The sequence below is a fragment of the Kribbella sp. NPDC055071 genome, from assembly GCF_053608045.1.
Window position 1 is genome coordinate 1 of sequence record NZ_JBSGUS010000012.1, and the last position, 224,319, is coordinate 224,319.

Sequence of the window (224,319 nt, forward strand, 5' to 3'; positions counted from 1 at the left end):
TCAAGGGCGCCTTCGGCGTCGCTGCGCGATCTTCGACCCTTGACCCACACCACCGCGACCAGGGAAGGATCGCAGCTATTCCGGAGCCGCTCACCGGAGTGGTCGCACGGGCGGGGTGTGGTCAAGGGAGTGGACTGTGGTGAGGCTGACGTACGGGGTCCGTGCGGGGTGTGATTACGGGGGTGGATCGTGGTGGGGGCGGGCTGGGTCTTTCCGGAAGTAAATCTGCGGATAGCGACCAGGAAGTTCCGGAAAGACGGCGGCGGCCGTGGCCGGCCGTGGCCAAGCCGGGCGCATCGAGTCGTGGCTAGTGGTTCGGGCCGGGATATCGAGTCGTGGATATCGGCGAATCTCGCCGCCGATTCCTGACCCGGATCCACGACTCGATCAACTGAACCCGGCTCACAACTCCCCGCGGGGTTCGGAGACCGCGATAACCACATCGCCGGCACCCGGCTCGCGCACACGACCTGAGCGCACAACAGCCATCTGCGCGCCCGCCGAAGGCGGCAAACGGGCCAGGCGCCGCGAAGCGCTGTCCGCATCAACCCACACATCCCACACAAGAGCCGGTTATCCGCTCGTGTTAGGGGGCGCCGATCCAGGAGCCGGTGGCCGGGCCGGGGGGTCTCGGGAGGTGCACGGGTTTGTCCGGGGGGTGGGTTTCGCCTTGTAGGGAGGAGGTTCGGGAGGATGTTGCGCCCGAAACGGGAAGAGATCCACCCCAACCTACGCGGCACGGACACCTTGCCTGCTGCCGGCCGTCTCGAATCACGATTCCTCCGCACGGGTTGGCGGGCGAGGGCTCATTGCGAGGCTGGGCCGACGTCGGCGGGGATCAGGGGGTGGCGGGGTGCGGCGGTGCTGTATTCGTCGGCGCCTACGTCGGCTCGGCCGGTGCGGGGTTGGTTGTCGAGGTCTCGGGTGACGGTGGGGTACGTCTTGGTGGCGGTATTGATGGCCGGGCTGGTCGCGGTGAGGCGACGGACTCCGTCGGAGCCGGTGGCGAGCTTGGGGTCCTTGCGGCTGAAGCCGGCCGCGGGGAGGTTGCCGTCGGTTGCGGCGCCCCAGCAGAGGTTGCCGGACCAGCTGATGCCGTCCAGGTACGGCATCGAGACCAGCGTCGTGCCCGAGTCGCCCACCAGGAGGTTGTCGGAGATGACGCAGCCGAGCGGCGGCAGGGTGCGTTGGGATTCGCCGGCGATCGCCGTACCGCAGGAGAGCACGGTGTTGAGTGCGATCGTCACCCGGTCGGGCGCGTCGTTGCCGCGACGGCTCTCCGGCGAATCCTCGGGCTTGTGGTCGCGAACGCTGCCGCTGCCGAGCACGATGCCGGCGCCACCGATCCGTTCGAGATAGTTGTTCACCACCAGGTGATCGTTGCCGTAGATCCGGATTCCGTTGCTTCCGGCAAGGATGTGGTTGCCGTCGACCCGGGCGTTGTTGCCGTGTCGCAGGACGATCCCGCCGAGGCTGTCGCGAATCGTGTTGTGCCGGATCGTGTTTCCGGTCGACTTGGTCGAGATCGCCTCCGGATCGCCGTTGCAGCGCTCGAACAGGTTCTCCTCGACGATCGCGCCGGCGTCGCTCAGCGACCGGCCACTGAGCCCGAGCCGGATCGGCTCACCACCGTTGTCACCGGCGTAGGTGTGGTCGGAGAAGTAGTTCCGGACGATGCGTACGCCGCGGGCCATCCCGTCCGAGCCCGGTCCCTCGACACCGAGGAAGACGCCGAGCGTCGACTTGCCGTGGAAGTGGTTGCGCTCCACGGTCGTCGAGTCGCCGCGGACCATCAGCCAATGCGTCCCCTCGATGTCCGCGAGCTGAACGTCGTTCCGGCTGATCGTCAGGTTCCGGCAGGTCGTCGGGATCTCGAACGTCGCCTCCTGCCGCAGCTTGAACCCACTGATCACGACGTACGACGAATCCGCGACCACGAACCCGTTCTTCCCGGTCAGCGTCACCCCACCACGCGACGCGGCCCGCACGGTGATCGGCGCGGACGCGGTGCCGTGTTTCCCGGTGATCGCGATGTTCTGATCGGCGGGTACGGCGTACGTGCCGTTGGCCAGCACGATCTCGGCACCCGGCGCGGCCGACGCGATCGCCTTGCGGAGCTCGTCCAGGGTCTTCACCTGGACGGCGCGGGCGCAGGCCTGCGCGGTGGTCGGGGAGACGAGACCGGCAGTGAGAGTGGCGCCGAGTGTTGTGGTCAGGAAGGTCCGGCGATCCATGGTTCCTCCGGGAGGTCGGGGCGGTGCCGGACAGTCTGAGGGCGGTCGACGCGCTTGGCAAGCGCTTGCCAACGAACTTGTGAGGATCTCCCGTGGGGTGGGACAGGTTCGTTCTGTGTTCTGCGACACAACCCCGCTGCGGTCGCGAACCGTGCTCCCGCTACGCTTCCGGCACGTGATCTTTTCGGATCTGAATCGAGGCGGGGTATCGACCTGAACCAGCCCGCCGAGGCCCGGCTGTACGACCTGTTCCTCGGCGGCAAGAACAATTTCGAGGTTGACCGTCGCCTGTTCCAGGAGCTGATCAAACTCGCACCCGAGGCGCCGGAGGCGGCTCGGGCGAACCGGCTGTGGCAGGCCGAGGCGATCGGTCGGATGGTCACCGAAGGCGGGATCGGCCAGTTCCTCGATCTCGGGGCCGGCCTGCCGACCCCGCCGAACACCCACGAGATCGCCCTGGCCGCGGATCCGTCGGCCGTCGTCGTGTACGTCGACAACGACCTGACCGCGACCTCCCACGGCCGGGCGCTGCTCGCCGACGACCGCAACAGCTTCTTCGCCGGTGCCGATCTGACCGATCCGGAGGCCGTGTTCGCCGATCCCGAGGTGGCGGCCGCGCTCGACCTGTCCAAGCCGCTCGGGATCATGCTCGGGCTGGTGCTGCACGCGATCCCGGACCCGGGCCAGATCAAGCGGTTCATCACCGCGTACCTGAACGCCGTACCGTCCGGCTCCTACCTGGCGCTGACGCATCCGATCAACCCGCGTGACGGCAGCCGGTACGCCGACTTCGCGACCGCGGTCGAGGAGAAGCTCGGCGAAGCCTTTCCGGACGTCCGGTTCCGCACGCGGGACGAGGTGGCGGGCTTCTTCACCGGCCTCGACCTGGTCGAGCCCGGGCTGGTCGATCTGGCCAGTTGGCGGCCGGACGATCCGAAGCTCAGCTCCTCCGGCGCGGCCCACCTGATCGCGGTCGGGCTCGCCCGCAAGCCCTGAACCACCGACATGCCAGGACTAAACCAGTGGTGATCCGGCCCGCCTCGGCCGATGATTGCTGTCCTGATGACCCATTCGTCGTCGTGGCTCGAGATCGCGTGTGACGAGTCCGGATTCTCCGGGACCAACCTCCTGGATCCCGCCTCGCCCGTGATCACGCACGCCAGCGTCGACCTCGCCGTACCGGCGGCTGCCGAGGTGGTCGCTGTTCTGCGGTCCCGGTTCCGGCATCGATCGGAGTACAAGTCCAGCCAGTTGCTGCGGTCCGAGCAGCTCGAGTGGTTCCTCACCACGTTGCGCGGGCATGCGCACGTCGAGGTCATCGACAAGACCGGGTACGTCGCCGCCCGCGTCCTGGAGTTGTTCACCGGGCAACCGTCGTACGCCGATGGCACCAGCCTGGGCCGGGATTACGCGGGGATGGTGCGCAAGCTGAGGCACCGGACCGGATTCTTGACGGCCTTTGTCGACCTGACCCGGACCAAACGGCTCCGGCTGGTCGACCATGAGGCGATCGATCGGTTCTTCGCGACGATGCCGCCGGATGTGCCGGAGTTGCGGGACGTGAGCCGGGCGCACGTCGAGGAGGTGATGCTGCGGCTGATCGACGACGATCCGGCCATCCCGCCACCGCTCGAACCCATGATCGCGGCGCTGGCCGACACCGTCCTGTACTGGAGCGCCGGCGAGCGGTCCGTGGCCGTGGTGCATGACGAGCAGAGCGCGCTGAGCTGGCGGCGCGTCGACCGGTTGGCGGCGTACCTGGCCGAGGCGGAGTTGCCCGCACCGGCCCCGCTGCTCTCCGTCACCCAGGTCGACTCGAAGGAGGATCCGCGGGTGCAGGTGGCGGACCTGCTGGCCGGCATCGCCCGCCGGAAGCCGCCCGAGCTGACCTCGCTCCTCGAGCCGTATCTGGCCGCGCAGACCGGCTGACCGATGGTTGCTGTGGGCAACTAGACGTGGTCGGCGCGGAAGTCTTCCCAGGTTCGGGTGCCGACGTCGGCGCCGGTGAGCGTCAGGTTGCCGCCGGCGCGGTAGACCCTGCCGACCTTGCCGGGCACGTGGACCGGGAAGCTGGGACGGCGCTTGCCGGTCGCTCGCAGATAGTCGCGGACGAGATCGCCGAGGCTGTAGACCGTCGGGCCGACGAGGTCCGGGACCAATCCGGCCGGCTGACCCAACGCGAGCTCGGCGAGGCGCTGCGCGACGTCCCGGACGTCGACCGGCTGGACCCGGAAACCACCCGGCATCGGCAGGATCGGTAGTTTCGCCATCGTCTGCACCGCGTTCCAGGCGAAGTCGTGGAACTGCGCGACCCGCACGACGGTCCAGGGCACGGAGGAGGCGCGGACTGCCCGCTCCGCCCCGAGCTTGGCCTTGAAGTAGGCCAGCGGAACCTGCTCGACCCCGGTCACCGAGATGAAGACCAGGTGACCCACCTCGGCCCGCTCGGCCGCGGCGACCAGGTTGCGCGTGCCGATCTCGTCACCCTTCGGCCCACCGGCCAGGTGCAGGATGACGTCGACTCCTTCGACCGCCTCGTCGAGCCCGTCGCCGGTGAGCAGATCCACCTCCCGGTAGTCGATGCCGTCACCCCGGTCGCCGGCGTGCCGGCTCAGCACCCGCACGGCCCGCCCGGCCGCCTGGATCAGCGGAACCACTTCCCGTCCCAGCGTGCCCGTGCCGCCCGTCACCAAGATCGTGCTCATGACCTTCTCCGTCCGTTTCGTGGCTTCTGACACGCTGACGAATCTCGACCGGGAGACTGTGACTCGATGTGACGCGTGATACATCAGGGCGAAATGTCGAGTGGCTTGCGGGGCCTCCGACGTCATCGGTGCCGGGCGCACAACGGCGTACCGGCTGAACCTATCGGAGGCAGTGATGAAGTACGTGATCCTGATTCATTCCAACCCGCAGCCGTGGGCGCACCCGACGATCGACTTCACCGAGCGGGGGCAGAAGGTCCCGCGGGACGAGCGTGAGGCGATGGGCAAGGAGTTCGACGCCTTGCTGGCGGAGCTGTCCGCCAGCGGTGAGCTCGTCAGCGGGCTGGCGCTGGACGCGCCGAATTCGGCCCGGATCTACCGCTGGGAAGGGAAGAAGCCGGTCGGCACGGACGGACCGTACGCGGAGACCAAGGAGCAGTTGGCCGGGTTCTTCGTCCTGGACTGCGCGACCCGGGAGCGCGCCGAGGAGATCGGTCTCCAGTTCGCGGGGCCGGGTGACACCGTCGAACTTCGCCCGGAATGGGAGTTCTGAGCCCCCCAGGTAGGTGTGACCTGTCCGTGCGATTTGGAGTGACGTACGCCGTACCGCACGGGCGGGACCTCCCATATTCTGGAGGACTTACCGGGAGTAAGGGAGTTCGCCGTGACGACTGTCGTCCTGATGGGGCCGCCGGGGGCCGGCAAGGGCACCCATGCCGAGCTGCTGGCCAAGAGTCTCGGCGTGCCGGTGATCTCGACCGGCGACATCTTCCGCGCCCAGGTCGCAGCCGCCACGGAGCTGGGCCGGACCGCGCAGGGGTACCTCAACGCCGGCGGCCTGGTGCCGGACGAGGTCACGAACGCGATGGTCCGTGAGCGCCTGGCCGCCGAGGACTGCGAGCCCGGCTTCCTGCTCGACGGATATCCGCGGACACTCGACCAGGCAGCGGTTCTCGACGACATCCTGATCTCGCAAGGCCGCAGCCTGGTCGCGGTCGTCGTGCTGCGGGTCGAGTCCGAGCAGCTGGTCCAGCGGCTGCTGCGCCGGGCCGAGATCGAGCACCGCTCGGACGACACCGAGGACGTCATTCGGCGTCGCCTGCAGGTGTATGCCGACCAGACCGTCCCGCTGATCAGCCTGTACGGCGGACGCGACCTGGTCCACGAGGTCGACGGCAACGGCGCTGTGGAAGAAGTCCGCGAGTACGTGCTTCAGGTGGTCGGCGTGCTCACGCCCGCGGAGTGACGTCGGGTCGACGCGATCAGCATCACGGCGCTGAGCTGCGCAGCAGCGGGGCTTGTCAGGGCTAGCACTGAGATCGCGGCTGATTCGTAGCCGAGCACGCGGTCCCCGGTCTAATCTGGTGACAATCAGGTGACTGCGCGTGTGGGGAGGGGCTTCGCAGCGCGATGGTCGCCGGGATTCGAGGGGGCCATGGTGGTGGAGCTACGGATTCAGCTCGCCGAATCCGGTGCTGACGCCGAGCGAGTCGATCAGCTGACCGGTTATCTTCGGCAAGAGCTGCTCGAGCTGGACGTCGATGACGTGAAGGCACTTCCGGCCGGTGATCCTCCGCCGGGATCGCGTGCGTTCGAGGCGGCCGTGGTCGGCGGGCTGATCGTCACGTTCGCCGAGGCCGCGCAGGGCGTCCGCTCGGTGGTCTCGTCGATCCGGGCCTGGTTGGCGCGGGGCAGCGGTGGGGCCAAGCGAACCATCCGGCTGGAGCTCGACGGCGACGTCCTCGAGCTGTCCGAGGTGAGCGCGACCGAGCAGACGCGGCTGATCGAGCTGTTCCTGACCAAGCACTCCGGCGCTCCGGGGGAATGATGGAAGGCCGGCGCAGGGCACTGATCGTCGCGAACGACGAGTACGACCACGAGGGCCTGAGGCATCTCCGATCGCCGGCGGCGGACGCCGACGCGTTGGGACGCGTGCTGGGTGACGAGCAGATCGGCGCGTTCGAGGTGGAGACGGTGCGCAACGAGCCGTCGTACGTGATCCAGACGCGGATCGAAGATCTGCTCGCGGAGAGCCAGCCGGACGACGTCCTGCTGATGCATTTCTCCTGCCATGGTTTGAAGAGTGAGTCGGGTGAGTTGTTCTTCGCCGCCCGCAACACCCGGCCGAACCGGTTGAGTTCTACGTCGATCTCCGCGGACTTCGTTCGGCGGTGTATGCAGGCGAGCCGGTCGCGGAGCGTCGTACTGCTACTGGATTGCTGCTACGGCGGGGCTTTCGGCAAAGGCGTCGCCGTTCGCTCGACCGGTGAGGTCAATGTCCTCGACAACTTTCCGGGGAATCGCGTCGGTGGTGGTCGGGGGCGCGCGGTCATCACGGCGTCGAACTCGATCGAGTACGCGTTCGAAGGTGATGAGCTTGCCGATGACAACAGTCGGCGGCCGTCCGTCTTCACCACCGCTTTGGTGGAAGGGCTTGCGACCGGCGAGGCCGACCGTGACGAAGACGGGTGGGTCTCGCTGAACGAGCTGTACGACTACATCTTCGACCGGGTTCGGGCCAAGACGCCGCATCAGACACCCAGTCGGGACGTGGAGATGCAGGGCGAGCTGTATCTGGCCAGGAGCCGACGGCGGCGGATCAAGCCGCAACCGATTCCGGCGGATCTGCAGGCCGCGATGACGGACTCCAACATGTTCTCCCGGCTTGGTGCGGTGAGTGAGCTGCGGACCCGGCTGCTGAGCGACAACTTGCCGGCGGCCGTGGGTGCGCATGAGGCGCTGGTCGAGATTGCACGCACGGACATTCAGTACGTCGCGGAGCCCGCCCAGGCTGCTGTCAACGAAGCTGTCCTCACACCCACGCTGACCGAGCTGCGCTTCGACCCGGTCCCGGCCGGAGCCGAACGCCCACATCTCGTGGTGCGCTTGTCGGGCCCGCCGGTAGCCCACATCTGCACACCGACCCCATCCGCCGAGTGGATCCACGTCCAGGAAACAGATGACGGCATAGACGTCTCAGTAGACACCCACGTCACCGCCACCGGCTCCCTAAACCTCAAAGGCCCCACCGGCGAACTAGACCTCCCCCTAACCATCACAATCCTCCAAACAGTAGAAGAAGCACCCGCGACCACTGAGCAGGAGCCGGAGGCTGAACCACCTGCGGTAGAGGAGCCGGTCGCAGAACCACCTGCGGCGGAAGAGACGCCGGTCGTACCACCACCCGTCGTCGCAGAACCACCTGCGGTGGAGCAGCCGTCCGTGACTACGGAACAACCTGCGGCAGACGAGGCACCCGTCGCGCCACCTGTCGTCGCGGAACCACCTGCCGTTGAGCCGGTTCGGGTGGTGAAGGCGGTGCCTGTGGTGAGGGATGAGCGGTTGCAATGGGCGGATCCGGAGCCGCCGACGGACGCTGGGCGTACGACGTCTGCGGCGCCTGCTTGGTCGTTGACGCCTGCGCAGCGTGCTCCGCATCCGCAGGCCTTGGGGGCTGGGTCGGTGTTCTGGGCGTTGATGCCCGTGTGGTCGTTTGGTTTGCTTGCTCCGTTGCCGTCTGCCCTGGCGGCTTCACGGCTGAAGGACCGTGGCTTGTGGGCGGCGTCTGCCGGCTACACCGCGCTCCTGGCGCTGGTTGTCGTCCTGGACGTCGTTGCCAGGCCCGGGCCCGGCGGCTTTCTCGATCTGATCTTGGTCCTCGCCGCGACCGTCCACGCCTTCGGTCTCCGTCAGCGATACTTCGCGGCGGCCCCGGCCGCCCAACCGCCCGCACCCACCCCCACGCAACGGCCCACCTACCCGCCTGCACCCGCAACGCCGGCGGCGCGGACGGTTCAGCCGCCCGCGATCCCGCATTTCAGGGTGGTTGCGTTGGGGATCGCGGGGTCGGGGAAGACGGTTTATCTGTCGAGCATGTTTCATACGGTGAATGTTCCGACGGTTGCGCGGTCGTACTTTCTCGAGACCGCGGCCGCGCAGCGGGTTTATCTCAGCAAGGTGTTCGACGCCGTCAGCGACACCACCGAACCCTGGCCGCGCGGCACCCGGACCGGCGAGACCCGGGAGCTCGTTTTCGATTGTGTGTCGATGGATCAAGGCGTCAAGCATCAGATCTTCACCATCAGCTACCTGGACTACGCCGGCGAGCTGCTGGAGTCCGAGCAAGCGGCCGGCTCGACCGCCCTCGGCGATCTGGAAGATCGCATCCAGCACGCCCACGGTTTGCTCGGCATGCTCGACGGCTACCGCGTTCTCCAGTTCCTTCGCGGCGAGCCCGCCGGCCAACGGTACTTCCGGAGCTCGATCCAGCCGCTCACCGGCATCATGGCCGGCGCGACCTGCCCGATCCATTTTGTGCTGACCAAGTGGGACCTGGTCCGCGGGTTCGGCGAGCCGATCGATGCCGATGACAACGTTCGGCTCAGCATGGTGCGCAACGCGCTGATGACCACACCCCAGCTGAGGGCGCTGGTCGAGACGCACAGCTGGGGTGAGCGGATCGTCCGGCTGATCCCGGTCAGCGCGGTCGGACCGGACTTCGCCCAGATGGACATCGACGGCCGGGTCCTGAAACGGCCGAACGGCGAGGTCCATCCGACCAACGTGGAGATTCCGCTCACCGCGATCCTGCCGGATCTCTTCCGCCAGATCGCGCAGTCGCTCGACCCGGCCAGCCGGCGGCAGCTCGATGTGCACCTGCGATCCCGCCGCCAACCGCAGTCCTCGCTGGCGGCCTTCCTCGAGCGACCGGCCGGAATCGCCTTGCAGCGAAGGCTTCAGGACGTCGTCGGTGGCTCGGCCGGCCGCGAGGTCGCGGGCATGTTCCTCGACTGGATGGATGGCACGTCGGCCGAAGAGGCCCGGCGGGCCGGAGCCGAACGGCGCGACGTCCGGCGGTACGCGGCCAGCGTCGAGGCGGCGCGGGCCCGTGTGCTCGGCGAGTTCGCCGAGGAGTTGGGCCGGCTCGAAGAACGACTCCCCGCGTCCCGGCTCAGCGGACGGTGACCGCGGTGGCGTCTGCGTACGGCTGGTCGTTTCTGGTCGCCCGCGGGCGCCACACCGGGTACCAGACCCTGCTGGCTCCGGACTTCCTTGCCGAGAGCAACGAGTACGGCGTACTCGGCGAAGCGACCGGGGCCGACGCGGAGACCGCGATCACGCGGCTCCACGGTCTGGCCGCCGGTGACGTCGTACTGGCGTATCGGACCCAACGGCTCACCGATGCCGATCTCGGGGCCGCGGCGGGCGGTCCGCTGACCGATGAGTTCGGGCGTCCGCTGGAGTTGATGTACGGGTTCGCGGTGCGCGCGGCGGCGATCGGGGTGGTGGACGACGCGGACTTCGACCAGGCGCGAGCCGAAGCAATCTCCACGTATCAACAGTTTCTGGCCGACGAATCGGGCTTCCGGCTCGAGACGGCGAGAGCCTTCGCGCTGCGGTCGACGCCCGCCGCGGCCGAGCCCGCGCCGGCGCCGGCACCGATACGGCCCGCGCCCGTCATGGTTCCGGCCGCGTCCTTCGCCGCGCCTGCACCGGTGGCGGCGTTGCCCGTGTCACCAAGGAGTCCGCGCAGGTACGTCGTGCTGGCCGGCGTCCTCGGTGTCGCCATCGTGTTCAGCGCATGGCTGCTTCTGCGCGGTGGTGGTCAGGTCACCCAGGTCAAGATCACCGATCTGGCTGCCGTGGTCGACTGCAGTCAGCTGATCACGGTCCAAGGCACGATCACGACCGACGACGATGCATCAGTGACCTACCACTGGGAGTCCACGCTCCCAACGAATTCCAGCCCGACCGACACCGACTTCCCGGACGCCGGCTCCTACCCGGTCGAGGGCACGGTCGACCCGACCGGGAAGGAGAGCGGCGCTACGTTCAAGGTCACCCAGAAGTTGGTCGTCGAGGAGCCCAACTTTCTCGTCGCCGACCAGGTGTTCACGCTGACCTGCAAGTAGCTCAGCTGCGCCAGACCGGTGCGACCGTCCTGCGGTAGTTGCGACCGAAGACTCCCGTGATGACCGTGAGCACCGGCTTGGGCACAGTGCCCGCGAGCCGCGGGAACATCTAACGAGCGGAGTCAGTTGCGGTGGGTATGCATGGTGAGTACAAAGTGCCGGGCGGGAAACTTGTTGTCGCCGATCTCGACGTGGTGGACGAGCACGTGCGGCAGGCACAGGTCAGTGGGGACTTCTTCCTCGAGCCCGATGACGCGCTGGAGCGGATCAATGGCGCGCTGGCAGGGCTTCCGGTCGCGACTCCGCCGGCCCAGATCGCAGCGCGGGTGCGCGCCGTACTGGGTGATGGCGTCGAGATGCTCGGCTTCTCCCCGGAGGCCGTCGCGGTTGCCGTCCGGCGTGCGTTGACCGGGGCAACGGGTTGGCGGGATCACCAGTGGGAGTTCGTCCACGACGTACCCCGGGAGCCGGCGGTGCAGATGGCGCTCGACGAGGTGCTGGCCGAACAGGTCGGTTCGGGTGAGCGCGCGCCGACGCTGCGGGTGTGGGAGTGGGCCTCGAACGCGGTCATCATCGGCAGCTTCCAGTCGTTGCGTAACGAGGTCGACCTGGAAGGCGCGGCCAAGCACGACGTGACAGTCGTACGGCGGATCAGCGGCGGCGGAGCCATGTTCGTCGAGCCGGGTAATACGATCACGTACTCGCTCTACGTGCCCGAGTCCCTGGTGTCCGGGCTGTCTTTCGTTGATTCGTACGCGTTCCTGGACGACTGGGTCGTTGGTGCGCTCAACGATCTCGGCATCGCGGCGACGTACCAGCCGATCAACGACATCACCTCACCGGCCGGGAAGATCGCGGGCGCCGCGCAGAAGCGGTTCGCGGGTGGCGCTGTACTGCATCACGTCACGATGGCCTACGACATGGACGCGTCGAAGATGCTCGAGGTCCTGCGGATCGGCCGGGAGAAGCTGTCCGACAAGGGGACCACGAGCGCGAACAAGCGCGTCGACCCGCTCCGCAGCCAGACCGGCATGGATCGCGCCGACGTGATCGACCGGATGGTCGCGTCGTTCCGTGGACGCTACGGGCTGACCGACGGTGTCATCGATGCGGAGACGGTCGCGTTGGCCCAGGAGCGCGTCGGGGAGAAGTTCGGCACCGATGAGTGGCTTACCCGGGTGCCGTAATCGGTACGGCGTTGCCGCTCACGCGGACCCTCGAGTCGTCGGCACGGAGCTCGACCTCGATCAGGCTCGGACGGCCGAGGTCGTCGCCCTGGTGGAGGGTGAGAGTGGCCGGCGCGTCGACCAGGCCGAGCTCGCGCAGGTAGGCGCCGAACGCGGCCGCGGCCGCGCCGGTCGCCGGGTCTTCGACCACCCCGCCGACCGGGAACGGGTTCCGGACGTGGAAGGTGACGGGGTCCTCGCGCCACACGAGTTGGAGGGTGATGAGGTCGCGTTCGAGCATGTAGGCGAGCAGCCGGTCGAAGTCGTAGTCGAGGTCGGCCAGCCGCTGCCGGGTCGCCGTACTCACGACGAGGTGGCGGGCACCGGCGTACGCGATCCGTGGCGGTAGCGCCGGATCGAGATCTTCGGCCTGCCAGCCGAGGGCGTCGAGTGCGGTCTGGATATCGCCGGCCGCTTCGACGTACGGTTCGACGCTGGTCAGCGTCGCCCGGAACGTGCTGTCCACGGTGACCGGGACCAGGCCGGCTTGGGTCGAGAAGACCAGCTCGCCAGGGCCGACGCGCTGAGCCAGCGCGACGGCGGTGGCGACGGTCGCGTGGCCGCAGAACGGGACCTCGGCCTTGGGGGAGAAGTACCGCACCTTGTTTCCCGCGGTCAGGAAGGCGGTCTCGGAGTAGCCGACCTCGGCCGCGATCGCCTGCATGGCCGCGGCGTCGAGCCCGCCGGCATCGAGAACCACACCGGCCGGGTTGCCGCCGGCCGGGTCGGTGGTGAAGGCCGCATACCGCAGAACCGTGCTCATGCTGCCCATCCAACCACCCCGACTCCAGGCCTGGAGTCGGGGTGAGGTGGGGTCAGCGGTTGTGGTTGTGCCAGCGGCGGCGGTGGGCTCCGCTGATGAGGACGATCCAGAAGACGCCCCACAGCAGCCACGGAGCGGCCAGGGTGGCGGCGGTGATGAACAGGCCGATCATGAGGAACGGCGCGAGCATCATGAACGCCGGCGGCGGACCGTGACGGCGACCGCGGGCGGATGGGGGTGACCAGGGGCCGAGGGCCGGCTGCAGCTCGGTCTGGGTGGGGAGGTCGTCGAAGAGCGGCGCCAGGTCGTCGACGTACCGGGCTCGGGTCGCCTGCTCGCTGCGCTCCTCGAACTCGGCCTGGGTGAGTCGGCCGGCGACGAAGTGGTCGCTGAGCAGGGCGACGGCCTGATCGCGTTCGGCGTCACCGATGCGGACCGGGCCCTGGCGGCGCTCGGGCGTACGGCGTTCGACGTCACGTCGGTCGGTCTCGTCAGCTGCGGCCCAGGCCACCCAGCCCTGGCCGCCAGGGCCCGTCCGGTCCCAGCCGGGCCGATCCCAGCCCGGACCGCCCCAGCCGGCGCCGTGCCAGTCCCGCGCGCGCCGGTCACGTCGTTGCTCGCGTCGTTGGGGTGAGCGCGAGCTCATGAGCGGTCCCCGCCCTCTTCCCCGTCGTCCTCCGGTGCCCCGTCGGCCAGGATGCCGTACAGCTTGCGGCGCAGTTCGCTGACGGCCTCGCGGGCCTTCGCCTGCTGCTCCGGCGTACCGGTGGACAGGATCTGCCACATCGCGGTCGCGACCTGACCGAGCATCGGCTTCAGGCCGTTGTCGTCGTCGGCGGGCCGCGGTGCGCCCATCGCCTCCCAGGGTGCGGACACCTCGTCCTGGTGTTCGGCGACGTACGTGCGTCCCTCGTCGGTCAGCGTGAACGTCCGGCGACCGGTCTCCGCGTCGGCCTTGACCAGGCCCTCGTCCTCGAGCTGCTGCAGTGTCGGGTAGATCGAGCCGGGGCTCGGCTTCCACACGCCACCGCTGCGGTCGGCGATCTCCTGGATGATCTGGTAGCCGTTCATCGGCTGCTCGGCCAGTACGGCGAGAATCGCGGCCCGCACGTCACCGCGCCGGGCCTTCGGTCCACGCCAGCGCGGCGGCGGGCCCCACGGCGGGCCGAACAGCTGGCTACCGCCGCCGAACATGCCCCACTGCGGGCCGAATCCCTGGTGTCCTTGGTGAGTGTGTGCGCGCCGGCCGGTCATCGCCGCGCGCAGCTCCTCTTTGATGTCGTCGAAGGTTGAACAGTTGCGCGCGAACTGGGCCCAGGGCCAGCCCGCGGCGTACGTCGATCCGGTCATCACGACCACCCGTCCCTACGAAGAGATTGCGATAGTCCGACGATATATCGCGAACCAAGGCCACCCAAGGGATGAAAGGTGAGAAAGTCAGCCGGCGATCTTCAGGTCTGCTGCTGTGGCGGTGAGGATTACTGAGCTGCCTTCGATGCTTACTGTCTTCAGGGTCGCACCGAAGGGAAGCTTGGGCAGGGTGATGCCCTTCGACAGCTGGGACTTGACCGTGCTCTGGAGGAACGACGGGATGTTGTCGGAGAGCTGATCGACGACGAGCACGATCCGGCCCTTCAGGATCTGCGGGCGGACGGTAGCGTCGGCCGTGACCCCGCGCACCGTCAGCTTCGCCTGCAGCTTGTCGCCGAGGACGTTCATCGTCAGCCCGGTCAGGCCGGTGCTGCGAGCGGCCTGCTTGGCCAGCTCGGCCGGCGACAGCTGCAGCCGGACATCAGTGGTGTCGACGGTCACCGCCGTACCGGGATCGCCCGTGATGAGACCGCGCGGCACATGGACGCCGCTCAGATCGACCTTCAGATCCTCCGCCGGGACCGCGTCGAGCGTCGGCTGCTTCATGGTCAGCGTGACCTTCGAGAACCGCTCCTTGGCCAGCTGTGGCAGGAACCCGAATCCGCCGATCTTGACCGAGGTGTCCGACGAGGTCACGTCGTACTTGGCGGCCTCTTTCTCCGCCATCGTGGTCAGCTGGTTCTCGGCCACCCACGCCGCAGCCCGGTCGATGGCGACCAGCAGGACCCCCAGCACCACCACCGTGACGATCAGCCGCCGACCCCAATGCCGCGGTTTCCTGGAACTCATCCCATCCCTTTCACAAGCGGTCGACCCCGTCGGTCCGGACAGCCTAGAGCCCCGGCCAAGCCGTCATCGCACAGCGTCGATCGATGCCTGCAGAGCGTCGTCGACGGAGGTAGGTTTGATGCCGAAGGCAACAGTCGCCGCCGACGAGTCGAGGACGAACGGCCGCTGCCACTGGTACTGCGTCTCGACCATCGCCCGCGCGGTCGGATTGAACAGACCCGCGAGCCGCAACGCGATCGTCGGCATCGTGGCGACCCGGGCTGCCGGTGCTCCAGCGAGCTCGGCGGCACGAGTCGCAAGGGCGCGGATCGACACCGGCTCCGGGCTGGGCACATGCCACGGGCGACCCCACGCGTTCGGATCGGCGGCGACGGTGATCAACGTGCGCGCGACGTCATCGACGTACGTCCAACTGTGCGGCGCATCCAGGTCGGCCGGTATCGAACCGCGACCACCGCTGATCACCTTCGGCAACACCATCACGCTGAACGGCGTGACCGCGCCGGCGCCCAGATAGTCCGAGCCGCGCACCTCTGCGGTCCGGATCCGCCCGGCCTGGTGCGCGGCCAGTGCGTCTGCCCACAGCTTCGCGCGCACCTGCCCCTTGACGGAGTTCGGATGCAACGGCGTCTCCTCGGTCATGGGGGCGTCGACTGCGCCGTACCCATAGAGGTTGCCGGTCGTCACCAGCACGGCTCCGCTTGTCTCGGCCGCGTGGATCAATGCGGTGCCCAGCGGCGGCCAGTCCGATGCCCAGCGGTGGTAGGCCGGTCCCGCGCACGAGAAGATCGCCGTCGCGCCCTCGACGTGCCGTGCCAGCGTCGCGGGGTCACTCGCGTCCGCGGCAACCCGTTCGACGCCGTCCGGCCCGCTCCCGGACCGGGTGATCACCCGAACCTGTTCGCCGTGGGCGGCGAGGAGACGGGCAGTCGCCGTCCCCACCGGACCGGCACCGACGACAACCTGCAGGGGCATCCGGGTGACCTCTCCTCCTACGACTCGTGTCTCCATCGAGTGTGACCGATGACCAGGTCCGCGAGATTCGGCGCCGATCGTGGACTTGTTGGTACGTCGGACGCCCGCGATCCACCTTTGGTTGGTCCGGGAACTACCTCTGGCCGCAGACCGCCTGATTGCCGCCTGGGGGTTTACCCTGCCAGTGTCGGCTTGAAGGGGGATCATGCTGAATCACTCGGGGGAACAGGAAGGTTGCCGGGCACCGCTGCTCGAACGGGACGAGCCGCTGCGGGCCCTGGCGAAAGCGCTGTCGGACGCCGAACGGGGATCGGGCCGGCTGGTCCTGGTCGCAGGTGAGGCAGGAGTCGGAAAGACCAGCGTCGTACGGCGTTTTGCCGCGTCGACGCATCGTGACACCAGGGTGCTCAGGGGCCGCTGCGAGCCGTTGAGCTCGCCGCGGCCGCTCGGACCGTTGCTCGATGTGGTGCCCGGGATGGGCCCTGCGGTCGCGGATGTGTTGCGGAAGGTCCTCGCGGGTGCGCCGGTCGGGGAGCTGTTCGACAGCGTGGCGGCGGATCTGGCCGGTCGACGGCAGCCGACGGTTCTCGTGATCGAGGATCTGCATTGGGCCGACGCGGCGACCCTCGACCTGATCCGGTTTCTGGCGCCGCGGCTGGCCGACGTCAGTGCCGTGCTCGTAGCTACCTACCGCAACGACGAGATCGGCCGGACCCATCCGCTGGCCATTCTGCTCGGAGATCTCGCCCCACTTGCCGGGATCACCCGGATCGGCATCGAGCGCCTGAGCCTGCGCGCTGTGCAGCAGTTGGCAGCGGTCCGCGACCTCGACGCCGAGCGCTTGCATCGGATCACCGGTGGCAATCCGTTCTTCGTGACCGAGGTACTCGCCGCTCCGCCCGGGAAGCTGCCGGCGACCGTGCAGGACGCGGTCTGCGGCCGTCTCGCCCGGATGTCCGCCGCGGCTCACAGTGCGGTCGAGACGCTCGCGGTCGCCGGGACGGACGCGCCGCTCGATCTCATCGAGTCGCTGGCGCCGGGCGCGTGTCACGGCCTCGACGAGGCGATCGAGAACGGCTTGGTGCGATCGAGCGGCCGGTTGATCGACTTCCGCCACGAGCTGGCCCGGCTCGCGGTGCTCGCATCGATTCCGGCGTTCCGGCGACTCGAGCTGCATCGTGCCGTGCTGGCCGAGCTCGTCCGGAATGGTGCTGAGGGCAACGACCTGAGCCGGATCGTCGAGCATGCCGAGCAGGCCGGGGACGACGACGTACTGCGCCGTTACGCCCCGCTCGCCGGTCGGCACGCGGCCGCGCTCGGCTCCCATCGCGAGGCTGCCGCGCACTACGATCGCGTGCTGGCCCATCTCGACTCCTACGACGCGGCCGAGCAGCTCGAGCTGCTCGAGGCGGCCTCGACCGAGTACTACCTGTGCGGAGATCTGACCAAGCGGATCGACTGCGGCGACCTGGCGATCGGGCTGCATCGTCGGAGCGGCGACCGGGTCGCCGAAGCGCAGGCCCTGCAGATCCAGGCGCACAACCTCGGCTGTCTGAGCCGGCCGCAGGACGCGCTGCGCGCCGCTGGTCAGGCGATCGCGCTGCTGGAGCGGTTCCCGCCCGGCGCTGAACTGGCCGCTGCCTACGCCGAGCTGGCCGAGCAGTCGTTCTTCGTCCACGACGGCGATTCGGTCCGCCGCTATGCGTCGTTGGCGTTGTCGTTGGCCGGGTCGCGACCGGATGTCGAAGCCTGGGTGAACTATTACGCGACGGCCGCCCAGATCGTTGCCGATGACAACGGTTGGGACGAGCTCGACGCGATCCGGGAACGAATCGTGGTGGCGGACTGGCAGCAGTTCGCGTTCCGGGCGACGAACGTCGGGCCCTGTCTGGCGGCGTACCGGCGGGATCCGGCCCGCGCCGTACCCATGCTCGATCGGGCGCTGACCTACCTACGCGCTGGTGAATCCTCGATGTTCGTCTATCACCTGCGCGGTTGCCGGGCCTACGCGCAGCTGCTGCAGGGAGACTGGCAGCCGGCCGAGACCGCCGCGAACGCGTTGTTGGCGGATGCCCGGCTGACTGTTCCGGCCGAGATACTGCCGCAGGCTGTCGTCGGACTGCTCCGGGCCCGGCGTGGTGACGGCGACCCGTGGCCGGCCCTGGATCGTGCGGTGGAGCTCAGCCCGGAGCCGCATCCGATGCGACTGACGCCGTTGATCGAGGCACGGGCCGAGGCTGCCTGGTTGGCCGGGGACGACGAGCAAGCCATCGCCGAGGCGCGGAGCGGGCTGTCCGGCATGGGACCGGATGCCGATCCGTGGCAAGCCGGTGCGCTGGCGTGCTGGATCTTCCGGGCCGGTGGGCAACCACCGTCGGTGCCGGCTGCCGAGCCGTTCGCGCTGGAGATGGCGGGTGATTGGTCCGGCGCCGCGGACGCCTACGAGCGGCGTGGGCTGCCGTACGACGCTGCGCTGGCCCGGCTGGCCGGTGATGCGGATGCGGTCCGGGCGGCTTCCGCCGTACTGGCTCGGCTCGGGGCTCAGCCTGCCGTTGCGCGGACCCGCGACCGGCTGCGAGCTCTTGGCGAACGACGGGGCACGCGGGCGCCGTGGCGGGCGCATCGGCACAACCCGTTCGGGCTGACCAGCCGGGAGCTGGAAGTGCACGCGTTGTTACGCACCGGCATGACGAACGCCGAGATCGCCGACCAGCTCGTGCTCAGTCGTAACACCGTCAACCACCACGTCAGCGCGATCCTGGGCAAGCTCGGCGTCTCCAACCGGACCGAGGCTGCCGCCCGGCTGGCCTGAGTCCGCGTGATGTAGGCAGTGGTCTGCGCCAATATGGCCAAGGTTGCCGATTTATGGTCGCTCGCACCCTCCTACGGTGAGCCGAGGATCGGATCACATCACGTTGGGGGATTTTGTGAACAGCCAGAGTGGGCTCTCGCCCGAGCAGGTGCAGGCGCTTACGGACAGTATTTCGAGCCGGGTCGTCGTTCCGTCGGCCGCGGACTGGGAGGCGGAGCGGCACGCCTGGAACCTTGCCGTCGATCAGCAACCGGTGGCCGTCATCGATGTCGAGACGGCGGCGGATGTTGCGACCGTGGTGGCCTACGCGGCCGCTCAGGGGCTGACGGTTTCGGCGCAGGCACGCGGCCACGGTGCGTCGGTGGCGATCGACGGCACGATTCTGCTGCGCACGTTGGGCCTGCGGACGATCGAGATCGACCTCGCCGGCGGAACGGCGACAGTCGGCGCGGGCGTGCGGTGGGGTGAGCTCAACAAGGCGCTGAGCGGGACCGGCCTCAGCGGGCTGCCGGGGAGCAGTCCGGATATCAACGTGGTCGGGTACACGCTGGGTGGTGGGCTCAGCTGGTTCGGCCGCAAGTACGGGTTCGCCGCGAACAACGTCCGGCGGTTCGAGCTGGTCAATGCCCAGGGGACGCTCGTCTCGGTGACGCGGGCGTCCGACCCGGATCTGTTCTGGGCGCTGCGCGGTGGTGGCGGTGAGTTCGGGATCGTGACGGCGATTGAGCTCGAGCTCTTCGTCGTACCGGAGATCTTCGGCGGGCGTCTGCTGTGGCCGATCGAGCGGGCGCAGGAGGTGTTGCAGGCGTTCACCGAGGTGACGCGCGACGCGCCGGACGAGCTGACGTTGTGGTACTGGCTGTTCAATCTTCCGGACCTGCCGATCGTCCCGGAGTTGCTGCGCGGGCGGTGGATGGTCGCGATCGACTCAACCTATATCGGGACACCCGCGGCCGCGACGCCACTGCTCGCTCCGCTGCGTGCCGTGCCCGGCTGCGTGGCCGACCTCATCGACGTCGTACCGCTGGCGGAGATTACGTCGATCGCTGACGAGCCCGTCGATCCGCTGCCGGTACAGCTCGAGTCCGTGGTGCTGCGGGGTCTGGACGGTGGCGCCGCCGAGGCATTGCTCGAGGTTCTGGCGCCGGGATCGCCGTCACCGATCGCGCTGGTCGAGGTGCGCCACCTCGGCGGGGCGTTCGCCCAGGCGAGCGAGGGTCACGGGGCTGTGCAGCACATCGAGGATCCGTACGTCGCGATGGCCGCGGGGATCGTCGCCGTACCGGAGTTGGCGGCGCCGATCGCCGGGCAGCTCGGCGCCTTCCGCGCGGCGATGGCGCCGTACCAGGGCTCCCGCGTCGTCGCGAACTTCACCGAGGGGGAGACCGCGGAACGCGTCTACCCGGCCGACGTCCTCGAACGCCTACGCGCCATCAAGCACCAACGCGACCCCCACGGAGTCATCCGCGGCAACCGCCCCCTGTCCTGACACCCTTCAGCTCAGCAGGTCGGTGAAGATTTCTACCAGCTCGGGGCGTTCGAAGGGGCCGACGTGCGGGGCGGGGACGCTTCGTACGTCGGTCGGGTTGTCCGGAGTGAGCCGGTCCGCCTCAGCGATGAAGCGGTTCTGGAGTGCGAGGGGGATCAGCCGGTCCTGGGTGAAACGCACGTACGTGCGCGGGATTCGGCCCCACGTGTCCGCCTCGCCGCGGGCGTCCGCCAACGGGATGCTGACGGGCTCGTCGGGTTCGAGAAGGTTGAGCAGGCGGCCCATCTGCTCGTCGGTGAAGTCTCCGGCGAGGCACTGCTTGATGCCGTCGACGATCTTCGGATCGGCCGAACGCCAGTTCACCCGCGCCACCCCGACCACAGCCGGATCGGCGACCACGGCCTGCATCACCAAGGGGAGGAGGCTTTCGCTGTTCTCCGGTGTCCGGAGGTAGTCGGACATGCTCGGCAGCTCGACACAGCAGTACGCCGCCAGGTAGACGACCCGATCCAGCAGTTCGGGTACGGCGTTCCCGACCCTGCTGACCGTCACACCACCCTGGCTGGCGCCGGCCAGGATCACCGGGCCGTGTCGACGAGCACGTCGTACGACGTCGACCGCGCGCTCGACGTAGTCGTCGATGGTGAACTTGGCGTTCGGCGAGGGCTCGGTCGCGAGGCCTTCGAGATCCTGTGGGGCCTGGTACGAACGTGGAAAGAAGCCCTCGGTGCCATGGCCCGGGAGGTCGACGGCGACGCAGCGGTGGCCGCGCAGGGTGAGTTCGGTGATGAGGCCGGAGCAGAAGTACGACGACGAGTTGGTGCCGTGGACGAAGACCACGGTTGGTGCGTGTCTTGCGGTCATTGCGTTCTCCCTTTGCTGGCTGGGTTTGCGGATGGGCGCCACATCGGCCAGAGGAGCGGGCTGTCGGCGACGCGGATGGGGTCGCCGAGGTCCTCGAAGCCGTGGCGCGCGTAGAGGGCGCGGCTGCGGGGAGAGCTCGCTTCCAGGTATACGGCGAGCTGGTCGGCCTCGGTTCGTTCCAGCCGCTGGCGCAGCATCGCCGAGCCGAGACCTGCCCCTTGGCGATGCGCCAGGACTCCCATGCAGGCTAGGTAGAGGTGAGGTTCGTGGCGAGGATGGCGCTCGGCCAGGGCTTGTCCTAATGCCTGGAGGCGTGAGTCGTTTGGGCCGGCCGGGTCCTGGTTGCTCAGTTGTCCGTTGCCAGGGGCAATGTTCAGCCAGAGTGCGGCGGCCTCGTCGTGGTCGGTCAGGTAGGCCTCGGCGTCGGGTCGATCCAGGAGGTCGGCGTAGAAGAGTGGCTGGAGGCGGAGGCGTTCGCTTGGTGCGGGGAAGAGCCAGCGAACCAGGGGATCGTCCAGGAAGGCTTCGGTGAGGACGGTCTCCACTGCGTGCCGATCGCCGTCGTTCGCCCGCCGGATGCGTGCGTACAGTGTATGCTCGGTCATGCGTACACTGTATTTACTTCGGTCTTGATTCTCTTGTTTTGCAGGGGAAAAGTGTTTCGGTGGACTAGTACATTCGTCGGGAGGTTCGATGACGCGGGCGGAACCGCCGTACCGGCGGATCGTTGAGGAGCTCCGCGGCCGCATCCTGTCCGGCGAGCTGCGGCCGGGCGAGCGGATCCCGTCGGTCCGGCAGCTCGCTCAGCGGTGGGGCGTCGCGATCGCGACCGCGACCCGAGCGATGGCGACGCTGCGGGACGAGGGATTGGTCGAGGCTACGGTCGGTTCCGGGACGGTGGTCAGTAGTCGCGCGCGCCGGCATCCGGCGGTCGGGTCCCCGCGCCGAGTCGCCGTTCGGAAGCAGCCACTCAGCCGGGGGAGTGTGCTCCGGGCCGCGATCGCGATCGCCGACGTCGAGGGGCTTGATGCGGTCTCGATGCGACGGCTGGCGGCTGACCTCGGGGTCGGTCCGATGTCGCTGTACCGGCACGTTGCCAACAAGGACGAACTGGTCATGGAGATGGCCGACGAGGTCTTCGGCACCGTGGATCTGCCGGTCCCCGGTCCGCCCGGATGGCGCGCCAAGCTCGAGCTGATCGCCCGTCGGCAGTGGGAGCTGTGTCACCGGCACCTCTGGTTGCCGAGGGCGGTGTCGTTCACCCGGCCGATGATGGTGCCCGCCATGATGGCCCACACCGAGTGGACCCTCCGCGCGCTCGACGGTCTCGACCTGCCAATGACGATCCGGATCCGCGAGGCGCTCACGCTGCACGGACTCGTCGTCACCGCCGCGTTGTCCGTTGCGAACGAAATCGAGTCCGAGCAGGAGACCGGCGTGACGCTGGACGGCTGGTGGTCAGCCCAGCGCGAGCGCTCCGACCAACTCCTCAGCAGCGGCCGATTCCCCTTACTGGCAACGATTCCGGCTGATGCGGCGTCGGACCTGGAGGGATTGTTCGAGTACGCCCTGGCCCGCCACCTCGACGGCTTCGCCGCGTTACTCGCCTGACTGGTTCAGGGTTTGGGGCTGCTGGTTCGGCGGAAGCGGGAGCGGAACTTGGCGTCGTACTCGAGCCGCACGAATCCGGAGGAGTGCACGCCGGTCGCGATGAAGCCCATGGCCAGGAACACGATGCCCGCGGCCGTCGAGATGTGCCAGAACGCCGCCGTGATGCCGACGAACGCCGAGCCCTGGGCGACTGCCTTGGCCACCGCGACGAGCGGCGACTTGCTGGCCCGGCGGCGAAACTCCTCCTGCCGGTTCAGCACCAGCAGCGCGGCCAACAACGGAATCGACACCGCGAACGCGATCACACACACCGTCGCCGGCAGGTCCAGCGAGTCCTCGCTCAGAAACGGCTGAACCACCACCAACCCCGCAGCCGCCAGCCCGCCATAAATCAGGTTCGACTGCCGAATCCACTCCGCCTGCGCCGCCGGCTCGGAAGCGGCCTCCTCGGCCTCCTGCCGGATCCGCTCAGCCTCCATCAACGCCGCCTCCGCAACCACCGACTCCTCGGTGCCCGCCTCCATCGACTGTGTCTGCTTAACCAGCGGCTCCTCGTCCATGGCCCTATTCTCAAGTGTCGCGGCGGCGCTCCGATCCTGGGGGAGGACTGAGTCGACTGTTAACGGGGACCTTCTCTCGGTAACATCTTGGGCTCTTGGGCTCTTGGCGATAGGGGTGGTCAGGTGAATACGCGGCTCGGGACGGGACAGCGGTGATCTCCAGGGAACCGGCGCGCGCGGTCTACTTCGCCGAGGGGGAGCACCACGATCCCGGGTCTCCGAAGGGACCGGAAGCGCTCCGGGCGAGTTTGCTTCTGCACCTGCTGTTCGCGCCGAAGGTGGTGATCGGAGATTCGCAGGCGCTGAACAACCCGACCTTCAGAGCGCTCGTGTCCGATCCGCACGGCGAACCGCTGGAGACCAGCGACATCACCGGGCTGCTCGTCGACGGAGACCTCGTCGTCGCGAGGCGGGCCGGCCGTAGCTTCGAAGAGGTACGTGCCGATCACGTCGATCGAGGGGTTCAGGACACACCTCCGCCCGGCTATGCGCGCTTTCTCGACACTGTCGCCGGTGCACAGGAGTGGACGTGGGAAGAGAGCGCCGTTGCGGAGGAGTTCAAGGCCAACACCGCGCAGCGGCTCGAGGAGCTAGGCGCGGACAGCGAGCCGACGCTGGCCGCCGTACGTGACTGGATTCTGTCCCGCGACCGGTTGCTCTACGGCGACCTCAGGCAGTACCTCGGCGAGGTCGACGCTTCGACGAGGAGCCTGGTGGACGAGTTGGCCGGCATCGAGTACCGGATGAGTCTGCCGAATGCGTTGCAGTTGCCAACCGCGGACTCGGCGACGAGCCGATCCAGCCCGCTCGTCTACCTGACGATGGACAACGAGCTCCAGCGCACACCGGTGGCAGAGTTTCCGTGCTGGGTCCTCAGACCGGACGTCCTCGCGAAGCTGCCGGTTACGGCCGTGCGGCACGTATCGGGCCTCGATGCGAGTCGGGAGGTCAAGGCGCAGCTCGGCCGGATCGAGGTCGGCCTCGAGCCCGACGTACACCGGTTCGTCGGTGCTCTGGAAGAGCTGGTCAACAACCTGCAGCACGCGGTGCTGCAGGTCGCGGCAGGCAAGGACGCCGACGCGTTGACGCAGATCCGGGAACAGCGGACGCGCTTGCGGCTGTGGAAGGCTCCAACGTCGACTGTCGCGTCGGCTCTGTTGGGTCTGGGCTGGGAGCTCAGTGTCGACAACGCACCCAATCTTCCGGCCGTCATCGGGCAGATGGTCGCGTTTGGGTGGGCCGTCAAGCAGGATGTCGCGCGAGCGCGCAAGGAGGCTCGGGAGAAAGAGAATCAGTGGCTCCGTCTTGGGGAGCGGCTGAGATCACCGCAGACCCCGACGACGGACGCGGTGATCAATCGGATTCTGCTTCCGCCGGACTGAAGGATTCACTGCGAGGTACGGCGAACGGCTTGGCACAGCGCATACGCGGCGATACTGATGCTGCACTGGATCGAGCCGTCAGCCACCTTGCGGAGAACCTCGTCATCCGTCAGCCAGACCGCCGGGATCACCGACTCCATCACCTCAGCTGCCGGCCGCAGATCGCTCTGCTGCGGGTCCGCGATGAAGGCCTCCACCACCGTTGCGACGTTCTCGATCAGGCCGGTCTCGGGGTAGATCGTCCCGCGTTCGATTGCGCTGTCGGCGACGTACCCGGACTCTTCCAGCAGCTCTCGCAACGCTCCCTGAGAGGCGGTCTCTCCCGGTTCGCGACCGCCACGTGGTAGCTCGAGGGACATGACGTTCGGTGGATATCTGTAGGCGCCGACAAACAGGGTCCCGGCCGTACTTCGGGCGACGACCACGACACCGTCTGCGCCCCAGCGCCAGCGCAGGTAGCGCCCGGCAGCCCCCGACGGCGCCTCGACGTCATCGTCGAACAGGTCGCCGTACGCACTGGAGTAGACGACGTTCGCCCGCTTGCGAACGATCGGCTCAGGCCGCAGATCCATCCCAGCATCCTGCTCGATGCCTCAACCCACAGCAACCACCACCCCGACGAGCCCTGGTCCCATCACCAGGCAGATCGGTACTGCACGCCCGCGCCATCGCGGAGCCAATGTCACTTCCTGCAAAGTCGTTGACACCACGCTGAGTACCTGTGGTGATGCTTTCTGTACACACCTACGCGTCACGGCTGATCCTGGTCCGGTCGTCGACCTTGGCAAGGGCTTGGATCAAGGCCTGCAGGTCTGACCGGTCGAGTGGAGCGAGCGGCCCGGCGTCGTTGACGAGGTTGTGCCAGAACTGGTTGCGCAGGCGTTCGCCCTCGGCAGTGAGGACGACGGCCTTGACCCGGCGGTCGTCAGGGTGCGCCCGGCGTTCGAGGATGCCACGTCCGGCGAGCCGGTCGACGAGGGTGGTGAGGTTCGAGGCGTCGTACTGCAGCTGCTGGGCGAGCTTGCGCATCGGGGTCGCCTCGCCGACGGTGAGGCGGAGCAGGGCCTTGGCTTGGACACCGGTCAGCCCGAGTGCGGCGGCGTGCGCCGCCCAGTGCTGACGAAGTTGCTCCGCCACCGCGAGCATCCGAAGGTCGGCATCCAGCACCAGGGCGAGATGCGGGTCGTGCGGCGTGGGCATGTCCCGGTAGGTAGCCATCGTGGGATTCTATGTGCAATATAGTGGTGGTGTACCACTATCTAGTGTCGAGGTGCGTAGAGTGATCGAAATACCCGATGTGCAAAAGACGATCACCGTGCCGGCGCCGGTGGAGCGGGCGTTCGCGGTCTTCGTGGAGCGGCCCGGCGAGTGGCTGCCGCCCGAGCATGCGTTCATCCGGGGCGAATCGGAGGTCGTGATCGAACCGCGGCTTGGCGGACGCTTCTATGAGCGCGGCGCGGACGGCAGCGAGGCGGTTCGCGGCACGGTGCTCGCCTGGGAACCACCGCACCGGCTGACGGTGACTTGGCGGGTCGGTGCAGGGTGGCGGCCCGTGCTCGATGACGAGAGCGCCAGTCGCATCGCCATCGAATTCACCTCGGCCGGCGCCACGGCGACCGAGGTCACGTTCGCGTACCGGGAGCTGCACCGGCACGGCGCCATGGCCGAGCACATCCACGCCGCACTGTCGGTTCCCGGCCCAGGCGAGAGCCTGCGCCGATACGCCGACGTGGTGGCCCAGCACGCGGCCGGCTGACGGCCGCAGCGGTGCCGATCAACGAATGAGCGACCCGAACCAGCGAATCGTCGAGATCTTCCGCACGAGCGGCGGCACGGTCGGCGGCATGTTCACCGGGATGCCGCTGCTGCTGCTCACCTCCACGGGAGCCCGCAGCGGCCGGCGGCACACCGTGCCGCTCACCTACCTGGCCGATGGCGCGTCCTGCGTCGTCGCCGCGGCCGCGGCCGGCGCCAGCAGGAACCCGGCCTGGTACCACAACCTGTTCGCCCGCCCGGCGGTATCCGTTGAGATCGGAGACCGGATGCTGGATGCGACCGCCCGGATCGCCACCGGCACCGAGCGCGAGCGGCTGTTCGGTCGTCTCGCTGCCGAGTACCCGCAGCTCGCCTCTTACCAGGCCAGGACCGCACGCCTGATCCCGATGGTCGTGCTCACCCCGGCTCCACCCGCCGACAGGATGAGGCCTCCCGATGGTGCCGGCAGGGGTAGTTCGTCAGCGTAGGCTCAGTCGGGCCGCGCTTCACCCATCAAGAGATCCGCACGTTCGCCGTCACTCAGCCTAGTAGGCACGTGTCAGCTCGCCACCATCGAGAACTCCCTGCGGCTGCAGCACCATCGGACTGACACCCTGGTCGGCCTCGCGCGCCTTGGCTGAACACGATGGGTCCTGGCGGCGCCTACCCCGGAGACGTCATTGCCTATAGTCAGCATCGCGGTGCAGTTTCCTCGGGAACTTATGCTGGTGAATGTGTATGGGTGCCGGTCACCGAGATCAGCAGTAACTGCAGGCCTCGCTGATCCTGCCCTGGCCAGGCGTCGAGTGAGGCCCCGAGCGTCAAGGGCCACGGACCCTTCCTCGACCGCGGACGCCTGGAGGTACCCGCGGCTCGAGGTTGCCGGCCCGCTCGATGATCGGTTGCTCAGAGACGGTGCTGGAGATGATCCGATGAATCGTGACGAGAAGCGGATCCGCGATACTGCACCGCCCGGTCTGACTGTTCAACTCAAGGTGCCTACAGTGTGGATGCAGGCTGCGTTGTCCGGGACTCTCGAGATCGACGCTTCCACAAACTGCCTGGTGGTCCGCACCCCGATGGGTACCGGTGCCGACACCGAGCGACTCGTCGACATCGATGTGGCCTGGCCTCCAGGCTGGCGTGTCGCACTCCTTGACGGCACACCCGCCCTGATTGACGCAAACGGACAAGTCGCCTGCCGGCTAGGCGATGAGATAACCGTCGGTGGCGGCTTCATAGAAACAAGCCGAATTGGCATCGTCTCGTGCACAGGCAAAGCGGGCGTATTCGAGGCGTCCGGGCTCGAGCGCACTTGAGCGAACTTGTCGAAGCCCGCCGAGGCGCCCAGTCCTCATAACCCAGCACTACTCACGAACCAGAGCCAGTCGTCGCAGTCGCCAATCCCTCTGTGGACAGGAATACCGCATACTTCGAATATGGACTCGTTGCCAGTCCATCGGTTCTGCCAGAAGCGTGACACGCGGCTGAAGGTCGAGAGGGTGGTCGTGGTGGTCTGGCTGCCGTTCGGCCACTGACGTTCAGCCCGAGGCAGACCTTCGCTGCTGCCCCTCGGCAGCGTGCTCACCGCGCCGGGTTCCGCGCGTCGTTGAGACATGGACAGCGGCCGCCGCGAAAGGCAGCGCCCGAAGCACTGGTCCGTGTCGGACCGCCGCCACAGCCCACGGAGCGTACGGCTTCGGCCAGCCGGTCACCGACGGCCGACTCGAACGCGGTACCGCCCAGCGCCACGTCCAGGCAAATGTCGCTGTCACGCCGGAGACGTAGCCAGGCAGGCCGGGCCGCTCGCGACCTCCCGCGGCCATTGCCTCCGCCTGCGCGGCTTCCCGATCGATCAGCTCCTCATAAGCGGGCTCGTGATTACGGGACGCCGGTGCCGGTGCAACATCACCACGACGCCCGTTCACCGGTGCGTCGTACCGGACGCCGTCGTCGGCAATCCAGCGGCAGGTCCACACCACGCCCGTCACGTACCCGTCCTCGTGGCCCTGTGCTTTGAGGGCATCGGCTCGCTGCTCGGCCGCCAGCCAGACACGGGCGAAGTCCGGGATCCGCACACCACGAAGATGCTCACGCCGGATCCGCTCGAAGTCGCTGCCCGTCAGCTCGATATCACAAACGATCCCACGCACCACCGACACTCGCCACAGATAGAGCAATAATCATTAACAATGTGTACAGTTCTGTACATGTCGGAGACGCTGCCAATCTCGGAAGCCCGAGGACAACTCGGAGCACTGGTACGCCGAGCATCAACCCGCCGGGAACGAACGACGATCACCGACCACGGCGAGCCTGCCGCGGTGATCATCAATGCCCAAGAACTCGAAGACCTCGAGGACCAGCTCGCGCTCGCGCAGTACCAGGCAGACAAGGCCACCGGGCAGCTCCGCACCGTTCCCCACAGTGAGGCTAGGCGCCGTCTCGGCATGAGCCAGGCGTGACCTACGAGATCGTCTGGAGCGAGCGTGCCCTCGATCAAGCCGCTGGCTTCCTCGCCGACGACCCCGACGGACTGGCCCAGCTGATGGCCGCGGTCGACCTGCTCGCTGACGAGCCTCGCCCGGACGGCACGGCGGAATACGGCTCACCCGACGTACGCCGGATGCACATAGCCCGCTACCGGGTCCTGTACGACGTGAACGAGACCAGCGTGACTGTCGTCGTCATCCACGCGGGCCGGACCAGCTGACCACGACCTGACGTGAGCCAGGTGGGCCGAGCTGGGCGTCAAGTTCTCGTGCCTACTTTCCCCCGCCAATCTGCGGAGTTTGTTGGCACAGATTCGCGGGCCAAACCTGGCGCGAATCCGTCCGCGAAATCCCAGCGCAAATCCGATATCAATCCAGCGCTGATGCACAACTAGCTGGCCAACGCAACCGCTTCATTGAGATGCCACCGGTCCGTCGTGATCATCACCTCGGGGGCACCGGCGTCTCCTGTTCGCCTCGTTGTGTCAGTCACTGACGCTACCACGTGACGTCAGTGACTGACGGATAGACTGCCGTCGTGCCACGCAGCGGAGAACAAGTACGCCGGCGCCTGCAGGAGGCCGCACTGGCGCTGTACCGCGAGCGCGGGTACGACGCGACCACCGCGGCCGAGATCGCCGCCGCGGCGGGCGTGACCGAACGCACCTACTTCCGGCACTTCCCGGACAAGCGCGAGGTCCTGTTCGACGGCGAGGACATCTTCAGCACGACCTTGGCGCAGGCCATCGCGGACGTCCCCGGCGACGCCCCGCCACTCGAGGTCCTAGCTCAGGCGTTCGCCACCATGCTCCCGCTGCTGGAACTGAACCGCCCCTTCGCCACACCCCCGCAGCGAACTGATCGCCGCCCACCCAGCCCTCCGCGAACGAGAGCTAGCCAAAGTCGCAACCGTCCAACAAGCAGCAACCCAAGCCCTGACAGCCCGAGGCGCCCCACCTCGCCAAGCAACCCTCGCCGCCCACATAGCCCTAGCCGCCTTCACCCAGGCCCTAACCCAACGGACCCCCAACCCCAACGCCAACTTCCCCGCCCTACTAACCGAAGCCTTCAACGACCTACGAGCCCTAACAATGAACAAGCCCCGAACCCGCTGAGGGTTCGGAGCTGGGACGTCACAAGGTGCCCCCGGCAGGATTCGAACCTGCGACGCACGGTTTAGGAAACCGACGCTCTATCCCCTGAGCTACGGGGGCGCACGTGCCGGGGACAGCTTAGCGGAGGGGAGGCGCGGGGTTGGTCACGCCGTTCGTGAGGGTCGCGAGGGGCTCGGGGGCAGGGAAGGGGGGCCTTGGGGGCAGGGTTTGGGGGTTGGAGCGGAAACCGCGGGTGCAGGTGGGGGCGTACGGGTGACTATGGCTTGATTACTGCGGTTGCTGGGGGATTGATGGCTACTTCTGTGCGTGGGGAGAAGTACGGGGACGAGCTGTTCAGCTCGGTTCGGGATCATGAGTTCGAGCGGTTGGACGCGTTGTCGCGGGCGTTCAACGACGCGAGTTTCAGACACCTCGCGGCGATTGAGTTGCCGTCGGGAGCGCGCTGCCTCGATGTCGGTGCCGGCACGGGGGACGTGGTGCGGTGGCTGGCTGGGCACGTTCCTGCTGGGGAGGTTGTCGCCCTGGATCGGGATCCGGTGTGTCTGCAGGCCGAACCGAACCTCACGGTGCTTCAGGCCGATGTCACCGATTCGCTGACCGATCTCGGCAAGTTCGATCTCATTCATTCCAGGTTCGTGTTGATGCATCTGCGGGATCGCGACGAGGTGCTGGAACGACTCGTTTCGTGGTTGCGACCGGGTGGTGTGCTGGTGCTGAGCGATGCGGCTGATCTGGGTACGGCGTCGTCGCCGCACGCCGGGTATCGCACCACCATGCTCGGTTTGTACGCCGCGATCCTGGCGACCATCGGCAGCGACATCAACCAGGGCCGGCGGTACCCGGGACTGCTCGTGGACCAAGGGCTGACCGACATAGGCCTGGCCGTGGACGTCCCGGTTGTGGAGGCAAACGCTCCGATCGCCGAGTTCTGGCTGCAGACACTGCGGCAGGTGCGGCCGCGCATCATCGATGCCGGACTGGCTGATGTGCAGTCCGTCGACGACACAGAGGCCTATCTCGTGGCCCCGGATACCCGGGACCTCTCGATCGGGATGCTGACCGCCTGGGGCCGCAAACCCTGACGGTCAGCCTGTGAGGGCGTAGACGCCGAGGTGGCCGGCTATTGAGGCGTAGCGTTCGGCGTAGAGGGTTGTGCAGCGGGAGGAGGCGCAGCCCGCGCCGGCGAAGGCGATGCCGCGGATGGTTGCGGTCGTCGAGCTGGGGCGGCTGTAGAGCGGGCCGCCGGAGTCGCCGCCGATGATCGCGACCAGACCGCCGCGGGTGGCGCGGATGACGTACGTCGTGCAGCCGTCGGTGTCGCAGTACTTCGCTGACGTCGAACGGACCGTGATCCCACAGACCGACGTGCTGAAGCTGCCGGACTGGCAGACGACCGTGCCGACGCCCGGGTCGGCGCCGCCCTTGACGGTGCGGGTGTTGGCCGCGTCGCCAGGCCCGTCTGTCCAGATCTTCGCACCGTAGCTGCTGCCGGTGAGCAGGGACTGGTCGTAGTCGGGGTAGTTCGTCCGGACTGCTGTGGTGCCGTAGTAGTTCGGACCGGAATTCCACACCGTCCCCTGCGCGCCACAGTGGCCGGCGGTGACTGAGCCACGCTGCTTGTTCGAACGCCGTACGACGGAGAAGCCGGCTGAGCAGTTCTTCAGCGACGAGGTGATCCGGGCGCCACCCCAGTGACCGCCCTTGGGCGTGTCACTCAGCCGGGACGTCCGCATGAGCGAACCGGCCACGAGTTGTACGCCGGACAGCCCTTGGAGGCCCTCGAGTGATGCGGGGGAGGTGCTCGCCTTGTCGTACTCGATCACGATGTTCTCGGTGACCGGGTCGAGGTCGGCGGCGAACGTCGTACGCGCGGCGTCGTCGGACCAGGACCGTGCGCCGACCGTGTTCCAGGCGTCGGCGATCGCTTGGGCCGATCGGCAGCTGCGCTCGATCCGGACCAGCTGCTTGCCGGCGGCCGGGACGCTGCGGGCGACGGCAGCCTGGTACTTCTTCGCGTCCAGCTTCGCGCTGTCCACGACGACCTTGTAGCCGGTCGTGGACGTGCCGACCACGCCGATCACGCCCTGACTCAATCCGTACGGCAACCCGGACTTCGGCCGGCCGGTCACGTCGAGCGGTTCGAGCGAGCGGACGGCGGCGGTGATCCCGTCGCCGAGCGTCTCGCCGAGCGGCCTCGGGTCTTTGGTGGACGTCGGCTGTGAGAGGCGCTTCGACTCGGTCGAGCTCGCGCTCGGCTGAGCGTGCGAGCACGCCGCCGCGTCAGCCGAAGAATCGGCTGCCGAGGGCCCTGCAGAGGCGGTAAGACCGACTGCGAAGAGTGAGACTGAGCCTAGTGTCAGTAGCGGGACGGTGGCTGAGAGTCGCACGTAGCTCCCCGGATCGATGGACTGGCCGCAGACCATCGTCCGGGTAGTGGCTCCTCTCAGTCAAGTTGCGATCACCGTCCGCAAGCAGAAATGGCTACCCTCAGCGAGCATACTTGGCAAGTTCGTGCCCGTCGGCGGCGAAGAACTGCAGCGTGTCGCCGTCGACCGCGACCCGCTTGGCCGCGACCAGTACGCCGGTGTGCGCGACGTTGTCGCAGCCGACCAGACGCTGCGGGCCGGCGGTCGCAGCGAACTCACCGCGCTGACCGATGGTGAACGTCCCCTGCAACGGGTTGCAGCCGTCGGAGCCGCCCCACGTCCCGTCCGGCCGGAGCACCAGCACCGGATCGTCCGGCTGGTTCCCCTTCACGAACTTGGCTCCGGCGATCGAGACCATCCGCCACGTCCCGGCCACAGTGTTGGAGGTCGGCGGCTCCGGCGCCGCAGTGGTCGCGGCCGGCGTCTCCGGGCCCGCGACCGGTGGCTGCACCGGCTTGTTGTTCGAACCGGCCAGGCCGAAGCCCGCCACGGCGATCGCAGCGACCGCGACGGCGGCCGTTCCAGACACGATCCAGGTACGGCGCTGGGCCCGGCGCGCACCCGTGGTCGCACGCTCGGTCAGACCGTTGGCCTGCGGCACGGAGGCCGCGGCGCGGTCGAAGGTTCCCCGCAGGTCATCCTCGAGATCGGTGTTGCTCACGACAACCTCTCATCAACACGGTTGGAATGCGTGGTTTTGCGTAACGTGGCCAGGGCTCTGCTGGCCGTCGCGCGGACGGAGGACGGTTTGATGCCGAGCACCTCGGCGATCGTGTTGTCGTCCAGGTCCTCGTAGTAGCGCAGGACCAGCACGACCCTCTCCCGGGCCGACAACGTGGCGAGCGCGCGCCACAGGTTGTCGGAGTTCACCACGTCGGTGGCGGGGTCGGGCACGGTGCGACGCGGGTCGATATCGGCCGTCGGCGCTTCGCCGAACGACCGCCGCCGCGTCATCGACAGGTACGCGTTGATCAGCGTCCGCCGGACGTAGTTGTGCGGATCGTCCACCTTCCGCACCTTGCGCCAGGACCGGAACGCCTGCATCAAAGCGATCTGGGCCAGATCCTCCGCTCGCTGGTAATCCCCGGAGACGGTGAACCCGAGCCGCACCAGTTCCTGCCCACGGGCGGATACATACTCCTCGAACTCCACTCGCCACTCCCTGGCTGGGCGTACAACACCTCACGTCTATTAGACGCATCGAGGGTCTCAGGGTGCTGCAACCGTTCACGCACAGTTGGATCTCACCGCGAGAGTCGATGGACTAGACCAATAGGTACAGCGAGACCGCAACCTGCCTCGCGGGTCGACCTCGGGAGGGACCCGCAAGGCAGGCGCGGCTTGACCCCGGTCCGGACGGCTTCGGGGGGCGCGTCCGGCGCGGGATCAGCGCAGGCCGAGCGACTTGATCAGCTCGGGTGGGGCTTGCCTGGGCGCCGGCAGCTCGCCGGGTTTGCCTTGGCCTTCCAGGGAGGTCGCCACCAGGCGACGGCAGCCGTAGGCCTCGACGGTGTAGGAAAGTACGCCGCGGTCGTTGTCGGTGAACCGCAGCACGTAGGTCGCGCCGAGCTCCTCGGTGCAGACGGCCGGTTTCTTCGCCACCGGCTTCGCTGCGTTGACGAGAGCGAACAACTCGGTCGCCTGCTTGGCGTTGCGTTTGGTGGTCACGGTCGCGTAGGCCGGTCCGGTGGCCTGCGCGTCGAACTGGCAGATCGTCACACTGACCGGTTTTAACAGAGAGGTCGCGGCGCCCTTGCCCCAGACCACTTTGTCGGTGGCGGCGCGGACCGCCGCGATGGTGTCGGGGCAGTCCATGCTCGGGGTGCCGCTGGGGGTGGGCGACGGGGTAGGCGAGCCGGGGGTAGTCGGCGTGTTCGTGGGCTGGGCGGCGGGCGGGGACGTGGAGCTCTCGTTACCGCAGGCGGCGGTAAGACCGAGCACAGCCACGACGAACGTCGCACCGATCAGGCCCCGGGTCCGTAGTGCACTCACGACTGGGTCCTTCCGGGTTGGCAAGGTCACCCATGATGGTCGACCGGAGTCACGTCCCGCGTGCCAGAACATCACGGCGGCGCGTCTATCCGGTCACGCCCGCGGATCGTTCGGCAACCGTGGCCCAGCTGTAACGTGCACGCCCTTGGTCCGCCACCGACCGGGCTGCCGTGGGCCGGGGTCCGGAATACGATGCTTGGCGTGGGCCGGAAGAAAACTGACGATGCCGTGACGGCGCAGCGGAAGCGGGACGAATGGCAGCTCGGCGTCGACTGGGCGCGCTGGCTGATCGCGGGCCAGTCTCCGCAGCCGCTGACGACGTACGGCCTCGTGCTCGAGCCCGGTGAGGTCGCCTACCTCAACACTCCCGCGCACTATGCGCGTCTGTACGGCGGCAGTGGTCGCTACACCCAGAGTGGCGGCGTCTTCATAGGCAAGCCTGCGCTGGTGCTGGGGATGATGGCCGCCACCGCCGCGGTGAACGCGAGCCGCAAAGCGGCGGCGAAGCGAAACACGCAGTTGATGTGGCGCGATCTGCAGGAACTGCCGACGATCGCCACCAACTACCGGCTGCTCTGTCACCTGCCGGCGAAGGGCTGGATGAGCTTCTACTACAGCGCAGTGCAGGAGTTCTACCCCGATCTGGAGAACTGGATGATCACGTTCGGTTTCCAGAACGCCGAGCCGTTGCGGCTGTCCGGACTGGCCACGCCGACACTGTCCGTACTGACGTCGTGGTGCGTGCTCGGAAAGGGCCGCTGGCAAGGCGAACCCGGGATTGCGCCCCTGATCGAGGCTGCCACCGGTCCGCAACTCGCACCTGAGGTGGTCCAGGGCGAAATCACTCCCGGAGAGCCCCGCCGACTCGGTAATCTGGAACCATGACGAGCCCGTACGAAGACGACGAGCCGCTGTTGCCCGAGCAGACCCGTGACGACGACCCGCGCACCTGGGGCGAGAACGACTTCAGCAGCGACGACGACGATCGCATCCTCAACGAGGTCCCACCCCACCACGGGTGAGCGCGTCCGTACTTCTCGTCCACGGTGGCCTCTGGGACGCCATGGACGCAGAAGCTTTCTGGGGTACGACGGGGATCGCCGGCCGACTCACGTCGTACGGACTCGACATGCTTGCGCCCGACCGACCGCGGGAGCCGAACGGGTGGGCCGCCGAGGTCCATGCACTGGGTGGGCCGCTGAGTGAACTCTCGGAGAGCCGGCAGGCGCCGCTGGCGATTGTTGGGGCGTCCAACGGGTGCACCGTGGCTGCCTTGTTGGCGTTGAAGTTTCCTGAGCTGGTCGATCGCCTCCTGTTCGCCTGGCCGGCGACTGGTGGGGATGCTGTGGTGGACGCACGAACCCGCGCGGGTCTGATCCAGCGCGGTTGTCCGGCAGCCGTCGCCGACGAGCTGCTCGCCGGTGGGGTGTTGCGGGGTGTGCCGGACGCCGATTTACCTACGCTGGCACGAATTCCGGTGGCGGTACTGCCGTCGGTCCCGGAGAATCCTTCTCACCAGCGGAAGACGGTCGACGCGTTGCTGCGGTCGATTCAGGGGAGTCGCGAGCTGGCCGGGTGTCCAGAACCACCGACTCCCAGCTTCCCGCCGTACCTGGATCAGTTCGTCCGATCGACCGTCGCCTTCCTGACTGGGTCGACTGCATGAACTGAGGGGGACGAAGGCGTGGAACTTCGGGGGTTTTCCGACGAGTACGCCGTTCCGGTCGCCGGCTGGGCCGTGGACGCGAAGGAAGTGGCGCTGCTGTCCGGACGGGTCGAGTACCCGTTCCCGGAGGAGCTGAAGGGGACCTGGCGTAAGGGCGACCCGGACATTCACTCCTATCTGCTGTTCGACGGTGCTGAACCGGTCGGGTACGGCGAAGTGTGGCTGGACGAGGAGGAGGACGAGGTCGAGCTCGCCCGGATCATCGTCGATCCCAAGGTCCGCGGCCGTGGGTTCGGCCGCGAACTCGTGCAGGCTTTGCTGGTGCCGGCGGTCGCAGTCGGGTTCTCGGAGGTGTTCCTGCGGGTCCGGCCGGAGAACGCGGTCGCGATCCGCACCTACCACCGGGTGGGATTCGTGGACGTTCCGGCCGGACTGATGGACGAGTGGAACCAGGATCAGCCCATCGCCTACCGCTGGATGCGCTTCGCGGGCTAGTAGAACGGCTAGTCCGGGAGCTAGCCGCCTAGCTCACGGCCGGGCGCGAAGGGCGTCGCGGATCTCGGTCAGCAGCTCCTGGTCCATGGTCAGCGGCGCAGGCTCGGCCTCGGTCTCCTGGCCGCGGGCGCGGCGCTCGGCGAGCTTGTTCAGCGGCATCACGATCAGGAAGTAGACAGCCGCGGCGACGAACAGGAAGTTCAGCGCGGCCTGCAGGATCAGACCGATCTTGAAGTCTGCACCGTTGAGGGTGAAGTTCCAGACACCGCTGATGTCCTGCTTGCCGAAGATCGCGGCGACCAGCGGGTTGATCAAGCCGCCCACGAACGCCGTGACGATCGCGCCGAACGCGGCTCCGATGACGACGGCGACCGCGAGGTCGACGACGTTTCCGCGCAGGATGAATTCCTTGAAGCCCTTGAGCATGTGGGTTGCCTCCACGAAGCGGGTGGTCTTGTACCCGAGTCAAGGTAGGACCACGGACCGCTGACGGCGAGGGACCGCGCCGGTCGACCACATATCGTCTCGGCACCTGTTCGCTGGGTGATCAACTCGTGTCCGGCGTCAGCGCCACGGTGATTCTGGAATTGGTGGTGGCCTGGGCCAGTCTGGTCGCCACGTCGGGAGTTGTCGCAACCACGATGAGTGCGCCGGAGGACGTCGTACGCGGTGTCGGCAGGGTGAGGATGCGGACAGCATGGGCCAGCAGGCCGGCGTGGTCCGTCGTACTGGTCGCGGCGTACAGGTTGAGGTGGTCACCGACGCGCAGAAGGGCGCCGATGTCGGCGTCGTCGATCCGGAACGGGTAGGCGATCTGCCCCGATGGGATCGCGGCCGGCGACAGGAAGCGTGCGTCGGTGAGTGGCTCACCGGATCTGACTGGCCCGCTGAGCACGCGCGCGGTCAGATCCGCGCCGGGTCTGAGGACACCATCGGGCACCGAGCCCGGTGGGAGCCCGACGATCCGCAGATCAGCGTCGTCGGGCACGGCTCCGCCGGGGAGGTCGCGGGCTGCGGCGAGCACGGCGACGGTCGGCGGGGGCGAAGGGGAGAGGGCGAGCAGGCCGAAGTAGACGGCGGCCGCGGCGGCGATGCCGGCCACCAGCCGACGATGCCACCGAGCGGCCCGGATCAGGTCACGAACGACGGAAGGGATTCTCATGCCAGAGAAAGTACGAGTTTCTCCGGTACCCACCCCTCAGTTATCCACAGGGGCGGTTGTCCACAGGAAGGATCAGGCCGCGCTGCTGCTCGACGACGAGGACGAACCACCCGACGACGAGCTGCTCTTGGAGGAGTCACCCGACGAGGAGCTGCCGGAGGACGACGAGTCGCCCGAGCCCGAGCCCGAGGACGACGAGGAGGTCGACGACGTGGACGTCGAGGCCGACGACTCCGACTTCGCCGGTACCGAGCTCTTCCCGGACGAACGGCTGTCGTTCCGGTAGAAACCAGAACCCTTGAAGACCACGCCGACCGCGTTGAAGACCTTGCGCAGGTTGCCCTGGCAGTTCGGGCAGACCGTCAGCGCGTCGTCGGTAAAGCTTTGCCGCACCTCCAGGGCCTCGCCGCAGTCAGTGCACTGGTACTGGTACGTCGGCACGGTTGGTTCCCTTCAGGCCGTTGGCACTCCCACTACTCGACTGCTAATAATGCGTCAGAGCCCCGAAGTATTCCAACTCGGGTCCACGAAATCGCACCTGGTCGCAGACTCTCCGTTCACCCGACCGAAACGCAGAGCAACGCAAAGTTCGGTGGGACCCCATTTGGGGTGGGAGCGGGGATTCTCTACGGTTGGTCCGTGCGTCGCCTGCTTCGAGTCGTCATCATCAGCGGAATCGCCCTCGCCACGGTCCTCCTGGTGATCGCGGGTACCGCCGTCTTCGTCGTCCGCCACTCGTTCCCGCAGTACAACGGGACGATCGAGCTGGAGGGCCTGGACGCTGATGTCAACGTCATCCGGGACGCCAACGGGATTCCGCAGGTCTACGCGGACAGTCCGAGCGACCTGTTCGCTGCACAGGGCTACGTGCAGGCGCAGGACCGGTTCTTCGAGATGGACTTCCGCAGGCACGTCACCTCGGGCCGGCTGAGCGAGTTGTTCGGCGCGGACGCGCTGGAGACCGACAAGTTCGTCCGCACCCTCGGCTGGCGCCGGGTCGCGGAGAAGGAGCTCGGCCTGGTCAGCCCGTCCACCCGGCAGTACCTGGACGACTACGCCCGCGGCGTGAACGCGTACCTGTCCACGCACAGCGGTTCGGGCCTCAGCCTCGAGTACGCCGTTCTGTCACTCAAGGGGACCGACTACCACCCCGAGCCGTGGACCGCGGCCGACTCACTCGCCTGGCTGAAGGCGATGGCGTGGGACCTCGGCGGCAACATGGACGAGGAGATGACGCGGACCAAGCTGCTGGCCGCGTTCCCGGCCCGCAACATCGAGAGCCTCTACCCGCAGTACCCGTACGACCGGAACGCGTCGATCATGTCCACCGGCTCGGTCGGGGCGGACGGGAAGTTCGCCGTCACCTCACCGGCCAGCACCGAGCTCAAGCGCGGGATGCTCACCCAAGGCCTGCTGAAGTCGCTGGACACCGTCCAGAAGGTCGCCAAGGGCCTGCCTGAGCTGCTCGGCCAGGGTGACGGCATCGGTTCGAACTCATGGGTCGTCTCGGGCGACCACACCACCACCGGCAAGCCGCTCCTGGCCAACGACCCGCACCTCGGCGCGACCATGCCAGGCATCTGGAGCCAGATCGGCCTGCACTGCAACACCATCACCAAGGTCTGCCCGTACGACGTGTCCGGCTTCAGCTTCTCCGGCCTGCCCGGTGTGGTGATCGGCCACAACAACGCGATCTCCTGGGGCTTCACGAACCTCGATCCGGATGTCCAGGACCTCTATCTGGAGCGGATCGACGGCAACAACGCCTTGTACGACAACCACTGGCGTCCGATGGTGACGCGCGAGGAGACGTTCAAGGTGGCCGGCCAGGACAAGCCGGTGAAGATCACTGTCCGCGAGACCCGGCACGGTCCGCTCATCTCCGATGTCGGCGACGACCAGCGCGAAGTCGGCCAGATTGCCGCGAAACAGGGCAAGTCCGCCCAGCCGTACGGCGTGGCGCTGCAATGGACCGCACTGAGTCCTGGCCGCACCGCTGACGCGCTCTTCGCGATCAACCGCGCGCAGAACTGGACGCAGTTCCGCAGCGCCGCGCAACTGTTCCAGGTCCCCTCACAGAACCTCGTGTACGCCGACACCGACGGCCACATCGGCTACCAGGCACCTGGGCTGATCCCGATCCGGAACGCGGGCAACGGCAACTGGCCGGCGCCCGGCTGGGACCCGCGCTATCGCTGGACCGGCTATATCCCGTTCGACTCGTTACCTACGGAGCTCGATCCAGCGGACGGCATCATCGTCACGGCGAACCAGGCCGTGGTGCCATCGACGTACAAGTACTACCTGACCGACGACTGGGACTACGGCTACCGCTCGCAGCAGATCACCGACCGGATCAAGGCGGCCGGGAAGCTGGACGCGAACGCGATGGCGTCGATCCAGCTGGACACCAAGAACCGGGCCGCCGAGATGCTGGTCCCGTATCTGCTCCAGATCGGTATCGACGACGCGTTCGACAAACAGGGCCAGGACACCCTGCGGAACTGGGACTTCACCCAGCCCGCGGACTCCGCCGCGGCGGCGTACTTCAACGTGGTCTGGCGCAACCTGCTCGACCTCACGTTCCACGACCAGCTCCCGGAGGGGACGTGGCCGGACGGCGGTTCCCGCTGGTTCGAGGTCATCCACACGCTGCTGAGCCAGCCGAACAGCACTTGGTGGGACGACCTCGGGACCCCGCAGAAGGAGAACCGGGACGACATCCTGCGCGAGGCTCTGGTCGACGCGCGGACCGAGATCACCCAGAAGATGGCGCGTGAGCCCGAGAACTGGCAGTGGGGCAGGCTGCACAAGCTCACGCTGACCAACCAGACGCTGGGCAAGTCCGGGATCGGTCTGGTGGACCGGTTGTTCAACCGCGGTCCGTACGAGCTCGGCGGCGGTACGTCGATCGTCGATGCGACGGCCTGGGACGCGTCCGAGGGGTACACGGTCACCGCCACACCGTCGATGCGGATGGTGGTCGACCTGTCCGACTTCGACAAGTCCCGCTGGGTGAACCTGACCGGTGTGTCCGGACACGCGTTCTCACCCAACTACACCGACCAGACCAAGCTGTGGGTCAAGGGCGAGACGCTGCCCTGGGCCTATACCAAGGGAGCCGTCGAGGCGGCCCGCAAGGACGCACTGACCTTCACAAAACCACAGGGCTAGCCACAAACCGCAGGGCTAGCCACAAACCGCAGGGCTAGCCACAAACCGCAGGGTTAGCGCAGCGGGACCAGGCGGGTCGGCGTGATGGCCGCGTCCACGGGGTGATCGTGGGCGTCGGCCGGGAGCGCGTCGAGGATCTCTGAGTCGTACACCGCCGCCCAGATCGGCGTACCCGGTTCGACGCGGGCGAGCGCGCGGTCGTACGAGCCGCCGCCGCGTCCCAGCCGGACGCCGTTGCGGGCGACGGCCACGGCCGGGCTGATCACCAGGTCGGCGGTCGCAATCGCGTCCGAACCCAGGTCGAACGGCGGCTCGGTGAGTCCGAGCCGGCCGGGCACCAGATCGGCCGCCCCTGGCGCTATCCCCCAGCCGAGGTCGTTGTCGGCGTACAGGATCGGTAGCAGCACCTCGTAGTTGCGGGCGAGCAGCCAATCGATCAGTGCGCCCGTCTGCGGCTCCGAACCCATGGATACGTACAAAGCGACCCGCCGGGCTGTCAGTACCTGAGACTGAGCTTGAGCGGTGCTGAGAATCTCCTCCGAGTGTTGACGGCCCGCGCGGGCGTTCAGGAGGTACTGCCGCGCCGCGGCCTTCGACGGAAACACATTCTGATCGTATTGGCGTGACCCGTCTAACACTGGGATTACGCGGCGTCCCCTAGGGTTAGTGCATGAGTGAGGCAGGTCTCAGACAAGCCCAGGAGAAGATGCGTTCCGCCGGCGCCGCCGACGTCGCGATTCGCGTGTTCACGCACTACTACCGGATGCTCGAGTCGGGCCAGCAGGGGACGATCCGCGAGGACGACATCGATCCGGTAGGTGACCTGCCACACCTGGACCACCTGGACACCGATCCGGAGGCCATGCGCGCCGCGCTGGCCGAGACGGTCGTGATCAAGCTCAACGGCGGCCTGGGTACGTCGATGGGCGTCACCGGCCCGAAGTCCGCCCTGCAGGTCAAGGACGGCCAGAGCTTCCTCGACATCATCGCCCGCCAGATCCTGAGCACCCGGCGCAGGTACGACGTACCGCTGCCGCTGGTGCTGATGAACTCCTTCCGCACCAAGGAGGAGTCCCTGCAGATCCTGAGCGAGTACGACGGTCTCGCGGTGGACGGTCTCCCGTTGGACTTCCTGCAGAACATGGAGCCGAAGCTGCTCGCCGACGACCTCACTCCGGCCGAGTGGGAGTCCGATCCGGAGCTGGCGTGGTGTCCGCCGGGTCACGGCGACCTGTTCACCGCCTTGGTCGCCTCCGGCACTCTCGACGCGCTTCGCGAGCACGGATTCCGGCACGCGTTCATCTCGAACGCAGACAACCTCGGTGCGACCGCGGATCCGCGGATCGCAGCCTGGATGGCCGAGCACGACGTGCCGTTCGGCATGGAGGTGTGTCGCCGGACCCGGTCCGACCGCAAGGGTGGTCACGTCGCGGTCCGCAAGTCCGACGGCCGCCTGATCCTGCGGGACAGCGCTCAGGTCGCACCGGACGACGTCCGGTACTTCCAGGACGTCACGCGGCACAAGACGTTCAACACCAACAACCTGTGGATCGACCTGGACCGGCTGGCCGAGCTGATGGACGGGCACGACGGGATCCTCGGACTGCCGATCATCATCAACCGCAAGACCGTCGACCCGGCCGATTCGACGTCGCCGAAGGTGATCCAGCTGGAGACCGGCATGGGGACCGCGATCGAGACCTTCGAGGGGTCGCAGGCGGTGATCGTGGACCGCAGCCGGTTCAAGCCGGTGAAGACGACCAACGACCTGCTGGTGCTCCGGTCCGACGTGTACGAGCTGGACGACTCGGGTGACCTGACCACGACGCACGAGGGCGACGAGCCGTACGTCGACCTGGACCCGGACTACTTCAAGATCCTGGCCGACTTCGACCTGCGGTTCCCCGCCGGGGCGCCGTCGCTGGTCCGGGCCGACCGGCTCGAGGTCCACGGCGATGTTGCCTTCGGCAAGGAAGTTGTGGTGATCGGCGACGTGGAGCTGACGGCTCCCGACGGTGAGCGCCTGCAGATCGCGGACGGCGCCGTACTCGAAAGCTGACGGGGGTTGTGGCAGGGGGTATGGACGATCTGCTGATCCGGCCGCTGGAGCCGTGGGACACGGATGAGGCCGCCGCGCTGTGGTGGCGGTCGCGGCACGCGGATGGGACGCAGCTGCCGCCGGCGATCCACACCGCCGAACAGGTGGCGACGTGGTTCGCCGACGTGCTGCTGCCGGACGCACAGACCTGGGTGGCGCTTGACGACGGCCGCATCGTTGCCGTCCTCACGCTGGACGGCGACGACCTGGACCAGTTGTACGTCGACCCGGACGTGGCCGGCCGGGGTGTCGGCTCGACTCTCGTAGACCTGGCCAAGGACCTTCGCCCCGGCGGTCTGGCGCTGTGGACCTTTCAGACCAACACCCGGGCACAGTCCTTCTACCGCTCCCATGGCTTCACCGAAGTACGCCGTACGGACGGAGCGTCGAACGAGGAGCACGCTCCGGACATTCGGATGGTCTGGGGCAATCACCCGGAGGCTTGAGGGCCGCGTGGATTAGGGTCAGCTCGTGAAGCGGAGTGTGGATGAGCATCTGGAGGCTGTGCTCGGGCGGGTAGCGGCGCTGCCGGCGTTCGACCAGCCGTTGATGGAGGCGCTGGGGCTGGTGCTCTGTGAGGACGTCATCTCTGGCGTCAGCCTGCCCGGTTTCGACAACTCGGCCATGGACGGGTACGCCGTTCAGGCTGCCGACCTGGCCGGGGCCACGCAGGACGCCCCGATCGCCCTGCCGGTGGTCGGTGAGTTCCGGGCAGGGCGCAGTGAGCCGATCGTGGTGACCCCCGGTACCTGTGTGCGGATCATGACCGGCGCGGAGATGCCCCGGGGCGCGGACAGCGTCGTACCGGTGGAGTGGACCGACGGTGGCACGGTGAACGTGCGGATCGCGCAGCAGCCGGCGCTGGGTGGATCGGTGCGGCGGGCAGGCGAGGACGTGCACGCGGGGGATCAGGTTCTGGAGCAGGGCACCGTGCTGGGACCGCGACAGATCGCCGTACTCGCTGCCGTCGGTCGGGCGCGAGTGAAAGCGCGTCCGCGACCCAGAGTGGTCGTTGTGTCGACCGGAGCGGAGTTGCGGGAGCTCGGGAGCCGGCTGGGCCAGGGACAGATCTACGACTCGAACAGCTACACCATGGCCGCGTGCGCGCGGGACGCCGGCGCGGTGGTGTACCGCGTGGGCATCGTGGACGACGATCCGAAGCGGATCATGGACACACTCTCCGATCAGCTCGTCCGCGCCGACCTGGTGATCACCACCGGCGGTGTGAGCATGGGTGCGTACGACGTCGTCAAGGAGGAACTCTCCAAGCTCGGTACGGTCGATTTCCCGCAGGTCGCGATGCAGCCGGGCAAGCCACAGGGGTTCGGCGTACTGGGTGAGGACGAGGTGCCGATCTTCACACTGCCTGGTAATCCGGTGTCGGCGTACGTGTCCTTCGAGGTGTTCGTCCGGCCGGCACTGCGGAAGCTGATGGGCCAACTGCCGTACCAGCGGACTGCGGTGCGCGGGGTGTCGCTGGACGGGTTCAATTCACCCTCCGGGCGGCGTCAGTTCGTCCGTGCCGCGGTCACGTCCGGCGATGAGGGCTGGATGGCCAGTACAGTCGGCGGGCACGGCTCACACCTGCTCGGCGGGCTGAGCCGTGCGAACGCGCTGATCGTGGTGCCTGAGGACGTGACAGCGGTCCGGGCCGGCGATCAGGTCGAGCTGCTGCTGCTGGACGAGGAGATCCGATGACGCAGGACCCTGACGCCGGTACGTCGGGATCACCTGGGCTGACCCATGTCGACGCGGCCGGGGCGGCGCGGATGGTGGACGTGTCGGCCAAGGACGTTGGGTCGCGCCGAGCCGTTGCCAGTGGCAAGGTTTTCGTATCGGCCGAGGTGGTGAGTGCGCTGCGCGGGGACGGCGTACCGAAGGGTGACGCACTCGGCGTGGCGCGGATCGCGGGCATCATGGGCGCCAAGCGCACGTCTGAGCTGGTTCCGCTCTGCCATCCGATCGCGATCACCGGTGCGAAGGTCGACCTCCAGGTCGCGGACGACGCCGTACTGATCACGTCGCAGGTGAAGACCACGGACCGCACCGGCGTCGAGATGGAGGCCCTCACCGCGGTGGCTGTCGCAGGGCTCGCGGTGATCGACATGGTGAAGGCGATCGACCCGGCGGCCGTGCTGTCCGACATACGTGTTGATCTCAAAGAAGGCGGCAAGACCGGGCACTGGGAGCGGCCGTGAGAGCACTTGTCGTCAGTGTCTCCAACCGTGCGGCTGCGGGGGTCTACACCGACACCACCGGACCGCTGATCGCGGAGCGGCTGACTGGGTGGGGTTTCGAGGTGTTTGGACCACAGGTCGTTCCTGACGGTCCGCCGGTCGGTGACGCGTTACGGGCGGCTGTCGAGGCGTCGTACGACGTAGTGCTGACGACTGGGGGTACGGGCATCTCTCCGACCGATGCGACACCAGAGCAGACCGGTGCGGTGCTGGACAAGGCTGTGCCCGGCATTGCCGAGGCCATTCGGTCCTATGGCGTGGCGAACGGCGTACCGACGGCATCTCTGTCGCGTGGGCTCGCCGGAGTGGCTGGTACGACGGTCATCGTGAACCTGCCCGGTTCACGGGGTGGTGTGAAGGACGGTCTCGCCGTACTGGAGCCGCTCCTGCGGCACGCGGTCGAGCAAGTCCGCGGCGGTGACCACGTCCGGACGGACACCGACTGATGGCGATCGTTCACTGGCCCGTGGAGCTCCAGCACGGGCAGGTCGCGCTCAGGCCGCTGCGGGCCGGCGACGGCGGCGAGTGGGCCGCAGCGCGGCAGCGGAACATCAGCTGGCTACGCCCGTGGGACGCGACCCAGCCGCCCGGTGCTGAGGATGGTGCACGCACCTTTCGAGCCATGGCGCGCGACTGGAACCGGCAGGCGCGCTACGGCCGGATGCTGCCGTTCATCATCACGTACGGCGGTGCGGCGGGTGCCGGTGCGCGGTCCAAGTGGCCGCTGGTCGGACAGCTGACGGTGTCCGGGATCACCTACGGCTCGGCGCGCTGGGCGAACCTCGGCTACTGGGTCGACGAGCAGTACGCCGGTCGCGGGATCGTGCCGACTGCGGTTGCCATGGCCGCGGACCACTGCTGGTTCAACCTCGGCCTGCATCGGATCGAGGTGGCGATTCGTCCGGAGAACAAGGCGAGTCTGCGGGTGGTGGAGAAGCTCGGCTTCCGCTACGAAGGCGAGCGGCCGCGGTTCCTGCACATCGACGGGGACTGGCGCGATCACCGCATCTTCGCGCTGAACATCGAGGAGGTCGGGCCGGGGCTCGTGTCGCGTCTGTCGTGATTACGCTGCGTGCTGTTCACATCAGTCACACGAGTCTTCTTGCGACACACCGTCCCACGTACCTCACCCCGACCTCTCCGCACCTTAGCGTCGTCGCATGGGGACGACAGGGCTGATCTACGTGGCGATCGTCGCCGTGTGGGCTGCCTATCTCGTTCCGATGCTGCTGAAGCGTGGCGACGAGGCACGGCGCCGACCGGTGTCGTCGGCGGCTGACGCGCGCGTGCTGTCGCGTGACTCGTCGCGGACCCGGTACGTCGTACGCCCGGCTGGTGCTCCTTCAGGCTCCGGGGATGAGCGAGCCGGAGCGGACGCGCAGCCGCCGCCGCGGCACTACGTCCCGAACCGAGCCCGCCGGGTGGCCGCCATGCGCCGCCGGCGGGTCCTGTCGATCCTGACCCTTTCACTCCTGTCGGTCGTCGCACTGGCCGGTCTGGAGATGCTGCTGTGGTGGACGGTCGCGATCCCGGGCGGGCTGATCCTCGGGTTCGTCGTACTGACCCGGGTGCAGCTGCGGCGCCAGGCGCGGTCGCGTGCCCAGTTGGCCGCCGAGCGGCGCGCCCGTGCCCAGGCCCACCACGACCGCGGCCCAGCCGGCAAGCCTGCACCGTCGCCGGATGAGGAGATGACCGTCGAGGTCAAACTCCCCACCCCACCGGTCGAGAAGCCCGCCCCACCCGCCGAAGGTCTGTGGGATCCGGTCCCTGTCACGCTGCCGACGTACGTCCTCAAAGAGAAGGCACCGGACCGGACAGTCCGCACCATCTCGCTGTCCGACGACGAGGTCTTCTCCAGCGCCCGTACGACGGATCCCGCCGAAAAACCCGCCGTCCCCGAGGTCTCCACGCCGGCCGAAGAACCCGAGGTCAAACGAGCCGTGGGAGACTGAATCCAGTTTTAGAGTCAGGGCCTGCCCGTGTTAGAGTTTCGCGGTCGCCAGGCAACTGGCGGTGGTCTGGGGCTGTGGCGCAGTTGGTAGCGCGCTTCGTTCGCAACGAAGAGGCCAGGGGTTCGAATCCCCTCAGCTCCACGAAGGCGATGGCGAGTTGTGTCCGCGGAAAGCGCGGAGCGGCTCGCCTTCGTCGTTTGTGCGGCTGCGCTTCGCTTGCCGCGAGCGGGGGCTTCGCCACCCGCACCCCCCGTGCGCCTTCGCTTCGCTCGGCGGCCTTCGCTTCGCTCGGCTCCTGTGGCTAGCCGCCGCGGACGGGTGGGCCTTCGCTTCGCTCGGCGGCCTTCGCTTCGCTCGGCTGCTGTGGCTCGCCGCCGCGGGCGGGGTGGACCTTCGCTTCGCTCGGTCGTTGTGGCTGGGCGCGCTGGCGGGTGGGCCTTCGGGGGTGGTGGCGTTCTGAGGTGGCTTTGAGGTTTGGTGTTTATCTTGGGTGGGGTTGTTGTCTACGGGGAAGATGATCATGCCGGAAGCCAGGGTGCTGGTGGTTGATGACGAGGAGAACATCCTTGCCATGTTGACCACTGCGTTGCGGTTTGCTGGGTTTGTGGTTGAGGGTGCGGCTACTGGGGGTGCGGCGCTGGGGGTGGCGCGGGAGTTTCGGCCTGAGGTGGTTGTGTTGGATGTGATGTTGCCGGATCTGGACGGGTTCGAGGTGTGTCGGCGGCTGCGGCGGGACGGGGTGGATGCGCCGGTGTTGTTTCTGACTGCTCGGGACGGGCGGGAGGACAAGGTTGCTGGGCTCACCCTTGGGGGTGACGACTATGTGACGAAGCCGTTCGATCTTGACGAGCTGGTGGCGCGGATCCGGGTGCTGCTGAAGCGGGGTCGTAGCGTTCGGCAGGCGGGAGAGCGGCTTCGGGCGGGGCGGGTGGAGCTCGATCCGGATACGCATGAGGTGTGGAGTGATGGCGAGCTGGTGAACCTGTCTGCGACGGAGTTCCAGCTGCTGCACTATCTGATGCTCAACGCGGGCCGGGTGCTGTCCAAGGCGCAGATCCTCGACCACGTGTGGAAATTCGACTTCCAAGGCGATTCGGGCATCGTCGAGACCTACGTCTACTACCTGCGGCGGAAGCTGGACGGGCCGGACGGGCAACTGATTCGGACAGTCCGCGGCGCCGGCTATCTCCTGAGAACTGCGACATGAGGTGGCCGCGGTTGCGATCGCTGCGCAGCAGACTGCTGGCCGGCGTCGTCGCGGTCACGGCGATCGGGCTCGCGGCGGCGGCCATCGTCGGCGTGACGGCACTGCAGTCGTACCTGCACCAGCGGACCGACCAGCAGCTCAAGGTCGCTTTGTCCGCCGGCCAGCAGATGCTGGGCTCGGACGGGCAGTTGGTGTCGATCCCGGCCGAGGCGGGCAACTGCTCGGTCGCGGTGATCGATGCCACCGGCAAGCAGTTGTCCCACGCCGGCGCCGTACAGACGCTGCCGACACCGTCCGTCGCGGACCTCGCGCGGTACGCGGCCGGGGGAGTCCCGGTGACCGTGAGCGCGGGGGAGGACTTCCGGATCCAGGTCGCCACACTGCCGGGCGGGCGCTACCTGCTGGTGTCGGAAGCCCAGTCCTGGTCGGACGCTGTGGTCTACCGGCTGATCCTGATCGAGCTCGCGGTGACGCTGATCGCGCTGGCGCTGGCCGTGGCGCTCGCGATCGGCGTGAGCAGGTTCGTGCTGAAACCGCTGGACACGATGTCCGCCACAGCAACGCGGATCGCGGACGGGGAGCTGTCCCACCGGGTCGAACTCGCCGGAGCACCGACCGAGGTCGCCGTACTCGGGCAGTCGATGAATCAGATGCTCGGCCGGATCGAGCATGCGTTCACGCAGCGGCAGTTGGCAGAGGACCGGCTGCGGCGGTTTGTGGCTGATGCCGGCCACGAGCTCCGTACGCCGCTGACCGCGATCACCGGGTACGCGCAGCTCGTCCGAAGAGGCGCGCTGAGTGACCCAGAGCAGCTGGACGACGCGATGCGTCGGGTCGAGGACGAGACACACCGGATGACCAGTCTGGTCGACGAGCTGCTCCTGCTCGCGCGGTTGGATCAGGGGCGTCCGCTCGACCGGGTCGCGCTGGATCTTGGCGAGCTGGTCACGGCCGCCGTACAGAATGCGAGAGCCGCGGATCCGCATCGGTCATTGACGCTGATCATCGAATCCGGCGCCCACCCGATCGTCGGGGACGAGCACCGGCTGAGCCAGGTGCTGGGGAACCTGCTGGCGAACGTCCGCGCGCATACGCCCGCAGGCACCGCGGCCGAGGTCCGAGTCAGCCGTGAGGGGTACGACGAACTCGTCGACGTCATCGATCAGGGCCCGGGGATCGCGCCCGACCAGGCGGACAAGGTCTTCGAACGCTTCTATCGCGCCGACAGCGCCCGGCATCGTGTGACAGGTACGGGAGAGGGCAGCGGTCTGGGGCTCAGCATCGTGGCAGCCATCGTTGCCGCCCATCACGGCTCCGCGACTGTGGTGCCGCATCGCGGTGGCGCCTGGCTCAGGGTGGTGATCCCCGCGGCGCCGAGCCCGACCGCGTTGGGCGACGGTACGACGGGAGCCGGGCTCCGAGCAGACTCTGAGGTGGCGCCGATGTCGTTCGGAGGCTGAACCCGTTTCCTGGCAGAAGAGTCCGGATCGACCGGACTGCTCCCAGGAGGTTCTTCGTGTCTGCTCTCTCCGCGGTCGACGGTATTCGCACCCGCTCCCCGCATCCCGGCAAGCTCGTCGGCGCCGCCGTACTGGCCATCGTGGTCGCGAGTCTCGGCAACACCTTGCTCGCGCTGATCGGCAAGTCGGTGTTCTCGGTCTCCGATGATTTCCGGGGATTCCAGCCCGGCGCCTACATCTTCCTGACGTTCATCGGCATCGTCGGTGCCTCGGTCGCCTGGGGGGTCATCGCCGCCAAGTCCGCCGAGCCGACCGAGCTGCTGCGCAAGCTGGCCGTCATCATCGTCCCGGTATCGATGCTGGCCGACATCGCCCTGCTGGTCGCCGGGGAGTCGCCGGCCGGGGTAGCGGTCCTGCTGGTCATGCACGTCGTTGTCGGAGTCAGCGCGTACTACGCCCTGACCCGAATTGCTCCGCCTCGACCACTGCGTTGAGTGTTTGGCAGTCAGTGACATACTGGCGGTGAGTGACAGAAAGTCAATCGGCCGACCAGGAGGACATGCGTGAGCGCGATCGACGGGATGGATCTTGGGCCGTTCGGGATCTGGACGTTCGACTTCGAGTTTCAGTCTGCGAGTGTGGTGCGGGAATCCGTGCAGGAGCTGGAAGCGCTCGGGTGGTCCGCGCTCTGGTTTCCTGAGGGTGGTGGGCGGGAGGCTCTGACGCACGCTGGGTTCCTGCTCGCCAGCACCGAACGGATGGCCGTCGTCAACGGGATCGCGAAGATCGGGGCGCGTGAGCCGCGATGGACGCAGGGTGCTGCGGTGCTTCTGGCCGACGCCTACCCGGGCCGCCACTTGCTCGGACTCGGTTTCGGGGATCCTCGGCCCGGCATGAAGCCGTTGCAGGCGATGGGTGAGTACCTCGATGGTCTGGACGCAACGTCCAGCGCCAACCCTCCGCCCGGGATGCCGGTACGACGGGTGCTGGCGGCGTACGGTCCGAAGATGCTCGAGTTGGCACGCGACCGGTCCGATGGCGCGCACACCTATCACGTGACTGTGGGGCATACCGCACAGGCGCGGGAGGTGCTGGGGGCCAAGCCCTTCCTCGGTGTCGAGCAGGCGGTGCTGTTCGAGACCGACGCGGACGTGGCGCGGTCGATCGCTCGTGAGCACCTGCACATGTACTTCACGCAGAAGTACAACATCGCCAAGTTCCTGCGCCTGGGCTACACCGAGGACGACATCGACGGCGGGCGTGGCAGCGATCGGCTCGTCGACGACCTCGTTATCTGGGGCGACCTGGACACGATTGCCGGCAAGCTCCACGGCCACCTCGACGCCGGTGCCGACCACGTCGCCATCCAGGTCCTCGCCCCTGAGCTGGGCCGCTCGACCATGCCGCGCTGGCGGCAGCTCGCCGAGGCGTTGCTGCCCCAGGGCGTCGCCGCGTAGATGCCTAGTCGAACAGGGCGGCCGCCGCTCACGGAACGGCGTCGAGCCGAGACGCGCTTGGAGGTTGCGCGGGCGGCGGTGGAGCTGTTCCTCGCGAAGGGGGTCGCGGCGACTTCGGCCGAGGAGATCGCTGCGGCGGCGGGCATCTCGTCCCGCACGTTGTGGCGGTACTTCCCGACCAAGGAAAGCTGTGTCACGCCTCTGCTGACCGGCGTGGTCGAACTGATCGCCGGGTTCTTGGAGTCCTGGCCCAGCGATCAGACCATGGCCGGAGTGTTCGACACGATCGGGCTTCACGACAATGTCGCCGACCGTACGACGATGGTGCAACTCGTGCGCCTGACCAGGACCGAGCCGGGCCTGCGGGCGGTCTGGCTCGAAGCACATCGGCACGCCGAGCCCGCGTTCGCCGAAGCACTCGCGCGCCGCGCCGGCCTACCCACCCCCGACCTGACCGTCACCGTGCAGGCCGCAATGATCCACACCGCCCTGCGGGTGGCAGCGGAGTACTACGCGTTCAACGCGGACCACCCCGACGCCGAGACATCGGACTACGAAGCAGCAATGCGCAAAGCGCTACTCATCGCCGAACGCACCTTTGCCTGACCATCACCTCTATGATTCGGTGCATGTTCACCCTCGACCAAGTCAACGAAATTCATGACCGGCTCGGTTCTGCGGACACTCTTGGGGCCTATTTGCTGGCATTGCGGGAGATCGGCGTACAGAAGGCCGAGTCATATCTTTCGGACGGGCATACCGTGTATCGCGGAGCGGATGGTTACACCGTGACGACGCCGGCCGCGCATGACCTCCTGACGGTCGCAGAGGTGAGCGATCGGGACGGGTTCCTTGGGCATCTTCGGCAGCAGACCAGCTACGTGGAGATGTCCGAAGGGCTGGCCAGGAGCGGTGTGGAGAAATGGGTATTCGACACCGACCTCCTGACCATCGCCTACTTCGACCGCTCCGGCAACGAATTGCTGAACGAACCTGTGGGCTAGATCGCGAGGGTTTGTTTGAGCCAGGTGGCGATTGTGGCTGTGGCTTGGGGGAGTTTGGTGGTGGCGCAGTGGCCGGTGTTGGGGATCAGGTCGACGACCGTGGCTCGGCGGCCCTCGAAGACCAGGGTGTCGTGCTGGGGGACGTGGACGTCGTCGGCGCCGTTGATGACGAGCATCGGGGCGTTGAGGTCCTGGTCGAGCAGCGGGCGTAGGGAGAAGTTCGCGATGCTCGTGGCCAAACCCTCTGGGGTTGCGGGCTGGTCGAAGCCGAGGGCGTTGCCGACGATGTCGGCCATGCCGAAGTGGCTCGGACCTTCTCCGGTGAACGCGGCCTCGACCGGCCCGCCGAGCACCACGGCCGCGTCGACCTCACCGGCCAGGCCGGAGCGGGCCGAGTAGTAGCCGCCCATCGAGATGCCGAAGTGCGCGACAACGCCGTTCCCGAGGGTCCGGGCGTGGGCGATCAGGCCGCGGACGATCTCGGCGCCGCCCTCGGCGGACATCGGTACCGCTGACTCCCCGGTGCCGGGGATGTCGAACGCCAGCACCCGCACGCCCAGCTGCGCCGCGGTCCCGACGAACAGCTGGTGCATGTCCATCTTCCAGCTGTCCACGCCGCCGCTGGCGATCACGACCGGGGCGTCGGACGGCAGCTCGTACGGCGCGAACACGTGCACCGGCACTCGCGTCGTACCGCCCTGGTACGGCAACTCGAGAACATCCCGCCGGAAGTCCACGCCGAAGTCCGGAGAAGCGAGCTCGTACTGCGCGAGTTGGTTGCCCAGGGCAACACGCTTGGGCTCGTCGGCCAGCGAGGGGAACTTGGCCCAGCCGTAGGCCAGCGCGGCCAACTGGTGCGAGCCGGCCTCGGTGTACGAGCGACCCAGGGTCGACCACTCGTGCACCCAGCCGCCCGGGGCGTCGGCCCACATGTCGGTGATCGCGGCGCGCACGGCCTCGACGTCCGCCGCCGGCAGGCCGGTGTTGATCATCTGCGGATACCGCTCGCCGAACAGCTCGGACGGGTCCAGCGGCCAGGGCATGTCGACCTCTTCCGCTAACGCAGGTATGTTGCCTTAAGTGACCGTACGCGCCCTTGGGTGCAAACGCAACATCCGAGCGTTAAGGTGGAGAGGTGAGTGCGAACGAGGTAGCCCGCCGCCCCGGCGGCCGGTCGGCGCGGATCCGTGCCGACGTCCTGCGATCAACCTTGGACGCACTCGCCGAACACGGCCCCGACGCCGTGACCGTGAGCGAGATCGCCCGCCGGTCGGGCGTGCACGCCACCTCGATCTCCCGGCGCTGGGGCCCGGTGCAGAACCTGGTCCTCGACGCGCTCCTGACCAACAGCCAGGAACGACTCCCGACCCCCGACACCGGAAACGTTCGCGACGACATGATCGCGTTTGCCCGTCTGGTCGTGGCCTACCTGGACTCGCCGCTGGGCACCGCCCTCGCGCACGCCATGGCCGCGGCCGACGATGACCCCGCTCTCGCCGACAGCCGCGCCCAGTTCTGGCAAGGCCGGTACGACGCCACCCGCGCGATCATCGACCGCGCCATCGACCGGCACGAACTCCCCGCCGACACCGACCACCAACTCGCCCTCGAACTACTCGTCGCACCACCGCACTTCCGGGCATTGATGCTGCGTCAACCCAGCGACAACGACTGGATCGAACGAGTGGTCGACATACTCCTGCAGGGTTTGGTCCAGCGAAGTCATCCTTCGGATGATGGACACGGCGGAGGCCTGGTTGTGTAGTGGTTCTGAATCCGCGGGGCTGTGCAGTGCGCGGAGGAGGGATGGGTTGTGCCACGACCTAGGGCCGTTACCGACGATGCCAGCGCGAGGCAGTTCTTGGATGCGGCGGCGCAGTTGATTGATGCGATGTTTGTGACGTCGCCGGAGGAGCGGCCGCGGCGGTTGAGTGCGATCGACTTTCCGGCGACCTTGGAGTGGCTCCGGAAGGAAGACGTGGTTCGGCTTGCCCGGGACGGCGGGGGCCAGGGGGTGAGCCGCAAGTCGTTCGACAACCGGTGGGAGTCCAAGGAGGACTTCGTCAACGATGCGGTGATTCACACCATGCTCTACCGGGATGCGCCGAACGCGAATCCGGACTTGCAGTTGGCAGACATGGCGAGTCTCGCGGAGTCGCAGGACCTCGGGCAGGCGATCGCGCGATTCTGTGACGCGATGCTCGAGAGCCTCTTGTCCTACCCTCGTTCGTTTCTGCTGCTGCATATCGGGCCGCTGCTCGAACAGCATCCACAGCTGAAGGCCGCGATCGTCGAGGACATGCTCAGATCGCTCGCGCCCTGGTACGAAGGCTACGCACAACTCTTCGCCGCCTTCGGCGTCTCGATGCGCCCCGGCTGGACCATCGAACGCTACGGCCTGACGATCCAGTCGATGCTCGACGGCTTCCTGCTGCGCTCCCGCGTCCAGGCCGACCAGATGCAAGCCTGCCGCTCAGACGACGCGAGCCTCTTCGCGGACGCCGTCGTCGCCTTCACCCTCGGCGTCATCGACACCGGCGAGAGTCCTGGCCAGACCTCCCGAGCGGCCCTGAACGCCGGCGTCCAGCCCGGGCGGTAGGGAGACTCAGGTCGCTCTCTAAGGCCGTTGACTGAGCGTGACCGCCACTCGATGCTAGGTGTGGCTCGGGGGGAAACCGGGCGGAAGCGAATCCAAGCCTGAGGGGGCTTTGTGGCCAAGGGGATGAAATGCCGGGTCTGCGGCTACTACATGTACGCCGAGCGTGAGGACGACCAGCCCGAAGGACGCTGGGTCTATTACGCCTGCCAGAACCGTGCGGACAAATGCAACAACCGCGAGAAGGTCTTCGAGAAGTACGCCGACCGCCGCTAGCGGATCGAATCACTGCAGAGGTTGGGAAATGAAAGAACACGAAATCTCGTTCAAGACCTCGACTCCCGTTGCCAGGATCAAGCAGATCCTGGCGGATGTTTTCAGGGGAGCGAATCTCAGTCCCATCCAATCGAACACGAATGGCTTGCTGGATACCGAAGCGCCGGCCGATGTCGAACTGGTGGCAGACAAACAAACGCTCACCGGTGCGTGGGCGGTCCAGGTGTATGTCTTCGATCGTGAGCAGCATCGGGAGGTAACGCTCATCGCTCTCGGCGACAGGGGGGCGTCGAGAGCATTCCATGGCATCGGGAACACCGTGTCGCTCTCCAAGAGCATCCGGGTCGCCGAGCAAGCGGCAACCGCGATCGGTAGATAGCCACCCTACCGGGACGAACGAAGTCAGGTCGGCTCAAGAAGCGCCGTCGAAAGCCAGGTCGAGGATTGTCTCGACCTGGCTTTCTGATACTGGGCGGGTGTGGAGGAGTAGGCGGTAGTAGAGGGGGGCGTAGATCAACTCGACGAGGTCCGGGAGGTTTACTTCCGGGCGGATTTCGCCGGCTTTCTGGGATTTTTCCAGGCGGTCCACGCAGAGGTCTACGCGGGGTTTGATGATGCTGGCGACGACGGCTGACGCGATGTCGGGGTCACTTTGGGCGGCGGCGATCAGGCCTTTGCTGTAGGCGGCGAAGGTCGGGCTGGAGAATGCCGCGACGACCTGGTTCATCTGGGTGCGGAGGTCGGCGCGGAGGTCGCCGGTGTCGGGGAAGTTCAGGGTGCTGCCGCCGCGTTCCTGCAGGGCCTCCAGCAGGATCGCGGCCTTCGAGGGCCACCAGCGGTAGATCGTCTGCTTGCCGACCCCTGCACGTTTCGCGATGCCCTCCATCGTGAGGCCGCCGTAGGAGTGCTCCTGGCAGAGCTCCAGGGCGGCTTCCATGATCGCGCTCCGGGCGCGCTCGCTACGGCGTTCGGGGTTCGGGGTGGCCATGTCTCCGGAGTTTACACAAGACGAGACGTTGTGTCTTGACAGTGACCTGGGACGAGACTTAGCGTCTCGTGGTGAGACGAGACGTCTCGTCAACCAGTTCACTTGTCAAGAGGGGACAAGACCATGTCCGAAGCCTTGGTTCGCAGATATGCGGGGCTGTTCGGGATCATCGCGAGCGCGCTGATCGTCGTTCAGGTCCCGCTGTACTTCCTCTACCCCGGCGCTCCGCCGGACTGGGACATCCTGACCCGCAGCCTGATCGGCATCGTGGGCTGCGTGTTCTACATCCTGTTCTTCACCGGCCTGCGGCAGCTGATCCATCAGGTCGACGTCGCGTCGGACTGGATCTCCAACGTGATCCAGGTGGCCGGACTGCTGTGGGTGGCGATGGTGTTCGTGCCGCAGTCGATGGAGGCGGGCGCCGCCATCTCGGTCGATCACCCGATCGACACCACGAAGGAAGGGCCGTTCGCGGCCGCGCAGTACCTGATGCAGGGGCTCATCTCCCGCCTGCTGATGGCACTGTTCCTGATCGCACTCGGCATCGTCGTGTACCGGCTGCGGATCCTGTCGAAGTGGGTCGGCTGGTCCGCGTTCGTGCTGGCCGCGATCAACCTCGCGTTCGTCCCGGCCATCTACTCCGGTGACGACCCGTCGCACTTCTACGCAGTCCAAGGCTGGGGTACGACGGCCAGCATGGGCGCACTGTGGAGCCTCTGGACTCTCGCGGCCAGCATCAGCGTCTTCCGCAGCTCCCGCCGGGCCGCGGTCGCCGCGCAACACCGCACCACCCCGGCGCCCGTCGCGGCCGGCTAGCACCAGGTTTGCCATCCGTCCCTGAGGCAAGGATCCACCTCAGGGGCGAGGGGCAAGCAGGGGGCGAGGCAAGTGGTAGTGCGAGTTGACGCAGGTACGGCGCTGATCCTGCGCGAGGCGTATCACAAGATCCAGGCGATGCCGCGCGGCGATCACTACGGGCTCTACGAATACGTCCGTGGGGTCGCGACGAAGCTCGCGCCGGTGGACACGTTCTATGTGGGGTTCCTGCAAGGAGCCGATCGAGTGCGGTACCCGTACGGCTACGAGGACGGCAAGTACGACGATCCGTCGAGCCACACCTTCGGTCCGAACGGGCCGACCGCGTGGTTGCTGAACAGACGGCAGACCTACCGATTCGGGTACGACAACGGCGCCACGCTCAACGCGGGCATCCCGTGTGGAGACGTGAGCCGCCGCTCCGAGGACGCGGTGATCGTGCCGATGTTCCGCCGTACGAAGGAAGGTCGCGATCATCTCTTCGGGATGTTGGCGACCTACAGCTACAAACCCGAGGTGTACGACGACAACGTCGTCCGGGCGTTCGAGTGGTTGGCCGGTGCACTGGCCAAGGTGCTCACCCGGGAAGTCGAAGATCGCGAGGCGCTCAGACTCCTGCCGGCCGGTGACGAGACGCCGAATCTGCTGACCTCCGATCACGTGATGGAGTACCTGTCCAACAAGATCGCCGTACTGCGGGGGCTCGCCGATCGCGCTCTGGACGAGCCGGAGGCCAGAGCGGAACCGCTCCACGGCTACCTGGCCGGCATCGTCCGTACGGCGGAGCAGACGCAGTCCGAGCTGGTCGAGATGATGCTCGACGTCGACGAAGGACCCGAACGCCGCTTCCTCTCGCTCACCGACGCTCAGCAGCGGGTTGCGCTGCTCCTGGTGCAAGGCCTCGACAACGAAGCGCTGGCGGCGGAGCTGGGCGTCAGACTGCCGACGGTGAAGACACATCTGGGCGTGATCCTGCGCAAGTACGGCATGGGTAGCCGCATCCAGGTCGCCCAGGACGTACGACGCTACCTGGCCCGCTGACGCGCGGTCCTCGCGAGTCCGGACACCCCGATGTCTCACCTTGAGAATCGCGTCAACTATTCTTGACTCATTCCAGAAAACGCGCCAGACTGCTCGACGTGCCGACGGTGGAGGATCTGCGGGAGTTGTTGCGCGGGGCATCGTTGCGGGTGACCCGGCCGCGGGTGGCCGTGCTGACCGCGGTGTACGCGCATCCGCACGCCGACACGGATTCGCTGATAGGTGCCGTGCGCAACGAAATTCCCGAGGTCTCGCACCAGGCGGTGTACGACTCGCTGAACACGTTGACCACGGCCGGCCTGCTCCGGCGGATCCAGCCGCTGGGATCGGTGGCGCGGTACGAGTCGCGGGTCGGGGACAACCACCATCACGCCGTCTGCCGGTCGTGCGGAGCCATCGCCGACGTCGACTGCGCGGTCGGGCACACCCCCTGCCTGACCGCGTCCGAGGACCACGGGTTCGTCATCGACGAGGCCGAGGTCATCTACTGGGGACTCTGCGCCGAGTGCGCAACGACCTGACTTCCATCAACTCATACGTCCAGTCCTGGAAGGAATCAGATGTCCGAGAACGACGAGCGCCACGAGCCGCTGCCGGGTGAAGGTAGCGAGGAGAGCCGCGGCGAAGAGACCGCACAGGCCGCCGGCGGCTGCCCGGTGGCGCACGGCCAGGGCGTGCACCCGACCAGCGGCGACGCCAACCGCGGCTGGTGGCCGAACCAGCTGAACCTGCGGATCCTGGCCAAGAACCCGGCCGTCGCGAACCCGCTGGGCGAGTCCTTCGACTACGCCGCGGCGTTCAACAGCCTCGACCTGGCCGCCGTGAAGGCCGACATCGCCGAGGTGCTGACGACGTCCCAGGACTGGTGGCCGGCCGACTTCGGGAACTACGGCCCGCTGATGATCCGGATGGCCTGGCACAGCGCCGGCACCTACCGGATCAGTGACGGCCGTGGTGGCGCGGGTGCCGGGCAGCAGCGGTTCGCGCCGCTGAACAGCTGGCCGGACAACGCGAACCTGGACAAGGCCCGCCGGCTGCTCTGGCCGGTGAAGAAGAAGTACGGCCAGAGCATCTCCTGGGCCGACCTGCTGATCCTCACCGGCAACGTGGCGCTGGAGACGATGGGCTTCAAGACCTTCGGGTACGCCGGTGGCCGCGAGGACGTGTGGCAGCCGGAAGAGGACGTCTACTGGGGTCCCGAGACGACCTGGCTGGGCGACGAGCGTTACTCCGGTGACCGCGAGCTGCAGAAGCCGCTCGGCGCGGTCCAGATGGGCCTCATCTACGTGAACCCCGAAGGCCCGAACGGCAACCCGGATCCGGTCGCCTCGGCCCGCGACATCCGCGAGACGTTCGGCCGGATGGCGATGAACGACGAGGAGACCGTCGCGCTGATCGCCGGTGGCCACACGTTCGGCAAGACGCACGGCGCGGCCGACGCGGAGGAGTACGTCGGTGTCGAGCCCGAGGGCGCGCCGATCGACCACCAGGGCCTCGGCTGGCGCAACACGTACCAGAGCGGCAAGGGTCCGGACGCGATCACCAGCGGCCTCGAGGTCACCTGGACGACCACGCCGGCCAAGTGGGGCAACGACTTCTTCGAGATCCTGTTCGGCTACGAGTGGGAGCTGACCAAGAGCCCGGCCGGTGCGAACCAGTGGGTCGCCAAGGACGCGCCGGAGATCATCCCGAACGCGTACGACCCGGCCAAGAAGCAGAAGCCGACGATGCTCACGACCGACCTGGCGCTGCGCTTCGACCCGATCTACGAGCCGATCTCGCGCCGCTTCAAGGACAACCCGGCCGAGTTTGCGGACGCGTTCGCGCGGGCCTGGTTCAAGCTGACCCACCGCGACATGGGCCCGGTCGTCCGCTACCTTGGCCCGGAGGTTCCGAGCGAGGTGCTGATCTGGCAGGACCCGCTGCCGGCCGCGACGGGCGAGGCGCTCAGCGCCGCCGACATCGACGCGCTGAAGGCGCAGATCGCCGCATCCGGGCTGTCGGTGGCGCAGTTGGTCTCGACGGCATGGGCGTCGGCATCGTCGTTCCGCGGTACCGACAAGCGTGGTGGCGCGAACGGCGCCCGCATCCGCCTCGAGCCGCAGTCCGGCTGGGAGGTCAACAACCCCGACGAGCTGGCGCAGGTGCTGCGGGCGCTCGAGGGTGTGCAGCAGGGATTCGGGAAGCCGGTCTCGCTGGCTGACGTGATCGTGCTGGCCGGTGGCGTGGGTGTGGAGGTCGCCGCGAAGGCCGCCGGGTACGACGTCGTCGTACCGTTCACCCCTGGTCGTACGGACGCGACCGCCGAGCAGACCGACGTCGAGTCGTTCGCCGCGCTCGAGCCGAACGCCGACGGCTTCCGTAACTACTACGGCAAGGGCAACCGCTACCCGGCCGAGTACCTGCTGCTCGACAAGGCCAACCTGCTCACGCTGAGTGCACCGGAGCTGACCGTCCTGGTCGGCGGCCTGCGCGTTCTCGGCGCGAACTACGACGGCTCGAAGTTCGGCGTGCTCACCGAGACGCCGGGCGCGCTCACCAACGACTTCTTCGCGAACCTGCTCGACCTGAGCACCGAGTGGAAGTCCACGGACGAGAGCCAGGAGACCTTCGAGGCCCGCGACGCGAGCGGCGAGGTCAAGTGGACCGGCACCCGCGCCGATCTGGTCTTCGGCTCGAACTCCGAGCTCCGGGCCGTCGCCGAGGTCTACGCCAGCGACGACGCGAAGGACAAGTTCGTTGCCGACTTCATCGCCGCCTGGACCAAGGTAATGGAGCTGGACCGCTTCGACCTGCGGTAAGCATCTGCACCCCGAACCGGCTCCTCCTGTCAGGGGGGAGCCGGTTTCAGTTTCCGCAGGACCGCGGTGGGACCGAGGGCATACTCGAACCGCCGTTCGGGTCGACGAGCACCGGTCGCAGGTCGGTGATCTGCAGCGGGATCGAGCGACTGAAAGACTTCCCAACAGCCATCGCCCTGGTGAACGGCGTACCGGAACCCTTGCAGCTGACGGACTCCCCCGCACCCATCGCCCACTCGATCCGGTCGACCGTGCCGATCGCAACGCCGCCGATCGCCGCGGGCTCCGTTCGTTGGTACTGGTGGTGTAAGGGTTGCACACGGAGGGTGTTCGCCGGTCGGGTTATCCACAGTGCTGTAGTTGGTTGGAAACGGTTCGGTGGGCTGTGGATAAGTTGGGCTGAGTTCGGTCGTGGGCTCGTAGAGTCGGGGCATGGGTACTGATGGTTCTGGCATTCGGTCGGTTGAGGACGTACGGCGGGATGTCGCGGGAGTGCTGTCGCGGTTTCGGTGTGGGCGGACGATGGCGTTCAGCTTCGGCGACGCGGGCGTGGCGGAGGCGGTGCTGCTGACGTATGACCAGTTCGAGGAACTCGGCGGGGAGTTGAAGTTCGAGCGCCGTCCAGAGGTGGTGGCGACCGAGACCGTGGCGGCGGAACTGGTGTCGATGGTGGGCGCCATCCGGGACGAGGCGTTCGCGCCGGTGGTGTGGGGTGATGGCGGTGAGCCGGAGGCCGTCATCATGTCGACCTCGCAGTACCGTCAGCTCCGCGGCGACGACGAGCCACCCCTTGGGACGATCGACGATCCGACCCGCCGTGTGTACGCCTCGGAGCCCTTGCCGACCAGCCGCGCGATGACCGTCGACGAGATCGCGGAGATGATGGGGCCTCACTCCCAGCAGGTGCTCGAGGAGATTCGGCAGGAGAGGCGCGAGGAGGCGGAGCGAGCGCGGCGAGAAGACGACTCGTCGTGACCGAGAATACGACGCGGTACGAGGTTGTCATCGGCAAAGAGTTCGCGGTCGATCTGATGCGGCTCGCGGCCGCCGCAGAGCAGAACCCCCGGAGCCCTGCCGGGTATGTGCATCGTCGAGTGCTGATGCAGATGGAGGACCTCGCGGACGGGACAACGGACGGGCGCCATGCGCTCGGGTATGAATCTGGGAAGGGGGATCTGCGGGACTGCGTGACCCTTTATCTGCAGTCGGACCCGGAGCAGAAGGCGGACTATCGGTTGGTGTTTCGGGAGATGCCGGCCGCGGAGCCCGGTGGGCTTCCTCGGCGGGAGTTACTGGCTGTCAAACCGCGACAGGGCGCCGGCAACATCTACGAGCACACGTGTGCGCGTCTCAATCGCAATCTCCATGACCGGCAGCCGGGTCTGAATGCGTTCGGTGATCGGGTGCCCAGCCTCAAGCAGAACCAGGCTCAGCGTCAGGCCGAGCTCGATGCGAACCGGGCTATTGCTCATGCGTTTCCCGGGCAGGTGCCGTTGGCCACGTCACGCCCGTTGGCGGCATCCGGATTCGGCGTCCGTCGTACGAACCCTTTGGCAGGTCAGGCCCAAGCCGGACACGTGCGGTGACCAACCTTGTCCGGCGTGGGTCTGCGTGACAGGCTGGCGGAGTTTGTTCGTTCGTTTGAAGGGGATTTCCATGCGGTTTCATCATGATCGGGAGCCTGCGGGGGATCTGACCTTCAGCGACGTCTTCCTGGTGCCGAACCGGTCCAAGGTCGCGTCCCGCCTCGATGTGGATCTGTCGACGAGTGACGGGAGTGGTACGTCGATACCCGTGGTCGCGGCGAATATGACGGCCGTGTCGGGGCGGCGGATGGCTGAGACGATGGCGCGGTGTGGTGGGCTCGCGGTGATTCCGCAGGACATCCCGGTGGACGTCGTGGCCGAGGTTGTTGCCTGGATCAAGCAGCGGCATCCTGTGCATGACACTCCGCTGGTCCTGCCGCCGACCGGGACCGTGGGTGAGGCGCTGAACCTGTTGCCGAAGCGTGGTCATGGCGCGGTGATCGTGGTCGACCGCGGCCGGCCGGTCGGTGTCGTCACCGAGGCGGACTGCTCTGGCGTCGACCGGTTCACCCAGGTCGACGGCGTCATGTCCCGCGAGCTGCTGACAGTGCCGGCCGGGATCGACCCGGAGACTGCGTTCAACCAGCTGCATGACGGCCGGCATCGACTCGCGCCGGTCGTGGACGACGATGGCACCATCGTCGGCATCCTGACCCGACAGCGGGCACTCCGGGCCACGCTGTACGAACCGGCCCTTGATGCGCAGGGAAAGCTCCGGGTCGCCGCCGCGATCGGGATCAACGGTGACGCCGAGCAGAAGGCGAAAGCCCTGCTGGACGTGGGCATCGACGTGCTGGTCATCGATACCGCCCACGGTCACCAGGAGCGGATGCTCGAGGTGCTCGAGCAGGTCCGCGCGCTCGACCCCGACGTCCCGATCGTGGCCGGCAACGTGGTCACGGCCGAGGGCGTGAGCGATCTCGTGCAGGCCGGTGCGGACATCGTCAAGGTCGGCGTCGGTCCGGGTGCGATGTGTACGACGCGGATGCAGACTGCTGTCGGTCGTCCGCAGTTCTCCGCCGTGCTGGAGTGTGCATGTCTGGGCCGATGGCGGCGTGCGGCATCCGCGCGATGTGGCGCTCGCGCTCGCCGCGGGCGCGTCGAGCGTGATGATCGGGTCGTGGTTCGCGGGGACGTACGAGTCGCCGGGGGATCCGCATCGCGACAGCGACGGCCGGATCTACAAGGAGAGCTTCGGGATGGCGTCGGCGCGGGCGGTTCGGTCCCGCACGGCCGACGACTCACCGTTCCAGCGGGCCCGGAAGGGCTTCTTCGGCGAGGGAATCTCGACCGCCCGGATGTACCTCGACCCTGAGCGGCCGAGTGTCGAGGACGTCCTGGACTCGATCGTCTCTGGCATCCGCAGCTCCTGCACGTACGTCGGCGCCGCCGACCTGGCCGAGTTCCACGAACGCGCGGTGGTCGGCCTCCAGACCGCCGCCGGGTACGCCGAGGGCAAGCCACTCGACACCAGTTGGTGACAACGACTACGACGTACGGCGTCGTCCGCGCCGGCACCGGCGTACCTGGTGGCCCTCATCCCTCGGGTGAGGTTGAGTGCACAACAATCTCATGCCGAGGGCGATAGGCACGGACGGTGATCGGTGGCACCGTGTAGTCAGCGGGGTGGAGGGGAAGGACACTCAGAGGATCTGCCGGGGGAGTCGCCGATCTCGCAGGGGGCGTGGGATCGATCGACGCGGGGCTTCGTCTCGGGTGTCCTGAACGTGGTCGCGGGTGGTGGGGCGGGGTTCGGCCGAGGCTTGGGAGGGCGACTCGGGAACTCCCACACCACCCGCGACTGCAGTCTGCCCTCCAGATGGCCCGGAATGACACCGAATGGCCTTCCCAAGGCGCTATACCTGGCGGCATAGTCGAGTGATCGATACACCAGGGTCCGTGGGGAGCGCCGGCGTCGTGGAGGCAGACAAGGCCGCCCCGTTGCGGGTGGACGCGGAGACCGCGATCATCCTCCGCGAGGCGTATCACAAGATCGAGGCATCGTTCCGTGCCGACCACTACGGTCTGTACGACTACGTCCGGGTGGTCGCCGGGAAGATCGCCCGGGTCGACGCGTTCTTCGTCGGCTTCCTGCAAGGCACCAACCGGGTCCGCTACCCCTACGCGTACGACGACGGCCGGTACGTCGATCCGGACACGCACATCTTCGGTCCGAACGGCCAGACCGCCTGGCTGCTCAAGCATCGGGCGAGCTATCGGATCGCGTACGACGGTGGCTCCGCGCTGCACGCCGGCCTCCCACTGGGCGATGCCGACCGGCGGTCGGAGGACGTGGTGACGGTGCCGATCTTCCGGCCGGTGAAGGACGGGCCAGATCAGCTGTTCGGGATGCTGTCGATGCAGAGCTACGCGCCGAAGAGCTACGACGACAACGCCGTTCGGGCGTTCGAGTGGCTGTGTGCGCTGGTGGAACGGGTGCTCACTCGCGAAGGCGAGGACCGGGAGGCGCTGCGACGGCTGCCGGCCGGTGACACCGGGCCGAACCTGCTGACTTCGGATCACGTGATGGAGTACCTGACGCACCGGGTCGCGTCGATCCGGGAGATCGCGGCCGAGGCGATGGACGAGCCCGACGTGGGTGCCTCCGTTCACACTCATCTGTCCCGGATCGTCGACGCCACCGAACACATCCAGTCCGAGCTGATCGAGATGTTGATGGAGACCGACGAGGCTCCGGAACGGCGGTTCACGAGCCTGACCAAGGCTCAGCAGGGCGTCGCCGTACTGCTCGTCGACGGTCTGGACAACGATCAGCTCGCCGCCGAGCTCGGCATCAGCCTCAACACGGTCAAGACCCACCTCAGCGCGATCCTGCGCAAGTACGGGATGGCCAACCGCGCCCAGGTCGCCGACGACGTCCGCAAGTATCTGGCGCGATGAGCAAGCCGTAAGCGCACCGACCCTAGACATATTTTATCGGTTCAAGTAACTTCCGGGTGGCTGTTAATTCCGAATTATCCCGCCGCCCTGGGAGGCCCTCGTGTCGATCGATCCCGTATCCCGCCGGACCTTCCTGGCCGCGAGCAGTGGTCTGCTCGCCAGCCTGACCCTGCCGGCACTTGACGCCCGGGCCGTTCCGGCAGCAGCGTCTTCGGCGACGGATCTGGCCCGCTATCGGCCGGTTCGGGCGTCGTCGAGCGCGTACGCCGCGACCCCGCCGGAGTTCGTGGTCGACGGGCTGGCCGTTCCGGGCGTGCGTGGCTCGGGATGGCGAGCGGCCGGCAGCGATCCGCAGTGGATCGTGGTCGACCTGCAGGGACGCTGCCGGGTCGAGGCTGTGCGGCTCACATTCGAGGCGACGGCGCAGGATCCGGCGTTCGACTTCTCCGGCGGCAATCCGTACGGGAACACGACCGGTCAGGAGTTGCTGTCGAGTTCGCCGTTGGACTTCCGGGTGGACACGTCGACGGACGGCGCCTCCTGGCACACGGTGCATGAGGCGACGAACAGCCCCGGCGGTACGGTCGACATCGCGCTGGATACCCCGGTCACCGCGCAGTATGTCCGGCTCACCAGCACCCGCCAGGCGAACGCGAATGCCCTTGGCCTGAACGGATTCCAGGTCTACGGCAGTACGAACGCATCCCGCCCGCCGGCCACGGGCTGGACCGACTGGGGCCGGCACACCGACAAGCCGCCGGCATTGCGGAAGGCCGATGACGGGACGTTCCCGATCGAGTCCGGGTGGACGCTCACGATGGATGACTTCGCCGGCGCGACCGATGGCGCCGTACTCGCGCAGCCGGCGCAGGACACGTCGACCTGGCTACCGGCGACCGTGCCGGGCACTGTGCTCGGATCGCTTGTGGAGCAGGGGCATTTACCGGATCCCGTCGAGGGGATGAACAACCTCGAGATCCCGGAGGCGCTCAGCCGGCACGCGTGGTGGTACCACCGCAAGTTCGACCGACCGGTGGCCTCGCGGTCGCGGGCATGGCTCGAGTTCGACGGGATCAACCATCAGGGCGATGTCTGGCTCAACGGCACGCAGGTTGGAACGGTGAAGCATCCGTTCGCCCGGGCATCCTTCGATGTGACCGCGGCGTTGACGGCGAAGAACGCGCTCGCGGTGAAGATCACCCCGATGCCGCACCCCGGAACCGCCGGTGACAAAGGTGATTCCGGCAATTCGTTCGTCCAGTCCGCGACGTTGTACTTGGACTCGCCGACGCTGCTGGCTGCCTCCGGTTGGGACTGGATGCCGGCCGTCCGCGACCGCGCCGCCGGGATTTGGAACCACGTCCGGCTGCGCTTCACCGGGGACGCCGTACTGGGTGACGCCCGGGTGGTGACGAAGGTGGCGAGCGTGGACCGCGCGACCGTTGCGATCACGATCCCGGTCCGCAATGCGGCGACCACGGCCCGGACCGTCACGGTGAAGACCGCCTTCGATGGGCTCTCCGCGACGAAGACCGTCACTCTCCAGGCGGGCGCCGGCATCGACGTGGCATTCGATCCTGTGGTTGTCGAGAACCCGAAGCTCTGGTGGCCGAACGGGTACGGCGACCCCACGCTCCAGGAGCTCACGTTCACGGCCGCGATCGGATCCGCGGTCAGCGACAGCCGGACGACGACGTTCGGGATCCGCGAGTTCGCCTACAGCTACGACCTTCCGATCGTCATCGACCCGGCGACCAACAGCGCCGCCCAGACCGTGGACATCCCGCGGCAGACAGCCCGTTACTTGCGCATCCAGGGACGGCGTCGCGCGACTGGCTGGGGCTATTCGCTGTGGACCTTGGCGATCAAGGACTCGGCGCATGCCGATGTCGATCTTGCTCGCTCCGGGACCGCGACCGCGTCGTCGGACGACGGCAGCCCGGCCGCACAGGCGATCGACGGCAACGATCGCACGCGCTGGTCCTCGCAGTACGACGACAACGAGTGGATTCAGGTCGACCTGGGTTCGGCCAAGAGTTTCGATCGCGTGGAATTGCTGTGGGAGACGGCGTACGCGCTGCTTTTCACCATCCAGGTCTCCGACGACGGGCAGCAGTGGACCGATGTGGAGGACGTCAGCAATGCGCCGGTCCCGTTGAAGATCAGCGTGAACGGCGTCCGCGTGTTCTGCCGTGGTGGGAACTGGGGCTGGGACGAACTGCTGCGCAGGATGCCCGAGGCGAAGCTGCGTGCGGTGATCGGCATGCATCGGGACATGAACTTCACGATGATCCGCAACTGGATCGGTTCGAGCACGCGCGAGGAGTTCTACCAGGCCTGCGACGAGAACGGGATCCTGGTCTGGAACGACTTCTGGGAGGCAGGTCCGTTCACCGACAACCTGCCCGGGTACGTCGAGATCGCGCGCGACACCATCGTCCGGTACCGGAGCCACCCGTGCGTGGTGATCTGGTGTGGAGCGAACGAGGAGAACCCGCCGGCCGCGATCGACGCCGGGATCGCTGCCGCCGTACGGGAAGAGGACGACGAGATCCTGTACCTGCCGAACTCCGCCGCCGGGTTCGTCTCCGGGCACGGGCCGTACTACTGGGTCGATCCGGTCAAGTACTTCGATCCGAACACCTATGACACGTTCAACTTCGGCTTCCACACCGAGATCGGCATGCCGACGATCCCGGTCGTGGAGAGCATGCGGAACCTGGTCGGCGAGGGTGATGCCGGGTGGCCGATCGACACTCCGTGGTACCACCACGACTGGTCGACGCACGGCAACCAGCGGCCGGACACCTACCTGGGTGCTGTCGACGAACGACTCGGATCGTCCAGCGGGCTGGAGGAATTCACCCGCAAGGCGCAGTTCGTGAACTACGAGAACATGCGCGCGATGTTCGAGGCCTGGAATGCGCACCTGTGGACCGACGCGTCCGCTCTGCTGCTGTGGATGTCGCACCCGGCCTGGCACTCAACCGTTTGGCAGACCTACGACTACGACCTCGACGTCAACGGCAGCTACTACGGCGCCCGCAAGGGCTGCGAGCCCATCCACGTCCAAGCCAATCAGACCGACTGGACCACGGTCGTCCTCAACCACACGGCTGGGCCGATCACTGGTTCTGTCGTTGCTGAGGTCTACGACCTGAACGGCAAACGGCTGAGCACGAGCACCCAGACCGTGACGGTTGCCGCCAGCAACAAGCTCGACGGCGCGAAGATCCCGTTCGGAGACGACCTGCCAGCGCTTCACCTCCTCCGGCTGACGCTCACCAGCCAGGGCAAGGTGGTCTCGGAGAACACCTACTGGCGCTACCGGAACGCCTCGGACATCCAACAACTCAACGGACTACCGGCCGCGCCTTTACACGTACGGTCGACGCCCGGCCGGGGAAAGCTGACGGCGACCGTGCGCAACACCGGCTCGTCGGTTGCGGCGATGATCCGACTGTCGCTGCGGGACCGTGCGGGTGAACGGGTGCTCCCGGCAACCTACTCCGACAACTACTTCTGGCTGCTCCCCGGCGAGTCCCGCACCATCACCGTCACCACCCCAAGCTCGGCCTCCACCCTGAAGCTGGAGGCCGAGCCGTACAACAACTAACTCTCAGCCGAGCAGGACGTCGCCGGCGACGCCCAGGGGGATCCGGATCTTGTCTTTGGTCGGGTCCTTCTGGACGTGCCAGGTGCCGTCGGACGGGTGGAAGTAGGTCAGATCGGCTCGCGCATCGCCCAGGAAGTTGCCGACCAGCGGGATCTCGGAGATGACAGGCCCGTCGCCGCGACCGAACGTCTGCACGGTCGAGGTGGTGGGCTGGTCCAAGATCGTCCAGGTCGAAGACCAGACGGGGTTGGCGCGGATGATCGGGTCGTCGCGTCCGTCGAGGTTTGTGTCGGCGAGGCGCGTCACCACGCCCGGCCCTCCGCCGGGCTGTGTCGTCGTGCGGGCCTGGTCGCCGCCGTTCGAGCTGGTTCGGATGTAGACCGTCGACCGATAGGCATTGCTGAGGTCGTCCCAGACGGTGCGAGCCACGATCAGGTCCTGCTTGCCGTCGCCGTCGACGTCGCCGAGCGAAGGCTTGTCGCCGGACTGGCCCCACTGCTCGTAGCGCTCCTGGCCGGTGCCGGTGAGTTTGATGCCCCACGTCCCGTTCGTCCAGAACGTTGCGCGGTCGGCCAACTTGTCGCCGTCGTAGTCACCAGGCACTGGGATGTCGCCTTTGTTGCCGCCCCACCATTGGTAGTCGGCCTGGCCGTCGCTGCTCTTGACCACGCCCCAGAGCCCACTGACCGGGCGGAAGACAGCGATGTCGATCTTGCCGTCGCCGTCGTAGTCGGCGGGGACGGGGATGTCGCCGGCGGCGCCGTACGTGCGGATCGTCTGGCCGCCGTCGCTCGAGCGGTAGATGTACCAGGTCTGGTTCGACGGGCGCCACACTGCCTTGTCGGCCTTCTTGTCGCCGTCGAAGTCGAGGGCGAAGGGGATGTCGCCGGACTGGCCGTACTGGGTCAGCTGGTCGTTGCCGGAGAACATGATGTCCCAGGTGTTGGTGTAGTCCCGGTACGCGAAGTCCGCCTTGCCGTCTCCGTCGTAGTCGCCCGGTATCGGTTCGTCCTGCACGTCCAGGAGGATCTGCTCGTCGACGCCGGTTCGGCTCGAGGTGTATCGCCAGGCGCCGTCCCCGAAGTTCTGGAGCCCACCGAAGTCGCTCTTCCCGTCCCCGTCGTAGTCCGCCGAATAGGGCCGCAGTTCTACGGGCGAGCTCTTGTGGATGTAGCCGTCGTCGATGCTGTGCAGTGCCCACCATTCACCCGCGCTGCCGCCAATGGGTCGCCAGACGGTTGGGTCCGATTTGCCGTCGCCGTCGTAGTCGCCGGACAGGGGTACGTCGCCGTTCTGGCCCCACTGCCGTTGTACGACGGCGCCCGTGCTGCTGTGCTTCATCAGCCACGTGCCGTCGGACGGGCGCCAGACGGTGAAGTCGGCTTTCTTGTCGCCGTCGTAGTCGCCGGTTACTGGGATGTCGCCGGCTGCACCCAACTGCTGGACGAGTTGGGTGGTGCCGGGACGCCATACGTAGAAGGTGTTGTTGGACGGGCGGTAGACGGCGAGATCGGCCTTGCCGTCGCCGGTGTAGTCGGCGGGTAGCGGGATGTCGCCGGGTGCGCCGTACACCGTTGTTGTCTGTACGCCGTCACTGGACCGCTTGATGATCCATGCGGCAGTTGAGGGTCGCCAGACTGCCGGATCATCCTTGCCGTCACCGTCGAAGTCCGCAGCCTGCCGCTGCGCCGCGGACGGCTCAATCGTTGCTGCGGTGGCCGCCGCTGCTGGTCCGGTCAGTACGCTCCCGATCAGCAGCGGGCCACCCGCAGCAGCAACCCCCACCCAGCCGAACACCCTGCGCATCCCGTCGTCCTCTCGTCGCCACACACTCCGGTGGCTCGAGCCTGATCGGCGGACATCTCACCGATCTCTCACCGAGATTTCGTCGCAGGGAGACGCGGCCTAATCGAGGCAGAACTCATTGCCCTCGATGTCGAACATGTTCTGGCACGACTCGTTGTCGCCGTCGGCGACGAGGAGTTGGCCGCGCGTTGCGCCGAGGGGAAGCAGTCGTTGGCATTCGGCCTCGAGCGCGGCCAGGCGTTCCGCACCCTTGAGCCCCGTCCCGACGCGTACGTCGAGGTGCAGTCGGTTCTTGACGACCTTGCCCTCGGGGACGCGCTGGAAGTACAGCCGCGGGCCTACGCCGGTCGGATCGACACAGGCGAACGACGCGCCCGGCTCTTCACCCGACTGCGCCTCGAAGTCGTCCCACGAATCGAACCCCGATGGCGGTGGCGGTACGACGTACCCCAGCACCTCGCACCAGAACCGGGCGATGCGTTCGGGCTCCGCGCAGTCGAAGGTGACTTGGAACTGCTTGACCGATGACATGAGGACCACCCTAGAGACGGTTAGTAGGAACGGGCGGCGAAGGCGGTCAGGCCGCGTTCGCCGTCGTCGGTCGGGAGCGTGCCGTCCGGGCGTTGGAGGCAGCGGATCGAGATGCCGGCCGTGGCCAGCCGATCCTCGCCCTCCTCGCCGACAACGTCGTACGGCAGGCTGACCCAGCCGGTGGGTGCGGCCTCCAGCGCCTCGTCGATGCTGGTGACCGGTGTCGTCCGCGCTGCCCGCAGACGGGTTGCCTCATCGAGCAGGTAGGTCTGATCGGCCTCGATCGCGGCGACGACTGTGGTGGTGAGCTCGGCCAGGTTCACGGCGTCCTTGCTGGAGTCGCGGAGTCGGCGGACCACCGTGGCCACGCCGGCCGCGAGATCGCGCGGCCCGAGCTCGATCCGGATCGGGACGCCCTTCAGTTCCCAGTTCACCGCACGCCGGCCGAACGGCTGGTCGGTGCGGTCGTCGACGGCCACGCGCAACCCGGCCGCGGTGAGGTCGGTGGCGATCCGGTGGACCGCCTCGACGGTGTCGTCCTTGACCGCCAGTACGACGACCTGGGTCGGCGCGACCACCGGCGGGACGCGCAGTCCGGCGTCGTCGCCGTGGACCATGATCAGCCCGCCCATCATCCGGGTCGAACTGCCCCACGACGTGGTCCACGCAAGCTCGCGCTGGCCGTCGCCGTTGACATACTCGATATCGAAGGCTTTCGCGAAGTTCTGGCCGAGCTCGTGCGAGGTCCCCATCTGCAGGGCCTTTCCGTCGCCGGTCATCGCCTCCAGCGTCATCGTGTTGACCGCGCCGGCGAAGCGTTCACGCCGGGTCTTGCGGCCGGCGACCACCGGGATCGCCAGGACGTTGACCATCACGTCGCGGTAGACGTCGGACAGGATCTTGGTCGCGTACGCGCGGGCGTCCGCAGCGTCGGCGTGGGCGGTATGGCCTTCCTGCCAGAGGAATTCGGTCGTGCGCAGGAAGAGTCGTGGCCGCAGCTCCCACCGGACGACGTTGGCCCACTGGTTCAGGAGCAGCGGAAGGTCTCGGTAGCTCTGGATCCACTTCGCCATGTACTCGCCGACCACGGTCTCCGAGGTCGGGCGGATCACCAACGGTTCCTCGAGCTGCTTGCCGCCGGCAACTGTTACGACGGCGAGCTCCGGGCTGAACCCCTCGACGTGCTCGGCCTCGCGGCTCAGGTAGCTCTCGGGGATCAGCAGCGGGAAGTAGGCGTTGGCCGCGCCGGCGGCCTTGATCCGTTGGTCCATGGCGGTTTGGAGGTGTTCCCAGATCGCGTACCCGTACGGTCGGATGACCATCGTCCCCCGCACCGGCCCGTTGTCGGCGAGCTCGGCTTTGGCAATCACGTCCTGATACCACCGGGGAAAGTCCGCGGCCTGCGAGGCAAGCACGGAACGGGTCGTCGTCATGACCGCAGTGTAGGAAGGCGATGGGCGGTCTGCCACGCAATTCCGGGCGGCGTTCAGCGGACTCTCAGGAGCTGAAGTTCATCCGCCGGTGCGGCGGCGTTCACGCCCGGGCCGAAAGGTTGGCCCGTATCCCCTGGAACCTGGAGGAATTCGTGAGAGTACGTCGCGCGCCCGTGATCTCCACCTGTCTGGCGCTGGTCGGGATCGCGGTCGGGATTCCGGCCGCCGCCGCCGACCGTGGACCGCAGACCTACACCTTCGCCGTGATCGGCGACATTCCCTACGGACCGGCACAGATCGCCCGGTTCCCGAAGGTCGTCGACCAGATCAACGCGGACAAGCCGGTCCAGCTGGTCACTCACCTCGGCGACATCAAGGACGGCTCGTCGGTCTGCAGCGACGAGTACTTCGCGCAGGTGCGGACGCAGTTCGACCGCTTCGCGGACCCGCTCGTCTACACCGTCGGCGACAACGAGTGGACGGACTGCCACCGCGCGAACAACGGCGGGTACAACCCGCTGGAGCGGCTGGCGAAGGTCCGCCAGACGTTCTTCCCGCAGCCGGGTCGCACGCTCGGCCGGCATTCGGTCAAGGTCGAGAGCCAGGTGGCGCAGGGTATCCCGGAGGATGTCCGGTTCAGCCGCGACGGCGTCGCGTTCGCGGCGTTGCACATCGTGGGGAGCAACAACAGTCTGGCGCCGTGGACCGGCAAGACCGCGGCGACGCCGGAGCAGACGGCCGAGGTGCTGAACCGGACGTCGGCCGTCATGCAGAGCATCCGCGACACGTTCGCCCAGGCCCGCGACGAGCACAACAAGGCTGTCGTTCTGCTCACCCAGGCCGACATGTTCGACCCGACCGTGACCAGCCCGTCGTTCGCGGACTACTACGCCTTCCAGCCGATCGTGCGGGAGATCGCCCGTGAGGCGGCGAACTTCCACGGTCCGGTGTACCTGTTCAACGGTGACAGCCACGTCTACAACAGTGACAAGCCGCTCTCGGCGAGCTCGTCGTGGACCAAGTTCTACGGCGTGACGACGCCGGCCGAGAACCTGTCCCGGGTCACCGTCGACGGTTCGACGGGAGTGAACGACTACCTCCGGGTGACGATCGACCCGCGCAGTCCCGCCGTACTGAACTGGACGCGCGTGCCGTTCACGTCCTGAAACGCAAGAAGGCGCCCGGATCACCGGGCGCCTTCTGCCGTCGATCAGAGCGAAGCGAGTGCGTCGTTCCAGGTCTTCGACGGACGCATGATCGCGGCCGCCTTGGCCGGGTCTGGTTGGTAGTAGCCGCCCAGGTCGACCGGGCTGCCTTGGACGGCGATCAGTTCTTCGACGATGGTTTGCTCGTTGGTGGCCAAGGTTTCGGCCAGGGGGGTGAAGGCCTTGGCGAGGTCGGCGTCGTCGGTTTGCTTGGCCAGCTCCTGGGCCCAGTAGAGGGACAGGTAGAAGTGGCTGCCGCGGTTGTCGATGCCGCCGACGCGACGGGTCGGGGACTTGTCCTCGTTCAGGAACGTCGCGGTCGCGCGGTCCAGCGTGTCCGCGAGGACCTGGGCGCGCGCGTTGCCGGTCGCCTGGGCCAGGTGCTCGAAGCTCGCGGCCAGTGCGAAGAACTCACCCAGGCTGTCCCAGCGCAGGTAGTTCTCCTTGACCAGCTGCTGCACGTGCTTCGGCGCCGACCCACCCGCGCCGGTCTCGAACAGGCCACCGCCCGCCATCAGCGGCACGATCGACAGCATCTTCGCGCTGGTGCCGAGCTCGAGGATCGGGAACAGGTCGGTCAGGTAGTCACGCAGCACGTTGCCCGTCACCGAGATCGTGTTCTCGCCACGCCGGATCCGCTCGAGCGAGAACGTGATCGCGTCCACCGGCGCGAGGATCCGGATGTCCAGGCCCTCGGTGTCGTGGTCGAACAGGTACTTCTGCACCTTGGAGATGATCTCGGCGTCGTGCGCCCGGGTCTCGTCCAGCCAGAACACCGCCGGGTCGCCGGTCGCCCGAGCCCGGTTGACCGCCAGCTTGACCCAGTCCTGGATCGGCGCGTCCTTGGTCTGGCAAGCGCGGAAGATGTCACCCGCGGAGACAGCCTGCTCGAGGACGACGCTGCCCGACTCGTCGACCAACCGCACGATCCCGGTCGTCTGGATCTCGAAGGTCTTGTCGTGGGAGCCGTACTCCTCGGCCTTCTGCGCCATCAGACCCACGTTCGGCACGGAACCCATCGTGGCCGGGTCGAACGCGCCGTTCGCACGGCAGTCGTCGAGGACGACCTGGTAGATCCCGGCGTAGCTGCTGTCCGGCAGTACGGCGATGGTGTCGTGCTCCTGACCGTCCGGCCCCCACATGTGGCCGGAGGAACGGATCATGGCCGGCATCGACGCGTCCACGATCACGTCGGACGGGACGTGCAGGTTGGTGATGCCCTTGTCCGAGTCGACCATCGCGAGCGCCGGGCCGTCGGCCAGCTCGGCGTCGAACGACGCCTTGATCTCGGCGCCCTCCGGCAGCGAGGCGATCCCGGACAGGATGCCGCCGAGTCCGTCGTTCGGGGTGAGACCGGCCTTGGCCAGGACGTCGCCGTACCGCGCGAAGGTCTCCGGGAAGAACGCCCGTACGGCGTGACCGAACACGATCGGGTCGGAGACCTTCATCATCGTGGCCTTCAGGTGGACCGAGAACAGCACGTCCTCGGCCTTCGCCCGCGCCACCTGCGCGGTCAGGAACTCACGCAGCGCGTCGACGCGCATCACCGAGGCGTCGATGACCTCGTTCGCCAGGACGGGGACGGCCTCGCGCAGGACGGTCTTGGAGCCGTCGTCGCCGACGAGCTCGATCCGCAGCGAGCCCGGGGACTCGATCACCGTGGACTTCTCGGTCGAGCGGAAGTCGTCCTGACCCATCGTCGCGACGTTGGTCTTGGAATCCGCGCTCCAGGCACCCATGCGGTGCGGGTGCGTCTTGGCGTAGTTCTTCACCGAGGCGGGTGCGCGGCGGTCCGAGTTGCCCTCGCGCAGCACCGGGTTGACCGCGGAGCCCTTGACCTTGTCGTAGCGGGCCTGGATCTCCCGCTCCTCGTCGGTCTTCGGCTCGTCCGGGTAGTCCGGCAGCGCGTAGCCCTGGGACTGCAGCTCGGTGATCGCAGCCTTGAGCTGCGGGATCGAGGCGGAGATGTTCGGCAGCTTGATGATGTTCGCCTCGGGCGTCTTGGCCAGCTCACCGAGCTCGGCCAGCGCGTCCGGGATCCGCTGCGCTTCGGTCAGGTAGTCGCCGAAGAGCGCGATCATGCGGCCGGCCAGTGAGATGTCCCGGGTCTCCACCCCGACACCGGCCTGACCGGCGTACGCCTGGATCACGGGGAGGAACGAGTACGTGGCCAGCGCCGGAGCCTCGTCGGTGTGGGTGTAGATGATCGTCGAGTCAGTCACAGCCCCACCCTAATGGGCGTTCCGAGCGCTCCCACCTCGGCGTGGGCAGGCTCACGCCCTGTACAGGCTCAGGCGAGCTCGTCCGGGTGGGCTAGCGTGATCCCGGTGGCCGTGGTGACCGCGCTGGTGAACGTCAGGGTGTCGATCGGGGAGGAGGCGGCAACGGTCGCGCCGGCCAGGGAGGTGAGACCGCGGGCGGTGTCCCAGGTGCAGTCGATGAAGACCGCCCGGGACGCCTTGACCTGGGAGAACTCGGCGCCGGTGAAGTCGCAGCCGCGGAAGACCGTGCCGCTCAGGTCCGCGGAGACGAAGTCCGCGTTCTGCAGCCGGCAGTCGGCGAACTCCACCTTGACGAACTTCGCGAACCGGAACGACCCGAAGTCGAGCACGCTGTCGCGGATGGTGGTGTGCTGAAGGCTCATCCCCGGCCCGGCGAACCCGGTCAGCCGCGAGGACGTGATCGCCACCCGGGTCAGCGCCGCATCGGACCACCGCGCGTTCGCGACATCGCACTGAGACAGCTCGACGTCGACCAGGATCAGCTTCTCCAGATCCGACCCAGCCAGCTTGCATCGAGTCAGCCGACACCCACTCACCTCAAGATGCTCAACCTCGAGATCACTCAGATCCACCTCCTCCAAGCCCACATCCACCAACCGGGTCTCATCCTCGATCTCGTCACGCGCAGGCGACGCCGGATCAAGCTGAGCACGCAGTCGAGGCACGGCAATCTTCATGACCAGACCGTACCCACACCCCCGACAAGAGTGGCGGGCGCTTGGCGGGCTGAGTGAGCGATCTCCAGGCCATCACAATCTGTGGTTCCGGTGGAGGTCAGGCGTGAGCCCGTCGCTGGTCGGAGATTGTGATGGCCTGGAGATCGGGGTGCGGATGCGGAGGTGGTGGGCTGCGGCGCCTATCAGGGCGGAGTTTTCGGTGTTTTGGGTGGCTGAGGTGTTGGAGGGAAAGACGTCGGTGACCAGGTCGAAGGCGCCGGAGATTGAGCCGCCCAGGACTGTTTTGGTGACGCCGAAGCGGTCTTGCCAGGGCTTGAGGGCGGCTGCCAGGACGGCGAAGGCCGTGTGGAGCACCTCGTGGGCGGCTTGGTCGCCGGCTCGGGCCAGGTCGGCGATCTCCTTTACGCCCGGGGCTTGGCCGGGGTACGCGCGCAGGATGGCGCGGGCGGAGATGGAGTCCTCCAGCGGCTTTCCGTCGTACGACGTCTTGTAGAGCTCACCGCCGGGCGGCACGGTCTCGCCCTCGCGGACCACCTGTCCGTCGGCGAGGAACGCCGTACCGATGCCGGTGCCGATCGTCACGCCGACGCAGCGTTCGACGCCTCGGACCTCGCCCGCGGTCCACTCGCCGACCGCGAAGGCCTCGGCGTCGTTCATGAACATCAGCCGGTCGAGGCCGAGCTCGGCACGCAGGGCGTCACCCAGGTTGTACCCGTAGAGCTGGTCGAACTTGTCCTGCCCGCGATACCAGGCCACCCCCGTGGCGAAGTCGAACGGCCCCGGCAGCGCCACCGCCAGACCGCTTGCCAGCGGCAACTTCCGGGCCGCGTCCGCCAACTGGCCGACGACGACCTCAGGTGCCTGCTGGGATTCGAGTTTCGCCCGGTCCACCACGTCGACGACCCACCCGCCCGGCGACACGATCGCCGCCGTGACGTGGCTGCCCCCGATTTCCAGCACCGCTACATCCATGGCACCCATCATCCATGACCAGGCGGATCACCAGTGGCCGAGGAAGGTGGAGTAACCGTTCGCGGCCAACCCTTTGGTCTCAACTGTCGGCAGCGGGCCTGGCCACGGATACGGCTCGACGTACCGGTAGATGTACAGCTTCCCCTTCAGGATGGCGTCGCCGCTCACCCCGTCGCCGGTCTGTACGAGGACCCGCACGGTCGCCCCGTGGGCGACGCCGAAAACGGTGAGCAGGCTGCTCTTCTCGTCGAGCGGACTCTTCCGGACCAGGACCCCACCGCGGCCCGCGAGCGGGACGTTCGGCACGCCGCGAGTGCCGGTCACGCAATAGGCGAACTGGGTCCGGTCAGGCTTGCGCATAATCCAACCGGTTCCGTTCCGGTCCTTGACCGAAGCCATCTGCTCCCAGCCTTCGACCTCCGCATCGTGCAGGATGCGTCCGGTCGACGTCGTACACAGGGTGTCCGCAGGTTTCGGGGCGGGCTGGGTCGCGGGTGCGACGCGCCGATCCTGCAGGTCGACGGCTACCGCAACACCGGCGGCGACCACCGCAACCGCGGCGACGGTGGCTATTGAGCCGACGATCCGGCGATTGCGGGTACGACGGCGGCCGGCGGCGATGAGCTTGGTCGGGTCCGGACTGAACGGCAGCGGACGCTCGGTCGCCCGGTCCAGCAGCATCTTCAGTTCCCGGGTCATGTCAGCCCCGCGAAGGCTGTGAGTTCGATCAGTGCCGGATGCGAGCGGAGTTTGTCGAGGGCTCGCATCGTCTGGCTCTTGACGGTTCCAGGCCGGCAGTCGAGCACGGCGGCGGTCTCGTCGACGGACAGTTCGTCGAAGTAGCGCAGGACGACGCACGCCCGCTGCCGGGGCGGGAGCTCGGCCAGCGCCTGGGTGATCACGAGCCGGTCCTCGAGGACGCCGAGCGGATCGGAGCTGTCGGCCTCTGCCGCGAAGTATTCCTCACCGCCGACCACCTCCTGGCTGGACTTGCGACGCAGTCCGTCCAGCGTCGTTGTGACCACTACCTTCCGGGCGTACGCCGTGACCGCGCCTTTGCGCTGGATCCGGGCCCAGACCCGGTACAACCGGATCAGCGCCTCCTGAGTCGCGTCCTCGGCTCGGCGCCAGTCTCCGCACAGTAGGTAGGCGGTCCGGCACAGAGCGTTGGACTGATGGGTGACGAAGTCGACGAAGTCCTTCTCGTCCTCTTCTTTCACCCGGCGGCCCTCCGCTCTCTTGCCGATCCAACGTGGTGGGCGGGCCAAACGGTTGCATGAATACGGCACACTCTTTTTCGTGCCCGAACTCATGGTCGACGGTCTCCGGCTCACCTACCACGTGCACGGCAGCGGTCCCGTCTGCCTGGCGCACCCCGGCGGACCCGGCATCCACTGGCCGTATCTCCGCCTGCCGGAGCTCGAGAAGCACCTGACGATGGTGTACGTCGAGCCCGTCGGCACGGGATCGTCGGACCGGCTGCCGGACGACAAGTACACGATGGAGCGCTACGCGTACTTCGTCGACCAGCTCACCCAGCACCTCGGTGCCGACAAGGTGTTCGTGCTCGGCCATTCGCACGGCGGATTCGTCGCTCTGCAGACCGGGCTCGACTATCCCGAACGCGTGGCCGGGCTCATCGTCTACGACTCGATGGCCTACAACGGTCAGGAACTCGGCGAGCAGGCGTTCCGCAACATCGAGGCGTACGCCGCGGCCCGCCCGGCCGGCGATCCACTCGCGGAGCAGGTCCTGGCCGCGTGGAAGGAGTCCACGAACGATCGCGACCAGGAGCTGGACATGCTGCAGCGCCTGCTCCCCGTGTACTTCAAGGACTTCGAGGCGATCGAGCCGCGGCTCGGTGACTGGCTGCCGATGCTCGACCTGACGTACGACGCCAACCGGCAGGACTCCGCCTGGGACATCCGCGGCCGGCTGGGCGAGTTCGTCGTACCGGCTCTGGTGATCGTCGGGGTCGCGGACTTCATCTGCCCGGTGAACTCGGCCCGCGAGCTCGCCGACGGGATCCCGGGTGCGGACCTCGTGATCCTCAACCAGAGCGGTCACTTCGGTCACATCGAGGAGCCGGACGCCTTCACCGACGCCGTACGGAAGTTCATCGCCGCGCACTGAGGGAACCAGCCGGTCCCTTCGACCGTAGAGTGACTGGATAGAGGGGAACAGTCATGCCGGTCCGGAGTAGCGCGACGTCTGTGGTTGCGGCGCTGAGCGTCGTAGTCGCAGTGGTCGGTCATGCGCTCGTCGGTGGTGGCCCGGTCCCGCTGGTCGTCGTACCTCCGCTGGTTGCACTCGCCGGGGTGTGTTGGCTGCTGGGGGAGTACCTAGCTGGTGAACGATTGCTCACGGCCCTTGTCCTGGCTGCAGTGCAGCTGTTGGTGCACGTGTCTCTAGACTCGGCCCATCCGCCGATGGACCACGACATGGCGATGCAGCCGGGAATCGGGGGCAGTCTGCTGATGACCGCGACCCACCTGTCGGCGCTGCTGGCCGGTGTCCTGGCGGTCGGTCAGGCCCAGCACTGGATCTACCGCATCCGGCGGCTCCTGGCTCGTTTCCTTCCCCAGCTCCCGGTCCTTCATCGGGTACGGCGTCCTGCCGTCGCGTTGCTCGCCCGTGCGTCCGCGCCGCGGCTGGTCGGGGCCTGGCTGACCTCGAACGTGTGCCTGCGCGGGCCTCCCGTCGTACGAGTGCTTTCCGTTTCCTGAACCGGCCGCGTGCTTCGCGGCCGGGACTCCTCGTACGACCGTGAAAGGTTCTTCATGCCCAAGAGATTCGCCCTGCGAGCCGCCGGGATTGCCGCGGCGTCCGCACTTGTCCTGGTCGGTGCCGCCACCTCGGCGTCGGCCCACGTCACGGTGTCGTCGCCGGACGCCAAGCCCGGTGGGTACGCGAAACTGGTGTTCCGCGTACCGACCGAGTCCGACAACACCAGCACCACCAAGCTCGTCGTCTCGTTGCCCAAGGACCATCCGTTCGCGTCGGTCGGAGCGCAGCCCAAGGACGGGTGGAAGGTCGAGAAGAAGCAGGAGAAGCTCGCCGCGCCGGTCAAGGTCGGTGACGTCACGCTGACCGAGGCGATCACTCAGGTCACCTGGACCGCGACGGGTACCGGTGCCGCCGCGGGCATCCCGCCGAACGACTTCGACGAGTTCGCGTTGTCGGTCGGTAGGTTGCCGGAAGGTGTTGATTCGCTGAGCTTCCCGGCCGAGCAGACCTACAGCGACGGTGAGGTCGTCAAGTGGGCCGAGGCCGCGAAGGCCGGCGCGGACGAGCCGGAGCACCCGGCGCCGACGCTGAAGCTGGCCGCCGCGATCACTCCGGTCGCTGCCACTACCAACGAGACGAGCGACTCCACTGATGCCGTGGCGCGTTGGCTCGGTGGTGGTGGGCTGCTGGTTGGTCTGCTCGGTCTGGCGTTCGGCTTGCGTTCGCGGAAGCCTGCTCCGGTCGAGGCCGGTAGCGGGAAGGCGCAGTCGTAATCGTGCGCCGTTTGATTGCTGTACTGGTTGCGTCGCTGCTCGCTCTGGTGCTCTCCACCGGAGTGGCGGCGGCGCACGCCAAACTCGAGTCGATGACGCCGGTCGACGGGTCGTCGATGGCTGCGCCGCCGACGAAGGTTGTGCTGACGTTCAACGAGCCCGTCGGCAGTAACGGCACGCAGGTGCTGGTGAACGCGCCGAGCGGGACGAACGTCGCCAGCGGTGACGTCCAGGTGATCGACAACACGGTGACGCAGCCGGTCGGCGCGATGATCGAGGCCGGGAAGTACCAGATCGAGGCGCGTGTCGTCTCGGCCGACGGCCACCCGATCACGGTGACGGGATCCTTCACCGTCACCCACGCCGGGCACCCCGCGGTCCAACCCGCCGGCGGGACCACTACCCCACCCGCCGACAACTCCAACCTGGTCACCATCGTCGCCATGTGCCTGGTCATGCTGGTCGTCGTAGCCCTGGCCGTCGTCATCGTCCGCCGCCGCCCAGCCGCCCGATGAACCCCCAAGACCCGGACCACCCCGAGCCCAATCCCACCGCCGAACCGGTGGGTGCTCCCCTCGCGCCCTCCGACGGACCGGGTGGTGGGTCGGGTGGTGCTCGCCTCACCCCCTCCTACGGACCGGGTGTGGTGAATCGGTCTGGGTGGTTGGTGGGGTTGGGGATGGTTGCTGTCGGCATTGTTGTGATGGTGGTTTGTCTGGTGGCGGCGGGTGGGGCGCCGAAGGCGTTGCCGGCGGGGTTGCTGGGGGCTGGGATGCCGTTGTCCTGGTCGGTTCCGGTGTTGCGGTTCGTCGCGGATGCGGCGGCTGTGGTGACCGGGGGCGCGATGGTTGCCGTCGTACTGTTTTTGCCGGCGGTGGACGGGAAGCTCGGCGCGACGGCGCTGCGCGCCTGTCAGGACGCAGCGTTGGCGGCTGGGGTGTGGGCGGTCGCGAGCATCGGCGGGTTGCTGGCATCCGCGGCGGTCATTCTCGGCATCCCGCTCTCGCACCTCGCCGAGCACGCCTCTGCCGCAGCTGAACTCACCCAAGTACGAGCCCTCGCGCTCACCGTCGTACTCACGGCGCTCCTGGCTGTATTCCTGAGCGGCTGCCGGACCCTACGTGCTGCTCGTATCGCCGCGTTGCTCACCGCGTTCGCGCTGGTCGGCCCGCTGCTGACCGGTCACGGCGCACTCACCCGCACCAATGCCTGGTCGGTGCTCGCCACCTCCTCACTCGTCGTCCACGTCATCGTCGCCACCGTGTGGATCGGCGGACTGGGCGGCGTACTGCGGTATGCGCGCTCTCGGCAGGCAGTCGAACTGTTCAGCACGCTGGCGCTGGTGTGCGCGGTGACGATGGGCATCACGGGCCTGCTGACCGCGGAGATCCACCTCGGCGGCCGAGGGACAGGCTGGTCGCTGATCACGCAATGGGTGACGAGCGGGTACGGCGCTCTCGTATTCGCCAAGGCGGTCGCGTTCGCGCTGCTGGTAATAGTCGGCTGGTGGCATCGCCGTACAACCCTTCCAACCCTGGCCACCGGTAACCCAACCGCCTTCCGCCGCCTGGCAACCGTCGAACTCCTCATCATGGCCGCCACCGTCGGCCTGGCCGTAGCCCTTTCGCGCACCCCCTAGATGCGCCACCGACTCCCTTGTGCTTTTGTCGGTGACATGTCAACAGGTGTCCGTACACTGGGCGAATGACGGAAGCGCGGTGGCTCGATGGGCGTGAGGCGCGGCTGTGGGAGTCGTACCGCGACACCTACCGCGAGCTGGTGCGCGTGCTGGAAGCCCGGCTGATCACGAATTCGGGGCTCTCCGGTGCTGACTACGCGCTGCTGCATCCGCTGTCGGTTGCGGAGGACGGCGTACTGCGGACCCGCGACCTCGGCAAGTCCGTCGGCTGGGAGCGGAGCCGGCTGTCGCATCAGGTCAGCCGGATGGAGAAGCGCGGCCTGGTCTGCCGCGAGGAGTGCCCCGCCGACGCCCGCGGCTCGATGGTTCGCCTCACCCACCTCGGCCGGAAGGCGATCGACGCCGCCGCGCCCGACCACGTCGACGCGGTCCGCACGTACTTCTTCGACCACCTCACCCCCGAGGAGCAGGCCCAACTGACGGCCCTCTTCGACCGCATCGCCGCGGCCATCCCCGCGGACCCCTGCACGTCCCCCGACTGCGACGAGTAGTTCGGTCACTCCCAGTACCTGCTGGTAGCTAACAGCGGACACGCCGTCACGCACAGCAGTCGATGACGCCTGCCCGAAAGAATGAGGACGTCTCGTTCGGATGCGCGCTGAATTTGACAACCGTTTTCACTAACGTGAGGATGTGTGGGATGTCGGATGCTCTGAACAGACGAGGCTTCCTGGGCCTGGCCGGAGGCATTGGCCTGGCCGCGCTGACCGGTTGCGGCACCGACGGCGAGGACGCGGTCCAGCCGAAACAGGGCGGCCGCCTGCGCGCGGTGTATGCCGGTGGTGGCGCCAAGGAAGTCCTCGACCCACACGTCCAGAGCCTGTTCGTGGATATCGCGCGCCACAAGGCGATGTACGAGAAACTCGTCGAGCTCGGACCGGATCTGAAGCCGGTGCCACGGCTCGCGTCGAAGTGGGACCACGACGGTCAGGCGTTGACCTGGCGGTTCACGCTCCGGGACGTGGCGTTCCACAACGGTGCCAAGCTGACCAGCGACGACGTCCTCTACAGCCTCGCGCGGATCGCCGATCCGTCCGCGCCGGATCGGGTCGCGCAGTCGTCGCTCGCGACGCTGGATCTGCGGCGCTGCAAGGCGATCGACGCCCGGACGGTCGAGCTCGTGCTGGCCGCGCCGAACGCCGAGTTCCCGGCGCTGCTGGCCGGGATCGGCACGCAGATCGTCCGCGACGGCTTCAAGGACCCCACCAAACCGATCGGGACGGGCGCCTTCCGCTTCGTCTCGTTCGAGGCCGGACGGTCGATGATCGCCGGCCGGTACGACGACTACTGGGACGAGCCGGCCCGGATCGAGGAGCTCCACATCCTGTCGGCGGATTCCGGTGCGCGGGCGAACGCCGTACAGGGTGGGCAGGCCGAGTATGCGAACGACATGACCGCGACCTTCGCGCGGACCGCGGAGGCCGGGAGGACCGTGCGGATCGTCTCCGCGAAGGCCAGCACGATGCAGGCGTTCGTGATGAAGGTGGACCAGCCGCCGTTCGACAACCCGGACGTGCGGCTCGCGTTCAAGCTGCTCGCGGACCGGCAGCGACTGGTCGACGTCGTACTCGCGGGTCGTGGTGCCGTCGGCAACGATCTCTTCGGCAAGGGATACCAGTACTACCCGGAGGACCTGCCGCAGCGGCAGCGGGATGTCTCCGAGGCCACGAAGCTGCTGAAGAAGGCCGGCCTGGTCGGCAAGGAGATCGAGCTCTACACAGCGGATGCGTCGGCTGGGTTCGTCGAGGCGGCGACGCTCTTCGCCGAGCAGGTCGCGGAGTCGGGCGTCCGGCTGAAGGTGACGACCGGGAGTCCGCAGACGTACGCGAAGGACCTGCTGACGAAGGGTGCCATCGGCAACCATCGGTCCGGCGCGATGCCGATCCCGCAGTACATCACGGATCGCCTGCTGACCAAGTCACCGTTCAACGTCACGCACTGGCGGCAGCCGTCCTTCGATGCGGGCTTCGCGGCCGCGCAGGTGCTGACCGACGAGACGGCTCGGTCGGCGAAGTACGCCGTACTGCAGAAGACGTTGCGCGACGACGGCGGGATCATCGCGTGGGGGTTGCCGGACTATCTGGTCGCGGTGTCGGCCAAGCTGCAGGGCGTGCAGTCGGTGCCGCCGAACACACTGGACTCCGGGCGGTTCGACAAGGTGTGGCTGGCCTGAATGCGGTCGTACGCCGCGCAGCGTGCTCTTCTCGCTGTGATCCAGCTGGCTGTGCTGTCCGTGCTCGTCTTCGTGCTGACGTCGTTGCTACCGGGTGACGCGGCGGACCTGCGATTCACCGAGACCCTGTCACCCGAGCAGGTCGATCGGTTGCGGGCGGAGTTGGGTCTGGACCAGCCCGCGCTCGAACGGTTCGTGCACTGGTTCGGCCACGTGCTGACAGGCGATCTGGGTACGTCGTTGATCAGTGGCGGACCCGTGGTCGACATCGTTCGGGACTCCGTCGGTGCGACGCTGGTCCTCACGCTGGCGACGCTCGCCATCGTGGTGCCGCTGGCCGTTGCCTTGGGCATCGTCATGGGAACGCGCGAGAACGGGCGGCTCGATCGGGCGATCACCTCGGTGACGCTCGCGTTGTCGGCGATCCCCGACTTCGTCATCGCGGTGGTGCTCGTTGCCGTGTTCTCCTTGAAGCTGGGATGGTTGCCGGCGACCTGGATCGGGGCGGACCTGCTCACGGCGCCCGGGTTGTTGGTCCTGCCGGTCGCGGTGTTGCTCGGGCGGACCGTGTGTCTACTCTCACGGCAGGTCCGCGCCGGGACGATCACGGCTCTGCATGCGGAGTACGTCGTACAGGCTCGGCGGCTCGGGATTCCGCGGCGGCAGTTGTTGCTGCGGCATGTGCTGCCGAATGCCGCCGTGCCCGGGGTGCAGGAGTTGGCGCGGACCGGTGACACGCTACTCGGCGGGGTGTTGGTGGTCGAGGCCATCTTCGCGATCCCCGGGTTTGCGACCGCGTTGGTGGATGGGGTGGAGACGCGCGATGTCCCGGTTGTGCAGGGGTTGACGCTCGTACTCGCGGTCGCCGCGTTGGTGATCAACCTGGGTGCCGACCTGGTGTGCAATCGCCTGGTCCCGCGGACGGAGCTCATGCGATGAGAGCCCCGACTGTGGTGTCGGGTGTGCTGGTTGGGGTTCCGCTCGTCGTGGCGGTCGTCGGGCCGCTGATCCCGGTTCGGGACGCACCGGGCTTGCCCTATGCGGGTGATGGGCCGCTCGGGACCGATGGGCTCGGGCGAGATGTGCTGGGGTTGCTGCTGGTCGGCGGGCGGACGGCGCTGGGGATGGCTCTTGGTGCGGTCCTGATCGCCTATCTGGTGGGTGGACTGATCGGGTTGGTCGCTGCGTCGACCAGGCATCGGTGGTTGGACGAGGTGTTGATCCGGCCGCTTGACGTGTTGTTGCCGCTGCCGTCGTTGCTGGTGATCAGTGTGGTTGCGGTCGGGTGGCGGGCATCGGCGTTCGCGATCACGTTGGCCGTTGCCATGGTCAACGTTCCTACTGTTGCTCGGTTGGTCCGCGCGGCGGCGCTGAATGCCGCCAGCTCGCCGGTGGTGGAGGCGTTGCGGATGCAGCGGGAGTCTTGGGTGACCATCAATCTGGGGTACATCGGTCGGTCTGTGCTGGGGCCGGTCGCCGCGGATCTTGGTACGCGCATCACGCTGGCGGTCTTTCTCGTTGCCTCTGTCAACTTCCTGGGGTTGGGACTCAGCCCCACCGCGCCGGATTGGGCCGTCAGCATCTCCCGCAATCGTGAGGGATTGCTGCTACAGCCCTGGTCGGTGCTGGCTCCCGCTCTCCTGCTGGTCTCGTTCACCCTCGGCTTCAACCTGCTCGCCGACCGCCTCGTCCACAAATCCCGCCAACTGGTGGAAACCCGATGAAAAGCAGAGGAGAGGACAGCCTGGACCCGCAGCAGCAAGCGGCGGCGGCGCCGCCGGGCTGGCTTGTGCGGGTGCGGGGGCTGGGGGCGGTTGCCGGATCTTCGATCCTGGTGGATGGCGTCGGCTTTGACGTGTTCGCGGGAGAAGTGACGGCCTTGGTGGGTGCTTCGGGGTCGGGGAAGACGACGTCGGCGCTGGCGCTGTTAGGGGAGTCGGGGCAGGGGGTGGAGCTGTCTGGTGAGGTGTGGGTTGATGGACAGTTGGTTGTCGCAGGCAACGCCGCGGCGATCCGGGGGCGAGTGGTGGCGTATATGCCGCAGCATCCGGGAAGTGCGCTGAATCCGGCCCGGCGGGTGGGGACGACGTTGCGGGAGCTGGAGCGGCTGCATCATCCGGGGGACGGAGGCGTCGCGCGGGAGGCGGTGCGTATCGCCCAGATCCCGGAGGGGACTCTGCGCAGGTTCCCGCATCAGTTCTCGGGTGGACAGCGACAACGAGTCGCGTTGGCCCAGGCGTTGACGTGCCGGCCGAAGGTGTTGGTCCTGGACGAGCCGAGCACGGGGCTGGACTCGATCACGCGGTGGCAGTTGGTGAACGAGTTGCGCGACCTGGCGACGAGCGGACTGGGGATCTTGTTGCTGAGTCACGATCTCGACCTGGTTCGGGCGCTCGCCACCCGCGTCGTGGTCCTCTCGGCCGGCCAGGTGATCGCCGCCGGCGGCACCGACGTACTCCCGCAGAGCCCCCAACTCACACCGGCGGGAACCACCGTCGCCGGACAACCGTTGCTCCAAGCAATGAACCTGTCCGCGTCGCTGCGGCCGCGCGGCCGTGATCCTGTCCTGCACGAGCTCGACTTCGCCGTCCGCGCGGGCTCCTGCCTCGGCATCGTCGGCCGGTCCGGTAGCGGCAAGACCACGCTCGCCCGCTGTCTGGCCGGCCTGCACGAGCGCTGCACCGGCCGCCTGCTCCTCGACGACGAACCGCTCCCGGTCCTCCGCAAGCGATCGCGCGAACAGATCCGCCGGATCCAGTACGTCTGGCAAGAGGTCCGCGGCTCGTTCGACGAACGACGTCCCGTCGACCAGCAGGTCGCCCGCACGGCGCAACGCCTGCGCAACCTGCAACCCCGGCAGGCCCACGCCGAGGCCGTCGCCACCCTCGCGCGCCTCGGCGTTTCCGCGATCACCGCGGCCCGCCCGCCGAGCCGGCTCTCCGGCGGCGAGTTGCAGCGCGCGGCCCTCGCCCGGGCAGTCCTCGCGGATCCCGACGTACTGATCTGCGACGAGATCACCACCGCGCTCGACGACCACGGTACGGCGCTCGTCGTCGACCTGCTCACCGAGCTCAAGGACCGCGGTACGGCGCTGATCTGGATCGGTCACGATCTCGGTCTGGTCGCGGCCGTCTCCGACCAGGTCCTGGTGATCGACGGCGGCCGGGTGGTCGAGCAGGGACCGCCCGAGCAAGTCATGACGCATCCGGTCTCACACCTGACCCGCCGGCTGGTGAGGGCCGTCGACCTGGGTCACCCCATTCCTCCGCCCGCGTTGATTCCCGAACCGAGGAGCGAACCGCGCCGATGACGCGACTGCACGACCACCTGGCGGAGGCGATCAAGGATCCGGACCCGATCCGGGTCGGTACCGGATCAGGCGATCACCTGATCTGTTTACGGTTCGAGACGATGAAGGTGTACTCGGCGCTCAGCGCCGTACGTCATCTGCTCGAGACCGGCGCGGTCCGGCCCGGGGACACCCTGATCGACAGCTCGAGCGGTATCTACGCACATGCGCTGGCGCTGGCGTGTCACCGCTACGGGATGAAGTGCCACATCGTCGGATCCACCACGGTCGACCGGACGCTGAGGATCCAGCTCGAGATCCTCGGCGCGACCGTCGAGCAGGTGCCGTCGTCCAACAACCTGCAGCTCGACCAGAACCTCAGGGTCCGGCGGATCGGCGAGATCCTGCGTGACAACCCGACGTACCACTGGATGCAGCAGTATCACGACGACATCCACTACCTCGGGTACGGCGCTGTCGCCGAGCTGGTCGCCGAGTTGGTACCGACCGGGCCGCTCTGCCTGGTCGGCGGGGTCGGGACCGGGGCGTCGACCGGTGCGATCGCGGCGTACCTGCGCGAGCGTGGACGGGACGTGAACCTGGTGGGTGTGCAGCCGTTCGGCAGCATCACGTTCGGGGCCGGACACACGCAGGATCCGGACATGATCATCGCCGGGATCGGCAGCTCGATCGAGTTCCGGAACGTGCGGCACGAGCTGTACGACCGGCTGCACTGGGTGTCGTTCGAGTACGCCATGTCGGCGGCGGTGGAGCTGCTGCGGACGTCCGGTGTGTTCGCGGGGCTGTCGGCGGGGGCGGCGTACCTGTCCGCGCTGTGGGAGCACAACTGCGACAGCAGCCGCAGGCACGTGTTCCTGGCCGCCGATACCGGGACGCGCTACGTCGAGTCGGCCTTTTCGCGGCATGCCGAGGCGCAACCGATGGCGTCGATGCGGCCGCGGGAGATCGACTCGCTGGACGAACTCGCGGTGCCGTGGTCGGCGATGTCGTGGGATCGGCGGGAGTCGGCCTGGGCGCGGCGCGAGGAGTTTCCATCTGCGACCCCGTCGCATTAGTCTCGTGGGGTGACGGGTTATGTCGTGCTGCCGCGCTTCCAGCCTGCGGGTCGTTCCGAGTTGTCTGCCCTGACCTACCACCCCGAAAGGCTGGCCGATCTCCCATGATCCCTTCCGTGACCGCCCTCACGTCAGCAGTTCTCGCCGGATCGCACGGGCCCGATCCGTCGACGCTCTCCGTGACGAGTGCGTTCTGGCTTCACCACACGACTCGGTTACCGGGCGCAGACGTCACCTACCGGAACTACTACGTTCTGCTTCGGGTCGGCGAGGTCTTCGGCGCGTGCTCGTTCGAGTCCGGTGAGCTCGACCCGTCGTACTGCGAACAGGCGTCCGGTCTGTCGCTGGATCGAGTCATCACGGATGCTCCCCTCCCGGTGCAGATCGCTGCCCTGGATGCGTATCTCGCGTCGGTCCAGCCGCATCACCTGTCGACGGATGCGGAGGAGGTCGTCCTTCCTGCTGGTACGCCGGATGTCCGCGCGCGGGCTCGGGATGCCGCCGTCGCCGGCCTGCTGGAGGTTGCCGACGGCACCAAGGTGGCTCTGATCGGCGTCGTGAATCCGTTGGTCGACGCGATCACGGCTCGCGGTGGCATCTGCCTGCCGTGCGATTTCAACCTGCGCGAGACCGCGTCCGGGATCCCGGTTTCCCGCGACATGACGCAGGTTATCGACGATTCCGATGCAGTCGTCGCGACCGGAATGACCTTGTCCAACGGGACTTTCGACGTACTCGTCGAGCGTTGCCGTGAGCAACAAAAGCCACTCGCCATCTATGCTCAGACCGGAAGCGCCGTCGCCCGCGCCTTCCTGGGTTCAGGTGTCACCGCCCTGTCCGCCGAGCCCTTCCCCTTCTCCCAGTTCAGTGCCCGCCCGACCTCCCTTTACCGCTACCACTCCAGGACGGACACATGAGCACGAACAGCGCGCCGGTACCAACAGCACCCGCCATCGTGCGTGGTGCGGGGGAGGGGGTGCCTGGGGATTTGCGGATGGCTCGGCGGTTGTGGCCGTTCTTGGTGGCGTCCACGGTGAGTCTGATTCCGTTCACCGTGTTTGGGATGTATCTGGTGCCGATCTCCGCGGCCGCGGGTGGCAGTGTGGCGGAGATCGGTGGGTTGCGGGGGCTGGGCGGGTTAGCCGCATTGATTGTCGGATTCTCGGTGGCGCCGTTGATCGACCGGCTGGCGCGAGAGTTGGTTGCGGCGGGCGGCCTTGCATTGCTGGGGATTTCAGCTGCATTGGGTGCTGTAGGCAACGTGTTTGCACTGGCAACCTTCTGCCTGCTGATCGGTGCGTCGACCTCGCTCCTCGCACCCTCGATCGGCGCGGCCGCAGCGGATCGGTTCAGGTCGCCGGCGGCCGCCGGACGGGCCGCCACGCTGGTCTCGGCGACGACCTCGGCGATGGCGATGCTGGCGGCGCCGGTGCTTGCCGGACCTGGGTTGATCTGGGGTTGGCGCGGCAATCTGCTCGCAGCGTCGGCCATTTCGCTCACCTTGTCGGCCGCCTTCTTCTGGCGCGGGCGCGGGCGGAAGGCCCCGCTTCGAGCCAACGGCACCACGCTGATGAGCTATCTCGCGACCTATCGCGAGCTGGCTCGGATCCCTGGTGCGCTCCCACTCCTCGCGGTCGCGATGCTCAGAACCGCCGCATTCATGGGGTATCTCGCCTACCTTGCTGCCTTCTACGACGAGAGGTTCGATCTCGCGCCAGGCTGGTTCGCGCTGGTCTGGTCGCTCAGCGGCGCGTCGTTCTTCCTCGGCAACCTCTTGGCCGGTCGCTACCTCGCGGTCGAGCGACCGTGGATCGGCCCGGAGAAAATGCTCGTCGCCGGCCTGGGTCTCGCCCTCATCGCTGTTGCAGCCTTCTACTTCTCGCCGACCCTCCCGCTCACCTTGCTCCTGACCGCGTTGATGGGCGCAAGCCACGCAACCGTCGCCGCCTGCGTCACCACCCTGTTGGTACGGCGAAGCGGCGACCTCCGCGGGTCGGCACTCAGCGTCAACGCCGCCGGGATGAGCCTCGGCACCTTCGTCGGCGCGGCGATCGGCGGCCTCGGCCTGAGCCTCGGCGGCTACCCAGGCACCGCCTGCACCTTCGCCGCCATCACGATCATCGCCCTCGCCTTCGCCCTCCGAGTCCGAAGCCAGCCAGCCACAGACTGATCCCCGCTGCTGTTCACCTGTCTGCCATCGCCAGGTCGTTGACCCTGGTCCGGACCATTGATGTCATTGGTCCGGACCAATGACTCGACCTCGGAGGAGCCCGTGAACCGCCCCCTCGCTCTGACCGCAGTGGCCGCTGTGGCCCTGACCTCACTGCTCACCACGACCGCCGGCGCCGTCGCGCCGGCTCCGACCGCCCCCGCGGCGCGCGTGCAGAAGGTGCTCGTGATCGGCATCGACGGCGCGCTCCTCAGCAAGATCCAGGCCTTCAACACCCCCGCGATGAAGGGCCTGATCAGCTCAGGATCCGCCAGCCGAACCACGCTCTACGCCAACCCCTTCGCCCCGACGCTGTCCGGTCCCGGCTGGGCCACCAATGCGACCGGCGTCTGGCCGGACAAGCACAAGGTGAAGAGCAACAGTTGGGGCACCGGCACGAACCTCACCCAGTACCCCGACTTCCTGACCCGGATCGAACGAGCCCGTCCCGAGCTCTCGACGTACGCGATCGCCGACTGGACGCCGCTGACGACCGACGACGCCGGCCAGGCGATCTTCACCGACGAGATCCAGCGCAAGGTCACATACGACGGTGACGCGCTCGGCTGGGCGCAGGCCGACGCGAAGATCGCGACCGAGGCCGCCGCGTACCTGAAGAGCAGCGGGCCGGACGCATCCTTTGTCTACTTCGGGAACGTCGACATCGCCGGCCACAGCTGTGGAGCCGCAGGCGCCTGCTACCGGACCGCGATCGAGCAAACCGATCAGCATGTGGCGACGCTGCTGGCGGCGATCACGGCGCGCCCGACGTACGCGAACGAGGACTGGACCTACCTCATCACCGCTGACCACGGGCACACCGACGCCGGTGGACACGGCGGCAGTTCGGTTCCTGAGCGGTCGTCGTTCATCATCCGCAACGGACCTGGTACGACGCCTGGTACGCCGGCGATCGCGCCGAAGAACGTCGATATCGCCGCGATCGTGCTGAGCCGCTTCGGCATCACCGCGCCCGATCTCGACGGACAGGTCTCGCCGACCTCGAACGATCCGTTCGACACGCTGGTTGGATCGCTCCAGTCGCGGTTGGACGAGACCGGCGTACCGGCCGATGTGAAGGGCTGGACGCACACCACTCCATCGGGGTGGACGATCGACAACACCGGACTGGGGACCGGCGGCGTCCGCGAGTGGCAGGGGTGGTCGTTCACCACCGACGACTTCTGGACGCGGGCCGCGCCGGACCAGAGTCGTGAGAGCAACGTGCGGGCCCGCGGGGTCTTCGCGGTCGCAGACTCGGACGAGTGGTCGGACAAGACGCGATCCGGACTGTTCAACAGCAAGCTGACCTCACCGGCGTACGACGTCTCCGGCGCGAGTACTGCGGTGCTGACGTTCTCGTCGCATTACCTCAAGAGTGGCGCGGAGACTGCGTCGGTTCTCGTCTCGTTCGACGGCGGCACTCCGCAGACTGTTCTCACGTACACCGGCGACACGATCGCCAAGCTCGAACGGTTGACGATCCCGGTCCCGGCCGGTGCGAAGGGCGTCAAGGTCACCTGGTCGCTGGCCAAGGGCGACAACGATTGGTACTGGGCCGTCGACAATCCCCAGCTGACGAAGAGCTGAACCTGCCTCCCGGACCGCCCGTGCGGGCGGTCCGGGAGTAGGGGATGGACCGGAGTCGGCCAGGGATGTGATCGGGGCCGATTCAGGGTTCCGTCGGGCCTGGTTCGTAATATCCTCGACGTTTATGGAGAACCTGCCCGACCGCCCTCACCCGCACGCGCATCTGCGCGCGTCCGACACCGATCGCGACCAGGTCGTCGACGTACTGCGGGACGCTCTGATGTCGGGACGGTTGTCACAGGACGAGCATGCCGATCGCCTCGAACAGACCTTGCAGGCTCGGACGCTGGGTGAGCTCGAGCCGATCACGCGCGACCTCCTCGTACCGGGTCAGGCCGCGCCTTCGCCGTTGGCCGCGGTGACGCCGTCGGCGTCGACCGGGCTGGTCCCGATCGAGGAGCCGGCGGATCCGGAAGCGAGCTTCGACACGATCGTGGCGATCTTCGGCGGCGCCGAACGGTCGGGCCGGTGGCGGGTCAAGCGCCGGACGAACGCGTTCGCGGTCTTCGGTGGGCACGACCTGGACATGACCGATGCGGTCTTCGAGGGCCGCGAGGTGGCGATCTGGGCGTTCGCCGTCTTCGGCGGGATCGACATCACCGTCCCCGAAGGCGTTGCCGTACGCAACGAAGGCGTCGGTATCTTCGGCGGTTTCGGCGCCCGCGGCAGCGACGAGCCGGACCCGGACGCACCCGTCGTCGTGGTCAAGGGCCTGGCCCTGTTCGGCGGCGTCGGCGGTCAGTCCTCAGCCAAACGCCACGGCAAAAAGCGCAAAGACAAAGGTCACCACGAGCTCCACTGACCCCAGCGGACGAGCCGGAAGCGCTAGCTGAGCGTTCAGGGCATCCGCACCCGGTTCTCCAGGCCATCACAATCGCCGACCAGCGACGGGCTCGCGCCTGACCTCCACCAGAACCACAGATTGTGATGGCCTGGAGATCGCTCACTCAGCAGCTGATCCTTTCCTGGCCTTTAGATCCAGGATTTGAACCACATTCGGCTCAGCCAGTCGGGGTGGGGGAGGACTTTGTCGGTGAGGATGGGCCAGATGTAGGCGAAGTTGAGGACTACCAGGACTACGAACGCGCCGACTACGGCGCTGCCGATGAGTCTTCGGGGGGTTGCGGCGCTCAGGGCGGTCTTGGCGGGGCCGAGGATCTTGCCGAGGATCAGGGCGAGTGCCATCACGGTGAACGGGATCATCGTGACGGCGTAGAAGAAGAAGATCGGTCTGGTGTCGAAGCCGAACCACGGCACCCAGGAGGTCACATAGCCGACGATCACCACCCCGAACCGCCAGTCCCGGGTGCCGATCCACAGCACCAGGGACGCGATCAGCGCGAGTGCACCGGCCCACCACAGGATCGGCGTACCGATGGCAGAGATCACCGAGAGGCAGTTCGTCCCGGCCGGCGGATTGCAGCCCGGCGTACCGGGTTTGATGTCGTTGACCGCGTCGAACCCGATCGGGCGGGCGATGATCGGCCAGCCGGCCGGATTCGACTGGTACGGGTGGGTGGCGTGCTTGATGTAGTCGCCGGTGTGGAACGCCAGCACTTCCTGGTGATAGTGGATCAGTGATCGGAAGTCGTCCGGGACGATCTTCATCACGCCGTGCGCCGGATTCTTCGACGCGTAGTCGTGGTCGTAGGCGTTGTCGTGCAGCAGCCAGCCGGTCCAGGTCGCGAGGTAGGTGATCAGCGCGACCAGCACGATGCTGACGAACGCCGGGATCCCGTCGACCAGCACCGACTTAACCAACGCCCAGCGCACCCCGAGCGCACGCCGAGCGCCCCAGTCCCACAGGAACGCGAGAATGCCGAAACCGGCCAGCACCCAGACCGCCGACCATTTGGTCCCGCAGGCGAGGCCGAAGCAGATGCCGGCCATGATCCGCCACGGGCGAACCAGCAACCAGCGCCCGACCGTACGGCGCTCTCCGTCAGGTGTCGGGGTGTCGAGCGACTCCGCGTGCCGGCGGCGGGTCCAGTCGCGGTCGGCGACCAGGCAGGAGACCGCGGCGATCGACCAGAACGCGAGGAAGATGTCGAGCAGGGCGACCCGCGACATCACGAACTGCAGTCCGTCGGCGGCCAGCAGGATGCCCGCGATGGCGCCGATCAGGGTCGACCGGGTCATCCGCCGTACCAGCCGGATCACCAGCAGAATGGTCAGCGTGCCGAACAGCGCCGGCATGAACCGCCAGCCGAACGGCGTCATCCCGAACAGTTGTTCGCCGACCGCGATCATCCACTTGCCGACCTCGGGGTGCACGGTCAGGCTCGGGGTCGCCTTGAAGACGTCCAGGTTGCCCGCCAGGATCGCCTTGTCGGCGGCTCCCTCGGGCTGATCGATGAACTGCCGCGCGTACCCGAACTTGAGCAGGCTGAATGCGTCCTTGGCGTAGTACGTCTCGTCGAAGACGAACTTGACCGGGTTCGACAGGTTCCAGAACCGCAGGACCCCGGCCATCACGGTGATCAGCAGCGTCGCGATCCACCCGCCGTCGAACTCCCGCGGCATCGGCGGATACAGCCGGTCCTTCAACGGCGGCAGCCGTCTGCCCAGCACATCCCGCCCAAGGGTCTCTTCACCCTCGGCAGCCTCACCCCGCCGCGCAGTCCCGTCCTCGATCACAGCAGTCACGCCCGCCATCGTACGGACGCCCCGGTCCCCCCGCCTCCCCACACCTGTGGAAAACCAGAACTGCGCTGCGCCGGACCTCTTACAATCAGTCACATGAGCACGCCACGCGAAGAGCTGCACGAGCTGATCGACTCGCTGTCCGACAAGGCGGCAGCCGACCTCCTCCCGGAGCTCCGCCTGCTGAAACTGCAGGCCGAGGCGCGGGCCGAGCGCCCACCGAGCTCAGCCGCCTGGCCGCCGGCTTGGTTCGGCTCTATCGAGGGCACGCCGCCGGACCTCTCGGAGCATATCGACGAGATCCTCAGCGCGGAGTTCGGGCGCAATCCGAAGTGATCGTCGTTGACACCGGCCCCCTGGTGGCCGCCGCATTGACCTCCGACGCCAATCACCAGCCCTGCGTCGAGCTGTTTGCCTCCTTGCGTCTGAACAGCGAGCGACTGATCGTCCCGCCCTTCGTCGTGACCGAGGTGTGCTATCTGCTGGCTCGTTCCGGTGGCTCGAAGCCCGAGATGGCTTTCGTTCGATCGCTCGCGACTGAGGATTTCACCATTGGGCCTGTCACTCCCGCGGGGCTGGAGCGCGCCGCGGACCTCATCGGCCAGTACGCAGATCTGCCGCTCGGGATGGTGGACGCGTCAGTCATTGCCCTTGCGGAGCAACTCGGAGTCAGCGAGATCGCCACGCTGGACCGTCGGCACTTCAGTGTTGTGCGGCCGCAGCACACCACTGCGTTCACACTTCTTCCATGACCGGGCGATTGGTGTTGGTGGGGACTCCTATTGGGGACTTTTCGGATGCTTCGGCTCGGTTGGGGTTGGTGTTGGGTGGGGCTGATGTGGTGGCGGCGGAGGATACGCGGCGGTTGCGGCGGTTGACGTCGGAGCTGGGGATTCAGCTGAGTGGGCGGGTGGTCAGTTACTTCGAGGGGAACGAGCGGGAGCGGACGCCGGAGTTGCTGGCGGCGTTGGTCGAGGGGCTGACCGTGGCGGTGGTGACGGACGCGGGGATGCCGAGCGTCTCGGATCCGGGGTACCGGCTGGTGGCGGCGGCGATCGAGGCTGACGTGTTGGTGACCGCCGTACCGGGGCCGTCGGCGGTGTTGACGGCGCTGGCGCTGAGTGGGTTGCCGGTGGACCGGTTCACGTTCGAGGGGTTTCTGCCGCGGAAGCCCGGCGAGCGGGCGCGGCGGTTGGGGGAGTTGGCGGACGAGCCGCGGACGATGGTGTTCTTCGAGGCACCACACCGGCTGACCGCTTCGCTCGAGGCGATGAGTGAGGCCTTCGGTGCGGAGCGTCGTACGGCGGTGTGCCGCGAGCTCACGAAGACGTATGAAGAGGTCAAGCGCGGACCCCTGAGTGATCTGGTGATCTGGTCGAAGGACGGCGTACGCGGGGAGATCACGGTCGTCGTCTCCGGCGCCGATCCGGACAAGACCATGACACCGGAGCAGCTCGCCGCGGAGGTCGCGGTCGACGAGGAGGCGGGTACGCCGCGCAAGCAGGCGATCTCCGACGTCGCGAAGCGCTACAACGTGCCGAAACGGACCGTGTACGACGCGGTCCTGGCTGCCCGGGACCCTGGTAAATAGGTCTGGGCCGCGCCACTACGCTTGAGGTATGCCCGAGAAGGTTTCCGAGAAGGCCTATTACGTCACCACCCCGATCTACTACGTCACGGCCCCGCCGCACATCGGCAGCGCCTACACGACGGTGGCCGGGGACGTCCTGACCCGTTGGCACGCCCAGCGGGGCGAGCGCAAGTGGTACCTGACCGGTACCGACGAGCACGGCGAGAAGGTGATGCGCAGCGCCGAGGCGCAGGGCATGACGCCGCAGGCCTGGACGGACAAACTGGTCGAGGAGGCCTGGAAGCCGGCCTGGGTCGACGTCGACATCGCGTACGACGACTTCATCCGGACCACCGAGCAGCGGCACACCGAGCGGGTCCGCGAGTTCTGGCAGACGCTGTACGACAAGGGCGACGTCTACAAGGGTGAGTACGAGGGCCTGTACTGCGTCGGCTGCGAGGAGTTCAAGCTCCCCGCGGACATCCGCACCGACGAGGACGGCACCCAGCGCTGCATGATCCACGGCACCGAGCTGGAGACGGTCTCGGAGACGAACTACTTCTTCCGGCTCTCGGCGTACGGCGACAAGCTGCTGGAGCTGTACGAGTCGCAGCCCGATTTCGTCGCGCCCGCGAGTGCGCGCAACGAGGTGATCGCGTTCGTGAAGCAGGGTCTGCAGGACCTGTCGATCACGCGGTCGACGTTCGACTGGGGCATCCCGGTCCCCTGGGACGAGGACCATGTTCTCTACGTGTGGATCGACGCGCTGCTCAACTATGTGACGGCCGCGGGCTACGGCACCGATCCGGAGCGGTTCAAGGAGCTGTGGCCGGTCGACGTGCACCTGGTCGGTAAGGACATCCTCCGGTTCCACGCGGTGATCTGGCCGGCCATGCTGATGGCTGCCGAGGTCGCCGTACCGCGCCAGGTCTTTGCGCACGGGTGGCTGCTGGTCGGCGGCGAGAAGATGAGCAAGTCGAAGCTGACCGCGATCGCGCCGCACGAGATCACCGACCACTTCGGCTCGGACGCGTTCCGGTACTACTTCCTCCGCACGATCCAGTTCGGCTCGGACGGCTCGTTCTCGTGGGAGCACCTGAGCGCGGTCTACACGTCTGAGCTCGCCAACGGCCTGGGCAACCTGGCCAGCCGGATCGCGGCGATGGTCGGCAAGTACTTCGACGGCGTGCTGCCCGAGCCCACCGACCACGGCCCGGCCGAGCAGGTGCTCGCCGACAAGCTCGCGCAGACGGTCGTGACCGCTGAGACGGCCATCAACACGCTCGCCTTCCAGGACGCGCTGACCGCGATCAACGAGCTCGTCGGAGCGGTCAACGGCTACGTCACCGAGCAGGAGCCGTGGAAGGTGGCCAAGGACGAGTCCCAGCGCGCCCGCCTCGCCACCATCCTCTACTCGGCCGCCGAGGTGCTCCGGGCGGTCGCCGTACTCCACAACCCGACCATGCCGAAGGCGTCCGCCAAGCTGTGGACCCTCCTCGGCGCCGAAGCCAAGCTCGGCTCACTGCAGGATCAGCGCGTCCAGGACGCCGGGACCTGGGGCCAGCTCCCGGCCGGCTCCGTCCTGACGAAGGGCGACGCGCTGTTCCCCCGGCTGGAAGAGAGCTAGCTAGACCTGGACCATGGCCGACCCGTGGTAGAGCGAGGCGAGCTGGGCGACGGCTCGATGCGGGACCAGCTCGGCCGTCGCCGCCGACAGCCGGATCAGCAGTTCTTCGATCGGACCGTCGATGATCTGCGCCGCGTTCGCCAGCACGTCGTCTGCCATGTCGTTCAGCGTACGTCGGTTGACGCATCCACCCGGCCCACCTTTCGGATGGTGGAGAACTGTCCGTTCGGCCAGTCGGGAATATCGGGTGCTGCGCGAGTCTTCATTTGAAGCATCAACCATTCGATGGAGGTCTGAGCATGCAAGCGGTGGTTTTCGAGGAGTTCGGTGGGCCTGAGGTGCTGCAGACACGAGAGGTGGCCGAGCCGCACGCCGGACCTGGTCAGGCGCGGGTCCGGGTTCGCGCGGCGGGGGTGAACCCGATCGACTTCAAGGTGCGCCGGGGATTCACCAAGGGATTCATCGACGTGACCTTCCCGGCGACTCCGGGGCTGGAGGTCGCCGGTGTGGTGGACGAGGTCGGCGAAGGCGCCGAGTTCGCGGTCGGGGACGAGGTCGTGGGCTGGTCCGAGACCGGTGCGTACGCCGAGCACGCGATCGTCGGCAACGTCGTACCGAAGCCGGCCGGCGTCAGCTGGGGGCAGGCCGTCGGGCTGCCGATCGCGGGCGAGACGGCGCAGCGCGTCCTGGATGAGCTGGGGCGGAAGGAGACCGAGACTCTGCTCGTGCACGGCGCGGCCGGAGCGGTCGGCTCGGTCGCGGTCCAGCTGGCCAAGGCCGCGGGCGCCACGGTCATCGGTACGGCGTCGCCCGCCAATCACGACTTCCTCCGCGAGATCGGCGCCATTCCGGTCGAGTACGGCGACGGCCTGGTCGATCGCGTCCGTGCGGTCGCACCCCAGGGCATCGACGCGGTCTTCGACACGGCCGGCCAGGGCGGTCTGCAGGAGTCGATCGAGCTGCGCGGCGGCACCAACCGCATCGTCACGATCGCGGACTTCGCCGCTCAGGGCATCGGCGTCGCCATCTCCTCGGGCTCCAGCGCGACTCCGGAGCAGATCGCCGCCGGCCTGAGCAGCCAGCTGCAGGCCGCGGCCGACGGCAAGCTCCAGGTCCGCATCGCCGAGACGTTCTCGTTCGCCGACGCCGCCAAGGCGCAGGAGCTCAGCGAGTCCGGCCACGCCAAGGGCAAGATCGTCGTACAGCCGTAGGTAAATCCTTGGTCATGCGGTCGGCTGCACTTCTACAGTCGACCGCATGACTGCCATCCTGGCCGGGGTCGCCTGGCCGTACGCGAACGGACCCCGGCACATCGGGCACGTGTCCGGATTTGGAGTACCTTCCGACGTCTTCAGTCGGTACGCGCGGATGGCCGGTCATGACGTTCTGATGGTGTCGGGAACCGACGAGCACGGTACGCCGATCCTCGTCGAGGCCGAGCGGCAAGGAGTGACCCCACGGGAGCTCGCGGATCGGTACAACCGAGTGATCGTCGAGGACCTGCACAGCCTCGGACTGTCCTACGACCTCTTCACCCGGACCACGACCCGCAACCACCACACCGTCGCCCAGGAACTCTTCACAACCCTTTACCGCAACGGATATCTCGTCACCCGGACCGCGATGGGTGCGATCTCGCCGTCCACCGGACGCACCCTGCCGGACCGCTACATCGAGGGCACGTGCCCGATCTGCGGGTACGACGGAGCACGCGGCGACCAATGTGACAACTGCGGCAACCAACTCGACCCGATCGACCTTCGCAACCCACACAGCCGGATCAACGGCGAGACGCCGGTCTTCATCGAGACCGAGCACGTCTTCCTCGACCTCCCGGCGCTGGCCGATCAGCTCGGCGCCTGGCTGCAGACCCGCACCGACTGGCGCCCGAACGTCCTCAAGTTCGCCCTCAACCAACTCGACGACATCCGGCCACGGGCGATCACCCGGGACATCGACTGGGGTATCCCGGTCCCGCTCCCGGGCTGGGAATCGAAGCGGCTGTACGTGTGGTTCGACGCGGTCATCGGCTACCTGTCCGCGAGCATCGAATGGGCCCGTCGTACCGGCGATCCGGACGCGTGGCGCAAGTGGTGGACCGACCCCTCGGCGGAGTCCTATTACTTCATGGGCAAGGACAACATCACGTTCCACGCCCAGATCTGGCCGGCCGAGCTGTTGGCGAACAACGCGTCACCCGGGCAGTACGGCGTACTGAATCTGCCGACCGAGGTGGTCAGCAGCGAGTTCCTCACCCAGGAGGGGCGGAAGTTCTCGTCGTCCCGGTCGGTGGTGATCTACGTCCGCGACGTCCTGGAGCGGTACGGCGCGGATGCCTTGCGGTACTGGGTTTCCGTCGCCGGACCGGAGACGCGGGACGCCGACTTCACCTGGTCCGACTTCGTCCGGCGGAACAACGACGAGCTGGTCAGCACCTGGGGCAACCTGGTCAACCGGACCGCCTCGATGATCGCGAAGAACTTCGGCGCGATCCCGGCGACCGCGCACCTGACGCCGGCCGATCGGCAGCTGCTTGCCACGAGCAAGCAGTCCTTCGACACGGTCGGCGACCACCTCAGGCACCAACGGCTGCGGCTCGGGATCACCGCGGCGATGCACAACGCGGCCGAGGCGAACCAGTACCTCTCCCAGCAGGCACCCTGGAAGGAGACGAACCCGGAGCGGAAGGCAACCATCCTGCACGTCGCCGCCCAGGTGGTGGCCGACAGCAACCGATTGCTCGCGCCCTTCCTGCCGCACTCGGCCCAGCGGGTCCACGAGGCCTTGGGTGGGACAGGGACGTTCCTGCCGCGGCCGGAGATCCGTGAAGTCGACGATCTCGACGGCGGACCGAGGTATCCGATCATCACCGGCGACTACGCCGCGCAACCTCGCTGGCAGTCCGAGCCCGTCGTCCCTGGTACGCCGGTACCCCGGCCGACGCCCATCTTCGCCAAGCTCGGGCCGGAAGTGGTCGACGAGGAGATTGCCCGGCTCTCGTGACGCTTTTGTACAAGCGCATCGGCAGCCGCGGTCGTACGGTCGGGTCAGAGAGGAAGTGGAGACGATGGCGAACTTTCTGGCCACGGCCGAGACCGAGATCGAGGCAGGCCCCGCGCGGGTGTGGGAGGTCTTGACCGATCCGGACGCACTGAAGGAGCTCTGGTTCGGCGCCGAGGTGACGACCGACTGGAAGCAGGGCAGCCCAGTCACCTGGAGCGGTGAGTGGGAGGGCAAGGCCTACCAGGACAAGGGTGAGATCCTCGAGGTCGACCCGGGCCGGCTGTTGAAGCTGACGCACTACAGTCCGCTGACCGGGCAGCCCGACGTACCGGAGAACTACCACACGCTCACGTACGAGCTGGACGATGCCGGTACGTCGACGCACCTCAAGCTCACGCAGGACAACAACGGCAGCCTGGAAGAGGCCCAGCATTCCCAGGGCATGTGGGAGTCGATGGTCGCCAAGGTCAAGGAGGCCGCCGAGGCCTAACAGGGGCGGACAGCCGGGGAAGGCCAACAGCTCAGTAATCTGGTTCCTATGGCTGGAGATGGTGTGGAGGTCGAGCGGCCGACCCGGGAACGGGCCGCGATCGGGGAGGACGGCAGGTCACGGGACCGGAGCCGCCCGGCGGTGCCTGATCCGCTGCCGATGAGCGTGGTCGACGCGCATTGCCATCTCGACATCGCCGACGGCGAGGACGGTGCCTGGCTGAGCCCGGCCGACGCGATCAAGCTGGCCTCGTCGGTCGGGGTCACCCGGATCGTCCAGGTCGGCTGCGACCTGCCGGGGGCGGTGTGGGCGGTCGAGGCGGCGGAGCAGTACTCGAACCTGATCGCCGGCGTCGCCCTGCATCCGAACGAGGCGCCGAAGCTGAAGGCCGCCGGTGAGCTGGACAGCGCACTGGCCGAGATCGAGCGGCTGGCGACGAGTTCGGAGAAGGTCCGGGTGATCGGTGAGACCGGGCTCGACTACTTCCGCACCGGCGAGGACGGGCGGGCCGCGCAGCACGAGTCGTTCGCCGCGCACATCGCGATGGCGAAGCGGCTGGACAAGACGCTGATGATTCACGACCGCGACGCGCATGACGACATTCTGAAGATCCTCGATCACGAAGGTGTGCCGGATCGCCTGGTAATGCACTGTTTTTCGGGCGATACCGAGTTCGCGCGCGAGTGCGTGAACCGGGGCGCGTTCCTCAGTTTCGCCGGTGTGGTGACGTTCAAGAATGCTCTGTCCTTGCGGGACGCACTGGCTGTCACGCCACTGGACCGAGTCCTGGTTGAGACGGATGCGCCGTACCTGACGCCCTCACCGCATCGCGGCCAGCCGAACGCGTCGTACCTGATTCCGCACACGGTCCGCAAGATGGCCGGCGTCCTGAACATCTCGGTCGCCGAGCTCTGTGATGCCCTCAACACCAACGCCAACCGCGCCTTCGGCGGGGCCTGGTAGCCCGGCGTGGAGTTCAGCGAGGTGGTTCGGCGGCGCCGGATGGTGCGGAATTACGATCCCGATCGGGCAGTTCCGGACGAGGTGCGGGAACGGATCCTCGAGAACGGGTTGCGGGCGCCTTCGGGCGGGTTCACCCAGGGATGGGCGTTCCTGACGCTGGAGGGCGACGAGCGGGAGCGGTACTGGCAGATCGCGGCCGAGGATCCGGACGAGAAGTATGTGGAATGGATCACAGGCCTGCGGCGGGCGCCGCTGCTGATCCTCGCGTTCGCGCACAAGGACGCGTACCTCGATCGGTACACCGAGCCGGACAAGGGCTGGACCGATCGCGACGAGGGCCACTGGACCGCGCCGTACTGGTACGTCGACACCGGGATGGCGGTCCTGCTGATGCTGCAGACGGTCGTCGACGAAGGCTTGGGAGCCTGCTTTTTCGGGCCTCCCGCGGACAAGGCGGGCCGGCTGCTGAAGGAGTTCGGCGTACCGGCCGGGTTCGACCTGATCGGGGTGCTGTCGGTCGGGCACCGGGCCCAGGACAAGCGCTCGCCGTCGCTGAAACGAGGCCGTCGGACGACCGCCGAGGTGGTCCATCGTGGCCAGTGGGGCAATCACCACCCGTAATTGACCCATTACACCTTTTTGCGACTCGCCGACGAGGGGATTGGCGCTTCCGGGATATCTTCGTTATGGTCCCGTGATGTTGGCCGGGATCGGGGAAGATTCCGGACAGCACGCCCCTCGGCGTGAACCACTGATTCTGAACGTCCAGTTCAGCGTTTCTGGCCCATGCCTGTGCTGTCCCACCCCGTGCCCGGGTAGCCCTACCTGGGAGCGTTAGTGCGTAAGTCCATCATCGCGGTCGTCGGTGCGACGGCTGCGATCGCAGTCGCCGGCGGATCGGTGGCCTATGCCACGAAGAGCAAGACCGTGAGTCTGTCCGTCGACGGTCAGGTGCAGAACGTGCACACCTTCGGTTCCACCGTGGCAGACGCCCTGAAGGCCGAAAAAGTTCAGCTCGGCGAGCACGATGTCGTTGCTCCGTCGCTGGACTCGAAGCTGCAGGACGGCCAGGAGATCTCGGTGCAGTACGGTCGCCAGCTGACCGTGAACGCCGACGGCACCAAGAAGGCGTACTGGACGACGGCCGACAGCGTGAACGAGGCGCTCGCCGACCTGGGTCTGCGGTACGACAACTCGGCTTTCTTCTCCACCAGCCGGAGCGCGCCCCTGGGTCGCGAGGGCCTGGAGCTCGTCGTGAAGACCCCGAAGACCGTGCAGTTGGTCCACCTGGGCAAGGTCGCGACGATCAAGTCGATGGCCGGGACTGTCGGCGAGGCACTCACCGCCGCCAAGATCGCCTGGGACAAGGACGACAAGATCGCCCCGGCGCCCGCCACCCTGCTCACGCCGGGCGTGAACCGGATCGCCTACATCAAGGTCGACGTCAAGACGGTCACCAAGTCCGTCGCGGTCGCCCACGGCACCGACGAGACCAAGTCGGCGACGCTGGAAGAGGGCACCAAGAAGACGACGGCCAAGGGCACCGACGGCGCGAAGTCGGTCACCTACGTCTACACCTACCTGGACGGCAAGCTGTCGACCCAGCGGGTGGTCTCCGCCAAGCTCGTGACCGCCCCGGTGAACGAGAAGGTCCTCGTCGGCACCAAGCCGAAGACGCCCGAGACGCCGACGACCGACACCAGCACGCCGCCCACGGGTGACACGAGCAAGTGGGACCGGATCGCCGAGTGCGAGTCCGGCGGCAACTGGGCCGCGAACACCGGAAACAGCTACTACGGCGGACTCCAGTTCGACCACGGCACCTGGGCCGCGTACGGCGGGACGGCGTACGCCAACAACGCGAACGGCGCGTCCAAGGCGCAGCAGATCGCGATCGCGGAGAAGGTCCGGGACGACCGCGGTGGCTACGGCGCTTGGCCGGTCTGCGGCTTCAAGTGAGCCGGAGCCTGCGAGACTGACGAGGTGACCTCGTCTGATTCATCCACTTCCGCCGGACCGAGACTCCTCGGTCCGGCGGAAGTGCGTTCACTGGCCGCCGCGCTCGGCGTCCGCCCGACCAAGCAGCGCGGCCAGAACTTCGTCATCGACCCCAACACGGTTCGGCGGATCGTTCGCGCGGCCGAGCTGAGCGCGGGGGAGACGGTGCTCGAGGTCGGGCCCGGGCTGGGGTCGCTGACGCTCGCGCTGCTCGCCGCGGGGCATCCGGTCGTGGCGGTGGAGATCGACCCGCTGCTGGCGGGGGCGCTGCCGGCCACGATCGCGTCGTACGCGCCGGAGCAGGCCGGCATGCTCACGGTGGTCGAAGCCGATGCGATGACGGTGGGCCCCGACCAGATCGGGTCGCCGACGGCGTGTGTCGCCAATCTGCCGTACAACGTCGCCGTACCGGTTCTGTTGCATCTTCTCGAGGTGTCGCCGTCCCTGCGGCATGGGCTGGTGATGGTGCAGTCCGAGGTCGCGGACCGGCTCGCCGCTGGTCCGGGTTCGCGGACGTACGGCGTACCGTCCGCAAAGGCGGCCTGGTACGCCGAGGTCCGCCGGGCCGGTCCGATCGGGCGCAACGTGTTCTGGCCGGCGCCGAACGTGGACTCCGGGCTCGTCGCGTTCGAACGGCGGGAGCCGCCGACGCCGGCCGCTTCCCGCGCGGAGACGTTCGCGGTGATCGAGGCTGCGTTCTCGCAGCGACGGAAGACCGTCCGGTCCGCGCTGGCCCGCTGGATCCCGGACCGCGGCCGCCTGGACGAGGTGTTCCGCGCCACCGGGATCGACCCGCAACTCCGCGGCGAGATGCTGAGCATCACCGACTTCGCAACGCTCGCCGCTGCGGGTAGAACTGTCTAATGGCCTAGCCTGTGCCCGTGCCACCTTCCTCTGAGGTCACGGTGCGGTCGCCGGCGAAGATCAATCTTGGTCTGTCGGTCGGTCCGCCGCATCCGGACGGGTTCCACCCGGTCGCGACGGTCTACCAGGCCGTTGCCCTGTACGACGATGTCACCGCGGTGGTGCGCGACGACGACCCCTCGGTCTCGGTCGAGGTGATCGGCGACTTCGCGAACGACGTACCGACCGACGAGACGAACCTCGCCGTCCGCGCGGCGCTGCTGCTGCAGGCGGAGTACGACGTCGACGAGGGTGTCGAGCTGACGATCCGGAAGACGATCCCGGTCGCGGGTGGGATGGCCGGCGGATCCACGGACGCGGCAGCGACGCTAGTGGCCTGTAACCGGCTGTGGGGCCTGCAGCTCTCGCAGACCGAGTTGCAGCAGCACGCCGCAGAGCTGGGCAGCGACGTACCGTTCTGCCTGGTCGGTCACACGGCGCTCGGTCAGGGCCGTGGCGACCAGGTCACCGAGGTGATGTCGCGTGGGACGTTCCACTGGGTCTTCGCGATCGCCGAGGGCGGGCTCTCCACGCCGGCCGTCTACCACGAGCTGGACCGGCTCCGGCCGCTCCGCCGGGTCGAGGCGCCGCAGGTCCGCCCCGAGCTTCTGTCGGCCCTCCTGTCCGGCCGCCCCGCCGCCCTCGCCATTGCCCTCAGCAACGACCTCCAGGCCGCGGCCCTCTCGCTCCGCCCCGAGCTGGGCGAGACTCTCCAGTTCGGTCTGGACCAAGGCGCCCTGGCCGCCCAGATCTCGGGCTCCGGCCCCACCTGCCTCTTCCTCGCCGCCGACAGCCGTAGCGCCGTCGACCTGGCCGTAGAACTCGCCGAGTCCGGCCTCTGCCGCATGGTCCGCCAGGCCGAAGCCCCCGTCCCCGGCGCCCGAATCCTCCCCGCCACCGTCAACAGGTAGTACCCCGAGCGGTCAGGAACCGGGGGAGAAGTGGGCGCCGCTGAGGGTTTTCGGGGGCATGGCGGTGGCTAGGTAGAGGGCTGGCCAGAGCAGGGTGGCGTGGGTGCAGTCTTCGTAGGTGGTGAAGTGCCAGAGGGACGTGGCTTCGGGCCAGGCTTCGGCGGTGTCGTCCAGGCCTACGGAGCCGGGCTGGAGGGCCTGGGCAACGCCGTACGCGGTGGCCAGGCCGATCTCGACGGCCGGGTCCAGCCGGAGGCCTTCGTGGGGGCCGCTGCCTTCCAGGCCCCAGGTGGCGGGATACGCGATCGGTACGTCGGGTAACCGGCGTTCTAGGTGTTCGGTGAGGGCGTGGCGGGCGCGGGCGGGGAGGCTGGCGCGGAGCCAGATCTCGGTGAGTTCCTGGCGATAGTCCTCGATCGACAGGATCGGTACGGCGACTTGCACCGGCCTGGGCTGACCGCCACACCGCGTGCACAGCTCGGTCGTGGTCCGCGCAGCGCAGCCCGCGCACACGAGCATCGTGCGTTTGCGCAGCGGGATCCGGCCGGCCTCGGTGAGGTTGGCGGCCAGGGTGGTGACGCCGCGCCGGTACTCCGGGCTGAGCGGGTCGAGGAACACGTCGTACCGGATTCTGGCGGCATCCAGTGCGTCGATGAACTCGTCCCGGACCGCCGCGGCCAGCTTCTCCGCCTCGATGCCCTCCTGCTCGGCACACATGCGGACCGACTCCCGGATGTCTACGCCTGCGGTCGTCACCACCCGTTCACCGCGCCTCCGGGCCGATCGAGCCGCGGTATCCGCGGCCAGATACGGCCCGGCGAGCGGCCCGGTTCGCGGCAGCCCGTCGATCGTGGCGGGCGGCAGCACGAACACGGTGGCACTCATCTCAACTCCCGGGGCGGCGGGTACTGGGCGCCGTCCCGGTCACTCTCCTCACCGGTATGGTCGCAGTCCGCGACGTTACTCCCTGTTCCCGGCGCTGGAAACCCCTTGAAAACAAAGGGAATCGCCAAGCGGCCGTTTGAAACCGGAGAAAAACAGGTCGCACAGGCCACCACCCTCTGTTACGGTCGCCGGGAAGACGTCCATCGACGAGTGACTGGAGACCGGGATGCGCCAAGGATCGATCCGCCTCATCGGTACTGATCGATTCGACGTCTTCGCGAGGACTCTTGAACTCTCTGACGATGGGCATTGTGGCGCATGTCGACGCCGGTAAGACCAGCCTGACCGAGCGGCTGCTGTTCGCCGCCGGGGTGATCGACCGCGTGGGCCGGGTCGACGACGGGAACACCCAGACCGACTCGATGGATCTCGAGCGCAAGCGTGGGATCACGATCCGCTCTGCGGTCGTGTCGTTCGAGCTGGGCGACCTGACCGTCAACCTGATCGACACCCCCGGGCACTCCGACTTCATCGCCGAGGTCGAGCGCGCGCTGTCCGTGCTGGACGGCGCCGTGCTGGTGATCTCCGCGGTCGAGGGCGTCCAGGTGCAGACCCGCCTGCTGATGCGCACGCTGGCCCGGCTACGGATCCCGACGTTGATCTTCGTGAACAAGATCGACCGGATGGGAGCCCGGTACGACGAACTCCTGGCGGACATCAGGCGGTTACTCACGCCCGCCATCGTGCCGATGGGGTCCGTCCACGATCTCGGCTTCCGCCAGGCCTGCTTCGAGCCGTTTCCACTGCAGAACAAGGCACTTGGCGAACTGCTTGCCGAGGACAACGACGAGTTCCTGAGCGCATATCTGGACGACCGGCTGGCCACCGACGACTACGCGGCCGAGCTCCGCCGCCAGGTCGCGGCCGCCAAGATCCACCCGGTCTACTTCGGATCCGCGATGACCGGTGTCGGCATCGACGAGGTGATCTCCGGGATCCGTGAGTGGTTGCCGCGAGCAACCTCCGCATCCAGCGATCCGCTCCGGGCGCGAGTGTTCAAGGTCGAGCGAGCCTCAGCCGGCCAGAAGGTGGCGTCGGCGCGGATCTTCGCCGGATCGCTCTCGACCCGCGCGTACGTCGACGTGCACCCGGCGGACGGGCCGTCGTACCAGGCTCGACCATCGGCGTTGGAGCTCTTCGAGCGCGGCGGTCGCGAGCCGGTCGACCGGGTCGAGGCGGGTCAGATCGTCGCGCTGCGGGGGTTGAAGGACATCCGGATCGGCGACCAACTCGGCGTACCGGACCGTGGCGTCGGCCGGCTGTTCGCTCCGCCGACGCTGGAGACCGTGGTGACCGCACGGGACCGCGTCAAGCTCTACCAGGCGTTGACACAGCTCGCCGAGCAGGATCCGCTGATCCAGGTCCGCAAGGCCGACGACCTCACGGTCAGCTTGTACGGCGAGGTGCAGAAGGAGGTGATCGCGTCCCTGCTCGAGACCGAGTACGGCCTGCGCGTCGCCTTCAGTGAGACCACACCGATCCACGTGGAACGCTTGAACGGCGTGGGTTCGGCCGCGTGGGAGATCGGTGCCCCGGGCAACCTCTGGGCGGCCGCGGTCGGATTCCGCGTGGCACCGATTGCCGAAGGCATCGAGTACGGCCTCGAGGTCGAGCTGGGCGGACTGCCGCGTGCGTTCCACACCGCGATCGAGGAGACGGTTCGCCAAGCTCTGCACCAGGGCCTGTACGGCTGGGAGATCCCGAACTGCCGGATCGATCTCACCCTGACCGACTACTTCAGCCCGGTCACCGTCGCCGGCGACTTCCGCCGCCTCGTCCCACTGGTCCTCCTGCAAGCGATCGCCTCCGCCGGTACGACGGTCCTCGAGCCTGTGACTCATTTCGAGCTGGACATCCCGGCCGACTCGATGTCCCGGGTCCTCTCGATGCTGGCCGAATCCCGTGCCGTGGTTGAGCAAACGACGATCCACCCGACTCATGCACACCTGGAAGGCGCCATCCCCGCCGCGACCACCCACCTCTTCGAGACCCATCTCCCCGGCCAGACCCACGGCGAAGGCATCCTCACACCCCTCGACACCACCTACCGCCCGGTTCCCGGCACCCCACCCACCCGCGCGCGAACCGACGGCAACCCACTCAACCCCAAGCAGTACGTCCTCCACCTCAACCAGTCGTGAAGGGCGCGAGCGTGAGGTGGACTTGCTCGATCGACTGCGGGGCTTCGGTGCCGAGATGGGCGAGGATGCAAAGCTGTTCACGCAGGTGAAGCAGCGGGAAGCGATCCGCCCAACCGGGCTCCAACGGGTGGAGTTCGGTGTAGGCCGCGTAGAAGGCGTCGGGGATCCTGCCGCCCTCGTAGCCATAGCCGTCCAGCATCGAGAGCTCGGCCTCCGGCCATCCGTAGTTGATGGCGGGGTCGACGAGGGCAGGGGCTCCTGAGGGGGTGGCCAGCAGGTTGGCATGCCAGAGATCGCCGTGCAGGAGCGACGGCTGCTGCGGCGGGATGAGTTCCGGGAGGTGTGCGGCCAGGTTCTCCAGCGCTTGCCGGTCGCCAGGCTCCAGGGCGTTGAAGCACTTGGGGAACTCGAGATACCGCAACAGCCGGTGCTGTGCAAAGAAGGCGTGACCGTCAGCCATCCAAGGATTCCGGTGCGGAAGGATGCCCAGATAGTTGTCCTGGTGGTACCCGAACTTGTCCGCGGTCTGTCGATGCTGCACAGCAAGCGCCCGCCCGGCGTCCTCCCAGTACGTCGGACCCGGCGCGGCCGACCCCAGATCCGTCATCACGATGAAATCCGCCCCCACCCGCAGCACCTCGGGTACGACGAAGCCGCCGGATGCCCGCAGCGCGTCCAGACCCTCGGCCTCCAGCCCGTAGAGATCGGGCGGCAGACCGGTCTGCGTCTTCACGACCACCGATCGGCCCAGCGTCGTACGCACGCGGTAGGTCTTGCTGGCGAACCCACCTTCCAACGGGTCCGACGAGACCGGGTCGCCGAGGTCGAGCCCATCGAGCCATGAAGGAGTCAGCACAGAGAGGATCCTGGCACCTCGGCTGGTCACGCGGCCAGACGAGCTGGTCCGGTCGGATAGGCTGGGACGGTTATGCCGTCACCTAACTTGGTCAATCTGGAAGCCGTTTCCAAGGGCTTCGCGACTCGTACACTTCTCGATTCCGTCAGCCTCGGCGTGGGCCGGGGCGAACGCATCGGCGTGGTCGGGCGCAACGGCGACGGCAAGTCGACCTTGCTGCGCCTGCTCGCCCGCCGTGAGGAGCCCGACAGCGGACGGGTCACGCTCAATCGCGACCTGCGCCTCGGGTACCTCGGGCAGAGCGACGACCTCGACCCAGAAGTCACCGTGCTGCATGCGGTGCTGGGCGATGTCGAGACCTACACCTGGGCGGCCGACCCACGGGCGCGGTCGGTGATGGAGCACTTGCTGGGCGGAGTGGACCACCAAGCGCTCGTCGGCACGCTGAGCGGTGGTGAGCGCCGGCGCGCGTCGCTGGCCCGGCTGCTGCTGACCGAGGTCGACCTGCTGATCCTCGACGAGCCCACCAACCACTTGGACATCGAGGCGGTCAACTGGCTCGCCGAACACGTCGTCGACCGCGCCGGTGCGCTCCTCGTCGTGACCCACGACCGGTGGTTCCTCGACGCGGTCTGCACCAACACGTGGGAAGTGCAGGGCGGCAAGATCACGTCGTACGACGGCGGCTACGCGGCCTACGTGCTCGCGAAGGCCGAGCGGGCCCGGAGCGCCCAGGTCAGCGAGGAGAAGCGGCAGAACCTGCTGAGCAAGGAGCTCGCCTGGTTGCGTCGCGGTGCACCGGCGCGTACGTCGAAGCCGAAGTTCCGGATCGAGGCCGCCAACGCGCTGATCGCGAACGAGCCGCCGCCGCGCGACAAGCTCGCGCTGTCCCAGCTCGCGACCGCGCGCCTGGGCAAGGACGTGTTCGACGTCGAGGACGTCAGCCTCAGCTTCGGGCAGCGGAAGATGCTCGACCACGTCACCTTCCGGCTCGGCCCGGCCGACCGGATCGGGCTGCTCGGCCCGAACGGCGCCGGCAAGACCACGTTCCTCAGCGTCCTGACCGGGAAGCTCGCCCCCGACAGCGGCGTGGTCAAGCAGGGCAAGACCGTCCGGATCGCCAACCTGTCCCAGACCCTCGAGGAGATCGACGGTACGACGACAGTCCTGGCGCACATCACCGCCATTCGCCGTACGGCGGCGCTCGCCGGAAACGGTGGTGAGCTCACGTCGTCACAGCTGCTCGAACGGTTCGGCTTCACCGGCGACAAGCTGACGACGCGGATCTCGGATCTGTCCGGTGGTGAGCGGCGCCGGCTGCAGTTGCTGCGGATCCTGCTGGACGAGCCGAACGTGCTGATTCTCGACGAGCCGACCAACGATCTGGACGTCGAGACGCTGACCGTGCTCGAGGACTTCCTGGACAGCTGGCCGGGCGTCGTCGTCACCGTCACCCACGACCGCTACTTCCTCGAACGCGTCAGCGACATGGTGTATACGATCATGGGCGACGGGAAGGTCCGTCATCTCCCGCGCGGCGTCGAACAGTATCTCGAGGAACTCGAGACCGGAATTCCGCGACGTGCGCCGTCGAATGCGTTGACACCGGATCCCATTGTGTCCAGCGATTTGGCGACGGGCGGAAATACCGCCGAAGCGGGCGAGCAGATCGTTGACGCGGCAGCGGTCCGGGCTGCGAAGAAAGAGCTGAACCGGATCGAGCGCCAGCTCAGCAAGCTGACGCAGGCCGAGGCGAAACTGCACGACCAGCTGGCTGCCAGCGCGAGCGACTACGAGCGGCTGGCCGAGCTCGACACCGAGCTGCGCAAGCTCGCCGAGGAACGCGGCGAGCTCGAGACCGCCTGGTTCGAAGCGGCGGAACGCGCCGAATAGAAGGACTTCCGCGGCCGCAGGCGAACTGAGACGCGGCGGTCCCTCCGATCCCCTGTTCGTCGGAGGGACACGCCGCGACTACCTGGGTGAGCGGGCCCCGTGCCGACCGGCGTTGTTCGAGCCCCGAGCCCCGGACACCGCGCGGTCGCTTTCGGCGGACCACCTCTTGCCGCCGAAGTCACCGTGATCTCTACGTTTTGTAGTCGGTCAACCACCGACAGTGATGACCCTAGTGGTGGGCTTCACTCAGTGTCGATAGTCGTCGGCTACAGCAGCCTCTCGATCTCGTTGCAACTAGCAACGATCGAAACGGGGCCGAAGTGACGGGGCGTCTTTTCGGATTATTCCGACACAATTCCGGCGACCGTTTGCACAGGTCCCGATCAGCCGGTTTGTCCGGACGATCCGCAGCGCGAATGGTTCAGTGTTTTTCCAGGTCGAACGGTCGGACCAGTTCACGCAGGACCGCGGCGATCTTCGCCTGGTCGCGCTCGCTGATCGTGCCCAGCAGCGCCCGCTCGTGCGCGAGGAGGTCGGCCATCGCCGCGTCGACGCCATCGCGACCGGCCGGGGTCAACTGGACGATCACGCCCCGGCGATCGTCCGGGTCCGGCAGGCGCTCGACCAGGCCGCGTGCGGTCAGCCGGTCGACCCGGTTCGTCATCGTGCCGGAGGTGACGAGGGTTTCCTTCAGCAGCTTGCCGGGGGAGAGTTGGTACGGCGCTCCGGCCCGGCGCAGCGCCGCGAGTACGTCGAACTCCCAGGACTCCAGCCCGTGGGTCTCGAACGCCTGGCTGCGGGCGCGATCCAGGTGCCGCGCCAGCCGGCTCACCCGGGACAGCACCTCCATCGGCGCCACGTCGAGGTCGGGGCGCTCCCGTTGCCAGGCCTGGATCAGCCGGTCGACCTCGTCATCCATGCCCCGAGGCTACGCCATCAAGACTCTTGACATCAAGACAACTGATGCGGTGAGATGTATCTCGACATCAAGATAAATCGGTCGGAGAGGTAGGCAGCATGCGCACGTCACCGGTGTGGAGTCCGGAGCAGTACGGCACGTACGCCGACGAACGCGGCCGCCCGTTCGCCGACCTGGTCGGCCGGGTCCGGGCCGACGACGTTCGTACGGTCGTCGACCTCGGCTGCGGTCCCGGCGCCTTGACCGCGACCCTGCGCGAGGTCTGGCCGGAGGCGACCATCGTCGGCGTCGACAACTCGCCGCAGATGCTCGCGGCGGCCGAGCAGTACGCCGACGATCGGTTGAGCTTCGAGCTCGGCGACGTCCGGGAGTGGTCGGCCGAGCCGGGTTCGGTGGACGTGATCGTGACCAACGCGACCCTGCAGTGGGTCCCGGAGCAGCTCGAACTGCTGCCCGGCTTCGTCCGGGCGCTGCGTCCGGGTGGATGGTTGGCGATCCAGATCCCGGGCAACGGCAATGCGCCGTCGCACGCGATCCTGCGCGAGTTGGCCGAGTCCGCGCCGTACGCGGAGTATGCGAAGGATGCGTCGCTGCGACCCGACGTGCCCGGACCCGGTGAGTACGTGGGTGCGCTCAGTGCCGAGGGCTGCGTGGTTGATGCGTGGGAGACGACGTACTTCCATGTGCTGCAGGGCGAGAACGCCGTACTGGAATGGGTCAAGGGGACCGGGGCGCGACCGGTGTTGCAGTCGTTGCCGGATGACGTGCGGGTGCGGTTCGAGGCGGAGTACGGCGATCGGTTGGCGCAGGCGTATCCGCAGCGCGAGTACGGGACGTTGTTGCCGTTCCGCCGGATCTTCGCGGTAGCCCAGAAGAAGGGATGATCATGCGACTCGATCATGTGCAGGTGTCCTGCCCACCGGGCGGCGAGGAGGTGGCGCGCGCCTTCTACCGGGACGCGATCGGGATGACGGAGGTCGAGAAGCCGGAGCTGCTGAAAGCTCGCGGCGGGTGCTGGTTCAAGAGTGGTGCGGCCGAGATCCACGTCGGCGTCGAGCCGGACTTCCGGCCGGCGAAGAAGGCCCATCCGGCGCTGGTCGCCGACGATCTGGACTCGCTGGCCGCCAAGCTCGAAGGCCTCGGATTCCCCGTGACCTGGGACAACGAAACGATCCCGGGCCGCCGGCGCTTTCACACCGCCGACGGCCACGGGAACCGCGTGGAGTTCGTCTGACGCCCAACCCCCTCAAGTCGGGCGAACCTGTCGGACTACTCCGTCGCCAGGGCGCCTGCGGGGGCGACCTTGGCGGCTCTGCGGGCCGGAAGGACCGACGCGAGGAGGCCTGCGACCGTGGCGACTGCCGCGATCGCGATCAGGAGCGTGCCGGGTACGGCGTACTCGACGCCGCCGTTGGCCGTTTGGCCGCCCATCAGCGCGCTCGTGCCGGTCCAGCCGTAGATCAGGCCGAGGACGATCCCCAGTCCGGCGGCGACCAGTGCCATCAGCAACGATTCGATCGCGAGCATGCCGCGGAGCTGCCGCCGGGTGAGGCCCATCGCCCGGAGGAGTGCGTTCTCGCGTGTGCGTTCGAGCACCGACAAGCTGAGCGTGTTGCCGACGCCGACCAGAGCGATCAGGACCGAGACCCCGAGCAGGCCGATGCCGACGATCAGCAGTACGTCGAAGACCTTCGTGTAGCTGGACCTTTCGGCCAGGCCGCCGGAGACGGAGAGGTCTTTGACCGAGGGGATCGACTGCTCGACGCTGTCGATCACTGCCAAACCGTCCGCCTTCGGATCCGAGGCCAGCCAGTACCCGGTGACCGCGGCGTCCGGCGACAGCTTCTGCAGATCGGTGGACGTGACCAGGATCGGATCGAGCCCGGCCGCTTTGTGGGCCGTGACGGTCAGCTTGTGCCGGCCGGACACGATCGTGATCGGGGCGCCGTCCGTCAGGTTGAGCATGCCCATCGTGTGGAGGTCGACCAACGCCGTACCGGGCTCGAGCTGGTTCGCGAGCTCCGGGTTGTGGATCACCGAACCGGCTTTCGCCTGGTCGATGCCGGTGACCGGCAGCTCCTGACCGCCGGTCTTCACGGTCACCTTCGTCACCGGGACGACCTGCGTGATGCCTTTGATCTGGCGCAGTTGCGCATCGGCGCCCGACGGCATCTTCTCGTTGTACGCGTTCACCATCAGGTCGACCGGGTACTGCCCGTCCATCGACACGTCGAACGTCTTGCGCACTGACGCGATCCCCACGCAGGTCAGGCTGATCAGCGTCACCCCGATGAGGAGGGCTGACGTGGTTGCCGCCGTACGACGAGGGTTGCGGACCGCGTTCGCGACGGCGATCCGCGCCGGGACGCCACCGCTGCGGGCCGGCAATGCGCCGAGCAGCCGGATCAACGCGGGCACCAGCAGCGAGCCGATCGCCAGTACGCCGAGGAACGACACGACACCGCCTGCGACCCCGATCAACACCTGGTGGCTCGACGCCGCGGCCGCCAGCAGCAGCGCGCCACCGGCGAGCAGCAGGAAGCCGAAGACCAGCCGAACCACACCGCGCTTGGACGCGGCCGCCGGAGCGGATTCCGGGCGGAGTGCGGCCAGCGGCGCGACCTTGGTCGCCCTGCGAGCGGGTACGACGGCAGCCGCGATCGTGGCCACGGTCCCGAGCAGCAGTGGCAGCAACACCGACCACACGTCGAGGTGCAGCGGGATCGGCGGGATACCCCAGTCGAACTCGTGGGTCAGGGCCAGTGCCAGCGCGGACAGCGCGACGCCGAAGACGACGCCGATCGCGGACGCAATCAGGCCGACGACACTGGCCTCGGCGAGTACCGAGGAGAACACCTGCCGGCGGGACGCACCGACGCAGCGCAGCAACGCCATCTCGCGGGTCCGCTGGGCGATCACGATCGTGAAGGTGTTGCCGATCACCAAGCAGGCAACGAAGAGCGCGATCACGGCGAACATGCCGAAGACCCCGCCGAGGACGTCGATGCCGTGGGTGAAGCTCTTTACCTCGTGATCGATCCAGGCGGCGCCGGTGTAGACCGTCAGGTCCTTCGGGACGACGTTCTGGACGGACGTGACGAGCGCCTGCTGGTCGACACCGGGCTTGGCCGCAACCGCGATCGTCCGGATGGAGCTGTTGGGTTCGAAGATCTTGACCGCGTCCGCGGTGGCGACCGCGGCCGACGGCCCGACGGCCTCCGAGTCGTCCAGCAGCCCGGTGACGGTCAGGTCCCAGGACTTGTTGTCGTACGACGTGACCTTGATCTTCTGACCGACCGTGAGCTGGTGCTTGGCCGCGAGCTTGGCCGGGATCGCGATCTCGGTCGTTGCGGTGGGCAACCGTCCGGACGAGGTGCCCGGACCGGCGATGTGGGTGGTGTCGTAGATCGCGTCGATCGGGAACGAGGCCGGGCGGACCAGACCGGGGAACGAGACCTGCATGTACGCCGTGGCCGTCGTCACCACGGACGCGGCCTGCGGGAGCTTCTTGACCGCGTCGACCGCGGCCGGCGTGATCTCGCCGTTCTCCGGGAACACCAGCGCGTCGACACCGGCGTACTGGGCGCCGATCGTCTCGTCGATGCCGTGCGACGCGGAGGCGTGCGCGGTCAACGCCAGGGTGCCGAAGCCGACGCCGAGGACGATCGCCAGGCATGCGGCGACCAAGCGGCCCACATGGGTGCGCAGCGAGGACAGGATGGAGTGACGCACCTCAGGCCCCCAGCTGCCGCAGCGCGTCGAGGACGGTCTCCGGGGTCGGCTCGCGCAGTTCGCCGGCGAGCTTGCCGTCGGCAAGCATCACCACACGATCGGCGTACGACGCAGCCAGCGGGTCGTGGGTCACCATCACCACCGTCTGCCCGAACTCGCGGACCGACCGGCGCAGGAATCCGAGCACCTCGGCCCCGGACCGCGAGTCCAGGTTGCCGGTCGGCTCGTCGGCGAAGACGACCTCCGGCCGTCCGACCAGCGCTCGCGCGACCGCGACCCGCTGCTGCTGACCGCCGGACAGCTCCGACGGACGGTGCGTGAGCCGGTCCCGCAGCCCGAGTACGTCGATCAGCGTCGACAGCCACTCCTGGTCGGGCTTGCGGTTGCCGAGCTCGAGCGGCAGCAGGATGTTGTCCTTCGCGGACAGCATCGGGAGCAGGTTGAACGACTGGAACACGAAGCCGATGCGATCGCGGCGGATCTTGGTCAGCTCGCTGTCGGGCAGCCTGGTCAGCTCGGTCTCGCCGAGCACCACCTGACCGTCGGTCGGGGTGTCGAGCCCGGCCAGGCAGTGCATCAGCGTCGACTTGCCCGACCCGGACGGTCCCATGATCGCGGTGAACTGGCCGGCGCCGAAGTCCACCGAGACCCCGTCGAGCGCGGCCACCGCGGTGTCACCCTGTCCGTACACCTTGCGCAGCTCGTGCGCCCGGATCGCGGTCCGCGGCAACCCGTCCTGCGGCAAACGCCCGGCCGCAAGCTGTCCGGTCTGCAAGCTCATGTCTCTCCTTGAATCAACCTGATGGTGATCAAGAAGTTAGTGATCCGCGGCCTCGGTTACGTCGGACCAGGGTGGGGAGTGCGCGTAGTCCCTGGGTATTACTTGGTCGGTCGTACCAGACCTGTTTCGTACCCGAGGACGACGAGGGCGACGCGGTCGCGGAGGCCGGTCTTGGCCAGGATCCGGCCGATGTGGGTCTTGACCGTTGCCTCGGACAACGTGAAGAGCTTCGCGATCTCGGTGTTCGACAAACCACGGGCGACCTCGACCAGGACCTCGCGCTCACGGGCGGTCAGGTCCTTGAGGTCGGGGCGGTCGGTATCGGTGTCCGGGAGGGCGCCGGCGAAGTGCTCGAGCAGGCGCTTCGTCGTACTAGGAGAGATCACGGCGTCGCCGGAATGCACCTGGCGGATCGCGGACAGCAGGTCGGCCGGTGGGGTGTTCTTGAGCAGGAAGCCGGCCGCGCCGGCCTTGATCGCGGCGAACGCGTACTCGTCCAGGTCGAACGTCGTCAGCACGATCACCTTCGGGGCCTGCGGCAACGATTGGAGTCGGCGGGTGGCCTCGACGCCGTCCAGGCGGGGCATCCGGACGTCCATCAACACAACGTCGGACGCGGTGACCTGGATCTTCTCGATCGCCTCACCGCCGTCACCGGCCTGACCGACCACGCGCATGTCGGCCTGCGAATCCACCAGCATCGTGAACCCGGCCCGGACCAGCTCCTGGTCGTCCACCAGAAAGACCCTGATCACGTCTTCGTTCACCGCTGTCCTCCGTCGGGCAAGTTGTACGGGAGCCTGGCGATCACCTCGTAACCGCCGCCCGCTTTCGGTCCGGCGTTCACCGTACCGCCGGAGATGGACGCGCGCTGCCGCATCCCGACCAGGCCGTGACCCGGATCCGAGTTCGGCGCGACCCCGCCGCCGCGACCGTCGTCGGTGACCACCACGGTCAGCATCTCGCGGCCGAAGTCCAGCGTGACGGAGGTACGCGCTCCCGGCCCGGCGTGTTTCAGCGTGTTGGTCAGACCTTCCTGAACGATCCGGTACGCCGTGAGCCCGAGCAGCGCGGGCAGATCACGCGGCCGGCCGGTCACGTCGTACTCGACGGTCAGCCCGGCCGCGCGGACGTTGTCGATCAGCTCGGGCAGGCTGGAAACCCCGGGTTGTGGACGCGGTTGGTTGGGATCGAGCTCGGGCTGTTCGTCTTGTTTCAGCAGGCCGAGCATCTTGCGCATCTCGGTCAGGCTGGCGCGTCCGGTGTCGCCGATGGTCGCGAGCGCCTTCTTCGCCTGCTCGGGGGACTGGTCCGCGGCGTACAGACCGCCGTCGGCCTGGACGATCATGATCGACAGACCGTGCGCGACCACGTCGTGGATCTCGCGGGCGATCCGGGTCCGTTCGTTGCTCACGGCCAGTTTCGCCTCGCGGTCGCGGTCACGCTCGGCCTGGACCGCGCGCTCCTCGAGTTGCGCGACGTACAGTGCGCGGGTGCGTCGTCGTTCGCCCAAGGCCCAGACGCCGAAGACAAGGGCGCCGAGGGCAACCATCATCGAGACCTGCTGGCGCCAGTTGTTGCTGTTGGAGTAGCGCGAGGCCGCCATCAGGACACCGAGACCGCCGATGCCGAGGGCGATCCGGCTGAACCGGACGTCGCCGTACACGGAGATTGCGTAGAGGGCGACCAGCAGACCGACCTCGCCGGCCATCAGTGGCACTCCGGCCAGCCACTGCGCGACCGCGACGGACGAAACCGCGAAGAAGACGAGCTCGGGGTAGGAGCGGCGCCAGATCAGCGGGACGAGCAGGCCGAACGCGAGGATGCCGCTGAGGCTGTTCTGGGCCAGTGACAGGAGACCACAGAACATGGTCAGGCCACCGGCGAGCAGCAGATCGAATACCTTGCTGCGGGTCGGCACCGGACGCGCGGACAGAAACCCCGTCATGCGGGCCAGGGTACGGCGATCCCCCCGCCCCCACGTCGTCCCCCAGTCGGATGTCGCCGTACAACCGAGGTCCCCCCCGCCCCCACGTCGTCCCCCAGTCGGAACCCCGCCCCTCCCTCGCCCATTTGGCTGGCTGACCCACCAACTTGGTTTGTCAACCCATCAAATCGGGGGATTATGACCCGGAACGTGGGTGATTAACCCCCGATTTGGTGGGTTGACCAGGCAAATTGGGGATATGGCCTCGAGCGCGAATTGGGGATAGGCGCTCGAGTTGCGTGGGGGCGGGGAGAGGGCTACTTGTCCGGCCGGGCGGAGAAGCTCATTTGTGGGGGCGGGTGGAGAGGACGGGCTTGGGTTCGAGGCCGGAGAGGCCGTTCCAGGCGAGGTTGACGAGGTGGGCGGCGACGTCCTGCTTGCGTGGTTTGCGGGCGTCCAGCCACCACTGGCCGGTGAGCGCGACCATGCCGACCAGCATCTGGGCGTACATCGGCGCGTGCTTCGGATCCAGGCCGCGGCGCTTGAACTCCTCGGCCAGGATGTGTTCGACCCGGGTGCCGACATCGCTCAGGATCGAGATGAACGAGCCGGTGGACGACCCGACCGGCGAGTCGCGGACCAGGATCCGGAAGCCGTCGGCGTTGTTCTCGATGTAGTCCAGCAACGCGAGCGCCGCCTGCTCGACCAGCTCGTGCGCACGCCCGGCCGTCAGCGAGTGGGTGACGCCGTCGAGCAACGAACGGACCTCGCGGTCCACGACTACGGCGTACAGGCCTTCCTTGCCACCGAAGTGTTCGTAGACGACCGGCTTGGAGACTTCGGCACGATTCGCGATCTCCTCCACCGAGGTCGCCTCGTACCCCTTCTGCGCGAAGAGGCCACGGGCAATGGTGATGAGCTGCTCGCGACGTTCGGCACTGGTCATCCGGACTCGGCCGGACCGCCGCGGTTTGGGTTCCGTCACGTCGAGATCACGTCAGCATCATGCCGCACTTCGGGCGATGCCGGTGGGTGATTTACGCTCAGGCCGCCTTCAATGTGCGGGCCGCCGCGTCGACCCGGCGGGCCTCCAGGCGCTCCTTGACCGGCCAGCGGACGTCGCTGACCCACCCCATCTTCTCCGCGAACCAGATGCAGCGCGCCGACGTGTCGAGCTGTCCCTTGAGCACGCCGTGCCGCGCGCACGTCGGGTCCGAGTGGTGCAGGTTGTGCCACGACTCGCCCTGGCTCAGGATCGCCAGCCACCACACGTTCCCGGACTTGTCCCGGCTCTTGAACGGCCGGTCGCCGATCGTGTGGCAGATCGAGTTGATCGACCAGGTGACGTGGTGCAGCAGCGCGATCCGGACCAGGCTGGCCCAGAAGAACGCGGTCAGCGCACCCATCCACGACATCGACCACAACCCGCCGATGACCGCCGGCAGCAGCAGCGAGATCGTGACCAACAGCGGGAACAGCCGCGACACCTTCACGATGTCCTTGTCCTTCAGCAGATCCGGCGCGTACTGCCGCTGCGGTGTCTGCTCGGTGTCGAACAACCAGCCCACGTGGGCGTGGAAGAAACCCTTGGTCAGCGCGCCCATCGTGTTCCCGTACTTCCACGGGCTGTGCGGGTCGCCGTCGCGGTCGGAGAACTTGTGATGCTTGCGGTGATCGGCGACCCAGCGGACCACCGGACCCTCGATCGCGAGCGAGCCGGCGATGGCCAGCGCGTACTTCATCGGGCGGTTCGGCTTGAACGACTTGTGCGTGAACAGTCGGTGGAACCCGATCGAGATGCCGTGACCGGCGACCGTGTAGAACACCAGCGCGATCACGACGTCGTGCCAGCCGAGGAAACCACCCCAAGCGACCGGTACGGCGGCGAGCACGGCCAGGAACGGGATCCCGATGAACAGCGCCAGCGCAACCTGCTCCCACGGGCGCTTCTGCTCACCTCCGAGCGTCCCGGTATCGACGTCGAACTCGTCGGCCTGTGCGGCGCGCACGGGTGCTTCCGGCGCTTCCGGCGTGGCAACGGCGGGTGGGGTCATGGCGTCTTTCCCTCGACTCGGGGGCTCCTTACCTACGCAACCGTAACCTACGGAGGCGTAGGTAAGGAACCCCTCAGGCGTGTAACCGACCCCACTCATGGCAAACTGTCCCGGCAACCACGATCCCCCGTGGGGTAATCGGCAGCCCGCGAGACTTTGAATCTCGAAGACCAGGATCGAAACCTGGCGGGGGAGCTAGAACGACGTACCGACAGATCCTTTCCCGCAGTGGGTGTGGGTTTCCTTCCCCCCGCGGTGCTACGCCCAGATCCTCCGTCGCCGTGCCACGCGCCGCGCCCGCCCACCCGAAAACGGTGCGTGCTACCACGCGCTCGCTCCTAGCGCTACCGCGCGAACTGGGCTATCGCCCGACCCTGCGCGCTGCCGCGCGCGAGCCGCCGTGCTACCGCGCGGAGTGCCGCGCAATCGCGGGCCTGCCAGCTACCGCCGCCGAAGCCGTCGTCGAGCGAATCACGAACTCACGGAGGTAATTCGGACGGCTCGACGGCGGCGGTCCGTCAGTTGATCGACACCGCTTGCGGGTCGCAACTTCTCGCAACATCTGTTGACGGGTACTGATGGGAACCTCAAACTTGGTGACGGCAATCATTCGCAACGGTATAGGCAGGGGAAATATCATGCGCCTTATTTTGATCGCCGGCGATCCGGAATCTGTACCGGATAATTCTCCGACGCTCTACAAGACCGACCGCGGCAGCTGGGTCGTTCAGGGATGGGTGGTCAACGACGCGGAAGCGCTCGCGCAGCTGAATGTTCCTGAGGGTGAGACGGTGGTCGAGATTCCGGACCGCATGATCCCGTTCTTCAAGTAGGAGGATCGTGCCGGAGCTTACGTACGAACAGTTCCAGGGGATCGTGGCGTCCGCGCAGCGGAGCGTTGTGCATCTTGAGACCCGGGACTCCTACGGGACGGCAACGGAGATCCCGCACATCGCGCGATGGGAGGCCGGCGAGGTCGACGACCTCGAGTGGTTGCAGCCGTGGTGCGCCACGGTTCGGCAGCATGTGAGTGCCGGGCACAGCGTGCGGCGGGCCAAGGTGGTGTCCGAGCCGCTGAGTCAGTACCAGCGGTGGGCGGCCGGCGTCATCGAGCCGATGGTCGAGGCCGGCGAGGATATCCGGTGGGTGCCGCGGCGACTGGTGTCGTCGATCGCCTTTCCGGGCAACGACTGCTACGTCATCGATGATGAGCTGGTGATCTTCTTGCACTATGCGGGGTCCGGTCTCAACACCTCACTTGAGACATCGACCGAGCCGGGAGACATCGAGCTGTGTCGCACCGCGTTCGAGGCTGTGTGGGAGTTGGCCATTCCGCACCGTGAGTACAAGCCCGAATAGCGCAGCAAGGAAGGCGCAGGAGGCTCTTGGTCTCCGGCTTCGGATGCTGCGCAAGGACGTTGGCCTGACCGGTCGCGCGCTCGCCGCGGCGACCGGCTGGCATTTCACGCGGGTGAGCAAGATCGAGAACGGCGTGCAAGCGCCGTCCGATCTCGACATCCGGATGTGGTGTGCCGCCTGTGCCGCCGAGGACCAGGTAGCCGACCTGATCGCTCTGGCTCGGTCGATTCAGTCGATGTACATGGAGTTTCGGCAGCGAACGCGGTCGGGCATGAAGCAGCTCCAGCTGTCAGCGATCCCGCTGTACGAACGCACTAGTCAGTTCCGGATCTACGAGCACAACGCAATCCCTGGAATCTTCCAGACTGCGGACTACGCCCAAGCGATGCTGGAGTTCTGGTTTCGGTTCCTGGAGATCGACGACGATCTTGACGAGTCGGTCGTCGCCCGGATGCAACGACAGACCGTGCTGTATCAGGCGACGAAGACGTTCTCCGTCGTACTGGAGGAGGCCGCGCTGCACACGCGCTTCGGCGGATCGGCGACGATGGCCGGCCAGCTCGACCGCCTCCTGACCGCAATGACCATGCCCAACATCTCGCTCGGGATCGTCCCCCGGACGGTCGACCGCGAAGTGATCGGCACAGCCGGCTTCTGGATCTTCGACGACAGCCTGGTCAAACTGGAAACCCCGACTGCGAGCATCGAGGTCAGCCAGCCACAGGAGGTCGGGCTGCACGCGAGGATGTTCGAGACGCTGCGCAAACCGGCGGTCTACGGGCGCGAGGCAAGAAGCTTGATCGTCAGCGTTCTTGACGAGATTTAGCAACATCCAGCAACTTTGTGGAAAGCCACTGGTTGCGACTTTTACGGTCGTCACATGAATACGCTGATATTTGTTCTCCTACTTGCAATTGGTCTCCTGGCATCCCTGAACCTGTGGGATTCGATTCAGGGGCTCCGGGGGCGGTAGTGCGTGGACATCTCCGCCGACTTATCTTGCGCTGGTTTGCGCGACTTGACGGCAGATTCGGACGTTGGCGAGATGAGGGCGCCTGGGCTTCCGCTGGCACTCGCGTACGCGCGCCGGCACCTGCTCATGTGCGAGTCGGAGGTGTCCTGCACCAAGGAACGTCTGGGCTACTTTGCACGGGTCGCCGGCTTTGCCCTCGGGGCGGTTTACGTCGAAGAGGTGCAGTCCTGTCCCGCCTCTTTCGAGGCCCTGATCCACGCGGCCCTACTGCAGCGCCCACGAGCGATCCTCGTTCCGAGCTTGCTTCACCTGGCGGTGCTTGGAGCACCTACCACCATTACGCGGCACGTCGAGCGACTCACCGGCGCGCAGGTGATCGTCGTGACCGATCCGGCGCGGGAGGCGCCGGCGCGACGTGCTTGAGTTGCGCGGGGTGTTGGGGGTGGGCGGGTCTCGTGTGCGGAGGTGGGTTGGTCGTTCAGAGGTCTTGTAGGTGGGTGGTTTCGTTGAGGGCGGTTACCTGGTGGCTGTGGTGGGTGTCGTTGCTGACCAGGGTGGTGATGCTGCCTGGGGTCAGGGGGAAGAAGGCTCGGTCTGTTGACAGCATCGGCATGCCGATCCAGGCGGTGATCAGGTAGCTCGAGGCGGAGCCGTGGGAGACGATGATCTGGGTTTCTACTGGGCTACCGAGGATGGCGGCTAGGGCGGGGTAGAGGCGCTCGACCAGTTGGCGTCGGGTCTCGGCGCCGGCTGGGCCGTCGTGGTGGCTGAGGCGGTCGCCGTACTGCGGAAGTGGGACGCGTCGCTCGGCCAGCCAGGACTGGAGACGCCCGTCGGCCTCGCCGTTCGTCCTCTCGCGAAGCCGTGCATCGGTGTGAACGTCGACGGAGAACCTGCGCGCGATGCGGTCTGCCGTTTGGCTGGCTCGGCGGAGGTCGGAGGAGTAGACCTCGACCGGCTCGGCGCCGATCTTGGTGACGAGGGCGTCTGCGATGCGTTCGGCCTGGAGGTGGCCGCGGGTCGTCAGCTCTGAGTCGTGCCAGCCTCCGACCACACCCTCAACGTGATGCTGCGCCTCGGGGTGTGTGACGAGGTAGATATGTCGCATTGCCCTCCTCGCGGACGTAGGTTGTGCGGTGTGAATTGGTGGGGCGCGGGTTCGCGTTGGTTGCGGCTTTCGTCGTACTGGCTGGGTGTGTTTCGGAGCGGGGTGGAGAGGTTCACGCAGTGAGTCAGGTGCCAAAGCGGTTCAGGATTGTTCCTGATGACTATCACGTGCCGTACGCCGGTACCGCCGCCGACGGGCGCAGGTTCTTTCTGAGTGACGAGCTGTTCGGCGCGGGGTCGGCGTACGTCGCGGTGTTCTTGTGGAAGGCCGACGGGACGTTCGATGAGGTGCGGGTCGACGAGGTTGCTCGGCCCGCGGGACTTCCGCCTGGGCAGGCCAGCTCGGCAGGTGCGGACGACCTTGTCGCAGCGCGGTTGGCAGAGCTTGGCAAGTACGTGCTCGAGCCGATCGAGGTCGAGCCGTTCACCCGGAAGGTCGACGGCGTGACGTTCGGCTGGGTAATCAAGCCGTTCGACGGCGACTACGCGATCAATATCGAGCCGGGGGACTTCATCGCGTACTACGCACCGTGGGACGGGCTCGGGTACGACACATAGGTCATCGGGTTGCGGCTACGACTGCGGCGGCGATGAAGTAGAGGGCTGCTAGGGCGAGGAGAAGGTTTTCGGGTCGTGGCGGGCGTTTGTCGTCGGGCCAGTACTCGGTGTCGGGCTGCCAGGTGAACGTGACTCCGTGGCGGGTGGCGAGTGACAGGCCGATCGCGATGCCGGTCCCGATCATGACGCCGATGGGCACGGCCTTCTCGGGTGGCGTGGCAGTGGTCGTGACGACGAGTGAGACCAGCAGGCCGATGCCGTGCGTCACCAGCGCGCGAAACCGTACGGCGCGGCGGAGTCCGACAACGGCGAGTACGACGAACCACAGAGCTTGCACCCAGCCGAGCGTCCGCACCGTGGCATCCATGCGGATCTATCTATCACGCAGCATGAGCGCAGGATTAGCGGAAGTGGTCGGCTGCTGCTTGGACTTCGGCGCTGTTGTTGTCGGCGGGTGTCGTGGTTCGGCCGTCGAGTTGTTCCCGGAGGATGTCGGCGTGGCCCGCGTGCTGGGCGGTCTCGGCGACCATTCTGATGAGGAGGACGCCGAGGGTGGTTTGTTGGTGACCTTCGGACCAGTGGGCTACGTGGCCGGGAGAGTCCAGGTCCAGCGCGGCGATGGTTTGGTCGGCGTGGGCGCAGGCTTGGCGGTAGGTGGTGGCGATGTACTCGCCGGACTCGTCAGGGGTGGCCCACATGTCGATCTCGTCGTACGGGTTCTCTCGCCACCACGTCGGTGGTTCGGCCGGCGGGCGACCGAAAGAGGTGCCCAGGTAGCCGTATTCGAGGCCGGCCAGGTGTTTGACCAGGCCGAGCAGGTTCGTACCGCTGGTTGTTGCCGGTCGGCGCTGGTCGTAGTCGGACAAGCCGTCGAGTTTGGCGAGCAGCACCGAGCGGCTGGCCTGTAATGCCTTCAAAAGCTCGGCTTTGACGTCGGTCATCAGGTTGCCTTCGTGGTCGGACGGCTCGGGATCGTCAAGACAGCGGTCTGCGCGTACGCGCGGACAGGACGTATAGCTCTACCACCTAGTGCAGCTGACCGTGACAGCCGCGACGCGTACGGCGTCTCGCCGGTGCACTACCTGTCCGGCTGCACACCATCCACACCCTGAAGCCTGCACAGCACGCACACAACTAGCGGAGGAATTCGCGGATGTGGTTCGACCAGGCCTCGGGTTTCTCGAAGTGGCACATGTGGGCGGTTTGGGGGATGACGACGAGTTCGCTGGTGGGGACCGCGGCGTGGAGGCGGTAGGCCAGTTGGACGGGGAAACCCATGTCTTGTTCGCCGTGGAGGATGAGGACGGGCTTGGCGAAGGCTCGCAGGATCGCCTCGGGATCGCCGGTGAACCACGGGTGCATCAGGCCTTTGACGGCGCGTTCCAGACTCCAGTCGCCTAGGTCGTTGCCCAGCGACTCCAGGAGTTGCAGGTAGGCCGGTGCCTTGTTGAGGTCCCACATGAAGATCGTCGAGTTGCGCAGCTTCCCACCGGCTGCCTTCTCACCTTGGCGACGGTGTTGGTACTCGGGCCAGTCGGCGAGGAACGGCTCGCTCTCCACACCCTTGTACGCCGACGTCGAGGCGAGGACCAATCGCCGTACCTGCTCGGGATGCTTGTCCACGAACTGGATCGCCGCGCGCCCACCGGTGGAGAACCCGAGCAGATCCACATCGCCGAGGCCGAGTTGGTCGATCAGGCGATGTGTGTCCTGTACGACGTACTCCGGTTGGAGAGCCTCGTCCGGCAACCCGCGACTGCTGCGCCCGCAGCCGCGGAAGTCGAACAGGACGATGTGGTGATCCCGGGCCAGCGGTTCGAACCCAGGCACGAGGTAGCCGTGGCCGACGTCGGGGCCGCCGTGGATGACCACGAGCGACGGCTTGTCAGACCGCTGCCCGAGTTCGCGCACGAACAGCGTGACATCCCCGACGTCGACCAAAGTCCCATCGCTCATCCAGGAACTCTAGAGCGGCAGAGTGAAGGCGGACAGCCGGGTGTAGACGCCCGGGAATCCTTCGCGCGCGCATCCTTGCGCCCACGAGGTCAGGCCGGCCAGACGACCGTTCAGGATCAGCGGGCCGCCGCTGTCGTACTCGCAGGTGTCGTCGGTCGTCGTACCGGCGCAGACCATGGTCGCGGCCTCGAAGCTGCTGCCGTACGCCGTTTGGCAGGTCGAGTCGGCCACCAACGGCACCGTCGTACTGCGCAGGAGGGTGTTGGACGAGTCGCTCTCGGAGGTCGTGCCCCAGCCCAGCACCTGCGCGGGGTCGCCGGACGGATAGCTCGCGCCCTGGTCGACCAGCGGCAGCGGAGTCCGGTCGACTGCGCTGCTCAGGGTCAGTACGGCGGTGTCGTTGTGCTCGACGGTGTCGTCCATGAACTTCGTTTCCTTGAAGTTCGGGTTGATCCAGATCTTCTTCACCTTGACCGACTGCCCGTCCTTCACCTTCAGGTTGGCGCGGCCGAAGACCGCGTTGACCGCACCAGGGATGAAGCGGAACAGGCTGACGCAGTGCGCCGCGGTGACGACCTTGTCCGGCGCGACCAGCACGCCGCCGCAGAACTGGACCGACGGCCTGAGGATGTCCACCGGGCTCGTCACCGCGACCATCCACGACGGCGGCGCCGTCGGCCCACCGCCGATGATCGCGTTCGCGGCCGGCGCCGCCAGGGAGGTGCCCAACAGCACGAGCGCCGCCGCGCCCAGGCCGATCACATGCCGAATTCGCCCGATACGTCGCATGCCAAAGTCTCCACTCGAATCTTCGGATCCCCGCTCAACAGCCGCACACTAATCCGGCAACGAGTCAAACTAGCCGACAAAACAACGATGCTCCAGGCAACCTTTCCCACCTTTCGACGGTCGTGAGAAAGCTTGACTGAATAGGCGAATCAGTACGGTTCACAGGTGGTCGATCGTCGACGAGTCAGATGCGTTCGTTCGGCCGCGTTCTCGCATACGGCGAGTGCGGCGTCGTACGCGGCCAATGCCTCCGCGGCCCGGCCGGCGCGCACCAAGAGCTCCGCGCGTACGGCGAACACCCGGTGCCCGGGCAGTTCCACGCCCTCGAGCAGGGCGAGCCCGGCGGCTGGGCCGTCGGCCTCCGCGACGGCGACGGCGCGGTTGAGGCGAACCACCGGCGATCCGGTCATCGCCTCCAACTCTTCGTACCAACCGGCGATACGCGGCCAGTCGGTGGTGGCCGGGTTGGAGTGCTCCGCCGCGATGAGTGCCTGCAGCAGGTACGGCGCGGATGGGGCGCGGCGTGCCAGTGGCGTCAGGAGGCGGAGTGCTTCGGCGATTTCCGTCGTACGCCAGAGGGCCCGATCCTGGTCGGGCAGGAGGACGAGTTGACCGTCGCGAACGCGCGCATCCCGCCGGGCGTGCTGCAGGATCATCAGTGCGAGCAGTGCGTCGACCTCAGGGTGTGGCGGGCCGACCTTACGCAGAACTTCGACCAACCGGATCGCCTCGCCGGCTTCAGTCGTACGTACGACGTCCTCGCCGGATCCCGGTGCGTACGCGGCGGTGAATGCGAGGTACGCGATGTCTGCAACCGCTGAAACTCGAGTCTGCAAAGCAGCCCCGGTAGGTACCTCGAACGAGGCGCCGGCCAATCGCTTGCGAGCCCGGGTCAGGCGCGCGGCCATCGTTGCCGTCGGGACCAGGAAGATGCGCGCGATGTCGCCAGTCGCCACTCCGAGCACGAGCCGCAGGGTGAGCGCGGCCGCGGCCTGCGGCGGCAGCGTCGGATGTGCGCACAACAGGATCAGGCGGAGGCGTTCGTCGACCACGCCGGCCTCACCCGGTGCGGACGCGTCGACGAGCACGCGCCGTGCGTTCTCGGCGAGGCCGGCCTCGACAGTCAGCAGTGGAAGGGATCGTGCCGCGACTGCCTCGGCACGCAATCGGTCGAGTGCTCGGCGACGGGCTGCGGTCAGCAGCCAAGCGGGCGGATTGACCGGGACACCTTGGGCCGGCCAGTTGCGTGCAGCGGACTCGAACGCCTCCGCCAGTGCGTCCTCGGCCAGATCCAGGCGGCGGAACTGGGCGACGAGCAGGGCCAGCAGGCGGCCCCACTCGTCGCGCAGAGCCGACTCCAGCGCAGTCACTCGTCCGGAACTCCCACATCGAGACACTCGCGGACCTCGACGTCGTAGTCGCGGGGGAGGAGTGACGCGACGTCGAGGGCGGTCTCCAGATCCGGCAGTTCGACGAGATAGAAGCCACCGAGTTGTTCGACGGTTTCGGCGTACGGACCTTCGGTCACTTGCCTGCCGTCGCCGTCGGGGCGCAGCGTACGGGCGTTCTTCGGGTGGGTCAGCGCTTCACCACCGCGGAAGTGCCCACGCTCACGAACGGCGGCCGTGAACGCTCGGAAGTCGGCGAACACCTGCTCGCGCGTCGCTTCGTCGGCCGCGTCCCACCGCGCGAAATGGTCGTCCTCGGCCATCAAAATCAAGAACCGCGTCATCAGTCCCCATCCTCGACTCGTAGTCCGCTGTCACCACGATGACGCGAACTACCGGTCAGAATCGACAACACCCGATAGGCGGGTTTCGAGGGCGTCGAGGACGAGGGTCAGGCCGAAGTCGAACTCGTCGGCGAAGTTGTGCCCGGGCGGCCGCCGTATCACTCAATGATGCAGAAGATGGTCCCGTCGGGGGCTTGGAGTACGACGAAGTCGGCGTTCTCGGGGTACGGCCAATCTTCGACTCGGCGCGCGCCCAGACCGATCAGGCGCTCGACTTCGGCGTCCATGCTGGTGCCGTCCACCCAGAGATCCAGGTGAGTGCGATCACCACGGTCGAGATGCAGCCGGGTAGGCGCCAACCCGGCCTCCGGCAGCAGGAAGTCCGGATTCCCCGCCTGAGCCTCGAACCCCAACGCCTCCCGCCAAAACACCGCAGCAGCCCCGGTATCCGGAACATTCAAAACAATCGCGCCGAGAGTGAGTCCCATCCCTAGCTCCTGTTCGCCGACGAGGTCTGCTCAGTATTGCTCTGGCGGGTGGGGGATTACGACGACTTGGAAGGGGTCTTCGTAGAGGATTTGGCCGGGGTTGGGGAGGGTGTAGCGGGTGCAGGGGGTGTGGTGGGAATGGAGGATGGCCAGGTAGCCGGGGATGGGGGTGAAGAGGTGGGTGGCGGTTGGTTTGAACCAGGCGGCGGCCAGGGGGTTGTCGGCGTAGACGGAGGGGTCTACGTCGGACGGGTTGGTGTAGGTCGCGTCGTACCAGTCGTTGTTCTTGCGGCGGAAGGCCTCCTCTGCGGGGGTGAGGAGACCTCGCTTGCTGAGGGTGTTGACGAGGCCGAAGATGCCGATGTGACGGCCGCGGTGGTCTGGGTGGGGGCTTTGGTAGCGGATGTACACGAGATAGGAGTACCAAGTCGCGCCGACAATTAGAGGGGGTGGACCAGGAGGGTGACGAGGATGCTGGCGAGGATGCCGGCGGCGAAGAAGAGGAGGTTGGCGTAGAGGGCTTTGCGGTCGGCCTGGCGGCCGGCGGCGTTCAGCTCGCGGCGGAACGCGATGACGATGGCGCGCTGCTCGGGAGTGAGCGCCGACAGAAGATCCTCGACGACAGGGGAATCGACGACGGGGGAGTCGACGACAGGGGAATCGGCGGTCGGGGAGTCGACGGCTCGAGGTGCAGGGGGCCTGACGGCCGGAGGGGAAGGGGGTGGAACGGCGGGTTGCTCGTCGAGATCCTCTTCCTCGGCCGGCCCGGCCGGGGCGCCGGGCACGACCCAGGGCGCCGCACCCCAGTTCTCGGATTCGCCCCAGGCTTCTTCGTCGGCGGGTACGGCGGGTTCGGCGGGCTCGACGCGATGAGTCGGGCGCCGTTTCAGGCGGTAGCTCTCGCCTGGAAAGACCGATGGCGCGGCGCTGAGGTCGAGCGGCGCGCTGGTGGCGGCTCGGGACAGGCGGCGGGCCGCCCGGACGAGGATGATCCCGGCGGTGAGGGTGCCGAGGAGACCGGCGAGCGCGGCCAGGGCGAAGGCGGAGTCCACCCGGAAACACTAGTGTCCCTGAGCGCTCAGCGTGACAGCGCGGTGTGCCGGACGTCACGAACCCAGCTGGGCCTGCGGTGAGAAGCGGTCCGGAGAGCAAGTAAGCTTGCGCGGGCACTGGTTCGAGTGCCCTGGTCGATACTTGTTCTACAAACTCGCAGGGAACTCGAGGAGAAGACCGCGTGACTTCCCATCGCCCCGCGGCGGTCGTGATCATGGCCGCCGGGCTCGGAACCCGGATGAAATCGGCGATCCCGAAGGTGCTGCACGAGATCGGCGGGCTCAGCCTCGTCGGGCACGCCGTGGTCACCGCCCGGGCACTCGCCCCCGAACACCTGGTCGTCGTGGTCGGCAACGGCCGCGAACTGGTCGAGGCTCATCTGAAGGACCTCGATCCCGACGTCAGGACGGCCGTCCAGGACAAGCAGCTCGGCACCGGTGACGCCGTGCGCGCCGGTCTGACCGCCGTACCGGCCACCTTCGACGGATCCGTGATCGTGACGTCCGGCGACGTACCGCTGCTCGAGGCGGAGACGCTGCACGAGCTGATCGCCGACCACGACAAGGTCGGCAACGCGATCACCGTGCTGACCGCGCGGGTGCCGGACCCGACCGGCTACGGGCGGATCATCCCGGGCCCGGACGGCACGGTCGCCGGCATCGTCGAGCACAAGGACGCGACGCCGGAGCAGCGGCAGATCGACGAGATCAACGCCGGGATCTACGTGTTCGACGCGGCCACGCTGCGCGACGGCCTGAGCCGGATCACCACCGACAACGCGCAGGGTGAGCTGTACCTGACCGATGTCGTGGCGATCGCCCGTGCCGACGGCAAGCGGGTCGGCGCGCACGTCATCGAGGACGCGATGCAGACCGAGGGTGTGAACAATCGCATCCAGCTGGCCACCCTCGGCGCGGAGCTGAATCGCCGTACGCTCGTCAAGCACATGCTCGAAGGCGTCACGATCGTCGACCCGAACACGACCTGGATCGACCACACCGTCCAGATCGCCCGCGACGTGACCCTGCTGCCGAACACGCAGCTGCACGGCGCGACCACGGTCGGGACCGGTACGACGATCGGCCCGGACACCACGTTGACCGACGTACAGATCGGCGCGGGCGCCACGATCATCCGGACGCACGGCTCCAGTTCGGAGATCGGCGACGGCGCGAGTGTCGGCCCGTTCGCCTACCTCCGGCCCGGCACCAAGCTCGGGGTCAAGGGCAAGATCGGCACGTTCGTCGAGACGAAGAACTCCACCATCGGCGACGGCGCGAAGGTGCCGCACCTGACGTACGCCGGGGACGCGACGATCGGTGAGGGCGCGAACATCGGCGCCGGCACGATCTTCGCCAACTACGACGGCGTCGCGAAGCACCCGACCCACATCGGCAAGCACTCGTTCATCGGCAGCAACTCCGTGATCGTCGCGCCGCGGGTCGTCGCCGACGGCGCGTACCTGGCGGCCGGTACGGCGTTGACCGAGGACGTCGAGCCAGGTGAGATCGCGGTCGCGCGCGGCCGGCAGCGCAACATCAAGGGCTGGGTCGCGCGCAAGCGAGCCGGCACCAAGACGGCCAAGGCGGCCGAGGACGCACTGGCGGCCGAGGAAGCACAGGCAGCTGAAGCACGGGCAGCCGGAACACAGGCGGCCGAGGACGCGTAGGCGACCAAAGCTGGACAGGCGCAGGCGGATCCGGCGCCCGTAGGTGACACTGGCGAGAAGGCGTAACGGGAGGCACGGGCCATGAGCGGGATGAAGCGAACCACCGAGAAGAACTTGATGGTGTTCTCCGGCCGGGCCCATCCCGGTCTGGCCACGGAGGTCGCCGAGCAGCTCGGCTCCGGCCTGGTCCCGACACAGGCCTACGACTTCGCGAACGGCGAGATCTACGTCCGGTTCGAGGAGTCGGTCCGCGGCAGCGACGCGTTCGTGATCCAGAGCCACACCTCGCCGATCAACGAGTGGATCATGGAGCAGCTGATCATGGTCGACGCGCTGAAGCGGGCGTCGGCCAAGCGGATCACGGTCGTGCTTCCGTTCTACGGGTACGCGCGGCAGGACAAGAAGCACCGTGGTCGCGAGCCGATCTCGGCCCGGCTGATGGCCGACCTGTTCAAGACGGCCGGCGCGAACCGGCTGATCTGCGTCGACCTGCACACCTCGCAGATCCAGGGTTTCTTCGACGGACCGGTCGACCACCTGATGGCCCTGCCGATCCTGAGCGACTACGTCCGGGAGAAGTACGGCGACCAGCAGTTGGCCGTGGTCTCACCGGACGCCGGCCGGATCAAGGTGGCCGAGCAGTGGTCGGCCCGGCTCAACAACTCCCCGCTGGCCTTCATCCACAAGACCCGCGACATCGACCGCCCGAACGAGACGGTCGCGAACCGGGTCGTCGGTGAGGTCAAGGGCCGCGTCTGCATCCTGGTCGACGACATGATCGACACCGGCGGCACCATCACCAAGGCCGCCGATGCCCTGTACGCCGAGGGCGCCGCCGGGGTGGTGATCGCCGCGACCCACGCCATTTTGTCCGGTCCAGCGGTGGACCGGTTGAAGAACTGTCAGGCCAGCGAGGTCATCGTGACCAACACGCTGCCGATCGCGGAGGACCGCCGCTTCGACAAGCTCACCGAGCTGTCGATCGCTCCGCTGATCAGCCGAGCCATCCGCGAGGTCTTCGAGGACGGCTCGGTGACCAGCCTCTTCGAGGGCCGCGCTTAGTTCCGGGCCTGGCGCCAGGCGTAGTACGCCGTACCGAGTGACGCTGCTGTCATCGGTACGGCGGTGATCAGCCCCGCCAAGCCGTTGCCCGGGATCACGAAGGTCAGCACGATCACCAGCCACAGCGCCGGGATCCAGCGCGGCACGGCGCGCGACCGGAACAGACCGACCACCTGGACGACGGTGCCGACGGCGACGAGCAGCGATCCGATCATCATCGGGCCGAACAGGTGGATCATGTCGTCGGCCGCCTGCGCCATCACCGACGTACCGGCTGCTGTGTCGACGCCTGGCGCGGTCGCGAAGTAGTACGTCGCCGCCCAGCCACCGACACCAACCGCGTACAGCGCCGTACCGACCCACATCACCACTCCGCCGACTGTCGCCCAGGCCGCACCGCGGCGCCGGACGAGGTAGGTCGTGAGGAGTGCCTGGGCCAGGACGTTCAGGATGAGGTTGGCACTGAGGAAGACGAGCAGTCCCCACCAGCGGTCACGCAGCGGCTGGATGTCGCCGTACGCGTAGGTCTCGCCTCCGCCGGCCGGATCCGGCCAGAGGAGACCCGCGGGCAGTGCGAGGACTGCGGACAGCGCGAGGATGACTGCGGCGATGCCGATCCGCCCCCGGGTGACGGGGTCGGCAGCGGGTACGACGGACGGACGGGACGTTTCGGTGGACATCTGAACCCCCTTGGTGAGTGCTGACAGTTCAGAGAACCGCTCAGCACCCGGCCGGCACATCGAAGCGGGCACGGACCCAGATCTCCGTGCTGACTCGGACCCGGTACGGCGTACCGCGCCCTTACTCTGACCACATGCGGTGGCCGCGGTGGGTTGCGATCGGCCTCTCCCTGCTGGGCCTGGCGATGGTCGCGGGGAGCGGCTGGCTGCTGATCGCCTACCGGACCGGTCCGCACACGCTGCGGAACTTCATCGGCCTCGGCGGAGTCGCGGCGGCCACTGCGGTCCTCGGGCTCGTGGTCAGCCTGCGGGTCCCCCGCAACGCTGTCGGCGCCCTGCTGACCTGGGTCGGCGTCAGTGCGCTCTTCCTGGCCTCGCGGGACGTGTACTTCAGCGCCGTGGTCAGCGATCCCGACGGACCGCCGCTGGATAGCCGGGTGGTTGCGTGGTTCGAGGAGAGCGGCTGGTGGATGTTCGTCGCCGTCGGTCTGCTGCTCCTGTACTTCCCTGACGGCCGGCTGGCCAGTCCGCGGTGGCGAGTGCTTCCGCCCGCGCTGGTGCTGCTCGGCGTTGTACAGCAGGTGTTCGGCGCGTTCAACTCCGAGCCGTTCCTCGCGCCGCTGCAGGACCTGCCCAGGCCGTACGCACCGATGCCGTTGGCGCTCAAGATCGCCAGCGGGGTTGCCTTCGGTGCTCTGCTCGTTGCATTGGTCGCGGCGGCGGTCTCCGCGGTGAAGCGCTACCGGCGCGGGACTGCGAAGGTCCGAGCTCAGCTGAAGTGGCTGTCGCTGGCCGGCTTGGCCGCAGTGCTGTATCCGTTCGTCTGCGGTGGCGAGATCCTCCTCACCGGGCACACCGGTGTCGTCGCGCTCGTGTTCGGCATCGCGGCGTTGGTGTGTCTGCCGGTGTCCGTCGCGGTAGCGATGCTGCGCCACGACCTGTACGACGTCGACCGCGTGCTGGCCGACACCGTCACGTACGGCATCGTCCTGGTGATCCTCCTGGGCACCTACGGTGTCGCAGCGGTCTCACTGGGACTCGTGCTCGGTCGTGACTCGGCTGTCGCGGCTGCGGCCGCCACTGCGCTCTGTGCGCTCCTGCTGGCACCGGTGCGCTCGCGTTTGCAGCGTTCGGTCGACCGTCGGCTCTACCCACCCCGGCGTGCCGCGCTGTCGGCGATCGAGGACCTCCAACAACGGATCCACACCGAGCAGGCCCAGCCGGAGGAGCTGGAGTCCGCACTGCGCACAGCACTCCGCGATCCGGCGCTAAGAGTTGGCCTCCTGGTCCCTGGCGCATCCGGCTTCATCGACGCCGCCGGGAGGCCGGTCAGCTCGCCACAGTTGGTCCCAGTCACGCTGGGTGGCGCGCAGATCGGCGTACTGGCGTCTGAGTCGACCAGTCCCGCCGTACTGAAGGCTGTTGCGGCCGGAGCGGCCAGTCTGGTCGAGGTGACGCGGTTGCGGGCCGAGTTGGCCGGTGCGTTGCGTGAGGTCGAGGCGAGTCGTGCGCGGCTGGTGCAAGCGGGTGACGCCGAACGGCGACGGCTCGAACGTGACCTGCACGACGGTGCGCAACAGCGGCTGGTGTCGTTGGGTATGGCGATGCGGTTGGCCCAACGGCATCTGGGCGACGGATCGGTCGATGTGGACGGGCTGTTGGATCAGGGCGTCGCGGAGCTGGCCACAGCGGTCGCAGAGTTGCGGCAGATCGCGCATGGGCTGCGGCCGACGAGTCTGGACGATGGTCTGCACGCGGCGTTGAGCGGGATCACGCAGTCGCTGCCGATACCCGTTCGCCTCGAGATCCCGGCCGACCTGCCGGAGGATCTGTCCACGACGGCGTACTTCGTTGCGGCCGAGGCGGTGACGAACGCCGCCAAGTACGCGAACGCCACGTCGATCGTGGTCCGGGTGGACCGGTCGAGCGACGAGGTGCGGATCCGGATCGAGGACGACGGATGTGGAGGAGCGACGCCACGGCCGGGGTCGGGTCTGAGCGGACTGCTTGACCGGGTCGCGGCGGTGGGTGGGTCAGTGCGGCTGCAGAGTCCAGTTGGCCGAGGTACGACGGTCGAGGCGGTGCTGCCATGCGGATAGTGGTCGGGGAGGACTCGGCGTTGTTCCGGGAGGGGCTGGCGCGATTGCTGGCCGATGCCGGGCACGAGATCGCCGGTCTGGCCGAGGACGCGCCCAGCCTGATGACGACGGTCGCCCAGACCGAGCCCGACCTCGCGGTTATCGATATCCGGATGCCACCGGACCACACCGACGACGGCGCCCGCGCAGCTCGGCGGCTGCGGATGCAGAATCCTGAGCTGGGCATCGTCCTGCTGTCCCAGCACGTCGAGACCAGGCACTCGGTCGAGCTCGTCGCGACCGGCCACTTCGGCTATCTGCTGAAGGACCGTGTGCTCGCGGTCGACCAGTTTCTCGAGGCGCTCGACCGGGTCGCCGCCGGCGGATCGGCGCTCGATCCCGAGGTAGTCGCGCGGTTGATCGAGCGCCAGCGCTCCGACGACCGCCTTGCGCCGCTGACGCCGCGGGAACGCGAAGTGCTCGCGTTGATGGCCGAGGGCTGCACGAACGTCGGCATCGGTCGCCGCCTGTTCCTGACCGAGCGGACCGTCGAGACCCACATCGGGAGCATCCTGTCCAAGCTCGGCCTGAGTCTCAACGACGAGCAGCATCGCCGAGTGCTCGCCGTACTGGCCTATCTTGGACAGCACTGACCGGAAGTGGTGTTGGGGTCGGTTTGCAAAAGGTGGAGATGGGGTTCGGAGGATGGTGCTGATGCGGGTTGCCGTGTTTCACCCGGGGGCCATGGGGTCGCAGCTCGCGGCGCAGTTGGTTGCCGCTGGCCACGAAGTGCGCTGGGTGCCGGAGGGGCGTAGTGCGGCATCTGCGACCCGCGCCCAGAAGGCTGGGCTGATCGGGTCGCCGTTCGCCGAGGCGGTCGGGACGGCTGAGGTCGTGCTGTGCTCGTGTGCGCCTCAAGGTGCGGTGGATATCGCGCGTCAGGTCGGACAAGCGGGCTTCACCGGCCTGTACATCGAGGCGAACCCGCTCTCGCCGATGTCGTTGCGGGAGGCGCAGTCCGCGCTGCCGGACGCGACCTTCGTCGATGCCGGTGTGATCGGCCCGCCGCCGACCGGTGGGCCGAGCCCGACACATCTGATGCTGTCCGGTACGGCGGCCGATCGCGCGGCCGCGCTGTGGGCAGGCACCGCGGTCACCCCGATGGTGGTCGGCTCCGAGCCAGGTGCCGCCAGCGCGGCGAAGTCGTCGTACGCGCTCTACAACAAGGGCAAGGCAGCGTTGGCCGTGCTGGCCTTCCAGCTGGCCGAGAAGTACGGCGTCACCGAGGCCCTCACCGCACAACAGGTCCGCCCGGACGCCGGGTCCCTCAAGGATCCCGAGCTACCCGAACACCTCAAATCCGTCGCCTGGCGCTGGGGCCCAGAGTTCGACGAGATCGCCGACACCCTCGACGCCGCCAACCTCGAAGGCAACGCAGCCCGCGCCCTCCGCGAGGTATGGACCAAACTCAGCTGACTCGCCGTCCGTAGTCGGCGAAAACGAAGTCGGGGACCAAGGCGAGGATTCGGTCGAAGGCGTAGGTGGTGTCGTTGATGGTGGGGACGGTCCAGTGGCCCAGGCCCCAGGCGATCATTCGGGGGCCTTCGATTCGCCACTCGAGGTAGGTGTAGTCGTCGAGGAGGAGTTGCATCACCTGGGGGGTGAGGAAGGCGCTTGCGTAGCGAGGGTCGGGGGATTCGATGGTGAAGGTGCGGTTGAACGCCGCGCTCTCGAACTCCAGACTCGGGATCAGCGGGTTCTTCTTCAGTACGACGATCGGCGGCAGCTCGATCAGTTGGTCGTACGCGATCACGTGGCATTTGGAGGCGGTCGACGTACTGACCGGGGTGTAGGTGAAGTCGACGGCCCGGACGATGGTCGACTTCCGCTCGCTCTCGACTATGTTCTCCGCCTGCTCGTCGGGCGAGTACAGGCGGCCGGCGAGCTCGGCCAGCCACGGCTCGGTCGGAGCCGATCGCATGTCGTAGTGCTCGGCCTCTTTGGCCCGGAGCTCGTAGAAGTGCCGGCGGCGCCGTACCGATGCGCTGTAGAGCAGCAGGACGAAGGTCGCGGCGCAGACCAGCAGGGTGATCGTGACAATCATGGGTACGCCTGTCCGTAGTCGCGGAGGACGAACGGCGGGATCCGGTCGGCCACGCCGACCATCGCCTCCAGCCGCTGCAGCAGATCGTGCACCTGGAACTGACCGTAACCCCACGACACCAGGGCATTGCCGGCCAACTGCCACTCCAGTCCGGGGTTGAACAGCAGCCACTCCATCATCCGCGGGTGAAGTACGGCGGAAGCGAAGCGATCATCTCCGCAGGCGATCCGGAACGCGTCGTTGAACGCCTTGCTCTCCAGCTCGAGACCGCGGCCGCCGAACACTCGTTTGAAGCCCGAGTGCCTGGTCACTGTGAGTGGCGGCAGGAGGGCGGGCAGGTTCAGCGCGACCAGGTGCACGGTGACGGTTTGCTGACTTTTGCCGTTACCGGTCGTGTAGCGGTAGTCCAGAACGCACATATCGCGACCGCGGAAGGCGCCGGCGAACATCTCCCCGGGCCGGCCGCGCTGGAACAGCCTCGCGGCGACTTCGCCGAGCCAGGGATTCGGGGGCGCGGGGAAGAGGCCGAGCCGGGCCATCACCTGGGCGCGGGCTTGCAGGAACTCGCGGCGCCGCCGGGTCCGAACGAGGGTGCCCCACACGACGGCGGCGGCGATCGCGACGCTGACGACGGAAACGAGGGCGGCCGCAGGCGTCACACCAGCAATGTAAGGCTCCCGCAGGGGCAGAACGGATTTCCTGTCTGGCCGAAGTGGTGGGTAGACTGTTTTGGTTGCCTCGGCGAGGGACGCCCCCCGAGAACTGTTGGGCGCGGCTCCGTGATCGACGCGGTGGTTCGTTGCCTGACGCCTTCTCCGGGGTCACAAAGCGCCCGCTGAGGCCGCAGCCGTGTTCCACCTAGTCAACTGATCACCGCAACGCATTCAAGGAGTACATCTCGTGGCCGAGGTCAAGATCCAAGCCGAATCGCGTACGGAGTTCGGCAAGGGTGCTGCCCGCCGAATCCGCCGGGACAACAAGGTTCCCGCCGTCCTCTACGGCCACGGCAGTGACCCCGTGCACATCACGCTGCCCGGTCACGACACCATGCTGGCCCTGAAGACCGCCAACGCCCTGCTGCTGATCGAGGTCGCGGGCGGCGAGTCCCACCTCGCGCTGCCGAAGCAGGTCCAGCGTGACCCGCTGAAGGGCCACATCGAGCACGTCGACCTGGTCATGGTCCGGCGCGGCGAGAAGGTCCAGGTCGAGATCGCGGTCCACCTCGAGGGCGAGGCCGTCTCCGACACCCTGGTCGTGCTGGAGAACGCGACGATCCTGGTCGAGGCCGAGGCGACGCACATCCCCGACGGCGTCACCGTGTCGATCGAGGGCCTGGACGCCGGCGCCCAGATCCACGCGTCCGACCTGCAGCTTCCGACCGGTACGACGCTGGCCGTCGAGCCGGACACCCTGGTCGTGAACGTCACCGCCGCCCAGACCGCGGCGCAGGCCGAGGCCGAGCTGGCCGACGCGGAGGCCGAGGCCGGCATCGAGCGCGACGAGCCGACCGCCGCGGAGCCGGTGGCCGCCGGCGCCGAGTAGTCTGCGTTCCGTACCCAGACAGCTTCAGGAGGGCCGGGATCCGTGGCGGACGACGTGTGGTTGGTCGTCGGACTGGGGAATCCCGGCCCTTCCTATGCCCGCACCCGGCACAACATCGGTCACCTGGTGGCCGACGAGCTGGCGGCCCGGACGGGCGACAAGTGGAAGCAGCACAAGCAGGTCAAGGCCGAGGTGATCGAGACCCGGATCCGCGGCCTGCGGACGGTTCTGGCCAAACCGCGCTCGTACATGAACGAGTCCGGCGGCCCGGTGTCGGGGCTGCTGAAGTTCTTCAAGCTGACGCCGGCCAACCTGCTCGTCGTCCATGACGAGCTGGACATCGACTTCGGTGTCCTGCGGTGCAAGTTCGGCGGCGGCGACAACGGCCACAACGGCCTCAAGTCGCTGCGGAAATCGCTTGGCACCGGTGAGTACTATCGAGTTCGGTTCGGTGTGGGTCGTCCGCCGGGCCGGCAGGCTCCCGCCGACTTCGTCCTGAACGAGTTCTCCTCCACCGAGCGCAAGGATCTTCCGTTCGCCGTGGACCGAACGGCGGACGCAGTGGAATCCCTGCTGACCGACGGCCTCGATTCAACCCAAGGGAAGTTTAACTCGTGAAGCTCCACGGCCTGGTCGACACCCTGATCACCGATCCGGTGGTGTCCGAGGCCGTCCGCGACGCCACCTCCGACGAAGTCACCACCCTCGACCTCAGTGCCCCCACCCCGATCCGTCCGGTCCTGCTCGCCGCGATCGCCTCCGAGCGGAACGGCGCCAACCGCCCGGTGCTCGCGGTCACCGCGACGTTCCGCGAGGCCGAGGAGCTGACCGAGGCCCTGCAGTGCATGGTCGAGCCCAGCACGGTCGCGTACTACCCGGCCTGGGAGACGCTCCCGCACGAGCGGCTCTCGCCCCGATCCGACACGGTCGGCCGGCGTCTCGCCGTACTGCGTCGTCTCGTCCACCCGGATCCGTCGGACGAGACCACCGGGCCGATCAAGATCCTGGTCGCGCCGGTGCGGTCCGTGCTGCAGCCGCAGGTCGCCGGACTGGCCGACCTGAAGCCGGTCCAGCTGCATGTCGGCGACACGGTCGAGCTCGAGGAGGTCGTCGCGGCGCTGGCCGGGGCGGCGTACAGCCGGGTCGATCTGGTCGAGCGACGCGGCGAGTTCGCGGTCCGCGGCGGCATCATCGACGTGTTCCCGCCGACCGAGGAGCACCCGCTGCGGGTCGACTTCTTCGGCGACGACGTGGAAGAGATCCGGTACTTCGCGGTCGCCGACCAGCGCTCCCTGGAGATCGCCGAGCACGGTCTGTGGGCGCCGCCGTGCCGCGAGCTGCTCCTGACCGACGAGGTCCGGTCGCGCGCCGCCGTACTGGCCAAAGAGCACCCTGAGCTGGCCGAGCTGTTCGAGAAGCTCGCCGAAGGGCATGCCGTCGAGGGCATGGAGTCGCTGGCGCCGGTGCTGGTCGACGACATGGAGCTGCTGGTCGACCTGATGCCGGCCGGTACGCACGTCGTCGTCAGCGATCCCGAGCGAGTGCGCGCCCGGGCGCACGACCTGGTCGCGACCAGCCAGGAGTTTCTGGAGGCATCCTGGGCCGCGGCCGCCGGTGGTGGCGAGGCGCCGATCGATCTGGGTGCCGCGGCGTACATGTCGCTGGGTGACGTCCGGTCGCACGCGTTGGCCAACGGCCTGGCCTGGTGGAGCTTCTCCCCGTTCGCCGCCGCGCCGACCGATGCGCCGGAGCTGCGCGACTCGATGGGGGAGCGCATCTCGTTCGACATCGACACCGAGGCCGGCGCGGTCCGGAGCCGGATCATCGACGCGCACGAGGTCGACCCGTACCGCGGCGAGACTTCGGCCGCGGTCGAGGACATCCGCGGCTGGTTGCGCGACGGCTGGCGGGTCGTCTGCGTCACCGAGGGCCATGGTCCCGCGCAGCGTCTGGCCGAGGTGTTCTCCGAGGCCGAGTTGCCGGCCCGGGCGGTCGACGGGATCGACTCCGTGCCCGAGCCCGGCGTCGTCCTGATCTCGCAAGGGCAGCTGGACCACGGGTTCATTGCCGGAGGCATCAAGTTCGCGGTGCTGACCGAGAACGACCTGGCCGGCCAGCGATCCGCAGCCGAACGACGGTCGGCGCAACGGATGCCATCGCGCCGGAAGAAGACCATCGACCCACTCGAGCTGCAGCCGGGCGACTATGTCGTGCACGAGCAGCACGGCGTCGGCCGGTACGTCGAGATGATGCAGCGAACCGTGGGCACGGGCGCTCAGAAGGCCACCCGCGAGTACGTCGTGATCGAGTTCGCCCCGAGCAAGCGCGGCCAACCGGGCGACCGGCTGTACGTGCCGACCGACCAGCTCGACCAGGTCACCCGGTACGTCGGTGGCGAGCAGCCGACCCTGGACAAGATGGGCGGCGGCGACTGGGCCAAGCGCAAGGGCCGCGCGCGCAAGGCGGTCCGTCAGATCGCCGGCGAGCTGATCAAGCTGTACGCCGCCCGCCAGGCGACCAAGGGGCACGCGTTCGCCAAGGACACCCCGTGGCAGCGCGAGCTCGAGGACGCGTTCCCGTTCGTGGAGACGCCGGACCAGCTGGCCACGATCGACGACGTGAAGCACGACATGGAACGCGTCATGCCGATGGACCGGATTGTCTGTGGCGACGTCGGTTACGGCAAGACCGAGATCGCCGTACGGGCCGCGTTCAAGGCTGTACAGGACGGCAAGCAGGTCGCCGTCCTGGTGCCGACGACGCTGCTCGTGCAGCAGCACTACGCGACCTTCTCCGAGCGGTACGCCGCCTTCCCGGTCAACGTGGCGCCGCTGTCGCGGTTCCAGACCGACAAGGAGGCCAAGGGCACGCTGGACGGGCTGGCCGACGGCTCGGTCGACGTCGTGATCGGAACCCACCGGCTGCTGTCGGGCGAGGTTTCGTTCAAGGACCTCGGACTCGTGATCGTCGACGAGGAGCAGCGGTTCGGTGTCGAGGCCAAGGAGCAGCTGAAGCGGCTGCGTACGGCGGTCGACGTCCTGACGATGTCCGCGACACCGATCCCGCGCACGCTGGAGATGTCGATCACCGGGATCCGCGAGATGTCGACGATCGCCACGCCGCCGGAAGAACGGCACCCGGTGCTGACCTTCGTCGGTGCGTACGAGGAAGGCCAGGTGACCGCGGCGATCCGGCGCGAGCTGCTGCGTGAAGGCCAGGTCTTCGTCGTCCACAACCGGGTGAACACGATCGAGAAGGCGGCCGCCCGGATCCGCCAGCTCGTCCCCGAGGCTCGTGTCAGCGTCGCCCACGGCCAGATGAACGAGCACACCCTCGAGAACGTGATCCAGGGCTTCTGGGAGAAGCAGTCCGACGTCATCGTCTGTACGACGATCGTCGAGTCCGGCATCGACATCTCGAACGCGAACACGATGATCGTCGAGCGATCCGACCTGCTCGGGCTGTCGCAGCTGCACCAGCTGCGTGGCCGCGTGGGCCGTGGCCGGGAGCGCGCGTACGCGTACTTCTTCTTCCCGCCCGAGAAGCCGCTCACCGAGACGGCCCACGATCGGCTGGCCACGATCGCCCAGCACGCCGACCTCGGCGGCGGGATGGCGGTCGCGATGAAAGACCTCGAGATCCGCGGCGCCGGCAACCTGCTCGGCGGTGAGCAGTCCGGGCACATCGCCGACGTCGGCTTCGACCTGTACGTCCGGCTGGTCGGCGAGGCGGTCGCGGAGTACCGCGGAGACACCCAGGCCGAGGAACCCGAGGTCAAGATCGAGCTGCCGATCGACGCGCACCTCCCGCACGACTACATCCCGTCGCAGCGGCTGCGACTGGAGATGTACCAGCGGCTGGCCGCCGTACGTGACGAGGACGGGATCGCGGAGCTGGTCGAGGAGCTGCACGATCGGTACGGCGACATCCCGGCCGCAGTGCTGAACCTGGTCGAGGTGGCGAAGTTCCGCAACCACGCCCGCCGGGCCGGGTTGCACGACGTCACCCTGCAAGGGAACCTGATCCGGTTCGGGCCGGTCGACTTGCCCGATTCGAAGGTGCTCCGGCTGAACAGGCTGTACCCGAAGAGTCTGGTGAAGCCGCAACTGCGTACGATCCTCGTACCGAGACCTGCTACCCGGCCGGTCGCCGGTCAGCCGCTCCGCGATCAGGAGCTGCTGCAGTGGTGCACCCGGTTGATCGACGACGTGATCGCCGAACCTATCGTGGTGCCGGCGTGAACCCTTACAGATACGAGGAGATTCGGTGAGCACACGACGGCTTCGGGCTCTCGGTGTAGCGGTGGCGACTGTGCTGCTGGCCGGCGGTTGCGCGGCGGGGACCCACCCCGGTGCGGCGGCCGTGGTCGGCGGGACCGAGATCAGCGTCGGGGACCTCGACAAGACCTCGCGCGCGGTGACGACGGCCCTCGGGCAGGACTTCACCAGCACCCTCACGCTGAACCAGTTGGTGATCAACGCCCTGTTGGAGCAGATTCGCCAGCAGAAGTCGGTCCAGGTCACCGACGCCGAGATCGCCGCGGAGACGAAGACCGTGGTCAATGACCCGGAGGCCTACGCGCGGTTCCAGGCCGACCCGCTGACGCGCGACTTCCTGAACCAGGTCGCTGCGGGTCAGGTCACCCTGCTCAAGCTCGGCGGCGGCACTTCGTTCAACGATCCGCAGTCGCAGGCACAGCAGCAGAAGGGCGGCGTCGCGGCTCAGGAGGCGGCGAAGAGCATCAAGGTCTCCATCGCGCCGCGGTTCGGCCAGTGGAGCGACGGCGCGATCAACACCACGATCTCCGGCTCGCTGTCCGCCGAATCCGCGCAGGCCAAGGCCAAGCGCGAAGCCGCCGAGGCGCAGCAACAGCAGCAACAGCAGCAGCCGCAGGGCTGAGCCGTCGATCCGGTGACAGGCGACGCGGCGGGTTCGATCACGGTCGTACTGACCAGCCCGCGCGTCGCACCTGGGTTGCTCACGCGGGCCGCGTGGCAGTCGTTGGAGGCCGCCGACGACATCGGCGCGTCCGGCGGTCCGGCGCGGCCTGATGTCCAGGCCGTGGTCGGCTCCGGCCTGCCCGTCACTCACGTCGAGGGCGATGTCGCCGACCACTGGGCGTGGCTCTCTGAGGCGGCCGGATCAGGTCGTCGGGTTGCGTGGCTGGTGGGCGATGACGGCGAGCCGGGGTTGTTGCGGGTGGTCGCTGACCAGTTGAGCCGCGAGCCGCGTCCGCCGTACGAGGTGGAGATCGTGCACGGGTCGTACGACGTAGCGGGCGCACGGCTCATCGATCTGATCCGGGTGATGGACCAGCTCCGGCGGCACTGCCCGTGGGACCAGAAGCAGACCCATCTCAGTCTGGCGAAGTACCTGCTCGAGGAGACGTACGAGACGCTCGAGGCCATCGACACCGGCGATCGCGATCATCTTCGCGAGGAGCTCGGCGATCTGATGCTGCAGATCGCGTTCCACTCGCGCATCGCGGAGGAGAACCCGGACGAGGGGTTCACCGTCGACGATGTGGCCGGTGACATCGTGGAGAAGCTGATCCGTCGGCACCCGCACGTCTTCGGCGACGAGCAGAACAAGGATCTCGCGGCGGTCGAGGCCAACTGGGAGACCATCAAGGCCGCGGAGAAGCAACGAACCTCTGTGCTGGAAGGGATTCCGCTCGCTCTTCCCGCGCTGGCCCTTGCCGACAAGGTGCTTGGTCGCGCGACCAAGCTCATCGGCGACGACGACGCGGCGCCGGAGCCGGTCACGGACGCCGAGCGGATCGGGCAGCAGTTGCTCGACCTGGTTCGCGCGGCCCGCACCCTCGACGTCGACCCCGAACAAGCACTCCGCGGCACGGTCCGGTCGCTGGCCGACCGGATCCGCACCGCGGAGCAGGACTCCTAGCGAACCGCTACCGAACTTGTTGCCTTAAGCATCGATGCCGTGCTCTGCGTGCAGAGACCGTAGACGATCGGGGTCTCCGGGCCGAAGGACACTCCCAGCAGCTCGGCGTCGCGCCGTTCGACGGCCACCGCATGCCGCTGTTCGGGCACGAACCCGATCCACGAGTACGACGGTGTGTCGCTGGGGAAGATCTCCGCACCGGCCGGGACCGACAGATGCGCGTTGATCATCGTCAGCGCCTCGGTGACGGGCTGCCCGTCCTTGATCCCGATCACGCTATGGGCCTGCCAGACCTGAACGAAGTCCGGCACCAGGCCGGTGGTCAGTTCGCTGTCGGCCGCGAGCTTGCCGCCGAGCAGTTGGTCGACGTGGGCGGTCAGCCACGCCGGCACCGCAGTGGTCACCCGGCCGGTGGGCAGAGCGGAGAAGTCCGCCACGCCACGGATCCGGATCGTCGGGGAGCTCAGCACCCCGGGATGCGTGCGGTTCGCCTCAGGCGCGCGCACGCAGGCCAGAACCTCACGCGTGTCGCCGGCCTCGCGGGTCATCGTCAGCGCGAGAACGGGCGCGTACGTCGCGACCGGTTCTGTAGACCCCGCGGTCAGTTCCAGCGCATCCAGCCATTCGCGCGGAACCCGCTTGAGGTCGTGGTCAACACCAGTTGTGTTCATCAGCCCTTCACAATCTCCAATTCTTCGAGCACGGAAAAGAACCAGTCCCCCGCTTGCATGCGTGCGGTGTCGAGGAAGTCGTTGAGTTTGACGTTCTCGTCCCGCAGATCCTGCTGGCCCAGGGCCTGGGTGTCGCCGGTGTCGAGCAGGGCCGCTTCGAGGCGGCCGACGGACGACAGCCATTCGTCGGCGAGCCGCTCCGGGTCCCCCTGCTGCCCGCTTGCGGCGATCCGGGCCTTCAGCTCCTCGCGGTCGCGGGGAGTCAGGTCCAGATGGAACAACCGTGGAACGACCGGCATCAGGCGGTGGCCCTGCGGGTCGAACTTTTCAACGATCCACAACGGTTCGGGTAATGCGATCTCCTGGAGCGCACCGACCGGTACGTCGGCGCCGAACTCGTCCAGGAGTCCGTGCCGGGCGGCCCGGCTGAACGCCTCCGAGGTGACACTCGCCTCGCGATCGCCGGCGATCAACGTACGACGGGCCTCGTGGCTCGTCGATGTCGAGCGAGGCCCCCGCTCGCCCGTCCCGCTCAGATCCTCGTCGGAGATATGGCTGCTGACGAGTTGGTACTGAGCGGCCTCCGGATCGGACTTCAGATCCTTCTGCAGCAGGACCCGGCGGCCGAGCGGGCGCCCAGGCCGCTCGGCGTAACCATGGACGAGAACGAGCGCGACCCCGAAGCCGAAGTTTCCGGCGGCTCCGCCGCCGGTCCCCGCCACCTCACGCTCGGAGTCGACACCGAGCTGGAAGTAGCTGGACAGGCGGTGCCGCGCGGCCGGTCCGGCCGGCGTCGACTCGTTGCTCTCCTCGACGACGACGACGGCCTTCAGATGGGTCAGCGGCGTCCGGTCGCGGACGAGATCACGGTAGTGCGCCTCGATCAGCTGGATGAACGACGACTCGTTCGAGACGGCGACCGGGATGACGTTGAACTGGTGCGGCTCGATGTTCGGCAGGGCCGGCCAGACGGCGCACTGATTGCCTTCCGCGGTCCCGACCAGCACGAAGGACTGCCGGACCTCGTCGGACTCGTAGAGCTTGATGTCGTAATCGAGCGGGCCTTCCTCCGGATGCAGCTTCCCGCCGACCGCGAGGGCCTCGAAGATCTTGGTGATCTGCTTCTGCACGTCCCAGGTGGCGGCGGCCGGAACCGCCGTCCCGCGGAGCTGCTGCTGGCGGGCGTGGCTGGGAAAGACGATGGTCACCCGCTCCGGGAGGTTGATGCGGGAGCGGGTCAGGAGCGCCAGGATGTCGAGCTCGTCGGCGACGACGATGACGAGGCGGTCGAGCCCCGGAGAGCCCAACAGCTCCTCGAGCAGCGCGTCCCGCAAGGTCGGCTGCTGCGCCGGCCGGGCCGGCGACGCGAACTGGGCCCGGGCGAGCTCCTCCAGCTCTGGCCGATTGAGGACCTCGGCCAGCTTCGGGGCGTGCTCGAGGGACAGGTCCTGGTTCGCACCTTCGAGCCGGTTGATCACATAGCGGCTCACGTCGATCCGGGAGCCGAGCGCCGCCTGGCTCAGGCCCAGCTCGTTGCGCGCGGTGCGGATCAGGCGGGAGATGGCATGCCGGGTCTCCAGCGCGTTGTCAACGGACGGGGCAGCGGGTGTCTCGGTCACCGCCTTCTCCTTCTGAGAGTCGTCGCTCAAAGGGATGGACTACCGCGTGCGAGCTGAGGGGACGCCGTCGGCGCCATGAAAGCAGTGGATGATCGGGACTTCGCGCAGGCGCGCCGCGCAGAAGTTCACAACCGTGCGGCACAGCCTATCCCTGCTCTTGGAACACTCCCTCCCGACCCCGTTCCAAGCGGGTGTTTAACATTGTGCGTGACGTGCGCACCTGTGCATAGAGGGCGCGCACATTTGTATTGACCTCTCGCACATGCCGCACTTACGCTGAGTTCGAGGCTAATAACGAAGAGGCGGCCCGGTTGCACCCGAGCCGCCCCACATCACCGAGAACCCGACGACTTAGGCCAAGTGAGGGGTCGAGTCAGTGATGACACAAAAGCCTAGCCCATGCTGTGCCATGTGCAACACACTTTGCACAATTCACCGAGACACGACGGGGAACGTCGTACGACGTCCGTCTTTCGCGCACCTCCGGTCGGGAGGTGCGCGATGAGTACGCGGAGTTCCGGATACCGCACGGCGCGTCGGCGCCCGGTGCGGATGACCGGCCGGCCGAGTGGTCGGCCCGGTAAAAGGCCCAGCGGGCGGTCGAGCCGACGGTCCGGTGGCCGGTTCGGCGGTCTGTCGAATCCGCGGTCGAGGAAGCGACGGGGCTCGCGGGGATGGATCCTGGGGCTCGCGATTTGCCTGCTGGTCGTGATCATATCGGCCTCGGCCGTCGTCTACGCCGCGCGGGAGCGGCGTGCCACCGGGCCGGCGCTCGGCGGAACCATCATCTACACCGCGCCGACGGCGAATCAGGCAGCGATCCGTATCGCCGGTGCGGCGCGCTCGATGATCGAGCAGGCCGGGCTTGCGCATCAGGCGGTCCGGTTGGTTCGGGTTGAGGGCAACGGCGCCGTCAGCTCCACCACGCTCGACCTGACTCCGCGGGTCGACGGGAAGCCGGACGGCGAGCCGCTGAAGGTTCAGGAGCGGGCAGTCGAGGAGATCGCGCGCTCGATCACCAAGCTCGAGGACCAGCTGAACGAGAAGAGCTCGACGGTCGCCGGGCAGGCGCTGTTCGCCGGTCTGTCGAGGGCGAGAGTCGATACGTCACGACCGGTCTTCGTCTTCTCGTCCGGGCTGGACACCACCGACCCGATCGACTTCCGCAAGCTCGCCTTCGACGTAGCACCGGCGAGCCTGGTCCAAGACCTGAAGGCCGCGGGTGAGCTGCCTGCTCTTCGCGGCGCGGCGATCACCTTCGTGGTCCTGGCCGAGTCGGGACCGCAGGCGGCCTTGCGGCGTCCGCAGTCCGCTTATCGCGAAGCGCTCTGGAGCGGTCTGCTCAAGGCGGCCGGAGCAACGACGGTCCGGTTCGAATACCCCGATGCGGTGGTGTCCAGCTCGACGCTGGCCGCGCCCGCGGTGGCGGTCCCGCCACCACCAGGGACGCCGGTGCCGGCGCGGACGACGCGCATACCCGGCGAGAAGACCTGCACGCTGAGTGCGGCGACGTACTTCGCCTCGGACAAAGCAGACCTGCTCGCCCGGCCCGCGACGCTGCGGGCGCTTGCGGCCTGCGTCAAGACGATCGGTCCGGCCACGCGGGTCTCCGTCGAGGGGCACACGTCCACCACCTCCAAGCGACCGAACAACCCGGTGGCGCTTCAACTCAGCACGCTGCGGGCTCAGGTCGTGGCCGGCCTGCTCGTGCAGCTCGGAGTCGCGCGCAACCGCATCGACATCAAGGGCTTCGGGAATGTGAATCAGCCGTTCCCCAGCCCCAGCGACCCCAGGAACCGCTGCGTGGTCGTCCGCTTCAACAACGCCAGCTGACAGGAGACGGCGATGACCAGCCAGGTGATTCCGTTGCCGGACAACGGAGCCTACGAACCCCAGCACGGGCCGCAGTACACGCGCAGGGAGGCCGTTCGGGCCGGCCTGTGCAGCAAGGAGGAGTACGTGATCGCCTCCGCCTACTACGAGTACGTCGTACGCAATCATCAGCTCAGTGGCACGCCGCGCGGCGAGTGGGAGCCGCAGGCTGTGGTCGGTCACCAACTGAGTGCGCCGTACGAGCGTGACGCGCGGGACCTGCTCGCGATGCGCCTGAAGAACCAAGTCGAGCCGCCGCTCGACGCGATCGACCGGCTCTGCGACGACGTGGAGACGTCGATCGACGCCGCGAGCAAGCTTCCCGGTGATCTGAGTACGCCGGAGACCAACAAGGTGTACGGCGGACGCACGGCTGCCGATCGGGTCGACTGGCTGACCGATCGGGTCGAGACCGACCGCGCCGACGGACACCGTCACCACGATCGGGCGCCGGCGTGGTTGCGGCTGATCGCGCACGTCGCGCCGTGGGCGGAGGCGCTCGGCTTCCTTGCGTTCCTGACGTACTACCTGAACGTGCCGATCGTGAGTCCGTGGCGGGACTGGATGGGGTGGACGTTCTCGCTGATCCTCGTCGTCTACATCATGCTGGGGCAGACCTGGTTGGTGGATCACGCCGCTCGCGCCCACAACCACGCGCGCGAGGCACAGGCCGACGGTCAGAAGCACCACGCCGAAGCCAGTAAGCGGCAGCGGCTCTGGTATCTGCTCGTCACCGGGACCGTGGCCCTCGGCATCACCACGGCCCTGATCGAACGCGGTCTGGACGCACTCGGCCAGGCCGAGACCGCGGTGACCGTCGTGATGGTGATGCTGGCCGTCACGACCGGCTTGCTGATGCCGACCCTGGCGTTCCTCGGGAAGGCGCTCGACGGCAGCAAGGTGTCGCGCGAGCGGGACGCGCTGTCGGCCGACCTCGACGCAGACCGCGACCGGTACGACGAACTCGTCGAGCAGGCCGAAGCCGACCTGGCCGTCGCCCGCAGCCTCGACCGCGAACTGGTCGAGAAGGTCGTCCCAGCGATCCTCCGGGATGCGCAACACGTCGTCGACGAAGCAAGAGCGCCGTACAACTTCCTCCGCCTCCAGATCGGCGGCCTGACGCACAGCATCGACCACACCGCAACCGTGGAGGTAGCCACCCGCCCACCCATCCACAACAACATCCCAGGCGCCGACCCGGTCAGCCTCCAACCAGTAATCGACCGAGACACCCGCCTAACCGCCCTACGCACCCGCCTCACCGACCTAACCCTCCGCCTCCACCACCTCCCACCCCACCCCTGGGACCACTCGACCCACTGAACCAACCCCACAAAGAAAGACCGGGCTATTAAAGAAGTACTGAAGAGGGTTATTCATAACCCCAGAGAAGAAGCGCAAGGAAAGAAAAGGACAGAGACAGAGACAGAGAAATAGAGTGGCTGGGTGCCTGGCGGGCTCGGTGCGTAGGTGGGGCCAGTCGGTGGCCGGCGGGTGAGGAGTGCAGCGGCTCACCGCATGCGAGGGATCGGGGCTGCCGAGGACCAGGCACTGAGTGAGCGGGCTCCAGGCCATCACAATCCGCGGCTCCGGTGGATGTCAGGCGTGAGTCGCCTGCTGGACGACGATTGTGATGGCCTGGCGGTTCGGGAGGATCTCTTCCCTGATCAGGCGTGATCAGGCGCGATATCCTCCCAAACCTCCTTCCCGCCGCCGACCTCAGCCGGGGGCCCAGTTCCCTCTCCATTTTTCTGTACCTGTCTTTCCCTGCTTTCGTTCCGGCGCTGCCAGGCTGGTGGTGCCGGTGGATGGGTCAGAGCCGGTCGGCGGCGACGACGGAGATGTGTTTCTCGTCGCCGACCAGAGCGGTGAGGTCGTCGAGGTCGGAGGTCGCGATGACCACCTGGCCCGCCTCGGCGAGGGCGGTCGCCACCACGATCGCAGCGACCGCCTGCCCGGATCCACGCCGTGCAGCGCCGATCAGCCGACCAGCTTGCTCGCCGATGGACCGCGTCACCGGCTGAACGACAATCCCGTTCAACACTCGATGGACGCCGGCGTCGCGCGGCGCGCCGCGGAGCGCTTCGGCGAGGATCGCCGCCGACGTGACGACGCGACGACCGTCGGCGTACGCGGCGTGCAGGCGTATGTACATCGCCCGGTCGGTTGCGGCGCGGGACAGACCTTCGTTATCGAGAACCAGCGTGCCCTGAGCCGTCGGGCCGATCCGCTTGCGTGGACTCACCGGTCGGGCCACTCGGCCCTGGCGCGGGCGAGCTCTTCCGCTGTCACCGGCGCCTGGTTCTCGGCCAGTTCGGTGAGCAGGTCGCCGAGCCGATCGTGCTCCAATTGGCGAATCAAGGCGTCCGTGACGTACGCCGACACGTTGCCGCGACCGGCCCGCGACCGCAGCTCGTCCGCGACGTCCGACGGAATCGTCACGCTCAGCTTGTCGGTATGCGCAGCCTCGCTCATGCCCGAATCCTACCATTGGTGGGATCGCGTCTGCCGCCAAGAATCCCGTCCCGCCAACGATGATCGGGGGCCGCCGGAGTGTTGTTGACGTCGGAGGTAGTGGTGGGTGGGATCGTTGGGGGGACGTGGTCCACTGGGTGTGCTGGTCTGGCGGCTAGGCTCGGGGCGATTCGTCATCGAGAGCTTGGGAGTCAATAGTGGCCACCATCGAGGCCGTCGGCGCGCGCGAGATCCTGGACTCGCGCGGCAACCCCACTGTCGAGGTCGAGGTTCTTCTCGACGACGACACCGTCGCCCGGGCGGCCGTGCCCTCGGGTGCGTCCACCGGTCAGTTCGAGGCCGTCGAGCTGCGGGACGGCGACAAGGACCGCTACAACGGCAAGGGTGTCCAGAAGGCGATCACCGCCATCCTGGAGGACATCGACAAGGAGATCGTCGGGTACGACGTTCACGAGCAGCGGCTGATCGACCAGGCCCTGATCGACCTGGACGGTACCCCGAACAAGGCCAAGCTCGGCGCGAACGCCATCCTCGGCGTCAGCCTCGCCGTGGCCAAGGCGGCCGCGGACAGCGCCGGCCTGCCGCTGTTCCGCTACGTCGGCGGACCGAACGCGCACGTCCTGCCCGTCCCGATGATGAACATCCTGAACGGCGGCGCCCACGCGGACAGCAACGTCGACGTCCAGGAGTTCATGATCGCGCCGATCGGTGCGGCCACGTACGGTGAGGCGCTGATGCAGGGCGCGACCGTTTACCACGCGCTGAAGGCGGTGCTCAAGGAGCGCGGCCTGTCCACGGGCCTCGGCGACGAGGGCGGTTTCGCGCCGAACCTGGCCAGCAACCGCGAGGCGCTCGACCTGATCGCGGTCGCGGTCGAGAAGGCCGGCCTGACGCTCGGCCTGGACATCGCACTGGCGATGGACGTCGCCGCGAGCGAGTTCTTCACCGAGGGCGTGTACGCGTTCGAGGGCGGCAAGAAGTCGGCCGACGAGATGATCGCCTACTACGCCGACCTGGTGTCGTCGTACCCGATCGTCTCGATCGAGGACCCGCTGAACGAGGAGGACTGGGACGGCTGGAAGAACCTCACCGGCCAGCTCGGTGACAAGATCCAGATCGTCGGCGACGACCTGTTCGTCACCAACGTCGAGCGGCTGCAGCGCGGGATCACCGAGAAGTCGGCGAACAGCCTGCTGGTCAAGGTCAACCAGATCGGCTCGCTGACCGAGACCCTGGACGCGGTCGACCTGGCCCACCGCAGCGGCTTCACCTGCATGATGAGCCACCGCTCCGGCGAGACCGAGGACACCACGATCGCCGACCTCGCGGTCGCGACGAACTGCGGCCAGATCAAGTCCGGCGCCCCGGCCCGGTCCGACCGCACCGCCAAGTACAACCAGTTGCTCCGGATCGAGGAGGAGCTCGACGACGCGGCGACGTACGCCGGCCGCCTGGCCTTCCCTCGCTACCAGGGCTGACCCAGGGGTGATCTGACATGCCGTCCCGTCGGGAATCCGGTGCACGCCCTGGCTCGCGTCCGTCGAGCAGAACACAGTCGCGTCCACCCGCCCGGCGGGGCGACCAGCCCAAACGTCGTACGACGGGGACCCCGGCCGGACCGGTCCGCACCCGCGGCTCGCGGAATCTGACCGGCCGGGCGGCCGTCGTACTGCTCGTGCTGGGGGCGTTGATCGTGTCGTACGCGCAGAGTCTGCGGGTGTGGTTCGACCAGCATCAGCAGATCACCTCGCTGCAGCAGGAGATCCGGGACCGGGAGAAGCGGGTCTCGGAGCTGAACGACGAGATCGAACGCTGGGACGACAACGCGTACGTGAAGGCGCAGGCGCGGCAGCGGCTCGGCTGGGTGATGCCGGGCGAGGTCGGCTATCGCGTGATCGGTGCGGACGGCAAGCCGGTCGGCGCACCACCTGCGCCTGCGGCACCATCCGACGGTACGGCGGACGCCCAGAAGCCGACCTGGTACACGAAGCTGTGGGGGAGTGTCGAGGGAGCCGGCCAGCCACCGGCGCCGGCGGTGAAGCCGACGGTCACACCGACCCCGAAGCCCGTCCTCACGCCGTCGCCTAAGGTGACCAGGTGAGTGTTAGTCCTTCCGATCAAGAAGCGGTCAGCAAGCAGCTAGGGCGGACGGCGCGCGGCATCCGGTCGGTGGCGCATCGCTGTACCTGCGGCCTCCCGGATGTCGTCGAGACCGAGCCGCGGTTGCCGGACGGTACGCCGTTCCCGACCACGTACTACGTGACCTGCCCGCGCCTCGCGTCCGCGATCGGCACGCTCGAAGCCGAGGGCATGATGAAGGAAATGACGGACCGCCTCGGGACCGATCCCGACCTGGCGGCGCGCTACCGAGCGGCCCACGAGTCCTACCTCGCACATCGCGAATCCATCGCCCACGTAGAGGAAATCGACGGCATCACCGCCGGCGGCATGCCGACCCGCGTCAAATGCCTTCACGTCCTGGTAGGCCATTCGCTCGCCGCCGGCCCAGGCGTAAACCCCTTGGGCGACGAGGCCCTGGAAGCCTTGGACGACTGGGGTCGCCGAGGCCCGTGTGTCTGAAGAACCGGTGCGGGTGGCTGCGGTTGATTGTGGGACCAACTCGATTCGGTTGTTGATTGCTGACCTCGTCGACGGTGAGTTGCGTGAGGTGGATCGGCGGATGACGATCGTTCGGCTGGGGCAGGGGGTGGATGCGACGGGTGCCTTTGCTCCGGAGGCTTTGCAGCGGGTGTTCACGGCGGCTGATGAGTTCGCCGCTGCTGTCCGGACCGCGGGTGTATCGCGGTTGAGGTTCGTCGCGACGTCCGCGGCGCGGGATGTGAGTAATCGGGACGAGTTCTTCGCGGGGATCCGGCAGCGGTTCGGTGTCGAGCCAGAGATCATCTCGGGGCGCGAGGAGGCCGAGCTCAGCTTCCGAGGTGCCACGGACTCGCTGGACGTGCCCGCGCCGTACCTGGTCGCCGACATCGGCGGCGGCTCCACCGAGCTTGTCCTGGGTGACGCGACCGGCGTGATCGCGGCGGAGTCGCTCGACATCGGCTCGGTCCGCCTGACCGAACGCCACGTCAGGTCGGATCCCACCACCGCGACCGAGCTGGCCGCGATCGGCAAAGACATAGATTCGTTGCTAGATGCAACGACAGTGCCGGTACGCGAGGCCCGCACCTTCATCGGCGTCGCAGGTACGGCGACCACCGTCGCGGCAGTCGCCTTACGGCTCCCGGAGTACGACCGGAACGCCGTTCACCACGCCCACCTCACCGCGGAAGCCCTCCGCGCCACCACCACGTGGCTGACGACGTCGAGTCGCGCCGAGCGTTCCGCCGTACGGTCGATCCACCCCGGCCGCGTCGATGTCATCGGCGCCGGCGCCCTCATCCTGCAATGCCTCTTCGACCGCATGACCGTCGCCGAGTTGATCGTCTCCGAGCAAGACATCCTCGACGGCGTCGCCCTCTCCCTCAACGACTAACGGGCGCGCACTCCCGCCAGCGCTATCTCGAGGACACGCTCTCGTTGGGCGTCATCTACGAAGCCCGCCGCGGTCAGCCCACTGACCATTCGGAGCACGTCGTCGAAGTTGATGTCGGCCCGCGCTTCGCCGGCCTGCTGCGCGCGTTCGAACAGCGGTGTACCCGCGGCGTACATCGCCTCCCGCGCATCCCGGAACCGGTCCGTGTCGCGGTTGAGTGATTCGAAGATCGCGCGCTTGGTCGCGGCGTACTGCACGAAGCGCTGCAGCCAGGTGGTCAGCGCCTCCCACGGCGGCAGGTCCGCGACCTCCTCGGCCTCGAGGCAGAGCTCTTCGATCTCACCGAAGTACACGGCGTTGAACAGGTCCTGCCGGGTCGGGAAATTCCGGTACAGCGTGCCGATCCCGACACCCGCATGCCGAGCGATGTCCTCCAGCGACGCGTCAGCGCCCTTGCTGGCGAACGCCTCGCGGGCGGCAGCGAGCAGTGCGTCGAAGTTCCGCCGCGCGTCAGCCCGCTGCGGACGTCGTACCTCGACCTGCAACACCGGCCTGCTCTGCTCAGTCACACGCCATCACCACGTCATCACCCTAGCCACATCCAGCCGTCCACAACCCCCGGCCCTTGATACCGGAGGCATCCCTCCGTTATAGTGGAGGCATACCTCGACTTTACCAGGCCGGGGAACTCTCGCGCCGCGACGCACTACCTGGCGCACCCCTACCCTTTCGAAGGACTTCTGCATGCCTGTCATCAGGTCTGGAAACCCACGGCTGACGCTGGCGGTGCTGGCGACGGTGGTGGCGTCGTTCTCGATGCTGCAGTCGCTGGTGAGCCCGGCGCTGCCCGTGATCCAGCATGAACTGCACACAACTGCGAGCACCGTCACCTGGGTGTTCACCGCGCTGCTCCTGTCCGTTTCGGTGGCGACCCCACTGCTCGGGCGGATCGGCGATATGTACGGCAAGGAACGCACTCTGCTGTTCGGCCTGATCGCCCTCGCGGTCGGCTGTCTGCTCGCGGCCCTCGCGCCGAACGTCGGCGTCCTGATCGTCGCCCGGGTCATGCAAGGTGTCGGCGGAGCGGTCTTCCCGCTGTCGTTCGGCATCATCCGCGACGAGTTCCCGGCCGAGCGGGTGCCGTCCATGGTCGGTGTGGTGTCGGCGATCATCGGCGCCGGCGGTGGACTCGGGATCGTGCTGGCCGGCCCGATCGTCGAGTCGCTCGGGTGGCGCTGGCTGTTCTGGATCCCGCTCATCGTGACTTTGTTGTCGGTCGTGATGGTTCGCCGTTACGTCCCCGAGTCGCCGATCCGGGTGCCCGGCCGGATCGACTGGCTGGCCGCGTCGCTCCTGTCCGGCTGGCTGATCTCGTTGCTGCTGCCGCTGAGCATGGGCAGGTCGTGGGGGTGGGCCTCGTTCCGGACCATCGGATTGTTCGCGCTTGCCGTCGTACTGCTGGCCGGGTGGGTCACCGTCGAGCTACGTTCGCGAAACCCGCTGATCGACATGCGCGTGATGCGGCTCCCCGCCGTCTGGACGACGAACCTGGTCGCGATGCTCTTCGGTGCCGCGATGTTCGCGGCGTACGCGTTCATCCCGCAGTTCGTCCAGATCCCCAAGGTTGCCGGCTTCGGGTTCGGCTCGAGCGTTTCGCAGGCGGGTCTGCTGATGCTGCCGCTGCTGATCACGATGTCTGTCACCGGTGCCTTGAGTGGACCGTTGTCCCCGCGATTCAGCGCCAAGGCCCAGGTGGTGTTGGGTTCTGGACTGAGCCTGGTCGCGTCGCTGCTCTTCGCCGAGTTCCACGACCAGCCGTGGCAGGTCGCTCTGTCGACGGCGATCTTCGGCCTCGGTCTCGGGCTCGTGTACGCCTCGCTGGTCAGCCTGATCGTGCAGAACGTCCCGCGTGAGCAGACCGGCGCCGCCACCGGCATGAACGCCAACATCCGCACCATCGGCGGATCGATCGGTACGGCGCTCGCGAGCTCGATCATCACGGGTCACCTCCAGCCCAACGGCCTTCCCGCCGAAGCCGGGTTCACCGACACGTTTCTTCTCCTGTCCGCGTTCGCCGCCGCGGCGGTTCTGCTCGCGCTGGCCATTCCAGGTGCGCGGCGCAGGGTCGCGCCGGCCGTTCAGCCGGTGGAGGAGCTCGTGGGCTGAAAGCCTTGACCTGGAGTGCACACCAGGCGGCAGAGTGCGTAGGCATGATCCAGCGAACCATCGGGAGTCGCCGTACCGTCAGCGCGCTGTGCCTGGGTGCCATGAACTTCGGGACGACAACGGATCCAGAGATCGCCACCGCGATCCTGGACCGTTTCGTCGCCGCCGGGGGGACCTTCATCGACACCGCGAACAACTACAACCAATGGCACGGCGCCGGCGGGGACAGCGAGCGATTGCTGGGCCGCTGGATGCGATCACGGGGTAATCGCGACCAGTTGGTCATCTCCACCAAGTGCGGTGCGCTGACAACCAAGCCGGGTGATCCCGGCGACGAGCACTGGGAAGGGCTCGGTGCCGCAACCGTCGAGGCTGCTGTCAAGGGCAGCCTCGAGCGGTTGGGTACGGACCGCATCGACCTGTACTACGCGCACATCGACGACCGGGCCACTCCGCTCGACGAGACCGTCGGCGCGTTCGGACGACTCGCCGCGGATGGGGTCGTTGACCTGGTCGGCTGCAGCAACACCACCAGCTGGCGGCTCGAACGCGCTCGCCGGTTGGCTGCCGACCAGGGGGTCGAGGGCTACTCGGTCATTCAGCAGCATCACACGTACCTCTGGCCCAGCCCGCTGGCGCAGGGGAGCGGTCATCGTCGCGGCAGCCGGCACTTCCCGCACGCCGGACGCGAGCACTTCGACTACCTCGAAGAGCATCCGGACATGACCCTGGTCGCCTACGCATCCCTGCTCGGCGGCTCCTACGGTCGCCCCGACCGCCCGTTCCCAGCCGAACGAGGCTACGCACACCCGACCGCCTACATGCGCTACGAGGTCCTACGTGAGATGGCCGCACAAACCGGCGCCACCCCAAACCAACTAGTCCTGACCTGGATGCTCCACCAGCCGTTGCCGATCATCCCCCTCTTCGCCGCGTCAACCCTCGCCCAACTCGACGAGTCCCTGGAGGCCGTCGACATCCAGCTGACTCCCGACCTGCTAGCCCGCCTCGACAACGCCTAACCCCGCCGCTCTCCCCGATGACGCTCATGGTTCTAGTGTGGTGGGGTGAAGCTGCCGCATCCGTTGACGGGGGAGATGTTCGAGAGTCCGGTGCCGCCGGGTATGGGGTGGCCGGAGGATCCCGCCGTACGACGAACTCCAGTGGCTCGGGATGCCTCGGACGTGCTGCGGTTGGCGCAGACTGACGACCTGCGAGAGCTGGAGGCGCGCGTGTCGGTGTGCCGTGCCTGTACCCGGTTGGTGGAGTGGCGCGAAGAGGTTGCCGTAGGCAAGCGAAAGTCCTTCGCCGACCAGCCCTACTGGGGCCGCCCGATCCCCGGCTGGGGTGCCACCGAACCACGCATCGTCATCGTCGGCCTGGCCCCGGCCGCGAACGGCGGCAACCGCACCGGCCGCGTCTTCACCGGCGACCGCTCCGGCGACTGGCTCTTCGCCGCCCTCCACCGCGTCGGTCTCGCCAACCAACCCACCAGCGAACACGCCGGCGACGGCCTCCGCCTGGTGGGTACCCGCATGATCGCCGCAGTCCGCTGCGCCCCACCCGCCAACAAACCAACCCCAGTAGAACGAGACACCTGCGCCCCCTGGTACCGCCACGAACTCGAGCTGGTCCTCCCCACCACCCAAGCCATCATCTGCCTGGGCAAGTTCGCGTACGACGTTCTCCTGACCACCCTCGCCACCCTAGGCGCCGACGTCCCGAAACCCCGCCCCACATTCGGCCACGCCACCGAACACCACCTGACCACCCCGTACGGCGAGGTCGCGGTCCTAGGCTCCTACCACCCCAGCCAGCAAAACACCTTCACCGGCAAACTCACCGAACCCATGCTCGACGCAGTCCTAACCCGAGCCAAAACCCTCGCCAACCCGTAGCCCCCGCCCCCGCCCCCGCCGCTGGCTGCCAGGGCCGACTTTGTGCACGAGATCCGTACGCCGGGCGCCGCAGGGCACGGATGTGGTGCACAAAGTCGGATCTGGAGAGGCGCGGTGGTGCCCGGGACGGGATTCGAACCCGTACGCCTTTCGGCTGGGAGGTTTAAGCTCCCTGCGTCTGCCGTTCCGCCACCCGGGCCGCGACACTCAAGGCTACTGGTAGACCTTGCGGGGATAGATCGCGTGGGCGCCGGCGACCCGGTCGACGAAGAGTTTGCCGTTGCAGTGGTCGATCTCGTGCTGGAGGGCGCGGGCCTCGAAGGCGTCGGTGGTGATGGTGAGCTCGTCGGTCGTACCGGGCAGGACGCCGGTGACGGTCAGCCGGCCGGCGCGTTTGACGTCGCCGGTGAAGTCGGGGACGGACATGCAGCCCTCGCGGGCCTTCTCCTGGCGGGTGGCTTCGACCACGACCGCGTTGCAGAGGACGAAGACGCCGTGGCAGGTGCGGGTTTTCGGGTGACCGGTCACGTCGAGCGCGAACATCTGGGCCGCCACCCCGACCTGCGGCGCCGCGAGCCCGACGCAGCCGGGGGAGACGCGCATGGTCGCGACCAGGTCCGCGGCGAGCTGGAGCATGGCCGGATCGAGTGGATCCACGGTTGCGCCCTCGGTGGCCAGGACCGGGTGCGGCGCCCGTACGACGTCGAGAACGTCCCCGGCGACCTCGAGTTCGGCCGGGGTCCAGGCGGAGATCACGGTCACAGCTCGTCGCTCTCCGCGGGTCGTAGGGTCACGCCGACGCCGAGCTCCTCGCCGGTGATCTCCAGCGCGCGGAAGAGGATCGCCAGCTGTGCGGACTCGGGCAGCTCGACCTCCGCGGTCAGCACGTACAGCTCCCCGCTGAGCCGCGTCGACAGGTCCGTGATCGTCCCGCCGGCCGACGCGATCATCCGCGTGACCGCCGCCACGATCCCGGGCCGGTCCGCGCCGTGCACGCTCAGCATGTACGGCGCTCCGATCGGCGCGTGCTCGTGTTCGGGGCCCATTTCGCGGACCGTGATCACCAGTTCGCCGCGCAGTGGCTCGAGCGCCGCCTTCACCTCGTCGTACGGCCCGGAGCAGACGATCATCATCGCGAAATGACCGCGCAGCAGCGTCATCGAGGAGTCCTCGAGGTTGACGCCGGTCCCGGCCAGGGCCTCGGTGACGTCCGCGATGATGCCGGGGCGGTCCGGGCCGATGACGGTAACAGCGAGCTGACTCATGCCGGAAACCTACCGTTGACCTAAGTAGCCGAAGAAAACGACTTCGGTATCCGGACAGCCACGAACGGCCCGTGGAATGCTCACCCACCGCTACATTCGAGACATGACCGGGTCCACGCGCCGCCGCAGCCGACGCGACTGGGTCGTGGACACCTTCATCTTTCTGTTTGCCGTCAGCTTCGGCCTCTGGACCTACACCGACAGCCAGAACGACCCGATCAGCTCGGGACTCCTGGCGGCGGATTTCTACTCGGGAATGGCGTTGTGCCTGACCCTGTGGTTCCGCCGTCGCTGGCCGGTCCAGTTGGCCCTGGTCGCGGCCGTGGTCTCGATCTACTCCGACGCAGCCAGCGGCGCGACATTGGTGCTGATCATGACGGTCGCGATCCACAAGCCCTGGCGGAGCACACTGCTTGTCTTCGCGGCCAATGCGATCTCGCTGACCGCGTACATCCAGGTCCGGCAGAAGGGTGAACAGGCCGCGCTGGTCGTGGCCGCGACCGCGATCTACATCGCCGTGGCCGGCTGGGGTCTCTACATCCGGTCCCGCCGGATGCTCCTGCAGACACTCCGCGACCGCGCCGAGCGCGCGGAGATCGTCGCCAACCTTCAAGCGGAGCAGGCCCAGTTGCGCGCCCGGGAGGAGATCGCTCGCGAGATGCACGACGTACTCGGGCATCGTCTCTCGCTGCTGAGTGTGCATGCCGGCGCGCTGGCCTACCGCTCGGACGCGTCCAGCGAGGAGGTCGCCGGGGCCGCCGAGGTCATCCGGGCCAGCGCACACCAGGCGTTGCAGGATTTGCGCGAGGTGATCGGCGTACTGCGAGCGCCGGTAGGAGAGCTGCCGCAGCCGACGTTCGCCGACCTGCCGGCGCTGGTCGAGGGTTCCCGCGAGGCGGGGATGCCGGTCGACCTCGTGCTGGACGCTCCCGGCCCACTGCCTGAGCATGTCGGGCGAACGGCGTACCGGATCGTGCAGGAGGGGCTGACCAACGCGCTCAAGCACGCACCCGGCGAACCGGTGTCCATCAGCGTGACGGGTGCCCCTGGCAACGGTTTGTCGGTCGAGGTGCGCAATTCGGCGCCGCATCGCCGACGAGGAGATGGCCAAGGTTTGAAAGGATTGAGCGAACGCGCAGCTCTGGTCGACGGCCGACTCGAACACGGTCGCACCGCCGACGGCGACTTCCGCCTCTTCGCTTGGCTACCGTGGCCCGCATGAGTATTCGGGTGTTGATCGTTGACGATGATCCGCTGTTGCGGGCCGGGCTGAAGTTGATGCTTGGTGGCGCGTCGGACATCCGGGTGGTCGGTGAGGCCGGGGACGGCGGCGGTGTGCAGGGGCTGATCGACCGGCTCGCTCCGGACGTGATCCTGATGGACATCCGCATGCCCGGCACGGATGGGCTGACCGCGACGGAGACGGTACGGCGACGCCCGGGCGCGCCCGAGGTGGTCATGCTGACCACGTTCGACGCCGACGAACACGTCCTGCGGGCGCTTCGCGCCGGGGCGGCCGGGTTCGTGCTGAAGGACACCCCGCCTGCCGAGATCGTCGATTCCGTACGGCGAGTAGCCGGCGGCCAGCCCGTACTCTCGCCGGCCGTCACCAAACGCCTGATCACCCGCGTCGCGGAATCAGGTCAGGACGACCGCAAGACCCGCGCCCTCGCCCGCCTCGCCGACCTGAACGAGCGCGAACGCCAGATCGCCGTAGCGGTCGGAGAGGGCAAGTCGAACGCCGAGATCAGCGCGACCCTCTACCTCAGCGTCCCGACGGTGAAGACGCACGTCTCCCGCATCCTCACCAAGCTCGACCTGAACAACCGCGTCCAGATCGCCCTCCTGATCCACGACGCCGACCTTCTCCACTAACAGAACAACCAGGAGCGGCACCCGCGAGCTGGGGCACCGCTCCTGTTGACCCCTGAGGTCAGGACTCCGTTGCGCGGCGGAACTCTTCGTTCGGCATCTGGAGGCTGCCGAGTGAGGTGACCTCGCGACGGAAGAACAGCGCCAGCGTCCAGTCGAGGATGACGCGGGCCTTCCGGTTGAAGGTCGGGACGCGGGACACGTGGTACGTCCGGTGCAGGAACCAGGCCGGCCAGCCCTTCACCTTCACGCCGTACAGCTGGGCGACGCCCTTGTGCAGGCCGAGGCTGGCGACCGAGCCGACGTACTTGTGCTCGTAGTCCTGCGGCGGCTGCCCGTCGATCACGCGGAGAATGTTCGCGGCGAGCCGGTGGGCCTGGCGGACCGCGTGCTGGGCGTTCGGCGCGCAGTACGCACCGGTCTCCGACGTCAGATCCGGTACGGCGGCATTGTCACCGGCCGACCAGGCGTCAGCGACACCCTCGATCCGCAGGTTCGCGAGGCACTTGACCCGGCCCTTCTCGTCCAGCGGGAAGTCGGTCGCGGCCAGCGCAGGGTTCGCCTTCACACCGGCGGTCCAGACGATCGTGTCGGCGTCGAACTCGTCGCCGTTGCTGAGGACGACGTGGCCCTTCTCGCAGGACTCCAGCCGGGTCTCGAGCAGGATCTCCATGTTCCGCTTGCGCAGCTGGTCCACGGTGTACTTGCCGAGATCCGGACCGACCTCGGGCAGGATCCGGCCGGTCGCTTCGACCAGTACCCAGCGCATGTCTTCGGGCGTGATGTTGTCGTAGTACCGGGTGGCGTAGCGGGCCATGTCCTCGAGCTCGGCGAACGCCTCGATACCGGCGTACCCACCGCCGATGAAGACGAAGGTCAGCGCGGACTTGCGCAGCGTCGGGTCGGGCTGCGACGACGCGACGTCGAGGCGGTCCAGCACCTTGTTGCGCAGGGCGATCGCCTCCTCGACGTTCTTGAACCCGCCGGCCTGGTCGGCCAGGCCGGGGATCGGCAGGGTCCGCGCGATCGAGCCGAGCGCGACGACGATCTGGTCGTAGGCCAGCTCGTACTCCGGGCCCTCCTCGGGCATCACCTTGGCGACCTTGTGCGAGTGGTCGATACCGGTCACGCGGCCGGTCACCACCCGGCAGCCCTTGAGCGTCTTGCGCAGCGGCACGACCACGTGCCGCGGTTCCACCGAGCCGGCCGCGGCTTCGGGCAGGAACGGCTGGTAGGTCATCACCGAACGCGGGTCGACCACGGTCACCCGGATCCGGCCCTTGCGAGCCGCGCGGCGCAGGCCGTACGCGGTGTACATCCCGACGTAGCCGCCTCCGACGACGAGGATGTGCGGCACCTGGGCTGTCACGCGGTTCACTCTCCCTGAGTGGCTCTCCGACTTCATGTCCCCTTCAGGTTATCCGCTCGTGAAAACTTTCACAAACCCTCTCACGAGTGATCTCACCTACCGGAACACTCCCTCGCCCGAGGGATTCGTCATGCCCTCATGGTGCGGCCCCGCCGGCCTCCGGACCACCCTCGACAGCCGCCGTCACAGAACCGCAAGCCGCGCAGTCACGCTTCGGACTCACCCTCGAGAGCAACCCTGTACCCACTCGGCGTCCGCAACAACAGCCGCCGGTACATCCACTCCGACGAACCCTCAGTCATGCACCTCAGTCTCACGCCCGGAAGGATCGGCCGGCCAGCGGAGTTTGGCTTCCTTGTCGTCTTTGCCGATCTGGTGAAAGCCGAGGCGGTTGTAGAGGCGGCGGGCGTCGGCGTTGTCGTGCTCGACGCCAAGATCCAGCGGTACGCCGGTGCTCGCGGCCTCGGACTGGAGTTGGGTGATGATCGCCGTACCGATGCCTTGGTTCTGGGCGGACGGGAGGAGTTGGATCCCGTTGAGCTCGATCGACTCGGGGGACCGGGAGACGCGGAGCCGGCCGACCGGGATGCCGTCCAGTTCGATCACGGAGACGTCGGTCGCCGGGTCCTCGATCGATTCGAGGTGCCACGCGGCGAACCGGGCCTGTACGGCGGGCTCGGCGAATTCGGGGGAGAGGCGCCCCTGGGCGCGGGTTGCCTCGATCACGACCTCGGTCAGGAAGGCGACGTCGTCGGGGGTGGCTGGGCGAAGCTGGTGCATGGCACCTCAACCTAGGCCCGCGGTCGACGGGCTGCCAGCGCTTTACTCGCCGGTCTCGCCGTCGGTTGCTTCGCGGAGGAGGTCGAGATGGCCGAGGTGGCGGGCGGTTTCCTCGATCAGGTGGGCGAGCGCGTAGCGGAGGGTGAACTCCAGGTCGTGCGAGCGGGCGCGGTCGTCGAGCCCGGCGGCCGCGGTGATCTCGCGGGAGCGGGCGCACTCGGCCCGGTACGACGTCAGCAGGCCGTCGACCGTGTCATCGGTAGCGATCGGGAACGCGCCGTGCGGGTCCTCCTCGGTCCACGGCCACTCCACGTCCTGACCGGCGAAGTCGATCGCGAACCAGAAGCGCTCCACCGCGGTCAGGTGCTTGACGATGCCGCCCGGTGTCAGCGCGGACGGATGAACGGGGTGCGCGAAGGCCTCGGCCTCGGTCAGGCCGGTGAGCTTGATTTCGACCGTCGAGCGAAGGAAGTCGAGCAGGCCGGTCAGCGTACTGCGTTCGTCGGCGTCCTCGGCGGGTCGGATCCGCCTGATCTCGGGCACTCGACCACCCTAGGGCTGATAGACCTTCGTGAGAATCGTTGATTGCCGGCGCCTGGCGAGAGTCAATGGAGGTGTGGAGAGTTACCGCAATCCGGTGTTGGCGGGTTCGTTGCTCGTGCCGCCGGCTGTTTGTGCGCTGTTGACCCCGTTTCGGGACAACTTCGACAATGCGAACGCCGCTCTGCTGCTGGTGGTTGTGGTCGTCGCCGTCGCGGCCTTCGGGATCCGGCTGGCCGGGGTGCTCGCCGCGTTGTCGAGCGCGGTGTGGTTCGACTTCTTCCTGACGGTTCCCTACAACAGCTTCACGATCAACGACAGCGCGGACGTCGAGTTGGCCGTGCTGCTGTTGCTGATCGGTGCCGCGGTCACCGAACTCGCGATCTGGGGCCGGAGGCAACAAGCCCGGGCCTCGCGGCATCGCGGATACCTGGACGGTGTCATCACGACCTCCCAGGCGGTAGCGGCCGGCGGATCCACCGATGACCTGATCGACCAGGTCCGCGCGGAACTGACCGTCGTACTGGGGATCGACCGGGTGAAGTTCGTTGCCGGTGACAAGCAGTCGCAGGCACCGCGGTTGAATCCGGACGGTTCCGTGACGCGGGGCAGCCACGTGCTCAAGATCGAACGCGACGGTCTGCCGACGAACTCCGAGATCGAGCTCGCCGTCCAGCACGCCGGCGAGACCCGCGGCCGGTTCCTGCTCATCGCCGCGACCCGGATCGCCCGCCCCGACCTGGAACAACGCCTGGTCGCCGTGGCCCTGGCCGACCAGGTCGGCGCCGCTCTTTCCACCCAGGAGGCCTTACATCCTCACCTCTGACCGGCCTGCGGGAGCACGACGTCCCGGGTGGCCGACGGTCCCGGCGTCGTGACTGCCCATACAGTCACGACGCCGCCGAACCGGTTTCCCGCGCAACCCCATCGGCGGGCGATTGGGTTGCGCAACTTGCTTGTGGGGTTGGAGTTTCGGTTGGGGAACAGCAGGGCGATTCTCAGATGTTGTTAAGGGTGGGACCGTACGATCGTGCTACGGCCCCGGATGAGGGTCATCAGGAGGAATCACCATGCAGAGCAGTAACCCGGTCCTGAACCGGTCGAGTGCATTCGCGCCTGGCCAAGGCCAGGCGTATCCGGGGGCCGCTCCGTACGGCCGGCCGACTGGCTACGGCTATGGCGGGCCAGGTCAGCCGCCGCAGCAGTACCAAGGTGCTCCGGCCAGCAGCCGCCCCATGACGTTGGACGACGTCATCGTCAAGACCAGCCTGACGCTCGGCGTGGTCGTCGTGGCCGCCGCACTGGCGTGGTGGCGTACGCCGGACAACCTGGTCACCCCCGTGTTCCTGGCCGGTGCGCTGGTCGCCTTCGCGATCGCGATGGTGCTGTCGTTCTCCCGCAAGATCAGCCCCGCGCTGGTGATGGTCTACGCCGCCGCCGAGGGCGTGTTCCTCGGGATCGGCAGCAAGTTCATCGCGAACTGGGTCGGTGACCCGGGCATCATCGTGCAGGCGGTCCTCGCGACCCTGCTCACGGCCGCCGCGACGTTGGCGACGTACAAGTACTTCGCGATCAAGGTGACGCCGCGGTTCACCAAGATGGTGATCATCGCGACGATGGGCTTCGCCGGCGTCCTGCTGGTGAACCTGCTGCTGAGCCTGTTCGGCGTCAACTCCGGGATCTCCGGCTTCGGCCCGCTGGGGCTGGTCTTCGCCGCTCTCGGCGCCGGCCTGGCGGTCTTCAACCTGATCCTCGACTTCGACCTGATCGAGCGCGGCGTCCGCGACGGCGCCCCGCAGAACGAGGCCTGGCGGGCCGCGTTCGGCCTGACCGTCACCCTGGTCTGGCTGTACTGGAACATCCTGCGCATCCTCGCGATCCTGCGCGGCGGTGACTGACCAAACGGACTGAACATCCGCACTGATCACCCGAAGGGCCGGCCCAGGTGGACCGGCCCTTCGGCCTTGTTCGGGCTCTACGCTGACGTCCATGGGCGCTTTTGAGCAGGACGACGGTGTGGGGGACTGGCGCGTCCTCGGGCGTACGGCGAGTGCCTGGTTCGACTCCCCGTCACACGCGGCCGGCGCGGCTTTCGTCGCCCGGATCGCGGAGCGCGGTGGGGCCCTGCCGGATATCGACGTACGCGCGAACGGCCTCCGCGTGCGGATCCCCCTGGATCCACAGGTGGCTCGGGCCATCTCCGAGATCGCCGCCAACCTCGGACTGACCGCCGATCCGACGACCCTGCAGGACTTGCGCCTCGTGATCGATGCCGCTGACCGCCCTTCGGTACAAGACTTCTGGCGTACGGCGCTCGCGTACGAGCCGGCCGGGTCCGCCGAACTCGAAGACCCGCTGCGGCGGGACCCGGTGGTCTCTGTGCGGCAGTTCGACGATCCGCGGCCGTTGCGGAATCGGATCCATGTCGACATCGTCCGCGACGCCCCAGCCGTGGAGAACGCGCGGGAGGTGCTCGAACGCGAGCCGTCCGGCCCGTACGGCGTCCGGATCGCCGATGACGAAGGCAACGAGATCGATCTGGTCCCGGGCGGCGACCTCGCCGACAGTCCCGGGATCGCCGACTGGCGGACCGTTTTCAGCGCTATGGCGTTCTACCCCACCACGTCGGCAACCCAGGCAAGCCAATTCGCTACCGCTGTCGCCGCATTGGCCGACGACGCGGGTCTGCCCATCCTCGTAGACCTCCGCCCGTCCGGTGTGACCGTCGACAGCGGCAAGGACCGCTGGGAGAACGACGAAGGCGAGCCGAAGCCGGAATTCGTCGCGCTGGCAACCAAGATCCAGGCCGCCGCCCACTCCCTGGCCCTGACCGCAGCGCCGGCCGGCGTCCGCTTCGTCCAGTTCGGCATCGATGCGGTCGATATCCCCGCAGTACAGGCGTTCTGGATGGCACTCCTTGGCTACCAGCCTGATCCACGGCCGGAGCTGACCGACATCTACGACCCGTGCCGCCTCAACCCGACCCTCTTCTTCCAGACCCTGGATCCAACAGATCCCCGCCGCCACGAACGCAGCCGAATCCACCTCGAACTCGCCGTACCCCACGACCAAGCTCAAGCCCGCATCAACTCCGCCCTCGCAACCGGCGGCCATCTCCTGTCAGAATCCCCGGACCGCATCCACCTCGCCGATCCCGAGGGCAACGAGGTGGAGCTGCTTGCCCAGGAAACGCAGGAGGCCCGCCCCTCCACCTGAAGGGGCAGGCCTGCTACGAAAAGTTCTCCTGTTCCGGGGTTAGCTCATTCGCCGGTGCGCTCTGACCAGGTCGTACTCGTGGACGATGGCGGTCGCGTGCCCGTGAGCGAGGGCGTACTCGCTGGAAAGCCATCTCACTCTGTCATCGAAGCGCAGGAACGACGGTCCGTCGTTCATCAGCTGGAACCACTCGGTCATCTCACGTCCGGTGCACCTGGGCACCTTCTCCACCAGACGCTGATGCGTCTCCTCGGAGTGGTTCAAGCCCATCTTCGCCTCCCGTCATCGGGGTATCGCGTAGTTATCGACTGTGCACCACAAAGACGCCGGGAAGCAAGACCTTCTTCATGTATCTCCCCGCTCAGCGGACGCCCACTCAAGGGAAAACAAGGGAAGGAGAGGGAGGTGGCTCAAGCAAGACCTTCTTCATGTATCTCCCCGCTCAGCGGACGCGTGTGCCGGCTGGCAGTTTGCGAACTCTCAACAACTAGTGGCTAACGGGTACAGCGTTCTCTGGGGAGGTGTTGTCTTCTACTCGGTCTACCTCGGCTTTGGGGTGGCGGCGGCGGTGGCGTAGGGCGGCCCAGCGGCCTCGGGGGCCGCGTTCTCGGCCGGCTACCTCGGTGGCGGCGACTTCGGTGCCGGCGGTGCGAGCCGCCTGGACCGCTGCCTCGGCGATCGGCAGGATCGCTTCGCCGCGGAACGACTCGGGGCTCACGAACGACTCCGGTCCGACGCCCATCGCAGCCGCGACCGATGGCAAGAGTGCGGCCGACGCCGCGGCGTACCCGATCGCGGACGGGTGGAAGTTGTCCCGACCCCACATCGTCGGATCGGTGCTGAAGACCGGTCCGAGCAGCGACCCCAGCGACACCGTCCGACCGCCCGCCTCGACCACAGCGATCGTCTGCGCAGCGGCCAACCGATGGCTCCAGGCCCGCGCGACCTGGCGCAGCGGCGGCACGATCGTACGGACCACGCCGAGATCCGGGCAGGTGCCGACGACGACCTCGCAGTTCGCGGCGCGCAACCGGCGTACGGCGGTCGACAGCAGCCGGACCGACGTGGACGGCGTCATCTGCGCCTTCACGTCGTTCACACCGATCAGGATCACCGCGACGTGCGGCCCGGCCTGCAGCGCCGCGTCCACCTGCTCGGCCAGATCGGTCGACTTCGCGCCGGTCTTCGACACGTCGACCAGCCGCACCGACCGCTCGGCGAGCTCGGCCAGCCCCGACGCGAGCAGCACCCCAGGCGTCTCCTCCGGCGACTCGGTGCCGTATCCGGCCGCGCTGGAGTCGCCGAGCATCGCGAACGTGATCGGACGCCCCGGAAAACGCCCGTACACCCCGTCGCCAGGCGTCGGGTAGTACCGCATCGGGCCGATCACGCGTTTGACGTACTCCGCCTCAGCCGTCAGCAAGCCGTACAGCGTCGCCCCGATGAGTCCGAGTCCCCCGCCCCCCACCGCAGCGGCTTGCGCCAACCGCTTCGCCGACCGGGCCTTGCTCGAAACTTTTCCCGCCCCACCACCCCGGTTAGTCATAGTTCCAGGATTACACGCTGTGATGTACAAGCAAGTGAAATAGGGGATAGACACACGCATCACTAGAGTGAAGGCGTGCGCTACGCAGAATCACTCCTGGACCTGGTCGGCAACACGCCTCTCGTGCGGTTGTCGAAGACAACAGACGGCGCCAAGCCGCTCGTGCTCGCCAAGGTTGAGTACTTCAACCCCGGCGGCTCCGTGAAGGACCGGATCGCGGTCCGGATGATCGAGGCCGCGGAAGCCTCCGGCGAGCTGAAGCCCGGCGGGACGATCGTCGAGCCGACCTCCGGCAACACCGGTGTCGGGCTGGCGATGGTTGCCCAGCAGAAGGGCTACAAGTGCGTCTTCGTCTGCCCGGACAAGGTCAGCGAGGACAAGCGCAACGTGCTCAAGGCGTACGGCGCGGAGGTCGTGGTCTGTCCGACCGCGGTGGCTCCGGAGCACCCGGATTCGTACTACAACGTCTCCGACCGCCTGGTCCGCGAGATCGAGGGCGCGTGGAAGCCCAACCAGTACGCCAACCAGAACAACCCCCGCTCGCACTACGAGACCACCGGTCCGGAGCTGTGGGAGCAGACCGAGGGCAAGATCACCCACTTCGTCGCCGGTGTCGGCACGGGCGGCACGATCAGCGGCACCGGCAAGTACCTCAAGGAGGTCTCCGGCGGTCGCGTGCAGATCATCGGCGCCGACCCCGAGGGCTCGGTGTACTCCGGCGGCAGCGGCCGTCCGTACCTGGTCGAGGGCGTCGGCGAGGACTTCTGGCCGGAGACGTACGACAAGACCATCTGCGACCGGGTGATCGAGGTCTCGGACGCGGACTCGTTCGCGCTCACCCGCCGGCTGGCTCGCGAGGAGGCGATGCTGGTCGGCGGCTCGGCCGGTATGGCCGCCGCGGCCGCGATCCGGCTGGCGCACGAGCTCGATGATCCGGACGCCGTGATCGTCGTGCTGCTGCCCGACGGCGGCCGCGGCTACCTGACCAAGGTGTTCAACGACGAGTGGCTGGCGCAGTACGGCTTCCTCGCACACGCTCGGCAGGGCGTCACGCTCGGTGAGATTCTTGCCCGAAAGGACGGCAGCCTGCCGCCGTTGGTGCACACTCATCCGCACGAAACGATCGCCGAGGCGGTCGAGATTTTGCGCGAGTACGGCGTCTCCCAGATGCCCGTGGTCCGGGCCGAGCCGCCGGTGATGGCGGCCGAGGTGGCCGGCGCGGTGTCGGAGCGGACGTTGATGGACGCGCTCTACTCCGGCAAGGCGCGGCTGGCCGACATGGTCGAGCAGCACATGGACACCGCCCTGCCGTCCCTCGGTGCCGGCGAGCCGGTCACGCGGGCGGTCGAGCTGCTCGAGGACCGCGACGCCCTGATGGTGCTGGACGACGGCAAGCCGGTGGGCGTGCTGACCCGGCAGGACCTGCTGGTCCATCTGTCCGCCGACTGACCTCCCCGCGAGGGAAGGACTTAACGGTCTACGACCGAAGGCACGATGGCGAGCAGGGCCATCACCACGATGCCGATCACGATGGCTGCTGCTCCCGCAATCTGAAGGATTTCCATACCTCAAGAATCCTTCAGCGCGGGGCGGCAGACATCGGTCCGAGGACCGGTCTTGCCTTCATCCCAAGGTCGTACGCCGAACCCCGGCCCCTCATCCTTCAGGAGTGCGGGTAAACCCCGACCTGTCCCTTCGGCCCCGGCTACCGGACCAGGACGAAGTCGGACGGATCCAGCCGGCGGGTACGACGCCAGTACGTCAGCGTGAAGTCGGGCCAGATCGAGAAGTTCCGACCGGATTCGTCGTGGTAGTAGCTCTGGCAGCCGGACTCCCAGACGGTGTTCTCGAGCTCGGCCTGGAGCTTGTCCACGAACCGCTCCTGGACCTCCTCGCGGACCTCGACGTACGACGCTCCCCGCCGGCGCAGCAGGTCCAGGGCCTGCATCACGTACCGGACCTGGGCCTCGATCATGAAGACCACCGACGAGTGGCCGGTGTTGGTGTTCGGCCCGGTCAGCAGGAACAGGTTCGGGAAGCCGGCGACCGTGATGCCGAGGTGCGCACCGATGCCGGTGCGCTTCCAGTGGTCGGCCAGGGCGACGCCTTCCTTGCCGAGGACGGGCATCCGGGTCAGACCGACCGACACCTTGAACCCCGTGCCGTACACGATCGTGTCGCAGGCGCGCTCGGTCCCGTCCGCGGTGACCACGCCGGTCGGGGTGATCCGCGTGATCGGGGTGGTGACGAGGTCGACGTTCGGCCGGGTGAAGGCCGGATAGTAGTCGTTCGAGACCATCACCCGCTTGCAGCCGATCTGGTAGTCCGGCGTCAGCTTGGTCCGCAGCTCGGGGTCGGCGACCTGTTTGCGCAAATGCCGTTTCGCCTGTAATTCAAGGCCTTTCATCAATTTCGGGTTGCCGCCGAACCCGGCGCCGCGGCCCTCGAGTCCCCAGTAGATGACGTCGCGGATGAGCCGCTGCCCGGCCGGGAAGCGTTCGTGCATCCGGCGTTCACGCGGTCCGATCGCTCGGTCCGGCTTCGGGGTGATCCACGGCGCCGATCGCTGGTACACGTCGAGCTGGGCGACCTGCGGCGCGAGCTGCGGGACGAACTGGACCGCCGAGGCGCCGGTCCCGATCACGGCGACGTTCCGCCCGCGCAGGTCCTGCGAGTGGTCCCATTGCGCCGAGTGGAACGTCGTACCGGCGAACGAGTCCAGGCCCGGGACGTCCGGCACCTTGGGCAGGTGCAGGTTGCCGACTCCCATCACGAGGGCCTGGGTCTCGATCGTCTCCGAGCCGTTCACGGTGACGGTCCATCGGCCGGTCGTCTCGTCGAAGGCCGCCTCGGTGACCTCCGCGCCGTACCGGATCTTGTCCGCGATCCCGTACTTGTCCGCACAGTGCCGCAGGTAGGCGAGGATCTCGTCCCACGGCGCGAACATCCGGGTCCAGCGCGGGTTCTGCTCGAACGAGAACGAGTAGAGGTACGACGGGACGTCGCAGGCGCAGCCGGGATACGTGTTGTCCCGCCAGGTGCCGCCGAGTTCGTCGGCCTTCTCCAGGATGACGAAATCCTCGCACCCGGCCTGCCGCAACTTGATCCCCATGCACAACCCGGCGAACCCGGACCCGATCACCACGACCTCACTCATGGTTGCTGAGGTTACCGGTGGGTCATCGGCCTGGGAATGGGTCTTCCAGGTATTCGGGGTCGCGGTAGCCGATCCCCCGACGATCCCCATTTCAGGGGCCGACCCCTCAAAGTGAGGGTTGGGCACCGGTATGCACCTCCGCTACCCACCATTTCGGGGGTCGGCCCCTGAAATGGCCCAGCGCACCACGGCGCACCACGGCCACCCTCTGGAGCGCTACTTCAGCCGGTGCAGGATCTCGCCGGCATTGGGTACGACGAGGGTGTCGGGGTCGTCCTCGTACGCCGTCAGGTCGATGGTCGCGGGATCCAGGTAGGCGAGGTTGGCCCGGCGTACGACGTCCTCCGGGATGCCGGTCGCGAGCGTGACGTGCACCCGGAGGTGCTCACCGGTCGCCGGGTCCCAGGTGCCGGCGCCGCGGAGGTGGGTCGAGTGCGCGAGGACGCCCCAATGCAGGTCGCGGAAGCGCTCCCACTGGCCGACGAAGTAGTCGCGGCAGTGGTAGCCGATCTCCTCGATCTCGGGATGCATCGCGGCCAGTTGGTGGACGTGTGGCGCCACGAGGATGACCTCGCCGCCGTCGGCCACGATCGGCTCGACCTTGTAGAACCCCTTGGCGGCGGTCCAGATGTCGGCGTACCTGGGCGGCATCAGCGAGACCACGCGCTGGACCGGATGGTCGAGGTACCGGACGTGGGTCTGGGCGGAGACCTCGGCGGCCGCCTGCCACGACGATTGCGTGTCACCGAAGGCGATCGCGTGCAGTGAGTCGGTGCCGGACTGCGCGACGACCGACAGCGCCAGCTTCTCGGCCGGGATGAGTGAGGCGGCCTCGTCGATCAGGGCGCGGACCGGTGTGATCCCCGGCGTACCGATGATGGTCGCGCTGGTGATCAGGGCGCCGAGCCAGTGGCTCAGATCGATGACCTCCTGGCCGGCCACCCCGGGGAAGAAGTACTTGTTGCCGCCGGAGAAGCCGACCACCTCATGGGGGAACACCGGCCCGACGACCAGCGCGACATCGTGCTCGACCACCGCGCGGTTGAGCCGCACCGGGACCGCGTCGCGCAACATCTCGTCGGAGATCTCGCCGACCCGGTCCGCGCTGATCGCGCCGAGGTCCGCGAACGTGTCCGGCTTCCACCACTCGTGGTTGAGCACGTTCGGGTAGTCGCCGCCGAGGTGCTCCTTCAGCTGCTCGGCGGTCATCTCGGCATGGGTGCCCAGGGCAACCAAAATCGTGACCTTCGCGGCCCGGCCGTCCAGGGCCTGATGCACCGCCCGGAGCAGCAACGGCAGCGGGCAGCTGCGGGTGGCGTCCGGGACGATCACACACACGCTGCGTCCCTCGAGCCCGGCACCGGTCAACTGGTCACCGATGAAGCCCATCACCTCGTCGTCGGTCAGGACCTGCCCCGCGCCACCGATCATCGCCGCACTAGTCACGCCTCGACCCTACCGAGGCGGGCGCGGCCGGACCAGCTGTGACCGCCCGAAAACCCTTCGTAGGCGTGGAATCGCGTCATCGGCGGGGTCGCGTTAGCGGTAGGAAAGGCGCGAGCGGTTGACCGGTTTCGGGTGACGGCGGAGGATCGGTGGATCGCCTGGGGGAGTGAGCGAGGGGGAGTTTCACCATGTCCAAGACGATGGAATGGTCGAGACCGCAGGGCTTCGGGGGAGTACTGCTGCGTGCCGGGGACGCGCCGTACGACGAAGCCCGGACGGTCTTCAACGGGATGATCGACAAGCGGCCCGCGATGATCGCGCAGTGCGAATCGGCGGCCGACGTTCAGGCCGCGCTTCGGTACGGCGTCGAGCACGAGCTGGAGATCGCGGTGCGCGGCGGCGGTCACGGGGTGGCCGGGACCGCGGTCACGGACGGTGGTCTGGTCGTGGATCTGCGCCGGATGAACAGTGTGCAGGTCGACCCGTTCGCCCGGATCGTGCGCGTCGGTGGCGGGGCGACCTGGGGTGATCTCGACGGGGCCTGCCAGCGGTATCTGTTGGCCACGACCGGTGGACGCGCCTCGACCACCGGGGTGGCCGGGCTGACGCTCGGCGGCGGGTCGGGGTGGCTGGAGCGGAAGTTCGGGCTCGCGTCGGACGCGCTGGTCTCGGTCGAGCTCGTGACCGCGGACGGCCGGTTGCTGATCGCGGACGAGACCAAGAACAGCGAGCTGTTCTGGGCACTGCACGGAGGCGGCGGGAACTTCGGGGTCGCGACGTCGTTGACGTTCCACCTCCAACAGTTGCCGACCACAACCTTGGCGCTGCTGCTCTGGCCGGCCTCGGCCGGGCCTGACGTGCTTCGTGCGTACCGGGATCTGATCGAGCAGGGCGCGCCGGAGGAGCTGGGTGGCGGCGTGATCTTCCTGACCGGGCCGCCGGAGGAGTTCGTGCCGGCGCACCTGCACGGGCAGCGGCTCGTCGGTGCGGCCGGGATCTACGCGGGGTCCGAGGCGGAGCTGCGGGAGGTGTTCGCGCCGCTGTTCGCGCTGTCGCCGGAGGGGGCGATGGTCGCCGAGATGCCGTACGCCGCTATCCAGTCGGCCCTCGACGATCCGCCCGGATTCCGCAACTACTGGTCGGCCGAGCATCTGTCGTCGCTGCCCGATCCGGCCGTCCGGGCGTTTGTCGATCGGTCGGCGGACATGCTCTCGCCGTCCCCGTCGCAGCAGGTGATCGTGCCGTGGGGTGGCGCCGTACGGCGTGGTGCCGAGAAGTGGCCGCAGCCGCACCGGGCGGCGGCGTGGGTGGTGCACCCGTTCGGGCTGTGGTCGGATCCGGCCGACGACGCTCGTGGGCGGCAGTGGGCCCGGGATGTGTGCTCGGACCTCGAAGAGTGGTCGACCGGGTACGTGTACCTGAACTTCATCGGCAACGAAGGGCAGAACCGGGTGATCGCGGGGTTCGGCCAAGCGAACTACGACCGGTTGTCACGGGTGAAGTGCGAGTTCGACCCGGACAACGTGTTCCATCTCAACCAGAATATTGAGCCTGGGTGGCCTTGCTGACGCGTGACCACTGGACGGCCACGATCGCGGCGTACGCAACGGCGCCGACGGGGACGGCCCAGAGCCGCACGAACGGGAGCTGACCGCTGAGCGCGGTCGCCACGAAGATCACGCCGTACACGGTGACTCCGGCGATCGCGCCCCGGCGGCGGCTGTCGAGCTCGGTGCTGGGGAGCGGGCCCAGATGCCGGTCCAGCGCAATGCCGAGCGCGCTCAGGCCGGCGAGCGACGCGAGGACGCAGATGATGCCGCCGGGCAGCCCGCCGAAGACGATCGCGGCCGCGTTCACGAACGACAGTGGCGCGATGGCGACGCCGACATCGACCGCGCCGAAGCCGAGGTGGGTCAGCCGTCGGCGTTTGAGGTCGTTGTCGGCCGGCCGCAGACGGCCGGGGTCGCCGGAGAAGCGCCGTACGGTCAGGATGAGACCGGTCAGGAGGACGACGAGACTCAGTACGCCGACCAACGACAGGACCACCGAGGTCGTGGTCGACATGTACTGCACCTGCCCCTGGCCGAAGTCGCAGGTCGCGGTCGGCGGGAACCAGGTCGTGTGAACAGCGACGAACGCACCAAGATCCTGGTGAATCCGCTTCGCACACGCCTCACCCGGGTCATACCAGTTCGGCTGCGCGAGAGTCACCGCGGTTGTCCACCCCAGCGCCAGCCCAAGCCCAACCGCCAATACCCACCCGGCCCGCCGCTTCACCCACTCCACGTCCCCTACCCTCTCACCCGATGACATACGAAGGTTCTTACCTCTGGGGTTCTTACCTCTGGAAACTCCGACAGGCGGTGGGATCACGGCCGTTGTTGATGCCGGGAGCCCAGGTCCTACTGCTGGACTCCGCTGACCGAATCCTGTTCCAACGAAGCCGAGACTCCGGCTTATGGGAACTCCCCGCCGGTGCGGCCGAACCCGGCGACAGCTTCCGGATGACCGCCTCTCGTGAGCTTCTCGAGGAGACCGGGCTGACGGTGGCGCCGGAGGATCTGGTGCCGTTCGCGAGTCTGTCGGAGGCGGATCTCCACACGCTCACGTATCCGAATGGCGACGTACTCCACTGTTTCGCGTTGTGCTTCGAGGCGCGGCGGTGGAGTGGGGAGCTCCGACCGGCGGCCGATGAGGTGCTGGAGGCGGCGTTCTTCGCCGAGCCGCCCGAGGACTTGCATGCGCCTACTCGGGTGGTGTTGGGGTTGTATTCGGGTTATCGGCGGACGGGGTTGTTTCAGGCCTGGTAGCTGGCGACGGTGATGAGGTTTTCGCTGGCGGGGGTGAGCGGACCGCGGGACCAGTCGCCGTACTGGGCTTCTACGGTGAAGCCGGTTTTTGTGAGTACGGCGTTCAGGGGGTCGACGCCGATGAAGTTGAAGGCGGCGCGGTCCGTGCGGAGCGGGGTGTCGTCGCGGAGCGCGGTGGTTTCGGTGACCGTGACCACGACTCCATCGACCTTCTCGACGTGGTAGATCATCCGGAGCTCACGGCCGTTGTGGTCGACGACGTCGTACGGGTTGTCCGGATTCCAGCTCTCCCATTCACGGACCTCGGGGTTGCGGGTGCCGAAGACGAACCGCCCGCCGGGGGTGAGCGCCGTACGGATCCTGTGCAGTGACTCTTCGAGATCCTCGACCAGGAACTGGAACGCGTTACTCGCCATCACCGCGAGCTCGAACTCACCCACCCAGGCGATGTCCGCGGCCTTCCCGTCGACCAACTCCGCATCCGGAACTCGCACCCGCGCCTTCGCCAGCATCGCCGCATCCGGATCGATCCCGGCCATCCGCCCGGCATGCCCCTCAGCCCGCGCCTTCGCGAGCAGCACTCCCGTCCCGCACCCGACGTCCAAGACGCTGCCGGCCGCCATCACGTACGACAAATAGAAGTCGTCACTGGATCCCCAGCCATTGAGTACGTCGTAGAGCTCAGCCGCATCGGCGTCGGAGTACGTCACACCGCCTATCGTCCGGACCGCCGCAACCCATTTCCTTAACGCATCCACAGGCGTTCCATCGAGGTATGAGCGAACGAGCAGATTTTCTGGCGTGGTTCGAGACAGAGCTCCACGACGCGGAGATCGCCGTACACAACGGCGACGCCGGGAAGCGCGATGCGCTGTGGTCCACCCGGGACCCGGTCACTGTGTTCGGGGCCTGGAAGACCACCACGACGTCCGCGCAGACGAGAGCGCTGTTCCAACTGCTCGCGGACAGCTTCTCCGGCAGCGAGTCGTTCGCGTACGAGTTGGTGTCCGCAGACGTGGCCGGGGACCTCGCGTACACGATCGCCTTCGAACACACCGTCACCCACGTCAACGGCGAGCTGCGCACCTACTCGCTCCGGGTCACCCAGCTCTACCGCCGCGAAGACGGTGCCTGGAAGGTCTTCCATCGCCATGGGGACACGAAGACCGATGCCCAGAATCTGTAGTTGCTCTACCCGAGCTTGGCCCTGAGTTCGTCGAAGGCGGTCGGGGGTCCTTCGGTCAACCGATCCCGGATCAGGGCTGCACATTCGGCCGGCGTGTGGTGGTCGGAGTCAACCTGTACGTCGTACGTGATCCACCACCACATCGTTGCCCGCGGCAGCCATCCCGGCCACGGCCCGGTGAAACCCCAACACCATCCGCTGCGCCGCATCCTGATCCCACTGCCGCCACTTCCGGCGCTCCCGGAAGTGGTCGATCCCGAGATGGAACCACCCGTCGTCCAGCCCGTCGACCAACTCCTCGGCGATCGACGACTTCCCGGAACTCGACGTTCCGTTCAGCAGGATCAACCGCCCGACCCGCGCCTCGGCCGTCACCTGATGCGATACGACGATCGGCTTCTCCCCAGTCACCCCGAGATCCTAAGCTCGCCGGGAGTTACAGTGACGCGGAAAGTGGTCGGGGTAGAGGTCAGTATCTGGCCGCTACGGTTCTTAGGGTGGGGATATGACAACGAACGAGCAGATCGTGGTTGGTGAGCGGGCCGACATTCTCGAGTTTCTGGGGAAGCACCGAGGCTTCCTGCGGAAGACCGCGGAAGGGCTCACCGACGAGCAGGCGAACACGCGCAGCACGGTCAGCGCGCTGACGGTCGGCGGACTGATCAAGCACGTGACCGCGGTCGAGCTGAGCTGGGCCGAGTTCGCCCAGGCCGGCGGTGGCGACGAGGCGTCCGGCGAGACCGAGTACACCCCGGAAGCCATCGCCGCGTGGGAGAACAACTTCCGACTGGTCGAGGGCGAGACGCTGGCCGGCGTACTCGCGGAGTACGAAAAGGTTGCGGCCGCCACCGACGACCTGGTCCGCACGCTGGACCTCGACGTGTCCTACGAACTCCCGTCCGCGCCATGGCAGCCACCGGGCGTCTTCTGGTCGGTCCGCCGCGTGTTCCTCCACATCACCGCCGAAACCGCGCAGCACGCCGGCCACGCCGACATCATCCGCGAAACAATCGACGGCCAAAAAACCATGGGCTGAGGCACTGAAAGGGCGCCGGCTGGTGCCGGCGCCCTTGGGTTGTGCGGTGATGGTGCGGGCTCAAGCGACTGCGTGGGTGAGGCGGTGGGCGGTCTGGTCGAGGCTGCGGACCTGGCTGCGTAGGACGAGGGCCGTGACGCCGTAGAAGATGCTGTAGAGGCCGAAGACGATGGCCAGGGACACGGCGCCCAGATCGGGCCGGATGAACAGCGCGGCCGCGAACACGATCGAGACCAGTCCGCTCAGGATGAACCAGGCACGCTGCCCGGCGCGACGACCGCTGGTGAACGCCATCGCGATCTCGACGACTCCGGTGAACAGTGCCCACCAGCCGACGATCAGCGTCAGAGCAAGGGCCGTCGGACCCGGCCAAACCAGTGCGACGACGCCGGCCGCCACTGACACCAGCGACAGCAACAGGTAGCCGACCACCGACCAGCCACGCTCACTGCTGAAGGCGCGGCCCGCATCGGCGACCGCCGCGACGAACGCGTAGACCGCGAAGAGGATGACGAACGCGCCGACGGTGATGTTCGGCCAGACAACGGCGACAGCCCCGACCGCGATGGCCAGCAAACCGCGCCACAACACTGCATTGGAAACCTTCCGGCCCACCTGGGACTCGGTAGCTGTAGCGGTACTCATCTCAAACTCCCTGCTCTCGATCTCGGGTAGCGGCACCAATTGATCTCGCCACCTCAAGACTCGCCCTCGAGCACCCCAGTCGAGCCAGGGTCACCCCCTGGCCCCATGCCTAGTCCCAACCCCGCACAGCACTTGCCCCCGTCACGCACGACTTACGCGTCACGGTTGACGGGCGCTACTCGTACACGATGTTCACCTGTTCGCTGACCGTGCCGTCCGGGTTCCTGACGGTTCGGCGCGTGGTCTCGGGTGGCAGTTCCCCGACTGTGCCGTCTGGCGGTACGACGGGCGCCATGACCGGGTTGCCCTCGTCGTCCAGCACGACCCGGCCGTCGTCTCCAGCCACCGGCGCCACGGAGCCGGGCACGAACGGCCCAGGTTCCTCCTGCTGCCGTGGCTGCGACGTCTCATCCGGGACCATCCCGCCACCTCCGTCCTGGGCACCGTCGCTTGTCCGATGGTCAGCACAGTCTTTGTCTGTCAGGAACGGTACGGTCTCTCGGATGGTGGAGGAACAGATGAGCGCTCACGGCAAGCTGGTGAGGGATCGGATTCCGGAGATCATTCGGGCGAATGGCGCTGAGCCGATCACGTATCAGGCCGAGCCTGCCGAGTTCCGGCGCCGGCTGCGCGACAAGCTTCTCGAAGAGGTGGACGAGTTCCTCACCGCCGACGAGACCACCGCCGTCGAGGAACTCGCCGACATCCTTGAGGTCATCCGCGCCCTGGCAGCCAACCTGGGAACGACCCCAGACGACCTCGAAGCCACCCGAGCCACCAAGGCCGCCGAGCGAGGCGCATTCACCACCCGAACCATCTGGACCGGCACCCGCTAACAGTGATGTCGCCGTCCAACCAGGATGCGTATCCGGCTGGGGAAAATGGTAGGCGGGTGGGGTGGGGGAGGTGTCAGGATGCGGGCATGGTGATGCGGGGGTTGAGTTTTGGGTCGGTGGCGGGGGCTTACGAGCGGTTTCGGCTGGGGTATCCGGTGGAGTTGCTTGAGTTGGTGACGGCGTATGCGGGTGGGCCGGTGCGGACTGCGCTGGAGATTGGTGCGGGGACGGGGAAAGCGACGCGGTTGTTCGCGGGGGGTGGGATTGCGGTCACGGCGACTGAGCCGGATGCGGCGATGTTGGCTGAGCTGCGGAAGCACTCGACGGCGAACGTGACTCCTGTGCAGGCCGCATTCGAGGATCTGCCGCTCGATACGTCGTACGACCTGGTGTATTCGGCTGCTGCCTTGCACTGGACCAACCCTGACGGCCGGTGGGAACGGATGGCGGAGCTCGTCCGGCCCGGTGGGGTGTTTACCTCGTTCGGTGTGCCGGTCGGGTTGGCTGATCCGGCCCTCAGGGAGGCCGCGCGCGCGGCCCGGGCGCCGTACCTGGACGACGACGGCGTCCCGTCGCCCGACGGCACTCCCGAGGATCGCCTGATGCGATGGCCGGGCACCGAGCTCGAGCAGTCCGAGTGGTTCACCGACGTCCGCCAGGTGGACCTCGAACGGCGGGTGACCGTGACTGCCGAGGACTACGTCGGACAACTCTCAACGGTCTCGGCATACGTCCTACTCGAGCCCGCCGACCGCGACGAGGTCTTCCGCCGAACCCTCGAAGCCCTCCCCAAGACCGTAGAACTAGATGCCCAGATCCACGTCCACCTCGCCCGCCGCCTGCACTAACAAGGCGCAGGGGCGTGACTTGCTCGGCTACTCGCCGTTCAGCCAGAACGCGGTGAGGGACGCGTGGACTCCGCCGTTGAAGACGACTGGGATCTTGCCGTACGACGTGATTGCGGTGGCGGTGCCGTTGGCTTTGCTGAACGCGTACTGGTACCCGGAGTCGGTGTTGTGGTCGATGCCTACGACAACGGAACCGAAGTTGGGACCGCAGTGTTCGACCAGGAGCGACTCGAACGAGGACCATCCGGACTTGCGGATCAGCTTGACGATCGGCTTCGCTTTCGCGGTGGTCGGGATGTGGATCGTGTAGAGCGCCCCGGCGGTGGTCGTCATCAGGAGAGTGTCGTACGTCGGTGCCTGGCTGATCATCGCCATCGCCTTGAAGCTCTTGAATCCACCGAACACGCCGTACGCCTTGTAACTGACACCGCTCGGCGCGTACCGGTAAAGGTTTCCGTTGGTGTTCAGGCCGTAGAGACACGCATGTGTGGGTCCCGGCGGGTCGGTGTAGTTCGACGTGGCGATCGCCTTGAAGGTGGTCCACCCACCTCCCAGCTTGGTCGCCGTCAACGGCTTGCCGCCGACGGTCGAGTGCCGGTACAGGTTCCCGCCCTGGAGGAGCAGCCCGTACGAGTACTGCTCGCCGCGGCGAGTCGTCGTCAGGTACCAGGTCGACATCGCCCGGACCGGGACGAACTGGGGAATCTGGAACTGATCCACGAGCCGCGGCGGCTTCGCGGCGGTGACGTTGGCCTCCATCGCACTGTGCGGACCATCCGCCCAGATGATCCAGTTCTCGCACGAAACGGAACGGGCAACCGTCCGCGGTCCGGCCGACGCAGCCGTCGCCTGCCCCTGCACGGCAGCACCCATCAACATCCCAACCCCAGCCAGAACCAGGCCAAGCCGCCGCACGTTCATCGAGTGATCCCCTCCACCGTCGATCCTGACCGCAGGCGATAGCTTCATTCCGCGACACCACGTGACGGATTGCCACTTCCTGCAAAACAAGAAGCGACCCCCGCCAGTTGGTGGGGGTCGCTTTCAGGAGATCAGGCCGGGAACTTGGCGCCGGTGTTGCTGTGGCAGCGGTAGCCGTTGGGGTTCTTGTGTAAGTACTGCTGGTGGTAGGCCTCGGCGTAGTAGTGGGAGCCGAGGGGGGCTATTTCGGTGGTGATGTCGCCGTAGCCGAGGGGCTTGATGACGGGGGCGTAGAGGTCTCGGGTGCGCTCGGCCTCGGCGCGCTGGGCGTCGGTGGTGTAGTAGATGGCCGAGCGGTACTGGGAGCCCAGGTCGTTGCCCTGACGCATGCCCTGCGTCGGGTCGTGGGTTTCCCAGAAGACCTTCAGGAGGTCGGTGAAGGTGGTCTTGGTGGGGTCGTAGACGACCCGGACCGCCTCGGTCTGGCCGGTGCGGCCGGTGCAGACTTCCTCGTACGTCGGGTTCGGGGTGTAACCGCCCGCATAGCCGACGGCCGTGGTGTACACGCCGGGCTGCTGCCAGAAAATCTCCTCGGTCCCCCAGAAACATCCGGTGCCGAACCAGACCTCCTCGAAGCCCTCAGGCGCCGGAGCGGTCTGGGGGGTGTGGAGGACGATGTTCTCCGCCGGTACGGCGAAGCTCGGAGTGGGCCGGCCGGGCAGGGCCGCCTCGGGCTCGACCAGGGCTGTATTGCGCTTGAAGAACGACATCTCACGCCTCTCGCAGTGTGACTCTCATAATCTCTCAACACGTGCACCAAGACGAACCTTCCCAACCCCCCTTACGGCACGATGACGTGCGATTTGGTGGGAAGAGCGGCGGTCAGGGCCGGCTGTGCGCGGTGATGCGGCCGGGCTGGACCACTCCGCTTCCCGCCGCTGCGGCCGTGCTGGTTCCACGACCACCCCTCAACGTGTCAGGTTTCCTGGGGTGGGATCAGGCGATCATGGTGGTGGGGCGGCGTGTGGGTGGGCCGGTTGTGAGGGAGGCGTACGACGACGCCAGGCGGGGGACTGCGTCGCGGAGGGTGTCGGGGTCGAGGGTGTAGGGGAGGCGGATGAAGGACTCCAGGCCGCCGTCGGGGGAGAAGCGGGAGCCGGCTACCAGGAGTACGCCGTTGCGCTGGGCTACTCCGACGAGGCTCGAGCCGACGGGGTCGGGGAGTTCACACCAGAGGGAGAGGCCGCCGGACGGCATGCGGAAGCGCCAGGACGGGAGCTCCGTGGATACGGCTGCCGCCAGTGCATCCCGGCGTTGAGCGAGCTCGGCGCGGCGTTCGGGCAGCAGCGTCGACCGCTCGCGCAACAACCGCGCAACGACCAACTGCTCCAGCACCGGCGCGCCGAGGTCAAGCGATGCTCGGGCGTCCAGCACGCGTGCCACCAGCGCCTCGGGCACCCGCATCCAGCCGATTCGCAGCCCGCCCCAAAACGACTTGCTCACCGACCCCACGGTGATCACCCCGGTCGGGTCGTACGACGCGAACGGCGGCGGCATCTCCTGACCGTCCAGCGACAGCTCGAACAGGGTCTCGTCGACGATCGCCGTCGTCCGGCTCCGCGCGAACGCACGCGCCAGCCGCTGCCGGTCCGTTGCCGACATCAACCATCCGGTCGGGTTCTGGAAATCCACCACCAGCCAGGCGGCTCGCGGCGCTGTCTGTCGGATGGTTGCCTCAAGCAACGGAAGGTCCCACCCTCCCGGCGACATCGGTACGGCGACCACCCGGCAACCGCTCCGCCGGATCGCGTCCACCGAGTTCGGATGCGTGGGACTCTCCGTCAGCACCCGATCCCCGATCTGCGTGATCGCCCGGACCGCGATCGAGGTCGCCGCCAACGCGCCCGCGGTCACGATGATCTGGTCCGGCGACGTCGGTAACCCGCGTTCGGCATAAGCCGCCGCGATCTCCTCCCGCAGCACCGGCAACCCCTGTGGGTGATACCCCGGTGTCGCCAGCTGGATCGGCAGATCCGTGGCCGCCGCGGCGACCGCCGTACTGATCCCCGGTACGGCGGACGGCGCCGCGCAGGTGAAGTCGTACAGACCGTCCATGTCGATCCCCGGCGCGTGCTGTCGCCCGAGCTCGGGCCCGATCCTCGACGGGAGGGCCGTGACGCTGCCCGACCCGCGCCGGCTGATCAGATACCCGCTGTCACGCAGCTCCCGGTACGCCGATGCCACCGTCGTCCGGCTCACCCCGAGAGCATCGGTCAGCTCGCGCTCACTCGGCACCCGCGACCCGGGCATGATCCGCCCGTCCGCGATCAGCAACCGAAGGCGCTCGGCCAGGATCCGGTACGCCGGACCAGGCCCGTCGGCCCACGCGCCGAGCAGTCCGGAGAGCGTGCTCGCGGGGAGATACTTCGCATCCATGCAGTCCACTATCGCGCAATTGGCTATCGATCACCAGGCCACTTGCTCCGCAGACTGGGGACGTGACCGCCACTTCCCCTGCTCCGACCCGCCAACTCGCGCCCATCAACCCGATCCAGCAGCTCAAGGCCGGCCACCTCCCGCGCCGCCTCGTCCAGCTGTACGTCGGCCTGATCCTGTACGGCGCCTCGATGGGCCTGATGATCAAGGGGAACCTCGGCCTGGATCCGTGGGACGTGTTCCACTCCGGCATCACCAAGCACCTGCCGCTGAGTTTCGGCACCGTCGTGATCGCGGTGAGCTTCGTCGTTCTGCTGGCCTGGATCCCGCTGCGGCAATGGCCCGGCCTCGGCACGATCAGCAACGCGATCGTGATCGGCCTCGTCACGGACCTGACGCTGTCGATCGTCGACAGTCCCAAGGCGCTCTGGTTGCGGATCGTCTTCATGCTTGCCGGTGTCGTGGTCAACGCGCTGGCCGGTGCGCTCTACATCGGCGCGCAGTTCGGCCCGGGTCCGCGGGACGGGCTGATGACCGGCCTGGTACGTCGTACGGGACTGAGCGTTCGCCTGGTTCGTACGACGATCGAGGTGGCTGTCCTCGCGTCCGGCTTCCTCCTCGGCGGCTCGATCGGCATCGGTACCGTCGTCTACGCCCTCTCGATCGGCCCCCTGGTCCACTACCTCCTCCCGCTGTTCACCGTTCGGCTGAAGCTCGAGCCGACGCCTTCGCGGTGACAGCCTGTTGACATCCGGGCCCGCCCGTCGCTTCCTGGTGCCTGGGGGTGGTGGGGTTGGTGATCCTCGCGCCATTGGGTGGGGCGGGGCGGGACGTCGTGGAAGCTGCCAGGCGTATCTACGTCGACGGTTTTCCACAGCGGCAGCGCGAACCGTTCGACGAGCTGCTCGCGGCGGTCCGCTCCGGTGACGAACTCGGCTGGGTTCAGCTCGACAACGACGTACCGACCGGGATCGCGTTCGCCCGGTTGCTGACGTCGGTCGACTGGTTGTTCCTCGAGTACTACGCGATCGACCGGTCGATCCGCAGCCGCGGCTACGGGACCGCGCTGTGGCACTCGATGCTCGACGCCGCGCCGGTGCGGCGCGTGATCCTCGAGGTCGAGGAGCCGGACGAGGCGGGCGATTCGGAGGAACGGATCATCAGGCAGCGCCGGATCGCGTTCTACGAACGGCTCGGCGCCGAACTGGTCGAGAACGTCGAGTACGTCGTACCGGATCTGACCGGGTCGGGGACGGAAGAGCTGCGGCTGATGTGGCTCGACCCGGCGCGGCCGAAGCTCGACCGGTCCGAGCTCCGGCGACTCCTCCCGGCGCTGTACTGCGAAGGCTACGAACTTCCGCGTGATCACCATTTGCTCGCCGCTGCGCTGAAAAGTCTCGACGAGGAGGGGTGAGGCGTGACGAGAGCGGAGTATCTGTCGGGGGTCGCCGTGCTGGTATCGGTGCTGTCGGCGATTCTCGCCTGGCGGATCGGCAGCCGGACCGTACGGAACATGTCGTATCGCAGTGCCACTGATCTGATGCTCGAGGTCGACCGGATCTTCATCGAGCATCCGTCGCTCCGCAAGTACTTCTACGACCAGATGGACTGCCCGAAGGGCCACAAGGATCGCGCGCTGGTCGAGGCCGTCGCGGAGCTGACCCTCGACGTCCTCGAATGCATCTGGGACGACCGGAGGAACTACAGCCGGAGGGATCTCAAGTCGTGGGACATGTACATCGGGGCCATGTTCGAGCAGAGCCCTGCTGTCGTGGAGGCCTACGATCCGACGTGGTATCCGACCCTGGCGAGCTGGTTCAGAGGACCTCGATGGTGGTCCATCTACCGGTGGCGCGGTGGAGTGCAGACCGCCCAGTGATCCAGTGAGCAGGGGAGTGTTCACTTCGCGTTCAGGTACGGCGGATGCCGCGGTGGTTAGCGTGTTGGGCATTCGGTCCGACTGGAGGAATGTGTGATGCGTAGGACTCGCAGGGTGGTGATCGCGCTCACGGTGCTCGCCGGAGCTCTGATCGCCGGTACGTCGACGGGCAACGCCGGCGGGGACAGACAGGACGGCGGGGGCGGGCACGACGGCGACGGGCGTGGGTCGGTCCGGTTCGCGACGTACAACGCGAGCCTGAACCGCGGTGCGGCCGGACAGCTGGTCACGGACCTGAGCACCACGACCAACGCCCAGGCGATGGCGGTGGCGGAGGTGATCCAGCGCGAGCGTCCCGACGTTCTGCTGGTCAACGAGTTCGACTACGTGCCTGATCACAAGGCCGCCGATCTGTTCCGGTCGAACTACCTCGAGGTGGGGCACCACGGTGCCGCGCCGATCCGCTACCCGTACGCGTACGTTGCGCCGTCGAACACCGGGATCCCGAGCGGGTTCGACCTCAACAACGACGGTCAGATCAGCGGTGGGGACGACGCGTACGGATTCGGTGTGTTCCCAGGCCAGTACGGGATGGTGGTGTACTCGCGCTACCCGATCGACACCCGTCACGTGCGGACCTTCCAGCTGTTCAAGTGGAAGGACATGCCGGGTGCGATGCTCCCGGACAACCCGGCGACGCCGGCGCCCAAGGACTGGTACTCGCCGGCCGAGCTGGCCGCGTTCCGCCTGTCCAGCAAGTCGCACTGGGACGTCCCGATCGAGATCGGTCACAACACCGTGCACTTCCTGGTGTCGCACCCGACGCCGCCGAGTTTCGACGGTGTCGAGGATCGCAACGGGACGCGGAACCACGACGAGATCCGGTTCTGGGCCGACTACATTCAGCCGGGGCGGAAGTCGTCGTACATCTATGACGACAAGGGCCGGTACGGCGGTCTGCAGCCGGGGAGCGATTTCGTGATCGCGGCCGACATGAACAGCGACCCTCTGGACGGTGACTCTGTGCCGGGGTCGATCCAGCAGCTGATCGACAACCCGCGGATCATCGACCCGCGGCCGACGTCGGCCGGTGGGCCGGAGGCCGCCACACTGCAGGGTGGCGTGAACACCACGCAGAAGAGCAACCCGAAGTACGACACGGCCGACTTCGCCGACACCCCGTCACCGGGCAACCTGCGGGCGGACTACGTACTGCCGTCCCGCAGCCTCAAACCGGTCGGATCCGGCATCTTCTGGCCGGTCCAGGCGGACCCGCTGTTCCGGCTCACCGGCGTCTTCCCGTTCCCGACCAGCGACCACCGCTCAGTCTGGCTCGACGTACGCCTCCCACACCGCCACTAACCACACTCCAAACAACGAACGCCGCCGGCCCCCACCGGCGGCGTTCCCCCCAAGCAACTGACCTGAACCAGTTGCCATGAGCTGGTCCATCTCCTGCAGGAACCCGATCCGGCGCCAGCTACCACGGCGACCGGCCGAGGCCGGTTGCCGTGAGCAACAACCTGTGTGAGTCTGCCGTAGCAAACCTGGTTTGCCCTTGGCAACTGCAAGGGGGTGTCAGCGCTCGGTTTTCGTCTCCTTGGTGGTGGCTGGGCCGGGGCCTGCCTTTCCGTTCGTCGCTGGGGTTGAGTTGGCCGCTGTCTCGGCGGCGGCCTGGCGCGTTGAGCCCTTGGCTGCCGGTGAGTCGAGGCCGACCTTGGCTGCTGCCGCGACGTCAGGATCCAATGCCGGGGTCTGGCCTTCGCTCTGAGCCCGGGTGTCGGTGTCGTCCGGGCCGACGCCCTGTTCGGCCGCCTGACCGGCCGGCGCCGGAGCCGCGGTAGTCGTGCCCTGCTCCGGAGCCGCCGCGTTGACCGCCGCAGACTCACCGCTCTGCTGCGCCACCTCCCCGTCAGCTTCAGGGATTGCGGGCGTGGTTCTCCCCGCGGCCCCGTCGACCCAAACCTCGTTCGTCGCCAGCCGCTCCGCCTCGGGGGCGACCTCGACCTCTCCTTCCCCGGAGAGATCCAAGGCGAGTTGTTCGCCCACGGCCGCATCCGGATCCGGACCAAGGTCCGTCGGATCCACAGCCGCGGCCTCCGCATCCACCGCAGCCGGGTCCACGGCTGCTGGATCGACCGCTGCGGCTGACGGGTCCACTGCTGCCGGATCGACTGCTGCCGGGTCCACGGCTGCCGGATCGACGGCCGCGGGATCTACTGCGGCCGGGTCCACGGCTGCCGGGGTTTGCTCGGTTGTGCCTTGTTCGGCTACCGGCTGTTGGGGTGGTGTGGGGGGTTGCTCGGCTGCTTCGGGAGCGGTCTGGGCGGCTTCGGGGCCGGTGTTCTGCGCAGAGGTCTCCTGGGCCGGCGCAGGCGTCTGCTGCTGTGCCGCAGGGTTCTGGGTAGCGATGATCTGGCGTAGCTGGTCCACCTCGGCGGACAGCCTGGCCATCTCCTGCTGGTTCTGCTCCATCTGCTGCTGGAGAACGATCGTGGCGTCGCTCAGCTCCTTGAGCATCTGCGCCATCCGCGTCAGGTGGTCCCCAGCCTGCTGCGGGGCCGGACCCGACTGATCCTGTCCGAACTGCGGCTGTCCCGCCGGCGCGACACCACGCCACTCGGGATTGATGACAGCCTGGATGTTGCCGTGCGCAAGGTTCCGGAGACGTCGGGCGTCGAAATCGGAGCCTCCGACTCGCTGCAGGTACACCCCGTCCCGCTTCTTGGCGTCGCGGTAGGCCATCGTGTAGGCGGCCTTCAGCATCTTCGTGCCGCGCCGCTGGTCCCGCATGTTCGCAAACCAGCGGCCGAGCCTGGTCCTGCCTCGTGGCCCGCCGGCTTGCGCCAGTCCGGCGGACACCGCCTGCTCAGCCTCCTGGGCGGGCCGCCCGAAGGCCTCCGGACGAAACTCCTTGGCCACGGTGTAGTACGCGAAGTCGCGGAGATCGGACTTCGTGAGATTCGACCGGCCGAGCCGACGGCGGATCTCCGGATCGGTCTGCTTCCGTTCGCGCCGGAGCGCCGAGTACGTCGCCTTGAGCATGTTCTGACCGCGCCGCCGGTTGTTCTCCCGGCCGCGCACGGCCCGGCGGTCCATCGGCTCGAGATACGGCTGAGTCATCGTGTCTCCTAGTCGATGTACACGGCGTAGTTGACGCCGACCGAGGTCGTCAGCGGGTCCTTGCTGGGCTTGGTGCTGTACAGGTGGAACTCGGCACCTGGTCGCACCCAGACGGCCAGGTGGCGCCGTCCGGTGCCCGCGCCGGGCTCCCACTCGTCGACGAAGCCCGGACTGTTCTCGTCGCCGAGGTAGTCCGGCCGTCCCCAGTGCCTGATCGCGAGCGCGAAGTGGTCGGTCCAGTGCTCGTCCAGCCCGGCCTCGGCAGCCGCGATGTCGTCCGGGCCGATCTCGTAGGCCGACCAACCGCTGTCCGGGCAGTCCGGGAACGCGAGGCCGTCGAACACGATCATCGTCGTACCGCGCGGGGTGGTGAATCCCCACGAGACCATCTCGGGGTCGATCACCTCACCCGGCTCCAGCGGCCACGGCCGCCAGGGGGTCTGCGCCATCACCCGATGGACCAGCGCACGGACGACCTCCGGACCCGAGTCGTCGCCGTCCGGGCCGGCGATCACGCTCCAGTCGCGAATCTCGGCGAGGTCCGCCATCGCCAGGTCGTCCTGGTCGAGCGGCCTGTCCTGCGTCTTCATCCGGCGCGGTCACCTTCCTGCTCCAAGCGGCCCATGCTGCGTGCATCGGGGGTGGCGGACACCAACGCAACCGTAGGCGGCCGAATGGGTCATTCGCCAGTCGGTACGACGTTGCTGTGGACAACTCGGATCCCCCCGAATCGTCCGGCTGTGGACGGTGTGCGAACCCGCATCAGACCAGGCCGTACGCTGGTCCGGTGAACATGGACCACCACTACGGCTTCGAGACGCTCGCCATCCACGCCGGAAACGAGCCTGACCCCACCACCGGATCGGTCGTGCCGCCGATCTATGCCACCAGCACCTACAAGCAGGACGGTGTCGGTGGACTGCGCAACGGGTACGAGTATTCGCGCTCCGCGAATCCGACCCGTACGGCGCTGGAGGAGTGTCTGGCCGCCATCGAGGCGGGTAACCGCGGTTTCGCGTTCGCGAGCGGCCTTGCGGCCGAGGACACCTTGATCCGCTCGATCTGCGTGCCGGGGGACCACGTAGTGTTCCCCGACGACGCGTACGGCGGCACGTTCCGCCTGTTCGCCCGCGTCCTGGGCACCTGGGGTGTCGAGATGACGCCGGCCGCGGTCACGCACCCGGAGGCGATCCGGGCCGCGATCCGCCCGGGCAAGACCAAGGTGGTCTGGCTGGAGACGCCGACCAACCCGCTGCTGAACGTCGCCGACATCGCTCTGGTCGCCCAGATCGCGCACGACGCGGGTGCGATCCTGGTGGTCGACAACACGTTCGCCTCGCCGTACCTGCAGCAGCCGCTGGAGCTCGGCGCGGACGTCGTCGTCCACTCGACCACCAAGTACATGGGTGGGCACTCCGACGTGATCGGCGGTGCGCTGATCGTCCGCGACACCGAGCTGACCGAGAAGATCGCCTTCCACCAGAACGCGATCGGAGCCGTTGCCGGCCCGTTCGACTCGTGGCTGGTGCTGCGTGGCATCAAGACGCTCGGCGTGCGGATGGACCGGCACAGCGACAACGCGGAGAAGGTCGTCGAGTTCCTGCAGCGGCACAAGTCCGTCAGCCAGGTCCTGTACCCGGGGATCGACGGTCACCCCGGTCACGAGACCGCTGCGAAGCAGATGAAGCGGTACGGCGGGATCGTGTCCTTCCGGGTGACAGGTGGCGAGCAGCAGGCGCTGGACATCTGCAACAAGGCCGAGGTCTTCACCCTGGGCGAGTCCCTCGGCGGCGTCGAGTCCCTGATCGAGCACCCGGGCAAGATGACCCACGCCTCGGTTGCCGGCACACCCCTCGAGGTCCCCGCCGACCTCATCCGCCTGTCTGTCGGCATCGAGACCATCGACGACCTCCTCCAGGACCTCGACCGCGCCATGGCGTAGTTCATGCGCTCACGGGCACTAGTGTCTGCAGCAACCTAGCTGCGGAGGTGTGATGAGCGAGGCGGGACGGGACGAGAGTCCGATGGCGGACAACGACGTACTCGACGAATCCAGCGCGACCGTGCCGGTAGTAGCGGACCACCCGGAGCCACCTGCTGTCAGCCAACAGCAGGTGGCCGGTGGGACGGTCGACCCCGGGGTGACGCGGGGGATGCACATCGCCAGCGCGTGGTCCTGGCGGTTCCTGGTGATCGTCGGTGCCGTGGTCGTGATCGGTTTCGCGATGCAGTACCTGTCCGAGGTCGTCGTACCGGTCACCGTCGGCATCCTGCTGACCGCTTTGCTCATCCCGGTCACGAACGGGCTTCAGCGGCTCCGCCTCCCGCGCGGGCCTGCCGCAGGCATCACCGTGATCGCCACGATCGTGGTCGTCGCCGGTCTGCTCACCCTGGTGGGTACGCAGATCGCAGGTCAGTTCGACAGCCTCTCGACCCAGGTCGGCGAAGGTGTCGAGAAGCTGCGCACGCTGGCCCGGATCAACTTCGGCCTCACCGACGCCGACGTCGCGAGCGCCATCAAGACATTGCGCGACCAGATCACCTCAGGCGGCGCAATCGGTCAGAGCGCGGCGGCGGTCGGTACGACGGCCACCCACGTCGTCGCCGGACTCTTCATCGCGCTGTTCTGTCTGTTCTTCTTCCTGTACCAGGGCAATCAGATCTGGGCCTGGCTGGTGCGCCTGTTCCCGCGCGGGGCGCGCGACAAGGCGGATTCGTCCGGCCGGAAGGCGTGGGTGTCGCTGACCGCGTTCGTCCGGGCGACGATCATCGTCGCCGCGGTCGACGCCGTCGGGATCTCCTTGGGGGCCGCGATCATCGGCCTGCCACTGGTGAGCGCGATCGGGATCCTGGTCTTCGTCGGTGCTTTCGTCCCGGTGGTCGGCGCGCTGGTCAGCGGCATCGTCGCCGTGCTGGTCGCATTGGTTGCCAAGGGCCCCATTGTTGCGATCGTGATGCTGGCGGTCGTGATCGGCGTACAACAGCTCGAAGCGCACGTGCTGCAGCCGTTCCTGCTCGGCCGCGCGGTCAGCGTCCACCCGCTCGCCGTGATCCTCTCGATCGCCACCGGCGTCATCATCGCCGGCATCGTCGGCGCCCTGGTCGCCGTCCCCACCGCCGCAGTCCTCAACACCATCGTCAACCACCTGGCCGGCAACGACGTCGATCCAACCCCGCCCAGACCCCTCCCGCCCTTACCCCGCCGCCGCCAATCCGCCACCGCAACCAGAGCCGCCACCCCCACCACCCCACCCGCCCAAACCGACGGAACGCCGTAGCCCCGAGCCAACAACCGAAGTACGCCTGGTCACCGCCGACCGACCGACCCACCGCGACGCCAACCGACCAACCCGCGCCGACGCCGACCGACCCGCGGCGATGCAGACCGACTCGCGGCGACGCCGACCGACCCGCCGCGACGCCGACCGACCGACCCGCCGCGACGCCGACCGACCGACCCGCCGCGACGCCGACCGACCGAACCGCGGCGACGCCGACCGACCAACCCGCGGCGACCTGGGCCACCGCCGCGCACGACCATCTCGTGGGATAACCCGTCCACCTGCCCCTTCTCCCACCGGGATCTCACGGGAGAAGGAGCAGGGCAACGGGTTATCCCACGAGATGGCAGTTGGTGGATGGGGTGCCGTAGCCGCAGCCCAGACAGAACGGGCCGCTGAACAGAACGATCGGTCGTCCTCCGGGGAGGGCGACCGATCGTTCTGTCTGCGGCTGAGCTTGGTCAGACTTCGTGTGGTACTCGCTCGCGCCGGTGCTGGGGGTGTTCGTGTGCTGGTTGCTCGGGCGGGTGTTGCGGGGTGTTCGTGTGCTGGTTGCTCGGGCCGGTAGTCCGGGGTGTTGGTGTGGTGCTTGCTGGCGCGGGTGTTCGCGTGCTGCTTGTTGGCGCGGGTGTTGTTGGGTGTTGGTGTGGTGCTTGCTTGCGCCGGTGTTGCGAGGGTGTCCGTGTACTACTTGCCTTGGCCCTTGTCTGGGGTGTTGGTGCTGACTGCGGCGCCGGTTTGCTGGGCCTCGCCCTGGGTGGTGGCCGGGGTTTGCGCGCTCTGCTCGGGGATCTTGCTGCCGGCAGGTGCCAGAGCGGGGTCGAGGGCCGGTACGTTCAGGCCGGGAATGGACAGCTGCTCGCCGACTTCCGCGGCGTTGGGGACCGGGGTCTCGGTGCCGGTCGCCGCGAGCTCGCTGCCCGCCTGCTGGACCTCCCGCGGCGACGCTGCCGCTGCCGCGCTCTCCGGGTTGGAGCGGATCGCGTTGACCAAGCGTCGCATCGTCTCGCCCGGGTGCCGGACCGCGCTGGCTACGGCCTTGATGACCGCCTGCCCCCGTGGCGTGGCCGCCGCGGCGAGGGCCGCACCGGTGGCGACAGCGGCCACGGTGTGAGCGGGGCCGCTCCCGTTGGCCGCCCACGTCGCCGCTTGCCCGACCGCTTCGGTAGTGGCGCCAATGGCTTGCCCAGTCGCGTCGATAGCTACCGCGCCGGCGTGGATGGCCGGCTGGATCACGTTGTCGTTGACGGAGTTCGCGAAGTCGACAGTCCCGTGGATCGCGGGCTGGATCACGTTGTCGTTGACGGAGTTCGCGAAGTCCACCGTCCCCTGGATGGCGGGCTGAACGACGTTCTCGTTGATCGACTTCACCAGGTCCGCGCCCGCGCCCCAGGCCTCGGCCCACCGGTCACTGGCCCAGCCGGAGAGCGCCGAGAGGTTCTGCTGGCCCGACTCGGTCTGGGAATAGACTCCCGCGACCGCGGCAGGCATTACCGAACGCCGTGCCACCCGCCCCCACCGCCCACCGCGCGAAGGACTCTGCGCGGCCGCGGGCGTGGCTGCCTCGGCCTGGGGAGCTGCCGGGGCGGGCGTTTGTGCGGCCCGGTACTCAGCGAGCTCCGTCTGGAGCGCGGCGATGCGTTCGTTCAGCTGCGCGAACATGGTCGCTGTGTCGACGGCGGCCGCTGGTGTCGGGGTGGCGGTCCCGGTCTGCGGGCCTTCTGCGGGAGTGCTCACTAGGGCTCCTAGTCGATGTAGACCGTGTAGTTGATACCGACGCTCGGGGACAGGGGGTCCGCGGTCGGCCTGTCGCTGTACAGGAAGAAGTCCGCACCCGGACGCTGCCAGACCGCGAGGTGGCGCCGGTCGAAGCCGGCCCCTGGGCGGTACTCGTCAAGGAAGTTCGCGTTGCGGTAGTCGCTGGCATAGACCGGCGCGCCCCAGACGGAAGCGGCCAGCTCGAACGCCGGCAGCCAGTGCTCGTCCAGTCCGGCCTCGGCCGCCGCGATGTCGCCGGGCTCCAGGTCGTACGCCGACCAACCGCTGTCGCGCACGTCCGCGATGACGAGGCCGTCGAACACGATCAGCGTCGTACCACGTGGGGTCTCGAAGCCCCAGGACTGCAGTTTGCTGAAGTCCTGGTGGGGGTCGTTGTCGGCCCACGGCTTCCAGCCGGTGGCGGCGGAGACTCGGCGGACCAGCGCCTGGACCACTTCGCGGCCGGTCGCGTCACTGTCGGGCCCGGCGACCTGCGTCCAGTCCTCGACCTCGGCGAGGTCGGCCATCGCGGCCGCGTCCAGGTCGAGCGGCCTGTCCTTGGTTTTCATTCGGCGTCCATCCCACATCGTCGTCGACATGCTGCCTGCGGAGAAAGGTTAGGGCGGGCCCGGGGTCATCGCGACGCGCTTGCCGAACGCAACAAACCGGGCCCGAGATCACCCGAAGTGGTCTAGTTCTACCGGGCCGGGCCGGACGGCTTGGTGCGGCCAGGGCCGGCACCGTGGCCCTTCGGGCCGTTCTGAGGGCGCTCGCCGGTTCCCTGCGAGGTCTGCGTCGACCTCGTCGGCAGCGTTGCCGCGTTGGTGCTTCGCTGCAGGTCGCCGGAGGCGCGGTCGGCGGTCTTGACGGCCGCCGCGGACGCCTGGGCGATCTGCAGCATCGCACCCGGCGCGACCGTGCTTCGCGTGTCGGTGCCGATCGGATTGCCACTGTTGGCGTGTCCGTCACGAACGATGGTGCGTGCGTCTTGCCGGGCGGCCGCAGCTCCAGATCGTGCTCTCATGAACCCTCCTCGTTGAGGTACACCACGTAGTTGATGCCGACGGACACCGACAGCGGTCTGACGGTCGGTTTGTTGCTGTACAGGTGAATCTCGGCGCCGGGCGGCGTCCAGATCGCCAGATGGCGGCGGTCCCGGCCTGCGCCGGGGCTCCACTCATCGACGAATCCGGAGGTGTCTTCGGTTCCCACATAGGCTGGATTACCCCAATGCCGGCGGGCCAAATCGAACTTGTCCGGCCAGTGCTCGTCCAGTCCGGCTGCCGCGGCGTCGACGTCCCACGGCTCGATCGCGAACGCGACCCAGCCGCTGAACGGGCTGTGCGGCAGGATCTGGTCGTCGTACACGGCCAGCTCGGTCTTGCGTTTGGTGAGGAAGCCCCAGCCGTCGAGCAGGTCGTCGATGACGGTCTTGCGGTTCACCGGCCACGGCTTCCAGCCGGTGGCGGACTTGACCCGCCGGATCAGCGCGCGGACCGGCACGGGTCCGGTCTCACCGCTGTGAGGGCCGCCGACCCGTCGCCAGTCGCGGACGTCGGCGAGATCCGCCATTGCGCGGTCGTCGTCGTCCAAGGGCCGGTCCAAAGTCTTCATCCAGGCTGTTCCTGTCGATCCGCGCGTCAGCTTAGGTACCGAAATTAGATGCCCACAGGGTCAGGGCGCGCCATTCTCCCACGCAGCAGAACAGCCGTCCCGGAAGATTCCGGAACGGCTGTTCTTCAGTTACTGCTGTGTCAGTGCATTGCCGCGGCCGCGGAGGCCTCGATCGACTCCTCACCCTCGGGCTTGGGGCCGTCGTTGCGACCGGCCAACCGCTGCTCCGGGGTGATGATCGCGAGGACCAACGCGATCGCCAGGAACGGCAGCGAGACCAGGAAGACGTCGTCCATGGCGTCCACCAGACCGTGCAGGGCGAAGCCCTTGAGCGGCTCCTTCAGTGCGTGCAGCGCCTGGACGCTGTTCGCGGCCTTGGCCAGTCCGTCGACCATGGTCTGGGTGGCGTTCGGGATGATGTCGCCCAGGTGGTCCTTCAGCCGGCTGGTCAGGACTGCGCCGTACACCGCGGTGCCGATCGCGCCACCCATCGAGCGGAAGAACGTCATCGTCGAAGTCGCGGTCCCCATGTGCTGCCGGGGCACGCTGTTCTGTGCCGCGGTGACGGTGATCTGCATCGACAGGCCCAGGCCGGCGCCCATCACGAACATGTAGATCGCCAGCTGCCAGTACGGCGTGGTCAGGCCGATCGTGGACAGCATCACCATCGCGCCGCCGACCAGGATCGCGGAGACGATCGGGTAGATCTTGTACCGCCCGGTCCGGCTCATCAGCTGGCCGCTCGGGATCGACGCGAAGAAGATACCGACGATCATCGGCAGCAGCGCCAGGCCGGAGCGGGTCGGGGACAGGTCCTTGACCGCCTGCAGGTACAGCGGCAGGAAGATCAGCGCACCGAACATCGCGAACCCGAGCAGGAACGCGTACCCGGCGTACCCGGAGAAGATCCGGCCCTTGAACAGGTCCATCGGGATGATCGGCTCGGCGACCCGCAGCTCGATCAGCACGAAGGCGACAGCCAGTACGACGGCGCCGATCAGCAGTGCGAGCGTGGTCCCGTTGCCCCAGCCGTTGGTCGGACCGCTCCAGGAGACGGCCAGCAGCAGCGCGGTGACGGCGGCCGCGACAGTGGAGGCGCCGAGGTAGTCGATCTTGTGCGACCGCTTCACGTGCGGCAGCTTCAGCACGGCCGCAACGATGCCCAGGGCAACGAGTCCGATCGGCAGGTTGATCCAGAAGATCCAGCGCCAGCCGGGACCGTCGGTGAGCAGACCGCCGAGCAGCGGACCGGCCACCGAGGACAGACCGAAGACGGCACCGAAGTACCCCATGTACTTACCGCGCTCGCGCGGCGGGATCACGTCGCCGATGGTGGCGAACGCGAGCGACATCAGACCGCCGGCGCCCAGACCCTGGACGGCGCGGAAGCCGATCAGCTGCTCGATGTTCTGCGACAGCGCGGACAGGACCGAGCCGGACAGGAAGGTCACGATCGCCGCGATGAACAGCGGGCGACGCCCGTACAGGTCGGAGATCTTGCCCCACAGCGGGGTGGAGGCGGTCGAGGTCAGCAGGTACGCCGTGACCACCCAGGACAACTTGTCCAGGCTGTTGAACTCGCTGACGATCCGCGGTAGCGCCGTACCGACGATGCTCTGGTCGAGTGCGGCCAGGAACATCCCGGCCATCAGGCCGCCGAGGATGACCAGGATCTGCTTGTGGGACAGGTAGGAAGGACCGCCGTCAGAAGTTGGTGCTGAGGCTCCGCCGGCGGTGGCGGGCTCTGTGGTGCTCATCTGGTGCTCTCCAGGTTCTCTTCGGTGTTCTCGCTGCCGATGGGATCCCCATCGGTCGCGGAGTCTGTGTTGGTGTGTGGTGCCTTCGCGGCGAGCCGCTGTTGCATCGCGGCCCAGCCCTTCTCGGCCCAGGCGGCCTGCGGAGGGATGTCGGTGAGGGCGGCGACGCCGTCGGCGAATCGGGTCATCAACCGCTCGAACGTCTCGATTTCGTCCTCGGTCCAGCCCTCCATCGCCGCGCTGAGCAGCTCCGTCCGGCGCCGTGCGCTGGACTCCCACTGCTCGATGCCCTGCTCGGTCAACTCGACCCGGAAGGCCCGGCCGTCGTCGGGATCGGGTGAGCGCCGGACGAGGCCCAGCTGCTCCAGTGCCCGGACGTGCCGGCTCGCGGTCGAGGCGTCGAGCTCCATCCGTGCCGCCAGGTCGGACAGCCGCAGTGCGCCACTGCACCGCAGCACGAACAGCGCCACGTGCGCGCTGTGGTCGATCGTGTCGCCGGGCTGTTTGGCTTTCAGCCGGCGGCCGATCCGGGTGAACGCGTGCATGACGCCCTCGATGGGGGTCTGCGGAACGTACGCGTCGTTTACTTGCATGCTGCAAGCATATACATGCTTGCGTGATACACGCAAATGAGTTTCCAGAATAGCCGAGTGAGTCGCCACTCATTTACTCTTCGTGAAGACGTGGTCACACAGCGCAGTGGGTGGACCTAACACCACCCGCTGAGTCGGCTCAGCACCCTCGTGACGTGTGTCTCGGACGGCAGACAGTTACCTCGACGGTGCGAGAGTGAGGAGCTCAGAGTGTCGATGACCAGCGTTCTGCCGATCGGTAGCGCGGTGACGACCAGACGACGCCTGATCGAGTTCGGCGTGATCTGTCTGGTGCTGACTTGGGTGCCGTGGGCGGCGCTCGGCGTACTGGGTGTGGATCTGGACGGGGGATCTGGGCAGCTTGTGTTCGGCCTGGCGGCTGCTGGGCCATCGCTGGCCGCCTTGGTGATGTTCTTGTGGCACCGCGAGCGCAGGCGTGGCGTCCGGTGGTCAGTGCGGTGGCCGGTCACCGCGGTGGTGCTCGGAGCGTTCGCACCGCTGGCGGCGACGGCGCTGGCGGGGGACCTGCCGAAGCTGCCCGGACATGCGGCCTCGGTGGTCGCGAGTGCGGGCGGGATCCTCGGTGCGGCGGCGTACACGTTCCTGGCGGGGCCAGTGGCTGAGGAGTTCGGCTGGCGTGGGTACGTCCAGCCTCGGCTACGGCAGCAGTTCGGGCCGCTGGTGACGACCGCCATTCTGGGGGCGGGCTGGGGACTCTGGCACGTGCCGCTGTATTTCCTGCCCGGCACGGGCCAGCACGACGACGGGTTCTTCACCGCACAGGCGGCGACGTTCTTCCTCGGACTGTTCCCGCTGTCCTTCATCATGCTGACCGTGACCGAGCGTCTGAAGGGTGGAGTGCCGGCGGCGATCCTGATCCACGCCGCCTTCAACCTCACCGAGGAGCTGGTGCCGCCGCTGGGCAAGGGCGTCTGGGTCGAGCTTCTGGTCCTCACCGCGGTCGCAGCCGCGTTGCTGCCATTCTGGAGGGCAGACCGACAACGCGAGAGGTGACGGATGACGCAGGTGGCTGTGGTGACCGGTGGCGGTTCCGGGCTGGGTCGGGAGATGGCGCTGGCCCTGGCCGCTGCCGGTTTCGACGTCTGGGTGACCGGCCGCACCGAGGCGAAGCTGCAGGGGACTGTGGCCGCCGGCAACGGCCGGGTGCGGCTGGCGGTGCTCGATGTCGCCGACGGAGACGCCGTACGGGCGTTCTTCGGCGGGCTCGACCGGATCGACGTGCTGGTGAACAACGCCGGTACGGGCGCACCGGCCAAGTCGGTCGAGGACGTGACGGAGGCGGAGTGGCGTCACGTCGTGGACACCAACCTGACCGGGTCGTTCCTGTGTGCGCAGGCGGCGTTCGCGTTGATGCTGCGTCAGGACCCGAAGGGTGGGCGGATCATCAACAACGGTTCGCTGGCGGCGCACGTGCCGCGGCCGCAGAGCATCGCTTACACCGCCACCAAGCACGCGATCAGCGGGTTGACCAAGGGACTCGAGCTGGACGGCCGGCCGCACGGGATCACGGCGTCCCAGATCGACATCGGGAACGCCGCGACCGCGATGACCGAGCGGATGGAGCAGGGCGCGCTCCAGCCGGACGGCTCGACGGCGGTCGAGCCGACGTTCGACCCGAAGATCGTCGCCGACTTCGTCGTCCGGATAGCACAGCTGCCGACGAGCGTCGCCGTACCAACCCTCACCGTGATGGCCGCCGGCATGCCGTACGTCGGCCGCGGCTAACCCCAGCTCACTCGTCGGCGAACATCTCACCCAGCCCCGACGGCAGCTCCAGCTCCTGCTCGAACAGGCGCACCTGTCCGAGGTTATCGGCGGGTCAGGTCGAGGTCGGCCAGGTCGTACCAGCGGCCGGACGAGGGTTGGTCGAGGAGCGGGTCGCTCCAGCGGAGGCGGATGCGGTCGGGTTGGACCTCCAGCAGGACGGCTTCGGCCCAGTCTGGTTCGTCAGTGCGGGCCAGCCAGGTTTCGGACAGGCTCGACAGGCCCTCGCGGGTGACGGCGTCGATGGCGACGTCGCGGTCGGCCACTGCGCCGAGTGCGGCACCGAAGACGGTAGTGGGCAACCAGCCACCAGCGACCGGTACGACGCGACCCAGGACCTCACCGTCCTCCCGCAGAACGTCTTCTGGGGCAGGGAATCCGGGCCACTGCGCCTTGATCCCGTCGATGATCCGGATAGTGGTATCACGCAGGTGCCGGAGGCCGGCCAGCTCGGTCTCGTTGTCGATCGTCCCGGCTGACTCCCCACCTACCCACGTCCGGCAGATGCGTTGGGTGGCAGTGATGTCGGCCAACGGATCACCGTCGATCAACAGCAGGTCCGCCCGGGTGCCAGGGGTCAGCCGGCCGCGGTCACTCAGGCCGAACACCTCAGCCGGTGCACTGGTCGCGGCAACGATCGCCTCGGCCGGACTGAGACCAGCGCGAACCAGATGCCCGAGCTCTCGATGCAATGACGCTCCAAAGACCAGTCCGGGGTTCGGTGCGTCCGTTCCAGCCAGCACGCGTACGCCGGCCTCGTGCAACGCCAGCGTGTTCGCCCGGGCCGGGCCGCTGTCCGGTGGCTGCGGTGGCATCCAGCGACGGGACTGGCGGTCCAGCAGCCTCCGCCAGCGCGCCGAGGTGCGGGCCATCAGCTCTGGTTCGTCCAGGAGCGGTAGGTGTCCGGACGGCCGGTTGAAGCCGTCGACGATGTCCAGCGTCGCGATGACAGCCGCAACCCCGGCCACAGCCTCCACCTGAGCCAATGACATCAGGTTGGACGGGACGTGCGCCAGTACGTCGACTCCGCACTCGACCACCTTGACCGCGCCAGCCGCGGTGGACACATGCGCGACCACGAGCAGACCGTGCTCATGGGCCTGCTGCGTGAGTGCACGCAATGTGGCGTCGTCCAATGCGGGGATCTGGGCCATGAAGCCGGAGCCGTCGTCGTAGATGACCTTGAGGTGGTCAGCGCCCTCGGCGATCCGGTCCGCGACGAACTGCTTGGCGTCCTGCGGGCCCTCGACGTACGGGATAGGTGCGTACGCGATCGTCGGATGTCCGTTGGGTGCCGTAGCGCCGATGCTCGACGTGCGGAACGAGGACCGCGGAGTCACAGTGGCGATCAGGTCCGGCTTGCTGAACTGGTCGATCAGCGTGGTCACGCCGTACGTCGCCGCCAGTTGGGTGCAGCCGGGGATCAGGTGGACGTGTGAATCGATCAGCCCGGGCAGCAGGGTCAGACCGGTGGCGTCGATCAGTTCATCGCCGGGCTGTGCGATCTCGGGTCCACCGATTGCGGTGATGCGACCGTCAGCGCTGCGGAGGCAGCCAGAGGTCAGCTCAGTGCCCTGGTCGATCAGCCGGGCGTTCTGGATGGTGAAGGACATGCTTCGGACGCTAAAGGCTGACGTAACGTCACCCTCCAGCGATTAAGCTGCTGAACCGTGGAGCGAACGGTCAGCGAAGTGGCTCGGCTCGCCGGCGTCTCGGTGCGCACGCTGCGCCACTACGACACCATCGGGCTGCTCCCGCCTGGTCGCATCGCGCCGAACGGCTACAGGTACTACGGCCGCCCCGAGCTGCTCCGGCTGCAGCGCATCCTGCTGTTGCGGGAGCTCGACGTACCACTGGCCGACATCGCACGGATCCTGGACGAGCAGACCGAGGAAACGGCCGCACTGCGGGACCACCACGAACAATTGCTGGCTGAGCGGCGACGCCTGGACGCTGTGATCGGTGCGGTCGAGCGGACGGTCGCGGCGCTGTCCGGCGACGAGTCGGTGGGGGATGAGGAGTTCTTCAGCGGGTTGTCGCAGGCACGGTCGCGGTTGAAGGCGGATCTGGGTGACCGGTTCGGTCCGGCGGCCGCGGAGGGCTTCGAGGCCGCGGTCCGAGCGACTGACGGGTGGAGCCGCGAGGACCACGAGCGGATGGCTGACGAAGGACGTCGGTTGCTGCTTCGCATGTCCGCCGCCCGCGACCGCGGCGTACGGCCGGACTCCGAGGCTGCGATGGAGCTGATCGAGCAGCACTACCGAGGTGTCCTGGAGCTCTGGCCGGCGACTCCGACGTCGTATTACAACCTCGGCGACCTGTTGGTGCAGAACGCGGATCAACGGGCCATCATCGAGACCCTGGACAAGGACCTGCCGGAGTGGCTGGCGGTCGGCGTTCGCGCGTACGCGGTGCGTCGGCTCGGGTATGCCCAAAACGACAAGAAAAGTGTCCGGGGTCGCGTCTAGGGTCGGGGCTGTGAGTGAGCAGCGGGAGTCCTTGGTCCATGTGCGCGGCCTGCGGAAGTCGTACGGCGACTTCGAGGCGGTGCGCGGGATCGACCTGGACGTGTGGCGGGGCGAGGCGTTCGGGTTCCTGGGGCCGAACGGCGCGGGCAAGTCGTCGACGATGCGGATGATCGGCGCGGTCTCGCCGATCAGCGCCGGGACGCTGCGGATCCTCGGTCTGGATCCGGCCACCGACGGTCCGACGATCCGGGGCCGGCTCGGGGTGTGCCCGCAGGACGACACGCTCGACACCGAGCTGACCGTCCGGGAGAACCTGACGATCTACGGGCGGTACTTCGGTCTCAGCCGGGCCGAGTGCCGTGAGCGTGCCGACGAGCTGCTCGAGTTCGTCGCGCTGACCGAGAAGGCCAAGGTCAAGGTCGACGAGCTCTCCGGCGGGATGAAGCGGCGGCTGACGATCGCGCGCTCACTGGTCAGCAAGCCGGATCTGCTGCTCCTCGACGAGCCGACGACCGGCCTCGACCCGCAGGCGCGGCATCTGCTGTGGGACAAGCTGTTCCGGCTCAAACAGGACGGCGTCACGCTGATCATCACCACGCACTACATGGACGAGGCCGAGCAGCTGTGCGACCGGCTCGTGGTGATGGACGGTGGCCTGATCGCGGCCGAGGGGTCCCCGGCCGAGCTGATCCGGGACTATTCGACCCGGGAGGTGACCGAGCTGCGGTTCGGTCCGGACGTGATGCTGTCCGACCACGATGCCTTGGAGGAGAAGGTCGCGGACTTGGCCCAGCGGATCGAGGTGCTGCCGGATCGCCTGCTGCTCTATACCGACGACGGTGAGCGCGCGGTCGCCGCCGTCCACGAGCGTGGTCTCGAGCCTGCGGCCGTGCTGGTGCGGCGCTCTACGTTGGAGGACGTCTTCCTCCGCCTGACCGGGCGGACGTTGGTGGACTGAAATGGCGCTGGCAGTGGAGAACGGGCGTCGTCAGTTCGACTACTGGCTGACCGTCTACAAACGGACCTGGAAGGGCACGCTGGTCAGCAGCTTCGTGCTGCCCTTGCTGTATCTGGCGTCGATGGGGATCGGCCTGGGATCGTTCGTCGACAACAACGGGACGGGCTCGCTGGGCGGGGTGAGCTACCTGCAGTTCATCGCGCCGGGGCTGTTGGCCTCGACGGCATTGCAGATCGCCGTCGGCGAATCGACGTACCCGGTGATGAGCGGGCTGAAGTGGCAGAAGTTCTACCACTCGATGATCGCGTCACCGCTGCGTCCGGCCGATGTGGTCTACGGGCAGCTCACGTTCATCGCGTTCCGGGTGTTCAGCTCGTGTGCGGTGTTCCTCGTCGTGATCACGATCTTCGGCGGGCTCAAGTCACCGCTCGGCGCGCTCGGCCTGCCGGTCGCACTGCTGGTCGGGATGGCGGTCGCCGCTCCGGTTGCGGCGTACGCGACGACCTTGGAGAACGACTCCGGGTTCGCGATGATCTTCCGGTTCGGCGTGGTGCCGGCGTTCCTCTTCTCCGGCGCGTTCTTCCCGGTCTCACAGTTGCCGGACTGGATCGAGTGGCTGGCCTACGTCAGTCCGCTCTGGCACGGCGTCGACCTGGCCCGCAGCCTGAGCCTCGGCACGGTCAAACCCTGGCTGGCACTGGTCAACGTGGTCTACCTGCTGGCGTGGTTCGCCGTCGGCACGCGGCTGGCCGTGCGCGGCTTCAGCAAGAAGCTGGTCGGCTGATGGCGACGATCGCGGCGCGGGTCCTGCCAGTGCCGGTTCGCCTCGGGGCCGGCCGGCACATCGTCGAGCGCAACTTCCTGCTGTATCGCCGCTCGTGGGTCGTCTTCCTGTCCGGCTTCTTCGAGCCGGTCTTCTACCTGCTCTCGATCGGCGTCGGTGTGGCGCAACTGGTCGGCGACTTCACGCTCGCCGACGGCACCAAGATCGCGTACGCCGCCTTCGTCGCGCCGGCCATGCTCGCCAGCTCGGCGATGAACGGCGCGATCTTCGACTCGACGTACAACATCTTCTTCCGGATGAAGTACAACAAGCTCTACGACTCGATGCTGGCGACGCCGCTGAAGCCGTGGGACGTCGCGACCGGCGAGGTCACCTGGGCGTTGCTGCGCGGCGCGATCTACTCGGCCATGTTCATCGTGGTGATGCTGATCATGGGACTCGTCTCGTCGTGGTGGGCGTTGCTCGCGTTGCCGGCCTCGGTGCTGATCGGGTTCGCGTTCGCGGGCGCCGGGATGGCGCTGACGACGTTCATGCGCAGCTGGCAGGACTTCGAGTTCGTCCAGCTCGGGATCATCCCGATGTTCTTGTTCTCGGCCACCTTCTACCCGGTCGAGACCTACCCCGGCGCGATCCGCTGGCTCGTCGAGATCACCCCGCTCTACCAGGGCGTCGTCCTCGAGCGCGCCTTCAGCACCGGCACCGTCACTTGGACCCTCCTCATCAACGCCGCCTACCTCGCCGCCATGGGCACCCTCGGCATGTACGTCGCCTCGCGCCGCCTGGGCAAACTATTGCTGAAGTAGCAGCTGTCGCAGCCACCACACAGCGGCGCGGTAGATCGAGTCGCGGCTCGGCCCGTCCAGGTAGCCGGGTAGATGCAGCTGCGTCATGACCTGATGCAGGGCGCCGATCTGGTTGGCCAGGTGGAGCGCCCGTCGCAGGTCCGGCGGTGCCGCGTACTCTTCCCACTCGGCCAGGTAGGCGTCGCGCACTCGCAGATCCATCGACAACGGTGACCGCTCCTCGACGAACGTCACCAGGTCCAGGAACGGATGCGACACTGCCCCGTCGGTCCAGTCGAACGCCAGCACCCGACCATCGCGTACGGCGAGGTTCCGCGGATGCAGATCACCGTGCACCAAGGTCTCCGGTATGCCGATCGCCGTCAGCTCGATGATTGCCTCGCGCAACTGCTCGCCCCGTCGTGGCAGCTGCGCCCGCTCGGCCGGATCGAGCCGATCGGTCGCCGGGTTCGGCCCGAGCAGACGATCGAGCTCCGCGTCCAGGACGGTGAGCCTGCGGTCGGCACAGCTGAACTCCAGCAGTCGATCCGTCTGATCCACATAGCTGCGCTGCAATCTGGCGTGTCCCTGCAGCGACCCGATCCACAACGCGAGGTCGGGTTCATCGGCCAACGGCGACCCGACATCGGGCAGCAGCATCCAGACGCGCTTCTCGTCGATGGCGATGGGTGCGGGCACCGCGCCGGGTCGATCGTCGGAGAGCTTCTTCAGCAGCAAGGGCTCGTCAGCGAACAGCAGCGGCAACGCATCCGCGGACGCCGGACGAATCGTGCTGGTGTGTGCGAGTGCTTTGAAGTACGCGGTGTCTGCGTAGGTCGGGCAGCGGAGGACGTTCGACAGGCCCCAGGAGCGGACCTGGCGCACGGGCCCGGTCCGGGTCAGCTGCTCGTCGATCCAAGGGAGTGCTTCGTCGTACCAGCCGGGCATGGTCCAGGCCGGCGTGACGGGGGAGTCGGCGGGCAGCGCGAGGTGTGCTCGCGCGGCAACGACCGCCGGATCGTCGAGCTCGTTGACCCACTGCGCGTCGGTCGGCTCCGCCCCGTCGAGAACCATCAGGTACGTCGTTGGCTCCCTGACCAGGCAGGTGAGGACCAACGCCTCGATCCCGAACTCGTCCCGCAGCGCGCTGAGCGCCGGTTCCACATCGGGAAACCAGACCTCGTCATCCACCTCGACCTGTGGAAGCCCCGACGGCAGGACCAGGACAGCCTGGTCGGCGGGTCGCACCACGACAGCGGTAACTCTCATTGGTGCAGCGTATGCGGCCTGTGCAACGGCATTATTGAGCCGTGATCGATGCGAAGGACATCGCGCGGGCCGCCGATCTGTTGCACGACGTGGTGGCGCCGACGCCGTTGGAGTACTCGCGCTGGCTGAGTGAACTCGTCGGTGGTGATGTCTTCCTCAAGTGCGAGAACCTGCAGCGCACCGGTTCGTTCAAGCTGCGTGGTGCGTATGTGCGGATGGCCCGGCTGTCCAAATCCGAACGCAAACGTGGAGTGGTCGCGGCCAGTGCGGGCAACCACGCGCAGGGCGTCGCGCTGGCGGCGCAACTGCTGGATATCAAGGCGACCGTGTTCATGCCACACGGTGCTCCGATCCCCAAGGAGAAGGCCACTCGCGCGTACGGCGCCGAGATCCGCTTCGTCGGTACGTCGATCGACGACTGCCTGCGCGCCGCCCGTGAGTTCGAGGCCGAGACCGGCGCTGTGCTGATCCATCCGTTCGACCACCCGGACATCGTGGCCGGCCAGGCGACGGCCGGGCTCGAGATCGTCGAGCAGTGCCCGCAGGTGCGGACGGTCGTCGTACCGACCGGTGGCGGTGGACTGGTCGCGGGGATCGCGGCAGCGATGCAGCGTGACGGGATGCCGATCGAGGTTGTCGGCGTACAGGCTGCTGGTGCGGCGGCGTACCCGGCCTCGCTGGAGGCGGGGGAGCCGGTCCAGCTGGACCACATGGCGACGATGGCGGACGGGATCGCGGTCGGGCTGCCGGGGAAGGTGCCGTTCGAGACGATACAGCGGTACGTAGGACAGATCCGTACGGTGGGCGAGGATTCGTTGTCCAAGGCCCTCTTGCTGGTGCTCGAACGCGCCAAGCTCGTGGTCGAACCGGCCGGCGCCGCGGCGGTGGCCGCCGTACTGGACGAGCCGAAGCGGTTCAAGCCGCCGGTCGTGGTGGTGCTGTCCGGCGGCAACATCGATCCGTTGCTGCTGATGCGCGTCATCCGGCAAGGCATGGCCGCGGCCGGTCGCTACCTGTCTCTCCGCGTGCGGATCCCGGACACACCCGGCGGCCTGGTCACGTTGCTCGCACAGCTAGCCGACCTGGACGTGAACATCATCGAGGTCCTGCACGAGCGCATTTCGGAGACGCTCAGCCTGGAAGAGGTCGAAGTCGCTCTCCAGCTCGAGCTACGCGGCGAGGATCACCGCGGTCGCGTGCTGAGCGCGCTCACCAGCAACGGCTACACCTACACGCTCAACTAGTCGAGCGGATCGCAGGACTTCACCAGCGGTGCGTGCAGCCGCGAGGCCAGCACTTGGCGCTGCGTGGGCTTGGCCTCGACCTGACGGTTGAGGCCTTCCTCGGTCAGCCGAACGTTCACCGCGCGTCGGTCCTCGGGGCACATGTGCCGCTCGACCAGGCCGGCGACCTCGAGGCGGCCGATCACGCGCGACAACGCGCTCTGGCTGAGGTGCACGGACTTCGCGATCGTCGCGACCTTGGCAGACTGCTCGGGCAACTCGGCGAGCCGCTCGAGCACCTCGTACTCACTCATGCCGAGTGAATGGCCGGCCTGGAGCGCTCGGTCCAGAGCGCAGGTGAGGTCGGCGTGACGGGCCAGCAGCTCGCGCCACTCCCGCACATCTGTACTGCTATCGGCGCTCAGCTCACCAGTGCCGGCGCTGACCTTCGTAGCGGTCATGGAGGCGACCATAGCATGCACGCGCATTTCATGCAAATGCATTTAATGCCTAGACATTAGATGCATGTGCATGGAATAGTCTCCCCTCGTGACTACGCAAACAACATCACCTGCCCGGATGACCTGGGACGCCCGCCTGTGGGGCGCCCTCCTGGTCGTCTGTGGCGTGATCTTCCTCGACGGCCTGGACGTGTCCATGGTCGGCATGTCACTGCCGTCCATCGGCGCCGACCTGGGCGTTTCCCTGTCTTCTCTCCAGTGGGTCGTGACCGGCTACGTGCTCGGGTACGGCGGCCTGCTGCTTCTCGGCGGCCGGACCGCCGATCTGCTCGGCCGCCGCCGCGTCTTCCTGATCGCGCTGGCCGTCTTCGCCGCGGTCTCGATGCTGAGCTCGCTGGCCACCAACCCCGAACTGCTCATCGCCGCGCGGTTCGTCAAGGGCGTCGCCGCCGCGTTCACCGCGCCGGCCGCGCTCTCCATCATCACCACCACGTTCCACGAGGGGCCGGATCGCAACCGCGCCCTGAGCATCTTCACCACCTGTGCCGCCAGCGGCTTCTCGATGGGCCTGATCCTGGGTGGCGCGCTCACCGAGGTCGGCTGGCGCTGGACCTTCCTGATGCCTGGCCCAGTCGCCCTGATCGTGCTGCTGTTCGCGCTCAAGCTGATCCCGAACAGCCCGCGCGACGAGAACACCGGCGGGTACGACGTACCCGGCGCGGTCACCGTGACCGCAGGCATGCTCTCGCTCGTGTACGCCGTGGTCGGCGCCGAGCACGCTGGTTGGGTCTCGGTGCAGACCATCGGACTCTTCGTCCTCGCGGTTGCGCTGCTGGGCGCGTTCGTCGCGATCGAGTTGCGGTCGAAGAACCCGCTGGTCCGGCTGGGCATCCTGCGCAACGCCACGCTCCGGCGGGCCAACCTGGCCATCCTGACCGTGTTCGGTGCCTACGTCTCGTTCCAGCTGATCGGCACGATGTACATGCAGAACCTGCTCGGCTGGTCGTCGTTCCAGACCGCGCTGGCGTTCCTGCCCGCCGGACTGCTCGTCGTGACGCTGTCGCCGAACGCGGGCAAGATCGCCGACCGGATCGGTACCGAGAAGATGATCATCGCCGCGATGGCGCTGTTCGTCGTGGGCTACGGCCTCTCGCTGCGGATCGGGCCGGAGGCGGCATACTTCTCCACCGTGTTCCCGAGCATCCTGCTGATCGGTCTGGCGTTCGCGATCGGGTTCCCGGCGCTGAACATTCAGGCGGTCTCCGGAGTCTCAGATGAGGAGCAAGGGCTCGCGTCCGGGCTCTTCAACACCTCCAACCAGGTGGGTGGCGCGGTGGTCCTCGCGGTCGTGACCGCGGTGATCAGTAGCAACTCGGCCGGCGTGACCACGCCGGCGGGGATGTTGTCGGCGTACAAGCCTGGTCTGGGCGTGGTGACGGGGATCGCGGCACTCGGACTACTGATCGCACTCACCGGTCTGCGTGGTCTGCGGGCTCGCCGTGCGGCCGAGGCGGAGGAGAACGCCGAGTTGACCGACGTACAGAACGAACTGGCCGAGGAAGAGATGTCCCCGGCCGCGTGACAACAATCGGCTCCTGATCAGGGGCTGTGCAGTTGATATGGACGCAGTTGCGGGTCTCGGGCTACTCTCCGGGGCCCGCACTGCTGCTTTTGGGGGCGATCCCCGATTGGTTTCGGACCTGCGGGGTGCTGGACTGGGGGCATGAGCAACCAGAGCTACGACCAAGCGGTCAAGGACATCCTGGACCGGGTCGCGAAGGGCCACCTCTCACCTGAGGAAGCCACCACCCTGATCGCCGCCATCAAGAGCCCGGACACGGCTGACGAGCCGGCGGCACAGCCAGAGCCTCCGGTTGCCGAGACGATCGACGACACCCCGTCCGCGGCGGTCTGGGCGGATGTGGTCGACTCGCCGGATGCGGCGGATCAGCCTGCGGCCAAGCACGCGGCTGCCTCGAATGGCGTCCACGAGAGTGTCGTGGACGATGCGCCGGTGTCAGAGGCTCCTCCCGCGCCTGAGGCGGCTCCTTCCGTTGAGGCTCCTTTCGTTGAGGCTTCGGACGCCGAGGACGAGGCTGCTGAGGACGTTGAGGAGCAGCACAGCAATGTGCCGGTGCCGGCCGGGGTGCAGCGGGTGACCGTGCGCGCGATCGGGCGCCGGGTGCGGCTGATCGGCGAGCCGGCCATCAACGGCGTGGCTGTGGACGGGCCGCACATCATCAAGCGTGACGGCGACACCCTCGCGATCAGCAGCGAAGGCGACATGGGCGTCTCGATCGACGGGTTCAGCATGCTGCGCAACCCGACCAACCTGAAGTCCCACGTGAACGGTCTCGCCAAGGAGCTGTCCATCCGGGTCAACCCGAGCCTGCAGGTCGAGGTCGAGGTGACCGGCGGCAGCGTCAACGCCGAGCGGGTCCCCGGGCTGAGCCGGGTTCGCGTCACCGCCGGTACGGCGAAGGTCGCGGACGTCTCCGGTCCGATCGACCTCCTGGTCCAGGCGGGCTCGGCCACGCTGGACGCCCAGATCACCAAGGGTCGCTCGCGGGTCCGCGTCGAGTCCGGTACGGCGAACGTGGCGCTGCGGCGTGGTTCCGACGTACGCGTCCACACCGAAGCCCAACTCGGCCGAGTCACCTGGACCGGCGCCGTCTCCGGCCAGTCCAAAGACGTAGAAATCGGCCGCGGCCGCGCCGCCCTCGACGTAGAGGTCCTGGTAGGCACCGCCCAAATCGCCTCCGACTAAGCGGACTCCAGCCACTCATCAACTGCGGACCACTCCCTGCCAGGCCCGGGTCGTGAGCGTGTGCAGGTGTTCAACGAGCTGTTTGATGAGTGGCGCCGATCCGTTCCCAGCCCAGCCGGCCTCGGTCATGCGGTGGATGGGACTGTTCGCAGCGTGCGGAAGGGGGAGAGGTAGAGGAAGGCGCTGGCGGTGAGGGTGGCCAGGCCGGTGATCCAGAGGGTGGCGTGGAGGCCGAAGGCTGTGCCTAGTGCGCCGCCCAGGAGGCTGCCGATGGGGGCGGCTCCCCAGCTGACGAAGCTCAGGGTGGCGCTGACTCGGCCGCGTAGGTCCGGTGGGCAGAGGCGTTGTTGGGTGCTCACCTGCACGATGTAGTTGACGATGATGCTGAAGCCGGAGATCAGCATCGCGATGACGTACCAGCTGAGTTGCCAGCCCGGTGCGGTCAGTGCTTTCAGGGTGAAGCCGACGCCGATGCCGGTTGAGGACAGCAGTAGCAGGCGGGCGTCGCCGTACCGGGTGCTGAGCTTCTCGGTGACCAGCGACGCGAGGATGGCTCCGAGCAGGCCGACCATGCTGAGTAGGCCGATGACGGCGGGTTGCAGGTGTACGGCGCGGACCAGGTAGACGAGCGTGATCGCGTCGCCCGCGGCCTGGAACAGCATCGTGGTTGCCGTCGCGAGCGCCATCGGTCGCAGCAGTGGATGCGTGAACACGTAGTGCGTGCCTTCGACGATTTCCCGGCGCAGGTTAGGTCGGTCCGGCTTGGCCGGGCGGGCTTCCGGCGTACGGATCGAGCGGAGCCAGAGTGCGGACCAGAGGAAGCTCAGGGCGTTCAGTCCGATCGTGACGGCCGCTCCGAGCCACTGGACGAGCGCGCCGCCGGCTCCGGCGCCGACGACCGCGCCAATGGAGTGGTTGGCGGCCAGCTTCGCGTTTCCAGGCAGCAGTTGGTCTCCGTCGAGTAGGCGAGGCAGATACGACGTATGCGCCACGTCGAACAGGACGGTGAGCAGCCCGGTGAGCAGGAGTACGACGTACAGCTGCGTGAGCGTGAGTACGTCGAACCACGCGGCCACCGGGATCGATGCGAACAGGAGCGCTCGTCCGATGTCGGCGTACACAAGCGCCGGGAGCCCCCGGATGCGATCGGCCCACGCCCCGGCGAACAACCCCAGCACAAGCCAGGCCGCCGTCTCGCAGGTCCGCAGCAGCGACACCTGAAACGTGGACGCGTTCAACGTGAGCACGGCAAGCAACGGGACGGCGCTCATCCCCAGTCGCGATCCGAGCTGACTCAGCAGGTCAGCGGCCCAGAGGCGGCGGAAATCCGGGTGACGAAGGATGCCCATGCCGGGACCGTAGGCCTCGACTTGAGCCGCGTCGACTCAACTGTCAACAAAGTTGAGCCACTCAGGCTCAACTTGAGCGTGAATCTTTTCTGGCGATGAAGGCCATCGTCTGGTGGGCCGGCCCGAAGGGTGCTGGGGTGAAGTCACCGAGTACCTGGACGGAGCCCGGCGCGAACCCGGCGAGCTGGAGCATCCAGAGGAGCTCGTTGCGAAAGTACCAGCGGCCCTGGCCGGCCCGGACCTCGGTGCGAAGCAGGTGTGTGCCGTCGTACAGCTTGTACTGGCGCTCTTCCTGCCAGACCTGTTCGACGCGGTCGAGCCCGGTCCAACGCGACAAGACCTCAAGCCGATGCCCGTCCGGAAGCACTGTCTCGGTCTGCGGCCCCCACGGGGTTGGGAAGTCGTTGCTGGGCTCTTCGGCGTAGTTGATGCCGACCAGGAAGACGTTGAAGGCGAGTACGCCGTCTGGCTCGAGCTGCTCGTGACACCGGCGCAGTGTCTCCACGGCGTCGAGCCGGTCCATCACACAGACGAAGCTGCCGCAGGGGATGTAGATGGTCCGCAAAGTGCCCGGCACCTCGAGCTTCTGCATCGCCTGCTCGTAGAGCACCGGCTGGAGCCCCAGCCCCGCGGCCTGCTCGCGGCACCTCGCCAGCATGTCGCCGGAGATGTCGCACCCCTCGACCTCCAGCCCTTCGGCCAGATAGGTCAGGAGCAGGCGTCCGGTCCCGCAGCCGAGCTCGAGCGCCCGGCCACCTTGCTCACGCAGGACGCCACGATAGAACGGCGCATCCCGCCGTTCGTCCGTCAGCGAACTGACCGCCCACTGCTCCGCCGCCAGCCCCCGAAACAGCTCACCCTCGTCGAACACCATCTCCGAAGTCTCGTGGCTGCTCGCCCTGCACGCCTGCGAATTTCACCCGCCGTGGGTGGGGGAGCCGAGCTCCAGGCCATCACAATCCGTCGGGTTCACTTCGAGGTGAGCGTGAAGGGGCGATCGGCCGGCGATTGTGATGGCGTGGAGATCGGTCCCGGCAATGCGAGGCGCCCCGGTGGAATCCACCGGGGCGCCTGCGGAGCGGTGGGTCAGCCGGTGAAGGGCTCGGTGGCGACGATCTCAACCGTGACGGGCTTGCCGTTCGGGGCCTCGTAGGTGGCCTTGTCGCCCTTCTTCTTGCCCAGGATCGCCGAGCCGAGCGGGGACTGCGGCGAGTAGACGTCGATGTCGACCGACGCGTCCAGGGCGAGCAGTTCGCGGGAGCCGAGCAGGAACGTCTCGACGTCGTCGTCACCGGCGAACTTGATCGAGACCTTCATCCCGGGCTCGACCTTGCCACCCTTCTTCGGGGTCTCACCGACCCGCGCGCGGCGCAGCATGTCTTCGAGCTGACGGATCCGGGCCTCCATCTTGCCCTGCTCGTCCTTGGCGGCGTGGTACCCGCCGTTCTCCTTGAGGTCGCCCTCGTCGCGGGCCTCGCTGATGCGCTGGGTGATCTCCGCGCGGGCGGGACCCTTCAGGTGCTCGAGCTCCGACTTCAGCTGGTTGTAGCCATCCTGCGTCAGCCAGACAACGCTGTCCTCATCGATCTTCTGCGTCACGGGCTGCTCCTTGTGTCAGTGGAATGGGCAGGAAAAAAGCCACTGGCCGCCGTCGTCGACGGCGACCAATCCACTGAGCGTAGCAAGATACCGCGGAGAACCCCACTGTTCTCTGAACTCTCAAACGCTGGGAAATCGCTTGCCTGAGCACTTTTCCGGCCCTGGGATCATTGAGCGGGCAATCGGTTGCCGCCCGGTCAGGGAAGTTCCACTCAGTGCGGGCGATGGGAGTCGGCGGTGGTGCAGCCGATCAGGACCACCGAGGTGGCGGTGCGCTGGGTGGTGAGCGCTGCGGGGAGGGTCTGGTGCCGCGGGGAGTCCGCCGGGATCGTGAGGGTGAGCTCGCCGACGATGGAGAAGTCGGCCGCCTTCGCCTGCAGCCGGCAGCTCGCCTCGACCGACTTCGTCCGATCGATCTGGACGGTCGCCTTCGCGCTCGTGGCCGACGGCACCTCGAATCCGAGCAACCGCGACGTCACCGGCGGATTGGACCCGATGATCGCGGCCCACGCCAGCCACGCCAGCCCGACCGCGGCGATCACGGCCACCACCCCGATGATCAACGGCCGCCGCGACCGGCCGGCCCGTCCGTACCGGGCGTCCAGATCGGCGGGTGCGCTACTGGCAGATGACTGAGTCAACGGGGATCCAAGGGGGTCGGTCGTGGGTTTTGCGGGAGCTTGGAGGACCATTGTGTCTTGTGAGTGGAGATCTTCGGTTGTTGCATGTGCATGCCCACCCAGATGACGAGTCCAGCAAGGGGGCCGCTTCGACGGCCCGGTACGTGGCCGAAGGCGTGGACGTCATGGTGGCCACCTGTACGGGCGGGGAACGCGGGTCGATCCTGAACCCGAAGATGGACCGCCCAGAGGTGCTGGCCAACATCACCGAGATCCGGCGCAAGGAGATGGACGCGGCGCGCGAGATTCTCGGTGTCCGGCAGGAATGGCTCGGCTGGGTCGACTCCGGGTACCCCGAGGGCGATCCGCTGCCGCCGCTGCCGGAGGGCTGCTTCGCCGCGATGAAGGTCGAGGACGCCGCCGCCCCGCTGGTGAAGCTGATCCGCGAGTTCCGGCCGCAGGTCGTCACGACGTACGACGAGAACGGCGGCTACCCGCACCCGGACCACGTCATGTGCCACACGATCACGGTCGCCGCGTTCGAGGCGGCGGGGGACAAGGACGCCTACCCGGACCTGGGTGAGCCGTGGCAGCCGCTGAAGCTCTACTACCACCACACCTTCCACTACGAGCGGATGAAGGCGCTGAACGACGAGATGCTCGCGCGCGGGCTGGAGTCGCCGTACGTCGAACGCCTCAAGGAGTGGAAGCCCGACCCGGAGAACGAGCGGCGCGTGACCACGCGGGTCGAGTGCGCCGAGTACTTCGCGGTCCGGGACCGGGCGCTGCTCGCGCACGCCACCCAGATCGACCCGGACGGCGGGTGGTTCACCGTGCCGCTGGAGGTTCACCAGGCGGCCTGGCCGACCGAGGACTACGAGCTGGCTCGGAGTCTGGTCGAGTCGGAGTTGCCTGAAGACGACCTCTTCGCGGGGCTGCGCTGACGGCGGGCGTCGACAATGAGAGACTGGTGGCGTGACAGTGACGACGTCCCTTCTGACGGTCGAGGTAGACCCGAACTCGGTGCGCCCCGGATGGGTCGCGCTGCTGATCGTGCTCGCACTCGGTGCCGCCACGGTGCTGCTGTGGCGCAACATGGGCAAGCAGTTGAAGCGGATCGATTTCGGCGAGAGCGACGGTGCGGACGGCCAAGCACCGTCCGACGGCCCAGCGAGCACGGACAGCTCAGCGGCCCCGGCTGGCGATGCCGCGCCGACGGAGTCGACGAACACGACGCCGACGAGTAAGCCCGAGCCGACTGAGAGTCACTCTCAGCGCTGATTTCTGGCACTTGGGCGACAACGTCATCACGAGATGGTGTCGGACTGGGCTGCCCACCTCCGCGTGACCCTATAGTGAGCGCGTGTCGACTGATGCCGAAGCCGGGTCCGCTCTGTGACCGCGACCCGCGCTGCCCGGCATCGCATGCCCGGGCGCCTGGTCGCCGGAGGTGTTGGTGCGGTCGTCATTGCGACGGTCGTACTGGTCGTGAGCCTGTTCGCCGCGAACAGTGAGCCGCGCGACCTGGGCGGCATCGGTGGACCGGGTCTGTTCGTCGACTGGCTGCTGCCGTTCTTCCACCTGATCACCACGCTCGCGACGGTCGGCTGCGCCGGCGCCCTGCTCGCGGCGGTCGTGCTGCTGCGGATCGAGGGCGGTCCCCTCGGCATCCAAGGTCGCCGAGCGGTGCGCGACGCCAGCAACTCCGCCATCGTCTGGGCGGTCAGCGCCTTCGCCAGTGCGATCGTCACGGCGGCGATCCTGCTCGACACGCCGATCGACCTGCTGCGCCTGCGCCTGGACGACGCTCTCGGCGTGCCCGAGGTCAAGTCGCTCCTGATCACCGGCATCCTGGTCGTCGCATTGGCGATCGGCATCCGCCGCGTGCAGACCTCCTCGGCCGCCGGCATCGGCGTACTGGTCGCGATCGCGGCCCTCGTCCCGACCGCGGTCACGGCGTACCCGCGCAACGAGTCGTACGTCGTCCTCGCCGGTGCGGCCCTGGTGATCCACGTGATCGCCGCGACCACCTGGATCGGTGGCCTCGCCGGTTTGGTCCGCTACGGACGGGCCAGTCGCACCGGTCTGCCCATTGTCCTCGAACGGTTCCACCAGGTCGCGCAGATCTCGTCCATCGCGGTCCTGGCCAGCGGCCTCATCAGCGCAGCCGGCCGCCTGGCCGCAGCGGGTGGCGGCTGGGGCTCCATCCCGCACGCCCTCGTCTCCGACGCGTACGGCGCCCTCCTGATCGTCAAGACCATCGCCTTCGCAGTCCTGATCGCCCTCGCCTCGCTGCAGCGGCGCCGCGCAACCGGCGACCTCCTCGACGGCAACCGCCCGTTCTGGCAAGTAGTAGGCCTGGAACTCTTCGTCATGGCCCTGGCCCTGGGCCTGTCCGTCGCCCTCTCCCAAACCACCTGATCACGTCCGGCACTGTCTCAAGTCTGGATCGTCGGTGGTCATTGCGGCGGGAGCGCATACGGTGGGCGCATGGCTTCCGTGAACGAGCTCGGCCGGAGCACCAGCCCGTATCTACGTCAGCATGCGGAGAATCCGGTGCACTGGCGGGAGTGGTCCGATGCCGCGTTCGCCGAGGCGCGGGAGCGGGACGTTCCGGTCTTCCTGTCGGTCGGGTATTCGGCCTGCCACTGGTGTCACGTGATGGCGCACGAGTCGTTCGAGGACCCGGAGACCGCGGCGTACCTGAACGAGCACTTCGTGAGTATCAAGGTGGACCGGGAGGAGCGGCCGGACGTCGACGCGATCTACATGGCGGCGACGATCGCGATGATCGGGCAGGGCGGTTGGCCGATGTCGGTGTTCCTGACGCCGGCCGCGGAGCCGTTCTTCTGCGGTACGTACTTCCCGAACGAGCCGCGGGGTGGGATGGCGTCGTTCCGGCAGGTGCTGGCGTCGCTGACCGATGCGTGGCAGACCAAGCGGGACCAGCTCGACGAGATCGGCAAGCATGTCGTCGAGCAACTGGGTGCACCGCAGCAGCCGATCGCGGGCACGTTGGACACCGCACGAGCCGTCGAGCTGTTGAAGACCGACTTCGATCCGGTCGATGCCGGCTTCGGTAAGGCGCCGAAGTTCCCGCCGTCCATGGTGCTCGACTTCCTCCTCCGCCATGGCACCACCGACGCGATCGATATGGTCGCGCAGACCTGTGAGCGGATGGCTCGCGGCGGGATGTACGACCAGCTCGCCGGGGGCTTCGCGCGGTACTCCGTCGACGGTCAGTGGGTGGTGCCGCACTTCGAGAAGATGCTGTACGACAACGCCCTCCTGCTCGACGTCTACACGCAGTGGTGGGCGGTGACCGGTGCACCACTGGCCAGGCGGATCGCGGAGGAGACCGCCGAGTTCCTCTTGACGGAACTGCGAACAAAAGAAGGCGGTTTCGCCTCTGCTCTGGACGCGGACACCGAGGGGGAGGAGGGCAAGTACTACGTCTGGACGGTGGACGAACTGCGGGCCTCGCTCGGTGACGACGCTGACTGGGTGATCGAACTCTGCGATGTCACCGGGACCTTCGAGGCCGGCTCCTCGGTTCTCCAGCTCCGGCAAGATCCTGATGATGTTGGGCGCTGGCAACGGGTCCGGGCGACGCTCAGGCAAGTGCGCAGCCAGCGGGTGTACCCGGGCCGCGACGACAAGGTGGTTGCCGCTTGGAACGGTCTCGCGATCACCGCGCTGACCAGGGCCGGCATCGTCCTTGCGCATCCCGAGTACGTCGAAGCCGCTGAAGGCGCGGCCAGATTGGTCCGGGAGGTGCATCTCGACGGTGATACCGGACGACTGCATCGGACCTCTCGCGATGGCGTGCGTGGCACGGCACATGGTGTGCTGGAGGATTATGCGGCGTACGCGCAAGGGTGTCTGACGTTATTGGGTGCCACTGGCAACGTTGAGTGGTTCGAGACGGCCAAGGCCTTGCTGGACAGGATTATGGAGCAGTTTGTTGCTGAGGTCTCCTATTTTGATACTGCTGCTGACGCCGAGGAATTGGTGTGGCGGCCGCAGGACGCGACCGACAATGCGACGCCGTCCGGGGTGAGTCTGGCGGCGGAGGCATTCACGACGTTGAAGAGTTTGACCGGATCGGTCCGGTATGAGGCCGCGGCCGAGCTGGCGCTGCAGGCTTCGGCGGCGATCGCGGCGCGGGCGCCTCGGTTCGCTGGTCGTGCGCTTGCGGTGGCGGAGACGATTGCCAAGGGCCCGCTTGAGGTTGCTATTGCCGGCGAGTCCGCCGAGTTGCTCCGGACTGCGGTGACCGCGGCGCCGTGGGGTACGGCGGTCCTGGCCGGCGACCCGGAGCTCGCCGTACCGCTGATGGACGGCCGCAAACTCGTCGACGGCCGGCCCGCGGCGTACGTCTGCCAGAACTTCACCTGCAAACTCCCGGTCACCCGAGCCGAAGACCTCCGCCGGGAGCTCACCTCAACGGACTGAGGCACGCCGAGCTGAACTACCTCCACCCGCACTTGCCAGGCCTGGACACGCCGACGTAGGTGCGGGTTTTCCCTGTCGTTTCGGCCAAATCCCTTGACTCGGGGCGTCCTGGGGACCAGAGTCCTCCCTCAGTCGGATGTAACAGAACTCGCACGTTCTGACACGCAGTGTCACAGATGAGGCAGTGGCACTGCTGGGTCAGTGCATTCGGCGTCCCCAACTGAATTAGGTCGCTGCGCCCAAACAGCGACCACACCGTGAGGAGATGTTGTCTTGAAACGACTGACATCAGCAGGGGCGACGGCTACCGCCATCGTCGCGGCAGCGGGACTTGCGATGGCCCCGGCCGGAGCTGCCAGCCGATCCGCCCCACTCCCGGCATCCGGCTTCGACCAGCCGGCCGCCGTTCAGGCCGAACAGGCGCTGACCGCGCAGACGGCCGCAGCTCTCGGACTCGCCGGCGGTGAACAACTCAAGGTCCGCGACGTGGTGAAGGATGCCGACGGCACCGAATACGTCCGCTACGACCGCACCTTCAACGGCCTGAAGGTCGTCGGGGGTGACCTGATCGTCAAGCGCACCGGCGAGGCAGTCGGTCAGGTCACGTACAACCGTGGCGCGAAGGCTGTCGAGGTGGCAACCAAGCCGACCTTGTCCCAGGCGGCTGCGCTGTCCACGGCTGCCAAGGCCGCGAAGTTCAAAGCCACCACGAACAAGGGCGCTCTGGTCGTTTTCGTCACGCCGACCAAGCCCGTGCTCGCCTACGAGGTCGTCACCACCGGTGTGAAGCCGGACCAGACCCCGTCGGTGCTGCACTCGTTCATCGACGCCAACACCGGCGCCCTGCTCGACCAGGACGACGAGATCAAGACCGGCACCGGAAACTCGATGTACTCCGGCACCGTCAGCATCGGGACGTCGGGCAGCTTCACGCTGACCGACCCGAGTCGCGGTGGTAACTACACCACCGACCTCAACGGTGCGACCTCCGGGAACGGTACGACGTTCACCGACCCCGACGACACCTGGGGCAACGGCGCCACGTCGAACCGCCAGACCGCCGGTGTGGACGCGCACTACGGTGCTCAGCTGACGTGGGACTACTACAAGAACGTCCACGGCCGCAACGGCATCTTCAACAACGGCCAGGGTGCACGATCGCGGGTGCACTACGGCAATGCGTACGTGAACGCGTTCTGGGACGGCACCCAGATGACGTACGGCGACGGCTCGGGCAACACCCGTCCGTTGACGGCGATCGATGTGGCCGGTCACGAGATGAGCCACGGTGTCACCGAGGCGACCGCCAACCTGAACTACTCCGGTGACGCGGGCGGCCTGAACGAGGCCACCTCCGACATCTTCGGCACCATGGTCGAGTTCTCCGCGAACAACACCAGCGACCCGGGTGACTACCTCATCGGCGAGAAGATCAACATCAACGGCAACGGGACGCCGCTGCGCTACATGGACAAGCCGTCGAAGGACGGTGCTAGCCAGGACTGCTGGTCGACCAGCACCGGCGGTCTGGACCCGCACTACTCGTCCGGCCCGCTGAACCACTGGTTCTACCTGGCCTCCGAGGGCACCGGCAGCAAGGTCATCGGCGGTGTCACGCACAGCAGCACCGCGTGCAACGGCGCGACCATCACCGGTGTCGGCCGCGATGTCGCAGCCAAGGTCTGGTACCGCACGCTGAGCACGAAGCTCAGCTCGGGCAGCACCTACAAGGACGCTCGTGAGGGCGCGATCACCTCCGCGAAGGAGCTGTACGGCGCGGATTCCGCACAGTGCAAGGGCATCGAGGCCGCGTTCAGTGGCATCTCGGTCCCG

Annotated in this window: 230 protein-coding genes, 4 tRNA genes and 2 pseudogenes (1 of these 236 only partly in view); 141 read left to right on the forward strand and 95 right to left on the reverse strand. The window is 67.6% G+C overall.

Annotated features, from left to right (window positions below):
• Positions 1-806 precede the first annotated feature (806 nt).
• Complete coding sequence (locus ACWF4Z_RS20405) at positions 807-2,234, reverse strand: polysaccharide lyase 6 family protein (RefSeq protein ID WP_452244663.1); 1,428 nt, start codon at positions 2,232-2,234, stop codon at positions 807-809.
• 54 nt (positions 2,235-2,288) lie between these two features.
• Between ACWF4Z_RS20405 and ACWF4Z_RS20410 the strand changes: the two genes are divergently transcribed.
• Positions 2,289-3,230: an SAM-dependent methyltransferase gene (locus ACWF4Z_RS20410; RefSeq protein ID WP_452244664.1), complete on the forward strand. Its 942-nt coding sequence runs from the start codon at positions 2,289-2,291 to the stop codon at positions 3,228-3,230.
• Positions 3,231-3,281: 51 nt separating this feature from the next.
• Positions 3,282-4,163 carry a DUF3800 domain-containing protein gene (locus tag ACWF4Z_RS20415; RefSeq protein ID WP_452244665.1) on the forward strand — a complete coding sequence of 294 codons (882 nt, stop codon included), beginning with the start codon at positions 3,282-3,284 and terminating at the stop codon, positions 4,161-4,163.
• Between the two features lie 20 nt (positions 4,164-4,183).
• Here the strand turns inward: ACWF4Z_RS20415 and ACWF4Z_RS20420 are convergent, their stop codons facing one another.
• Positions 4,184-4,939, reverse strand: a complete 756-nt coding sequence (locus ACWF4Z_RS20420; RefSeq protein WP_452244666.1) for an SDR family oxidoreductase — start codon at positions 4,937-4,939, stop codon at positions 4,184-4,186.
• A 175-nt stretch (positions 4,940-5,114) separates the two neighbouring features.
• Here ACWF4Z_RS20420 and ACWF4Z_RS20425 point away from each other — a divergent pair, with 175 nt between their 5' ends.
• From ACWF4Z_RS20425 to ACWF4Z_RS20450, 6 genes are all read left to right on the forward strand, one after another.
• Positions 5,115-5,492 (forward strand): YciI family protein, encoded by a 378-nt coding sequence (locus ACWF4Z_RS20425; RefSeq protein WP_452244667.1) that lies wholly within the window; start codon positions 5,115-5,117, stop codon positions 5,490-5,492.
• Positions 5,493-5,603: 111 nt separating this feature from the next.
• Entirely contained in the window at positions 5,604-6,185 is a 582-nt protein-coding gene (locus ACWF4Z_RS20430) for an adenylate kinase (protein ID WP_452244668.1), read from the forward strand.
• Between the two features lie 195 nt (positions 6,186-6,380).
• Positions 6,381-6,767: a hypothetical protein gene (locus ACWF4Z_RS20435; protein ID WP_452244669.1), complete on the forward strand. Its 387-nt coding sequence runs from the start codon at positions 6,381-6,383 to the stop codon at positions 6,765-6,767.
• Complete coding sequence (locus ACWF4Z_RS20440) at positions 6,764-9,904, forward strand: caspase, EACC1-associated type (RefSeq protein WP_452244670.1); 3,141 nt, start codon at positions 6,764-6,766, stop codon at positions 9,902-9,904. Before ACWF4Z_RS20435 ends, ACWF4Z_RS20440 begins: the two co-directional genes overlap by 4 nt.
• A gap of 5 nt (positions 9,905-9,909) precedes the next feature.
• Entirely contained in the window at positions 9,910-10,851 is a 942-nt protein-coding gene (locus ACWF4Z_RS20445) for a hypothetical protein (protein WP_452244671.1), read from the forward strand.
• Between the two features lie 137 nt (positions 10,852-10,988).
• Complete coding sequence (locus ACWF4Z_RS20450) at positions 10,989-12,038, forward strand: lipoate--protein ligase family protein (protein WP_452244919.1); 1,050 nt, start codon at positions 10,989-10,991, stop codon at positions 12,036-12,038.
• Here the strand turns inward: ACWF4Z_RS20450 and ACWF4Z_RS20455 are convergent.
• From ACWF4Z_RS20455 to ACWF4Z_RS20475, 5 genes are all read right to left on the reverse strand, one after another.
• The gene (locus ACWF4Z_RS20455; protein WP_452244672.1) at positions 12,022-12,840 is read right to left on the reverse strand and encodes a PhzF family phenazine biosynthesis protein; all 819 of its coding nucleotides are present in this window, start codon (positions 12,838-12,840) and stop codon (positions 12,022-12,024) included. The genes ACWF4Z_RS20450 and ACWF4Z_RS20455 overlap by 17 nt on opposite strands.
• 52 nt (positions 12,841-12,892) lie before the next feature.
• Positions 12,893-13,486 (reverse strand): DUF1707 SHOCT-like domain-containing protein, encoded by a 594-nt coding sequence (locus tag ACWF4Z_RS20460; RefSeq protein ID WP_452244673.1) that lies wholly within the window; start codon positions 13,484-13,486, stop codon positions 12,893-12,895.
• Entirely contained in the window at positions 13,483-14,190 is a 708-nt protein-coding gene (locus ACWF4Z_RS20465; RefSeq protein ID WP_452244674.1) for a PadR family transcriptional regulator, read from the reverse strand. Before ACWF4Z_RS20465 ends, ACWF4Z_RS20460 begins: the two co-directional genes overlap by 4 nt.
• A gap of 87 nt (positions 14,191-14,277) precedes the next feature.
• Positions 14,278-15,000, reverse strand: a complete 723-nt coding sequence (locus tag ACWF4Z_RS20470; protein ID WP_452244675.1) for an LmeA family phospholipid-binding protein — start codon at positions 14,998-15,000, stop codon at positions 14,278-14,280.
• 63 nt (positions 15,001-15,063) lie between these two features.
• Positions 15,064-15,975 (reverse strand): NAD-dependent epimerase/dehydratase family protein, encoded by a 912-nt coding sequence (locus ACWF4Z_RS20475; RefSeq protein ID WP_452244676.1) that lies wholly within the window; start codon positions 15,973-15,975, stop codon positions 15,064-15,066.
• A gap of 205 nt (positions 15,976-16,180) precedes the next feature.
• Between ACWF4Z_RS20475 and ACWF4Z_RS20480 the strand changes: the two genes are divergently transcribed.
• Positions 16,181-18,787 carry an ATP-binding protein gene (locus tag ACWF4Z_RS20480; RefSeq protein ID WP_452244677.1) on the forward strand — a complete coding sequence of 869 codons (2,607 nt, stop codon included), beginning with the start codon at positions 16,181-16,183 and terminating at the stop codon, positions 18,785-18,787.
• A 76-nt stretch (positions 18,788-18,863) separates the two neighbouring features.
• Complete coding sequence (locus tag ACWF4Z_RS20485; protein ID WP_452244678.1) at positions 18,864-20,276, forward strand: FAD-binding oxidoreductase; 1,413 nt, start codon at positions 18,864-18,866, stop codon at positions 20,274-20,276.
• Positions 20,277-20,282: 6 nt separating this feature from the next.
• Here the strand turns inward: ACWF4Z_RS20485 and ACWF4Z_RS20490 are convergent, their stop codons facing one another.
• Both ACWF4Z_RS20490 and ACWF4Z_RS20495 read right to left on the reverse strand, forming a co-directional pair.
• Positions 20,283-21,140, reverse strand: coding sequence for an alpha/beta hydrolase (locus tag ACWF4Z_RS20490; RefSeq protein ID WP_452244679.1), 858 nt, complete (start codon positions 21,138-21,140; stop codon positions 20,283-20,285).
• A complete protein-coding gene (locus tag ACWF4Z_RS20495; protein ID WP_452244680.1) occupies positions 21,137-21,745 on the reverse strand; it encodes a GNAT family N-acetyltransferase in 609 nt (202 codons plus the stop codon). The genes ACWF4Z_RS20490 and ACWF4Z_RS20495 overlap by 4 nt, the downstream gene beginning before the upstream one ends.
• A gap of 88 nt (positions 21,746-21,833) precedes the next feature.
• Here ACWF4Z_RS20495 and ACWF4Z_RS20500 point away from each other — a divergent pair, with 88 nt between their 5' ends.
• Positions 21,834-22,751, forward strand: coding sequence for a GntR family transcriptional regulator (locus ACWF4Z_RS20500; protein ID WP_452244681.1), 918 nt, complete (start codon positions 21,834-21,836; stop codon positions 22,749-22,751).
• Positions 22,752-22,756: 5 nt separating this feature from the next.
• Here the strand turns inward: ACWF4Z_RS20500 and ACWF4Z_RS20505 are convergent, their stop codons facing one another.
• Positions 22,757-23,311 carry a hypothetical protein gene (locus ACWF4Z_RS20505; RefSeq protein ID WP_452244682.1) on the reverse strand — a complete coding sequence of 185 codons (555 nt, stop codon included), beginning with the start codon at positions 23,309-23,311 and terminating at the stop codon, positions 22,757-22,759.
• A 152-nt stretch (positions 23,312-23,463) separates the two neighbouring features.
• Between ACWF4Z_RS20505 and ACWF4Z_RS20510 the strand changes: the two genes are divergently transcribed.
• Entirely contained in the window at positions 23,464-24,693 is a 1,230-nt protein-coding gene (locus ACWF4Z_RS20510; RefSeq protein WP_452244683.1) for a hypothetical protein, read from the forward strand.
• A 5-nt stretch (positions 24,694-24,698) separates the two neighbouring features.
• On the opposite strand, the gene ACWF4Z_RS20515 is transcribed toward ACWF4Z_RS20510, so the two are convergent.
• Together ACWF4Z_RS20515 and ACWF4Z_RS20520 are read right to left on the reverse strand one after the other, a co-directional pair.
• A complete protein-coding gene (locus tag ACWF4Z_RS20515; RefSeq protein ID WP_452244684.1) occupies positions 24,699-25,265 on the reverse strand; it encodes an NUDIX hydrolase in 567 nt (188 codons plus the stop codon).
• Positions 25,266-25,437: 172 nt separating this feature from the next.
• Entirely contained in the window at positions 25,438-25,911 is a 474-nt protein-coding gene (locus tag ACWF4Z_RS20520) for a MarR family winged helix-turn-helix transcriptional regulator (RefSeq protein ID WP_452244685.1), read from the reverse strand.
• A gap of 61 nt (positions 25,912-25,972) precedes the next feature.
• On the opposite strand from ACWF4Z_RS20520, the gene ACWF4Z_RS20525 reads away from it, so the two are divergent.
• From ACWF4Z_RS20525 to ACWF4Z_RS20535, 3 genes are all read left to right on the forward strand, one after another.
• Complete coding sequence (locus tag ACWF4Z_RS20525) at positions 25,973-26,449, forward strand: SRPBCC domain-containing protein (protein ID WP_452244686.1); 477 nt, start codon at positions 25,973-25,975, stop codon at positions 26,447-26,449.
• Between the two features lie 25 nt (positions 26,450-26,474).
• Entirely contained in the window at positions 26,475-26,936 is a 462-nt protein-coding gene (locus ACWF4Z_RS20530) for a nitroreductase/quinone reductase family protein (RefSeq protein WP_452244687.1), read from the forward strand.
• Positions 26,937-27,380: 444 nt separating this feature from the next.
• Positions 27,381-27,767 carry a hypothetical protein gene (locus tag ACWF4Z_RS20535; RefSeq protein ID WP_452244688.1) on the forward strand — a complete coding sequence of 129 codons (387 nt, stop codon included), beginning with the start codon at positions 27,381-27,383 and terminating at the stop codon, positions 27,765-27,767.
• A gap of 222 nt (positions 27,768-27,989) precedes the next feature.
• Here the strand turns inward: ACWF4Z_RS20535 and ACWF4Z_RS20540 are convergent, their stop codons facing one another.
• The gene (locus ACWF4Z_RS20540; RefSeq protein ID WP_452244689.1) at positions 27,990-28,601 is read right to left on the reverse strand and encodes a hypothetical protein; all 612 of its coding nucleotides are present in this window, start codon (positions 28,599-28,601) and stop codon (positions 27,990-27,992) included.
• Between the two features lie 57 nt (positions 28,602-28,658).
• Here ACWF4Z_RS20540 and ACWF4Z_RS20545 point away from each other — a divergent pair, with 57 nt between their 5' ends.
• From ACWF4Z_RS20545 to ACWF4Z_RS20560, 4 genes and pseudogenes are all read left to right on the forward strand, one after another.
• The gene (locus ACWF4Z_RS20545) at positions 28,659-28,913 is read left to right on the forward strand and encodes a type II toxin-antitoxin system Phd/YefM family antitoxin (protein WP_452244690.1); all 255 of its coding nucleotides are present in this window, start codon (positions 28,659-28,661) and stop codon (positions 28,911-28,913) included.
• On the forward strand, positions 28,910-29,161 hold the full coding sequence (locus tag ACWF4Z_RS20550) for a type II toxin-antitoxin system RelE family toxin (protein WP_452244691.1): 252 nt from the start codon (positions 28,910-28,912) through the stop codon (positions 29,159-29,161). The genes ACWF4Z_RS20545 and ACWF4Z_RS20550 overlap by 4 nt, the downstream gene beginning before the upstream one ends.
• A gap of 317 nt (positions 29,162-29,478) precedes the next feature.
• Positions 29,479-29,631 (forward strand): annotated as a pseudogene (locus ACWF4Z_RS20555) (TetR family transcriptional regulator); the annotation flags it as partial.
• A 169-nt stretch (positions 29,632-29,800) separates the two neighbouring features.
• Positions 29,801-30,055, forward strand: a complete 255-nt coding sequence (locus ACWF4Z_RS20560; protein ID WP_452244920.1) for a hypothetical protein — start codon at positions 29,801-29,803, stop codon at positions 30,053-30,055.
• A 26-nt stretch (positions 30,056-30,081) separates the two neighbouring features.
• On the opposite strand, the gene ACWF4Z_RS20565 is transcribed toward ACWF4Z_RS20560, so the two are convergent.
• Positions 30,082-30,154: transfer RNA gene (locus tag ACWF4Z_RS20565), tRNA-Arg, on the reverse strand.
• Between the two features lie 191 nt (positions 30,155-30,345).
• Between ACWF4Z_RS20565 and ACWF4Z_RS20570 the strand changes: the two genes are divergently transcribed.
• Positions 30,346-31,137, forward strand: a complete 792-nt coding sequence (locus ACWF4Z_RS20570; RefSeq protein WP_452244692.1) for a class I SAM-dependent methyltransferase — start codon at positions 30,346-30,348, stop codon at positions 31,135-31,137.
• A gap of 3 nt (positions 31,138-31,140) precedes the next feature.
• Here the strand turns inward: ACWF4Z_RS20570 and ACWF4Z_RS20575 are convergent, their stop codons facing one another.
• The 4 genes from ACWF4Z_RS20575 to ACWF4Z_RS20590 form a co-directional block, all read right to left on the reverse strand.
• The gene (locus tag ACWF4Z_RS20575; RefSeq protein ID WP_452244693.1) at positions 31,141-32,442 is read right to left on the reverse strand and encodes a hypothetical protein; all 1,302 of its coding nucleotides are present in this window, start codon (positions 32,440-32,442) and stop codon (positions 31,141-31,143) included.
• A gap of 100 nt (positions 32,443-32,542) precedes the next feature.
• Positions 32,543-33,142, reverse strand: a complete 600-nt coding sequence (locus ACWF4Z_RS20580; protein ID WP_452244694.1) for an META domain-containing protein — start codon at positions 33,140-33,142, stop codon at positions 32,543-32,545.
• The gene (locus ACWF4Z_RS20585; RefSeq protein WP_452244695.1) at positions 33,139-33,633 is read right to left on the reverse strand and encodes a SigE family RNA polymerase sigma factor; all 495 of its coding nucleotides are present in this window, start codon (positions 33,631-33,633) and stop codon (positions 33,139-33,141) included. Before ACWF4Z_RS20585 ends, ACWF4Z_RS20580 begins: the two co-directional genes overlap by 4 nt.
• Positions 33,634-33,867: 234 nt before the next feature.
• A complete protein-coding gene (locus ACWF4Z_RS20590; RefSeq protein ID WP_452244696.1) occupies positions 33,868-34,473 on the reverse strand; it encodes a hypothetical protein in 606 nt (201 codons plus the stop codon).
• Between the two features lie 201 nt (positions 34,474-34,674).
• On the opposite strand from ACWF4Z_RS20590, the gene ACWF4Z_RS20595 reads away from it, so the two are divergent.
• Genes ACWF4Z_RS20595 through ACWF4Z_RS20610 form a run of 4 tightly spaced genes read left to right on the forward strand, consistent with a single transcriptional unit; the run spans position 34,675 to position 36,634 of the window.
• Positions 34,675-35,358 (forward strand): hypothetical protein, encoded by a 684-nt coding sequence (locus tag ACWF4Z_RS20595; RefSeq protein ID WP_452244697.1) that lies wholly within the window; start codon positions 34,675-34,677, stop codon positions 35,356-35,358.
• Positions 35,355-35,495 carry a hypothetical protein gene (locus ACWF4Z_RS20600; RefSeq protein ID WP_452244698.1) on the forward strand — a complete coding sequence of 47 codons (141 nt, stop codon included), beginning with the start codon at positions 35,355-35,357 and terminating at the stop codon, positions 35,493-35,495. Before ACWF4Z_RS20595 ends, ACWF4Z_RS20600 begins: the two co-directional genes overlap by 4 nt.
• Before the next feature lie 41 nt (positions 35,496-35,536).
• Positions 35,537-36,139 carry an alpha/beta fold hydrolase gene (locus tag ACWF4Z_RS20605; RefSeq protein WP_452244699.1) on the forward strand — a complete coding sequence of 201 codons (603 nt, stop codon included), beginning with the start codon at positions 35,537-35,539 and terminating at the stop codon, positions 36,137-36,139.
• Between the two features lie 18 nt (positions 36,140-36,157).
• Positions 36,158-36,634, forward strand: coding sequence for a GNAT family N-acetyltransferase (locus tag ACWF4Z_RS20610; RefSeq protein WP_452244700.1), 477 nt, complete (start codon positions 36,158-36,160; stop codon positions 36,632-36,634).
• Positions 36,635-36,667: 33 nt separating this feature from the next.
• Here ACWF4Z_RS20610 and mscL read toward each other — a convergent pair whose 3' ends face one another.
• The 3 genes from mscL to ACWF4Z_RS20625 all read right to left on the reverse strand — a co-directional run bounded on the left by mscL (position 36,668) and on the right by ACWF4Z_RS20625 (position 38,237).
• Positions 36,668-37,075 carry a large conductance mechanosensitive channel protein MscL gene (mscL, locus tag ACWF4Z_RS20615; protein ID WP_452244701.1) on the reverse strand — a complete coding sequence of 136 codons (408 nt, stop codon included), beginning with the start codon at positions 37,073-37,075 and terminating at the stop codon, positions 36,668-36,670.
• A gap of 106 nt (positions 37,076-37,181) precedes the next feature.
• On the reverse strand, positions 37,182-37,796 hold the full coding sequence (locus ACWF4Z_RS20620; protein WP_452244702.1) for an SAF domain-containing protein: 615 nt from the start codon (positions 37,794-37,796) through the stop codon (positions 37,182-37,184).
• A 72-nt stretch (positions 37,797-37,868) separates the two neighbouring features.
• Entirely contained in the window at positions 37,869-38,237 is a 369-nt protein-coding gene (locus tag ACWF4Z_RS20625; RefSeq protein ID WP_452244703.1) for an FmdB family zinc ribbon protein, read from the reverse strand.
• Positions 38,238-38,435: 198 nt separating this feature from the next.
• On the opposite strand from ACWF4Z_RS20625, the gene ACWF4Z_RS20630 reads away from it, so the two are divergent.
• Complete coding sequence (locus ACWF4Z_RS20630) at positions 38,436-40,970, forward strand: penicillin acylase family protein (RefSeq protein WP_452244704.1); 2,535 nt, start codon at positions 38,436-38,438, stop codon at positions 40,968-40,970.
• A 53-nt stretch (positions 40,971-41,023) separates the two neighbouring features.
• Here ACWF4Z_RS20630 and ACWF4Z_RS20635 read toward each other — a convergent pair whose 3' ends face one another.
• Positions 41,024-41,575, reverse strand: a complete 552-nt coding sequence (locus tag ACWF4Z_RS20635) for a 5-formyltetrahydrofolate cyclo-ligase (protein ID WP_452244705.1) — start codon at positions 41,573-41,575, stop codon at positions 41,024-41,026.
• 65 nt (positions 41,576-41,640) lie between these two features.
• On the opposite strand from ACWF4Z_RS20635, the gene ACWF4Z_RS20640 reads away from it, so the two are divergent.
• From ACWF4Z_RS20640 to ACWF4Z_RS20705, 14 genes are all read left to right on the forward strand, one after another.
• Positions 41,641-43,029 (forward strand): UTP--glucose-1-phosphate uridylyltransferase, encoded by a 1,389-nt coding sequence (locus ACWF4Z_RS20640; protein ID WP_452244706.1) that lies wholly within the window; start codon positions 41,641-41,643, stop codon positions 43,027-43,029.
• 20 nt (positions 43,030-43,049) lie between these two features.
• Positions 43,050-43,514 (forward strand): N-acetyltransferase family protein, encoded by a 465-nt coding sequence (locus ACWF4Z_RS20645; RefSeq protein ID WP_452244707.1) that lies wholly within the window; start codon positions 43,050-43,052, stop codon positions 43,512-43,514.
• 25 nt (positions 43,515-43,539) lie between these two features.
• A complete protein-coding gene (gene glp / locus ACWF4Z_RS20650; protein ID WP_452244708.1) occupies positions 43,540-44,766 on the forward strand; it encodes a molybdotransferase-like divisome protein Glp in 1,227 nt (408 codons plus the stop codon).
• Entirely contained in the window at positions 44,763-45,266 is a 504-nt protein-coding gene (gene moaC / locus ACWF4Z_RS20655) for a cyclic pyranopterin monophosphate synthase MoaC (RefSeq protein WP_452244709.1), read from the forward strand. Before glp ends, moaC begins: the two co-directional genes overlap by 4 nt.
• The gene (locus tag ACWF4Z_RS20660) at positions 45,263-45,751 is read left to right on the forward strand and encodes a MogA/MoaB family molybdenum cofactor biosynthesis protein (protein WP_452244710.1); all 489 of its coding nucleotides are present in this window, start codon (positions 45,263-45,265) and stop codon (positions 45,749-45,751) included. The genes moaC and ACWF4Z_RS20660 overlap by 4 nt, the downstream gene beginning before the upstream one ends.
• On the forward strand, positions 45,751-46,368 hold the full coding sequence (locus ACWF4Z_RS20665) for a GNAT family N-acetyltransferase (protein ID WP_452244711.1): 618 nt from the start codon (positions 45,751-45,753) through the stop codon (positions 46,366-46,368). Before ACWF4Z_RS20660 ends, ACWF4Z_RS20665 begins: the two co-directional genes overlap by 1 nt.
• 97 nt (positions 46,369-46,465) lie before the next feature.
• Positions 46,466-47,257 (forward strand): divisome protein SepX/GlpR, encoded by a 792-nt coding sequence (gene sepX, locus ACWF4Z_RS20670; RefSeq protein WP_452244712.1) that lies wholly within the window; start codon positions 46,466-46,468, stop codon positions 47,255-47,257.
• Between the two features lie 68 nt (positions 47,258-47,325).
• A tRNA-Ala gene (locus ACWF4Z_RS20675) sits at positions 47,326-47,398 on the forward strand.
• A gap of 379 nt (positions 47,399-47,777) precedes the next feature.
• Positions 47,778-48,464, forward strand: a complete 687-nt coding sequence (locus ACWF4Z_RS20680) for a response regulator transcription factor (RefSeq protein ID WP_452244713.1) — start codon at positions 47,778-47,780, stop codon at positions 48,462-48,464.
• Positions 48,461-49,924, forward strand: coding sequence for a sensor histidine kinase (locus ACWF4Z_RS20685; protein WP_452244714.1), 1,464 nt, complete (start codon positions 48,461-48,463; stop codon positions 49,922-49,924). The genes ACWF4Z_RS20680 and ACWF4Z_RS20685 overlap by 4 nt, the downstream gene beginning before the upstream one ends.
• A 56-nt stretch (positions 49,925-49,980) precedes the next feature.
• Complete coding sequence (locus ACWF4Z_RS20690; RefSeq protein WP_452244715.1) at positions 49,981-50,418, forward strand: DUF6069 family protein; 438 nt, start codon at positions 49,981-49,983, stop codon at positions 50,416-50,418.
• Positions 50,419-50,487: 69 nt separating this feature from the next.
• On the forward strand, positions 50,488-51,381 hold the full coding sequence (locus ACWF4Z_RS20695) for a TIGR03620 family F420-dependent LLM class oxidoreductase (RefSeq protein ID WP_452244716.1): 894 nt from the start codon (positions 50,488-50,490) through the stop codon (positions 51,379-51,381).
• 57 nt (positions 51,382-51,438) lie between these two features.
• Positions 51,439-51,987: a TetR/AcrR family transcriptional regulator gene (locus tag ACWF4Z_RS20700; RefSeq protein ID WP_452244717.1), complete on the forward strand. Its 549-nt coding sequence runs from the start codon at positions 51,439-51,441 to the stop codon at positions 51,985-51,987.
• A 23-nt stretch (positions 51,988-52,010) separates the two neighbouring features.
• On the forward strand, positions 52,011-52,385 hold the full coding sequence (locus ACWF4Z_RS20705; protein ID WP_452244718.1) for a DUF1398 family protein: 375 nt from the start codon (positions 52,011-52,013) through the stop codon (positions 52,383-52,385).
• Here the strand turns inward: ACWF4Z_RS20705 and ACWF4Z_RS20710 are convergent.
• Positions 52,382-53,428 (reverse strand): alpha/beta hydrolase, encoded by a 1,047-nt coding sequence (locus tag ACWF4Z_RS20710; protein ID WP_452244719.1) that lies wholly within the window; start codon positions 53,426-53,428, stop codon positions 52,382-52,384. The genes ACWF4Z_RS20705 and ACWF4Z_RS20710 overlap by 4 nt on opposite strands.
• A gap of 92 nt (positions 53,429-53,520) precedes the next feature.
• Here ACWF4Z_RS20710 and ACWF4Z_RS20715 point away from each other — a divergent pair, with 92 nt between their 5' ends.
• From ACWF4Z_RS20715 to ACWF4Z_RS20730, 4 genes are all read left to right on the forward strand, one after another.
• Positions 53,521-54,150 carry a TetR/AcrR family transcriptional regulator gene (locus ACWF4Z_RS20715; protein ID WP_452244720.1) on the forward strand — a complete coding sequence of 210 codons (630 nt, stop codon included), beginning with the start codon at positions 53,521-53,523 and terminating at the stop codon, positions 54,148-54,150.
• 126 nt (positions 54,151-54,276) lie between these two features.
• The gene (locus ACWF4Z_RS20720) at positions 54,277-54,984 is read left to right on the forward strand and encodes a hypothetical protein (protein WP_452244721.1); all 708 of its coding nucleotides are present in this window, start codon (positions 54,277-54,279) and stop codon (positions 54,982-54,984) included.
• 111 nt (positions 54,985-55,095) lie between these two features.
• Entirely contained in the window at positions 55,096-55,257 is a 162-nt protein-coding gene (locus ACWF4Z_RS20725; RefSeq protein WP_452244722.1) for a hypothetical protein, read from the forward strand.
• 28 nt (positions 55,258-55,285) lie between these two features.
• Positions 55,286-55,636: a hypothetical protein gene (locus ACWF4Z_RS20730; RefSeq protein ID WP_452244723.1), complete on the forward strand. Its 351-nt coding sequence runs from the start codon at positions 55,286-55,288 to the stop codon at positions 55,634-55,636.
• Positions 55,637-55,669: 33 nt separating this feature from the next.
• Here the strand turns inward: ACWF4Z_RS20730 and ACWF4Z_RS20735 are convergent, their stop codons facing one another.
• A complete protein-coding gene (locus ACWF4Z_RS20735) occupies positions 55,670-56,245 on the reverse strand; it encodes a TetR/AcrR family transcriptional regulator (RefSeq protein ID WP_452244724.1) in 576 nt (191 codons plus the stop codon).
• A gap of 123 nt (positions 56,246-56,368) precedes the next feature.
• Between ACWF4Z_RS20735 and ACWF4Z_RS20740 the strand changes: the two genes are divergently transcribed.
• The 4 genes from ACWF4Z_RS20740 (at position 56,369) to katG (ending at position 60,903) form a co-directional block, all read left to right on the forward strand.
• Complete coding sequence (locus ACWF4Z_RS20740; protein WP_452244725.1) at positions 56,369-57,061, forward strand: hypothetical protein; 693 nt, start codon at positions 56,369-56,371, stop codon at positions 57,059-57,061.
• A gap of 78 nt (positions 57,062-57,139) precedes the next feature.
• Complete coding sequence (locus ACWF4Z_RS20745; protein ID WP_452244726.1) at positions 57,140-58,102, forward strand: helix-turn-helix transcriptional regulator; 963 nt, start codon at positions 57,140-57,142, stop codon at positions 58,100-58,102.
• 107 nt (positions 58,103-58,209) lie between these two features.
• Positions 58,210-58,623, forward strand: coding sequence for a Fur family transcriptional regulator (locus ACWF4Z_RS20750; protein WP_452244921.1), 414 nt, complete (start codon positions 58,210-58,212; stop codon positions 58,621-58,623).
• A gap of 39 nt (positions 58,624-58,662) precedes the next feature.
• Positions 58,663-60,903 (forward strand): catalase/peroxidase HPI, encoded by a 2,241-nt coding sequence (gene katG / locus ACWF4Z_RS20755; protein ID WP_452244727.1) that lies wholly within the window; start codon positions 58,663-58,665, stop codon positions 60,901-60,903.
• 46 nt (positions 60,904-60,949) lie between these two features.
• On the opposite strand, the gene ACWF4Z_RS20760 is transcribed toward katG, so the two are convergent.
• Positions 60,950-61,222, reverse strand: a complete 273-nt coding sequence (locus ACWF4Z_RS20760; RefSeq protein ID WP_452244728.1) for a hypothetical protein — start codon at positions 61,220-61,222, stop codon at positions 60,950-60,952.
• Between the two features lie 113 nt (positions 61,223-61,335).
• Between ACWF4Z_RS20760 and ACWF4Z_RS20765 the strand changes: the two genes are divergently transcribed.
• The 5 genes and pseudogenes from ACWF4Z_RS20765 (at position 61,336) to ACWF4Z_RS20785 (ending at position 69,006) form a co-directional block, all read left to right on the forward strand.
• The gene (locus ACWF4Z_RS20765) at positions 61,336-61,878 is read left to right on the forward strand and encodes a hypothetical protein (protein ID WP_452244729.1); all 543 of its coding nucleotides are present in this window, start codon (positions 61,336-61,338) and stop codon (positions 61,876-61,878) included.
• Complete coding sequence (locus ACWF4Z_RS20770) at positions 61,875-62,489, forward strand: hypothetical protein (RefSeq protein WP_452244730.1); 615 nt, start codon at positions 61,875-61,877, stop codon at positions 62,487-62,489. Before ACWF4Z_RS20765 ends, ACWF4Z_RS20770 begins: the two co-directional genes overlap by 4 nt.
• Positions 62,490-62,559: 70 nt before the next feature.
• Positions 62,560-63,970, forward strand: a pseudogene (locus ACWF4Z_RS20775) (GuaB1 family IMP dehydrogenase-related protein).
• 436 nt (positions 63,971-64,406) lie between these two features.
• A complete protein-coding gene (locus ACWF4Z_RS20780; RefSeq protein WP_452244731.1) occupies positions 64,407-65,390 on the forward strand; it encodes a helix-turn-helix transcriptional regulator in 984 nt (327 codons plus the stop codon).
• Positions 65,391-65,490: 100 nt separating this feature from the next.
• Positions 65,491-69,006, forward strand: a complete 3,516-nt coding sequence (locus ACWF4Z_RS20785; RefSeq protein ID WP_452244732.1) for a discoidin domain-containing protein — start codon at positions 65,491-65,493, stop codon at positions 69,004-69,006.
• Positions 69,007-69,009: 3 nt separating this feature from the next.
• Here ACWF4Z_RS20785 and ACWF4Z_RS20790 read toward each other — a convergent pair whose 3' ends face one another.
• From ACWF4Z_RS20790 to proS, 3 genes are all read right to left on the reverse strand, one after another.
• A complete protein-coding gene (locus ACWF4Z_RS20790) occupies positions 69,010-70,812 on the reverse strand; it encodes an FG-GAP repeat domain-containing protein (RefSeq protein ID WP_452244733.1) in 1,803 nt (600 codons plus the stop codon).
• A gap of 99 nt (positions 70,813-70,911) precedes the next feature.
• A complete protein-coding gene (locus ACWF4Z_RS20795; protein ID WP_452244734.1) occupies positions 70,912-71,343 on the reverse strand; it encodes a VOC family protein in 432 nt (143 codons plus the stop codon).
• A 20-nt stretch (positions 71,344-71,363) separates the two neighbouring features.
• Complete coding sequence (gene proS, locus ACWF4Z_RS20800) at positions 71,364-72,776, reverse strand: proline--tRNA ligase (protein ID WP_452244735.1); 1,413 nt, start codon at positions 72,774-72,776, stop codon at positions 71,364-71,366.
• Between the two features lie 152 nt (positions 72,777-72,928).
• Between proS and ACWF4Z_RS20805 the strand changes: the two genes are divergently transcribed.
• On the forward strand, positions 72,929-73,942 hold the full coding sequence (locus ACWF4Z_RS20805; RefSeq protein WP_452244736.1) for a metallophosphoesterase: 1,014 nt from the start codon (positions 72,929-72,931) through the stop codon (positions 73,940-73,942).
• 44 nt (positions 73,943-73,986) lie between these two features.
• Here ACWF4Z_RS20805 and ACWF4Z_RS20810 read toward each other — a convergent pair whose 3' ends face one another.
• From ACWF4Z_RS20810 to ACWF4Z_RS20830, 5 genes are all read right to left on the reverse strand, one after another.
• Positions 73,987-76,203: an NADP-dependent isocitrate dehydrogenase gene (locus ACWF4Z_RS20810; protein WP_452244737.1), complete on the reverse strand. Its 2,217-nt coding sequence runs from the start codon at positions 76,201-76,203 to the stop codon at positions 73,987-73,989.
• A gap of 68 nt (positions 76,204-76,271) precedes the next feature.
• Positions 76,272-76,940 carry a pentapeptide repeat-containing protein gene (locus ACWF4Z_RS20815; protein WP_452244738.1) on the reverse strand — a complete coding sequence of 223 codons (669 nt, stop codon included), beginning with the start codon at positions 76,938-76,940 and terminating at the stop codon, positions 76,272-76,274.
• A gap of 72 nt (positions 76,941-77,012) precedes the next feature.
• The gene (locus ACWF4Z_RS20820; protein ID WP_452244739.1) at positions 77,013-77,900 is read right to left on the reverse strand and encodes an ROK family protein; all 888 of its coding nucleotides are present in this window, start codon (positions 77,898-77,900) and stop codon (positions 77,013-77,015) included.
• Positions 77,901-77,939: 39 nt separating this feature from the next.
• Complete coding sequence (locus ACWF4Z_RS20825) at positions 77,940-78,611, reverse strand: hypothetical protein (RefSeq protein ID WP_452244740.1); 672 nt, start codon at positions 78,609-78,611, stop codon at positions 77,940-77,942.
• On the reverse strand, positions 78,608-79,132 hold the full coding sequence (locus ACWF4Z_RS20830; protein WP_452244741.1) for a SigE family RNA polymerase sigma factor: 525 nt from the start codon (positions 79,130-79,132) through the stop codon (positions 78,608-78,610). The genes ACWF4Z_RS20825 and ACWF4Z_RS20830 overlap by 4 nt, the downstream gene beginning before the upstream one ends.
• A gap of 79 nt (positions 79,133-79,211) precedes the next feature.
• Between ACWF4Z_RS20830 and ACWF4Z_RS20835 the strand changes: the two genes are divergently transcribed.
• From ACWF4Z_RS20835 to ACWF4Z_RS20905, 15 genes are all read left to right on the forward strand, one after another.
• Positions 79,212-80,045, forward strand: a complete 834-nt coding sequence (locus ACWF4Z_RS20835; protein ID WP_452244742.1) for an alpha/beta fold hydrolase — start codon at positions 79,212-79,214, stop codon at positions 80,043-80,045.
• Positions 80,046-80,098: 53 nt separating this feature from the next.
• The gene (locus tag ACWF4Z_RS20840; RefSeq protein ID WP_452244743.1) at positions 80,099-80,638 is read left to right on the forward strand and encodes a hypothetical protein; all 540 of its coding nucleotides are present in this window, start codon (positions 80,099-80,101) and stop codon (positions 80,636-80,638) included.
• A gap of 54 nt (positions 80,639-80,692) precedes the next feature.
• Complete coding sequence (locus tag ACWF4Z_RS20845) at positions 80,693-81,412, forward strand: YcnI family copper-binding membrane protein (protein WP_452244744.1); 720 nt, start codon at positions 80,693-80,695, stop codon at positions 81,410-81,412.
• A 2-nt stretch (positions 81,413-81,414) separates the two neighbouring features.
• Positions 81,415-81,927 carry a copper resistance CopC family protein gene (locus ACWF4Z_RS20850; RefSeq protein WP_452244745.1) on the forward strand — a complete coding sequence of 171 codons (513 nt, stop codon included), beginning with the start codon at positions 81,415-81,417 and terminating at the stop codon, positions 81,925-81,927.
• 203 nt (positions 81,928-82,130) lie between these two features.
• Positions 82,131-83,051: a copper resistance D family protein gene (locus ACWF4Z_RS20855; protein ID WP_452244746.1), complete on the forward strand. Its 921-nt coding sequence runs from the start codon at positions 82,131-82,133 to the stop codon at positions 83,049-83,051.
• 65 nt (positions 83,052-83,116) lie between these two features.
• Entirely contained in the window at positions 83,117-83,602 is a 486-nt protein-coding gene (locus ACWF4Z_RS20860) for a MarR family winged helix-turn-helix transcriptional regulator (protein WP_452244747.1), read from the forward strand.
• A gap of 149 nt (positions 83,603-83,751) precedes the next feature.
• A complete protein-coding gene (locus ACWF4Z_RS20865; RefSeq protein ID WP_452244748.1) occupies positions 83,752-85,284 on the forward strand; it encodes an ABC transporter substrate-binding protein in 1,533 nt (510 codons plus the stop codon).
• Positions 85,285-86,223 carry an ABC transporter permease gene (locus ACWF4Z_RS20870; RefSeq protein ID WP_452244749.1) on the forward strand — a complete coding sequence of 313 codons (939 nt, stop codon included), beginning with the start codon at positions 85,285-85,287 and terminating at the stop codon, positions 86,221-86,223.
• Positions 86,220-87,008, forward strand: a complete 789-nt coding sequence (locus tag ACWF4Z_RS20875; protein ID WP_452244750.1) for an ABC transporter permease — start codon at positions 86,220-86,222, stop codon at positions 87,006-87,008. Before ACWF4Z_RS20870 ends, ACWF4Z_RS20875 begins: the two co-directional genes overlap by 4 nt.
• Complete coding sequence (locus tag ACWF4Z_RS20880; protein WP_452244751.1) at positions 87,005-88,594, forward strand: ABC transporter ATP-binding protein; 1,590 nt, start codon at positions 87,005-87,007, stop codon at positions 88,592-88,594. Before ACWF4Z_RS20875 ends, ACWF4Z_RS20880 begins: the two co-directional genes overlap by 4 nt.
• Positions 88,591-89,649 (forward strand): pyridoxal-phosphate dependent enzyme, encoded by a 1,059-nt coding sequence (locus ACWF4Z_RS20885; RefSeq protein ID WP_452244752.1) that lies wholly within the window; start codon positions 88,591-88,593, stop codon positions 89,647-89,649. The genes ACWF4Z_RS20880 and ACWF4Z_RS20885 overlap by 4 nt, the downstream gene beginning before the upstream one ends.
• A gap of 116 nt (positions 89,650-89,765) precedes the next feature.
• Complete coding sequence (locus ACWF4Z_RS20890; protein WP_452244753.1) at positions 89,766-90,566, forward strand: Rossmann-like domain-containing protein; 801 nt, start codon at positions 89,766-89,768, stop codon at positions 90,564-90,566.
• A gap of 77 nt (positions 90,567-90,643) precedes the next feature.
• Positions 90,644-91,819 (forward strand): MFS transporter, encoded by a 1,176-nt coding sequence (locus ACWF4Z_RS20895; RefSeq protein ID WP_452244754.1) that lies wholly within the window; start codon positions 90,644-90,646, stop codon positions 91,817-91,819.
• Positions 91,820-91,921: 102 nt separating this feature from the next.
• The gene (locus ACWF4Z_RS20900; protein WP_452244755.1) at positions 91,922-93,448 is read left to right on the forward strand and encodes an alkaline phosphatase family protein; all 1,527 of its coding nucleotides are present in this window, start codon (positions 91,922-91,924) and stop codon (positions 93,446-93,448) included.
• 124 nt (positions 93,449-93,572) lie between these two features.
• Positions 93,573-94,250 (forward strand): DUF1707 SHOCT-like domain-containing protein, encoded by a 678-nt coding sequence (locus ACWF4Z_RS20905; protein WP_452244756.1) that lies wholly within the window; start codon positions 93,573-93,575, stop codon positions 94,248-94,250.
• Positions 94,251-94,420: 170 nt separating this feature from the next.
• Here ACWF4Z_RS20905 and ACWF4Z_RS20910 read toward each other — a convergent pair whose 3' ends face one another.
• On the reverse strand, positions 94,421-95,971 hold the full coding sequence (locus tag ACWF4Z_RS20910; RefSeq protein ID WP_452244922.1) for a dolichyl-phosphate-mannose--protein mannosyltransferase: 1,551 nt from the start codon (positions 95,969-95,971) through the stop codon (positions 94,421-94,423).
• A 216-nt stretch (positions 95,972-96,187) separates the two neighbouring features.
• Here ACWF4Z_RS20910 and ACWF4Z_RS20915 point away from each other — a divergent pair, with 216 nt between their 5' ends.
• Genes ACWF4Z_RS20915 through metG (ACWF4Z_RS20930) form a run of 4 tightly spaced genes read left to right on the forward strand, consistent with a single transcriptional unit; the run spans position 96,188 to position 99,288 of the window.
• A complete protein-coding gene (locus tag ACWF4Z_RS20915; RefSeq protein WP_452244757.1) occupies positions 96,188-96,427 on the forward strand; it encodes a hypothetical protein in 240 nt (79 codons plus the stop codon).
• Complete coding sequence (locus ACWF4Z_RS20920; protein ID WP_452244758.1) at positions 96,424-96,843, forward strand: type II toxin-antitoxin system VapC family toxin; 420 nt, start codon at positions 96,424-96,426, stop codon at positions 96,841-96,843. The genes ACWF4Z_RS20915 and ACWF4Z_RS20920 overlap by 4 nt, the downstream gene beginning before the upstream one ends.
• Positions 96,840-97,682, forward strand: a complete 843-nt coding sequence (gene rsmI / locus ACWF4Z_RS20925; RefSeq protein ID WP_452244759.1) for a 16S rRNA (cytidine(1402)-2'-O)-methyltransferase — start codon at positions 96,840-96,842, stop codon at positions 97,680-97,682. Before ACWF4Z_RS20920 ends, rsmI begins: the two co-directional genes overlap by 4 nt.
• 28 nt (positions 97,683-97,710) lie before the next feature.
• The gene (metG, locus tag ACWF4Z_RS20930) at positions 97,711-99,288 is read left to right on the forward strand and encodes a methionine--tRNA ligase (RefSeq protein ID WP_452244760.1); all 1,578 of its coding nucleotides are present in this window, start codon (positions 97,711-97,713) and stop codon (positions 99,286-99,288) included.
• Here metG (ACWF4Z_RS20930) and ACWF4Z_RS20935 read toward each other — a convergent pair whose 3' ends face one another.
• The gene (locus ACWF4Z_RS20935; RefSeq protein ID WP_452244761.1) at positions 99,289-99,447 is read right to left on the reverse strand and encodes a hypothetical protein; all 159 of its coding nucleotides are present in this window, start codon (positions 99,445-99,447) and stop codon (positions 99,289-99,291) included.
• Positions 99,448-99,587: 140 nt separating this feature from the next.
• On the opposite strand from ACWF4Z_RS20935, the gene ACWF4Z_RS20940 reads away from it, so the two are divergent.
• The 8 genes from ACWF4Z_RS20940 to ACWF4Z_RS20975 all read left to right on the forward strand — a co-directional run bounded on the left by ACWF4Z_RS20940 (position 99,588) and on the right by ACWF4Z_RS20975 (position 107,556).
• A complete protein-coding gene (locus tag ACWF4Z_RS20940) occupies positions 99,588-100,499 on the forward strand; it encodes an NADP-dependent oxidoreductase (RefSeq protein WP_452244762.1) in 912 nt (303 codons plus the stop codon).
• Between the two features lie 46 nt (positions 100,500-100,545).
• A complete protein-coding gene (gene metG, locus ACWF4Z_RS20945) occupies positions 100,546-102,291 on the forward strand; it encodes a methionine--tRNA ligase (RefSeq protein WP_452244763.1) in 1,746 nt (581 codons plus the stop codon).
• Between the two features lie 64 nt (positions 102,292-102,355).
• A complete protein-coding gene (locus ACWF4Z_RS20950; protein ID WP_452244764.1) occupies positions 102,356-102,781 on the forward strand; it encodes an SRPBCC family protein in 426 nt (141 codons plus the stop codon).
• Positions 102,782-102,829: 48 nt separating this feature from the next.
• Positions 102,830-103,744, forward strand: coding sequence for a TatD family hydrolase (locus ACWF4Z_RS20955; protein ID WP_452244765.1), 915 nt, complete (start codon positions 102,830-102,832; stop codon positions 103,742-103,744).
• Positions 103,745-103,750: 6 nt separating this feature from the next.
• Positions 103,751-104,365 (forward strand): nitroreductase family protein, encoded by a 615-nt coding sequence (locus tag ACWF4Z_RS20960; protein WP_452244766.1) that lies wholly within the window; start codon positions 103,751-103,753, stop codon positions 104,363-104,365.
• A gap of 216 nt (positions 104,366-104,581) precedes the next feature.
• Positions 104,582-105,703 (forward strand): ubiquitin-like domain-containing protein, encoded by a 1,122-nt coding sequence (locus tag ACWF4Z_RS20965; RefSeq protein WP_452244767.1) that lies wholly within the window; start codon positions 104,582-104,584, stop codon positions 105,701-105,703.
• 81 nt (positions 105,704-105,784) lie between these two features.
• Complete coding sequence (gene rsmA, locus ACWF4Z_RS20970; RefSeq protein WP_452244768.1) at positions 105,785-106,606, forward strand: 16S rRNA (adenine(1518)-N(6)/adenine(1519)-N(6))-dimethyltransferase RsmA; 822 nt, start codon at positions 105,785-105,787, stop codon at positions 106,604-106,606.
• A gap of 11 nt (positions 106,607-106,617) precedes the next feature.
• A complete protein-coding gene (locus ACWF4Z_RS20975; protein WP_452244769.1) occupies positions 106,618-107,556 on the forward strand; it encodes a 4-(cytidine 5'-diphospho)-2-C-methyl-D-erythritol kinase in 939 nt (312 codons plus the stop codon).
• Positions 107,557-107,568: 12 nt separating this feature from the next.
• Here ACWF4Z_RS20975 and ACWF4Z_RS20980 read toward each other — a convergent pair whose 3' ends face one another.
• Positions 107,569-108,441, reverse strand: a complete 873-nt coding sequence (locus ACWF4Z_RS20980) for a class I tRNA ligase family protein (RefSeq protein ID WP_452244770.1) — start codon at positions 108,439-108,441, stop codon at positions 107,569-107,571.
• A gap of 302 nt (positions 108,442-108,743) precedes the next feature.
• Here ACWF4Z_RS20980 and ACWF4Z_RS20985 point away from each other — a divergent pair, with 302 nt between their 5' ends.
• Complete coding sequence (locus tag ACWF4Z_RS20985; protein WP_452244771.1) at positions 108,744-110,642, forward strand: GTP-binding protein; 1,899 nt, start codon at positions 108,744-108,746, stop codon at positions 110,640-110,642.
• Here ACWF4Z_RS20985 and ACWF4Z_RS20990 read toward each other — a convergent pair.
• Positions 110,629-111,498 carry a fructosamine kinase family protein gene (locus tag ACWF4Z_RS20990; protein WP_452244772.1) on the reverse strand — a complete coding sequence of 290 codons (870 nt, stop codon included), beginning with the start codon at positions 111,496-111,498 and terminating at the stop codon, positions 110,629-110,631. The genes ACWF4Z_RS20985 and ACWF4Z_RS20990 overlap by 14 nt on opposite strands.
• A gap of 72 nt (positions 111,499-111,570) precedes the next feature.
• Here ACWF4Z_RS20990 and ACWF4Z_RS20995 point away from each other — a divergent pair, with 72 nt between their 5' ends.
• The gene (locus tag ACWF4Z_RS20995) at positions 111,571-113,391 is read left to right on the forward strand and encodes an ABC-F family ATP-binding cassette domain-containing protein (protein WP_452244773.1); all 1,821 of its coding nucleotides are present in this window, start codon (positions 111,571-111,573) and stop codon (positions 113,389-113,391) included.
• 421 nt (positions 113,392-113,812) lie between these two features.
• Here the strand turns inward: ACWF4Z_RS20995 and ACWF4Z_RS21000 are convergent, their stop codons facing one another.
• Positions 113,813-114,310 carry a MarR family winged helix-turn-helix transcriptional regulator gene (locus ACWF4Z_RS21000; RefSeq protein WP_452244774.1) on the reverse strand — a complete coding sequence of 166 codons (498 nt, stop codon included), beginning with the start codon at positions 114,308-114,310 and terminating at the stop codon, positions 113,813-113,815.
• Between the two features lie 98 nt (positions 114,311-114,408).
• Between ACWF4Z_RS21000 and ACWF4Z_RS21005 the strand changes: the two genes are divergently transcribed.
• The gene (locus ACWF4Z_RS21005) at positions 114,409-115,194 is read left to right on the forward strand and encodes a methyltransferase domain-containing protein (RefSeq protein WP_452244775.1); all 786 of its coding nucleotides are present in this window, start codon (positions 114,409-114,411) and stop codon (positions 115,192-115,194) included.
• A gap of 2 nt (positions 115,195-115,196) precedes the next feature.
• Positions 115,197-115,544 (forward strand): VOC family protein, encoded by a 348-nt coding sequence (locus tag ACWF4Z_RS21010; RefSeq protein WP_452244776.1) that lies wholly within the window; start codon positions 115,197-115,199, stop codon positions 115,542-115,544.
• Between the two features lie 35 nt (positions 115,545-115,579).
• Here the strand turns inward: ACWF4Z_RS21010 and ACWF4Z_RS21015 are convergent, their stop codons facing one another.
• From ACWF4Z_RS21015 to ACWF4Z_RS21040, 6 genes are all read right to left on the reverse strand, one after another.
• On the reverse strand, positions 115,580-118,042 hold the full coding sequence (locus ACWF4Z_RS21015; protein ID WP_452244777.1) for an ABC transporter permease: 2,463 nt from the start codon (positions 118,040-118,042) through the stop codon (positions 115,580-115,582).
• Position 118,043: 1 nt separating this feature from the next.
• Positions 118,044-118,823: an ABC transporter ATP-binding protein gene (locus tag ACWF4Z_RS21020; RefSeq protein ID WP_452244778.1), complete on the reverse strand. Its 780-nt coding sequence runs from the start codon at positions 118,821-118,823 to the stop codon at positions 118,044-118,046.
• A 98-nt stretch (positions 118,824-118,921) separates the two neighbouring features.
• Entirely contained in the window at positions 118,922-119,590 is a 669-nt protein-coding gene (locus tag ACWF4Z_RS21025; RefSeq protein ID WP_452244779.1) for a response regulator, read from the reverse strand.
• On the reverse strand, positions 119,587-120,771 hold the full coding sequence (locus tag ACWF4Z_RS21030) for a sensor histidine kinase (protein WP_452244780.1): 1,185 nt from the start codon (positions 120,769-120,771) through the stop codon (positions 119,587-119,589). The genes ACWF4Z_RS21025 and ACWF4Z_RS21030 overlap by 4 nt, the downstream gene beginning before the upstream one ends.
• A gap of 322 nt (positions 120,772-121,093) precedes the next feature.
• Positions 121,094-121,696: a TetR/AcrR family transcriptional regulator gene (locus ACWF4Z_RS21035; protein ID WP_452244781.1), complete on the reverse strand. Its 603-nt coding sequence runs from the start codon at positions 121,694-121,696 to the stop codon at positions 121,094-121,096.
• A 97-nt stretch (positions 121,697-121,793) separates the two neighbouring features.
• On the reverse strand, positions 121,794-122,804 hold the full coding sequence (locus ACWF4Z_RS21040; RefSeq protein ID WP_452244782.1) for an acyl-CoA desaturase: 1,011 nt from the start codon (positions 122,802-122,804) through the stop codon (positions 121,794-121,796).
• 123 nt (positions 122,805-122,927) lie between these two features.
• Here ACWF4Z_RS21040 and ACWF4Z_RS21045 point away from each other — a divergent pair.
• The 5 genes from ACWF4Z_RS21045 to ACWF4Z_RS21065 all read left to right on the forward strand — a co-directional run bounded on the left by ACWF4Z_RS21045 (position 122,928) and on the right by ACWF4Z_RS21065 (position 125,559).
• Positions 122,928-122,999: transfer RNA gene (locus ACWF4Z_RS21045), tRNA-Gln, on the forward strand.
• 401 nt (positions 123,000-123,400) lie between these two features.
• Entirely contained in the window at positions 123,401-123,637 is a 237-nt protein-coding gene (locus ACWF4Z_RS21050) for a hypothetical protein (RefSeq protein WP_452244783.1), read from the forward strand.
• 7 nt (positions 123,638-123,644) lie between these two features.
• Positions 123,645-124,163: a DUF6879 family protein gene (locus ACWF4Z_RS21055; protein ID WP_452244784.1), complete on the forward strand. Its 519-nt coding sequence runs from the start codon at positions 123,645-123,647 to the stop codon at positions 124,161-124,163.
• Positions 124,144-124,989, forward strand: coding sequence for a helix-turn-helix domain-containing protein (locus tag ACWF4Z_RS21060; protein WP_452244785.1), 846 nt, complete (start codon positions 124,144-124,146; stop codon positions 124,987-124,989). The genes ACWF4Z_RS21055 and ACWF4Z_RS21060 overlap by 20 nt, the downstream gene beginning before the upstream one ends.
• Positions 124,990-125,208: 219 nt before the next feature.
• Positions 125,209-125,559 carry a hypothetical protein gene (locus ACWF4Z_RS21065; protein ID WP_452244786.1) on the forward strand — a complete coding sequence of 117 codons (351 nt, stop codon included), beginning with the start codon at positions 125,209-125,211 and terminating at the stop codon, positions 125,557-125,559.
• Between the two features lie 55 nt (positions 125,560-125,614).
• On the opposite strand, the gene ACWF4Z_RS21070 is transcribed toward ACWF4Z_RS21065, so the two are convergent.
• The gene (locus tag ACWF4Z_RS21070) at positions 125,615-126,244 is read right to left on the reverse strand and encodes a histidine phosphatase family protein (protein WP_452244787.1); all 630 of its coding nucleotides are present in this window, start codon (positions 126,242-126,244) and stop codon (positions 125,615-125,617) included.
• Positions 126,245-126,363: 119 nt separating this feature from the next.
• Between ACWF4Z_RS21070 and ACWF4Z_RS21075 the strand changes: the two genes are divergently transcribed.
• The gene (locus ACWF4Z_RS21075; protein ID WP_452244788.1) at positions 126,364-126,801 is read left to right on the forward strand and encodes a hypothetical protein; all 438 of its coding nucleotides are present in this window, start codon (positions 126,364-126,366) and stop codon (positions 126,799-126,801) included.
• Position 126,802: 1 nt separating this feature from the next.
• On the opposite strand, the gene ACWF4Z_RS21080 is transcribed toward ACWF4Z_RS21075, so the two are convergent.
• The 9 genes from ACWF4Z_RS21080 to ACWF4Z_RS21120 form a co-directional block, all read right to left on the reverse strand.
• Positions 126,803-127,168 (reverse strand): hypothetical protein, encoded by a 366-nt coding sequence (locus ACWF4Z_RS21080; protein WP_452244789.1) that lies wholly within the window; start codon positions 127,166-127,168, stop codon positions 126,803-126,805.
• A gap of 34 nt (positions 127,169-127,202) precedes the next feature.
• On the reverse strand, positions 127,203-127,742 hold the full coding sequence (locus ACWF4Z_RS21085) for a DinB family protein (protein WP_452244790.1): 540 nt from the start codon (positions 127,740-127,742) through the stop codon (positions 127,203-127,205).
• Positions 127,743-127,935: 193 nt separating this feature from the next.
• Positions 127,936-128,757: an alpha/beta fold hydrolase gene (locus ACWF4Z_RS21090; RefSeq protein ID WP_452244791.1), complete on the reverse strand. Its 822-nt coding sequence runs from the start codon at positions 128,755-128,757 to the stop codon at positions 127,936-127,938.
• A gap of 9 nt (positions 128,758-128,766) precedes the next feature.
• A complete protein-coding gene (locus ACWF4Z_RS21095) occupies positions 128,767-129,546 on the reverse strand; it encodes a S1 family peptidase (protein WP_452244792.1) in 780 nt (259 codons plus the stop codon).
• A gap of 149 nt (positions 129,547-129,695) precedes the next feature.
• Positions 129,696-130,916, reverse strand: a complete 1,221-nt coding sequence (locus ACWF4Z_RS21100; protein ID WP_452244793.1) for an RNA polymerase sigma factor — start codon at positions 130,914-130,916, stop codon at positions 129,696-129,698.
• The gene (locus ACWF4Z_RS21105; protein WP_452244794.1) at positions 130,913-131,278 is read right to left on the reverse strand and encodes a YciI family protein; all 366 of its coding nucleotides are present in this window, start codon (positions 131,276-131,278) and stop codon (positions 130,913-130,915) included. Before ACWF4Z_RS21105 ends, ACWF4Z_RS21100 begins: the two co-directional genes overlap by 4 nt.
• Before the next feature lie 158 nt (positions 131,279-131,436).
• Positions 131,437-131,766, reverse strand: a complete 330-nt coding sequence (locus ACWF4Z_RS21110; RefSeq protein ID WP_452244795.1) for a VOC family protein — start codon at positions 131,764-131,766, stop codon at positions 131,437-131,439.
• Between the two features lie 30 nt (positions 131,767-131,796).
• Complete coding sequence (locus ACWF4Z_RS21115; RefSeq protein WP_452244796.1) at positions 131,797-132,177, reverse strand: hypothetical protein; 381 nt, start codon at positions 132,175-132,177, stop codon at positions 131,797-131,799.
• 29 nt (positions 132,178-132,206) lie between these two features.
• Positions 132,207-132,818, reverse strand: a complete 612-nt coding sequence (locus ACWF4Z_RS21120) for a hypothetical protein (RefSeq protein ID WP_452244797.1) — start codon at positions 132,816-132,818, stop codon at positions 132,207-132,209.
• A 182-nt stretch (positions 132,819-133,000) separates the two neighbouring features.
• Here ACWF4Z_RS21120 and glmU point away from each other — a divergent pair, with 182 nt between their 5' ends.
• Complete coding sequence (gene glmU / locus ACWF4Z_RS21125; RefSeq protein ID WP_452244798.1) at positions 133,001-134,488, forward strand: bifunctional UDP-N-acetylglucosamine diphosphorylase/glucosamine-1-phosphate N-acetyltransferase GlmU; 1,488 nt, start codon at positions 133,001-133,003, stop codon at positions 134,486-134,488.
• A gap of 81 nt (positions 134,489-134,569) precedes the next feature.
• Positions 134,570-135,550 carry a ribose-phosphate diphosphokinase gene (locus ACWF4Z_RS21130; RefSeq protein ID WP_452244799.1) on the forward strand — a complete coding sequence of 327 codons (981 nt, stop codon included), beginning with the start codon at positions 134,570-134,572 and terminating at the stop codon, positions 135,548-135,550.
• Here ACWF4Z_RS21130 and ACWF4Z_RS21135 read toward each other — a convergent pair.
• Positions 135,547-136,230 carry a hypothetical protein gene (locus ACWF4Z_RS21135; RefSeq protein ID WP_452244800.1) on the reverse strand — a complete coding sequence of 228 codons (684 nt, stop codon included), beginning with the start codon at positions 136,228-136,230 and terminating at the stop codon, positions 135,547-135,549. The two genes, ACWF4Z_RS21130 and ACWF4Z_RS21135, sit on opposite strands and share 4 nt — an antisense overlap.
• Before the next feature lie 134 nt (positions 136,231-136,364).
• Here ACWF4Z_RS21135 and ACWF4Z_RS21140 point away from each other — a divergent pair, with 134 nt between their 5' ends.
• The 3 genes from ACWF4Z_RS21140 to ACWF4Z_RS21150 all read left to right on the forward strand — a co-directional run bounded on the left by ACWF4Z_RS21140 (position 136,365) and on the right by ACWF4Z_RS21150 (position 139,784).
• Positions 136,365-138,329 (forward strand): sensor histidine kinase, encoded by a 1,965-nt coding sequence (locus ACWF4Z_RS21140; RefSeq protein ID WP_452244801.1) that lies wholly within the window; start codon positions 136,365-136,367, stop codon positions 138,327-138,329.
• Positions 138,320-138,961 (forward strand): response regulator, encoded by a 642-nt coding sequence (locus ACWF4Z_RS21145; protein ID WP_452244802.1) that lies wholly within the window; start codon positions 138,320-138,322, stop codon positions 138,959-138,961. Before ACWF4Z_RS21140 ends, ACWF4Z_RS21145 begins: the two co-directional genes overlap by 10 nt.
• Before the next feature lie 61 nt (positions 138,962-139,022).
• On the forward strand, positions 139,023-139,784 hold the full coding sequence (locus ACWF4Z_RS21150; protein ID WP_452244803.1) for a DUF1932 domain-containing protein: 762 nt from the start codon (positions 139,023-139,025) through the stop codon (positions 139,782-139,784).
• On the opposite strand, the gene ACWF4Z_RS21155 is transcribed toward ACWF4Z_RS21150, so the two are convergent.
• Together ACWF4Z_RS21155 and ACWF4Z_RS21160 are read right to left on the reverse strand one after the other, a co-directional pair.
• Positions 139,777-140,412: a hypothetical protein gene (locus ACWF4Z_RS21155; protein WP_452244804.1), complete on the reverse strand. Its 636-nt coding sequence runs from the start codon at positions 140,410-140,412 to the stop codon at positions 139,777-139,779. The two genes, ACWF4Z_RS21150 and ACWF4Z_RS21155, sit on opposite strands and share 8 nt — an antisense overlap.
• Positions 140,409-141,071, reverse strand: coding sequence for a hypothetical protein (locus ACWF4Z_RS21160; RefSeq protein WP_452244805.1), 663 nt, complete (start codon positions 141,069-141,071; stop codon positions 140,409-140,411). Before ACWF4Z_RS21160 ends, ACWF4Z_RS21155 begins: the two co-directional genes overlap by 4 nt.
• A 241-nt stretch (positions 141,072-141,312) precedes the next feature.
• Here ACWF4Z_RS21160 and ACWF4Z_RS21165 point away from each other — a divergent pair, with 241 nt between their 5' ends.
• From ACWF4Z_RS21165 to ACWF4Z_RS21185, 5 genes are read left to right on the forward strand one after another with little or no spacing between them, the layout of a single operon-like run.
• Positions 141,313-141,954: a 50S ribosomal protein L25/general stress protein Ctc gene (locus ACWF4Z_RS21165; RefSeq protein ID WP_452244806.1), complete on the forward strand. Its 642-nt coding sequence runs from the start codon at positions 141,313-141,315 to the stop codon at positions 141,952-141,954.
• A 42-nt stretch (positions 141,955-141,996) separates the two neighbouring features.
• Positions 141,997-142,572: an aminoacyl-tRNA hydrolase gene (pth, locus tag ACWF4Z_RS21170; protein ID WP_452244807.1), complete on the forward strand. Its 576-nt coding sequence runs from the start codon at positions 141,997-141,999 to the stop codon at positions 142,570-142,572.
• Positions 142,569-146,195, forward strand: coding sequence for a transcription-repair coupling factor (mfd, locus tag ACWF4Z_RS21175; protein WP_452244808.1), 3,627 nt, complete (start codon positions 142,569-142,571; stop codon positions 146,193-146,195). The genes pth and mfd overlap by 4 nt, the downstream gene beginning before the upstream one ends.
• Before the next feature lie 25 nt (positions 146,196-146,220).
• Positions 146,221-146,853, forward strand: a complete 633-nt coding sequence (locus ACWF4Z_RS21180) for a hypothetical protein (protein ID WP_452244809.1) — start codon at positions 146,221-146,223, stop codon at positions 146,851-146,853.
• Between the two features lie 12 nt (positions 146,854-146,865).
• Positions 146,866-147,858, forward strand: coding sequence for a MazG family protein (locus ACWF4Z_RS21185; RefSeq protein ID WP_452244810.1), 993 nt, complete (start codon positions 146,866-146,868; stop codon positions 147,856-147,858).
• Here the strand turns inward: ACWF4Z_RS21185 and ACWF4Z_RS21190 are convergent.
• Both ACWF4Z_RS21190 and ACWF4Z_RS21195 read right to left on the reverse strand, forming a co-directional pair.
• Complete coding sequence (locus ACWF4Z_RS21190; RefSeq protein ID WP_452244811.1) at positions 147,855-148,529, reverse strand: hypothetical protein; 675 nt, start codon at positions 148,527-148,529, stop codon at positions 147,855-147,857. The genes ACWF4Z_RS21185 and ACWF4Z_RS21190 overlap by 4 nt on opposite strands.
• Positions 148,529-150,148, reverse strand: coding sequence for a helix-turn-helix transcriptional regulator (locus tag ACWF4Z_RS21195; RefSeq protein WP_452244812.1), 1,620 nt, complete (start codon positions 150,146-150,148; stop codon positions 148,529-148,531). The genes ACWF4Z_RS21190 and ACWF4Z_RS21195 overlap by 1 nt, the downstream gene beginning before the upstream one ends.
• A 708-nt stretch (positions 150,149-150,856) precedes the next feature.
• Here ACWF4Z_RS21195 and ACWF4Z_RS21200 point away from each other — a divergent pair.
• Together ACWF4Z_RS21200 and ACWF4Z_RS21205 are read left to right on the forward strand one after the other, a co-directional pair.
• Positions 150,857-151,981 (forward strand): OmpA family protein, encoded by a 1,125-nt coding sequence (locus ACWF4Z_RS21200; RefSeq protein ID WP_452244813.1) that lies wholly within the window; start codon positions 150,857-150,859, stop codon positions 151,979-151,981.
• 12 nt (positions 151,982-151,993) lie between these two features.
• A complete protein-coding gene (locus ACWF4Z_RS21205; RefSeq protein ID WP_452244814.1) occupies positions 151,994-153,343 on the forward strand; it encodes a hypothetical protein in 1,350 nt (449 codons plus the stop codon).
• Positions 153,344-153,833: 490 nt separating this feature from the next.
• Here ACWF4Z_RS21205 and ACWF4Z_RS21210 read toward each other — a convergent pair whose 3' ends face one another.
• Both ACWF4Z_RS21210 and ACWF4Z_RS21215 read right to left on the reverse strand, forming a co-directional pair.
• Entirely contained in the window at positions 153,834-154,265 is a 432-nt protein-coding gene (locus tag ACWF4Z_RS21210; RefSeq protein ID WP_452244815.1) for a hypothetical protein, read from the reverse strand.
• Entirely contained in the window at positions 154,262-154,495 is a 234-nt protein-coding gene (locus tag ACWF4Z_RS21215; protein WP_452244816.1) for a hypothetical protein, read from the reverse strand. The genes ACWF4Z_RS21210 and ACWF4Z_RS21215 overlap by 4 nt, the downstream gene beginning before the upstream one ends.
• Positions 154,496-154,692: 197 nt before the next feature.
• Here ACWF4Z_RS21215 and eno point away from each other — a divergent pair, with 197 nt between their 5' ends.
• Genes eno through ACWF4Z_RS21235 form a run of 4 tightly spaced genes read left to right on the forward strand, consistent with a single transcriptional unit; the run spans position 154,693 to position 157,988 of the window.
• Positions 154,693-155,973 (forward strand): phosphopyruvate hydratase, encoded by a 1,281-nt coding sequence (gene eno / locus ACWF4Z_RS21220; protein WP_452244817.1) that lies wholly within the window; start codon positions 154,693-154,695, stop codon positions 155,971-155,973.
• Positions 155,974-155,990: 17 nt separating this feature from the next.
• On the forward strand, positions 155,991-156,596 hold the full coding sequence (locus ACWF4Z_RS21225; RefSeq protein ID WP_452244818.1) for an FtsB family cell division protein: 606 nt from the start codon (positions 155,991-155,993) through the stop codon (positions 156,594-156,596).
• Positions 156,593-157,075, forward strand: a complete 483-nt coding sequence (locus ACWF4Z_RS21230) for a DUF501 domain-containing protein (RefSeq protein WP_452244819.1) — start codon at positions 156,593-156,595, stop codon at positions 157,073-157,075. Before ACWF4Z_RS21225 ends, ACWF4Z_RS21230 begins: the two co-directional genes overlap by 4 nt.
• Before the next feature lie 7 nt (positions 157,076-157,082).
• Entirely contained in the window at positions 157,083-157,988 is a 906-nt protein-coding gene (locus tag ACWF4Z_RS21235) for a Ppx/GppA phosphatase family protein (protein WP_452244923.1), read from the forward strand.
• Here ACWF4Z_RS21235 and ACWF4Z_RS21240 read toward each other — a convergent pair.
• The gene (locus tag ACWF4Z_RS21240) at positions 157,985-158,557 is read right to left on the reverse strand and encodes a TetR/AcrR family transcriptional regulator (protein ID WP_452244820.1); all 573 of its coding nucleotides are present in this window, start codon (positions 158,555-158,557) and stop codon (positions 157,985-157,987) included. The genes ACWF4Z_RS21235 and ACWF4Z_RS21240 overlap by 4 nt on opposite strands.
• A 175-nt stretch (positions 158,558-158,732) precedes the next feature.
• Here ACWF4Z_RS21240 and ACWF4Z_RS21245 point away from each other — a divergent pair, with 175 nt between their 5' ends.
• The 3 genes from ACWF4Z_RS21245 to ACWF4Z_RS21255 are packed head-to-tail and all read left to right on the forward strand — an operon-like array spanning position 158,733 to position 162,052.
• On the forward strand, positions 158,733-160,154 hold the full coding sequence (locus ACWF4Z_RS21245) for an MFS transporter (protein ID WP_452244821.1): 1,422 nt from the start codon (positions 158,733-158,735) through the stop codon (positions 160,152-160,154).
• Positions 160,155-160,198: 44 nt separating this feature from the next.
• Complete coding sequence (locus tag ACWF4Z_RS21250; RefSeq protein WP_452244822.1) at positions 160,199-161,176, forward strand: aldo/keto reductase; 978 nt, start codon at positions 160,199-160,201, stop codon at positions 161,174-161,176.
• Between the two features lie 45 nt (positions 161,177-161,221).
• Positions 161,222-162,052 (forward strand): uracil-DNA glycosylase, encoded by an 831-nt coding sequence (locus ACWF4Z_RS21255; RefSeq protein WP_452244823.1) that lies wholly within the window; start codon positions 161,222-161,224, stop codon positions 162,050-162,052.
• Between the two features lie 115 nt (positions 162,053-162,167).
• Here the strand turns inward: ACWF4Z_RS21255 and ACWF4Z_RS21260 are convergent.
• From ACWF4Z_RS21260 to ACWF4Z_RS21270, 3 genes are all read right to left on the reverse strand, one after another.
• A tRNA-Leu gene (locus ACWF4Z_RS21260) sits at positions 162,168-162,251 on the reverse strand.
• A 14-nt stretch (positions 162,252-162,265) separates the two neighbouring features.
• Positions 162,266-162,814 (reverse strand): peptide deformylase, encoded by a 549-nt coding sequence (locus ACWF4Z_RS21265; protein ID WP_452244824.1) that lies wholly within the window; start codon positions 162,812-162,814, stop codon positions 162,266-162,268.
• The gene (locus ACWF4Z_RS21270; RefSeq protein WP_452244825.1) at positions 162,811-163,317 is read right to left on the reverse strand and encodes a glycine cleavage system protein R; all 507 of its coding nucleotides are present in this window, start codon (positions 163,315-163,317) and stop codon (positions 162,811-162,813) included. The genes ACWF4Z_RS21265 and ACWF4Z_RS21270 overlap by 4 nt, the downstream gene beginning before the upstream one ends.
• A 103-nt stretch (positions 163,318-163,420) precedes the next feature.
• Between ACWF4Z_RS21270 and ACWF4Z_RS21275 the strand changes: the two genes are divergently transcribed.
• Together ACWF4Z_RS21275 and ACWF4Z_RS21280 are read left to right on the forward strand one after the other, a co-directional pair.
• Positions 163,421-164,539 (forward strand): sensor histidine kinase, encoded by a 1,119-nt coding sequence (locus ACWF4Z_RS21275; RefSeq protein ID WP_452244826.1) that lies wholly within the window; start codon positions 163,421-163,423, stop codon positions 164,537-164,539.
• Complete coding sequence (locus tag ACWF4Z_RS21280; protein ID WP_452244827.1) at positions 164,536-165,192, forward strand: response regulator; 657 nt, start codon at positions 164,536-164,538, stop codon at positions 165,190-165,192. Before ACWF4Z_RS21275 ends, ACWF4Z_RS21280 begins: the two co-directional genes overlap by 4 nt.
• Positions 165,193-165,250: 58 nt before the next feature.
• Here ACWF4Z_RS21280 and ACWF4Z_RS21285 read toward each other — a convergent pair whose 3' ends face one another.
• From ACWF4Z_RS21285 to ACWF4Z_RS21295, 3 genes are all read right to left on the reverse strand, one after another.
• Positions 165,251-166,558 (reverse strand): NAD(P)/FAD-dependent oxidoreductase, encoded by a 1,308-nt coding sequence (locus ACWF4Z_RS21285; protein WP_452244828.1) that lies wholly within the window; start codon positions 166,556-166,558, stop codon positions 165,251-165,253.
• A gap of 294 nt (positions 166,559-166,852) precedes the next feature.
• Positions 166,853-167,338 carry an N-acetyltransferase family protein gene (locus ACWF4Z_RS21290; protein ID WP_452244829.1) on the reverse strand — a complete coding sequence of 162 codons (486 nt, stop codon included), beginning with the start codon at positions 167,336-167,338 and terminating at the stop codon, positions 166,853-166,855.
• Positions 167,339-167,380: 42 nt separating this feature from the next.
• A complete protein-coding gene (locus ACWF4Z_RS21295; RefSeq protein WP_452244830.1) occupies positions 167,381-167,881 on the reverse strand; it encodes a DinB family protein in 501 nt (166 codons plus the stop codon).
• A gap of 73 nt (positions 167,882-167,954) precedes the next feature.
• Between ACWF4Z_RS21295 and ACWF4Z_RS21300 the strand changes: the two genes are divergently transcribed.
• The 3 genes from ACWF4Z_RS21300 to ACWF4Z_RS21310 all read left to right on the forward strand — a co-directional run bounded on the left by ACWF4Z_RS21300 (position 167,955) and on the right by ACWF4Z_RS21310 (position 171,094).
• A complete protein-coding gene (locus ACWF4Z_RS21300; RefSeq protein WP_452244831.1) occupies positions 167,955-168,704 on the forward strand; it encodes a DUF4118 domain-containing protein in 750 nt (249 codons plus the stop codon).
• Positions 168,705-168,948: 244 nt separating this feature from the next.
• Entirely contained in the window at positions 168,949-169,776 is an 828-nt protein-coding gene (locus ACWF4Z_RS21305; protein WP_452244832.1) for a Bax inhibitor-1/YccA family protein, read from the forward strand.
• Positions 169,777-169,867: 91 nt separating this feature from the next.
• A complete protein-coding gene (locus tag ACWF4Z_RS21310) occupies positions 169,868-171,094 on the forward strand; it encodes a VOC family protein (protein WP_452244833.1) in 1,227 nt (408 codons plus the stop codon).
• 39 nt (positions 171,095-171,133) lie between these two features.
• Here ACWF4Z_RS21310 and ACWF4Z_RS21315 read toward each other — a convergent pair whose 3' ends face one another.
• Positions 171,134-171,364, reverse strand: a complete 231-nt coding sequence (locus tag ACWF4Z_RS21315; RefSeq protein ID WP_452244834.1) for a DUF4287 domain-containing protein — start codon at positions 171,362-171,364, stop codon at positions 171,134-171,136.
• A gap of 217 nt (positions 171,365-171,581) precedes the next feature.
• Complete coding sequence (locus ACWF4Z_RS21320) at positions 171,582-172,640, reverse strand: SGNH/GDSL hydrolase family protein (protein ID WP_452244835.1); 1,059 nt, start codon at positions 172,638-172,640, stop codon at positions 171,582-171,584.
• A 75-nt stretch (positions 172,641-172,715) separates the two neighbouring features.
• Here ACWF4Z_RS21320 and ACWF4Z_RS21325 point away from each other — a divergent pair, with 75 nt between their 5' ends.
• Positions 172,716-174,089 (forward strand): cystathionine beta-synthase, encoded by a 1,374-nt coding sequence (locus tag ACWF4Z_RS21325; RefSeq protein WP_452244836.1) that lies wholly within the window; start codon positions 172,716-172,718, stop codon positions 174,087-174,089.
• A 256-nt stretch (positions 174,090-174,345) separates the two neighbouring features.
• On the opposite strand, the gene ACWF4Z_RS21330 is transcribed toward ACWF4Z_RS21325, so the two are convergent.
• Both ACWF4Z_RS21330 and ACWF4Z_RS21335 read right to left on the reverse strand, forming a co-directional pair.
• Complete coding sequence (locus ACWF4Z_RS21330; RefSeq protein ID WP_452244837.1) at positions 174,346-175,797, reverse strand: flavin-containing monooxygenase; 1,452 nt, start codon at positions 175,795-175,797, stop codon at positions 174,346-174,348.
• A 216-nt stretch (positions 175,798-176,013) separates the two neighbouring features.
• Positions 176,014-177,243, reverse strand: a complete 1,230-nt coding sequence (locus ACWF4Z_RS21335) for a lactate racemase domain-containing protein (protein ID WP_452244838.1) — start codon at positions 177,241-177,243, stop codon at positions 176,014-176,016.
• 188 nt (positions 177,244-177,431) lie between these two features.
• Between ACWF4Z_RS21335 and ACWF4Z_RS21340 the strand changes: the two genes are divergently transcribed.
• On the forward strand, positions 177,432-178,811 hold the full coding sequence (locus ACWF4Z_RS21340; protein ID WP_452244839.1) for an FAD-binding oxidoreductase: 1,380 nt from the start codon (positions 177,432-177,434) through the stop codon (positions 178,809-178,811).
• On the opposite strand, the gene ACWF4Z_RS21345 is transcribed toward ACWF4Z_RS21340, so the two are convergent.
• Entirely contained in the window at positions 178,777-179,529 is a 753-nt protein-coding gene (locus ACWF4Z_RS21345; RefSeq protein WP_452244840.1) for a hypothetical protein, read from the reverse strand. The genes ACWF4Z_RS21340 and ACWF4Z_RS21345 overlap by 35 nt on opposite strands.
• Positions 179,530-179,627: 98 nt before the next feature.
• Here ACWF4Z_RS21345 and ACWF4Z_RS21350 point away from each other — a divergent pair, with 98 nt between their 5' ends.
• The gene (locus ACWF4Z_RS21350) at positions 179,628-180,053 is read left to right on the forward strand and encodes an NUDIX domain-containing protein (protein WP_452244924.1); all 426 of its coding nucleotides are present in this window, start codon (positions 179,628-179,630) and stop codon (positions 180,051-180,053) included.
• Here ACWF4Z_RS21350 and ACWF4Z_RS21355 read toward each other — a convergent pair.
• Positions 180,041-180,763 carry a class I SAM-dependent methyltransferase gene (locus ACWF4Z_RS21355; protein WP_452244841.1) on the reverse strand — a complete coding sequence of 241 codons (723 nt, stop codon included), beginning with the start codon at positions 180,761-180,763 and terminating at the stop codon, positions 180,041-180,043. The genes ACWF4Z_RS21350 and ACWF4Z_RS21355 overlap by 13 nt on opposite strands.
• 65 nt (positions 180,764-180,828) lie before the next feature.
• Between ACWF4Z_RS21355 and ACWF4Z_RS21360 the strand changes: the two genes are divergently transcribed.
• Positions 180,829-181,239 carry a nuclear transport factor 2 family protein gene (locus ACWF4Z_RS21360; RefSeq protein WP_452244842.1) on the forward strand — a complete coding sequence of 137 codons (411 nt, stop codon included), beginning with the start codon at positions 180,829-180,831 and terminating at the stop codon, positions 181,237-181,239.
• A 108-nt stretch (positions 181,240-181,347) separates the two neighbouring features.
• Here the strand turns inward: ACWF4Z_RS21360 and ACWF4Z_RS21365 are convergent, their stop codons facing one another.
• The gene (locus ACWF4Z_RS21365) at positions 181,348-181,650 is read right to left on the reverse strand and encodes a phosphotransferase-like protein (RefSeq protein WP_452244843.1); all 303 of its coding nucleotides are present in this window, start codon (positions 181,648-181,650) and stop codon (positions 181,348-181,350) included.
• A gap of 94 nt (positions 181,651-181,744) precedes the next feature.
• On the opposite strand from ACWF4Z_RS21365, the gene ACWF4Z_RS21370 reads away from it, so the two are divergent.
• Positions 181,745-182,275 carry a DinB family protein gene (locus ACWF4Z_RS21370; protein WP_452244844.1) on the forward strand — a complete coding sequence of 177 codons (531 nt, stop codon included), beginning with the start codon at positions 181,745-181,747 and terminating at the stop codon, positions 182,273-182,275.
• Between the two features lie 60 nt (positions 182,276-182,335).
• On the opposite strand, the gene ACWF4Z_RS21375 is transcribed toward ACWF4Z_RS21370, so the two are convergent.
• On the reverse strand, positions 182,336-182,920 hold the full coding sequence (locus ACWF4Z_RS21375) for an HdeD family acid-resistance protein (RefSeq protein ID WP_452244845.1): 585 nt from the start codon (positions 182,918-182,920) through the stop codon (positions 182,336-182,338).
• Positions 182,921-183,095: 175 nt separating this feature from the next.
• Complete coding sequence (locus ACWF4Z_RS21380; protein WP_452244846.1) at positions 183,096-183,341, reverse strand: hypothetical protein; 246 nt, start codon at positions 183,339-183,341, stop codon at positions 183,096-183,098.
• A gap of 82 nt (positions 183,342-183,423) precedes the next feature.
• Here ACWF4Z_RS21380 and ACWF4Z_RS21385 point away from each other — a divergent pair, with 82 nt between their 5' ends.
• Together ACWF4Z_RS21385 and ACWF4Z_RS21390 are read left to right on the forward strand one after the other, a co-directional pair.
• On the forward strand, positions 183,424-183,756 hold the full coding sequence (locus ACWF4Z_RS21385; RefSeq protein ID WP_452244847.1) for a nucleoside triphosphate pyrophosphohydrolase: 333 nt from the start codon (positions 183,424-183,426) through the stop codon (positions 183,754-183,756).
• Positions 183,757-183,872: 116 nt separating this feature from the next.
• On the forward strand, positions 183,873-184,604 hold the full coding sequence (locus ACWF4Z_RS21390) for a class I SAM-dependent methyltransferase (protein ID WP_452244848.1): 732 nt from the start codon (positions 183,873-183,875) through the stop codon (positions 184,602-184,604).
• 27 nt (positions 184,605-184,631) lie between these two features.
• Here the strand turns inward: ACWF4Z_RS21390 and ACWF4Z_RS21395 are convergent, their stop codons facing one another.
• The 3 genes from ACWF4Z_RS21395 to yczR form a co-directional block, all read right to left on the reverse strand.
• Positions 184,632-185,525, reverse strand: coding sequence for a hypothetical protein (locus tag ACWF4Z_RS21395; protein ID WP_452244849.1), 894 nt, complete (start codon positions 185,523-185,525; stop codon positions 184,632-184,634).
• Positions 185,526-185,656: 131 nt separating this feature from the next.
• Entirely contained in the window at positions 185,657-186,295 is a 639-nt protein-coding gene (msrA, locus tag ACWF4Z_RS21400; RefSeq protein WP_452244850.1) for a peptide-methionine (S)-S-oxide reductase MsrA, read from the reverse strand.
• A gap of 226 nt (positions 186,296-186,521) precedes the next feature.
• Positions 186,522-187,961, reverse strand: coding sequence for a MocR-like transcription factor YczR (gene yczR, locus ACWF4Z_RS21405; protein WP_452244851.1), 1,440 nt, complete (start codon positions 187,959-187,961; stop codon positions 186,522-186,524).
• Between the two features lie 62 nt (positions 187,962-188,023).
• Between yczR and yczE the strand changes: the two genes are divergently transcribed.
• The 4 genes from yczE to ACWF4Z_RS21425 all read left to right on the forward strand — a co-directional run bounded on the left by yczE (position 188,024) and on the right by ACWF4Z_RS21425 (position 191,202).
• Positions 188,024-188,698, forward strand: a complete 675-nt coding sequence (gene yczE, locus ACWF4Z_RS21410) for a membrane protein YczE (protein WP_452244852.1) — start codon at positions 188,024-188,026, stop codon at positions 188,696-188,698.
• Positions 188,699-188,757: 59 nt separating this feature from the next.
• Entirely contained in the window at positions 188,758-189,375 is a 618-nt protein-coding gene (locus ACWF4Z_RS21415; RefSeq protein WP_452244853.1) for a GNAT family N-acetyltransferase, read from the forward strand.
• Positions 189,376-189,378: 3 nt separating this feature from the next.
• On the forward strand, positions 189,379-189,840 hold the full coding sequence (locus tag ACWF4Z_RS21420; RefSeq protein WP_452244854.1) for a hypothetical protein: 462 nt from the start codon (positions 189,379-189,381) through the stop codon (positions 189,838-189,840).
• 96 nt (positions 189,841-189,936) lie between these two features.
• Positions 189,937-191,202 (forward strand): endonuclease/exonuclease/phosphatase family protein, encoded by a 1,266-nt coding sequence (locus ACWF4Z_RS21425; protein WP_452244855.1) that lies wholly within the window; start codon positions 189,937-189,939, stop codon positions 191,200-191,202.
• A gap of 216 nt (positions 191,203-191,418) precedes the next feature.
• Here ACWF4Z_RS21425 and ACWF4Z_RS21430 read toward each other — a convergent pair whose 3' ends face one another.
• Both ACWF4Z_RS21430 and ACWF4Z_RS21435 read right to left on the reverse strand, forming a co-directional pair.
• On the reverse strand, positions 191,419-192,963 hold the full coding sequence (locus ACWF4Z_RS21430; protein ID WP_452244856.1) for a hypothetical protein: 1,545 nt from the start codon (positions 192,961-192,963) through the stop codon (positions 191,419-191,421).
• A gap of 8 nt (positions 192,964-192,971) precedes the next feature.
• The gene (locus ACWF4Z_RS21435) at positions 192,972-193,553 is read right to left on the reverse strand and encodes a hypothetical protein (RefSeq protein ID WP_452244857.1); all 582 of its coding nucleotides are present in this window, start codon (positions 193,551-193,553) and stop codon (positions 192,972-192,974) included.
• A 203-nt stretch (positions 193,554-193,756) separates the two neighbouring features.
• Here ACWF4Z_RS21435 and ACWF4Z_RS21440 point away from each other — a divergent pair, with 203 nt between their 5' ends.
• Positions 193,757-194,905, forward strand: coding sequence for a cystathionine gamma-synthase (locus ACWF4Z_RS21440; protein ID WP_452244925.1), 1,149 nt, complete (start codon positions 193,757-193,759; stop codon positions 194,903-194,905).
• Between the two features lie 52 nt (positions 194,906-194,957).
• On the forward strand, positions 194,958-196,241 hold the full coding sequence (locus ACWF4Z_RS21445; RefSeq protein ID WP_452244858.1) for an AI-2E family transporter: 1,284 nt from the start codon (positions 194,958-194,960) through the stop codon (positions 196,239-196,241).
• Positions 196,242-196,931: 690 nt separating this feature from the next.
• On the opposite strand, the gene ACWF4Z_RS21450 is transcribed toward ACWF4Z_RS21445, so the two are convergent.
• The 6 genes from ACWF4Z_RS21450 to ACWF4Z_RS21475 form a co-directional block, all read right to left on the reverse strand.
• The gene (locus ACWF4Z_RS21450) at positions 196,932-197,981 is read right to left on the reverse strand and encodes a hypothetical protein (RefSeq protein WP_452244859.1); all 1,050 of its coding nucleotides are present in this window, start codon (positions 197,979-197,981) and stop codon (positions 196,932-196,934) included.
• An 8-nt stretch (positions 197,982-197,989) separates the two neighbouring features.
• On the reverse strand, positions 197,990-198,571 hold the full coding sequence (locus ACWF4Z_RS21455; protein ID WP_452244860.1) for a hypothetical protein: 582 nt from the start codon (positions 198,569-198,571) through the stop codon (positions 197,990-197,992).
• Positions 198,572-198,699: 128 nt separating this feature from the next.
• Positions 198,700-199,026, reverse strand: coding sequence for a hypothetical protein (locus ACWF4Z_RS21460; RefSeq protein WP_452244861.1), 327 nt, complete (start codon positions 199,024-199,026; stop codon positions 198,700-198,702).
• Positions 199,023-199,616: a hypothetical protein gene (locus ACWF4Z_RS21465; RefSeq protein WP_452244862.1), complete on the reverse strand. Its 594-nt coding sequence runs from the start codon at positions 199,614-199,616 to the stop codon at positions 199,023-199,025. Before ACWF4Z_RS21465 ends, ACWF4Z_RS21460 begins: the two co-directional genes overlap by 4 nt.
• A gap of 140 nt (positions 199,617-199,756) precedes the next feature.
• Entirely contained in the window at positions 199,757-201,373 is a 1,617-nt protein-coding gene (locus ACWF4Z_RS21470; RefSeq protein WP_452244863.1) for an MDR family MFS transporter, read from the reverse strand.
• Positions 201,370-201,966: a MarR family winged helix-turn-helix transcriptional regulator gene (locus ACWF4Z_RS21475; RefSeq protein ID WP_452244864.1), complete on the reverse strand. Its 597-nt coding sequence runs from the start codon at positions 201,964-201,966 to the stop codon at positions 201,370-201,372. Before ACWF4Z_RS21475 ends, ACWF4Z_RS21470 begins: the two co-directional genes overlap by 4 nt.
• Before the next feature lie 216 nt (positions 201,967-202,182).
• On the opposite strand from ACWF4Z_RS21475, the gene ACWF4Z_RS21480 reads away from it, so the two are divergent.
• Positions 202,183-202,980 carry a CPBP family glutamic-type intramembrane protease gene (locus tag ACWF4Z_RS21480; RefSeq protein ID WP_452244865.1) on the forward strand — a complete coding sequence of 266 codons (798 nt, stop codon included), beginning with the start codon at positions 202,183-202,185 and terminating at the stop codon, positions 202,978-202,980.
• Between the two features lie 3 nt (positions 202,981-202,983).
• Positions 202,984-203,712 (forward strand): SDR family oxidoreductase, encoded by a 729-nt coding sequence (locus tag ACWF4Z_RS21485; protein ID WP_452244866.1) that lies wholly within the window; start codon positions 202,984-202,986, stop codon positions 203,710-203,712.
• Positions 203,713-203,795: 83 nt separating this feature from the next.
• Here the strand turns inward: ACWF4Z_RS21485 and ACWF4Z_RS21490 are convergent, their stop codons facing one another.
• A complete protein-coding gene (locus ACWF4Z_RS21490) occupies positions 203,796-205,364 on the reverse strand; it encodes an amidohydrolase family protein (RefSeq protein ID WP_452244867.1) in 1,569 nt (522 codons plus the stop codon).
• Between the two features lie 57 nt (positions 205,365-205,421).
• Between ACWF4Z_RS21490 and ACWF4Z_RS21495 the strand changes: the two genes are divergently transcribed.
• The 4 genes from ACWF4Z_RS21495 to ACWF4Z_RS21510 are packed head-to-tail and all read left to right on the forward strand — an operon-like array spanning position 205,422 to position 208,764.
• On the forward strand, positions 205,422-206,219 hold the full coding sequence (locus ACWF4Z_RS21495) for a MerR family transcriptional regulator (RefSeq protein WP_452244868.1): 798 nt from the start codon (positions 205,422-205,424) through the stop codon (positions 206,217-206,219).
• A gap of 10 nt (positions 206,220-206,229) precedes the next feature.
• Positions 206,230-207,177: an ABC transporter ATP-binding protein gene (locus ACWF4Z_RS21500; protein ID WP_452244869.1), complete on the forward strand. Its 948-nt coding sequence runs from the start codon at positions 206,230-206,232 to the stop codon at positions 207,175-207,177.
• A gap of 1 nt (position 207,178) precedes the next feature.
• On the forward strand, positions 207,179-207,961 hold the full coding sequence (locus ACWF4Z_RS21505) for an ABC transporter permease (protein ID WP_452244870.1): 783 nt from the start codon (positions 207,179-207,181) through the stop codon (positions 207,959-207,961).
• Complete coding sequence (locus ACWF4Z_RS21510) at positions 207,961-208,764, forward strand: ABC transporter permease (RefSeq protein WP_452244871.1); 804 nt, start codon at positions 207,961-207,963, stop codon at positions 208,762-208,764. The genes ACWF4Z_RS21505 and ACWF4Z_RS21510 overlap by 1 nt, the downstream gene beginning before the upstream one ends.
• Here the strand turns inward: ACWF4Z_RS21510 and ACWF4Z_RS21515 are convergent.
• Entirely contained in the window at positions 208,750-210,012 is a 1,263-nt protein-coding gene (locus ACWF4Z_RS21515) for a phosphotransferase family protein (protein WP_452244872.1), read from the reverse strand. The genes ACWF4Z_RS21510 and ACWF4Z_RS21515 overlap by 15 nt on opposite strands.
• Positions 210,013-210,053: 41 nt before the next feature.
• Here ACWF4Z_RS21515 and ilvA point away from each other — a divergent pair, with 41 nt between their 5' ends.
• Positions 210,054-211,256 carry a threonine ammonia-lyase gene (gene ilvA, locus ACWF4Z_RS21520; protein WP_452244873.1) on the forward strand — a complete coding sequence of 401 codons (1,203 nt, stop codon included), beginning with the start codon at positions 210,054-210,056 and terminating at the stop codon, positions 211,254-211,256.
• On the opposite strand, the gene ACWF4Z_RS21525 is transcribed toward ilvA, so the two are convergent.
• Positions 211,253-211,696 (reverse strand): MarR family winged helix-turn-helix transcriptional regulator, encoded by a 444-nt coding sequence (locus tag ACWF4Z_RS21525; RefSeq protein ID WP_452244874.1) that lies wholly within the window; start codon positions 211,694-211,696, stop codon positions 211,253-211,255. The genes ilvA and ACWF4Z_RS21525 overlap by 4 nt on opposite strands.
• 88 nt (positions 211,697-211,784) lie before the next feature.
• On the opposite strand from ACWF4Z_RS21525, the gene ACWF4Z_RS21530 reads away from it, so the two are divergent.
• Both ACWF4Z_RS21530 and ACWF4Z_RS21535 read left to right on the forward strand, forming a co-directional pair.
• Positions 211,785-213,278: an MFS transporter gene (locus tag ACWF4Z_RS21530; RefSeq protein ID WP_452244875.1), complete on the forward strand. Its 1,494-nt coding sequence runs from the start codon at positions 211,785-211,787 to the stop codon at positions 213,276-213,278.
• 141 nt (positions 213,279-213,419) lie between these two features.
• Positions 213,420-214,463, forward strand: a complete 1,044-nt coding sequence (locus tag ACWF4Z_RS21535) for a hypothetical protein (protein ID WP_452244876.1) — start codon at positions 213,420-213,422, stop codon at positions 214,461-214,463.
• Between the two features lie 125 nt (positions 214,464-214,588).
• Here the strand turns inward: ACWF4Z_RS21535 and ACWF4Z_RS21540 are convergent, their stop codons facing one another.
• From ACWF4Z_RS21540 to ACWF4Z_RS21555, 4 genes are all read right to left on the reverse strand, one after another.
• Positions 214,589-215,812, reverse strand: coding sequence for an MFS transporter (locus ACWF4Z_RS21540; RefSeq protein ID WP_452244877.1), 1,224 nt, complete (start codon positions 215,810-215,812; stop codon positions 214,589-214,591).
• Positions 215,813-215,879: 67 nt separating this feature from the next.
• Complete coding sequence (locus ACWF4Z_RS21545; RefSeq protein ID WP_452244878.1) at positions 215,880-216,686, reverse strand: class I SAM-dependent methyltransferase; 807 nt, start codon at positions 216,684-216,686, stop codon at positions 215,880-215,882.
• A gap of 212 nt (positions 216,687-216,898) precedes the next feature.
• Positions 216,899-217,411: a transcription elongation factor GreA gene (greA, locus tag ACWF4Z_RS21550; protein WP_452244879.1), complete on the reverse strand. Its 513-nt coding sequence runs from the start codon at positions 217,409-217,411 to the stop codon at positions 216,899-216,901.
• Between the two features lie 212 nt (positions 217,412-217,623).
• Positions 217,624-218,052 (reverse strand): DUF4307 domain-containing protein, encoded by a 429-nt coding sequence (locus ACWF4Z_RS21555; protein WP_452244880.1) that lies wholly within the window; start codon positions 218,050-218,052, stop codon positions 217,624-217,626.
• Between the two features lie 59 nt (positions 218,053-218,111).
• Between ACWF4Z_RS21555 and mca the strand changes: the two genes are divergently transcribed.
• The 5 genes from mca to ACWF4Z_RS21580 all read left to right on the forward strand — a co-directional run.
• Positions 218,112-218,975 (forward strand): mycothiol conjugate amidase Mca, encoded by an 864-nt coding sequence (gene mca / locus ACWF4Z_RS21560; protein WP_452244881.1) that lies wholly within the window; start codon positions 218,112-218,114, stop codon positions 218,973-218,975.
• Positions 218,976-219,006: 31 nt separating this feature from the next.
• On the forward strand, positions 219,007-219,312 hold the full coding sequence (locus ACWF4Z_RS21565; RefSeq protein WP_452244882.1) for a hypothetical protein: 306 nt from the start codon (positions 219,007-219,009) through the stop codon (positions 219,310-219,312).
• A 114-nt stretch (positions 219,313-219,426) separates the two neighbouring features.
• The gene (locus tag ACWF4Z_RS21570; RefSeq protein ID WP_452244883.1) at positions 219,427-220,452 is read left to right on the forward strand and encodes a copper resistance D family protein; all 1,026 of its coding nucleotides are present in this window, start codon (positions 219,427-219,429) and stop codon (positions 220,450-220,452) included.
• 69 nt (positions 220,453-220,521) lie between these two features.
• Positions 220,522-222,486, forward strand: coding sequence for a thioredoxin domain-containing protein (locus ACWF4Z_RS21575; protein WP_452244884.1), 1,965 nt, complete (start codon positions 220,522-220,524; stop codon positions 222,484-222,486).
• A gap of 273 nt (positions 222,487-222,759) precedes the next feature.
• Positions 222,760-224,319, forward strand: the 5' portion of a protein-coding gene (locus ACWF4Z_RS21580; protein WP_452244885.1) for a M4 family metallopeptidase. Its footprint extends 504 nt past the window's final position; only the first 1,560 of its 2,064 coding nucleotides appear in the window; its start codon is at positions 222,760-222,762; the stop codon falls past the right edge of the window.

Coding starts and splice junctions, on each gene's coding strand:
- ACWF4Z_RS20680 (WP_452244713.1), top strand. CDS start 47,778: ATGCCGGAAGCCAGGGTGCTGGTGGTTGATGACGAGGAGAACATCCTT.
- proS (WP_452244735.1), bottom strand. CDS start 72,776: ATGACGACGACCCGTTCCGTGCTTGCCTCGCAGGCCGCGGACTTTCCC.
- metG (WP_452244760.1), top strand. CDS start 97,711: ATGCCCGAGAAGGTTTCCGAGAAGGCCTATTACGTCACCACCCCGATC.
- ACWF4Z_RS20815 (WP_452244738.1), bottom strand. CDS start 76,940: ATGAAGATTGCCGTGCCTCGACTGCGTGCTCAGCTTGATCCGGCGTCG.
- ACWF4Z_RS21150 (WP_452244803.1), top strand. CDS start 139,023: ATGCGGGTTGCCGTGTTTCACCCGGGGGCCATGGGGTCGCAGCTCGCG.
- ACWF4Z_RS20640 (WP_452244706.1), top strand. CDS start 41,641: ATGAGTGAGGCAGGTCTCAGACAAGCCCAGGAGAAGATGCGTTCCGCC.
- ACWF4Z_RS20475 (WP_452244676.1), bottom strand. CDS start 15,975: ATGCCCCTGCAGGTTGTCGTCGGTGCCGGTCCGGTGGGGACGGCGACT.
- ACWF4Z_RS21340 (WP_452244839.1), top strand. CDS start 177,432: ATGTCCAAGACGATGGAATGGTCGAGACCGCAGGGCTTCGGGGGAGTA.
- ACWF4Z_RS21440 (WP_452244925.1), top strand. CDS start 193,757: ATGGACCACCACTACGGCTTCGAGACGCTCGCCATCCACGCCGGAAAC.
- sepX (WP_452244712.1), top strand. CDS start 46,466: ATGGGGACGACAGGGCTGATCTACGTGGCGATCGTCGCCGTGTGGGCT.
- ACWF4Z_RS20520 (WP_452244685.1), bottom strand. CDS start 25,911: ATGGCTACCTACCGGGACATGCCCACGCCGCACGACCCGCATCTCGCC.
- ACWF4Z_RS21460 (WP_452244861.1), bottom strand. CDS start 199,026: ATGAGAGCACGATCTGGAGCTGCGGCCGCCCGGCAAGACGCACGCACC.
- ACWF4Z_RS21070 (WP_452244787.1), bottom strand. CDS start 126,244: ATGCGACATATCTACCTCGTCACACACCCCGAGGCGCAGCATCACGTT.
- ACWF4Z_RS21245 (WP_452244821.1), top strand. CDS start 158,733: ATGCCTGTCATCAGGTCTGGAAACCCACGGCTGACGCTGGCGGTGCTG.
- ACWF4Z_RS21535 (WP_452244876.1), top strand. CDS start 213,420: ATGAGCAACCAGAGCTACGACCAAGCGGTCAAGGACATCCTGGACCGG.
- ACWF4Z_RS21005 (WP_452244775.1), top strand. CDS start 114,409: ATGCGCACGTCACCGGTGTGGAGTCCGGAGCAGTACGGCACGTACGCC.
- ACWF4Z_RS21430 (WP_452244856.1), bottom strand. CDS start 192,963: ATGACTCAGCCGTATCTCGAGCCGATGGACCGCCGGGCCGTGCGCGGC.
- ACWF4Z_RS20735 (WP_452244724.1), bottom strand. CDS start 56,245: ATGGCCACCCCGAACCCCGAACGCCGTAGCGAGCGCGCCCGGAGCGCG.
- ACWF4Z_RS20545 (WP_452244690.1), top strand. CDS start 28,659: ATGTCGGAGACGCTGCCAATCTCGGAAGCCCGAGGACAACTCGGAGCA.
- ACWF4Z_RS21250 (WP_452244822.1), top strand. CDS start 160,199: ATGATCCAGCGAACCATCGGGAGTCGCCGTACCGTCAGCGCGCTGTGC.
- ACWF4Z_RS21525 (WP_452244874.1), bottom strand. CDS start 211,696: ATGACCGCTACGAAGGTCAGCGCCGGCACTGGTGAGCTGAGCGCCGAT.
- ACWF4Z_RS20910 (WP_452244922.1), bottom strand. CDS start 95,971: ATGCCGCGGGAGTTCGACGGCGGGTGGATCGCGACGCTGCTGATCACC.
- ACWF4Z_RS21320 (WP_452244835.1), bottom strand. CDS start 172,640: ATGACTAACCGGGGTGGTGGGGCGGGAAAAGTTTCGAGCAAGGCCCGG.
- ACWF4Z_RS20940 (WP_452244762.1), top strand. CDS start 99,588: ATGCAAGCGGTGGTTTTCGAGGAGTTCGGTGGGCCTGAGGTGCTGCAG.
- ACWF4Z_RS20865 (WP_452244748.1), top strand. CDS start 83,752: ATGTCGGATGCTCTGAACAGACGAGGCTTCCTGGGCCTGGCCGGAGGC.
- ACWF4Z_RS21485 (WP_452244866.1), top strand. CDS start 202,984: ATGACGCAGGTGGCTGTGGTGACCGGTGGCGGTTCCGGGCTGGGTCGG.
- ACWF4Z_RS20645 (WP_452244707.1), top strand. CDS start 43,050: ATGGACGATCTGCTGATCCGGCCGCTGGAGCCGTGGGACACGGATGAG.
- katG (WP_452244727.1), top strand. CDS start 58,663: ATGTCCGAGAACGACGAGCGCCACGAGCCGCTGCCGGGTGAAGGTAGC.
- ACWF4Z_RS21505 (WP_452244870.1), top strand. CDS start 207,179: ATGGCGCTGGCAGTGGAGAACGGGCGTCGTCAGTTCGACTACTGGCTG.
- ACWF4Z_RS21110 (WP_452244795.1), bottom strand. CDS start 131,766: ATGGGACTCACTCTCGGCGCGATTGTTTTGAATGTTCCGGATACCGGG.
- ACWF4Z_RS21090 (WP_452244791.1), bottom strand. CDS start 128,757: ATGAGCGATGGGACTTTGGTCGACGTCGGGGATGTCACGCTGTTCGTG.
- ACWF4Z_RS21310 (WP_452244833.1), top strand. CDS start 169,868: ATGGGCGCTTTTGAGCAGGACGACGGTGTGGGGGACTGGCGCGTCCTC.
- ACWF4Z_RS21085 (WP_452244790.1), bottom strand. CDS start 127,742: ATGACCGACGTCAAAGCCGAGCTTTTGAAGGCATTACAGGCCAGCCGC.
- ACWF4Z_RS21040 (WP_452244782.1), bottom strand. CDS start 122,804: ATGACCCCACCCGCCGTTGCCACGCCGGAAGCGCCGGAAGCACCCGTG.
- ACWF4Z_RS21515 (WP_452244872.1), bottom strand. CDS start 210,012: ATGAGAGTTACCGCTGTCGTGGTGCGACCCGCCGACCAGGCTGTCCTG.
- ACWF4Z_RS20895 (WP_452244754.1), top strand. CDS start 90,644: ATGGCTCGGCGGTTGTGGCCGTTCTTGGTGGCGTCCACGGTGAGTCTG.
- ACWF4Z_RS20490 (WP_452244679.1), bottom strand. CDS start 21,140: ATGACCGCAAGACACGCACCAACCGTGGTCTTCGTCCACGGCACCAAC.
- ACWF4Z_RS20740 (WP_452244725.1), top strand. CDS start 56,369: ATGTCCGAAGCCTTGGTTCGCAGATATGCGGGGCTGTTCGGGATCATC.
- ACWF4Z_RS21455 (WP_452244860.1), bottom strand. CDS start 198,571: ATGAAAACCAAGGACAGGCCGCTCGACCTGGACGCGGCCGCGATGGCC.
- moaC (WP_452244709.1), top strand. CDS start 44,763: ATGACGCAGGACCCTGACGCCGGTACGTCGGGATCACCTGGGCTGACC.
- ACWF4Z_RS20495 (WP_452244680.1), bottom strand. CDS start 21,745: ATGACCGAGCATACACTGTACGCACGCATCCGGCGGGCGAACGACGGC.
- ACWF4Z_RS20500 (WP_452244681.1), top strand. CDS start 21,834: ATGACGCGGGCGGAACCGCCGTACCGGCGGATCGTTGAGGAGCTCCGC.
- ACWF4Z_RS21205 (WP_452244814.1), top strand. CDS start 151,994: ATGACCAGCCAGGTGATTCCGTTGCCGGACAACGGAGCCTACGAACCC.
- ACWF4Z_RS21105 (WP_452244794.1), bottom strand. CDS start 131,278: ATGACGCGGTTCTTGATTTTGATGGCCGAGGACGACCATTTCGCGCGG.
- ACWF4Z_RS21010 (WP_452244776.1), top strand. CDS start 115,197: ATGCGACTCGATCATGTGCAGGTGTCCTGCCCACCGGGCGGCGAGGAG.
- ACWF4Z_RS21145 (WP_452244802.1), top strand. CDS start 138,320: ATGCGGATAGTGGTCGGGGAGGACTCGGCGTTGTTCCGGGAGGGGCTG.
- ACWF4Z_RS21445 (WP_452244858.1), top strand. CDS start 194,958: ATGAGCGAGGCGGGACGGGACGAGAGTCCGATGGCGGACAACGACGTA.
- ACWF4Z_RS21155 (WP_452244804.1), bottom strand. CDS start 140,412: ATGATTGTCACGATCACCCTGCTGGTCTGCGCCGCGACCTTCGTCCTG.
- ACWF4Z_RS20425 (WP_452244667.1), top strand. CDS start 5,115: ATGAAGTACGTGATCCTGATTCATTCCAACCCGCAGCCGTGGGCGCAC.
- ACWF4Z_RS20980 (WP_452244770.1), bottom strand. CDS start 108,441: ATGAGTGCCACCGTGTTCGTGCTGCCGCCCGCCACGATCGACGGGCTG.
- ACWF4Z_RS20860 (WP_452244747.1), top strand. CDS start 83,117: ATGACGGAAGCGCGGTGGCTCGATGGGCGTGAGGCGCGGCTGTGGGAG.
- ACWF4Z_RS21215 (WP_452244816.1), bottom strand. CDS start 154,495: ATGAGCGAGGCTGCGCATACCGACAAGCTGAGCGTGACGATTCCGTCG.
- ACWF4Z_RS21470 (WP_452244863.1), bottom strand. CDS start 201,373: ATGAGCACCACAGAGCCCGCCACCGCCGGCGGAGCCTCAGCACCAACT.
- ACWF4Z_RS20995 (WP_452244773.1), top strand. CDS start 111,571: ATGCCGTCACCTAACTTGGTCAATCTGGAAGCCGTTTCCAAGGGCTTC.
- ACWF4Z_RS21290 (WP_452244829.1), bottom strand. CDS start 167,338: ATGCACCAGCTTCGCCCAGCCACCCCCGACGACGTCGCCTTCCTGACC.
- ACWF4Z_RS21065 (WP_452244786.1), top strand. CDS start 125,209: ATGAGGGCGCCTGGGCTTCCGCTGGCACTCGCGTACGCGCGCCGGCAC.
- ACWF4Z_RS20535 (WP_452244688.1), top strand. CDS start 27,381: ATGAATCGTGACGAGAAGCGGATCCGCGATACTGCACCGCCCGGTCTG.
- ACWF4Z_RS21380 (WP_452244846.1), bottom strand. CDS start 183,341: ATGGTCCCGGATGAGACGTCGCAGCCACGGCAGCAGGAGGAACCTGGG.
- ACWF4Z_RS20885 (WP_452244752.1), top strand. CDS start 88,591: ATGACGCGACTGCACGACCACCTGGCGGAGGCGATCAAGGATCCGGAC.
- metG (WP_452244763.1), top strand. CDS start 100,546: ATGACTGCCATCCTGGCCGGGGTCGCCTGGCCGTACGCGAACGGACCC.
- ACWF4Z_RS21135 (WP_452244800.1), bottom strand. CDS start 136,230: ATGTCCACCGAAACGTCCCGTCCGTCCGTCGTACCCGCTGCCGACCCC.
- ACWF4Z_RS20405 (WP_452244663.1), bottom strand. CDS start 2,234: ATGGATCGCCGGACCTTCCTGACCACAACACTCGGCGCCACTCTCACT.
- ACWF4Z_RS20790 (WP_452244733.1), bottom strand. CDS start 70,812: ATGCGCAGGGTGTTCGGCTGGGTGGGGGTTGCTGCTGCGGGTGGCCCG.
- ACWF4Z_RS20825 (WP_452244740.1), bottom strand. CDS start 78,611: ATGACCCGGGAACTGAAGATGCTGCTGGACCGGGCGACCGAGCGTCCG.
- ACWF4Z_RS20470 (WP_452244675.1), bottom strand. CDS start 15,000: ATGAGTTCCAGGAAACCGCGGCATTGGGGTCGGCGGCTGATCGTCACG.
- ACWF4Z_RS21270 (WP_452244825.1), bottom strand. CDS start 163,317: ATGAGTCAGCTCGCTGTTACCGTCATCGGCCCGGACCGCCCCGGCATC.
- ACWF4Z_RS20530 (WP_452244687.1), top strand. CDS start 26,475: ATGAGCGACCCGAACCAGCGAATCGTCGAGATCTTCCGCACGAGCGGC.
- ACWF4Z_RS21000 (WP_452244774.1), bottom strand. CDS start 114,310: ATGGATGACGAGGTCGACCGGCTGATCCAGGCCTGGCAACGGGAGCGC.
- ACWF4Z_RS21140 (WP_452244801.1), top strand. CDS start 136,365: ATGCGGTGGCCGCGGTGGGTTGCGATCGGCCTCTCCCTGCTGGGCCTG.
- ACWF4Z_RS20915 (WP_452244757.1), top strand. CDS start 96,188: ATGAGCACGCCACGCGAAGAGCTGCACGAGCTGATCGACTCGCTGTCC.
- ACWF4Z_RS20730 (WP_452244723.1), top strand. CDS start 55,286: ATGAAAGAACACGAAATCTCGTTCAAGACCTCGACTCCCGTTGCCAGG.
- ACWF4Z_RS21490 (WP_452244867.1), bottom strand. CDS start 205,364: ATGTCCTTCACCATCCAGAACGCCCGGCTGATCGACCAGGGCACTGAG.
- ACWF4Z_RS20870 (WP_452244749.1), top strand. CDS start 85,285: ATGCGGTCGTACGCCGCGCAGCGTGCTCTTCTCGCTGTGATCCAGCTG.
- ACWF4Z_RS20620 (WP_452244702.1), bottom strand. CDS start 37,796: ATGAGAATCCCTTCCGTCGTTCGTGACCTGATCCGGGCCGCTCGGTGG.
- ACWF4Z_RS20795 (WP_452244734.1), bottom strand. CDS start 71,343: ATGTCATCGGTCAAGCAGTTCCAAGTCACCTTCGACTGCGCGGAGCCC.
- ACWF4Z_RS21130 (WP_452244799.1), top strand. CDS start 134,570: ATGAGCGGGATGAAGCGAACCACCGAGAAGAACTTGATGGTGTTCTCC.
- ACWF4Z_RS21020 (WP_452244778.1), bottom strand. CDS start 118,823: ATGAGCTTGCAGACCGGACAGCTTGCGGCCGGGCGTTTGCCGCAGGAC.
- ACWF4Z_RS21375 (WP_452244845.1), bottom strand. CDS start 182,920: ATGAGTACCGCTACAGCTACCGAGTCCCAGGTGGGCCGGAAGGTTTCC.
- ACWF4Z_RS21465 (WP_452244862.1), bottom strand. CDS start 199,616: ATGAAGACTTTGGACCGGCCCTTGGACGACGACGACCGCGCAATGGCG.
- ACWF4Z_RS20440 (WP_452244670.1), top strand. CDS start 6,764: ATGATGGAAGGCCGGCGCAGGGCACTGATCGTCGCGAACGACGAGTAC.
- ACWF4Z_RS21225 (WP_452244818.1), top strand. CDS start 155,991: ATGCCGTCCCGTCGGGAATCCGGTGCACGCCCTGGCTCGCGTCCGTCG.
- ACWF4Z_RS20705 (WP_452244718.1), top strand. CDS start 52,011: ATGTTCACCCTCGACCAAGTCAACGAAATTCATGACCGGCTCGGTTCT.
- ACWF4Z_RS20455 (WP_452244672.1), bottom strand. CDS start 12,840: ATGAGCACGGTTCTGCGGTATGCGGCCTTCACCACCGACCCGGCCGGC.
- ACWF4Z_RS21035 (WP_452244781.1), bottom strand. CDS start 121,696: ATGACCAGTGCCGAACGTCGCGAGCAGCTCATCACCATTGCCCGTGGC.
- ACWF4Z_RS20505 (WP_452244682.1), bottom strand. CDS start 23,311: ATGGACGAGGAGCCGCTGGTTAAGCAGACACAGTCGATGGAGGCGGGC.
- rsmI (WP_452244759.1), top strand. CDS start 96,840: ATGACCGGGCGATTGGTGTTGGTGGGGACTCCTATTGGGGACTTTTCG.
- ACWF4Z_RS21315 (WP_452244834.1), bottom strand. CDS start 171,364: ATGGGCTTGAACCACTCCGAGGAGACGCATCAGCGTCTGGTGGAGAAG.
- ACWF4Z_RS20665 (WP_452244711.1), top strand. CDS start 45,751: ATGGCGATCGTTCACTGGCCCGTGGAGCTCCAGCACGGGCAGGTCGCG.
- ACWF4Z_RS21190 (WP_452244811.1), bottom strand. CDS start 148,529: ATGAACACAACTGGTGTTGACCACGACCTCAAGCGGGTTCCGCGCGAA.
- ACWF4Z_RS21510 (WP_452244871.1), top strand. CDS start 207,961: ATGGCGACGATCGCGGCGCGGGTCCTGCCAGTGCCGGTTCGCCTCGGG.
- ACWF4Z_RS20685 (WP_452244714.1), top strand. CDS start 48,461: ATGAGGTGGCCGCGGTTGCGATCGCTGCGCAGCAGACTGCTGGCCGGC.
- ACWF4Z_RS20845 (WP_452244744.1), top strand. CDS start 80,693: ATGCCCAAGAGATTCGCCCTGCGAGCCGCCGGGATTGCCGCGGCGTCC.
- ACWF4Z_RS21030 (WP_452244780.1), bottom strand. CDS start 120,771: ATGACGGGGTTTCTGTCCGCGCGTCCGGTGCCGACCCGCAGCAAGGTA.
- ACWF4Z_RS20935 (WP_452244761.1), bottom strand. CDS start 99,447: ATGGCAGACGACGTGCTGGCGAACGCGGCGCAGATCATCGACGGTCCG.
- ACWF4Z_RS21350 (WP_452244924.1), top strand. CDS start 179,628: ATGCCGGGAGCCCAGGTCCTACTGCTGGACTCCGCTGACCGAATCCTG.
- ACWF4Z_RS21305 (WP_452244832.1), top strand. CDS start 168,949: ATGCAGAGCAGTAACCCGGTCCTGAACCGGTCGAGTGCATTCGCGCCT.
- ACWF4Z_RS21425 (WP_452244855.1), top strand. CDS start 189,937: ATGCGTAGGACTCGCAGGGTGGTGATCGCGCTCACGGTGCTCGCCGGA.
- ACWF4Z_RS20515 (WP_452244684.1), bottom strand. CDS start 25,265: ATGGATCTGCGGCCTGAGCCGATCGTTCGCAAGCGGGCGAACGTCGTC.
- ACWF4Z_RS21280 (WP_452244827.1), top strand. CDS start 164,536: ATGAGTATTCGGGTGTTGATCGTTGACGATGATCCGCTGTTGCGGGCC.
- ACWF4Z_RS20905 (WP_452244756.1), top strand. CDS start 93,573: ATGGAGAACCTGCCCGACCGCCCTCACCCGCACGCGCATCTGCGCGCG.
- ACWF4Z_RS20985 (WP_452244771.1), top strand. CDS start 108,744: ATGGGCATTGTGGCGCATGTCGACGCCGGTAAGACCAGCCTGACCGAG.
- ACWF4Z_RS21540 (WP_452244877.1), bottom strand. CDS start 215,812: ATGGGCATCCTTCGTCACCCGGATTTCCGCCGCCTCTGGGCCGCTGAC.
- ACWF4Z_RS20955 (WP_452244765.1), top strand. CDS start 102,830: ATGGCTGGAGATGGTGTGGAGGTCGAGCGGCCGACCCGGGAACGGGCC.
- ACWF4Z_RS21395 (WP_452244849.1), bottom strand. CDS start 185,525: ATGAACGTGCGGCGGCTTGGCCTGGTTCTGGCTGGGGTTGGGATGTTG.
- ACWF4Z_RS20875 (WP_452244750.1), top strand. CDS start 86,220: ATGAGAGCCCCGACTGTGGTGTCGGGTGTGCTGGTTGGGGTTCCGCTC.
- ACWF4Z_RS20720 (WP_452244721.1), top strand. CDS start 54,277: ATGTTTGTGACGTCGCCGGAGGAGCGGCCGCGGCGGTTGAGTGCGATC.
- ACWF4Z_RS20765 (WP_452244729.1), top strand. CDS start 61,336: ATGGGTACTGATGGTTCTGGCATTCGGTCGGTTGAGGACGTACGGCGG.
- ACWF4Z_RS20710 (WP_452244719.1), bottom strand. CDS start 53,428: ATGCCCTGGCCGCTGGACCCGTCCGAGCTGTTCGGCGAGCGGTATCCG.
- ACWF4Z_RS20465 (WP_452244674.1), bottom strand. CDS start 14,190: ATGACCGGATCGACGTACGCCGCGGGCTGGCCCTGGGCCCAGTTCGCG.
- yczR (WP_452244851.1), bottom strand. CDS start 187,961: ATGGATGCGAAGTATCTCCCCGCGAGCACGCTCTCCGGACTGCTCGGC.
- ACWF4Z_RS20460 (WP_452244673.1), bottom strand. CDS start 13,486: ATGAGCTCGCGCTCACCCCAACGACGCGAGCAACGACGTGACCGGCGC.
- ACWF4Z_RS21330 (WP_452244837.1), bottom strand. CDS start 175,797: ATGAGTGAGGTCGTGGTGATCGGGTCCGGGTTCGCCGGGTTGTGCATG.
- ACWF4Z_RS20950 (WP_452244764.1), top strand. CDS start 102,356: ATGGCGAACTTTCTGGCCACGGCCGAGACCGAGATCGAGGCAGGCCCC.
- ACWF4Z_RS20880 (WP_452244751.1), top strand. CDS start 87,005: ATGAAAAGCAGAGGAGAGGACAGCCTGGACCCGCAGCAGCAAGCGGCG.
- msrA (WP_452244850.1), bottom strand. CDS start 186,295: ATGTCGTTCTTCAAGCGCAATACAGCCCTGGTCGAGCCCGAGGCGGCC.
- ACWF4Z_RS21475 (WP_452244864.1), bottom strand. CDS start 201,966: ATGCAAGTAAACGACGCGTACGTTCCGCAGACCCCCATCGAGGGCGTC.
- ACWF4Z_RS21275 (WP_452244826.1), top strand. CDS start 163,421: ATGACCGGGTCCACGCGCCGCCGCAGCCGACGCGACTGGGTCGTGGAC.
- ACWF4Z_RS21435 (WP_452244857.1), bottom strand. CDS start 193,553: ATGAAGACGCAGGACAGGCCGCTCGACCAGGACGACCTGGCGATGGCG.
- ACWF4Z_RS20840 (WP_452244743.1), top strand. CDS start 80,099: ATGCCGGTCCGGAGTAGCGCGACGTCTGTGGTTGCGGCGCTGAGCGTC.
- ACWF4Z_RS21545 (WP_452244878.1), bottom strand. CDS start 216,686: ATGGTGTTCGACGAGGGTGAGCTGTTTCGGGGGCTGGCGGCGGAGCAG.
- ACWF4Z_RS20480 (WP_452244677.1), top strand. CDS start 16,181: ATGCTGAATCACTCGGGGGAACAGGAAGGTTGCCGGGCACCGCTGCTC.
- ACWF4Z_RS21385 (WP_452244847.1), top strand. CDS start 183,424: ATGGTGGAGGAACAGATGAGCGCTCACGGCAAGCTGGTGAGGGATCGG.
- ACWF4Z_RS20605 (WP_452244699.1), top strand. CDS start 35,537: ATGGACGCAGAAGCTTTCTGGGGTACGACGGGGATCGCCGGCCGACTC.
- ACWF4Z_RS20415 (WP_452244665.1), top strand. CDS start 3,282: ATGATTGCTGTCCTGATGACCCATTCGTCGTCGTGGCTCGAGATCGCG.
- ACWF4Z_RS21080 (WP_452244789.1), bottom strand. CDS start 127,168: ATGGATGCCACGGTGCGGACGCTCGGCTGGGTGCAAGCTCTGTGGTTC.
- ACWF4Z_RS20420 (WP_452244666.1), bottom strand. CDS start 4,939: ATGAGCACGATCTTGGTGACGGGCGGCACGGGCACGCTGGGACGGGAA.
- ACWF4Z_RS21095 (WP_452244792.1), bottom strand. CDS start 129,546: ATGCGACGTATCGGGCGAATTCGGCATGTGATCGGCCTGGGCGCGGCG.
- ACWF4Z_RS21480 (WP_452244865.1), top strand. CDS start 202,183: ATGACCAGCGTTCTGCCGATCGGTAGCGCGGTGACGACCAGACGACGC.
- ACWF4Z_RS20570 (WP_452244692.1), top strand. CDS start 30,346: ATGGCTACTTCTGTGCGTGGGGAGAAGTACGGGGACGAGCTGTTCAGC.
- ACWF4Z_RS21575 (WP_452244884.1), top strand. CDS start 220,522: ATGGCTTCCGTGAACGAGCTCGGCCGGAGCACCAGCCCGTATCTACGT.
- ACWF4Z_RS20450 (WP_452244919.1), top strand. CDS start 10,989: ATGCATGGTGAGTACAAAGTGCCGGGCGGGAAACTTGTTGTCGCCGAT.
- ACWF4Z_RS21370 (WP_452244844.1), top strand. CDS start 181,745: ATGACAACGAACGAGCAGATCGTGGTTGGTGAGCGGGCCGACATTCTC.
- ACWF4Z_RS20600 (WP_452244698.1), top strand. CDS start 35,355: ATGACGAGCCCGTACGAAGACGACGAGCCGCTGTTGCCCGAGCAGACC.
- ACWF4Z_RS21360 (WP_452244842.1), top strand. CDS start 180,829: ATGAGCGAACGAGCAGATTTTCTGGCGTGGTTCGAGACAGAGCTCCAC.